We start from the raw sequence: 230,686 nt of genomic DNA on the forward strand, positions 1-230,686 counted from the left end.
ATTAGAAAACCGAATAAACAGGAGTGGTTCTGGCCGTAAATTTGTAAAATATAGAAAGGTAATTACCGTTAGACCGTTTCAGTGCATAGAAATGGGTATAAAGATGGTTTGGATTCCTAGTGTAGGTAAAAACGCTTATTTATTATCAATCATAGACGTTCATACCCGCAGAATATTAAAAGATTACTTTTCTTTCTCAATAAAACAGAACAAAGTAATAACATTTCTTTCTGATTTATTTTTAGAATATCAATACCCTGAAAGTGTTGTTATAAGAAGTGACAATGGAATTCAATTTATTGCCAAAAGTGTTCGGGAATACCTTGGACTCATAGGAGTTCAGAAAGAATTTACACATGTAGCCACACCTGAAGAAAATGCACATATTGAAGCCTATCATGGAATACTAAAAAAAGAAGTGTTCCAAAGATTTGATTACAGAACTTTTGGAGAAATTGAGTTAATACTAAAAAGATATGTGATTTTCTATAACAATACGAGGCTACATGGACTTTTAGGAAGAATTACACCAGTGTAGAAATGGAACTCTGATAAACACCTAATAATGATGAAAAAATTAACAGCGTAATTAAAAATCGAAATTTAGAATAATACTCTTGTTTTATAGGGGTCAAAACATAAATCTACAAAGTCTTTTTTGCTTCCTCTGCCAACAATTGCATTTAGCTTCATTGCCGCTATATCAGATTGGGTAACCAAACGAATGTTTTCTATAACTTCTATTTTGTTCAATAACGGGTATTTGTAATTAACAAAATCCACTTTAATGCCATCAACAGAGAGAATTAAAAGGTTATTACTTTTTTTTAAAGTGATTACCTTGCCAAAAGAGGAAAGGGTTTCAATAAAATCATCAGCATAGATCTCAGAATTCCCAAATAAATCAATGTCAACCGACTTTCTATGACCAATTTGCAAGGCAAGTTACGTACCACCAACAAGATTAAAACCAGTAAATGAATCGCAATTCATTATTTTTTTTAAGAGGTCCAAGAGTTTTGGATTAACTGACTGTTTTTGTAGCATCTAAATTGTGTTTTTTCAATTTTAAATAAGTCAGATAAAAAAGCTAACGTTATAACATCTAACGTTCGTAATTTTAAAGAAACATTTTTTATGGTTTCTAATCCATAAATTTCTTGAATAATTTTCCAATCTGAAATTAATCCAAATTCTAAAACTTTATATATTATTTGAACCTTCGATTTTTCAAATTCTAAAGCACTTTTATCTACATCCCAAAAAAGATGAGATGACAAATCGTTGATATCGTAAGCCGTTTTCATGTAAACAAAATTAATATAAATTTTTGAATCTTCAACTTTTTTGATTTTTTGTAAATGTTGTGATTGACTTCTCTTAACTTTAACACTACGAATATAACCTTAAAGTTAATGCGCTTCCAACCAATCTTTTCCTTTTCCAATTTCTACATCTAAAGGCACATCAAGTTTAAAAGCGTTTTCCATTTCGTATTTTATCATCGGTTGGATTTTTTCGAGCTCCGAATTATGAACATCAAAAACCAATTCATCATGTACTTGAAGCAGCATTTTACTCTTCCAGTTGTCGTCAGTTAATTTTTTATGAATATTGATCATCGCAATTTTGATGATATCAGCTGCACTTCCTTGAATAGGTGCGTTTACCGCATTGCGTTCTGCGCCACCACGAACAATCGCGTTTTGAGAATTAATGTCTTTTAGATAACGACGACGACCCAATATGGTTTGCACATAACCATTATCGCGCGCAAAATCAATTTGCTCTTGAATATAAGATTTTAATCTGGGATACGTTTGGTAATACGCTTCAATTAAATCAGCGCTCTCTTTGCGAGACAAGTTGGTTTGATTGCTCAATCCAAAAGCGGAAACACCATATATAATTCCGAAATTCACTGTTTTAGCATGACTTCGCTGTTCCCGAGTTACCTCTTCCAATGGTACATTGAATACTTTTGATGCCGTCGACTTGTGAATATCTTCGTGATTCTGGAATGCCTTAATCATATTTTCCTCCCCGCTTAAGGCAGCAATAATTCGGAGTTCTATTTGAGAATAATCGGCAGAGACCAAAGTGTAATTTTCATCACGGGCTACAAATGCTTTTCTAATTTGTTGCCCCCGTTCGGTACGAATAGGAATGTTTTGTAAATTCGGATTGGTAGAACTCAAGCGTCCTGTTGCCGCCACAGTTTGCATATAATCAGTGTGAATGCGCTTTGTGCATGCGTCTACTTGCAGAGGCAATGCCTCAACATAGGTATTTTGAAGTTTTATTAAGGAACGCCAATCTAATATAGCCGAAACTATTTTGTTGTCTTTTGCTAAATAACTTAGCACTTCTTCGCCAGTTGCATATTGACCTGTTTTGGTTTTCTTCTGTTTGGTTCCACCTAGTTTTAATTTGTCAAATAAAATATCTCCCAATTGTTTTGGAGAAGCCAAATTGAATTTTTCGCCTGCAATGTCAAAAATAGTTGCTTCCAGCGTTTTGATGTCTTTGTCTAATTCTTGTGATAAGGACTTCAAAAAGGGAACGTCTAACCGAATTCCTTCTTTCTCCATAGCAGCTAAAACTTTTACTAACGGGATTTCGATATCCTCAAAAAGTTTCTTAGTTCCGGTTTTGTCTAATTCCAAGATGAAAATTTCCTTTAGTTGCAAGGTTACATCAGCATCTTCAACGGCATATTCTTTTATTACCTCCAGTTCAACATCACGCATTGATTTTTGGTTTTTTCCTTTTTTACCAATTAATGTTTCAATGGATTGTGGCGCATATTTCAAGTACGTTTCTGCTAAAATATCCATGTTGTGGCGCATATCTGGATTAATCAGATAATGGGCGATCATGGTATCGAATAATTTTCCTTTGACAGTAACATTGTAATTGGAAAGAATTTTTAAATCGTATTTTAGATTTTGTCCAATTTTTTCAATTTTTTCATTTTCGAAAAATGGAATGAATTTATCGATTAAAGAGTGCGCTTCTTCTTGGTTTTCAGGAAATGGAACATAAAAACCTTTTCCTTTTTCATAAGAGAAAGAGATTCCAACTAATTCCGCATGCAAGGCATCCAAGCCTGTAGTTTCCGTATCAAAACAAACCGATGCTTGTTTTTGTAAATTTTGCAACAGCAATCTCAGGCCTAAATCACCTTGAATTATCTGATAGGAATGTGGGGTGTTTTCTAAAGTATTGTAAAACGCAGTTCTGCTTTCCACGCCATTTTGATCTTCATTTTGAATTGCGAACATGTCAAATTGCTCTGTGTGTGGTGCGAGATTTTTTTTATACAATCTTGGATCAACAGCTTCTATTCCCTTTCCTTCGGTGGGGGACGGGGGGAGGAATATGGCATCAAATTGTTCTGCCATTCGTCTAAACTCTAATTCGTTGAATAGCGCATCTGTTTTTTCGACATCAGGAGTGGATAATTCGTAATCTTTTTCATCAAAAACGACTGGACAATCAATGATAATTGTCGCTAAAGTTTTCGACAACAAGCCTTTTTCTTTATTCGCTTCAATATTTTCTTTCATTTTACCTTTAAGCTTATCCGTATTAGCCAAAAGGTTTTCCATGGTTCCAAATTCCTTCAACAGTTTCTTAGCCGTTACTTCACCTACGCCAGGAAGTCCCGGAATATTATCCGCTGTATCGCCCATCATTCCAAGAAAGTCGATTACTTGATCTGGTCGTTCGATTTCAAATTTTGCCAAAACTTCAGGAATCCCCCAAATTTCTATGCCGTTACCCATTCTAGCGGGTTTGTACATAAATATGTTTTCAGAAACCAGTTGTGCAAAATCTTTATCGGGTGTTACCATAAAGACTTTGTAATTCTGTTTTTCGGCTTGCTTGGCAATAGTTCCTATCAAATCGTCAGCTTCAAATCCCTTAACTTCAATAATGGGAATATGCATCGCTTTTAATAATTGCTGAATATAGGGAATAGCAATTTTTATGGCCTCTGGAGTCGCATCGCGATGTGCTTTGTATTCCGGAAAAATATCATTTCTTAGTTGGCTACCACCGTTATCAAAAGCAACCGCAAGATGATCTGGTTTTTCTCTTTTTATTACGTCCATTAAGGAATTCATAAATCCCATAATGGCCGAGGTGTCCATTCCTTTAGAATTGATTCGTGGATTTTTTATGAAAGCATAATACCCTCTAAAGATTAAGGCATAAGCATCTAGAAGGAACAGGCGTTTTTGTTGTGACATGAATTGTGGTTTTTGTAAAGTTTTCAAAAGTACAAAACTTGTGACATAAAGGGGAGCTGGTTTGAAAAATTTCTGTTTTTATCTGCAATGCAAACTAATTTCATACTAATGAAAATTAAAGTAGTGTATATTTTTTTAGTAATGATTCCGTACTGTTTTACTCGAAAGAAAATAGATATAAATAGCAAATGGTTATTTAAAATATATTTAAAATTATAAGAATAATAATATATTATAATTAAAAACGTGTATTTTGTCGACATAATATGTATTTAATCGATATATTGTTTAATTTTACCAAATGGTTTTGAGAATCCATTTTATGCTCTATTATTTAATCTTTTATTTTATTTATTATGAAAAAAAATTACGCTGTTACAAAGGTTTTGCAAGCCTGTTTGTTATTTTTCATGATAATAACGACAAATGTGTTTGGCCAGGTGGGCATAGGAACGATAACACCAAACGCAAGCTCTGTTTTAGATGTTTCCTCGACAACCCAAGGAATGTTGACGCCCAGAATGACAACGGTGCAACGAACGGCTATTTCGTCGCCAGCCGATGGATTAATGGTTTATGATACCGATTTGAAATCATTTTTCCACTACAATACAGCCATTGCATCGTGGAATGTTATCAATAGTGCTACGACAGGGAGATCAAAGTTTAAGAGAATCAAATCTACGGATGTTTTAGCAACAGTTTTAGCTGCGGAGAAAACCGCTGGAGGTGGCTCCAAATATCTTTTGGACTCGGAAACTTTATACGAAATCAATGGCGCAATCAATGTAGACTTACCAATAGAGCTAAATAATGCCTATGTTGCTGGTTTAGACTCTGGAGAGGATAAGTTGATTAAAGCAAATGGAGATCTCTTTACGGGGACAACAGGTGGATCAATTAGGGTGTTAACTGTTGTAGCATCAGGGGCTAGTGGTAATGTTTTTAATATAACGGGCGCTGGAAATCAAAACTTGGTATTTAGGGATTGTATTGTAGCCAACTCAGCAAATGTTGGTCTTATCAAAGGTTTTTCATTAGTATTTGTGAGTATTGTACAATATGTAGGTAATGCAAATGGAATCATTTACGAAAATATCAATAAATTATTGATTAATAATGCTGGCTGGTTTGGAGGCGGTTTACCTCTGGGTAATTCTGGAACTTATGAGAAGATTGTTGGGACATTTGAACAAGTTGCCAAACAAGGAGGATTTAGTGAAGTTTCCGGATCAAGTATTGGTTTTGATGTGTCTGGTAATCCAATTATAAATGGTGATGCTGTTATTGAAAGTGTCGTGTTTACCGGAAGTAATGCGGCTGGATATGTAAAGCCCTACACGATTGGGACCTACACAGGTTATAATTTTAATAATAATTGGAATATAAGATGCGCAGGAATTCCAACCGAAGGTGATTCCTTTGCATCAGGCAATTTATATTTGGATAGGACATTAACTTCGCCAACTCTTCAAATGCCAAGTACTACTACCGCTTACAAGATTCCTGGAACAACAGTTCCTACTAATTTATTTAGAATGGATGGAGCAACAACTAACAGAATTGTTTATTTAGGAAAAAAAAGGAGAACGTTTACCGTGTCGGCTTCCGTTTCATTTGAAGGTGGAACTGGTAGTGCCGACCTTTTATTTTATTTTGTTAAATTTGCGGTGGGTGGAAGTCCTTTCAATTTTGTCACTTCATCTGAAACCTTTATAGATTCTAATACTGCAAGTGTGCAAAGTTTCCCTGTTTCCGGAACAGTAACCCTTAGTACTGGTGAATATGTTGAATTGTACGGTCAGCGACTTAATGGTACTAACAAAATCTTTACGTTTCGGTCCTATAATATTTCAATGAAATAATAAGTAAAATCAGTTTTAAATTTAATAAAGAACACATTATTTTTGCAGAAAATAATGTGTTCTTTATTAAATTTCAATATTTAAAATCGCTATGCTTTTTTCAAGGATAATCAACCGTTAAATTTTAACTAATACCAATCTACGTAACTTAAATTTTTTGTTATTTTGTTAAAAATTTTTTTATAATGATCTTTCGTATCGTATTCTTGTGTTTAGTCCTACTCATTATTGAGCTTTATACATTTCAAGTATTAAAAACTTTGATAAAATCAAAGCCAGCATTGTTTTCAATTCAGTTTATTAGCCTCTTATTTTTAGTATATATTGTCTATTCTTTAATGCAATTTGACCGAAGCGTAGGGCAGACTCAACAAATGATGTCTACCATGGGTTTGTTGCTTATTGTTTATGTTCCAAAATTAATATTGACTTTTACATTAATGGGGGAAGATATCTACAGGCTGTGTGTAGGATCCGTTAATTTTTTTGTCGAATATGACAAGAGTACAGATTTCCTTAATTCCAGAAGAAAGTTTGTAAGTCAAATAGGATTGGGATTAGCAGCAGTTCCTTTCTTGTCCTTAATATACGGAGTGACAATAGGAAAATACAATTACAAGGTGATCAAGCAACGGATCTTTTTTCCTGATTTACCAGATGCTTTTGATGGTTTTACGATTACTCAAATATCAGATGTTCATAGTGGAAGTTTTGATAATCCAGAAAAAATTAATTATGCCATTGATCTGGTAAATGAGCAAAATTCAGATCTGATTTTGTTTACTGGCGATATCGTGAATACGGATGCAAAGGAAATGCATCCTTGGATAGAAACATTCAATAAAATTAAAAAGCACGAATATGGTAAATATTCGGTTTTAGGGAATCACGATTATGGAGAATATATTACGTGGCCAACGGAGGCCGCAAAAGAAGATAATTTTCAAGCTATAAAAAACTTATACGGGGAAATAGGTTTCAATTTATTGTTGAATGAACATACTTTTATCCAAAAAGGAGAAGATAAAATAGCTTTAGTAGGTGTCGAGAATTGGGGTCATAACTTCAAACAAGCTGGAGATTTAAGCAAGGCTTCAGGGCAACTAAAGAAAGAAGATTTTAAGATTTTGATGAGCCACGATCCTTCACATTGGGAACATGTAGTGCAACATGACGATAAACATTATCATCTTACACTTTCTGGACACACCCATGGAATGCAATTTGGTATTGAAATTCCAGGGTACTTTAAATGGAGTTTAGCACAGTATGTTTATAAACAATGGGCGGGATTATATGAGAACCTGGGAAGATACGTTTATGTTAATAGAGGTTTTGGTTTTCATGCATATCCAGGTAGAGTAGGTATTATGCCGGAAATAACAGTCATTGAACTAAAAAAAGGTGTTAATGTGGCATAATACGTTAAAAATGCTACATTTGTAAAATAAATATCTCTTTTTAGTGAATTTTAAAAAATTAAATTTTTGGTTTTATGTCAAAATTTGGAGAACTTATAAATACTCAAGTACCTGTGTTAATTGATTTTTACACAGAATGGAACGAATCTTCAGTTTCAATGCATCCTGTAATCAGGGATGTAGCAGCTGCTCTTGGCGATAAAGCAAAAGTCATTAGAATTGATGTAGATAAAAATCAAGAATTAGCGGATGCCCTACGCATCAAAGGCTTGCCTACTTTGATGATTTACAAACACGGTCAAATGATTTGGAGACAGTCCGGAGAATTAGATGCCAATACGCTTATTGGAATCGTTCAGGAACAATTATAACAGCATTTTTTGTTTCATAAAACAGCACATTTAAAATTATTTTTTTTTAAAAAAGCCAGTGTTTTTGGTAACACGTATTCAAGGTTTTTGAAGGCTTTTAGGCTGTCATGAAAAACAATAATACTTCCCGGTTTTATATTTGATAGTACATTATCTAAACATTTTTCTTTGGATATGGTCGTGTCGAAGTCCGCACTGAGTACATCCCACATCATTATTTTATATCCTAATGCTCTTATCTCTCTTGCTTGGGCTCTTTTTAATTTGCCGTAAGGGGGACGGAATAGTTTAGATTTTAAACCGTAATTACTATTGCTCTGAATTGCCTCTGCACAGAGTTTTGTGTTTTCTACATAAGATTTTGTTTCTGTTTTCCAGCCATTTAGATGATTAAAGGTATGGTTTCCTACTCCATGACCCTCTTTAACTAACTCTTTAAATAGTGCTGAATTTTTTTTGATATTGTCTCCTATGCAAAAAAAAGTTGCTTTTACATCGTATTTTTTTAATTCCTCCAAAACCCATCCTGTAACTTCGGGGACAGGTCCATCATCAAATGTGAGGTAAACGGTATTTCCTGTATTGGAGACATCCCAAATATAATTAGAAAATATCTTTTTTATAATCCAGTTGGTCTTAATCCAGTAGAAGCTCATCAGTTGAAAATTTGGGACATAAATAAAATGCTGGTTTTCTTTTAATTGAAACTAAGAAGTAGTCTGTTTTTTGCAAGGTACTTCTGCCTTGATTTTTAAAAAGAGACGAGGAGTTGCTTATAAATTTATTACACAATAAATTCATAAGCAACTCCTCGTCTTACTTTCTACTTAAATTTATTCTTTTTCACGGCCAAAACGTTCAAACATTTTAATGTAAGTGTTGAACGTAATTCTGTTTTTGTTGTAGAAATCCAAGTCGCCGTTCTCTTTCATCACCTGCAAGAGACTTCTGTAGCGCTCAATGTCGATAATGATAGGAGTTGCAATACTACTTTGCTCAGAAGATTTAAGGTTGCCATAATAGTTGAGGTTTTCTTGATACTTACCCACTAGTTTTTTTAGCAATTGCTGTGCTTTTATTTTTTCACCAATTTTGTAATATCCGCCAGCAAAAGGTTCTACTAAGGAATAATATTCAAAATATTCCACTGGCATTTTTGTCATGGCCAAATCGATAATGTTTTTTGCCTTGTCTTTTTGTCCTTCAAGAATTAGCTGATTCATTAATCTTGAGAGATTGGTTCGGTAGGTTATGCTATTTCTTCGGGTCTCTGGATCATGATAAATAGTTGGACTTTCGCTGTTTCCCCAATCCCATTTCATTACTTTGGCATACATTTTATCCGCATCAATTTGTCCCATTTCAAGCGGACCACCATCTTTAGGGATGACGGTTCTTATTGGGACTAATTTATAAACCATACCTTCTAATTGAAGGTATTCTTTCATCCAGATATAATCTTCGCTGTCAAAGGCGCCTCCGCTAAAATAAATTGGGCGTTTCCAATTATTATTGGCAACGATATCGAGCATCATTAGTCTGTTTTTATACAAGGCATTGCCTTTAATGTCCAAGTCAATGTAGGGAACTATAGAGTCATTGTATTTAGGAGAAACAACCTTGTTTTTGATAATAATGTCTTTGTCAACTGGAATTCTGATTTTATTCGTAGGATAAAAATGAATGGTTTGACCGTTTTGCATTTCAACAGTTGATTTTGGATTTTTAATAAAATCGATAAAATCTTTTATATCCCAGCGGCTTTCAATTTTAGGAATGTGAGCTACATAGTCCAGTTTATCACCTACATATTGATCGTGTGTAAAAGAAATGGGCAACGGATCCGATTCGTAGGTTTTAGTTTTCATCTGATCAATGTACCAATCCGTCATGAATAAACTCGTATTTACAATTTTGACATCGGTTCTTACTTTTTCAATTTCTTGAGCGTACCAAAGCGGAAAGGTATCGTTATCACCAATAGTAAATAAAATTGCATTAGGGTCACAAGAGGTCAGGTATGCTTTTGCCATGGCTACAGCGGTGTATTTTCCAGAGCGATCGTGATCATCCCAGTTTTGAGAAGCCATAAGTACAGGAGCGGCTAGTAAACTCGCCGCGATTATAAGGGGACCAGCAATTTTTGGGGCTAAGTATTTTTGTGCACTTTCGTACAAGGCGTACACCCCAAATCCAATCCAAATGGCAAATACATAAAACGAACCCACTAAAGCATAATCTCTTTCTCGAGGCTCAAATGGTCTTTCATTTAAGTAGATTTTCAAGGCTATTCCCGTAAATAGAAATAAAGCGAGCAGTACATAAAAGCTTTTCAAATCTTTATTCGCATGGTACATTAAACCAATTAAACCAAGAATAAATGGCAGGAAGAAATAGACATTTCGGCCTTTATTATTCAACACATCCGAAGGTAGGTTTTCTTGGCTTCCTAAATGCAATTCATCTATAAACGATATTCCACTAAGCCAGTTTCCATCTAAGTAATCGTATCTTCCTTGAATATCATTTTGACGTCCAACAAAGTTCCACATTAAATACCTCCAGTACATATATCCAAACTGGTATTCAACCATAAAGCCCAGATTGTCCGCTGTTGTAGGTTTCTCAACTAGGAGATAATCACCATAGCTTTTCAGGAACTTAATATACCCTTCATTATCAATTTGTTTTTGCGCGTAAGCTTGTCTGAATTCATTTATGGTTTTCTGTGTTTCGTTTTTCAGTTGTGCAATCGCTTTATTATAATCTTCCTCACTCAGTTGACTTGGATCTATACCGTATTTAGCTAAATCATCTTCATAGGGATAATTAGGGTTTAACCTAAACTCAGGAGGATTTGTGAAATTCATATAATTTTCAATATGATCACCACTCCACATTCTTGGTAAAATCGTTTTGTGGTTGTCATCTGTGTTTTGATCTGCATTTTTAAAATTATTTACAATAACGTAGGTATTGGTTTTATAATCTCTTTCGTAGTTGGGTGCTTTGTCTAGATAGGGATTGTCTTTGTCTAAACCCGCAAATCCTTCAGTATATTGAGGGCCGTAAAACAATGGATTTACTCCGTATTGTTCTCTATTATAGTAGGCAAGAACTTCACGAGCATCAGAAGGTTTGTTTTCGTTGATCACAGTATTGGCATTGGCGCGAATCGGTAACATCGTCCATGTAGAAAAACCAATGAGGATAAAAAGGATGCATAGAATTAAGGTGTTGGCAGTTGCAAGGCCTTTGTTGTTGGTGTATTTTAATCCAAAATAAAACAAGGCTGCTAGCAAAACGGTAACAAATAGAGTTCCTGAATCAAAGGGTAATCCTAGACTATTCACCATAAAGACTTCGGTTTTACCAAAGAATCCCATAGTCATAGGAAGAAGCAATTTGAAAATAAAAAGTAAAATTGCAATTACCACTACATTGGCGACAAGAAAACTTTTAAGGGTAACAACTTTATAATTTTTAAAAAAATAAAGAAAGCCAATAGCAGGAATCGTTAGTAACGCCATGAAGTGGACTCCAAAAGAAAGACCAACAACAAGAGAAATGATTAATAACCATTTGTTTCCTCTTGGTTTATCCATGTCTTGTTCCCAACGTAAACCCAGCCAAAATAGCAGCGCAATAAATAAAGAAGCCATCGCGTAAACTTCGGCCTCCACTGCGTTAAACCAAAAACTATCAGAGAATGTATAAGCTAAAGCACCAACAAATGAACTTCCTAATATTACAATTTCATTACTTTTAGTAGCTTGTTTAAGTGGTTCCTCTTTTAGATTTGAGTCTGAAAATCGAGAAACTAATTTCTTTAGCACCATTGATGAGGACCAAAACAAAAATAAAATGGTAAATGCACTGGAGAATACGGACATCATATTGACCATTAAGGCAATTTTAGTCTCATCAGTAGCAAACATGGCGAAAAAAGCACCAATCATTTGATATAAGGGAGCTCCCGGCGGGTGTCCAACTTCTAATTTTGCTGCAGTAGCAATGTATTCGCCACAATCCCAAAAACTCATTGTAGGTTCAACAGTCAAAGTGTAGGTTAATAATGCGATTCCAAATGTAAGCCAACCAATGATGGTATTCCATTTATTGAAATTGAATGCTGCTTTATCCATGTACTAAAATTTAATTTAATTGTAAGTTACAAAGAAAATGTTTTTTTGTTTAACCCTAGTAGGATTAACATTATTTTCTGGAAAAGTAATGCAAATTAATAACATGTTGATTGTGAGGTTTTTTGACCAAATTATAGGTCTAAATTCAAATTAAGGCAAAATTTTTTTGATAAAAAGGCAAAAAAAGTTTGTGCAAACTAAATTTTATTTTAAATTTGCACTCGCTTAGCAGCAACGCTGGTCTATGGTGTAATGGTAACACAACTGTTTTTGGTGCAGTCGTTCAAGGTTCGAGTCCTTGTAGACCAACAGAAAGCCCCTCAATTTTGAGGGGCTTTTTTTATGGAATGCATTTAAGAGCGTCATTTTAAATTTTTATTTCTTTAAAATATAAATGGTATTCTAGAAGGTTGGAGTTAGTCAGGAGTTAGATTTTAAAGGTAATAATAGGTTTTGTAACATGATTGACCAAGTCTTCGCTGATGCTTCCTGTGAAAAAATGAGCCAATCCAGTTCTGCCATGAGTGCAGAGTCCTATTAAATCAGCGTCAATAGTTTTTGAAAAATTGACAATTCCGTTTTCGACATTAGTGTCATTAAAAATGTGCAAAGAGTAGTTTTTAATTTCGTAGTTCTTGATGAACTTGCTCATTATTTTTTCCGCATCAAGAGTAGTCTTGAAACTATTTGGGGTACAGATAAAAACTAAAAATAGATTTGCATCAAAAATTGCGGCAAAATCTCGCATTTTTATAAAAGGTTTTTTTGTTTCTGGCGAAAAATCAGAAGCGAATACCATGTTTTTGAATTTTAAGTCTCTTACATCTTTTTTAATGACTAAAACTGGTATTTCGGAGAGGCGCACCACTTTTTCAGTATTAGAGCCCAGCAATAGCTCTTCAATGCCAGAAGTTCCATGTGATCCCATTACGATGAGGTCAATCTTATTTTTTTTGTTAAATGCTAAAATGCCACTAAAAGTTCTTTCGTACTGCACGGAAACGTTTACGGAAATTCCAGCTAAGTAGGGTTGCTCTGTAATTTTTTGTAATTTTTCATTGGCTTTTTTTATAAACAGCATTTCTTCAGGAATGCTGCTACCTCCTGTTATCGTATCGTTAATCTGATTCGGTACTTCTAATAAATGCAAAATAAATAGTTCGCATTTAGTTTTTTTTGCAATCAGTACTGCGGCCTTTAAAGCGTTTTCGGCATGCTCAGAAAAATCGGTGGGAACTAAAATGCGTTTCATAGTAAGAAAGTGTTAAATTATGGTAAAATCGGTTGTTTTAATTGACTTTTAAAGATAAGAAATTATTTTACACCAAGTGATTATTTTAGTTTATAAAAAAAACACTATATTTGCACCGTTATTTATTAAAATCTAGATAATGAGGGGACTAAATGTCCCCTCTTTTTATAAAAATATGACATTTAAAGAAAAAGTAAATACGTTATTGGCAGAATGCCTCTTAGAAAAGCCATCAATTTTTTTGATAGACCTTGTTATCACTGATGCTTTCAAGGTTATTGTGACTGTAGATGGTGATAATGGAGTGGCGCTTCAGGATTGTATAGATGTAAGTCGTTTCATGGACAATGATTTGGACCGTGAGGAACAAGATTATTCCTTAGAAGTAGCTTCAGTAGGGGTCGGGTCGCCATTGAAATTAGTAAGGCAATACAAGAAAAATATAGGGAGAACTTTGATTGTAAAGACTGGGACAGAAATAATTGAAGCAGAATTAGTAGAAGCTAACGATGATTTTGTAGTTTTGTCTTGGGAAGCAAGAGAGCCTAAAAAGGTAGGGAAAGGTAAAGAAACAGTTCAAAAAGAACTTAAATTACCTTATGAAGATATAAAAGAAGCAATTGTTACAGTAACATTTTAATTAAAGAATTCGCATGGAAAATTTAGCATTAATCGATTCATTCTCAGAGTTTAAAGATGATAAACTTATTGATCGTGTAACGCTTATGGCAATTTTAGAAGATGTATTTAGAAATGCATTGAAAAAAAAATACGGTTCAGATGATAATTTCGATATTATTATAAATCCTGATAAGGGAGATATGGAAATATGGCAAAGAAGAGTGATTGTTTCTGATGAAGATTTGGATTTTGATCACTTAGAAATTACTTTAACTGAAGCTAGAAAAATTGAGCCTGATTTTGAAATTGGGGAAGAAGTTTCCGAAGAAGTGAAATTAATTGATTTAGGAAGAAGAGCAATTTTAGCTTTGCGCCAAAATTTAATTTCAAAAATTCATGAGCATGACAATACAAATCTTTACAAACAGTTTAAAGATTTAATTGGGGATATATATACTGCTGAAGTACACCATGTGCGTCCTAGAGTTGTTATTTTGGTTGATGATGAAGGAAACGAAATCATTTTGCCAAAAGAAAAACAAATTCCTTCTGATTTTTTCCGCAAGGGAGATAATGTTAGAGGAATAATTGAAAGCGTGGAGTTAAAAGGGAATAAGCCTCAAATTATTATGTCTAGAACTTCGGAGAAGTTTTTAGAGAAATTGTTTGAACAAGAAATTCCTGAAGTTTTTGACGGTTTGATTATGGTTAAGAAAGTAGTGAGAATTCCAGGTGAAAAAGCAAAAGTAGCCGTTGATTCTTACGATGATAGAATTGATCCAGTAGGCGCTTGTGTAGGTATGAAAGGGTCTCGTATTCACGGAATTGTTCGTGAGTTGGGGAATGAAAATATCGATGTTATCAATTATACTAGTAACATTCAATTGTTTATTACTAGAGCATTAAGTCCTGCTAAAGTATCGTCTATTAAAATTAATGAAGAGACAAAAAGGGCAGAGGTTTTCTTGAAGCTTGAAGAAGTTTCAAAAGCAATTGGTCGTGGTGGACATAATATTAAATTAGCGGGTTTATTAACAGGCTATGAGTTAGATGTTATTCGCGAAGGGGATGTTGCTGGTGCAACTGCTGATGAGGATGATGTTGAATTGACAGAGTTTTCAGATGAAATTGAAGACTGGGTTATTGAAGAGTTTGCAAAAATTGGTTTAGATACTGCAAAAAGTATTTTAAAACAAGATGTCGAAGATTTAGTACGTAGAACAGACCTAGAAGAGGAAACGATTTTAGATGTAATGAGAATATTGAAAGAAGAATTTGACAGTTAGTCAATGTGTCTTCAACGATAAACATGCCACTCTACAATAAATTTTTACTCGGTAGGTACCAAGTGGGGAGTAGAGTGAGGAATAACAAAAAAGGTAATAATAAAAAGGTTGTATGTCTGAAGAGAGAATTATTAGAATAAACAAAGTTTTAAGGGAATTGAATATTTCTTTGGAAAGAGCTGTGGATTATCTAAAAGATAAAGGAATTGCTATTGAGGCAAATCCAAACACAAAAATTTCTGATGATGTATACAATGTCTTGTGCGGTCAGTTTGCAGGTGACAAAGGGAATAAAGAAGCTTCAAAAGAAGTAGGAGAAGAGAAAAGGAAAGAAAAAGAGGCTTTGCGTTTAGAACGAGAGAAAGAAATTGAAGACAAACGTAAAATTGAGGAAGATCGTCTAAAACAACAGGAGGTTATAAAAGCGAGAGCGGTTATATCAGCACCGGTTCAAGTGGGCAAAATTGACCTGAATCCAAAAAAGCCTACTATTATTTCACCTACAAAAGCTGTTGATAAAGTTGAAACTCCAGTTGCTAAAGTGCCTGAAGTAAAGCCAGTTGTAAAAGAAGTGACTTCAGAAAAAGTGGCTCCAGAACAACCGCTGCAAGAAAAGGCTTTGGAAGTAAAAATGGTTTCAGACAAAAAAGAGGTAAAACCTATTGTTGGAATAAAAGAAGTTAAAACAGAGGCTCCAAAAGAAGTCGCAGCTGAACCAAACGTGGTTGCGAAAACTGAGACTGTGAAAGCAGATGAAGCGCCTGTTGATGAAACCATCACTACGCAATATCAAAAACTATCGGGAACTACTTTAACAGGTCAGATAATTGATTTATCTCAATTCAACAAACCGAAAAAGAAAAAAGAAGAACCAAAAATCACCCCTAATAAACTGGGTGCTCCAGGTTCGGCTGCAGCCAATGCAAATAAAAATAAGCGTAAAAGGATTGCTCCAAAACCGGGTGCTCCTAGACCGCCGGCAATACCAGGGGTTCCTGGTGCGCCAAATCCGAATAAGATTACCCCTAATGTTGGTGGTGGCGGATTTAATGCGAACAGAAGTGCAAGACCTGGTTTCGTGAAAGGAAACAGACCTGCTATTGTTGCCAAAGTTGAGCCAACAGAAGAGGAAGTTAAAAATCAAATTAGAGAGACTTTAGAGAAACTGCAAGGTAAAGGCGGTAAATCTAAAGCGGCTAAATATAGAAGGGATAAAAGAGATACACACCGTCAGAAATCTGATGAGGAGCAAAGAGCTATTGACGAAGGAAGTAAAACTATTAAGGTTACTGAGTTTGTTACTGTTGGTGAAATTGCAATCATGATGGATGTGCCAATTACAAAAGTAATCGGTACCTGTATGTCACTTGGAATCATGGTAACCATGAATCAACGTCTTGACGCAGAAACGTTGACTATCGTTGCAGATGAGTTTGGTTATGAAGTGGAATTTATTACTGTTGACATCGAAGAAGCGATTCAAGTTGTTGAAGATAGAGAAGAAGATTTAGTTTTCAGAGCGCCAATTGTAACCGTAATGGGACACGTCGATCACGGAAAGACATCGTTACTGGATTACATTCGTAACGAAAACGTAATTGCAGGAGAATCTGGAGGGATTACGCAGCATATTGGTGCCTACGGAGTAACCTTAGATAATGGACAAAAAATTGCATTCTTAGATACTCCAGGTCACGAAGCGTTTACCGCAATGCGTGCGCGTGGTGCTCAAGTTACTGATATCGCTATCATTGTGATTGCAGCAGATGATGATATCATGCCGCAAACCAAAGAAGCCATTAGCCATGCCCAAGCAGCGGGGGTTCCAATTATATTTGCTATCAATAAAATTGACAAGCCAAATGCTAACCCTGAAAAAGTTAAAGAAAGATTAGCGGGTATGAATTTACTTGTAGAGGATTGGGGTGGAAAAATTCAATCACATGATATTTCTGCAAAAGTAGGAACAGGTGTTAAAGAGTTATTAGAAAAAGTATTGTTAGAAGCAGAACTTTTAGATCTAAAATCAAACCCAAACAAAGCGGCACAAGGTACAGTTGTTGAGGCATTCCTTGACAAAGGTAAAGGATATGTTTCGACTATATTAGTTCAAAACGGAACATTGAAAATTGGAGATTATATGTTAGCTGGGAAGCATCATGGTAAAATTAAAGCCATGCATGATGAAAGAGGGAACATAGTAACTGTTGCGGGTCCTTCGACTCCGGTTTCAGTTCTTGGTCTTGATGGAGCAGCAACAGCAGGTGATAAGTTCAATATTTTCGAAGACGAAAAAGAAGCGAAACAAATTGCCTCTAAGCGTTCTCAATTGATGCGTGAACAATCAGTTCGTACACAACGTCATATTACGTTGGATGAAATTGGACGTAGAATTGCATTGGGTCAATTTAAAGAATTGAACATTATCCTTAAAGGAGATGTGGATGGTTCTGTTGAAGCATTATCTGATTCGTTCTCTAAATTATCTACTGAAGAAATTCAAATTAATATAATTCATAAAGGTGTTGGAGCAATTACAGAGACCGACGTAATGTTAGCTTCTGCATCAGATGCGATTATCATCGGATTCAATGTTCGTCCTGCTGGAAATGCAAGACAGTTAGCAGACAAAGAAGAAATTGATATCCGCTACTACTCTATTATTTACGCCGCTATCGATGACTTGAAAGATGCGATGGAAGGAATGTTAGCTCCTGAAATGAAAGAAGAAATTCTGGGTACAGCTGAAATTAGGGAGATATTCAAAATTTCTAAAATTGGTTCAATTGCTGGTAGTATGGTAATGGATGGTAAAATTGTCAAAAATGCTAAAATGAGAATCATTAGAGAAGGTGTAGTTGTATTTACAGGGGAACTGTTAGCATTGAAACGTTTCAAAGACGATGTAAAAGAAGTAGCTAAAGGATATGATTGTGGTATTCAAATAAAAGGATACAACGACATTGAAGAAAGAGATGTAATTGAATCGTACCATGAAGTAGCTGTTAAGAAGAAATTGAAATAGAATTTCAAATATATAAATTTCTGAAAATCCCGATTCGTCGGGATTTTTTGTATTTTAACTATTGGATTATACGTGTCGCTTTTTAGCAAGAGAGCAGCAAGATGAATTAGGGCTCCATGTTGCAGTGATGGACTTTCGTAATTAATACCCAGATGTTGGCCGTTTTCTTAGTGTAGATCCTAAAAGCGAGTTAGCTCCGATACACACTTCTTTTAGGCTTGGATATAATAACCTTGTCTATTGGATAGATCTAAGCAGATTGATCGATTTGGAGTATGACAAGAACGTTTAAGCAAGTAGTTTTAAAGCAAGTATTAAAGACGAAGCAATAGTAATAATGGGCTTCAGGAAGTAAAATGCAGGTGCAGGTGCAGCAGACTTGCATGCGTTTGTTTTGAAGATAAGCAGAATGAAAATTCAGTATTTTCATTTGTTTTACAAGAAGTTGTAGTTTAAGATAAATCTAAAAAATTTGAAAGTGGCGTGGTAAAGAACTAAAATTTTTTTAATAATAGAATTGGAGACGGTGCTGATATTTTAGGACCCTTATGGCTCGGATATGGCGACAGCGACAGCGTAGATTTGCAACCTTATGGCTCAGATATGTCGACAACGGTAACGCAGATTTGTAATCATATAACTCGGATATATCGACAACGCTATCCAACGATAGCTTAGATTTGCATTCTCTGCTCGCAATTAAAGGTACAACAAGCTAATTAGAACAAGAAACCACTCTTAAAAAAAAGAGTGGTTTTCTGTTAACTTATAAATGCCTGAACGTCCTTCGAATGCAACTCCATATTTCTATTGGTGTAGCCCGAACGCCCTTGGTATGTAACTATATCTCTCGTTTGAGATAGCGCAGATTTGCAATCTGTGCCCCCAAACAAAGACATTGCAAAGGAATTAAGAAAGGGAAGCACTTCAATTTGAAGTGGTTTTATTTTATTGAGTTGGGTGCTTTTCAGGGTCTTGCTACGTTTTGTAAATTGTATTAAAATAAACCGTTATACTGGATTTATCGCCTCGAACGCTCTTGGTATGTAACTATATCTCTCGTTTGGGATCGCACAGATTTGCAATCTGTGCCCACAAAGAAAGGCATTGCAAACGAATTAAAACGGAAACCGCTTCAATTTGAAGTAATGTTATTTTATAGAGCTGGGTGCTTTTCAGGGTCTTGCCACATTTTTTAAATTGTATTAAGATAAACCGTTTTAGTGGGTTTATCAGTTCCCTACTTGTGCAAGTATGATTAACCGCAAGGGCTATCTTAAACGTCCCGCTCGTGACCGCTAACATAGGAAGACAAAACATGCAAAACCAAGAAACCACTCAAATTGAGTGGTTTTGTTATTTTAATTTAAATAAGGCTAATGTTACTTATTAGGTCTTATCAAATGCACATTCGGATAGCTTTTACGAATTTCTATGAGATTTCGTTCTGCGTCAATTCTTGTTTTGAAATTCCCTACCCAGACTTTGTAGTTGGGTGTAAAGAAAAAGATAGTACCGTCGATTTCTCTAAATTCTTGTCTAAAGGCATTCAACGTGCTTTTTGCTTTTTCACTTTCTCCGCTGAATATTTGAATTTTATAGCGATCATTTATAGCATTCGAAATATTAGTTTTTCTCTTTTCATTTAAAAATTGTTCAAATTTAGAGTCTTGTTTTACAGTTATATTTCCATCTTGTGCATTGGTGTTCAGATAGGAAATACAGAATGTGAGTGAGATGAAAAAGGCTTTTCGTAGGGCTAAAATTCTCATAATGTGATTGTTTTTGTGCAAAAGTAATATTTAAGAAACGATACTCAAGAGCAAATGTTATTTAGAATAGATATAAATTGAAATTAAGACTATTTTAAGGTTTTGAGAATAGTTCTTAAGTCGTATTTTTGTGCAAGTTTTAAAATAAAGGATCAGTTTTTATAAATCACTTAGAAAAAACTGTGCCAATTTTTAGTAGATAATCATTATACTATATGAAAAAGGTGGGTAACCATAATTCGATCTCAAGGAAATTATTTTTTAGCATAGCTTTGATGCTATCTATTTCCTTTACTTCATTTGCTCAAGAAGCTACTCCTGCGGTTGACGCCGCAGCTCCAGATGCTGCAGCTACTTCGCAAGGTGCTGACCCTGTTAAGGGTAAAGAGCTTTTTAATGCAAACTGTGCTGCTTGTCACAAACTGGATGCTAAAGCAACTGGTCCGATGCTTAGAGGTATTGCGGCTAAATATGATGCTTCATGGCTTCATAAATGGGTTCGTAACAGTTCGGAGCTAATTAAATCGGGCGATGCGCAAGCTGTAAAAGTGTATGAGGAAAACAATAAGGCAGTGATGTCTGCTTTCCCTCAGCTTACGGATGGGGATATAGACAATATTATTGCTTATACTTCAGAACCTAAGGCCGAAGCTCCTAAGGCAGCAACTGCAACGGAAGCTGTTCCAGGAACTGCTCCTTCTGATAGTGGTGTTTCAAACAACATTATATTAGGTGCTTTGTCACTCGTGATGTTTATTTTGGTTGTAATGTTGTTTTTAGTAAACAAAGTTTTATCCAAAGTTGCCAAAGCGAATGGTATTGAGGTGGCTCCGAAAACTCCAACAACGCCTATATGGAAAGCTTTTGCTAGAAATCAATTTTTGGTGTTAGTTAGTGCGGTATTTTTATTGCTGGCTAGTGCTTATTTTGTTTATGGTTTTTTAATGCAAATAGGAGTTGATCAGGATTATGCTCCAATACAGCCAATACATTATTCACACAGAATACATGCCGGAAGTAATGGAATCAGCTGTAAATACTGTCACTCGTCTGCTAGAGTGAGCAAGCATTCTGGTATTCCTTCTTTGAATGTTTGTATGAACTGTCATAAAAGCATTGCCGAAGTTTCAGATACAACTGCTACGCCAGAATATTCTAAAGCTTTTTATGATGCAGAAATTCAAAAGTTATACAAAGCTGTTGGATGGGATGCGACAAATCAAAAATACACAGGAAAAACTGAGCCTGTGAAATGGATACGTATTCATAACTTGCCATCGTTTGTTTACTTTAATCACTCACAGCACGTTAATGTTGCTGGTATTGAATGTCAGACTTGTCATGGTCCAGTACAAGAGTATGAAATCCAAAAACAATTTGCGCCTTTGACAATGGGTTGGTGTATCAACTGCCATAGAAAAACGGAAGTTAAAATGGAAGGAAATGAATACTACACTAAAATCCATGAGCAGCTTTCTAAGAAATACGGCGTAGACAAATTGACTGCCGCCCAAATGGGAGGTTTAGAATGTGGTAAGTGCCATTATTAATCAAATTATTAAGATTTTAATATTTATATATGTCATCAAACAAAAAATACTGGAAAAGTGTTGAAGAACTAGACAAAAATAGTTCTATTGTTGAGGCGCTTAAAAATAACGAATTTGTTGAAGAAATTCCTACTGACGAATTTTTAGGAAATAGTGATGCTTTGTCATCTTCATCAACATCACGTCGTGATTTTTTAAAGTACGTTGGTTTTAGTACTGCAGCGGCGACGCTTGCAGCTTGCGAAGGTCCTGTAAACAAATCAATACCTTACGTGCTTCAGCCAGAGCAAATCATTCCTGGGGTTGCGGATTATTATGCAACTTCTGTTTTTGATGGATTTGATTTTGCTAATCTTTTAATAAAAACTCGTGAAGGGCGTCCTATTAAAATAGACAATAACACCATCGCTGGTGCTAAGTTTAGTGCTAATGCAAGAATTCATGCCTCTATATTGTCTTTGTATGACAGTATGCGTTTGAAAGAGCCAAAAGTAGAAGGCAAAAACGCTGCATGGTCTGTTGTTGATTCTAAAATTAAATCTAGTATTGCTGATGCTGCCGCAAAAGGTGGGCAGGTTGTACTTTTAACAAATACGCTGGCTAGTCCATCAACTGAAAAATTGATTGCTGAGTTTATAGGCAAAAACCCAAATGCTAAGCATGTAATTTACGATGCGGTGTCATCATCTGAAGCATTGGATGCATTTGAAACGGTTTATGGAGAAAGAGCTTTGGTAGATTACGATTTCTCAAAAGCGTCTCTTATTGTTTCTGTCGGAGCTGATTTCCTTGGGGATTGGCAAGGCGGTGGGTACGACTCAAGTTATACTCAAGGACGAGTTCCTAAGGCTGGTAAAATGTCTCGTCATTTTCAGTTAGAAGCAAACATGACTTTGTCTGGTGCTGCTGCTGATAAAAGACTGCCGATGTCTACTGCGAATCAAAAACAGGCGTTAGTTCATATATATAACGTTGTAACGGGTTCTGCAGTTAGCGTAAGTTTAGAAGATAAATTTAAAGCAGAAGTTACAAAAGCAGCACAACAATTGAAAGCTGCTGGCTCACAGGGTGTTTTGGTATCTGGTATTAGTGATAAAAATGCTCAGTTGTTAGTTTTGGCTATCAACCAAGCATTAGCTAGTGAAGCTTTTAGTACGTTAGGAGTAAGGCAAATTAGAAAAGGATCAAATGTAAAAGTTGCTCAATTGGTAGCTGATATGAAAGCAGGAAGCGTTCATACTTTAATCATGAGTGGTGTTAATCCTGTTTATACTTTAGCAGATAGTGCTGCCTTCGTTGAAGGTCTAAAAAAGGTGAAGACATCAGTTGCATTTTCTTTGAAAGAAGATGAAACTGCTTTGTTAAGTACTGTAGCTGCCGCGGTTCCGCATTATTTGGAATCATGGAATGATGTGAGTTTTACAAAAGGTACTTACGGAATCACTCAGCCTGCTATACGACCTCTTTTTAATACAAAACAGTTTCAAGATGTCTTGTTGTCCTTAAATGGTCTTTCTGGAACATTCTACGAGTATATTAAGGGTAATGCATCTGCAACAATTGTGGGTTCTTCCTGGAATAAAGTTTTGCATGATGGTGTTTTTGTTGGAGTTATATCATCTGTTTCTGCAGGCTCTGCAGATTATAGTGCTGCTGCAAGCGCGCTTGCGCAGTCAAAACCAGTGCAAGGATTGGAGTTGGTTTTGTATACCAAAACAGGTATGGGAGATGGTCAACAGGCTAATAACCCTTGGTTACAAGAATTCCCAGATCCAATTACAAGAGTTTCTTGGGATAACTATGTTACTGTTTCTAATGCTGACGCTAAGAAATATGAGCTTTCCAATGAAATAGTAGCTAATGGAGGTTTGAATGGAAGTTATGCTACTATTACGACCGCAGATGGATTGAAACTAGAAAACGTCCCAGTTATTGTTCAACCGGGTCAGGCTGTTGGAACTATTGGTTTAGCACTAGGTTATGGTCGCAAAGCGGCTTTGAAGGAAGAAATGGTGGTAGGTTTAAATGCCTACGCTCTATATAAAGGTTTTAATACTGTACAATCTGTAACATTGGCTAAAGCTGGTGGAGAACATGAGTTTGCTTGTGTTCAAGGTCAGAAAACGTTAATGGGAAGAGGTGACATTATCAAAGAAACTTCTTTAGAAATTTTCAATACTAAAGATGCTAAGGTTTGGAATGAACAACCAATGGTTTCATTGGATCATAAAGAGGTAGAAGCTACGAAGGTAGATTTATGGGATTCATTTGATCGTTCAACTGGACATCATTTTAATCTATCTATTGACTTGAATGCTTGTACTGGTTGTGGAGCATGTGTAATTGCTTGTCATGCTGAAAATAATGTTCCTGTAGTTGGAAAATCGGAGGTAAGAAGAAGTCGTGACATGCACTGGTTGCGTATTGACAGATATTATTCTTCTGAAAGTACTTTTGAAGGTGATAATGAAAGAAAAGAAAATATTGCAGGTTTATCTAGTTCCTTATCTACATTTAATGAAATGGAGAAGGCTGGCGATAATCCACAAGTTTCTTTTCAGCCGGTAATGTGTCAACATTGTAATCATGCACCTTGTGAAACAGTTTGCCCAGTTGCTGCAACTTCGCACTCTCGCCAAGGTCAGAATCACATGGCTTATAATAGATGTGTTGGAACGCGTTATTGCGCTAACAACTGTCCGTATAAAGTACGTCGTTTTAACTGGTTCTTGTATAACAAAAACAGTGAATTCGATTATCACATGAATGATGATTTAGGTCGTATGGTATTAAATCCAGATGTTAATGTTCGTTCTCGTGGAGTTATGGAGAAATGTTCGATGTGTATTCAAATGACACAAGCGACTATTTTAAAAGCCAAAAACGAAGGAAGACCAGTCGTAGACGGGGAGTTTCAAACCGCTTGTTCAAATGCTTGTTCTAATGGAGCAATGAAATTTGGAGATGTAAATGATACAGAAGCAGTAATTGCTAAATTAGCTGCCGATGAAAGAATGTATCATTTATTGGAGCACGTTGGAACAAAACCAAATGTGATTTATCACGTTAAAGTTAGAAATACCTAGTACAAAAAAAGAATTAATTAAGAATCAATATAAAGGATTATGTCGTCTCACTACGAAGCAACCATTAGAAAACCCTTAGTTATAGGTGATAAATCATATCACGATGTAACTGTAGATGTAGCTGCACCTGTTGAAGGGAAAGCAAACAAACATTGGTGGATTGTATTTTCAATTGCATTAATAGCCTTCCTCTGGGGATTAGGCTGTATCATCTACACCGTATCTACAGGGATTGGAACATGGGGATTAAATAAAACTGTTGGATGGGCTTGGGATATCACAAACTTTGTTTGGTGGGTTGGTATCGGTCACGCAGGAACTTTAATTTCTGCAGTACTGTTGCTTTTCCGTCAGCGTTGGAGAATGGCGATTAACCGTTCTGCTGAAGCAATGACAATTTTCTCTGTTATTCAAGCAGGTTTGTTTCCAATCATACACATGGGTCGTCCATGGTTAGCGTATTGGGTTTTACCAATCCCGAATCAGTTTGGATCATTGTGGGTTAACTTTAACTCTCCTTTGCTTTGGGATGTATTTGCAATTTCTACGTACCTTTCGGTATCATTAGTTTTCTGGTGGACTGGTTTGTTACCTGATTTTGCTATGTTGCGCGATAGAGCGGTAACTCCTTTCAATAAAAGAGTGTATTCAATACTAAGTTTTGGATGGAGCGGTAGAGCAAAAGATTGGCAACGTTTTGAAGAAGTTTCTCTAGTATTGGCTGGTTTAGCTACTCCTCTTGTACTTTCTGTACATACGATTGTATCGATGGATTTTGCTACTTCTGTAATACCAGGATGGCATACAACAATTTTCCCTCCTTATTTTGTTGCTGGAGCGGTTTTCTCTGGTTTTGCAATGGTGAATACCTTGTTGATTATCATGAGAAAAGTTTCTAATCTTGAGGCTTACATTACTGTTCAACATATAGAATTGATGAACATTGTAATCATGATTACGGGTTCTATAGTTGGTGTTGCTTACATTACGGAATTGTTTGTTGCTTGGTATTCTGGAGTAGAATATGAGCAATATGCTTTTCTTAATAGAGCTACTGGACCTTACTGGTGGGCTTATTGGTCAATGATGACCTGTAATGTTTTCTCACCGCAATTCATGTGGTTTAAAAAGTTAAGAACAAGTATCATGTTTTCGTTTATAATTTCTATCGTTGTAAATATTGGAATGTGGTTTGAGAGATTCGTAATTATCGTAACTTCGTTGCATAGAGATTATCTGCCATCTTCTTGGACTATGTTTTCTCCAACGTTTGTTGACATCGGTATTTTTATTGGAACAATCGGTTTCTTCTTCGTGCTGTTCTTATTGTATTCAAGAACATTCCCAGTTATCGCACAAGCAGAGGTAAAAACAATTTTGAAAGGAACTGGAGATAATTACAAAAGAGAAAGAGAAGCAAATAAAGATTCACACCATGAGTAATAAAGTAATATACGCCATTTATAATGACGATGATATTTTGATGGATGCGGTAAAAAAAACCAGAGCAGCTCATCATCATATTGAGGAAGTTTTTACTCCATTCCCGGTTCACGGTTTGGATAAAGCTATGGGAATTGCGCCAACAAGATTAGCCATTTGTGCTTTTCTTTATGGTTGTGTCGGAATTTCGGTGGCAACGGCAATGATGAATTATATCATGATTCAAGATTGGCCACAAGATATTGGTGGAAAGCCAAGTTTTAGTTATATAGAAAACATGCCCGCTTTTGTTCCAATTATGTTTGAGCTTACCGTGTTTTTTGCAGCGCATTTGATGGTAATAACGTTCTACATGAGAAGTAAGTTATGGCCATTCAAACAAGCTGAAAATCCTGATGTAAGAACTACTGATGACCATTTCTTAATGGAAGTTGCGGTAAATGATAATGAAGAAGAATTAATTTCCTTTTTCCAAGGCACCGGAGCTGTAGAAGTTAAAGTAATAGATAAGCATTAATTAGAGATATGAAAAGTATTTATAAAATAACACTTCTTTTTGGGATAACTATTTTAGTTTCTTCGTGCCATAATACAACGGCACCTAACTATCAATATTTCCCAAATATGTATGAGCATATAGGATACGACACTTATGCTGAATCGACTGCTTTTAAAAACGGTAAAGAGGGGCAATTGCCTGTTGATGGAACTATTAAAAGAGGTTTCGTTCCTTATGGTTTTGATAATTCTACAGAAGGTTATGATTTAGCCAAGCTAAATTCTACATCTCCTCTAGATTCAATATCAGAAAAAGATCACGCGAAATCTAAAGAGCTTTACGAAATATATTGTGCAATTTGTCATGGTAATGAGGGAAATGGTAAAGGTAAATTAGTCACGCAAGGGAAGTTATTGGGTATTCCTAATTATAAAGATAGGGATATTAATGAAGGTAGCATTTATCATGTTATGACTTATGGGTTAAATTCTATGGGTGCTTACTCCAATCAATTAGACCAGCATGAACGTTGGTTGGTAGCTTCTTATGTTGTTGAATTAAGAGCAAAATTATAATTGTTGAACAAACTGATCGTTATAGATATGTATACATTTTCAAGTAAATTAAAAACTCTTTCATTCATCCTAATGGCCGTAGGTATATTAGGGATTGGATATGGTTTTTTAACTGCACCAAAAGATATTCAAGATGTTGAAAAACTTCTTGCTGCCGAAAGTCATGGTGGTCATGGTGAAGCAAAACATGAAGCCTCAAGTTCGTCTGAGGCTAAACATGATGCACCCAGTGCTAATCATGAGGTAAGTACAGATACAAAAGGGGATAATACAGCTGCTACAATGCCAGCTGCTGATGACACCACTGTTGTAGCTAAAGAAGCTCATTCTGAGGTGGCGCATGCCGAAACAAACGTTAAAAAAGAAGGTCATGTTGTTAGTGAAGAAGCGGAACATTTAGAACACCTAAATCATGTATTACATCAATTGCAAAATAAGCCTTGGGCTGCTTTTTACGTTGCTTGTATCTTTTTCATGTTAGTTTCACTTGGTGTTTTGGCATTTTATGCTATCCAACAGGTTGCGCAGGCAGGTTGGTCTCCGGTTTTATTTAGAATCATGCAAGGTATTACGGCTTATTTGCCTGTAGGATCTGTTATCTTCTTCATTTTCTTACTATTATGCGGTTTTCATCTAAATCATCTGTTTATATGGTTGGACCCTGAAGTAGTTGCTACAGATAAGCTGATTGCTAATAAAGCAGGCTATTTGAATTTTCCTTTCTGGATTATAAGAGCTGCAATCTTTTTGATTGGATGGAATTTATACCGTTATTATTCAAGAAAGAATTGTTTGGCTCAAGATGATGCTAATGATAATTTGAATTACAAAAAGAACTTCAAGCTTTCAGCAGTGTTTCTTGTATTTTTTATTGTAACTGAATCTATAATGTCTTGGGATTGGATCATGTCCATTGATCCGCATTGGTTTAGTACTTTGTTTGGTTGGTATGTATTTTCAAGCTTCTTTGTAAGTGCTATTACGACAATCGCCTTAGTTACTTTGTATTTGAAATCGAAGGGCGTTTTGGAGCATGTGAATACAAGTCATATTCATGATTTAGCAAAATTTATGTTTGGTTTTAGTGTTTTCTGGACTTATTTATGGTTTTCGCAGTACATGTTGATCTGGTATGCCAATATTCCTGAAGAAGTCACCTATTTTATTACTAGAATAGAATTGTATAATCTTCCGTTTTTTGGGGCTGTGGTCATGAACTTTGTTTTCCCTTTATTAATATTAATTAATACTGATTTCAAAAGAATTACATGGGTTATAGTTATGGCTGGTGTTGTAATATTGGCAGGTCATTATATTGATTTCTTTAATATGATTATGCCTGGAACCGTGGGTGACCGTTGGTTTATTGGAATTTCAGAAATTGCTTCTGTACTTTTCTTCCTTGGATTATTTATTTATGTTGTTTTTACAGCATTAACTAAAGTACCTTTGTTGCCAAAAAGAAATCCTTTCATTGAAGAAAGTAAACATTTTCATTATTAATATTTAAAGATAAAAACAGATGACAAGTTTGTTGGTAATTATAGTTTTAGTTTTATTAGCTGTTGCTTTATGGCAATTGACTAAAATATTCGATCTAACGCAAGTTGGTTCTAATTCAGATAGTTCAGAAATAGCTACAGATGGTGATAATAACGTTCAAGGTTATTTGATGTTTGGTTTTTTAGCTTTTATTTATATTTTCTCAATTTACGGGTTGTTTAAATGGGGGCCACTTGTTCTTCATACTCCAGCTTCTGCCCATGGTGGTCAAGTGGACAATCTAATGAATATAACTTGGGTTCTTATTTTTATTGTTCAAGCAATTACTCAGGTTTTGCTGCATTACTTTGCCTTTAAATATAGAGGTAAGAAAGATCAAAAGGCATTATACTTTGCAGATAATAACAAGTTAGAAGCGATTTGGAGTGTTATTCCTGCTGTGGTTTTGGCAGGTTTGATATTATACGGTTTGTATGCTTGGACAAATATTATGTTTGTTGATGAGGATGAAGATACGGTCGTTATTGAGTTGTATGCGCAACAGTTTAACTGGAAAGCGAGATATTCAGGGGATGATAATGTGTTGGGAAAGGCAAATGTTAGGTACATTGAAGGTGCTAATGCTGTTGGTGTTGACTTAGCAGATCCTTATGCTCAAGATGATATCGTTGTAACGGAACTACATATTCCAAAGGGTAAAAAAATTCTCTTTAAAATGCGTTCTCAGGATGTTTTACACTCTGCTTATATGCCGCATTTTCGAGCGCAGATGAATTGTGTTCCTGGAATGGTTACGCAGTTTGCTTTTGAACCAATATATACTACTGCCGAGTATAGAGAATTGCCGTACATGGTGGAAAAAGTAGCTAACATCAATGCTATTAGAACTAAAAAAAGTGCTTCTCTTGTTGCTAAGGGCGAAACTGCTTTAGATCCTTATACTTTTGATTACTTGCTTCTTTGTAATAAAATTTGTGGAGCTTCTCATTACAACATGCAAATGAAGATTATTGTAGACACACCTGAAGATTACAAGGCTTGGTTGAAAGATAAAGCTACTGTGGTAAATGAAGTTAAAGCGGCTTTAGCAAGTGCAGCAGCTACTAAAGACGGAGCAGTGGGAATTGATTCTACAAAGGCAAATGATTCTGCAGGAGTTGTTGCAGTAATGCCCGTTAAATAATTAATAAGAAAATTTAAAGTAAACATATATGTCAGCAGAAGGTCACGATCACGCAATAGATCACGAACACGAACACCACCATAAAGACACTTTTATTACTAAATATATTTTTAGTATTGATCATAAAATGATTGCCAAACAATACCTGATTACAGGTATCTTCATGGGAATTATAGGAGTTGGAATGTCTATGCTTTTTAGAATGCAATTAGCATGGCCTGAAGAGTCATTTAGAATTTTCAACATTTTACTAGGCGATAAGTTTGCTCCAAATGGAGTTATGGCAAACGATATTTATTTAGCGTTAGTCACTATACACGGGACGATAATGGTCTTCTTTGTATTAACCGCGGCACTGAGTGGTACGTTTAGTAATTTATTGATACCGCTTCAAATTGGGGCTCGAGATATGGCATCTGGGTTCATGAATATGATTTCGTACTGGTTGTTTTTTCTATCTAGTTTAATCATGATAGGTTCTCTTTTTGTAGAAGCTGGTCCCGCATCTTCTGGATGGACAATTTATCCTCCGCTTAGTGCCTTACCACAAGCAATTCCTGGATCAGGTATGGGAATGACTTTATGGTTGGTTTCAATGGCTATATTTATTGCTTCTTCTTTAATGGGATCTTTAAATTATGTAGTGACTGTTATTAATTTAAGAACTAAAGGAATGTCAATGACAAGATTGCCTCTTACAATCTGGGCTTTCTTTGTTACCGCTATCATAGGTATTGTATCTTTCCCCGTTCTTTTATCTGCGGCTTTGCTATTGATTTTTGACAGAAGTTTTGGTACTTCTTTCTTCCTGTCCGATATTTATATTGCTGGAGAAGTTTTACATTATCAAGGTGGATCACCTGTTTTGTTTGAGCACTTATTTTGGTTCTTAGGACATCCTGAAGTTTATATCGTTTTGTTGCCTGCATTAGGAATTACTTCTGAAGTTATAGCAACAAATTCTCGTAAACCAATTTTTGGTTACCGAGCGATGATTATGTCAATTTTGGCTATTGCGTTTTTATCAACTATTGTTTGGGGTCACCACATGTTTGTATCGGGAATGAATCCATTTTTGGGTTCCGTGTTTACTTTTACAACATTATTGATTGCTATTCCATCGGCTGTTAAAGCTTTTAATTACATTACAACGCTGTGGAAAGGTAATTTACAGTTGAATCCTGCGATGTTATTTTCTATTGGACTTGTTTCCACTTTTATCACGGGTGGTTTGACAGGGATTATTTTGGGGGATAGTACACTTGATATTAACGTTCACGATACTTATTTTGTAGTAGCTCACTTTCATCTTGTAATGGGTATATCTGCTCTTTATGGAATGTTTGCTGGTATCTATCACTGGTTCCCACGAATGTTCGGAAGAATGTTAAATAAGAATCTTGGTTATGTACATTTTTGGGTAACTGCAATTTGTGCTTATGGTGTTTTCTTTCCAATGCACTTTATTGGATTAGCTGGTTTACCTAGACGTTATTATACAAATACTAACTTTCCATTATTTGATGATTTGCAAAATGTTAATGTATTGATTACGACTTTTGCTTTAATTGGAGGTGCTTTTCAATTGGTTTTTTTATATAATTTCTTTGTTAGCATTTTCTACGGTAAAAAATCAGTAATGAATCCATGGAAGTCAAATACTCTAGAATGGACTGCTCCTGTAGAACATATTCACGGTAACTGGCCAGGCGAATTGCCAGAGGTATACCGTTGGCCTTATGATTACAGTAATCCAGCGCACGATGTGGATTTTGTACCCCAGAATGTTCCAATGAAAGAAGGTGAAGAAGTTTTACATCACTAAATAATAGGAAAAGCCTTTACGAAAGTAAAGGCTTTTTTTGTGCCTTTTATGTGCAGGACTTTAAATCGTTTCTACTTGCTTCGATTTTAATGTTTTTTCAATGCAATTTTCGAAAAGGTTGAATTGGAATTCTGGTTAACGCATTTCTTTCTATATCTTTGTTTAATGAATGAAAATTTAGACCCAACGTCAAACGGTTATAATGTAGAAGAGCTTGATCTTGAAAAAAAATTAAGACCACTTTCCTTTGATGATTTTGCTGGTCAAGATCAAATATTGGAAAATTTAAAAGTTTTTGTCCAAGCTGCAAATCAACGTAATGAAGCTCTTGATCATACGCTGTTTCACGGACCTCCGGGACTTGGAAAAACAACCTTGGCTAATATTCTGGCTAATGAATTACAAGTTGGAATTAAAATCACCTCTGGTCCAGTTTTGGATAAGCCAGGTGATTTAGCTGGTTTGTTAACCAATCTTGAAGAAAGAGACGTTTTGTTTATTGATGAGATTCATCGGTTGAGCCCCATAGTGGAAGAGTATTTGTATTCAGCGATGGAAGACTTTAAGATTGATATCATGATTGAATCTGGGCCAAATGCTCGTACTGTACAAATTAATCTAAATCCTTTTACTTTAATTGGAGCAACGACTCGTTCTGGTCTTTTGACTGCTCCCATGAGAGCTCGTTTTGGAATATCATCTCGCCTGCAGTATTATACAACGGAATTGCTAACTACAATTGTTGAAAGAAGTGCCACGATTTTTAAAATGCCTATTTCGATGGAAGCAGCCATAGAAATTGCAGGTAGGAGCCGTGGAACTCCTAGAATTGCTAATGCTTTGTTGCGTCGCGTGCGTGATTTTGCGCAAATAAAAGGCAATGGTACAATTGATATAGAAATTGCTCGTTACGCTTTAAAAGCCCTCAATGTTGATGCACATGGATTGGATGAGATGGATAATAAAATATTAAATACGATCATTGATAAATTTAAAGGAGGACCTGTTGGTTTGTCAACTTTGGCTACGGCCGTTTCTGAAAGTAGCGAAACTATTGAAGAGGTGTACGAGCCCTTTTTGATTCAAGAAGGATTTATCATGAGAACACCAAGAGGTAGGGAAGTGACTGAGAAAGCGTATGCCCATTTAGGAAAAGTAAAAATTAATGTGCAAGGAGGATTATTTTAATAAGTAAAAAGTGAATTCCCTTTGTTATCTTTTGTATTATAAATTCAAAAACTACACATACTCAATTTATTAAATCCGAAGCCAAACGTCTCGGGTTTTTGTCCTGTGGTATAGCCAAAGCTGGCTTTCTTGAAGAAGAGGCTCCAAGATTGGAGGACTGGCTAAATAGGAATAGAAATGGGCAAATGTCCTATATGGAAAATAATTTTGATAAACGTTTAAATCCAACGCTGCTCGTGGATGATGCTAAAAGTGTTGTCTCACTCTTGTTAAATTATTATCCGGAACAACTTCAAAATCCTGATTCGTATAAAATTTCTAAGTATGCTTATGGTGAAGATTATCATTTCGTAATTAAAGAGAAGCTGAAAGAATTTCTATTTTCGATTCAATCGACAATAGGCGAAGTGGCTGGACGAGCTTTTGTTGATTCTGCACCTGTATTAGATAAAGCTTGGGCTGCCAAAAGTGGGCTAGGTTGGATTGGAAAAAACAGTAATTTGCTAACTCAAAAAGTAGGGTCTTTTTACTTTATCGCCGAACTGATCATTGATTTGGATTTAGATTACGATACTCCTACAACGGATCATTGTGGAACGTGTACAGCCTGTATTGATGCTTGTCCAACAGAAGCAATAGTGGCTCCTTATGTAGTTGATGGTAGCAAATGCATTTCCTATTTTACCATAGAGCTTAAGGAGAATATTCCCCAAGATATGAAAGGGAAGTTTGAAGAATGGGCTTTTGGATGTGATATTTGTCAGGATGTTTGTCCTTGGAATAAATTTTCAAAAGCACATAATGAACCGCTATTTAGCCCAAATCCAGAATTGCTTTCCATGTCAAAGAAGGATTGGATTGAAATTACCGAAGAAACATTTAAAGCGGTATTTAAAAATTCGCCACTAAAAAGAGCTAAGTTTCAAGGAATAAAAAGGAATATTGATTTCCTAAAATAACTATTCTTTTCTTCTATTTCATTTTGATTTTATAGATGATTCTCTAACAATTACGCTAGTCTCTAATTCAATTGTTCTTGGAGTAAAAGGAATTCCTTCTTTATGACACTGCATCTCTTCTAATAATAAGTGGAAAGATTCGACGCCCATTTGATGGCTTGGTTGTTCGATCGTACTTAGTTTTGGTGTTAATACTTGTGACATGAACCAATTACTAAAGCCAATTACTGCTACCTGTTCCGGCACTTTAATTTTGTGCTCGTTGAAATAGGCTAATGTTCCTACTGCAACCAAATCTGTAATGGCAAAGATTCCATCTATGTCTGCATGCTCTTCAATAATTTGTTTTGCAAAATCTTTTCCTTCTTGAAAAGTTACGTTCGCACAGGTGTAAACTAAATTTGTATCAAAAGGGATATTATTTTTCTCTAATGCTTTTTTGTATCCAATGTATCGATCTATGGCATTTTGAGGATTCAATGGGCCTCGAATATGTGCTATTTTCTTGCAACCATTATCAATTAAGTGTTGAACTGCATTGAATGCAGCCTTTTGGTCATTAATTATTACTTTAGAACACTTAGAAAGTTTGGCAATTTTATCAAACATGACAAAAGGAATAGCTCTATTTATTATTTCTATTATATGATCATCATTATTGGATTCATTTGAGAGTGACATGATAATACCATCCACTCTTTTATTTATGAGTAATTCCACTTGTTTTTTTTCTAAGGCTAGTGTTTCATTAGATTGTAAAATGATTACTAAATAACCATTTTTTTCCGCCTCATCAATAATGGCGTTTACTACATTAGAGAAAAAATGGTGGACTACCTCAGGAATTATTAAACCGATGGTTTTTGATTCTTTTGTTCTTAAATTGACAGCGAAACTGTTGGGTGTATAATGTAGTTTTTGCGCAAGTTCTATTACTGCTTTTTTAGTTTTCTCACTAACATCAGGGTAGTTTTTAAGCGCTTTAGACACTGTAGTTATTGATATCCCTAATTTAGCTGCAATTTCCTTAAGCGTAATGTCTTTCATGGATCGAATTTCTAGCTATTAAATTTAGATGAATATTGGTTTGAAACGACTTTGCTGTAAATCTTTTTTCTCATGCGAATGTAGGGTGCTGTAATCGCTTTGAGATGCAATATTTCATACCAAGATATTAATTTTTATCTAATTTATCAGTTTTTACGACAAAAAAACAAATTAATGTAGAATCGTTAAAATAAGCGGATTAGGGGGTAGGACCAAGGGGGAAAATATTTTTAATGAAATTTAGATTTTTTAGGTAGACTCTCTTTCAATTATATATGTTGGTAATTCTATGGACTGAAAGACGACAGGGAAATTGTTCTTTTTTAAATTAATCTCATCAAACAAAATTGATGCTGATCTTTTACCAATTTCAAACCCTGGCTGGTCAATTGTGGATAGTTGTGGTGTTACAACACTTGACATGAACCAATTACTGAAACCCAAAACAGCAATTTGATTTGGAATAATAATTCCAACTTCATTGAAATACTTGATGATTCCAATCGCTACTAAATCCGTAACAGCAAAAATAGCATCAATTTCTGAATGTTCATCAATCACTTTTTTAGCATTTTCATATCCATCATCAAAATCCATGTTGTTGTCACATACAAAAACAAGGGACGAATCATAAGCAATATTATGATCTTCTAGTGCTTTTTTGTATCCTAAAAAACGGTCAATTGAATTCTGTGGCATATAAGAACCTCTAAAATGAGCAATTTTTTTGTATCCTTTTTTTATAAGATAACAAACGGCATCATAAGCTGCTTTTTTATCATTAATTGTCACCTTCGAACAAGTAACAAGTTTAGCTATTTTATCAAAAAGTACCAGTGGCGTATTGTGAGAAATAATCGATTTTAAATGTTCAAATTCGCCAGTTTCGTTTGATAGGGACATTAAAATACCATCAACTCTTTTGTTTAATAAAAGGGCAATTTGTGTTTTTTCAAATTCTAATTTTTCATTGGATTGTAATATAATAACTAGGTAATCTCTTTTCTCCGCCTCTTCTAGGATTCCTTTTATAACTGTTGAAAAAAAATCATGAACGAGGGTTGGAATGATTAAACCTATTGTTTTTGATTCTTTTGTTCGAAGATTTACCGCAAAGCTATTTGGAGTATAATTTAAATGATTGGCTAAATCGATTACTGCTTTTTTCGTTTTTGCACTCACATCAGAGTACCCTTTCAATGCTTTTGAAACGGTTGTTATTGAAATGCCTAATTGGCAAGCGATTTCTTTTAGAGTGGTATTAGTCATCTTTTTTGTCAAGGCACTAAAAGCAGCAAGTTGCTTATTGCAAACGAATCTACAATTTATTTGTAGCAAATCAATTTTCAGGAAACAGTTTTTTGCTTATATAATGCAAAATTCCTTTGTAAAAAACCATTTCGTTGGTATCGTTCATCCATTTTTTTTCAGGTGAAAAATGAAATTGTGGGCGAAAAGGTTCTTGGTATGTTTTTGAAGAGTCTAGCGCTATTTTTTCAGACGAATCGATAACAAATACCTCTTTATTGCTTTCTTTTTTACAAGAAAAAAAGAGTGATATCGTTCCATAAGCCACTAAAACCGATGGTATTTTTTTTATGAACTTCATAAAAATAGGATAGTATTTTTTAAATATTTAAATAAAATGAATCAAAAATGTATTTGATAAGCCGAAAACGTTTTCGATTTATAATAAAGATACTATATTGAAATTTTGAGTTGTTTGACGAATAAATTATATATGTTTGAAACTATTATTAAAAGATATAACTATGATTTCATTATTTAAAAATGTGTTTTTCATTCTTTTGGTAAGTCCCATGCTTTTTGGTCAAGCCAAATCAGATGAGTGGCACTTATTCGCAAATTCAAGAGAAAATTATTTTGGTGTGGCTATGGCAAATGGTCAAATTGGAATTGTTACAGACGATACTCCTTTAAAAACCAAAGAAATTATCTTGAATGGAGTTTATGACGGAAGTCCTGAAAATGGGATCAGTAGAATTGTTAGAGGAATCGAGTTTTTAAACTTGCGTTTGACTATAAACAATCAGGAAATCAAATCAGACAACATTACTGATTGGAGCCAAGTAATTTCGATGAAAGAGGGAACCAGCACTACTTCGTTCTCCTTTAAAGATTTTGCGAATATCAACTATACAATTTTGGCCAATAGAGCGATTCCTTTTTCTGCGATGGCGATTGTCGAAATTATCCCAACAAAGGATATTGAAATTTCGGCTAACAATTACATGACCGTTCCTGATGAATTGAAAGAGGCTAAAAGTCAGTTTAGGGTTTTGAAAGACAATCAATATTTAATGCCCGTTTTTGGTACAACAGCTAAAACTTTAACAGGGAAATATACCGTAGCGGCTTCAACTACTTTTCTTTTTGATGGAGAAAGTGAAGTGTTAAAGCAAAATGGTAACGAAGTTGGTTTTACCAAAAAATTGGTCAAAGGAAAAAAATATCGCTTTGCTATTGCAGGAGGAATTTGCACCTCTAAGGACGTTACAGACCCTTTGAATGAGTCCGAAAGACAACCCATTTATGCCTTACAAGAAGGAATCGATAAATTATTAAAAAGACACAAGCAAGCTTGGGTTGAATTATGGAATACGGGTGACATTCAAATTGAAGGTGATCTAGATGCACAACAGCGGGTTCGTTTTGCTTTGTACAACTTGTATTCGTACATCCGTGCTGATACAAGACAAAGTATTGCGCCAATGGGTTTGTCTTCACAAGGGTATAATGGGCATATTTTTTGGGATACTGAACTTTGGATGTATCCTACACTTTTAGCTTTACAGCCTGACATGGCAAAATCTTGTTTGGATTATCGTTCCGATCGTTTGCAGAAGGCAAAACAGAAAGCGTTTATTTATGGATATAAAGGAGCTATGTATCCTTGGGAGTCAGATGATACGGGAGAAGAAGCTACACCAACTTGGGCTTTGACTGGGATTTTTGAGCAACATATTACAGCGGATGTTTCGATAGCTTTTTGGAATTATTACACCTACACTCAAGATAAATCATGGTTGAAAAAAGAATGGGATGTTCTAAAAGAAACAGCTGATTTCTGGGTAAGTCGGGTAGTTAAAAATCAGGATGGAAGTTTTTCTATATTAAATGTTGTTGGGGCAGATGAATATGCGCAACATGTAGATGATAATGCTTTTACAAATGCTTCTGCTATAGAGTCTTTAAAAAACACGATCAAAGCCGCTACAATTTTGGGTGAACCAATAAATCCAAAATGGAAAGAAGTATCTGAGAAATTAGTTATTCACAAAGAGAATGGAATAACACAAAATTACAAAGGATATCAAGGACAAATGATAAAACAAGCGGATGTAAATTTGCTGGCGTATCCCTTGCATATAATCAGTGATAAAGAGCAGATAAAAAGAGACTTAGAGTATTATGCTGAAAAAATTGACAAAAAAGATGGACCAGCGATGGCCTCTGGAGTTTTGTCCGTTTTATATGCGAGATTAGGCGATAGAGAAAAAGCGTATACTTATTTTGTGAAATCTTATTTACCAAACAGCCGTCCTCCTTTTGGCGTGTTTTCAGAATCAGCCAATAGTAATAATCCTTACTTTGCAACAGGTGCAGGAGCTATGCTTCAAGCCGTTATTTATGGTTTTGGCGGTGTGGAGCAAACCGATATGGGATTGAAATACAACAAAGGACTTCTGCCGAAACAATGGAAATCGCTAAAGATTATTGGTCTTGGAGTGGATAACAAAACGATTACGATACAATAGTATTTTATTTTTTTCTGCCACGAATATCAAATTGATCCATTTTGAAAGGATTTAAAGTGGTATTCGTGGCTTTTTTTTGTTTGCTATTTTTTTTAATCCATTGGTCTTTTCTCCTCATTTGGCACCTACTTTTTAAAATTTTGCTAAATATTGGAGTAGGTATTCCTTAAGATACAAATACAGAACTAGGCTACTTTACTTCCGTATTGTGATGATGAAAGAAATCGGGAAACTATAAGAAGAAGATAGTTAGATTAAAAAATAGTTAAAATCAGAAAGAAGAATTTTCGATTCCACTGTCGCTATTTTTAGGTTTCTATTTTTAAATCTTAGAATGGAACACTTATATTTTTATAAGTTTAAACCTCCCAATTAAGAGCTGTTAAAGTGGTGTTTTTGTAATAAAATTCGTTTCGTTACTATGTTATTTTAAGCCTTTAAAACAGAGATTAAAAAAGGAGTATGCTAATTACAGAAACTATGATTTTTTAAATTGAAAGTGGTGGCTGCAGATTATCAATTTGTTGCATTTGACTTAATTATGATGAATAATTCGCAATGATATTTTGTTAAAAGACTTTTTTTTGATTAATTGGCGATTAATTTGTAATATAACTGCTAATAAAGTGTAGTAATGTGTTTTTTATGCTCTTATTTTTGTGTTTAGTATAATTTTAGTATTAAATTTTTAAGGTATTAATTTTAAAATCGAAAACGTTTTCGGCACAACGAAAACGTTATAGTTTGGTAAAATCTTAATTTTATCATAAAATTATAATTATGTTTGATATTAATATTTAAACAAACCATTTAAACAAATTATTAACCAACTTATTTATTACGTATGAAAAATAGTCTAATTAAAGGCTTGATGGTGTTTCTAACGATGCTGTGTACAAGTTTGACTTATTCGCAAGATGTGTCAGGTACAGTATCGGATGCCAGCGGTCCACTTCCGGGGGCTTCTGTCTTAGTTAAAGGAACAACAAATGGAGCACAAACTGATTTCGATGGAAAATTTACTATCAAAAATGTTGCCTCAAACGCAGTTTTAATTTTTAGTTACATTGGTCTTAAACCTCAAGAGATAAATGTGGCAGGTAAAAGTACCGTTCAAATCACATTATTAGAGGATTCTGCTGAATTGAAAGAAGTTGTAGTGATAGGCTACGGTTCAGTAAGAAAGAAAGATGCGACTGGTGCAGTGGATCAAATTGGAGCAAAAGATTTTGATAATGTTTCTTCTCCGTCTCCAGCACAATTATTAAGAGGGAAAGTAGCGGGTGTTCAAGTTACACAATCCAGTGGTGAGCCAGGCGCTGGTGTAGCAATTAGAGTTCGTGGTAACTCTTCTATTCGTTCAGGTAATAGCCCATTAATCGTTATTGATGGTGTTCCTTTGGACGGTGGAAATGTTTCCGGTGGAGGAGATGATTTATTAGGAAGTTCTTCTGCTAAGAATCCATTAAACTTTGTGAATCAAAATGATATAGAAAGTATAAGTGTATTGAAAGATGCCTCTTCAACTGCTATCTATGGTTCTCGTGGATCTAATGGGGTAATTGTAATCACAACTAAAAAAGGAAAATCGAATGTACCACAAATAAATTACAGCTCCTCTGTACAGTTCAGTAAAATGTCAGGTAATCTGGATGTTATGGATGCGAATCAATTTGTTGCTGCTGGTGGTATAGATAAGGGATCTAGATCTTATGATTGGGAAGATGCTGTTTTGAGAAATGGTTTTTCAACTAATCATGATCTATCTTTTGCTAAAACTACAGAAAATTCCAATACTAGAATTTCCTTAGGTGCTTCAAGTACGAATGGTATCGTTAAAAACACAGGATTGGATAAATACAACGCTACTGTTTACAATTCAAATGATTTCTTCGGAGGTGCGTTGAAAATAGAAGAAAGAATTATCTATGCCTCTTTAAAGGATGAAGCGACGTTATTATCTAATAATGCTGGAGCTGTTGGGAATCTTATGGGTGCAGCGCTATACTGGAATCCGACGCTACCAATTTATGCCCCAGACGGATCTTATACCTTTGTAGGAAATGATTATTTGAATCCTGTTCAATTGCTTGATGCATACAAAGATTATACAAACACTAATAAATTATTAGCTAGTATTAATACGACATGGAAAATTAATAGTAAATTAAAATACCAATTCTTATTTGGTATCGAGACCTCAAATTCAAGTAGAAAAAGTCAGTTGTTGCCAACAATTCAAATCACGAATGTTGCTCAAGCGACAGATCCTCAGACTTTAGTTACTAAATATGGACAGGCTAGTATTTCTAATTTGAACAAATTCAATAGAACTTTTGAGCATACCTTGAATTATAACAATGATTTTAGTGATAATTTTAATTTGGATGCATTAGTTGGATACTCATACTACGATTATACGGCAGATGGAAGTACAGCTACGGGTAAAGGGTATAGTCCTTTACAAACGAATTTAATTGACAATATTGAAGGTGGTTTGAGAAATGAGTTTAGAGTTAATTCATTCAGAAATAGAGTAGAATTACAGTCCTATTTTGGTAGAGTTAATGCCACTTTGTATAAAAAGTTAATTGTAACGGCTACTTTGCGTGCCGATGGGTCTACTAAACTAGGAAAAAATAACAAATATGATTATTTCCCTTCTGTAGGTATTGCTTACAAAGTGATTGAAGATCAAGAAGGGTTGTTTAATAGTTTCAAAGTTAGAGGAAATTATGGTATCACAGGAAACCAAGAGTTTGCACCTAACTCTGCTATTGCGAGAGCTTCTTATTCACTCGATGGAGGTCTTGGTGAGCAAATCAACGCAAATGAAAATTTAAAATGGGAAACTACTAAATCGTATGGTATAGGTGCTGATTTTGAATTGTTCAACAATAGGTTGACAGGATCTATAGATTATTTCCAAAGGGATACCAAAGATTTAATTTTTCCAGTTCCAGCCGCTTCTTCTCAACCTGGCCCGCCAGCGCCGCGTTTTGTGAACTTAGCCGGTAACTTAATCAATAAAGGGGTAGAAGTTTCTTTGAATTATAGTGTAATTAATACGCAAGATTTTACATGGGATATTTCAGGTAATGCTTCCTTCTTATCAAACGAAGTAAAAAACTTTCCAGGATTTATTGCTACAGGAGCATTAAACGGTCAAGGCTTGTCTGGGGCTTATGCTCAAGTAGTTACAACTAATTACCCTGCCTATACTTATTATCTCTATGAGTGGAGAGGGTATGATGCTGATGGGATGTCTATTTATGCAGATGCAGCCGGTAACGATACGGGTTTAGGTACTGCGGATAAAAAATTATTAGACAAACAACCTTTACCTAAAATCAATGTTGGTTTCAATACTTCTTTAGCATATAAAGGCTTCGATGCTAGTGCTTCTTTCTACGGAGCGTTTGGTCACTACATCTATAATAATACAACTAACGCCAATTTCGCTAAAAGTGCATTTAGTGGTGATCCAGGTAAAAACATAACCCTAGAAGTGGCGACATCGCCTCAATCGACAGCGGATGTTTCTGCACCATCTACTAGGTATTTAGAAAAAGGTGATTTCTTTAGAATGGGTAATTTAACTGTAGGATATACTTTCAAAGGAGATGTAATAGAGCGATTTAAAATGAAATCAGCTCGTTTCTTTGTAAATGCGTCTAATTTATTTATCATCACCAGCTATTCTGGATCTGATCCAGAGGTGGATACAGATAAATCTTTGAATGGAGTGCCTTCGGCAGGTATGGAATACTTATCGTATCCAAGAGAAAAAAGTGTAGCTGTTGGTATTAACGTAACATTTTAATTAATAGAACAATGAAAAGAATAAATATTATAAAAAGCATCTTTTTTGTAAGCACAATCGCGTTAGGCGTAAGTTGCACCAATTTAGATGAAGAAGTATTAGATGGTTTTGTTAATAGTGCTGAAGACGGCGGCGCTATTAATACTGCGGCTTTATTGCAATCATCTTATGAAGGATTGCGAAGCTTTGAAACTCAAGGGCAAATGTTTGCTTTGGATGAAATGTCAACAGATGCCTTAGTGGGACCAACACGAGGTGGTGACTGGGATGATAATGCTACTTGGAGACAAATTCACGTACATACCTGGGCACCGGATCATAATGAGGTAAGAAATGCGTGGAATGCTTTGCTGTCTAATGTTTACAACTGTAGTTTAGTAGTTGAAAACGGTACAGGTGCTGAAGTGCCTCAGGCTCGTTTTTTGAGAGCTTTCTACTATTATAATGTAATTGATTTGTTTGGTCAAGTTCCTTACAGAGAAGCAGGTTCCAAGTTAACAGATGATCCAAAAGTATGGACTAGAACTGAGGCGACTGATTTCGTAATTAGCGAATTAGAAGCTGTGGTTGCTCAACTCCCTGCAAGAACAGTTAATGATGCTAGTTTTGCTAACAAAGATGCAGCGCATTTTCTATTAGCTAAATTGTATTTGAACAAAGGAGTATTTACCGCTGCTGCTGCTGCAGGTCCTTATACATTTGCTGCCGCTGACATGAATAAAGTGGTGGGACATATAAATGCAATCAGTAGTAGTTTAGCTTCAGATTATTGGGATAATTTTAAACCTGCGAACAATACTTCACCGGAGATCTTATTCTCGGCTAAGAACATAAGAGGTGGAGCAGGTGGAGGAATTCAATACCACTGGAGAATGTCTATGCATTACAACCAGACTCCGGATGGATGGAATGGTTTCTCTACCGTAGCAGAGTACTATAACAAGTTTAATCCAAATGACAGACGTATCAAAAATGCTGATCCTGCAATTATAGCTGCTTTTGGTAATCCAGTGGGTTTCCAAGTTGGCCAAATGTACAAACCTGGAGGAACAGCTGCTTTGAATGATAGAAGAGGGAATCCATTATTTTTTACTCCAGCAGTAACCCTAATTACAAGCGGAACTACTTTAGAGACGGCCGGTATCAGAATGCAAAAATACATTCCGGATGCAGCTAACATTAATACTCCTGATAATGATTATGTATTCATGCGTTATTCTGATGCTTTGTTAATGAAAGCGGAAGCAATATTAAGAGGCGGTACAGGAAGTGTTGGAACTATTATGAGTGACATCGCTGCTAGATCAGGTCAAGCGGCTTCTGCTGCTACTTTGGATGGAGTGTACTTAGAAAGAGGAAAAGAATTGTGGTTAGAAGGGTGGAGAAGAAATGACATGGTTCGTTTTGGAAAATTCTTAGCAGTTAGAGAATTAAAACCTTACGTTTCTGCTGATAAATATATTTTGTTTCCAATTCCAGCTGATGCATTGTTTAATGCGAATTTGAAACAAAACCCAGGATACTAAAGATTTGTTTACTATTTATTGTTTTTTGAGTTAGTCATAAAGAGGGTATTTATTACCCTCTTTATTTTATAACTATTTTATTCTTTTTTATACCAATATTATATAAATTAGGCAATTCTAATTCATACAATTCCCTAACTAAAATGCCACAATATAATATGTCAAATCGTTTTGTCTTATTACCACTTATGATGCTCTTTTTTTCTAATTGTTCCAAAGAAAAGTCACAAAACAAAGACGTTTTATTCTCTAAATTAGACGCTTCTAAAACAGGAATTACTTTTGTTAATGAAGTAAAGAATGGCGCGGATATGAATATATTTAAATATCGAAATTTTTATAATGGTGGCGGTGTTGCTATTGGAGATATCAACAATGACGGTCTTTCGGATGTATATTTTACTTCAAATCTTGGAACCAACAAATTATATTTAAATAAAGGAAATTTCGAATTTGAAGATATTTCTAAAAAAGCAGGTGTCGAAGGAACCAAAATCTGGTCAACAGGCGTGGTTATGGTCGATATCAATGCTGATGGATTCCTTGATATTTATGTGTGTAACGCAGGGAATAGCTTAGGAAATCAACAAAAAAATGAACTATTTATAAATAATGGCAATGCAACTTTTACTGAAAAAGCAGCCGAATACAATCTAGCGGACACCGGTATTACTACACATGCTGCTTTTTTTGATTATGATAAAGATGGGGATTTAGACGTTTATATTTTAAACAATAGTTTTATTCCAGTAAGCAGTCTTAATTATTCTAATAAAAGAGATTTAAGAGATAAAGATTGGGATGTAGCAGAAATTCTAAAAGGTGGAGGCGATAAATTATTGCGTAACGACAACGGAAAATTTATTGATGTAAGTGCGGCAGCGGGAATTTACGGGAGTCTTATTGGATTTGGTCTTGGAGTTACAGTAGGAGATGTAAACGGAGATTTGTATCCGGATATTTATATTTCGAATGATTTTTATGAGCGGGATTATTTATACATCAATAATAAAAATGGAACCTTTACCGAACAAATTCAGGGATGGACATCGCACATCAGTCAATCCTCCATGGGAGCTGATATGGCCGATGTCAACAATGACGGGAAAGCCGATATTTTTGTAACAGATATGTTACCAGAACCGGACGAACGCTTAAAAACGACAACCAATTTTGAAAATTATGATTTATTTACCCGAAAAGTAAATCTCGATTTTTATACTCAATATATGCAGAATACGCTGCAAATTAATAATGGGACTAATCAATTCCTTGAAATAGCAAATTATGCTGGTGTTGCTAAAACCGATTGGAGTTGGGGCGCTTTGTTATTTGATATGGATAATGATGGTTACAAAGACATCTATGTTTGTAATGGGATTTATAACGATTTAACAAATCAAGATTTTGTGGACTTTTTTGCTAATGAATTTATGCAAAAAATGGTAGTTACTGGTAAGAAAGAAGAAATTCAAACTATTATCAGTAAAATGCCAACAACACCAATACCCAACTATGCATTTAGAAACAATAAGAACTTGACTTTTACAAATGAAGCTGTGAAATGGGGATTTGATACGCCAAGTTTTTCTAATGGTGCAGCTTATGGCGATTTAGACAATGATGGCGATTTAGATTTGATCGTCAATAATGTCAATATGGAATCATTTGTTTATCGAAATAATTCAGAGAAAAATAAAAAGAACCAGTTTATAAAAGTAAAATTAAAAGGAGAAGGTCAAAATAAATTTGCTGTCGGGAGTGTTGTTGAATTATTCTCAGGAAAAGAGATTCTCAGACAAGAGTTAATTCCTTCACGAGGTTTTCAATCGTCAATCGATTATATAATGACTTTTGGAATTGGAACTAAAAAAATAGATTCCTTACAAGTAATTTGGCCAAACGGAAAATTCCAAACCATAAAAAAAATAGCAAATAATAGTACTTTAAAGTTAAATATCACGGAGGCTAAATTTGATTATATTCCGAAAAATAAGATATCAAAACCATTATTTTTAGAGAAGAAAACACCGTTTACAACACATAAAGAAAATGATTACATTGATTTTGATTATGAAGGATTGGTATCGAAAATGCTTTCACAAGAAGGTCCCTCTCTTGCCGTTGCCGATATTAATGGAGATGGCAATGACGATGCTTTCATTGGCGGAGCCAAAGGGCAGGCTAGCAAAATTTATTTGAATAATGGCAATGGTAATTTTGCTGTCACTTCTCAGAAAGACTTAGATGGCGATTTTAGTTTTGAAGATACAGCAGCCAGTTTTTTTGATGCAGATAATGATGGCGACATTGATTTGCTAGTTGGTTCCGGTGGAAACGAAAAAGCAGATCAGGCTAATTATAAAAACCGTTTGTATTTGAATAATGGGAAAGGAGTTTTTGTAAAAAGTAAAACAAACGTGCCAACAACCAATAATAATGTCTCCGTAATTGCAGCAAATGATTTTGATAATGATGGCGATATCGATGTGTTTATTGGTAGTCGAAGTGTTCCTGGAGTGTATGGAATTGATCCTAAGCATTTGTTGTTGGAAAATGACGGCAACGGCAATTTTACAAATGTAATAGATAAAAAAGCATTCAAAATTAACGCAGTTGGCATGATTACCGATGCGGTTTGGGAAGATATTGATAATGATTCCAAAAAAGATTTAATCTTGGTTGGCGATTGGACTGCTCCAATGATTTTCAAAAACACAGGACGAAGATTGACAGAATATAAATCTAATCTTACTGACTTTAAAGGTTTTTGGAACGCAGTGCGTTGTGTGGACTTAAATAATGATGGAAAAAAAGATTTGGTTTTGGGTAACAAAGGAACAAATACGACTTACAAACCCGCTGTTGCAAATCCATTAAAATTGTTTGTTAATGATTTTGACAACAACGGAACTATTGAGCAAATAGCCACTCGATCAATTGAAGGTAAAGATTTTCCTATAAACCTAAAGCAGGAATTAGCGAGACAGATTCCTTTAATTAAAAAGAAAAATTTGAGTTACAAAGATTATTCGACCAAGACATTTCAAGAATTATTCGTCCCAGAAATAGTTAGTAATTCGATACAAAAGACGGTCAGTATTCAAGAAAGTATCATTGCAATCAATAAAGGGAATGGTAAGTTTGAAATAAAAGCACTTCCAAAAGAAGTTCAATTTTCATCTGTAAATTCAATTTGTGCACTGGATATCAATAATGACGGAATTTTAGATTTAATATTGGGAGGAAATCAATACGAATTCAAACCACAGTTTTCAAGATTAGATGCGAATTATGGTAGCGTACTTCTAGGAGGTAAAAATGCGACTTTCTCTTGGTTGCCTTACGATAAATCGGGTTTCTTCATTAAAGGAGAGGTCAAAAACCTGAAGGTAATAAGAGATAAAAACAAAACGGTTTCAGTTATAGCGGTTATCAATGATAATATCCCCAAAATATTTAGAATCAATGAATAATTATTTTAGAATAATTCTGGCTTTAGTACTTTTTAGTAGTTGTTCCAAAAAGGAAGGAAAGTTATTTGAGATGTTGCCTTCAGAGGAAAGCAATATTTTATTTGATAACGAATTATTGGCATCCAAAAACATTTCGATTTTAGATTATTTATACTATTATAACGGTGGCGGAGTAGCTCTTGGCGACATCAATAACGATGGTTTAGTCGATATTTATTTTACTTCTAATCAAGGGAAGAATAAATTGTACTTAAATAAAGGGAATAATAAATTTGAAGATATTTCCGTAAAAGCTGGAGTAGAAAGTCAAAGTGACTGGAACGCTGGAACGGTGATGGCTGATGTAAATGGAGATGGATATCTCGATATTTATGTTTGTGCCGTAGTAGGGATTAATGGTTTTGAAGGTCAAAATGAATTATTTATCAATAATAAGGACAATACGTTCACGGAAAGTGCAGCACAGTTCGGGTTAGATTTAGATAATTACAGTTCGTCAGCCGCTTTTTTTGATTATGATTTGGATGGAGATCTTGACATGTATTTATTAAATCATGCGGTTCATTCTGAATCTTCTTTTGGCAATGCTACTGTTCGAAACAATAGAAGTTATGAATCTGGTGATAAACTATTTCGAAATGATAATGGAAAATTTATAGATGTAAGTGAACAGGCAGGGATTTTTGGCGGTGCCAATGGATATGGATTGGGATTAGCAGTTTCCGATTTCAATTTAGATGGTTATCCAGATATCTATGTGGGAAATGATTTTCATGAAGATGATTACTATTATCTCAATAACGGTGATGGAACTTTTACCGAAAGTTTAAAACAATTTTTTGGACATACCTCTAGATTTTCTATGGGTGTGGATGTTGCCGATGTAAATCATGATGGATTTCCCGATATTCTAAGTCTAGATATGCTTCCTGAGGATGAAAAAGTTTTGAAATCTTCTCTTGGCGATGACAACGTCCAAATGCTCAAAATGAGAACTGAAAAATTAGGTTATCATTATCAGTATACTAGAAACATGCTGCAATTAAATCAAGCTGGAAACCACTTTACCGAAACTGCTTTGCTAAGTGGTATTGCAGCAACCGATTGGAGTTGGAGTACTTTGTTTGGCGATTATGATCAAGATGGGGAGCAGGATATTTTTGTGAGTAACGGAATTCCAAAACGTCCAAATGATTTAGATTATGTCAAATATTATTCAAATGATCAAATAAAAAGTAAAATTAGCACCACAAAGTTACTGGATAAAGAGGCTTTAAAGCGCATGCCAAAAGGAAATGTAACGAATTATGTTTTTCAAGGCGCAGCTGATTTGCAGTTTAAAAACCGCTCTAAGGATTGGATAGTGAATGATTCGATAATTTCAAATGGCAGCGGCTATGCTGATATCGATAATGATGGAGATTTAGATGTAATCACTAATAATACGAATGCAATTGCTTCGGTTTACATTAATAAAACCGATGCAAAAGCAAGCTATTTAAAATTGAAACTACGTTTTACGGGAAAAAACACCTTTGGAATTGGAGCCAAAGTAATTAGCTACGTTGGTGGAAAGAAACAATTTAAGGAACTGCAAACTACCAGAGGCTTTCAATCTTCATCAGAACCGATAATTCATTTTGGCTATGGAAAAACAAAACAAATAGATTCATTAGTGGTGGTTTGGCCAGACAAGACTTATCAAACCTTGAAGAAAGTTAAAACATCTCAAACCCTTACGATAAAAGCAAATAAAGATAGAAAAGTTTTTGATTACAAAACGTTGCATCCTTCTGTCTCGCCCATTTTTAAAAAGTTACAAACAGGATTAGGAATCGACTATACGCATCAGGAAAATGACTATGTGGACTTTTTAGTTCAAAAATTAATTCCATATCAACGCTCAGATCGAGGAGCTGCAACAGCAATCGGGGATTTAAACGGCGATGGAAAAGAGGATATTTTCTTTGGTGGTTCCAAAGGGAAAAAAGCGGTGATCTATTTCCAAAATACCACTGGATTTGTCAAAAAAGAACTTGTTGAAATCGAAAAGGATTCTATTTTTGAAGACGCCTCAGCAGTGATTGGTGATTTCAATAACGATAGACGTAATGATTTGTATGTCTCTAGCGGTGGAGGTGAAAATGCAGCTGATTTAGAAGATCGATTGTATTTGAATAAAAACAATCAGTTCCTCAAAGCAGCTTTGCCAAAAATAGCACAAAATGGCTCCGTGGTGAAGGCTTTTGATTATGATAAAGATGGTGATTTAGATCTTTTTGTGGGTAATAATTCTATAAATAATAGATTTGGAACCCTTCCTGATTGTTATTTGTTAAACAACAATAAGGGAGTTTTTACAATTGTTGAAAACAAAACTTTTCAAAATATTGGAATGGTTACCGATGCTGTTTTTACAGATTTTAACAAGGATGGGAAAGCAGATTTAATTGTAATTGGGGAATGGATGAAACCTACTTTTTTTGCAAATAAAAACGGTAAATTTACGGATATAACAGCAACTGTTTTTCCAGAAAAAAGCAATGGATTATGGCAATCAATAATTCCTTTTGATATCGATCAGGACGGCGATCAGGATTATTTGGTTGGGAATTGGGGTATGAATTCAAAATTTAAAGCTTCTAAGGATTTTCCAATGAAGATGTATTATGATGATTTTGATACTAACGGTAATTATGAAACCATTGTTGCCGTAGAAAAGGAAGGGAAATATCACGCTATTTTAGGTCTGGATGAGTTAGCAGAACAATTTAGCGGGATGCTCAAAAAGAAGTTCAACAGTTACAAATCCTTTGCAGGAAAAACACTGGAAGAGGTTTTTGATGTAAAAATGCTTGAAAAAGGAAAACTATTTGAAGTTCATAATTTGAAATCGGGTTATTTAAAAAATGACAATGGTAAATTTACTTTTATACCTTTTTCGAATAAAATGCAAGTAGCTCCAATTACCAGTTTTGTAAAATCTAACTTTGATTCGGATGCAAAAGAAGAAGTGTTTGCAGCGGGGAATTATTTTGGTGTTTCGCCATTTCATAGTCGGTTTGACGGATTTTCTGGCGCATTAATCAAAAACGAAAAAACAATTTATTTAGGAAATCAAATCGGAATTGATTTGACTCAAAAAGCGGTTCGGCACCTTGATATTATTACTTTTAATGGTAAGAAATACATGTTGGTTACGATCAACAACAAAAAGGTAGAAGTATATGAAATGCCATCAACTAAAAAATAGAAAGTAACTTACAAATTAGTAAAAAATGAAAACTAAAATTTTTAGTCTTGTCTCCATTATGCTTCTTTTTATTTCTTGTAAAAAGAATCAATCTATTGTGGTCACTACTAATGAATATCATGCAGCAATAGACAATGTGACGCAAATCATGATTCACGATATCTTTTCGCCACCGGTTGCCAGTAGGATTTTTGTTTATCCAAATATTGCCGCGTATGAAGTAATGGCTCAAAATAGCAAGACCTATATCAGTCTTCAAAATCAACTGAACGGGTTAGATTCAATACCGAAGTTGGATTCTAAGAGTGGTGTAAATCAACCACTAGCAGCGCTGATTGCACACATGGAGCTCAGTAAACAACTGGTTTTTTCAGAAGAAATAGTAGATAAATTTAGAGACAGTTTGTATCAAAAATGGACTGATGAAAATGAAGAAGAGTTTATAGTTTCTAAAGAGTACGGACTTAAAGTGGCTGAACGAATTAAGAGATGGATGGGAAAGGACAATTATAAAGAAACTAGAACCATGTCTAAATTTTCTGTTTATGCCAATCAACCAGGAAGGTGGCAACCTACACCGCCCTCCTATATGGATGCTGTAGAACCACATTGGGGCGAAATCAGAACAATGGTTCTTGATTCGGCCTCACAGTTTAAACCAAAGCCCGCTTTACCATTCTCTCTTAGTAAAAATTCTCCGTTTTTTAAGGAAGTACAAGAGGTATATGATATAAGTAAAGAGATGATTGTGAAAGGAGACAATTCTGAGGAAATTAAAATAGCCCAATTTTGGGATTGTAATCCGTATGTTTCTGTGAGTCAGGGTCACATGATGTTTGCCAAAAAAAAGATTACACCTGGAGCACACTGGATGGGAATTGTAAAAATTGCTAGTAAAAAATCAAATGCAGATTTTGCTAAAACGGTTTTTGCCTATACTAAAACTTCTATTGGGATTTTTGAAGGTTTCATCAGTTGTTGGAATGAGAAATTCAAGAGTAATGTGGTGCGTCCAGAGACCGTTATCAATCAGAATATCGATGAAAACTGGAAACCTTTATTACAAACGCCTCCTTTTCCAGAATATACCAGCGGACACTCTGTGGTTTCTATGTGCTCAGCTTCTATTCTGACTTCGGTTTTTGGAGATAATTTTTCTTATACGGATGATACTGAAGTGCAATTTGGATTGCCAAAGAGGAAATATAGGTCTTTTGATGCTGCCGCTAAAGAAGCTGCTATGAGTCGGCTTTATGGAGGGATCCATTACAAAGCTGCCATTGTAAATGGGATTGATCATGGCAAGACAATCGGAGAATTTATCGAGGCAAAATTAAAAATGATTAAATAGTAATGACAGTCAAAAAACGAATAGCAATAGCAGGAAGTATTTTTATAGCTTTATTTTTAGTTTGGTATTTAATGATAAAAGAAACGGATTACTGTATTTCTTTTAAAGTGAAAGCAGCAACAGGAACCGTTTTTCAAGGAATTCAGGAATGGACTGCGGCTCAATTGCTGAAAGATAAAGAAAAGTATACGCTTATCGACAAAAGAAATTTTGACTTTATTCAGCAGGAAATGAAAAAAGAAGCTGTTCAAATGCAGTACACATGGGACATTACTTCTATAAATGATTCTGTAACAAAAGTGAGTGTTGGTATTAAAGATGTAAATCATAGCTTATACAATAAACTAACTGCTCCCTTTTTTAATACTGAATTTAAAAAAGAACAAATCAGAAAACTAACTGATTTTAAGAAAGGATTAAATGAGCATCTGAAGAATTTCAACGTTAAAATTGAAGGAGAAGGTGTTTCAGAGCAGACTTTTGTAGCGTACATCAGCTTGAAAAGTGTGCTGCAAGAGAAAGCACAACATATGATTGCCAATGATGCGGGTATTACCGGATTTTTATTGGATAACAAAATACAAATAATTGGAAAACCTTATGTGGAAATTACAAATTGGGATTTAGATAAAGAAACAATCGATTTTAATTACTGTTTTCCCATTCCTGAAAACACACAAATTATTGAAAATGAAATTGTAAAATTCAAAACAATACCGGCTATTAAAGGATTGAAAGCGACGTATTACGGTAATTTTAGAACCTCAGATAGAGCTTGGTTCGTCTTATTGGATTACGCTAATAATCATGGTTATAAATTGGATAAAGCCCCACTGGAACAATTTTTGTCCAATCCATTTAATGGTGGAAACGAAATAGAATGGGAAACCAGAATCATTATTCCTTTCGCTGCTAAATAACCATAGTACGTACTAGATTTTATTATTTCGAAAACGTTTTCGGCACTTCCGAAAACGTTTTTGTTTGTATTCTCTATTTAATTGGTAATAATAAAATTATTTTTAGATAAAATTAACAAATTAACCAACAGAGTGAGTGTGAAAATAAAATTGAGCTTTTGGCAGATAATCAATATGAATGTTGGTTTTTTTGGAATACAATACAGTTTTGGATTACAACAAAGTGCTGTAAATCCGATCTATGATTTTTTACACGCTAGTCCAGATCAAATCCCGATATTAAATCTCGCAGGACCTTTGACGGGCTTACTGATTCAACCTATTATAGGGGCAATGAGTGATAAAACATGGCATCCAAGATGGGGAAGGCGTAAACCATATTTTTTTATTGGGGCTATAATTTGTAGTATCGCTCTATTTCTATTTCCATTTAGCAGTTCCTTATGGATGGCGGCAGGTTTGCTTTGGATTCTAGATGTTGGTAACAATACTGCGATGGAACCCTATCGGGCTTTTATTGCTGATACACTAATAGAAGATCAGCAACCAATGGGTTTTCAGGCGCAAAGTTTCTTTACTGGTTTTGGACAGTTTTTAGCTTATATTTCTCTTTTTCTATTCCCAATTGTTTTCGTAGGATATACAGGTTCTTTACCCACGTGGATCTATGCTTCCTTTTTTCTAGGAGCCATACTCTCGGTAACTTCCATATGGTGGAGTATGAGTAAAACTAAAGAAATTCCACCGACAGAAGCAGAATTGGCAATTTTGAAAGCGGAAAAATTAAATATTTTTTCGCCTTTTATAGATATTTATAAAGCAGTCCTAGAGATGCCAACCGTTATGTGGCAGCTATTTTTGGTCTATTTGTTTCAGTGGTATGCCATGATGTGTTATTGGCAAAACAATTCAAAAAGTATCGCTTTGTCCGTTTGGAATGTAACTCCAAAAAATCCAGTAGGTTATGAAAAAGCAGTCGAGTGGAATGGATTGATTGGCGCTTTTGGATTTATAGTTACTTTTTCAATTGCCTTTTATTTAGCAAAACTAGCCAAAAAATACGGCGCAAAAATGATTCATTTTGTCTGTCTGTTATTTGGAGCTGGTTCTTTTTTGTTTTTTCCAATAGTTCAGAATCAATACGTATTTTTTGCAGTGGTAATTGGATACGGAATTGCTTGGGCGAGCATGATGGGTATTCCCTATTTGATGGTTGTTGCTGTTATTCCAAAAGAACGATACGGTGTCTACATGGGAATTATTAACATGATGATTGTTATTCCAATGATTATTCAAAACGTGTCATTTGGTTATATTTTAAAGAACTTCTTGGATAACGATCCCCGACAAGCAATTAGTTTTGCAGGGGTGTTACTGCTCATCGGGGCTTTTTGCACCCTATTGATTAAAAGTAAAAAAGTCTCAATAGCGAAACATGAATAGTGATTTAAATTATAAAAAAGCAATCGAGCTGCTGGAGAATGTGTCTTCTTCAGAAGGATTTTTGGCCAGTGCTCAAGATGTATCTAATTATAAACGGGTCTGGGCTCGAGATGGTGTGATTTGCGGTTTGGCAGCTTTGGCTTCTGGTGATGAAAAATTAATTGAAACCTTTCGTAAAACAGTAGAAACAATAGCCAATAACCAACATTATAACGGAACGATTCCTTCTAATGTGATGACAAATGGGGATGAAGTTGCCGTTAGTTATGGCGGACTGGCAGGAAGAGTAGATGCGGTAACTTGGTTTGTAATTGGAGTGTGTCAATATGCCTATTATACAAAAGATAGCACGTTTGTGGCAAAATACAGTACTGCAATTGAAAAATGTTTGGCGCTCTTGGAAGCATGGGAATTTAATAACAAAGGACTGTTATATGTCCCTTTGTCAGGAAATTGGGCAGATGAATATATTACGGACGGCTATGTTTTATACGATCAATTGCTCCGAATTTGGGCTTTAAAGAGTTACAATCATTTTGTGCAAGACGATTTAATTACAGCTAAAATAATAGTAATTACCGAACAACTTGAAATCAATTTCACTCCTGATTCAGGAGGTGAAAAATACCATGAACGAGCGTACCACGAAATACTTATTCAAAAATACATGCCGTGTTCTTTTTCGCCGGCAGGTTATAAAAACCAATTTGATGCTTTCGCCAATTCGCTGGCTTTGTTTTTAAACATTGGTTCTTATGATTTTCAAAGTAAAATTGTAGCCCATTCGATATCCCTCAAAAATAAAATGAAAATGAAGTTGTTACCAGCGTTTTGGCCGCCAATACAAGAAACAGATCTAGATTGGAATTTGCTTAAAAACAATTGCAAATACGAGTTCAGGAACTACCCGAATGAGTTTCATAACGGAGGTAGCTGGTCCATGGTCAATGGGTTTTATGCCTTGGCTTTGCTTTCAAAAGGAAAAAAGAAAGAAGCAACTGAGATCTTAACAGCTATAAATGCAGCAAATGCTGTTGATAATTTTAGTTTCTACGAAAATTTTAATAGCGAAACCGAAGAGCCAAATGGTGTTCCTTTTTGTGCTTGGAGCGGTGCTGCAACGGTGTTAGTACATCAAAGTTTATATACAAATTTTAAATTTTTAGTTTAATTGGAAAAGACAATAGACATAGTTTGTGTAGGCGAAGTTTTGATTGATTTTATTGGTCATGAAATGAATACCTCGATAAATAGAACCAAAGATTATCATCGTTTTCTGGGAGGCTCGCCTACAAACGTTGCTGTAAATGCAACGCGTTTGGGTTTGAAATCAGTATTAGTAGCCACATGTGGTGACGATGGATTAGGGGAATATATTGTTCGAAAGTTAAAAGCGAATCATGTAGTTACATCGCATATCAGAAAATCAGAAAGCCATTCAACTTCTGTTATTTTTGTTTCAAAATCTACTAGTACACCTGATTTTATTCCGTACCGAGAGGCTGATTGCCAAATTGAGCAAAGTCAAATACCGAATGATTTACTCGAAAACGCAAAAATTTTTCACACGACTTGCTTTGCTTTAAGCAAAAATCCAGCGCGATCAACTATTTTGGAAAGTGCCAAACGAGCCAAAGCATTAGGAGTACAAACGAGTATTGATATTAATTTTTCAGAAAGAATATGGCCAGATCGGGAAGAGGCTAAGGAGGTTTTAAAGGATTTTTTAGCCACAAATCCTTTGGTAAAATTAAGTGAAGATGATTGTTATCGTCTTTTCGCCGAAGCAAAAACAGAAGATTTTATTTTTGATTATTTTCATCGCTTAGGTGCTTCCACCATTTGTTTGACAAAAGGGAAAGATGGCGTGGTATTGTCGCATATTGATGCTGGACTAATTCATCAAAAAGCGCTGCTGGTCGAAGATATTAAAGATACTACAGGCGCAGGAGATGCTTTTTGGACCGGTTTTCTCTATGCCCACTTAAGGAATAAAAACTTTGAAGAAACAATTACCATTGCGCAAAAATTGGCCGTATTGAAACTTCAAAATATAGGTAGATTGCCAAAAGGAATTGATATTCAAGAATATCTAAAACGCTAAGTTATAATTCAAATTTAAATAGTATTTCAACATAACGAAGGAGGAAAATATGAAAAAAAGTACCGTTAAAATTGCCATGTATCTCAATTACTTTGTGTTTGCGATTCTATTGAATAGTGTTGGAATAGTGATACTAAAGGCACAAAAGAATTATGGTGTCGATGAATTGCAAGCTAGTGTCTTGGAAGCTTTCAAAGATTTGCCTATTGCCATAGTTTCTTTTTTAATCGCTTCGTTTTTACCAAGGATAGGGTATAAAAGAGCTATGCTTATTGGTTTGGCTTTGGTTTCAGTCGCTTGTATTAGTATGTATTTTGGAAATTCATTTGATATGGCTAAGGTGCTTTTTGCTACCGTTGGGGTTTCATTTGCGCTAATCAAAGTGTCGGTTTATTCCCTTATTGGAACAATAACAGAGAATCAACAGGAACACAATAGTTTAATGAGTAATATTGAAGGTGTTTTTATGATTGGAATTGCTTTAGCGTATTTCTTGTTTCCGGCTTTCAACTCTACTACTAATCCAGATGCTTGGTTAAACGTATACTGGCTGCTCGCTGCAATTTCATTGCTGTCCTTTGTTTTTTTATTTTTTACGAAATTTGAAAATAAAACGGAAATTCCTGGAGTTAATCTAGCAGACGACTTCAAGCAGATGTTTAAATTATTTGCAAAATTACTAACTATTATTTTTGTAATCAGTGCTTTTCTGTTTGTAATGATTGAGCAGGGAATTATGTCTTGGCTCCCAACTTTTAATAGTAAAGTGCTGCATCTTCCTGAGAATATCAGTATTATGATGGCCAGTATTTTAGCCATTTCATTGGCTGTAGGAAGACTTTTAGCTGGGGTAGTTACAAAAAGAGTTAATTGGGTTTGGGTACTAAGTTTTTGTATTGTGGCTGCTATGCTTATTGTAATTTTTGTACTTCCTAAAACAGTTGGGTTGGATGTGAAAGAAATTAATTCGCTTGGCGATATTCCACTAATAGGATTTGCTTTTCCATTAGTAGGACTTTTTATTGCACCTATTTATCCCCTTTTAAATTCAGTTGTTTTAAGTGCATTGCCTAAAAAATTACACAGTTCCATGACGGGTTTAATAGTCGTTTTCTCGGCACTCGGGGGTACTTTGGGCTCTAGAGTTATTGGCTATTTATTCAAAAATGAAGGACCAGAAAATGCCTTTTATTATACTTTAATTCCAATGTCGTTATTGCTTATTTCTTTCTTTATTCTAAAAAAACTTACTGCTAAATCATGAAATTCGTACTGAACATAGATAAAACTTTTCGAGAACTTTTGCTTCAAGAAGATACTGATCAAGATAAAAAAATCACCAAAGACGACCAAGGCCCTAAAAAGTTTGTGTTAATCGATGAAAAGACAAAGCAGGAGCAGGTCATTGCGGGTACCTACTATTTGTCAAATTTACTTCAAGAATTAGCAGTGCTTAAAGAAGGCAAAACCGAAATGGGTGAGGTTGATTTAGCCCGAATTCAAGAAAATCCTGTCGATCGAATTTCACGGAAAATTAGGGATAATTATTGGAATGAGCTCACGAGAACAATAGATAAGAAAGGCTTGGCTCAGATTCTTGAAGATGAAAAAACCAGTAATGAGGTTCCAACGCTTTATGTCGCTGCGACGGATAAAAAAGGGGTTGCTTATTTTCAAGATTTAGAAAAAGAACTTCAGAATTTCAAATTAGCCATTTTACCTATAAATTATTCTATGGAATATGTGGCTACTTTAAACACTAAACCAGGGATTTTGGCTTTAGCTTTGGAACAAAAAGTATATAGTTTGCAAGGAGTTCCATTTGTAGTCCCAGGCGGAAGATTTAATGAAATGTATGGCTGGGATAGTTATTTTATTGGTGTTGGTCTTTTAATCGATAACCAACTCGAAAAATCCATGGCTATTGTGGAGAACTTCAAATACCAAATTACACATTACGGTAAAATCCTGAACGCAAACCGAAGTTATTACTTGACAAGAACACAACCGCCATTATATTCTTCGCTGATTATTGAAATTGTAAAACAAAAAGTACCAAATCAAGAATGGTTAAAAAGCCACCTAGACGCCATTATTTTAGAATACAATACGGTTTGGATGGTGCTAGGAAACCGATTAACTGAAACGGGCTTGAATCGATATAAAGCGGAAGGTAGTGGAATGCCCTTTGAAGTGGAACCTGGGCATTTTGACGGTATTTTAGCGCCTTATGCTAAAAAATACAACATGCCTGTTCGCGCATTTGAAAAAGAATATTTAGAAAGAAAATTGGTTGACGCTGATTTAGACTTGTATTTTGTTCATGACCGAAGCTTGCGTGAAAGTGGTCATGACACAACGGATCGACTTATAAATAGATGTGCGAACTTAAATTCCGTTGATGTGAACAGTTTTCTTTATAAATACGAAAAAGACATTGCTTATTTAATTGCAACCTATTTTGGGAACACCTTTCAAATTGGAGATGTAAGGTATACTTCTAACGAATGGGAACAAAAGGCTGAATTTAGAAAAGAAAAAATGAATGAATTGTGCTGGAATGAAGCAGCAGGAATGTATTTTGATTATGATTTTGTACATCAAGAACAATTTCCGTTTGAGGCAGCTACAACCTTTTTTCCTTTATGGGCGGGATTGTGTACTGAAAATCAAGCTAAAAAATTAGTGGAACTAGCCCTGCCGCATTTTATAAAAACAGGTGGAATCACAGGAAGTACTAAGGCGAGTAGTGCTAATGTCTCCAAGGACGAGCCGCAACGACAATGGGATTATCCTTTTGGATGGGCACCACATCAAATGTTGTTATGGGAAGGGTTGCTTAAATATAACTATTTAGATAAAGCACAAGAAATGGTGTACCGTTGGTTGTGGTTAATTACCATAAATGCAGTTGAATACAACGGAACAATTCCGGAAAAATTCGATTTGGAAATCAGTTCTCATAAAGTTTTTGCCGAATATGGTAATGTAGGAACTGAATTTGATTACATCGCAAAGGAAGGCTTTGGTTGGATGAATGCGTCCTATCAATACGGATTGCAAATTTTAAGTGCAGAATTAAAAATAAAATTAGGAGAATTGATTGCACCAGATAATCTGTTTTAATGCTAAAAAAAATATTATTGTTGTTTGAATGTATATTTTTTTTAACTTTATCATTCACTAAATGAATCAATTATGACTGTTAATCAAATTTTAAGCACTAAAGGAAAGGAAGTATATTCCATACTTTCCACTAACACTGTATATGAAGCATTGACAGTGATGAGCGAAAAAAACATTGGAGCAATTCTTATCATTGAAGATACAGTTTTGAAAGGTGTTTTATCTGAAAGGGACTATGCTCGAAAAATCGTTTTGAAATCAAAATCTTCAAAGAAAGCTTTTGTTCATGAAATCATGGAAACTGATGTGGTGACCGTAAGTCCGTCAGATAATTTAGAGTATTGTATGGAACTAATGAGTACAAAAAGAGTACGGCACTTGCCGGTTCTTGAAAACAATATAGTAATAGGAATTATCTCCATCAGTGATGTGGTAAAAGCCATAATCGAGATGCAAAAAGATACCATTCAACATTTAAATTCTTACATCACTCAATAAAAGGAAGCTAAACAAAATAGTGAAAAATAGCCGCATTTATTGCGGCTATTTTTATTGGCGCTTGTTATTTGTGGTGTAATTTTTATAAAAGAAAAGCATAAAAGCTGACTTTTTAAACCAAGTCTTCTATCTTTGTGCACTAGAATAAAATCTTAAACAATGGACAAAAATAGCAAAAGAAGAGAAGCATTATTATACCACGCAAAGCCAACTCCTGGTAAAATTCAAGTAGTTCCCACTAAGAAATATGCAACACAAAGAGATTTGTCCTTGGCTTATTCTCCAGGTGTAGCTGAGCCGTGTTTAGAAATTGCAAAAGATGTAAATAATGTTTATAAATATACTGCAAAAGGAAATTTGGTCGCAGTAATCACAAATGGAACCGCCGTTTTAGGATTAGGGGATATCGGACCGGAAGCCTCTAAACCAGTAATGGAAGGAAAGGGATTGTTGTTTAAGATCTTTGCTGATATCGATGTTTTCGACATCGAAATTGGTACAAAAGACATTGAAGAATTCATTCAAACGGTTAAAAATATAGCCCCAACTTTTGGCGGAATTAATCTTGAAGATATTAAAGCACCAGAATCTTTCGAAATCGAAAGACGGTTGGTAGAAGAATTAAATATTCCTGTAATGCATGATGATCAGCATGGTACAGCTATTATTTCTTCGGCGGCACTGTTGAACGCTTTAGAATTAGCAGATAAAAAAGCAGAAGACGTAAAATTAGTGGTTTCAGGAGCTGGTTCCGCTGCACTTGCTTGTGCTAATTTATACGTTTTGCTGGGGGTAAAAATTGAAAATATTTTTATGTTCAATAGTAAGGGATTGTTAACTAAAGACAATCCAAAACTATCTGATTTACAGTTGAAATACGCTAAAGATATTCCTTCCGTGAGCTTACAAGAAGCATTAGTCAATGCCGATGTGTTCTTAGGATTGTCAACTGGAGACATCATGTCGCCGGAAATGTTGCTGGGAATGGCTGATAATCCTATTGTTTTTGCAATGGCAAATCCAGATCCAGAAATAGACTATAACTTAGCTGTTGCAACTCGGAAAGACGTCATTATGGCTACCGGTCGTTCAGATTATCCCAATCAGGTAAACAACGTGCTAGGGTTTCCGTACATTTTTAGAGGCGCACTTGATGTTCGTGCTACTAAAATAAACGAGGCGATGAAGATGGCAGCTGTAAAAGCATTAGCTGCATTGACAAAGCAATCCGTTCCTGAACAAGTTAACATTGCTTATGGCGCCACCAAATTAAATTTTGGTAGAGAATATATTATTCCTAAACCTTTTGATCCAAGATTAATCACGATTGTTGCTCCGGCTGTTGCCAAAGCAGCAATGGATTCTGGTGTAGCACTGAATCCTATTACGGATTGGAATAAATACGAAGAAGAACTTTTAGATCGTTTAGGAAATGACAACAAAATGCTGCGTTTGATTACAAACAGAGCTAAAATGGATCCTAAAAAAATCGTTTTTGCTGAAGCAGACCATCTAGATGTTCTAAAAGCAGCTCAAATTGTATTGGAAGAAGGAATTGGTTTTCCAATTTTATTAGGAAATAAGGAAATTATCTTAGAATTAAAAGCAGAAATTGGTTTTGATGCGGATGTTCAAATTATAGATCCTAAAATTGATGAGGAAGAAGGTAGAAGAAATAAATTTGCAACGACTTATTGGTCTTCTAGACAAAGACGTGGCATTTCCTTTTTAGATGCACAAAAATTAATGCGGGAACGCAATTATTTTGCCGCAATGATGGTTAACGAAGGCGAAGCAGATGCACTGGTAACTGGACATTCCAGAAGTTATCCTTCTGTGGTTAAACCGATGCTGCAATTGATTGAAAAAGCACCAGGAGCTTCTATTGTTGCTACTACTAATATGATGATGACAGCCCGTGGGCCAATGTTTTTGTCCGATACAGCGATAAATATCAATCCATCTGCTGATGATTTAGCTAAAATAGCAATCATGACCGCTAAAACAGCTAAAATGTTTGGCGTAGAGCCTGTAATTGCAATGATTTCATTTTCTAATTTTGGATCCTCTTCAAACGAAAACGCAGCCAAAGTAAGAGAAGCAGTTTCTTATTTACATAAAAATTATCCTGATATTGTAATTGACGGTGAGATTCAAGCAGATTTTGCCTTGAATCCGGAATTACTGAAAGCGAAATTTCCCTTCTCTAAACTAGCAGGTAAAAAAGTGAATACGTTGATTTTTCCAAATTTGGATTCTGCAAACATCACGTACAAACTTCTAAAAGAATTAAATAAAATTGATTCTATTGGACCTATTATGTTAGGATTAGGAAAACCAGTTCATATATTTCAATTAGGTGCTAGCGTAGAGGAAATGGTAAATATGGCTGCTATTGCTGTAATTGATGCTCAGGAAAAACAGGCAAAGAAAACCAAACAGATTTGATTAAATGGGATAAAAGTAAATAGTTAAAATTGTTGATAAAACATAGAAGTATGTTAATTTCATTATATTTGGCAATATTTTATTAATCATGATCGCACATTTACAAGGAAAATTAGCAGAGAAATCACCAACGCATATAATCATAGATTGTGGCGGCATAGGCTACCATGTTAATATTTCCCTACACACGTATTCTTTATTACCCAATACAGATTTTATAAAAGTATATACGCATCTTCAAATTAAGGAGGATGCGCATACACTTTTTGGTTTTATAGAAAAGTCAGAGCGAGAGATTTTCAGACTTTTATTGTCTGTTTCCGGTATCGGAGCGAGCATAGCGCGAACCATGCTCTCATCACTTGACCCAAAACAAATCACCAATGCTATAGCATCTGCTGACGTAGTTACGATTCAGTCTATAAAGGGAATTGGAAGTAAAACTGCCCAACGCGTAATCTTAGATTTAAAAGAAAAAGTCTTAAAATTATATGATTTAGACGAAGTTTCTATGTCGCAAAGCAATACAAATCGAGATGAAGCGTTATCAGCTTTGGAAGTTTTAGGATTTGTACGAAAAACTTCAGAAAAAATCATAGAAAAGATTGTTAAAGAAGATCCGGATGCTTCTGTAGAATCAATCATTAAAAAAGCTTTAAAAAACCTTTAAACGGTATTTAAGACCCCGCGTTGTATGCATAAAATTTTTATTTTTTTGCTTGTTTTATTTTGTGGTTTTGTGTCTCAGGCCCAAGTAGAGCAGGTGGCTCAGGACACTGTAAAAACTGGCTTTTCTTTGGGGAAACTGCAATTAAAGAACCCACAAAGCGTTTTATCTGCTTACACGTATGACCCGGTTACGGATCGTTATGTTTATACCAATTCCGTCGATGGATTTTCTATTAATTATCCCATTATTTTAACGCCAAAAGAATACGAAAATTTAGTCTTAAAAGAATCCATGCGTGATTATTTTAAGAAAAAAGTAGATGCGATTGATGGCAAGAAAGAAGGAAGCGAACTCGCTAAAAGAGATTTATTGCCTAGATACTATGTGAAGTCAGGCCTTTTTGAATCTATTTTTGGAAGCAACACTATAGATGTCAAACCCACAGGATCTGTAGAAATGGATTTGGGAATGCGGTATACAAAACAGGATAATCCATCCTTTTCTCCTAGAAATCGATCCAATCTTTCCTTTGATTTTGATCAGAGAATCAGCATGAGTTTAATGGGGAAAGTAGGAACACGGCTTAATGTAAATGCTAATTACGATACACAGTCTACATTTGCGTTTCAAAATTTAATTAAATTAGATTACGCACCTTCGGAGGATGATATTATTCAAAAAATTGAAGTCGGTAACGTTAGCATGCCGTTAAATAGTTCCTTAATTCGAGGAGCTCAGAGCTTATTTGGGGTAAAAACGCAACTGCAATTTGGAAAAACAACAGTAACTGGTGTTTTTTCAGAGCAAAAATCACAAACGAAAAGTTTAATAGCGCAAGGAGGAGGCACGATAGAGGATTTTGAAATGTTTGCATTGGATTATGATAGTGACAGGCATTTTTTCTTGTCCCAATATTTTAGAAATCGCTATGATAAATCGTTGGCAAATTATCCATTCATTGATAGTAGAGTCCAAATATCCAGAATTGAAATTTGGGTAACCAACAAGCAAAATCGGGTATTGGCAAACAATAATAACCTGAGGAATATTATTGCACTTCAAGATTTAGGAGAAGCGCAATTGTCCGATGTGCCTGATAGTGAGGTGGTTGTTTTAGATCCTTCTACTGGGATTTTCAACAATCCTGCAGATTCTCCCACTGACAATTCAAATAATGATTATAATCCTGCACAAATTAACGCTGGAACAGGCTTGTTGAATCCTAATATTCGTGAAATTGTAACGGCAAATTCTGGTTTTAATGTAACGGTAAGTGAAGGTCAGGATTATTCCAAGTTAGAAAACGCAAGAAAACTGAATCCAAATGAATACAGCTTCAATCCACAATTGGGGTTTATTTCATTGCAACAACGGTTGGCTAATGATGAGGTTTTAGCTGTTGCTTATCAATACACAATTGGAGATAAAGTATACCAAGTGGGTGAATTTGGAAACGATGGAGTGGATGCCACGGTCGTTACAGGAAGTAGTCCTTCCAATCAGGCTATCATCTCGCAGAGTTTGGTCTTGAAAATGTTGAAAAGCAATTTGACTAATGTTAAAAATCCAATTTGGAATTTGATGATGAAAAACATCTATCAGATTCAAGGCGGGTACCAATTGAAACAACAAGATTTTAGATTTAATATTCTTTACACAGATCCTTCTCCTCTAAATTATATTACGGAGGTTCCGGGAAGTCCTTTCCCAGCAAATCCTTCAAGAGAAAATGAAGTTGCCGAGACCCCTTTGTTGAAGGTGTTCAATTTAGATAAGTTAAATTACAACAATGATCCTCAAACTGGAGGGGATGGTTTTTTTGATTTTATGCCAGGTTTAACGATCGATGCACAAAATGGAAGAATTCTATTTACAACTAAAGAGCCTTTTGGAGAACTGTTATTTTCCAAATTATCGAACGCTGGTTCCTCGGAAAATTACAACAATGTGAGCACTTACAATGAAAATCAAAAGAAATATGTATTTCGCAGCATGTATCGAAATACGCAGGCGGGAGCATTGCAGGATAGTGAAAAAAACAAATTCTTATTACGAGGGAAATACAAATCGAGTGGTGGTGATGGCATACCAATTGGGGCGTTCAATGTGCCTCAAGGCTCAGTGGTAGTTACCGCAGCAGGAAGACTCTTAGTAGAAGGTATTGACTATAGCGTGAATTATCAGTTAGGTCGTGTTCAAATTTTAGATCCGTCCTTGCAGGCATCAAATACACCTATAGAAGTCTCCTTGGAAAATAACTCTGTTTTTGGTCAGCAAACCAGAAGGTTTATGGGCCTAAATATTGAACATAAAATTTCGGAAAACTTTGTGGTAGGCGGAACTTTCTTGAAAATGTCTGAAAGACCGTTTACACAAAAATCCAGTTTTGGACAGGAATCCGTAAACAATACTATTTTTGGCTTCAATACTAATTTCTCTACAGAAGTTCCTTTCTTGACCCGCTTAGTCAATAAATTGCCAAATATAGACACGGATGTACCTTCCAATCTTTCGGTAAGAGGTGAAATAGCCTTTTTGAAACCGGACTCGCCGAAAGCAGATCAGTTTCAGGGTGAATCGACCATTTATGTAGATGATTTTGAAGGATCTCAGTCTACAATTGACATGCGTTCCCCGTATTCATGGAGTTTGGCATCAACACCAGACCGAAACACAACAAGTAGTTATGATTTTAATGCAAGCGCTAATGATTTGAGTTATGGATTCAAAAGGGCTAAATTAGCGTGGTATTCAATTGATCCCGTCTTTTATACTCAGAAGCCCGTTGGAATCTCAAATGAAGACTTGTCTTTTAATAAAACCAGAAGAATTTTCAGTAGAGAATTGTATCCTTTGACTGATATTGCGCAAGGGCAGACGCAAGTTGTAAACACCTTGGATTTGAGCTATTATCCATCTGAAAGAGGGCCTTATAACAACAATTCGAATGTAAGTGCAAATCCAACTGAAAATTTTGGAGGGATTATGCGTTCCTTAAATTCAACAAATTTCGAACAAGGAAACGTAGAATACATTCAGTTTTGGGTGTTAGATCCGTACGTAGGAAATGGTCAGGCTCCATTATCAAATATTGGAAAAATATACTTCAATTTAGGAGAAATTTCAGAAGATGTTCTAAAAGATGGAAGAAAACAGTATGAAAATGGGCTGGGTCCAGATCAGATATTGGTCAATCCAAGACCTTTATGGGGAGATGTTCCTGCTTCTCAGTCCTTGATTTATGCCTTTGATACCAATGTGGATAACAGGAGAAATCAAGATATCGGTTTGGATGGTTTGGCTAATGCCAATGAAGGGGCCGTTTATACCAATTTTGCTTCGGAACTCGATCCTGCTGCAGATGATTATTCCTTTTATCTAAACGCAAATGGAGGAATTTTAAATCGATACAAAATGTACAATGGGACTGATGGCAACTCTGCAGTTGATATCAATGACCCCAATAGAGGATCATCAACAGTTCCTGATGTGGAAGATATCAACCGAGACAATACCATGAATACAATCAATGCCTATTATGAATATAGTATTGATGTGCAACCCGGAATGAACGTGGGTCAAAATTATATTACTGATGTCAGAAATACACAAGTGTCTTTGCCGGATGGCTCCACTACCGAAGCCCGATGGTTGCAATTTAAAATTCCGGTTGCTCAGCCTGAAAACACGATAGGGAATATTTCAGATTTTAGATCAATTCGTTTCATGAGGATGTTTATGACGGGTTTTAGCGAAGAAGTTACGGTTCGTTTTGGAGCCTTAGATTTAGTTCGTGGCGAGTGGAGACGGTATACCAATACGCTTGATTTTAATGACACAAATAGTGCTGATGACAATACTAATTTAGATGTTTTGGCGGTCAACGTTCAGGAAAATAATCAAAGATGTCCGGTGAATTATATTACACCTCCTGGAGTGCAAAGAGAGCAATTATTTAATAATAACACGGTAATTAATCAAAATGAGCAGTCATTAGCATTGAGAGTTTCAGGAAACGGATTAGAGCCGGAAGATTCCAGAGCCGTTTTTAAAAATGTAAGTATCGATATGCGTCAATTTAAAAAATTGAAAATGTTTTTGCACGCTGAATCTTTGCCCGGTGAAATTGCTCTTCAAGACAATCAGATGGTCGGTTTTATTCGTTTTGGAAATGACTTTACACAAAATTTCTACCAGATTGAGATTCCTTTAAAAGTGACCGTTCCTTCCTCTGCCTCCAATGCTGATTGTAGTCCTTTGAGCGCAGAAGTAGTTTGGCCAGAAGAAAATGCTATCGATTTGTCATTAGCTTTGTTGACAAAATTGAAAATTTTAGCAATGAATGTGGATCCAAATACAATACCATTAGATGGAATTTATTATCCAGATGCTGATCCTTCTAAACCAGAAGGGGACGGAACGAATGCCTTGAAGTTAGGGATAAAAGGAAATCCAAATTTTGGACTGGTACGAACCCTTATGGTAGGGGTGAAAAACAGTGATCTGCGCAATGATATTAAAGGAGAAGTTTGGTTTAATGAGCTTCGCTTGTCGGATATGGACAACCAAGGCGGCATGGCTGCGGTGCTGAATGTAGATACAAATTTAGCTGATTTTGCCACGGTCTCCGCATCGGGTAGAAAAAGCACAATTGGTTTTGGATCACTGGAACAAGGTCCTAATGAGAGAAGTCGGGAAGATACGGAGCAATATACTATAGTGACTAATGTAAACCTTGGAAAACTATTGCCTCAAAAATGGGGTGTCAATCTTCCTTTTAATTATGCTATAGGCGAAGAAACCATCACGCCAGAATACGACCCATTTAATCAAGACATAAAATTAAAACAGTTGTTAGATAATACAACGGATCAAAATAAGAAAGACAATATAACTAGCAGAGCGGTTGATTACACCAAGCGAAAAAGTATCAATTTTATTGGTGTGAGAAAAGAACGCCAACCAGAACAAAAACAACATGTTTACGATCCTGAAAATTTCACCTTCTCTCAGTCTTTTAACGAAGTGGAGCGACATGATTTTGAAATCGAAGATTTTGTAGACCAGCAGGCAAATTCTGCTGTTGATTATGCGTACACTTTTCAACCTAAACCAGTGGAGCCGTTTAAGAAAGCTAAGTTTTTGAAAAAAAGTAATTACTGGAAGTTATTAAGTGACTTTAACTTTAATTATTTGCCTTCTAATATTTCGTTTAACACCAATATCAATAGACAGTACAACCGCCAGCAATTTAGACAAGTAGAGGTTGAAGGAATAGGTCTTGACCCTTTGTACCGTAGAAATTTTGCATTTAATTATCAATATGGTTTCAATTATAATCTAACCAAATCATTGAAATTAAATTATACGGCATCCTCTAGTAATATTGTAAAAAACTATTTGAATGAAAATAATGAACCCATTGACAGTTTTACTATTTGGGATAGTTATTGGGATATAGGAGATCCAAACCAACACATGCAGCAACTGGTTGTGAATTATGACATACCAATTAACAAAATACCAATATTCAGCTTTATCAAAGCAAATTATTCCTATACGGGTGATTACAGTTGGCAACGCACCTCCAATGCATTGTCTCAGATCAATATTGATGGCGCCGATTATAATTTGGGAAATACAATTCAAAACGCAAGTTCTAATAATTTAAATGCAGCCTTCAATATGGACCTGTTGTATAAATATTTAGGACTGACCAAAAACACCAACAAAACACTACCAAAACCGAAAATGATTGCGCCAAAACCAGGCGAAAAAATAGTAAATGCCAATGCCAATCAACTTCCTAAAAACAATGCATTTGTTGATGGTTTGATCGGAGTTTTGACCAGCGTTAAGAATGTTCAAATGAACTATACCTACAATAGCGGTACAATTTTGCCGGGATATACTCCAGGTGTTGGGTTCTTAGGATCTTCAAGGCCGTCATTGGGCTTTATATTTGGAAGCCAAGATGACGTCAGGTATGAAGCAGCTAAGAACGGTTGGCTGACGAACTATCCAGATTTCAATCAAAATTTCACGCAAGTAACAAATAAACTGTTTAAAGCTACAGCTAATGTCGATTTGTTTCCCGATTTAAAAATTGATTTGACATTGGATAGGGCTTTTTCTGAAAATTTCTCGGAGCAATATGATGTGACGGATGGAATTTACAACGCTAGATCTCCGTATAACACAGGTATTTTTTCCATATCAGCAGTTTTGATAAAAACCTCATTTGCTACAAGTGATGAAAATAGTTCCACTGCTTTTGATGATTTTAGGATGAACCGTCTCACCGTTGCAAATCGTTTAGCTACAGAGCGAGGAATTGATATTAATAATCCGATTAATAGAGATGCAGAAGGATTTCCATTGGGTTATGGAAAAAACAATCAGGCCGTATTGTTGCCAGCTTTTTTAGCAGCCTATTCAGGAGGCGATGCATCTGCTGTTTCTCTTGGAATTTTTAGAAGTTTTCCTATACCAAACTGGGCAATAAAATACAATGGTTTGATGCGATATGGTGCCTTTAAGAAAAATTTCAAGCGTTTCTCCTTGCAGCATAATTATAGAGCATCGTATACTATAAATGCATTTAGATCGAACTTTGAATATGATAATGCACCAAACGGAGTAGATGCGAGCGGTAATTTTTTCAATCAGACCATTATGTCTAATATTAATCTGGTAGAACAATTCAGTCCGCTTTTAAGAATGGATTTTGAATTAAAAAGTTCTTTAAAAGTACTTACCGAAATTAAAAAAGACAGAGCTTTATCGATGAGTTTTGACAATAATTTATTGACCGAAGTAAAGGGGATTGAATATATAGTAGGATTAGGGTATCGCTTTAAAGATGTCATTTTTTCTTCAAGATTAGCGGATAATCCAACAGGAATCATAAAAAGTGATATTAATTTAGCTGCTGATCTAGCCTATAGAAATAACCAAACCATTGTTCGTTATTTAGATTATGACAACAATCAATTAGCAGGTGGGCAGAACATCTGGTCCATAAAAATAAAAGCGGATTATGCTTTTAGCAAAAATTTGACAGCAATTTTCTATTACGATCATTCTTTTTCGAAGGCGGTTATCTCTACTTCTTTTCCATTGACCAATGTTCGTTCTGGTTTTACAATTCGGTATAATTTTGGGAATTAATTTTTCGAAATCTAAACCTGATTTGAACATAAGATTGTTACATTTGTAACAGCAAATTTCAATTATCAATTAATAATTATCAATTACAATTTAGATGAACATACCAGCAAATTTAAAGTACACGAAAGATCACGAATGGGTTAGTATTGAAGGCGATATCGCAACAGTAGGAATCACTGATTTTGCACAAAAAGAATTAGGAGATATTGTTTATGTTGAGGTAGAAACTTTAGATCAGTCGTTAGAGAAAGATGAAGTTTTTGGAACAGTGGAAGCTGTTAAAACCGTTTCTGATTTATTTCTTCCTATAGCAGGTGAAATTATTGCTTTCAATGATGCGCTAGAAAGCACACCTGAAAGTGTAAATTCTGATCCTTATGGAGCCGGATGGATGATTAAGGTTAAAATAGCAAACATGGAAGAAGTTGATGGATTACTTTCTAGTGAATCCTATAAGGAATTAATAGGTGCGTAAACAGCTCTATTTTTGGGCTGCTTTAGTATGGTCTGGAATAATTACCTTTTTTTGTTTGGTGCAATTAAATAATGTTCCCCTGGGAAATGTGTCAAATTTAGATAAGCTAGTTCATGCGTTTTTTCATTTTGTGTTAACAACGCTTTGTTTTTTATTTTTAAAAAGTAGATCGTTTAATTTGAATAATCGAAAACCGTTGCTATTTTCCTTTCTGTTTTCTGTTTTTTTTGGAATAGCGATTGAAGTGGCACAAGGCTTATTAACAGAAACCAGACAAGCAGATGTCTTTGATGTTATAGCAAATATGTCGGGAGCGACTTTGTCAGTACTGTTATGTTGGTTATTTAGTTTGAATACTAAATTTAAATAAATAATAAGAATAAAGAGAGTCCCACTTCGGTGGGATTTTTCATGTTCACACCTATTCGAATTGAATCGGTATACTAGCTTAATAAAAAATTAGTGCTTTAACGCTAAGAATTCATTATTCTTTTTTGATTACAAACGCCTTTTCACCGTAGTTTAGCAATTAAAAAATAAAGAGAAAATTTTTATTTCAAACTTGTTTGCAGATAAAATGTATTTTTGTGAATTAGAATTTGCTATAACTAAGAAATTAAAATGCCATGAATATAAAGCAATACTTAGATTCTACCTATTTGAAAACCGCCAAACAAGCGGGAATCACTGAAAAAGAAAATATTCTTATAGCTCAGGAATTTATTCAGGAAGCTATTGAGGAACATTTTAAACTTATTATGATTCGGCCAAATAGAGTGTCATTGGCCAAAAAAATGATTGTTGAAGCGAATTCTATTTTGGAAATAGGTACGGTGATTGATTTTCCAGAAGGGAAATCATCAATAGAAGAAAAACTCAAAGAAGCGGTTCAAGCCATACAAGATGGAGCCGATGATTTGGACTTTGTTTGTAATTACGAAGCATTTAAAAACGGGGATGCTGATTTAGTAAAAGAAGAAATTTTAAGGGGTACTCAATTGGGTTTGGCCAATAATAAAGTGGTCAAGTGGATCATTGAAGTGGCCGCACTCAGCGAAAAAGAAATTATTCAACTATCGAGTTTGATAAAAAATGTAATTGTTTCTAATTTTGAGCAAGAACTTTTTTCAAAGGTTTTTGTGAAGTCATCGACGGGATTCTACAGTACAGAGAATAATTTGCCTAACGGCGCTACTGTTCCTGCTATAAAAATGATGCTTGAAAACGCATCGCCACTTCCTGTAAAAGCAGCTGGAGGAGTTCGCACGTATGAGGAAGCTGTTGCAATGATTCAGTTGGGGGTTAAACGAATAGGAACCTCTGGCGCAAAAAAAATAGCTAATGGTCAAAATTCAACTAATGAATATTAAATTTAACAACAAAATAAGCATGAGCAAAGGGTGGTTGGCATTATTTTTAATTTTATGTTCTTTTACTATTTCTGCTCAAGAAATTACAAGTGTTACAGTTCAATCCGGCAACTCCGCTGAGCGTTTTCCTGTTTTTTCGGACTGTCTGAATTTACAATTCAAGGCTTTAGAGTCCTGTTTTTACAATCAAGTGCAGGATTTTGTTTTTACAAATTTTGAAGTTCCAGATCGTCTTAAGCAAAATGATTTTCAAGGAAATGTTAAAATACTTTTTGAAGTAGACGGCAATGGCACTTTTAAGGTTATTTATGCTGATGCTTCGGAGGAGCAATTGATTCAAGAAACAAAAAGAGTTTTTGGTAAATTTCCAAAAATTCAACCAGCAACCTATAATGGAAATCCTACGTATGCTAAATTTACAATGGCAATTGCGATCCCTTTGAAAAGTAGAGAATTAGTAGTTCAAGAAGCTTTGGCGAAAGCGGAAATTGTTCCAAACAACACTAAAAAATTAACAGAACTAGATAGCATTGTATATACGAAATTTGACAATCCTGATTTGGATAGTCATTTAAGTGTGCCTTTTTCTCATAGTTATTATGCTCAATTTGATGCTTCGTTAAACCAGATGGGTAGTAACAACCATACTGCATCAAAACCATATACGTATGCTGAAGTATCAAAATATTATAATCTGAAAGCGGTACAGGAAAAGCTGAAAAAGAAAGCTACCACTTGGTGGGCACGGAAATTATGGAATGAAAATGCAGTAGAAATTCAAGGGGATGACTATTGGTTTACGTTGAATCCTATATTTGATCTGCAGGTTGGGAAGGCTTCAGGAAGCGAAGCTTCTTACACTTACGTAAACACACGTGGAATTAATTTTCGTGGTGGGCTGGGCAAAAAGCTCAATTTTACCACGACCGTTTTTGAAAGTCAGGGACGTTTTGCAGATTATTACAATCGGTATGCAGAATCGATAAAGCCAGCAGGAGGAAATCCTGCGATTATTCCAGGGATGGGAATTGCAAAAGATTTTAAAACTGATGCGTATGATTTTCCTTTGGCAGAAGCCAATTTAACTTTTGCTGCAAGCAAATATATTGATTTGCAATTGGGTTATGGTAGGAATTTTATTGGAGATGGATACCGCTCTTTATTAGAAAGTGATGGAGCTAGTCCGTATCCTTATTTTAAATTGAATACTAATTTTTGGAAAATAAAATATACCAATACGTATATGTGGCTCAAAGATGTTCGTCCAGAGGTTACACTAGAAAGAACGTATGCTACAAAGTTCATGGCAAATCACTATTTGAGTTGGAATGTTTCCAATAGATTGAATCTGGGTTTCTTTGAATCGGTGATTTGGACCAATACCAATGACAGAGGATTTGATGTGAGTTTTGTGAATCCAATTATTTTTTACCGTTCTGTTGAATTTGCTTCTTCGGCTAGAAGCGGAAATGCTATTCTAGGGTTGACCTATAAATACAAATGGAGCAATCAGATTAATTTTTATGGCCAGTTTATTTTGGATGAGTTTTCTTTAGGAGATGTCAAAAAAGGAGATAATAGTTGGAAAAATAAATACGGATATCAGTTGGGAGTCAAATATTACAATGCTTTCAAAATAGATGGTTTGCTGTTACAATTAGAGTACAATCATGTCCGGCCGTATGTTTATTCTCATAGCATGCCAATTACAAATTACGGGCACAACAATCAAAGTATTGGACATCAATGGGGAGGTAATTTTAAGGAGTTGATTGCTATAGCGCGCTATCATAAAGGAAGGTATTTTGCTGATGCAAAAGTCACTGTGGGAACACGAGGATTGGATTTTGATACAATCGAAAATGGTTTTAATTATGGAGGGAATATTTACAAGGATTACGACGAAAATAGACCGTTTGATAGTGGGGTAAAGGTAGGACAAGGAAATAAAACCGCTGTCTTTATTGCTGATTTTCAGGGAGGATACTTAGTAAATCCAACAAACAATTTAAAATTATTTGGCAGTTTTATTTATAGGAGTTTCAACCCAACTAAAAATACAGCAACTGCTTTTAGTGAAAGCACAAATTGGCTTACTATTGGGTTGAGAGCGGATATCTTTAATTGGTATTTTGACTATTAATTCTTATTTTGTCGTTTAGCACTCTTTTTATGAATTGTTTTTTGTCAAATCCCTTTTGATAGCCTACTTTTGCAAAAGTTATTACAAAGTAAATAATCTTAAACATTGAACGCAACACAAAGTACACTTTCATTAAAATCCGTTTATATTGATTTCCGCGAAATCACTAAGGCACGCCTTGCTATTAGCGTTGTTTTTTCGTCTATAGCTGGATATATGCTTGGGATTAATGATTTGCAATCAGTGGGTTGGATCACACTTTTGAAATTAGCTGTTGGTGGTTATTGCATGGTGGGAGCTTCTAATGCTTTTAATCAAGTTATTGAAAAAGACTTAGATGCCCTGATGGATCGAACAAAAAATCGTCCGGTTCCAGCTGGCAGAATGTCTCGAGGTACAGCTGTGGTTATTGCAAGTCTTCTGACGATTATTGGGATTGTGTTGCTTTATACAATCAATCCGAAAACGGCAATGTTTGGTGCTATTTCAATATTTTTATACACAAGTATTTATACGCCTTTGAAAACCATGACTTCGTTGTCTGTTTTTGTCGGTGCTTTTCCAGGTGCAATTCCTTTCATGTTGGGTTGGGTTGCGGCTACTGGAGAATTTGGAATAGAAGCAGGAACGTTATTCTTAATACAATTTTTTTGGCAATTTCCTCATTTTTGGGCGATTGGCTGGTTTTTATATGAAGATTATGAAAAAGCAGGTTTCTTTATGTTGCCTACAGGTAAAAAAGATAAAGGAACCGCAATGCAAGTCATTCTATATACAGTCTGGCTTATTTTAGCATCTCTTTTGCCTGTTTTTGGATATACGGGACGTTTGTACATAACGCCAATTGCGGCCGTTGTTGTATTTTTATTAGGATTGTGGATGTTGTTTTATGCCGTTCAATTGTATAAATTACGAACTGCAAAAGCAGCCCGAACCTTGATGTTAGTGAGTGTATCTTATATTACATTATTACAGTTAGTTTATATATTAGATAAATTTTTAAGATAGTTATGGAAATGATAATGACAGTAGATGAACAAAAATCCAGAACAGCAAGATCATACAAATTGATTTTGTTGTTTGCAATGGTGAGTATGACCATGATGTTTGCGGGACTTACGAGTGCTTTTGTAGTAAGTAAATCCAGAGCAGACTGGTTGAAAGATTTTCAATTGCCAACCGCTTTTTATTACAGCACAATTGCCATTATAGGGTGCAGTGTGACTTTTCATTTAGCTAAAAAAGCAATTCAAAAAAACAATCAAAGTAACACTACAATTTTTCTTTTGACTACATTAGTTCTAGGAATTTTGTTTGTAATTTTGCAGTTCGTAGGTTTTGGACAAATAGTAGATAATGGGTATTATTTCACGGGAAGTGGAAGCTCAATAACGACTACTTTTTTATACGTAGTTACAGTTGTGCACTTGATTCACCTTGCTGGTGGCGTGATTTCACTACTAATTATAATTTATAATCATTTTAAACAAAAATACAACTCATCTCAAACCCTTGGAATTGAACTAGGTGCAATGTACTGGCACTTTCTTGACTTATTATGGGTTTATTTGTTTTTGTTTTTATATTTCTTTAAATAAGAAAAAAACGTAAATTTGGGAACTTTTTAACGAATAACTTTTATGGAAGCGACAGTTACTACTGCTAATAGTGAAGAAAAAACTTGGGGAGGCGGCAATGAGCCAATGGGAGCGAGTTATGGTAAATTAATGATGTGGTTTTTTATCGTATCAGATGCCTTAACGTTCTCTGGATTTCTTGCAGCTTATGGTTTTTCTAGATTTAAATTTATTGAAACATGGCCATTGGCTGACGAAGTGTTTACTCACTTTCCGTTTATGCACGGAGTATCTGCTCCGATGTATTATGTTGCATTAATGACTTTTATTTTGATTTTTTCATCTGTGACAATGGTTTTGGCTGTTGATGCAGGGCATCAAATGAAAAAAAACAAAGTAGTTCTTTATATGTTTTTAACCATTATTGGAGGTTTGATTTTCGTAGGATCTCAAGCATGGGAATGGAAAAATTTCATTAAAGGCGAATATGGTGCTATTGAGACAAAAGGAGGTAGTTTGCTTCAATTTGTTGACAAAGAAGGACACCGTGTAGCTTTAGCCGATTTTGCAACGACTATGTCAGACGAAAGAGAGCAATTGACAAGAAGCAAAGGGAAATGGTTCATGAGTGAACCGGCTTTGCCCTCTTATTCTGTAGCTGAAGTGCAAGCAGGTTTTGAAGCTCACCCAGAACTTTTGATTAGAACTGAGGTTTTAACCAAAGCAAAGCAAAAAACAATTCTTTCGAGAGAAGAGTCTCTGGCAAGACTGAGCCAAGCACATTATGTTGTTGAAGGAGCTAATTTGCAACGAAACGAGTACGGAAGTAAACTATTTGCTGACTTCTTCTTCTTTATCACAGGATTTCACGGATTTCACGTGTTTTCTGGAGTGATTTTAAATATTATTGTATTTTTCAATGTGTTAGTTGGAACTTATGAAAAAAGAAAAAGTTATGAAATGGTTGAGAAAGTTGGTCTTTATTGGCATTTTGTTGATTTAGTCTGGGTATTTGTATTTACCGTTTTCTATCTAGTTTAATTTCAAAAAGTAATTATCATGTCACACGAGCACGTATCAAACATAGGTAGAATCTGGAAAGTTTTCGGAATATTGTCTGCCGTAACAATAGTAGAAGTTTATTTGGGGATATTAAAACCAGATTTTCTTTTTATGAATGATTTTTTAAGTATGAACTTACTTAATTGGATCTTTTATGCACTTACTGTTTTTAAAGCATATTACATTGTATGGGCATTTATGCACATGGAAGGTGAAAAAAGTACCTTAAAAAGTGCAGTTGTTTTTCCAGTAATTTTTCTGATTTTATATATACTCTTTATTCTTCTGACCGAAGGGGATTATATTTACGGGGTTTTTAAAAATTCTACCATCAAATGGAATTTTTAACAAGATATTAATTCAAAAATAGGGTATCCGTCTTGGCGGATACCTTTTTTATTTTATAGTAAAAATTGAAACAGCATAATGAAAAAAAATATTGTCCTTTTCGTTCTCTTTATTTTGCCTATCGTCGCCTATCTCTTTTTCGCTTCCGGCGTGAATGGTTTTACCAAATTGCCAACTGTTACACCTAATACAGCTGATTTTGGTAATTGGCAGTCTTTAGATGGTAAAAAAGTTACTTTGAATGGGAAAGTAACTGTTCTTGGATTTTCTGGAACAGAACTTTTGAAAAACAGAGGTAATTTTTTTAATTTAAATCAAAAAATTTATCAAACGTATCACAAGTTTAAAGATGTGCAATTTGTTGTCATTTGTCCCATTGGAACTGAAGCGGATGCTAAGAAAGTAGTAGATGCATTAGCTGCTTTTACTGATGTTGCACAATGGCGTTTTGTATTTGCCTCACCTGATGAGATTACTTCTTATCACTCCCAATTAAAATTGCTTGAAAAATTAGACGATAAATTAGGAACTCCTAAGGTCTATATTATTGACAAAAAAAGAAATCTTCGAGGTAGAAAACTGGTAAAAGATACTAAAGAAGGGTACAATACTTTTCATCCGGCAGAGTTGAGTAATGAAATGCTGGATGATTTTAAGGTTATTCTTTATGAATATCGCGCTGCACTTAAGAAAAATAATAACGCTACAAGAAAAATTTAATTTTAACATACGATGCTTAAAAATAAATCATATATAGGTATTTCATTTATCATTTTGGTTTTTGGCATTTATGCCGTTCCTAAAATAGTGGAGAGGATTAAGAATGATAAAGTGGTTCAAGGCGATCGACTAGATCGTGTGAATCCAATAACGGCCAATGAGGATCAATTAATCAAAATAGGGCCAGCTCCTAAATTTGAATTAATTAATCAGGACAATGAGAAAATAACAAACGAGTCCTATAAAGGGAAAGTTTATGTGTTGGAGTTTTTCTTTTCAACCTGTCCAACGATTTGTCCCAAGATGAATCAAAGTATGCTTCTCATTGAAAAAAAATTCTTTGGTAATCCAAACTTTGGAATTGTATCCATTACAATAGATCCTGAACACGACACTGCACAAGTATTAAAAGATCATGCAAAATTGCTGGGCGTTAAGTCTTCTAATTGGAATTTTTTAACTGGAGATAAAGCGTATATTTTTAATTTAGCCAATAAAGGATTCAATCTCTATGCCGGTGAAAATAAAAAAGTGGTAGGTGGTTTTGAACATTCAGGGTTGTTTGCCTTAATTGATAAGAATGGAAATATCCGATGTAGAAATGATGATTTCGGAAATCCAATTTTGTATTATGATGGTTTAGATAAAAAAGGAGTGCGAAACATTCAACAAGATATTAATATTTTATTAAAAGAGTAAAATGGAAGAGCATTCTTTAGAAAAGAAATATAGTAAGTTAATTATAGCCGTATCTATCGTAATACCGGTTGTTGTCGCTATTCTTTTTGGTGTAAAACTAAAAGATTTTGGTTATAATGTAGAACCTCTTTCTTTTTTACCTCCTATTTACGCCACTACAAACGGCATTACAGCCATTCTATTAATCGCAGCAGTTGTTGCAATTAAGAATGGCAATAAAAGAATTCATAGTATATTAATGACAAGTGCTATTACTCTGTCCCTTGCTTTTCTAGTAATGTATGTGGCTTATCACATGACTAGTGATTCGGCTGTATTTGGGGATTTAAATCACAACCGCATCTTAGAAGATTCTGAAAAGGCAACCATAGGATCATTGAGGATTGTTTATTTGTTAATTTTAGTAACACATATTATTTTATCCATTGCTATTATTCCAATGGTGCTGATTACTTATGTTAGAGCATTGGCACAAAATTTCGAGATGCATAAAAAAATAGCTCGGATTACTTTTCCAATCTGGTTGTATGTTGCCATTACTGGAGTAGTTGTATATTTAATGATTGCGCCGTATTATGTATATTAAAATAAAAAAAAGTGCTAAGAAGATCGTAGTGTACGTATCTCTTTTTGTTTTCAGTCTCTTTTCAGTTGCTGCTAATGCCCAATGTGCGATGTGTCGTGCTGCATTAACAAGTGAAGGAAATACGACAAAAGCAGCGGCTGTAAATGATGGAATCGTATACCTAATGGTAATTCCCTATGTTCTTGTGGCAGGGATAGGATATGCTATTTACCGCATGAAAAAAAATAAATCTAGTTAAGAATTCCGTCCTATGATTCATCCTAAAATTACTTTAGTCCATTGATAGAGGCATTTACGCTTCCGTTAATTTTTATGAAGGCAATAATAGCTTGATTTGTTAATTGAATTTTTTGAAATTGAATTTCCTCCATTTTACCGTTTATAAAAACTCCTTGCATAGGAGAGTAATTTTTTAAATAAGTCATCATATTTTTTTGACTTTCTTCTAGATTTGGTTTTATAGAATAGCGGCAATTTTGTTCGATTTTTTTAAGTACTATTCCCTGCGCTAGCCAATTAGCTGTTCGCATCAATTTGTTTTTAGTGTCTAAAGCATAACTTAATTGATCAAAAAATATTTCTTTGGTTTGTTCGTTATATTTCGGAAATCCAGAAAGATAAATCGTTCCGTTTATGGATCCCAATAGATCTAGAGCAAGTATCATTTTTCCATTTTTATGCCAAATAGCTACATTTTGAACTTTTACTTTCTTTGAGCCTGATCCAAATTCCTGTCCAGAAAAATTCTTGGTCATAATTTTAGAGGCTTCTTGATAGGTTGAAATAGCGACAATGTTTGCGGTAAGATCTTCGGGGATTTTAGTAACTGTCTTTAAGGTGATTTTTGACGCATTGAATTTTGTTTCTGGTTTTTTTCCAATTAATGTTTCCATGTTACACTTCATTCCCATTTCTAATAGGAATGTGTCATTTTTTAATTTGGCGGTAGTGGAATAAATTTCTATTGGAACAATTCGAAGCCAACTTTCGTACGTATCATTCATCAAAAATGGTGTGCATATTTTTTCTAATGCAGTCAGTACATTGGGTTTAAAATCCATTGATTTTGCTATAGCTTCGTCAATTTTTCGTTCTATTTTTGATTTAAATAGTTTGATTGCTGGATTAATCAAATAAGTAACAGGAACATTCTTTCCAAAAACAGTCATTGTAGGACTTTCATTCCAGTCTAGTGATTTTAGCTCTGTTTTTGTAGTTAGTTTCCAATTTGTCAAGGCGACATCACTTACTAAGTTGACAACGCCATCAAGATGAAATTCACGGACATCATACATTTCTATCCCCATTTTTTTGGTGCCAATTCTATATTTAACAATAGCCTTTAATGGTAAAATAGTACTTATCTTTTCGCCTTTTCCACCGAGATTGTTTTTTATTGTAATTGGAGCAAGTTTCCAAACCTTCATTTCTATATCGTCATCCTCGATAGTCTTGTCTTCATAAATTAAACCATTTAAGAGCGCATTAGTTTGATTCTCGATATCTTTTATTTTGACTGTGATGGGTAAATTTATGTATGAAATCACGCTTTCATATTGTAAAGGGGTAGCGTCATCTGGTTCTGGTTTTAATGCCGCTATTTTAGTGGTTGTACCGCAACTTGAAAGCATTAGAAAAATAAAGATCACGAGGACATTGAGATTGAATTTCAGCATTTTTAGTTTGGTTTAAAGTAGCAAAATTAACAAAAGAATTCTTTTTTTATGATTTTTTGTAACAAATGGTAATTTCGAAAGTCTAATTGTTTTATAGTGGATTTAGGAAAGTAAATTTTTATTGTATTTCGTAGATCTTTATAAGAAAAAGTTAAATTTGTTTGCAGTTTACTGCACTTTTATTCAAAAATGTATGAAAATAGGAAGTTTTCTCAGTTTAATTACCTTACTATTTTGTTGCTTAATAAGTCAGGCACAAAATAAAAAGTGGACCTTAGAAGAGTGTGTGCAATATGCTGTGCAGAATAATATATCCATAAAACAGACCGAACTGGATTCTAAAACAGCACTTATTGACAAAAGGGGAGCAATTGGAAATTTTCTGCCTTCGTTAAATGTTAACGCGTCTCACTCTTGGAATATTGGTTTAAACCAAGATATTACTACAGGTTTACTTCAGAATCAAACCACCCAGTTTACCTCGGCTGGTGCCAATGTTGGGATAGATATCTATAAAGGTATGCAAAACCAAAATACGCTTCGAAGAGCAAATCTTTCCATAGTAGCTGCTAAATATCAATTGGTAAAAATGCAGGAAGACATAGCTTTAAATGTAGCGAACGCTTTTTTACAAGTGCTTTTTAACAAAGAGAACCTAAAGGTTCAGAAGCAACAGTTAGGAATTAATGAAAAACAATATGCTCGTTCTGAAGAATTAGTTAATGCAGGATCGATTCCCCGCGGCGATTTATTTGACATTAAAGCTACCGTAGCGTTGAACAATCAAAATGTTATAGCTGCCGAAAACGTGTTGCTAATTTCTAAATTGAGTTTAGCCCAGCTATTACAATTAAAAGATTTTGAGAATTTTGATGTGGTAGACGATAGTGATGTTAGAGATGAAAATAATATTTTGGCACAAACTCCAAATGCAATTTATGATAAAGCTTTAGAAGGCAGAACTGAATTGAAAATTGCTAGAACCAACTTGGAAATTGCGGAGAAAAATGTAGCAATTGCAAAGGGCGCTTACCAACCTACTTTACAAGGATTTTATGGCTTTAATTCTAGAGTTGCCTACAGCGACAGAGTGACAGGTGTAGCACCTGATACTGCAAATCCTACTTCGATTTTAGGTTTTGTAGAAGGCACAAATCAAAATGTTTTAAGTCCGAATTTCACAAGAGTGTTGGGAGGTCCGGCACCATTTTTTGATCAATTCAGTAACAATAAAGGACAGTCTTTTGGAGCGCAGTTATCGATTCCAATTTTTAATGGATTTTCTGTTCGTAATAATGTAGAGCGCGCTAAAGTAAGTTTAGAAAGGTCTAAAATTGCCTTGGAACAACAAGACCTTGATTTGCAGAGAAACGTTTTTACAGCGTTTGCAGATGCTAAGGGAGCGCTTAATGCATATGAATCATCTGTTGTTGGTCTTGAAGCAAGACAGGTAGCCTATAATTATGCTAAAGAAAAATACGATGTAGGTTTGATGAATTCCTTCGATTTCAACCAATCGCAAACCTTATTGACCAATGCACAATCTGAAGTCATTAGAACAAAGTACGATTACATTTTTAAAATTAAAATCTTAGAATTCTATTTTGGAATTCCTCTTATCAAAAACTAATTTATTATGTCTAAAAAAACAATTTATATCTTAATAGGCGGAGCAGTAGTGATCATTGCGGGACTTATAGTACTTTCAAAATCAGGAGTAATCGGTAATAAAGATAAGGGAACCGAAGTAGAAATAGCTCAAGTCATTCCTACAACTATTGTAGAAACAGTTTCGGCTACGGGGAAAATCCAACCTGAAATTGAAGTGAAAATTTCATCAGAAGTGTCCGGAGAGATTATTTCTTTAAATGTAAAAGAAGGTCAAGTCGTTAAAAAAGGAGATCTGTTGGTTAAAATAAATCCAGATTTATATACATCAGGTTACAATCGTTCGGTTTCAAATCTATCTGGAACGAGAGCTAATTTAAGCCAAGCAGATGCCTCTTTCAAGGAATCGAAATCCAATTATGACCGAAATAAAACCTTGTTTGAGAAGGGAATTATTTCAAAAGCAGATTGGGATAAAGCTGTTGGTTCTTATGAAGTAGCAAAAGCATCAAAGCAAACTGCTTATTATAATGTTCAAAGCGCATCAGCAACGGTAAATGAAGCGAAGGATAACTTGGGCCGTACCACAATTTATGCACCTGCGGATGGAACTATTTCGATGTTAAACGTAGAGTTAGGTGAGCGAGTTTTGGGAACACAGCAAATGGCAGGAACAGAGATCATGAGAGTAGCCAATCTAAATAACATGGAAGTTGAAGTAGATGTAAATGAAAATGATATTGTAAAAATTAAAGTAGGAGACGAAGCAAAGGTGGAAGTGGATGCGTACTTGAAAAAACAATTCAAAGGAATCGTAACTAGTATCTCTAATTCGGCAAGTTCTGCTCTGACAGCTGATCAGGTGACTAATTTTAAAGTAAAAGTAAGAATTCTTAAAGAGTCCTATGAAGACTTATTAGAAGGAAGACCAGATACATATTCTCCTTTTAGACCGGGTATGACTGCTACTGTAGACATCATTACCGACACAAAAAGTAATGTATTGTCAGTGCCAATCAGTTCTGTTGTTATAAAATCTGATACTGCAGCTGTAAAAGAGATTAAAGTAGTTGATCCAAATGAAGATCAAAAAGGAGCTGCGCCTAAGAGCGATAAAAAGTTCGAGTGTGTTTTTGTGAAAGTTGGTGATAAAGCTAAAATCAGAATCATTAAAACCGGAATTCAAGACGATACAAATATCGAAGTTTTGGCTGGTCTTAAAAAAGGAGACGTGGTTATTACAGGCCCTTATTCAACGGTTACTAAGGATTTGAACTCGGGGGATAAAGTGGCATTATTAGGTGACAAAGATAAAAAAGGCGAAAGTAAAAAATAAGCCGTAGCATTAATAATTTTGAAATCACAATCATAAAATATAATTTTGTGATTGTGATTTTTAATTTTAAATAAGAACTGGTATTGGGCTATATATTAAACATTGAGACTGCAACAAAGAACTGTTCTGTTGCTCTTGCTAAAGAAGGGAAAACGATTTTTTATAAGGAAATTGCTGAAGAAGGGTATTCACATGCAGAACGGCTCCATGTATTTATTGAACAAATAATTAAAGAAGCAGGGATTACATTGAAAGATCTTTCTGCTATAGCCGTAAGTCAAGGTCCTGGTTCCTACACGGGATTGAGGATTGGAGTTTCAGCAGCAAAAGGACTCTGCTATGCCTTAGATATTCCACTACTTGCTGTGGATACTTTGCAAGCATTGGCTTCACAAGTGACAATTTCTAATGGATTAATTATCCCAATGATTGATGCAAGAAGAATGGAGGTATATAGCGCCATCTTTACACCGAATTTTGAAATAAAACGAGAAGTTCTCGCTGAAATTATTACTGAAAATTCCTTTGACGATTTAGAGGAAACACTCTATTTTGTGGGAGACAGTGCTGAAAAATGCAAATTGGTTTTAACGAAAGGAAATTGTGTTTTTCTAGAGGATATAAAATATCCTTCTGCTCAAGAAATGAGTGCATTGAGTTATGCAAAATTCAAAATAAACGACACCGTGGACGTCGCTTATTTTGAACCGTATTATCTGAAGGATTTTTTGGTTACTGCTCCTAAGAAACAATAGATCTACTATTACAGGCTATTTTTAATTGTGCTATTGGGGGTCAACTGCACTACTGGTTTTGGTAGACGATTCCTTCACAAACGGTTGGAAACAAATACCTGCTGCATCAAAAGCTTGTTTGCAATTTTCTAAAGTGTCTGAGTAAACATCCCAAAAGTCTTCATTTGTAGCCCAAGGCCTCACCGCTAGCTGTATGCCGCTATCTGTTAAGCCTTTTATGGATACTTGGGCAGCTGGTGTTTGTAGTATTTTGGGATTATTGTTTAGAACGGATGTTATTATATCTTTTGCCTTTCTAATATCGGTGTCATAGGAAATGGCTATGGTTAAATCTGCTCTTCGTGTGTTTTGAAGAGAGTAGTTGATGATGTTTCCATTAGACAATGATCCGTTGGGTATAAAAATGGTTTGATTATTAAAAGTGATTAGTTTGGTTACAAATATTTGTATTTCACAGACGGTTCCAATTACTCCTTGTGCTTCAATCGTATTTCCAACCTTAAACGGTTTGAAAAGTATAATCAACATTCCCCCTGCAAAATTGGATAAAGAACCTTGAAGTGATAAACCTACTGCAAGTCCCATGGCACCAAGAATAGCTACAAAAGAAGAAGTTTCAATCCCTAACTTTGAGATAAACGAAACAAACAAGATGACTCTTAATACCCAAAGCAAGATGTCTGCTAAGAATTTAGTTAATGTCGGTTCTAGGTTTCTTTTGACCATTAATCTTCTGATGAATCTATTAATGAGTCGGATGATATAGAGTCCTGCAAATAAAATAAGAAACGCAGAAATTAATTTTGGAGAATAATCAACTAATACTTTTATAAAAGTGTTGGCGTAATCTGTAAGTTCCTTCGGATTTAAATTCATTATTATTTAAATAAAAAACCTTCTCAAAGGAGAAGGTTAAGTTTGAATAGCAAAAATACAAATAAATTATTTTTTAATAAATTAATCTGCGTCTTCTTCTATTTTATTTATAACTTTTGCGGTAATTGTTTTTGCTTGATCATCGGAATCTTCCACAAAAATGCTAGTTTTTTCAACACTTTTTTCAACAATGTCTGAAATAGTTATTTTAGTAGTATCAATTAAGTCTTCTGCTTTTTGAATAGTTGGATCCGTTTTTTCTTCTACGGTGTCCAAAGTATCTGAAAAACTCGTTTTGAGGTCGTTGGATCGGTCTTCTGCTTTCATACCTATTGTTTCCGTTTTTTCTGTTCCTATTTCTATAGTATTGGATAAAGCAGTTTTGGCTTCACTGCATAGATTTTCTACTTTATCTGTTGTCAATTCTGCCGTTTCTTTTAAGGTGTCTTCCGCAGTTCCTAATGCATTACTTGCTTTGTTTGAATAGTCACCCATAGTTTCTTTATCCTGAGTGGCAAAATTTTCTACTTTCTCGGCAATTGGAGTAGTTGTTTCTTTTACTTTTTTTAGGGTATCTTCAGCAAAATTCTCTGCTTTTTCAAAATAAGGCGTTGCTGTTTCCTTTACTTTTCCAAATGTTTCCTCTGCAAAATTTTCTGCTTTGTCAAGATAAGGTGCAGCTGAGTCCTTTACTTTTTCAAATGTTTCCTCCGCGAAATTTTCAGCTTTTTCAAGGTAAGGGGTTGCTGTTTCTTTAACTTTTTCAAATGTTTCCTCTGCAAAATTTTCTACTTTTTCCAGGTAAGGTGCTGTTGTTTCTTTGGCTTGTTCAAAAGCAGTATCTGCTTTTTCTGCTAACTGGCTAGCAGTTTCTTTGGCTGAGCCAAATAATTTATTCAAAAATGAAGATAGTCCCATATTATTTTTATTTAATTTGCCTTACAATAGTAGTCATTTTTTTTTAAGATTTCCTACTGGGAACATTAATAATTTGTTTATAATCAGTAATTTGTGGCAAAAGTATTTTGTTTTGCTTCAGATAAAACAAAATTTTGGGTTTTAGCAGCAGCTCTTTAAAAAGTGACGCGTTGCTTTTTTATTGTCCAACAAACCAGTCTTTATAATTTTGGGGCTTTATGTGGTTTTTTCCTATCTAAAGCTGCTTTTTAAGAAATAAGGAAATTATTCTCTAAGCTCTAAATAATAAAGGGCAACCATACAACCGAAGGGTTCAAGTTGTAACAAATAAAAAAAGCGTTTCTAATGAAACGCTTTGGTTTAGTTTTCGTAATAATCTATTCAAGTTCGAAAGTTAATTTTAAGTTGACTCTAAATTCCGTTACAGCTCCATTATTGACCACTGCACTTTGTTCTCGAACATAGACCGAACGAATGTGTTTTACTGATTTTGCGGCTTTAGCAACTCCTTTACGAGTGGCATCTTCCCAACTGATTTCTGAGTTTGAAAGTACTTCTATTACTTTTAATATTGACATGATTTCTAGGTATTTAGTGAAGCATAAATTTACCTATTTTTTTTGGATCCAATCTTTAAAAGAGAATTTATTTTTTATAACTAGCAATAAAACAGTAGTTTATGAGATTAATTAGGCATTTATAGCTTCAACTCTGATGCTTTCGTCGTTTAACATGCTTTTCAGCATATTTTCGATGCCACTTTTTAACGTGAATGTGGATGATGGACAACCACTACAAGCGCCTTGCAAAATCACTTTTACAGTTTTGTCATTTTCATTGTACGAATCAAAAGCAATGTTTCCACCGTCAGCTTGCACAGCAGGTTTTACATATTCTTCTAGGATGTTGATGATTTGTTGCGAGGTAACATCTAGATTGTCAAATTCTTTTGCTTTTATAGTTTCCTCTGCGGTTGCGGTCGCAACATAATTTTCATCTAAAACAGTTCCACCATTTTCGATATATTGTTTAATGAAGCTTCGTAATTCTAAGGTTATTTCCTGCCATTCATTGATTTCGTACTTCGTCACCGAGATGTAATTTTCATCAATGAATATTTCTTTTACATAAGGGAATTTGAACAGTTCTTTAGCTAAAGGCGAAGCAGCAGTTTGATCAATGTTTTTGAATTCAATGGCGTTTTTAGTTAACATTCTGCTAACTACAAATTTTAATGCGGATGGGTTTGGCGTTGTCTCACCGTATACTGTAACGGGTTGCTTTTTAGTTTTATTTTCATCTATGGTAATGATTGTTCCGCCCTCGGTGACAAATTTTTCCATTTGCTCGGCCACGGCTTCTTTAACATCTTCCCATTCAACGATATTGTATTTTTCTATTGCGATAAAATTACCAGAAATATAAATCGTTTTCACAAATGGCAAATAAAATAGTTGTTGTGCTAGTGGAGACGTTTTTGCTTCGTCAATATTCTTGAACTCGAAGCTTTCATTTTCAGTGATAAAATCTTGAAATTCAAACTTTAATATCGTTGGGTTTTGTGTTTCTTTTATAGTAACTTTGTTCATGGCTTTTGAAATTTTTACAAATTTAGTAAAGTTATTTTCTACGAATAACTATATTTGATTTTTTAATGAATAAATTAACTTTAGTTTAATTTGAGATAAGGCATTTGATCGTTTTTATTACAAAACTTTATATTGATTTAGAAATTATTCATTTTACTAAAAAGTATTTCAATGTATCATAAAATTAGAATTTTAGCTGCCCTATTCTTTATATCTCATTATTCTTTTTCACAAGAAGGAATTCCGGTTTATTCTGATTATTTGTCAGATAACTATTATTTGATACATCCATCTATGGCTGGAGCCGCAAATTGCGCTAAAATTAGGCTAACGGGTCGCAAGCAGTGGTTTGATCAGGAAGATGCTCCAGAACTGCAAACCCTTAGTTTTAATGGAAGGGTAGGAGAAAACGCAGGAGCAGGTGTTATTCTTTTTAATGATAAAAACGGATATCATTCCCAAAAAGGAATTAAATTCACCTACGCGTATCATTTAATGTTTTCCAGAGATGAAATTGATTTGAATCAATTGTCATTTGGTATCAGCGCAGGTTTTATTCAAAGTCAGCTCGACGAAACTGAGTTCAGGCAATCCGGTGATTTTGATCCAATTATTGATGGAACTATAGTGCAGAAAGATGCTTATTTTAATGTTGATGTTGGTGCTTCTTATAATTTTTTAGATTTTTATGCACATGCTACAGTAAAAAATGCAATAGAGACTAGAAGAGATATTTACACAGAATATGAAAGTGATAATTTAAGAAAATATTTGTTGAGTGCAGGATATATCTTTGGTGATCGTGATCGAATATTATGGGAACCGTCTCTTTTATTTCAAATGGTAGAAAAAACTAGAGAAAAGGCGATTGATATCAATTTGAAAGCATACAAAAATCTAGATTTTGGAAGAGTTTGGGCTGGATTGTCTTACCGAAGAAGTTTTGATGGTGCCGAATTTATGGTTGGAAATACAATTTCTAATCAAAAATTGCAATATATTACACCTATCGTAGGAGTTAATTTTGATAAGTTTATGTTTGCTTATACCTATTCTCAATTGTCTGGAGCCGTTAAGTTTGATAACGGTGGTTATCACCAAATCACTTTAGGAATCGATTTATTTTGCAGACCCGTAAAATACGATTGTAACTGTCCAGCCATTAATTAATTCAAATTTCATTATGCTTATTAAATCTGTAAACGGCAAATCGCCCGCTATTCCTGAGGATTGTTATGTAGCCGAAAATGCAACTATTGTAGGTGATGTTACCTTTGGATCAAATTGTAGTGTTTGGTTCAATGCAGTTATAAGAGGTGATGTTAACTTTATCAAAATTGGGAATAAAGTAAACATACAAGATGGAGCCATCATTCACTGTACCTATAAAAAACATCCAACGGTAATCGGCAATAATGTTTCTATTGGACATAATGCAATAGTGCACGGTTGTATGGTCCATGACAATGTATTGATAGGCATGGGAGCTATTGTAATGGACAACTGTGTGATTGAAAGTAATTCTATCGTTGCAGCAGGAGCTGTGATAACACAAAACACAGTGGTAGGAGCAGGCTCCATCTGGGCTGGTATTCCTGCAAAAAAAGTAAAAGACATCGATCAATCTGACTTTGCAGGAGAAATCGAACGCATTTCCAATAATTATGTAATGTATTCCAATTGGTTTAAGGAGGAAGAATAACTAAACTCGTTAGAAATCTTTTTCAATTACAGTATATTTATTTTCTAAAATCTCTTTTAAAACTTTGGAATTGATATTGGTATAAAAAATAGGCTCGGTTTTTTCGGCCGAAGAAAAACCTATTCTTTCAGCTAATATTTTTTGAGTCTGTTTGGCAACTGCCTGACCGGAATCAATAATTTGAATGTGCTCGGGGAGTATTTTTTTTATTTGAGGTATAAGGTAGGGAAAATGACTGCATCCTAGCACTAAATAATCTATGTTGGCTTTGATCATTGGAGTAAGATACGAATGCAATAATTGAGTCATTTCTGGTGAATTGATTTCGCCGTTTTCAATAAGTTGGACTAATCCATGACCCACTTGTTCAATTATTTGAGTATCTTGATATTTCGCTATCGTTTTATGAAAAAGTTCACTATTTAAAGTGCCTTGTGTTGCTAGTATCCCTATAATTTGTGTTTTAGAATTTGTAACTGCCGGTTTTATAGCGGGCTCAATTCCAATGAAAGGAACATCATATTTCAATCTTAACTCTTGAATGGCGTTAGTTGTGGCAGTATTACATGCCACTACAATTAATTTGCAATTCATTTCTAGCAGAAATTCTGTGTTTTTCATGCTCAATGCAATTATTTCCTCTTTGGATTTTTGTCCGTAAGGAGCATTTTTACTATCTGCTAGATAAATAGTTTTTTCGTTAGGAAGCAATTGATGTATTGCTGACCAAATAGAAGTACCACCAATACCGGAGTCAAAAATCCCTATGGGTTGATTGTTGCTGTTCATAGTAACAAAGTTACATGCTTCGATTTAGAATTCCTACGATTTAATTTAAACAAAAAACTGCTCAACCTGATAAGAGATTGAGCAGTTTTTATACGATAAATAATTCTTTTAGAAACCTAAGTCTTTTTTTACATCCATAGTCAAGTTTGGACCATCTGCAAGTAAAAGTGAAGAACCGTCTAGTACATATTGGAACCCTTTTGCTTTACCCACTTTTTGGATTGAAGCTCTTACTTTTTCCATTAATGGTTTTACAATATCAGATTCTTTTTGTTGCAATTCTTTTTGAGCATTATCTCTGTAGTCAACAATTCTTTTTTGCATATCCTGCACTTCTTTAGAACGCTCACCATTTACAGCTTCAGTTACTGTTGCAGCTTCTGCTTCGTATTTTTTTAATTTTCCTTGGTATTCTTCAACCATTTTTTTGTAATCAGCATCGTAAGTAGTACTCAATTTATCTAATTGTTTTTGAGCGTCTAACATTGCCGGCATTTTTGTCATAATTTCACTTACATCAACGTGTGCTGTCTTTGCTTGTGCATTCATTGTTTGATTTGCTCCTAACATTAAAATTGCAGCAATTAGTAGAGTTTTGATTTGTTTCATCGTTTTTAAAATATTAAGTAATTAATTATTGTTTGTATTTTCTTTTAATTTTTCTTGTTGCGCTTTTTTAAGTGCTTCTCTATCTTCTAGTATTTTTTGTCTTCTTTCTTCTAATGCCTTTTTGCGATCTTCAAAGACTTTTTTGCGTTCTTCCAGTAATTTTGCCCTTGCATCCGCTTGTTTTTGTTTTGCCTGATCAGCAGCTTCTTTGGTTGAATCAACTCCAGTTGAGGTTGCCGCATTTCCTTCTTTAAGTACATTTGCAGAAACCGTGCCATTTTTTTTAGCCTCTCTGTCAGCTTGAATTTGTTTCCTTTTGTCGTCAAATTCTTTTTTCTTTTGTTCTTGTAGCGCTTTGCGATCTTCGAGTACTTTTTCTCGTGCAGCTTTTTTCTCATCTAAGAGTTTTTGTCTGTCAGCTAGAGCGGGATTGCTATCTAATGCATCTTCTTTAAGCTCTCTGGCTTCCGTCTCTTTTTGTTGTTTTTTAGTTAGCTGTTCTCTTTTTTCAGTACGGTTTAATACCCGCAGGACCTGCTCGCTAATGTCAAATCTTCTGGCTGCGAATAGCATCGTCAAGTCTGAGGCTTTATCAAATATAAAGTCGTATTTGAGACGCTCCGCAATATCTTGAACTGCGGTAAATACTTGGTCTTGTATTGGTTTTACCAGAACAGATTTTTGTAGTATCAAATCGCCATTGGCACCAAATCTTTTTTGCTGGTATTCTAAATTTTCGTTCTCGAGGAAACTAATCTCTGTTTCTCTTTCATCGATTAATTCCTTTGTGAGTAATGCTTTTTCTGCTTTTAAAGCCTCTTTTAGTTTATTGATTTCAATTTTTTTAGTGTCAATTTCCAGTTTCCATTTTTGCGCTTTTTGTTCCAATTGGATCTTTGCTTCCGTATAATCAGGTACATTTTGTAAAATGTATTCCATATCAATGTAGCCCAGTTTATTTCCTCTGGCTTGCCCTTCCATTGTTTGCACAGCAATGAAGGCTAAAAATAGACATAAAAATTGTTTTGTCATAACGGTTTTCTATTAGAAATTGTAAACCAATTTTTTTTAGAATTGTTGTCCAATGATAAAATGAGTTTCCCATCCATTCGCTTTCGCTTGTCCTGGTAACGCATCAAAACCATGTCCAAAATCAATTCCCAATAAACCAAATGCTGGCATAAATACACGCAACCCAACTCCAGCGGAACGATTTAAGGCAAAAGGATTATAGCTTTTGAAATCTGCAAAAGCGGAACCTGCTTCCATAAATGCTAATGCGTAGATCGATGCAGAAGATTTTAAGGTTATAGGATAACGCAATTCCATTGAAAATTTATTAAAAACAGTACCTCCAATTTGTTCTCCGGCACGATTTGTAGGTGTCAAAGAGTTATTAGGATATCCTCTTAATTGGATATTCTCTCTACCGTCCATTTGAAAGTTAGCCAATCCATCACCACCTAGAAAGAATCTTTCAAATGGCACAGCACCTCTATTTTGATCGTATGCGCCAAGGAAACCAAACTCGGTCAATGTTCTAAGTACTAATTTACCATAAATTTTGGTGTACCAATCTGCCTTGAATTTTATTTTATAGTATTCTAGCCAATTAAATCGTTTTTGATCGACTTTACTAACATCCGCAGCTGCTAGTCTGAAGTCCGTTACCTTATTTCCATTGATGTCAATATAGTCACCTATGCTAACGATGTTTCCATTTGCATCAGGTACATTTTGTCGATCGACAGTGTTTTTTAATTTGTATTCTTCCTGATCTCCTAGTGTTGCGTAATCCACTCCATTAAACAAGGAATAAGGAGGAGTTACTTTTGCTGAAAGACTGAATTCTGAACCGTATGTTGGAAATATTGGATTCACACCTTTACTGCTTCTTGTAAGTCCCACAGTATAGGCAAGGTTTCTAGAAGTCCCATTTCCAAAGGTAAATAACCCGGTGTTGTAATTGTTTAACGCATAATATTGGTAGCTCACGGACTGAGACAATACGAAATAATCATCTGGTACAGTAAGTCTTTTAGCCAAACCTACCGATAAGGTTAGGATGTCAAAACTTTTCGTTTTATCCGCTCTTTGGGTTACAAAATTATTTAAAAACTGTTTACTATAAGATAGTGATGTGCTAAAGGAAACTGGTTTTTTACCTCCAAACCATGGTTCTGAAAACGATACACTATAGGTTTGAAAAAACGTACTCGCTTGTAAACGCAAGGACACTTTTTGACCGTCTCCCATAGGAAGTGGTTTATAGGCCTCTTTGTTGAGCAAATTTCTAGCTGAAAAGTTGTTAAATGACAGTCCAAGTGTACCAATGAAACCGCCACCGCCATAACCTCCTTGTAGTTCAATTTGGCTGGAACCTTTCTCAACAAGATTGTATTCAATGTCTACAGTTCCTGCTCCAGAATCTACATTTTTGAATTTAGGATCAATCGCTTCTGGATCAAAAAATCCTAATTGTCCTATTTCTCGAATGGTCCTTACTAGTTCATCTTTACTGTATTTTTCTCCTGGTTTTGTTCTTAACTCTCTGTAAATTACGCGGTCATTTGTCTTGTCATTACCTACTACTGTGATTTTATTGAAATAAGCAATTGGACCTTCCGTGATTCGGATTTCAAAATCAATAGTATCGTTTGCTGTTTTTACTTCAACAGCATTTACATTTGAAAATAAATAACCACTGTTTTGGTATAAATTAGTAATATCCTCTGCGTCTGGTTTAGACTTATCTGCAATTCTTTTTTCCAAAAGCACGCCATTGTAAGTGTCTCCTTTATTTACGCCTAATATTCGACTTAATCCTTGATCAGTGTAAACGGTATTTCCTAAAAATTTAATTTCTCCAAAATAATATTTGTTTCCTTCTTCTAGATTTATTGTAATGTTCAATGCATTTTTATTTTTGTCAAAAGAAACAGAATCTGAAATTATTCGAGCATCTCTATATCCTTTTTCTTTATAGGAAGCAATTACTTTTTCTAAATCGGCTTTGTATTTGTCTTTTATAAATTTAGATGCTTTTAAGAGTCGGATCGGATTTTTTTGTTTTGTATCCTTCATTGCTTTGCGCAATTTTTTATCGGATATTTTTGTGTTCCCAACAAAATCAATGCTCTGGATTTTTACTTTTTGACCTTTATCAATGGTAACAAGCATGTTCACTTGGTTTGCCGTAGCAGTATCTTTTACAGTATTGATGTTTACTTTTGTATTGTAGTAACCGTCTTTCTTGTACTTGTTTTCGATGTAGTTTTTAGTGGTAGTAACTAAGTTTTCATTGACTACTTTTCCTTTGGTCAATGAATTATCTTTGATTAAACCTTCGGTTTTTGTTTTCTTTACGCCAACAAATTTTACCTGATTTAATTTGGGTAATTCGATGATGTTTAGGTCAAGATAAATACTGTCATTTTGTATTTTATTGACATAAAAGGAGATTTCGTCAAAGAGACCTAATTTTCCTAATTTTTTAATAGCAGCGCTAATTTCTTCACCTGGAATTGTAATTTCCTGTCCTTTTTGCAAACCAGAAAAAGTCACCACAGTTTGAGAGTTAAAACTGATATCGCCAACTACAGCTACATCTGCTAGAATGTATTTTTTACCCTGATCAAAAGGAACTCTTTCTTGTGCTTTAACTTGTGTAAAACTTCCAAAAATCAAAACGGTAAGGGCTATTTTTATGCTTTTATTTAACACTAAAAAATTATTTAATTTGTTCACTTGTTTTTCCAAATCTACGTTCTCTTTTTTGATAACTAATGATAGCCTCATATAAATCTTGTTCTTTAAAGTCTGGCCACAATATATCAGTAAAATACAATTCTGCATAGGCAATCTGCCATAACAAAAAGTTACTTATCCTATGTTCTCCACTTGTTCGTATTAATAAATCTACGTCCGGTAAATTTTGCGTGTAAAGATGCTCATTAATAATGGAATCGTCAATAGCGTCTATTGAAATTATATTATTTTTAACTTTACTACATATATTTCTTACCGCTGCGACTAATTCTTCCCTGGAACCGTAGCTTAACGCCAAGGTTAGCGTCATTTTTGTGTTACTACTTGTTTTGTCAATTACATCAAGAAGTTCTTTTTGAGCAGATTTAGGTAATTTGTCAATATTTCCAATAGCATTTAGCTTGATGTTGTTTTTTTGCAATGTGGTGAGTTCTTTTTTCAACGAGTTGATCAACACTTTCATTAAGGTGTCAACCTCTAGTTTTGGCCTGTTCCAATTTTCGGTTGAGAAGGCATATAAAGTAAGGAATTCGATGCCTAGCTTGGCACTAGCCTCAATGATTACTTTCACTGATTTTGTTCCGCTTTCATGACCTAAAGCTCGCAAAAGTCCTTGCTGTTTTGCCCAACGCCCATTTCCATCCATGATGATGGCCAGGTGTTTTGGCAGTTTTGCCACGTCGATATTCTGTAGTAAATTCATCTCTTTATTCTGCACAATAACAGGGTTTTTGGCCAAAAGTATACGTTAAAGTAACTCCTGTGAACACATACCAATCATTATTATTTATATTTCCAAAATCTTGATTATAACTTCCATCTATAGTGTCTGTCAAAGTATATCTTGCTCCGGTTTCTAATGCTACTATAAAATGGGGTGATATGTTTGACTTGATTCCTACAATCATTGGTATAGCTACTGATTTCCTTCGTTCCGATCTGCCTTTAACCGAATTTCCTGTTTGAGTATCGGTCAAGGTATATCTTGTTAGAAAATAACTTAAGCCAGAGAACACATAAGGAGTGATTTTAGCACTTGATTCATGAAGGTTGAAGTCAAAAAAATTGAATTCAAGACCTGCAGATACTTCTTTCAGATTGTTTTCAAAACGATACCCTCTTTGATTTCTACCGGCTTCTTTTGAATCTAAATCGCTTGAAGTGATTTCAGATTGCGTGTAAGAAAATCGATATGCATGTCTCGGACTTTTATTCCATTTATAAAGAACTCCAAAAGCAGGTTCATTAGGTGAGAGGTAAGTTGTAGGACCCACATCTCCAATATAATTACTTCCGCCTAGAAAACCACCAATCTCATGAATCTGAGCTCGGGCGCCCATTATTGAGAATAAGCAAATAAATAAATAAAAAATCTTGTTCATTAAATCAAAAATTGCGTGCAAATATAATAATTATCATTTCGTTTCAATACCCATTCTGCTAAATGTGGTTTTTTTTACTAATTAATGTAGTAACTACCACTAAATATGCATTTGTTTCATTTAAACGGAAAAATTTGATAAAATCGTATGGCTCTCAAAAAATAGATTTAATTCCGCTTGTCTTCTCCCCAAAGTAATTTATTGCGTAAGGTTTTTAAAAAAGTTTCTTCTGGAATTTCAACCATATTTATTTGAAAAGGAGTTTTCTTTAAGGTTAGTATGGATTCATTTTTTACAGAGGTGACTCTGGAATCTAAAGAAACTAAATAGTTTTCTTCTCGTCCTGTAACTTTCAATCGAATTTCAGTTTCATCAGGTACTACCAGTGGTCTCGCGGTTAAATTATGTGGCGCTATAGGTGTTATAACTAAGCTTTTCACGTCAGGAGTCAAAATGGGGCCGCCACAACTCAAAGAATACCCTGTAGAACCAGTGGGAGTCGATATGATTAAACCATCTGCCCAATACGAGTTCAAATATTCATCATTCAAATAGGTGTCAATCGTAATCATGGAGGTAGTGTCTTTCCTACTAACCGTAATTTCGTTCATTGCAAAATTGATTTCTTCAATGGATTCATTTGGTGGCGAACAAGTTAAACTCAATAAGGCTCTTTTAGATATAGTGTATTTTTTATCTATTACAAATTGCATAAATTCAGCAATGTTCTCCTTTTGAACGGTTGCCAAGAATCCTAATCTTCCAGCATTTATTCCTAGAATTGGAACTCCTGAATCCCGCACTAATGTGGCGGCTCTCAAAATAGTTCCGTCTCCTCCTATGCTAATAAGCATATCAAAACTGGAGTCGATTTCCGTGTGGGAACTGAACGTTTTATATTTTTTTTCGACAATCTTTCGTTTATTAAGCATCAACAAAAAATGAGACTCGATAATCATCTCTACCTTATTTTTATTGAAAAAAACAAAGATGTCGTTTATAATGGGTTCGGTACTATTTTGATAATATTGGCCGTAGATAGCTACTTTCATCTTTTTATTGAATCGTTTAATGGTGTTGTGTTTGTTTTGACATGTAACGGACTAAACCAATAATCAGTTAAATGAGGACTATATATTAAGGTATTTGTCTAAATATTCAGAACGTTCCTTTAAATTACTGATGTAGCTGTCTTCCTGATGCTCCGAGATGATTTCATAATCGTATCTTCTAAAAGTTTGGATTATTTCGTTCATTGCGCCCAACGTTATTTTTAGAGTCACTTCCACGCTTTCCACATCTGCTTCAGAAATGAATAAGCCCAATAGTTTGCCATTATTACTTTCTACAATTTGGGTAATTTGGCTCATCGAATAATCTAAAATTGGTTTTTTGACCACAATAATGGAGCCTGGTTCCTTTAAGAAAGGGGTTTCGTGAAAAAATTTCAGGATGTCTTCTATTTCGTAATAACCTACATAGACATTGTTTTCATCTAAAACAGGAATTAAATTGGTGTGATTTTTTGCAAATACTTCCAAAACATCAAGCCAGATAGTATTGGTCCTAGCGAAAAAACCTTCAAGTGTAAACCGATAATCAGTCACTTTCTTGTCAGCATCAAAAGTTTCTATATCTTCTCCTGCAATACTCCCAATATAAATTCCCTCTTCAATTATTGGAAAATGCGAAAAGTGACTGTCGTCAAAAAAGGCCTGAACAGTTGAAATAGTTTCCTGACTGTCAATCGCTTTAAAATCATTAGTTATATATTCTGTAATTTCTGTCATAAATCAATTGGCAATATTCGATGCAAAATAATCAAAAATAAGCAAAAACTCCTAGATTTTACTTTGTATTTTTGCTCCAAGTAAATAGTAGTATCTAAATAAAAAGGAGTTTAAATGACAAAGTTAAGTGTAAATATCAATAAAATAGCCACTTTGCGCAATGCTCGCGGAGGAAATGTACCCAATTTATTAAAAGTAGCCAGCGATATTCAAAAGTTTGGAGCACAAGGAATCACGATTCATCCCCGTCCGGATGAGCGTCACATCCGTTATCAAGATGCTCGAGATCTCAAATCCATCGTGTATACGGAATACAATATCGAAGGGAATCCAGAGAAAACTTTCCTAGATCTTGTTTTAGAAATAAAACCTACTCAAGTGACTTTGGTGCCAGATGCAATAGATGCTATAACCTCAAATGCCGGTTGGGATACTATCAAGCATGCCGCTTATTTAACCGAAATCGTTCAGGAATTCCAGCGTAACGGAATCAGAACCTCTATTTTTGTGGATCCAGTTCTGGAAATGATCGAAGGGGCGAAAAAAATTGGAACCGAAAGAATTGAATTGTACACGGAAGCATTTGCACATCAATACAGTTTGGGGAATCAAAACGCAATTTTACCCTACACACAGTCCGCTATTTTGGCTAATGAACTTGGACTGGGAATTAACGCTGGACACGATCTTAGTTTAGAGAACATCCAGTTTTTTAAACAAAATATTCCGGGATTACTCGAAGTTTCCATAGGGCATGCGTTAATTTCTGAAGCCATTTATCTGGGGCTGGATAATGTGGTAAATATGTATTTGCAAAAACTAAAATAGTTTATAAAAAAACGATTTATGAATCTGGATAGACCTAATTGGAATCAACTATCTATAATCATTAATCTATAATCAAAAATCAAATGTTATATTCAAAGATAGAAGGAACGGGCAAGCCACTTTTAATTCTTCACGGATTTCTGGGAATGTCGGATAACTGGAAAACACTAGGAACGCAATTTGCTGTTGATTTTCAGGTTCATATTCTTGATTTACGCAATCATGGACGAAGCTTGCACGCGGGAGACTTTAGTTATGAAATCATGGTTCAGGATGTTGTCGAGTATTGCCAAGGTCATAATTTAGAGAATATTGTTATAGTAGGACATTCCATGGGCGGGAAGGTAGCGATGCTGCTGGCAACATCACATCCTGAATTAGTAAGTAAATTAATTGTTGCAGATATTGGACCAAAATTTTATCCGCAACACCATCAGGAAATTCTGGCAGGCCTAAACGCCGTTGATTTTTCAGTAAAACCAAGCCGAAGTGATGTCGAAGCAATCATGTCGCAGTTTATTCCTGATTTTGGAACCAGACAATTTTTAATGAAAAGCTTGTATTGGCAAGAGCCAGGACAATTGGCTTTTCGCTTTAATTTAGCCGTTTTTAATACCAAAATGGAAGAAATAGGAGTTCCGCTGCCAGAGAATGCCATTTTTGATAAACCTACCTTATTCATTCGTGGGGGGAATTCTAGATATATTCTAGATAGCGATTTCGACACTATAAAACATCATTTCCCAGAATCAAGTATCGAAACTATTCCTAAAGTAGGACACTGGCTTCATGCAGAAAACCCCGCTGAATTTTATCAAAAAGTCACTTCCTTTTTAAAATAAATACAATCCTTTTAAATTTTTACTACATTTATTAAATTTTAAAACAAAACTTCATGAACTTACTAATTAAAATTCTTGTTACTTCGGCCTTAGTTTTGCTAATTGCGAACTTTATGCCTGGGGTTCGTGTGGCTGGATTTACTACCGCGTTAATCGTAGCACTTGTTCTTGGCTTACTCAATATTTTTATCAAACCAATATTGGTTATTCTTACCTTACCAGTTACGATTCTTACGTTAGGGTTATTTTTGTTGATTATCAATGCACTAATGATTTTGTTGTGTACAAAAATCGTAGGTGGATTTAGTGTTGATACCTTTTTGACCGCCTTATTTTTTAGCATCATATTGTCACTATTACAATCTATAATGAATGGAATATTAGGAGACGGAAAGTAACAAATGCTATTTTAACACGTATTTGGGAATAAATTGATTTATTGTATTTGTTATTTATATACCTTTGTCTCCAATAAAATTTGCAATGTCCAAAAAGTTTTACATACTGCTAGTAGTTATGATCGGTTTCTTTATGACACCGGACGTGGCTTTGGCATGTGGAACAAAAACGGAAAAAGAATGTTGCAAAAAAGAGTCTTCTCCAAAAGAGAATGAAAAAGAGTGTTGTAAAAGCGAAAAATCTTCAAAAGAGAAATCTCATGAAGGTTGTAATGGTGCTTGCAAAAGTATTACCTGCAGCAGTTCAACCGTTTATTTAGGAATCACTTCAATTCATTACGCAGAATTTAACGATCAGCTCTTTAGTTTTTCAACTAAAAAGCAAAATTATTATTACTCAGAAATCTTCATTTCCTCTGATTTCCGTTCTATTTGGCTTCCCCCTAAAATAAGCTAAATCCCTTTTATGACAGCCGAAAGACTGTTTATTTCAGTCTATTTTAGGCTTTCAAAAATCAACAAATTTCCGTCGAATACAATTTAAATCATGCTACATAGGCTATGGTTTACTTATTGTTCCGACTAATTCACTTCAAAATTAATATACAATGAACTCAATAAAAAAAATATTGATAGCAATTACACTATTGCTTTCAGTCACAGTTGCGAGCGCGCAAATTAAAAACAGTAAAACAGAAACCGTTAAAATATATGGAAACTGTGACATGTGTAAAAGCACTATCGAAACTGCTGGAACTTTAAAGAAAGTGGCAAAGGTAGAGTGGAACAAAGACACAAAAATGGCAACACTTACGTATGATTCTACTAAAACGAGTCAGGACGAAATCTTAAAAAGAGTTGCTTTGGCGGGTTACGACAGTGATAAATATCTTGCTCCAGATGATGTTTACGACGCTTTACATGGCTGCTGCCAATATGAAAGAGAAGCTAAGGTAGCTGTTTCTACTGAAATGAAAATGGTAGTCGCAGAAAATCATTCAAATCATGCCAATCACACTGAAAATACAGTTGCAAAAGATCAAGTAAATACCCCATTAAAAGTTGTGTTTGATACTTATTTCTTGTTGAAAGATGCTTTGGTAAAAACAGATGGAAAATCGGTATCAATCATCGCTAAAGACGTTATGACGGCTTCAAGTGCGGTAAATATGGACGAGCTTGCGATGGATGTCCACATGGTTTGGATGAAAGAAATGAATGGTTTAATAGCTGGTGCTAAAGAAATTGCAGCAACGCAAGACATAAAAAAACAAAGAGAATTTTTTATTCCTTTCTCAAAATCGATGTACGAATTGATCAAAGTGGCTAAATATGAAACACCGGTCTATCTTCAGTTTTGTCCAATGGCAAATGGCGGTAAAGGTGCCAATTGGTTGAGTAAAGAAAATGCGGTAAAAAATCCATATTACGGATCTCAAATGATGACGTGCGGTAAAACGGTTGAAACGATTCAATAGGTATTTAAAAAGAATGCAAAAATGAAAAAAATAATCCTGTTATTCAGTTTAATACTTAGTTTTTCGGCTGCCCATTCGCAAATTAAAGTTGGAGCTAATTTACCTGATGTACAACTTAATAGCAATCAAGATACAATAGTTAATCTGGCCTCTTTAAAAGGAAAAACAGTCTTAATCGATTTTTGGGCTTCGTGGTGCGCACCATGCAGATTGGCTAATAGAAAGCTGGCTCCATTATACAATCAGTATAAAGAGGAGAACTTCGAAATTGTTGGAATAGCACTAGACACGGATCAAATGAAATGGAGGAACGCCATTCAAAAAGACAGATTAACGTACCTTCAATTAATAGACCCAAAAGGCTTTGATGCAAAATCAGCAGTGCTTTTTGGAGTGGAAGAATTGCCTAATTCCTATTTATTTGATACTTCAGGGATATTAGTCGCCATCAATCCAACCGTGGAAGAAATAATAATGCAAATTAAAAAATAAAGTAAAATGAAAAATACAAATTTAAAATTCATTCTGATCGCTTGCTTGGTTTTGATAGCAAGTGTAAAATCCTACTCCCAAATCTCAAAAGTAGAAATAATCGCTACGGGTTTGACATGTTCTATGTGTTCCAATGCTATAAACAAACAGTTGAAAGCAACAGTAGGTGTAGATAGTGTAAGTACTGACTTGAATACCAATACGTTCCTTGTTTACTTTAAAAAGGACAGTAAAGTAATGCCTCGAGTACTAAAAGAAGGGGTTGAAAAAGCAGGTTTCTTTATTGGATCCTTTGTAATCACTATGCCTGTAGAAAACCTAAAAGCCGCAAGTGATAAAACGATTTCCTTAAACGGTTCAACTTTTATTTTATTGAATGAAGGGCCTAACGGTAGTACTGGAGAAACAAAATTAAAGATATATGACAAAGGATATGTGACTCAAAAAGAGTATAAAAAACTACTCAAAATGTTTTCTAAAGTAGCATCATATCCATTAGATAACGAAGACGATTATCATATTAAAATTATAATTTAATGAGAAAATTGTCAATTATTTTCACATTATTTCTCCTGCAAGGATTAGCTGCTCAAGAACTTTTTGTTGTTACGGATCCTGCAAGTAATGTTCCTGCTGGTTCATTAGGGATTCGTTTAGGACAATCTATTTTCAAGGAACAAATGAAGTCTGGGTACAGTTATCATCTCATGCCCGAAGTAACTTGGGGTGCTAATAAAAATTTGATGCTTAGAACATCAATGTTTGTGAGCAATAGAAATTCACAATTAGTAACTGAAGGTGGTAGTCTTTACGCCAAATATCGGTTTTTTTCAACGGATGACTTGAACAGTCATTTTCGCCTGGCTGCCTTTGGGAGATACAGTTTCAATAATGCCGATATTCATCAGGAAACAATTGAAATAATGGGACACAATACTGGGTTTGAAACTGGAATTGTCGCTACTAAATTAATCAAAAAAGTAGCCATTAGTTCGTCTGTTAGTTTTGAAAAAGCTTTAGATAACAAACCTAATTATCCCTTTCCGTCAACGCAGGGAGACCATGCGACTAATTATAGTTTGTCTTTTGGAAAATTAATGTATCCTAAAAAATATACCAATTTTAAACAAACAAATATTAACCTTATGGTAGAATTTATAGGACAAACGATAAATGAAAACGGGAAATCATATTTAGATGCCGTACCAGCGATACAATTCATTATCCAAAGTCAGGCACGTATTGACATTGCCTATAGGCATGAATTGTATAGTTCCATGCTTCGATCTGCACCAAATGGGATTTATTTGAATCTGGAGTATACTTTTTTTAATATTACAAAATAGTAAGTTTGAATACCTACATCAAAATTTAATAAAAATGAAAAATCTAATAAAAATGAAAAAAATAATTCTTTCAACAGTTCTAATGGCAATTGTAGTAGTAGGCTGTAATCAAAAAAATAAGCAAGAAGAGTCCGTGAAGCCAGAAACTACACAAAGTACATCGCAATTATACTCATGTCCAATGCATCCTGAAGTTACTGGAAAGCAAGGGGATACTTGTTCTAAATGCGGTATGGAATTAACGGAGCCAGTAGTTAAAACGGAAGCTGTTTCTGAGGAAGTAAAAACAGAAAAGGTTGCGGTAACTCCCTTTTCTGTAACTGTAGATGCAAATGTAAATGATTATTTAAAAGTTAAAAATGCACTTGTAAACGATGATTCAAATGGAGCAGCCGCTGCTGCTAAGGCGTTATTAGCAACCTTCAATGCAGCAAACACTACTTCAATCGATGCAAAATTGAAAAAGGAATATATTGAAATTGCAGATGAAGCCAAAGAACACGCCGAACATATTGCTGACAACGCTGGAAAAATAGAGCATCAAAGAGAACATTTTGCTATGCTAAGCAAGGATATGAATGATATGATAAAAACTTTTGGAACAAATAAAAAGTTATATCAAGAGTACTGTCCAATGTATGATCAGGGAAAAAGTGGCTATTGGATAAGTGACTCGAAAGAGATCAAAAATCCATATTACGGCGCTGAAATGTTGACATGTGGGAGAGTAGAAAAAGAATTATAAATGAAACCAATCATAAAAAAAGGGGCTATCTTAAGTGTAGTCCTTTTTTTGTTGATGCAACTGTATCAACCCGCCCGTAACGTAGAGTATGGGCAGGTTTCACCTATGCATTTCACAAAATTGTACAAGGTTCCTTCCAGAGTGGAAAAAATTTTACAAATTTCCTGTTTTGACTGTCACAGTAATAGCACTAATTATCCCTGGTACTCCTATGTTCAGCCTGTACGACTGTTTCTGGATAGTCATATTAATGAAGGAAAAGAAAATCTGAATTTTAGCGAATATGGTACTTACTCCAAACGAAAACAACGAAGCAAATTAGATCGAATGATCAAACAAATACAGTCAGATGAAATGCCTTTGGCTTCTTATACGATCATACACAAAAATGCCAGACTCACTAAAGAGAGTAAAGCGGTATTGCTAAATTGGATTGAAAAAAAGAGCGACAGTATTGCAGCAAATAATTAATCCTAATGGTAGAAAAATTAATATCATTCTCACTAAAAAACCGAGCGATTGTTTTGCTTGTTTCCGCCTGCTTGTTTGGTTGGGGGATTTATAGTGTGCAGCAAAATCCCATTGATGCCATTCCTGATTTATCCGAAAATCAGGTTATTGTTTTCACGGAGTGGATGGGTAGAAGCCCACAGGTAATATTTCGGAGATAACGGCTACGGAAGGTAGTTATGTCATGGAAGGTCCCGCTATAATTAAGTTGGCCGCTTTAAACACACTTTGGATTGAAACGCAAGTAAATGTGAGTTATGCAAAATCATTGAAAATTGGACAAAGCGCTACGGTTTCTTTTACAGATTATCCTGCTAAAGAAATGCAGGCAAAAATTTCATTTATTAATCCTGAGATTAATCCAGATTCCAGATTACTATTAATTCGAATGGAAATTGCCAACCCGAATTTATTTTTAAAACCAGGAATGCAAGCAGTGGCAAAATTGAGCCAATCGAACAAGAATGGTTTATTTATTCCAATAGATGCTGTTATTAGGGATGAAAATGCCACGTACATTTGGGTTGAAAAAAGTCATGGTCTATTTGAGAACGTGATGGTTGAAACTGGGGTAGAAGCTAATGGAATGGTCGAAATCACATCGGAAGTGGACAGTACAAAAAAAGTAGTTATTACCGGTGCCTATGCTATTAACAGTGAATATATATTCCGTAAAGGAAGCGATCCCATGGCGGGGATGAAGATGTAATAAGAGGCAATGCATAATCGGTTGTATAATAATAGGTTAAAATGTTAAAATAAGCTAACTTAGTTCTGTTATATTGAACTTTGAAAGCATTTTTTATAGTAAAATTAGTATAAAAAGGACAACGTTCGAAAGTTAAATCGATTAGCAATCAAAAACTCTAATTAAAAAATAAAATCATGGAAAAAAATAATATACACTCAAAGGAAAGTCCATACGTAAAATTTGCCCTAATAATGGCTTTTTCATTTGTCGTTATGTATTTAGTCATGTTTTTAAATGTTGCTGAATTCAGTCACATCTATAATAGTATAACTCGCTTTTACATGACTACTTTAATGATTGCCGCAATGGCAATTACAATGTTGATATCGATGTGGAAAATGTATCCAAATAATAAAGTCAATGTAATGATAATAGTCTTTGCCGCTAGTACATTTCTTGGAACCCTTTTTCTATTAAGGACACAAACCTTTATTGGAGATATACAATATATGAAAGCGATGATTCCTCATCATTCATCAGCCATTATGACTAGTAGTAATGTAGATTTTAAAGATCCAGAAGCTAAAAAATTAGCTGAAGATATAATTGCTGCTCAAGAAAGAGAAATTAAGCAAATGAATGAAATGATTATTCGTCTCGAAAGCAAAAAATAATAAAGTGAAAATTTATATAAAAAACATGGTTTGTGGCCGTTGCGAAATGGCGGTGTCGGCAGAGTTGGAAAAAATGGGGCTTTCTATTATTGCAATGCAATTAGGGAAAGTAGAAATTGCAACTGATTTGGACGAAAGTCAAATACAACTGCTGTCACAGAACCTGAGTTCACTCGGTTTTGAACTGTTAGATGATAAGGAAAATAAGACTGTCGAAAGGATTAAGAATTTAATAATCGACTTGGTCCATTATAAAAAGGAACAGCTGAAAAGTAATTTGTCCAATTATTTAGCCGCCGATTTAAGGCAGGATTACAGTATTTTGAGTAAGCTTTTTTCAGAAAAAGAAGGAGCAACAATCGAACATTATTTTATTACTCAAAAAATTGAACGGGCAAAAGAACTATTAATCTATAACGAAATGACGTTAAGTGAAATTGCAGTTCAGCTCAATTATAGTAATGTAGCGCATCTAAGCAATCAATTCAAAAAGACTACTGGTTGTACCCCGACCCATTTCAAGCAATTGAAAAATAAAATGAGAAAACAGATTGACGATTTGTAATCTTACAAAGGTAATTCAGAATTGTGTAACAACATAAAGTAGAATCCTACGGATATTTGTACTGTTAATTTAAAGTTTTGAAAAAATGACATATAAATATACTATTATCGGAATGAGCTGCGATGGTTGTCGTACCAAGGTGGAGAAAACTTTGAACGCTATTCAAGGCGTTCAGGCTGTCGTGACCTTAGATCCGCCAATAGCCACTATCGCAATGGAAAAGAATATTCAAACTGTGCAGTTTCAAGAGCTGCTTTCAGCTGCGGGTAATTATTCGATAAAGGTTTTTAATCCAAATGATTCTCTATTACCTGAAGAAGAAGTTGCCGTAGCACCTCCCAAAAATGCGGCAGGAAAATATTATTGTCCCATGCATTGCGAAGGGGAGAAAGTATATGATAAAGCAGGTGATTGTCCTGTTTGCGGAATGGACTTGGTAAAAGCACCCGATTTAATTCCGACGAAAACAATGTACACCTGTCCCATGCATCCTGAAATAATCCAAGAAGGGCCGGGTTCTTGTCCGATATGCGGAATGGATTTAGTACCAATGGAGCCTACCGAAAGCGAAGACAACAAAACGTATCTAGACTTAGTTCGTAAAATGAAAATAGCAGTCGTTTTTACGTTGCCTATTTTTATCATTGCGATGTCAGATATGATACCCAATAATCCGCTGCTGAAAATAATGGACACTTCAAGTTGGAATTGGGTACAATTTGCCATGTCGCTTCCGGTTGTTTTTTATGCTACTTGGATGTTTTTTGTACGAGCCTGGAAGTCGGTTATTACTTGGAACTTAAATATGTTTACCCTGATCGGAATTGGTTCTGGTGTGGCTTTTCTATTTAGCCTGTTTGGCTTATTTTTTCCGGAATACTTTCCAAATGAATTCAAAACGGAAGGCGGAACGGTGCATCTGTATTTTGAAGCAACAACGGTAATACTAACCTTGGTTTTGTTAGGTCAGCTGTTAGAAGCAAAAGCACACAGCAGAACCAGTGGTGCCATAAAAGAATTATTAAAATTAGCACCCACAGTGGCTACCTTAGTCATTGATGGAAGCGATAAAGTCATTTCTGTTCATGATATCAAAAAGGGTGATTTGCTTCGGGTGAAACCAGGCGAAAAAATTCCTGTTGACGGAAAAATTACCGACGGGGAAACCACCATCGATGAATCCATGATTTCGGGTGAACCCATTCCTTTGGATAAAAAAGCAGACGATGCAGTTATTGCAGGTACAATTAACGGGAACAAATCTTTTGTGATGCTTGCTGAAAAAATTGGTTCAGAAACTTTGCTTTCGCAAATTGTACAAATGGTAAATTCAGCCAGCCGTTCCAGAGCACCAATACAAAAATTGGCAGACAGAATAGCGAAGTATTTTGTGCCAATAGTAGTGGGCGTTTCAGTAATTACCTTTTTTGTTTGGGCACAATTTGGCCCCGAGCCAGCAATAGTTTACGGATTTATTAATGCGATTGCGGTTTTGATTATCGCTTGTCCTTGTGCATTGGGATTAGCAACCCCCATGTCAGTTATGGTAGGAGTGGGTAAAGGAGCACAATCTGGGGTTTTGATAAAAAATGCGGAAGCCTTAGAAAATATGAATAAGGTAAATGTTCTAATTACTGATAAAACGGGAACAATTACCGAAGGAAAACCTTCTGTAGAAAAGGTATTTTCGACTGAAAATAAAGAGGAAGACTTGTTGCAAATGATTGCTTCGTTGAATCAGTATAGTGAGCATCCTTTGGCGCAAGCCGTAGTCAATTTTGCGAAAGCGAAAAAGGTTACTTTATTAGAAGCGAAAGATTTTGAATCCATTACAGGAAAAGGAGTGGTTGGAACCGTAAATGGTAAAAAAATTTCACTTGGAAATGTAAAATTGATGGAGCAAAACAATTCAAAAACTTCAGATGATTTAACCGCTAAAATAGTAGCCGAGCAGAAACTAGGAAAAACAGTGTCTTATATTTCGGTAGACAATCAGGTTTTGGGTTATGTAGCAATAACAGATGCGATAAAAAGTACGAGCGTGGCTGCAATAAAGGAATTAATGAGTCAGGGAATCGAAGTGATTATGCTTACGGGCGACAATGAGAACACCGCCAAAGCAGTCGCGGACGAATTGCATTTGAGTTCGTTTATAGCGGGTTGTCTGCCAGAGGATAAATTAAAGGAAATTAAAAGGTTACAAGACCAAGGCAAAATTGTGGCTATGGCAGGAGACGGAATTAATGATGCTCCAGCATTGGCGCAAGCCGACATTGGTATTGCGATGGGAACCGGAACCGATGTAGCAATAGAAAGCGCCAAAATAACTTTGGTCAAAGGAGATTTGCAAGGGATTGTCAAGGCTAAAGAATTGAGTCATGCCGTGATGAAAAATATCAATCAGAATTTATTTTTTGCTTTCTTTTATAATGTACTCGGAATTCCAATTGCGGCAGGGGTTTTATATCCTTTTTTCGGTCTTTTGCTTTCGCCAATGATAGCGGCGTTAGCAATGAGCTTTAGTTCGGTTTCTGTTATTGCAAATGCATTGCGACTGCGAAATTTGAAGCTCTAAAAAAGGAGTTAAACTTATTTTTTGTAAAATTGAAATGATTTTGCAATCGGTATAATTATATCAAATCGCAACTGATTCTGTTGCCAAAAGGTTAACTTTATAGTTTAGTATTACTTTGTAACGATCTGATTGTAAATAATTAATTAAAAATTAGTCAAATGAAAATAATTTTAGCCACCGACGGTTCTCCTTTTAGTCTAGCCATGATTAAGGAGTTTGCAAGTAGGCCTTTGCCTTCCAATACCACAGTGAAAATCATTTCAGTTTATGAAGGAACAAACTTAATGAACTTGGCTCCTATGGGTGTGCTGACTGAACATTACGACAATGAAGAGATAAATTCATCAAAATTCGCAGATAATGCTGTTGCTGAAGCTTTAAAAATTATTAGAAATAAAAAACCAGAACTTTCAATTGTAACTTCAATAATAGAAGGGGTGGCCAAAACTGTTATTGTTGAAGAGGCCGAAAAGTTTGACGCAGATTTAATTGTCCTTGGATCGCACGGTTATGGTATGATTGATCGTTTTTTATTAGGGTCGGTCTCACAGTCTGTAGCATTACATGCCAATTGTTCTGTTGAAATTGTACGAAATAAAACAGAATGACAGCAATAGTTTGTGCTCAAAATAAGGAAATTATAGGTTATATAATGGAAATTTAAAACGGTTATAATTTTAGGAAAATCATGAAGACCGCTTTAAAAGTAACGTTAGTGCTTTGCCTAGTTGGTCTTTTTTATTCTTTTCAATCAACGCATCAGGTTCTTTCAGAATCATACAAGAGATTGGGAATTAGGAATGAAATTGCAAATGACGATAGTATTTCCAAAGATATGATGGGAATACTAATGAGTCGCAAAAGGGTAAAATGATGAAACAGGAAATTGAAATGATAATGGTCAAGGCGAATCATGCCAAAATGATGACTATGATGAAATAAATCCTATGTTGAAGAAAGATATGATGGCGGAAATGATGAAAGTATGATGTCAGGAAGGATCAAAATGATGCAAGATAATTTAGAAATGATCAAAAATATAATGTCAGAAATGATGGAGAAAGCTAAAGATTGACAATAAGATAATGTGCGGAATGTGCAAATCGATGATGGATAATGCAGAAATGTTCAATAAAAGAAAAAATGGAAAAGAGTAAAATGAAAACTATGGAAAAAACTATGGAAAAAAAGAAGATCCTAAAGCGCAACAGTAGCTTTTAGTATCAATGACGAATCATGATGCCTCTGATGATAGCGGTGAAATGCAACTATATTGGTACGTTTCAGTATTGGTATTTGTTGCTTTTGCACCAATAATCTTCAGTTAGTTCAGAAAAATAAAATAATTAGTATCCCATAGAATTATCAAAATGAGAAGAATAATAATAGCAATGTTCCTATTGATTTTTTATTCTGTTGCGCAAGCACAGTATGTTAATGTATCAAAAAGTGTAAAGGAACAGCAGGAACAGCCCACAACTTATACTTGTGTTATGCACCCGGAAATTCATGCGAAGAAACCTGGTAAATGTCCTAAATGTGGGATGGATTTAATCAAAGAGAAAGCAAAGCCGGTAAAAAAATCGGTGCGAAAAAAACAGGCAGCAAAGCCAATAGCGAAAACAGCGGTGTCAGTAAAAGCAAAGACTGTTGAGTCTAAAGCAGCAACGGATGCTATACATGGTAATCATGCTACTGTTTCTGGAACAAATACGACGGTCAAAGAAGGGATTGTTAAAAAAGTAGTTAAAAGTGCGCCGCCAAGAACAATTCGCTACGACCTACATGTTCGCGATACGATTGTCAATTTTTCAGGCAAAGAAAAAAGAGCTATTGCGGTAAATGGACAAATTCCTATGCCTACATTAACTTTTACCGAAGGTGATACTGCCGAAATTCATGTTTACAATCATTTGAAAGAGTCGACCTCTTTACACTGGCATGGTTTGATGTTGCCTAATAAAGAGGATGGCGTCCCTTTTTTAACGCAAATGCCTATTGAACCAGGAGCCGAATTTGTGTACAAATTTCCAATAATTCAATCAGGAACACACTGGTACCACAGCCATAGTGGTTTGCAAGAGCAAATAGGAATGTATGGTTCATTGATTTTAAATAAAAAATCAGATGATCCAACCTTTAGAAATGGCATAGATGATATTCCTCAAATCCCGGTAATTTTAAGTGAATGGACCGATTATAAACCTGAGAATGTGCATCGAATGTTGCACAATGCTTCCGATTGGTTTGCAATTAAAAAAGGAACCACGCAGAGTTATGCCGAAGCTATTAAAGCGGGACATTTTCAAACCAAATTAACCAATGAATGGAAACGAATGTTGGCCATGGATGTGAGTGATATATACTATGATAAATTTCTAATAAACGGACAGAATGAAGGTCAACTCTCGCAATTTAAAGCAGGGGATAAAGTACGTTTACGAATTTCTAATGGTGGCGCCTCCTCTTATTTTTGGTTAAACTATGCTGGTGGAAAAATGACTGTAGTGGCTAATGATGGAAATGATGTCGAACCTTTAGAAGTAGATCGATTAATCATAGGCGTTTCTGAAACTTATGATGTCATTGTTACGATTCCTGCTGGAAATGCTTCGTATGAATTTTTAGCTACACCAGAAGACAGAACTAAATCAACATCAATTTATATTGGTCAAGGGATTAGACAATTAATTAGTCCAATGCCAAAACTAAAATATTTTGAAGGCATGAAGATGATGAACAACATGATGAATATGGACGGAACTATGAATGACATGGGAATGGATATGTCTCTGCAAAAAATGGATATGAATACGGTGATGTATCCAGAAATAGTAGGGGCTACAGACAAGGAGCCAATGAAAATGGATGCTGAAATGGACCATTCAAAACATGCAATGAATGGAGACATCGCAACCTTGAATTATGGGATGCTAAAATCGCCTACGAAGACTACACTTGACAAAAACGCTCCTGTTCGAGAAATACGGTTCGAATTAACAGGGAATATGAATCGGTATGTGTGGAGTATGGATAACAAAGTACTTTCAGAAGTAGATAAAATTTTAATTAAAAAAGGAGAAATTGTTCGCATCACGTTATTCAATAATTCCATGATGCGTCACCCTATGCACTTGCATGGACACGATTTCAGAGTGTTAAACGGACAAGGCGACTACGCTCCATTAAAAAATGTTTTGGATATCATGCCCATGGAAACAGATGTGATTGAATTTGCAGCAAATGTTGATGGCGACTGGTTCTTTCATTGTCACATTCTGTACCACATGATGGCAGGTATGAATAGAGTATTTAGCTATGAAAATTCGCCACCAAACCCCTACTTACCTAACAAAGTTGTAGCCTATAAAAAGTTGCAATCAGAAAGTAACGAATTGCATTTTATGGCAGAAAATGATTTTGCTACTAACGGAAATGATGGGCAAGCAATGGTACAAAATGCGCGTTGGAGTTTTGCTACAGAATGGCGCTTAGGATATCATGATGATCATGGTTATGAATCCGAAACACATATTGGAAGATACATTGGAAGAAATCAATGGTTTATGCCCTTTATTGGTTTTGATGCTCGATACAGAAAGCTAGGTTATAATGAAGTAGAGAAAAATGTTTTTGGTCAAAAGAGTACTAAAGACAAACGTATTCAAGTAAGTTTAGGTTTTAGTTACACACTGCCACTACTACTAATTGCGCAAGCTGAAGTGTATCATGATGGAAATATAAGAATGCAGTTAATGCGAGAGGATATTCCAGTTGCAAAACGCTTGAGAATGGCTTTTATGGTTAATACTGATAAAGAATATATGGCAGGATTAAAATATATTGTAGGTAAAAATCTTGGAATCACAACGCATTACGATAGTGATATGGGAGTGGGTTTTGGGTTGAATGTCAATTATTAAAAAGAAAAAATCTTTAACATTTTGCTTTCAATAATTGCAGTTTAATTGAATCACTCTAAAAAAAACATCCTTTTCGTTTCCTGTGACAGCAACAGTGAATACAGATCACTAAAGGAATTGATCTATTGACAGGAAAGATGTTGTGGGAATGTGTACGTAATACTGGCTTGTCTATTAATTAGTTAAAACACATAGATAAGCTAGTTTAGTGCTGCGATAATAAGTTTTTAAAACACTTTAAATAATAAAACAATTATAAAAAAGACGTTATCCAGCAATTAAACCGACTAGCAAGTATGAACTTTTATTAAAAAATAAAACTATTGAGCAAAACGATTCACACTCAAAGGATAAGCTTAATGTAAAATTTGAATTACTACTAGCTTTTTCGTTTATAATCGTGCATCTGGTTATGGTTTTAAATGTTGTTGAATTTAGTTATAAATACATTGGTTTAACTCGCTTTTACATGACTTCTTTAATGAATGCTGCATTGGCGACGAGTTTTAGTTCGGTTTCCGATAGTGTAAATGCAGTGCGACTGCGAAATTGAATGTTGTAGTGCAGTACAGTTTACGTTTAATATAAAATTTTTAATCTTTAAAATAAAACACCATGAAAACACTACAAAAATTTGCATTCGCATTTGGATTGATTGGTCTATTGTATTCCTGTCAGTCAACGAATCAAGTCCTCTCAAAATCAGATAAGAGAGCCAAAATCATGAACACTATCGCCAATGACGAAATGATGTCAAAAGAGATGATGGGCACGTTGATGAACAGCAAAAGCGGTAAAATGATGATGATGAAAGAAAATCATGCTAAAATGATGGGGATGATGAAAGCGGATCCGGAAATGATGAAAAGCATGATGCCGGAAATGATGAAAATGATGGAGGATAATCCTGAAATGATGAAAGGCATGATGGCAGACATGATGAAGAATAATCCGGAGATGATGAAAGAAAATCATGCTAAAATGATGGGTATGATGAAAGAGAATCCAGAAATGATGAAAAGCATGATGCCGGAAATGATGAAAATGATGGAGGATAATCCAGGAATGATGAAAGGTATGATGAAAGGCATGATGGCAAAAGCTAAAAATGATGATGCTATGATGTCCGAGATGTGTAAATCGATGATGGATAATCCAGAAATGATGAAAATGATGGAGAAAATGAAAGCAGAAAAAATGGACAAGAGTAAGATGAAAGCAATGGATAAAAAAATGGAAAAGAAAGAAAATCATAAAGCAAATCATTAATTTTTAACGCTTATACACTATCATTATGAATAATACAGGACATGAAGGAATGCACATGGATGGCTACTCATTTATGGGAATGCATTGGTTTTGGTGGGGTTCCATCTTGATTTTTGCACTCATACTATTAGCAGCAGCGCATCTCTATAAAAAAAGTAAAAGAAAATAATTAAATTTTAAAATTAAACAGCGATGGAATATTATTTTAGTAAAACAATTGGGGATACTTTCGACAATACCCTTCAAAAAGTTACTGAGGCTCTTAAAGTAGAAGGATTTGGTGTTTTGACAGAAATTGACCTGAAAACAACTTTAAAGAAGAAATTGGATGTGTATTTTTACAATTACACCATTTTAGGTGCGTGTAATCCATCGTTTGCCTATAAAGCGCTATTGGCAGAAGATAAAATAGGAACGATGTTGCCTTGCAATGTGATTGTTCAAGAAAAAATAAAAGGTCAGGTTGAAGTATCTGCAGTTGATCCGGCAGCGTCGATGCAAGCGGTAGATAACGTTGCGCTTAAGGAAATCGCAAAAGAAATTAGAGATAGGCTGAAAAGAGTAATTGATAATTTGTAATACCGTTTGTAATTCTTACTTGGTAAGTCGAATTGCATCTGAGATTATTATTTTAAATATTGGATTTGTATCGAGAGTCTAATTTTTAAAAAAACTTGAGTCGTTTGTCTTTCACGGAATCCAGTCGCAGCATTTTATAATCCAGCACATAATTTTGGTATATGCGCCAAGGGGCTTTATTTCCTTGACTGGGAAGCATATTCGCTGAACGGTTGATGTATCCAGAGTTGAGATTGAGTAGCGGAACCGGTTGTAAATCAGTCTCAATTACTTTTGCTTTTACCGCTTTGTAATTATGTTTGTCCAAGTAATTTAAAACCCGTGAAATATATTCACTGGTCAAGTCGCTTTTCAGTGTCCACGAGGCATTAGTATAACCAACAAAAATAAAAAAGTTGGGCAGGTCACTTAACATTACGCCTTTGTAAACAAAAGATTTAGAAACATCAAATGGTTTTGAATCCAGTTGAAATTTCACTGCTCCAAACGCCAATAAATTAAGTCCTGTTGCCGTGATGATAATATCGGCTGGTATTGTTTTTCCCGATTGTAATAAAATTCCATTGGTGACAAAACGATCGATATGGTCGGTAACCACTGTCGCTTTCCCTTTCCTGATGGCTCTAAAAAAATCTCCGTTTGGGGCGATGCAAAAACGTTGTTCCCATGGGTTGTAATTGGGTATAAAATGAGGGTCCACTGGAAAGTCACCCAGACCTTTTTTAGCACCTTTGATTATGAAGTTTTTCATAGCTTCAGGGAAGAACCTGCAGAGATTAAAAAAGATAATCGAGTAGAAAATATTTTTGTAGCGGATTAGCCTGTATGCTATTTTTTTTGGGAATAGGCGTTTCAATCGGGCGGCAATCTTGTCCTTATTGGGCAAGGCGGCAATATAAGTTGGCGATCGCTGCAACATTACAACCTGAGCTCCTTCGTTGGCAAGTTCAGGTACGATGGTAACCGCTGTGGCTCCACTGCCAATTACCACCACTTTTTTATCGGCAACATCTAATTTTTCAGGCCATTGTTGCGGATGGATTATTTTACCTAAAAAACGGGATTGATCCTTAAATGCGGGGGTGTAGCCTTTGCTGTAATTATAATAACCACTACAGCTAAAGATAAACTGGCACGTGTAAACTGTTTGGTCCGCTGTGATGCTGTTTACGGCAGTTACAGTCCATAATTTCTCTTTGGTGTTAAAGTTGTAAGAAACGGCACTTTGTTGGTATCGGATATGATCTCGTACTTGATATTCGTCAGCAGCTTCATTCAGGTATTTCAAGATTGAAGGCCCGTCTGCGAACGATTTGTGGTCTTCCCATGTTTTAAAGGAATACCCAAAAGTATACATATCTGAATCAGAACGGATTCCGGGGTATTTAAACAAACTCCACGTACCTCCAAGTTCCGCTCTTGCTTCTAAAATAACATAGGTTTTATTTGGATTTTTACGAGACAAATGACAGGCGGCGCCTATTCCGGACAAGCCGGCACCTAGTATGATTATATCGGTGTGCGTCGTGTTCATGTTGTTATTTTAGAATTAAATGCTGCTGCAAAATACATAATAGAATCAACAAAAAACACCATTCCATTTTCAGGGGTAATGGTGTTGTTAATTTATAAAAAGTAAAAAATCAAGGGGCAATGCCATGTTAGGCTTACTGCTGTAACCATGATTTGTAAATACGGGCTATCGCGTTTTTAAGGTCATCTTTAGAAATAAAAAGCCTATAATTCCTGCGGTGAGTGAAGCAATTATGACCGCTATTTTGGAACTGTTAATAAGGGTTGCATCATCATAAGCAAGGATGGTTATGAAAATGGACATTGTAAATCCTATCCCACCTAAAAGTCCTACGCCAATAATATTTTTCCATTTTAGGTCTTCTGGAAGTTTGCAAAGTCCGAGCGAAGCACCCAAAAAAGCAAACGCAAAAATACCCAAAGGCTTTCCTATAATAAGACCTGCAATGATTCCAATACTATTGGCTTCTCCTAATCCATCTTGCCAATCAACTCCTATTGCAATACAGGTATTAGCAATCGCAAAAAGAGGTAAAATTACAAATGCCACAGGCTTATGTAAAACGTGTTGTAAAATGTAGGAGGTCGAATTTTTATCTCCGTTACCAAAGGGTATGGCGAAAGCCAGTAAAACACCCGTAATTGTAGCATGAACCCCTGAATTATACATAAAATACCACATTGCAATACCTCCAAGCAGGTAGGGAATTAGATTTTTAACTTTAAGACGGTTTAGTAAAAGTAAAATACTGAATAACGCTAATGCAATCAATAGGTTAGTCCAAATGATCGTTTTGGTATAGAAAATCGCGATCACTATTATTGCTATCAAATCGTCAATAACAGCTAATGCTGTAAGAAATATTTTTAGTGAAATGGGAACTTTATTCCCTACTAAGGATAAAATCCCAATGGCAAATGCAATATCCGTCGCCATGGGAATCCCTGCACCTGCTTGCGTAGCTGTTCCATAATTGAATAAAAGAAAAATAGCCGCAGGAAGTAGAAAACCACCCATAGCTCCAATGAGAGGAAAAGAAGCATTTTTCAAATCCGAGAGTTCGCCTTTGTAAATTTCGCGTTCCAGTTCCAAACCAATAAGTAAAAAGAAAATTGCCATCAATCCATCATTTATCCAATGGGTGATACTGTGTCCACCAACATCAAATTGCCAAAAGCCAATATAACTCGATTGAATGGGAGAATTAGCCAACAAAAGAGAAATAATGGTAACAATCAGTAGAATTATACCTCCTGCTTTTTCACTTTCGTAAAATTCTTTAAATAGTTTCGATAACTTCATTACTCTTTTTTTTGATGAAAATTTTAGATCAGCTTGCCGTTGTTTTTGGATTTTTCCAATATAGTGCTGCTTATTTAGAACTATTTCGGGTAGAAAAGTCTAAAAAAAGGAGTCGTCTTTCCTCGTTTTATCAAATATACCAATTAATATTTTAAAAAAAATAAAGGATTGTTTTTGTTTCCTGCCAATAAGAGTTTCCAGAAACGGTAGTTTAGCGGGAATTAAGTGCTTGCTTTAGTTTTTTGAGTAAACTATTCATACTTCGCTGGGGCGATAAATGTAATTTAGGGACTGAACTTGGTACAGAAATGGGTCTCCCAAGTGCGCTAATTGCAGTAAAATCTTTTCTTATGATACAACGATAACGGGTTTGTTATTATAGGGATATGCGCTACTTTTTTTAGCTCGCACCGGTTTTTTTATTCGGGTTGTTTTTTAAGAACTAATTTTCCGGTTGCAATTACAACAATAAAAACAAGGACTAAAACCAGACTTGCCTCTATATTTCCTAAATTCATTCCTTCTGGTTTTGTCAAATAGTCACCCATTGTCGCACCAATTGGGTGTGTCAAAATGATAGCCAACCAGTATAAAAGTGCTCTTGCTATTGTAGTAAAGAACGCCAGTAAAATAACAATGATAAGCAGGCCTAATAAAAGTAATGTTCCGCCGGCAAAACCTAAAGGCGTGTCGTGGGCTAATAAATCACCAAATGCGGTTCCTAGTGTGCTGGAAGTCAAAATGGCCAGCCAGTATAAAAATTCGGTGGTCTTGCTTAATCCACTTTCAATAGTATCTGTTTTGGAATACCATTTCCAAATGCCAAAAGTGAAGATCAATGCAAAAACTAACAAAACGGTGGCGTAAATATATCCTGTTTCCTGAGTTACCCCTAAATAAGTTACCGATAACGTTCTTGAAAGAAAGTCGGAAATAGTAGTGCCTAATGTACTTGCTACCGTTATTACGGTCCAATATAGAATTGGTTTTTGGTTTTTTGAATAAATGGAAATTGTCAATACAAAAAGGAACAGAATGAGCAAGGCAACTGTTCCGCCACCGTACCCTAAATTAAAAGTTTGAGAGATTAAATCCCCTGCCGTTTCTCCCATTGTGTTGGCACTGATAATTAATGCCCAATAGAATGCATTTATTTTAGGAATGTGTTTCAAAATGCACAGTTTATTAATTGACTATTTATGATACTGGTCACTATAGTGGATTTGTATTGTTCCACTTGTGTTTAATCGCTAGCGTGCTTTGCGCCAATAATCTAAAAGAGAGTAGTTTGTCTAGTCACGGAATTACCCTGAATTGGCTAGCGTTCCCTATGCGCCAGCATGGGTGAGTAATTTTGTCAATCCAATAAATCCTGCAGTTTTAATTCGTCAAAAATCAATTTATCCACTTCTGAAATTTTGTGTTTGTCAGCATATTTAAGCCACTTTATTTCTTCAATTTCTGAACTGGCTTGCAATTCGCCAGAGTACGCGCCAGAGTAGCAAGTCATTTTTACCATAACACCTGTTGGATGTCCATGTGCTTGAGCCTCAAATACGCCAAAATACGTCAATTTGTTTGTGTCAATATGTACCGTTAGCTCTTCCTGAATTTCTCGAGCTAATGCTTGCTGGTCTGTTTCTCCTATTTCTCTTTTGCCGCCCGGAATATAATATTTGTCTTTTCCATAACTTTTTGTAGAAAGAATGGATTTGTTTTGTAATTCTATCCAAGCTAGTTTGTCAATTGATTTCATTTAGAAAGAGTCATTTTAATGGTGGTGGTTCGCGCGAGTAAGACGCTGACAAAGTGCGCTTTTGATTGTAACAGGAGCCGTGCCAAATTATTTCTGTTTTACTTTTATTGGGATGCAAAGTGCATTAGTTAATGAGCCCCACTGATCGCAAATGAGACATATCCAGCAGTTAGGTATTTTGTCAAGGCCACCTTTGCTGACTCAGCAATGAATATGTTTTTATACAATTCGGCTCCATCAATACCTCTAAGATTCAACGTCTGTCCGCAAAGAACAAAATGCACTCCAACTTTTTGCATTTGATTTATCAAATCAGCATTGGGATTCGCACAGTTGAATTTTTTCTCATAGGCTGCACTATTCAAAACGGATAAAATAGCAGCCGAATGCACAATTACGACAGATTTTAGGTTTTTTGGCTGAATGCCGGCCGCCGCATGTAGATTTAAAATCCGTGCTATTTCTTCCAGCCCTTCGTTTGGTTTGTCAGCCATGCCAGTGGTCGTACCGTTTTGGGTAAGATCAAAAAGTAATTTGTACACCGTCTTGGCTTCGGGGATATCGGTTGCATTTTTTACCGGTATTACGCCAGTCCACTTGGATCCTTTTATTAATGGGTATTCTAATACTGGAATAAAAGGATCCATTTTAGCCGCTGCGCTTTCACGAGCAGATGTTTGTGCATTGGAGAAAAGAGAAGAAAAAATGAAGCAGAGCGGCAAAAAATTGTTTTTTATGAATTTCATTATAAATGATTTTTTGAAGAATTGAATTGATTAGCCAATAATGCAACTGAATTTTAAAATTGCTGCTGCTAAGATAGTTTTTTAAAGTGAAAAATTAGAGTAGTGAATTATAGATACGTTCTAAAAACAGATTCAGATAAGTAAAGCTACGATTTTTATCAATTATTATTTAACTATTTTTAAAATTAGCAGCTCTTAAAAGAATCGCTGTAACTGACTCTTTTAAAACCTATTGTATTTATTTCAGCAAAATAATAGTTGCATTTAAAAAATAATAGAGTTAAGTTTGTTTAATAATAACCTAAAAACTATAAACAAAATGAAGCATTTTAAAGAAAAATTAGTAGTACTATTAATGGTAGTGCCCTTTATTTTTAGCAGTTGTACCAAAGATGATGCGCCAGCCCCCACCGTTGTAAACTCAAAAGTATATGATTTGGGTGCAGTTGGAACATCTGGAGTAACGGGAACGGCAACGATTATTGAAAAAAGTGATGCGACTTTAAGCATTGAGTTAGAGTTAAAAAACACAGTTGCAAATGCTTCACATCCTGCGCACATTCACTTAAACACGGCTGCTGAAGGAGGAGATATAGCACTTACGCTAAAATCGGTCGATGGTGCAACTGGAAAAAGTATAACAACATTCAAAGCATTGGATAACGGCAGTGCAATCACCTATCAAGCGCTACTTGATTTTGACGGGTATATCAATGTGCATTTGAGTGCAGATAAATTGTCTACACTTGTGGCACAAGGTGATATAGGACAAAACGATCTTACCGGGGTTTCTAAAGTGTATCCGCTAGGCAGCGTTGCTGTTCCAGCAATATCTGGTACTGCTACTTTTTACAAACGAGTAAATGGAGAAGCATTAGCGGTAGTACAATTACAAAACACTCCAGCTGGCGGGTCACACCCGGGTCACATCCACGCCAATACAGCTGCTCAAGGAGGTGGAATTGCTTTTTCTTTTAAGCCCGTAAATGGAGATACCGGATTGAGTGTAACCAACGTAGCTAAACTAGATAATGGTACTGCTTTCGGGTATGATCAAGTACTTGCTTATAATGGGTACATCAACTTTCATTTAAGTGCTACTGCTTTAGCTACGCTGGTTGCTCAAGGGGATATTGGTCAAAATGAATTAACAGGCAAAAAGGTAAGTTACGTATTGGCACAAAAAGACGTAGCCGGCATCAACGGAACAGTTGAATTTGCAGAGCGTGTCAATCAAACGACTTTAGTAACTATTAAATTGGTAGGTACTCCTGCTGGTGGAAGTCATCCGGCTCACATCCATGAAAACAATGTTGCTACATCGGGTAATATCATTGCTGGTTTGAATCCTGTAAATGGGAACACTGGAATTAGTAAAACACAAGTAGCTACCTTAGTTGGCGGAGCTGCAGTGACCTATACACAGTTTTTAACGCGTGCTGCCTACGTGAATGTGCATTTGAGTGACGCTAATATGGCTACAATAGTGGCACAAGGCAATATTGGCTCAAGCTTAGGGACTGCAACAGGCGAAACAAAAACCTATACGGTTACGAATAGTGGTTCTAGTTCTTATATTTTTAACGGTGAAGGATTAACAAACGCAAGTAATCCTAACTTTACGTTCAAAAGAGGAGGAACCTATACTTTTAATGTGAGCACGCCAGGCCACCCGTTCTATTTAAATACTGTTCAAGGTACTGGAACTACCAATGCCTTTAGCTCAGGAGTTACAAATAACGGTGCAGTATCAGGATCAGTAAAAATCGTAGTGCCTGCAAATGCACCAAATACGTTGTACTACAACTGTGAATTTCATGGTTTGATGACGGGTGTGATCACGATTACCAATTAGTTTTAAATTTATAAAAAGTAAAAGGGGAATGGTAAAACATTCCCCTTTTTTAATTTATGAAAAACAAGAAATAGAAGCTCAGCTAATTTAATTTTATTAAACATTTTTTTGAGTCGTAGTTTCTTTTGTCCTTGGGTAGCTAAAGATGCTTGTTTATTTCACAACTCATAATCAATCTTTTTTATCTTGTTGTTCTGTGTGGTGTTGCTTTCTGAGAGCAGATTCATCTCCTAACTTCATTCCGTTTGACATTCCGATCATAAAGGCAGTAATAAATAGCATTAGATTTCTTTTTATCCAAAGAGAAGGTCGCTTAGAGGACTCTAAACGTGTTTTAGTTTTGTGTTTATACATTTTGTAAATGATAAATGATTAGACATTTTTTTTATCATCGCTATGCAATAAATTGCATAAATGCTTAGAAAAGAAAAGCTGTTCTAAGCTATGTATAAACTGGAATACCGATTACTTGAAGTAATTATTTTGTTCAAAAAAGCCTGTTGCGCTTTGATTGCCCTAATATTTTGATAAAGTGTAATTCGTAATTTTAGTAGTACCATAATTTGAAGACTAGAAACGTCTTTAAATTTTTGCTGTGTAAAAGGAATTGGCGATGAAGTTTTCTCAGACGAAGTTATCTGATTGTATCGATATGTTTTGGAGTTACTAAAATCCGCTCTCGCCTGAGCGCAGGAAACCTGATCGTAAGCTGTTGTATTAGACTGAGAATCTAAAGTACAATCATAAGCCATCAGGCCAAAAGCCAGAAAGAGCGAAATGAGATATTTTAAATACGTTTTCAATCTATTTCGTTTGAATGATAAATTTCAATAGGATACTTTGTAAAGTCCTAATTATTGATAGGAATTTGCGGCTAAAGTAAGATTTATTTTGGGATTACTACTATTTTTAAAAATGCACCGTTTGGACAGATTGTAAATTTGCAATGGCAGCTGCATCTAGTCATTGCTTCGTTTCGATGGCTATCGGGGACGGGCGTCATCTCATTTGCTGTATGCCATACAGTTGTTTTCTTGTGTCTTATTATTTTGGGCACGGATTGCAAATCCGCGCTATCGGCTAAGTACAACAAAACTAAAATTCTTTATTTAAAATAACTTTCAAGTTTCATAAAATGAATCTTCTTTTTTTCAAAAAAAGCTACATCTTTTTTACTGAATGTAGCTTTTTTACTTGTTTTGTTTGCTCAACATTGTGGGCACGGAATGCAATTCCGCGCTATCTAACCGAGAAATTTAATGCATATTCGGGCGATCGGCGTCATCTAATTTACTGTATGCCATACGGTTGTTTTCTTGTGTCTTTTTATTGTGGGCACGGATTGCAAATCCGCGCTATCGGGGGTTTTTTTATAAAATATCATTAAAAGTGGGTATATGAATTACAAATCTATTCACTTAATTTTGCGTAGTAATTTTTTTTAAATTATCGATATTGTTATACCTACATGACAATTAATTGTGATTTCTGAGTGTTATTTGATATTTATAGTATGCCCATACTATTTCAAAAAATATTTTTACAATTATAAAATAAACATTTTCTGTTGTAATGAAGTCATTTTTATATGCTTTAATAAAATAGTAATTAAACATAATATAAGTGATTGACTTTATACACAATACTCAAATATGAGAAAATTAATGATAATTGCAATTGCGTTATTTTTTAGTAAAGGAATGGCACAAGATGATTATATTTCTTTTTCTTCTGGATTTGATTTGAAAAATTCTACTCTTGGTAGTGCTCCTACAGATGATAAAGCTGCTTTGGATCTTTTATTACAATTTTCAATGGTAAGTAGAGATGTAGAGATTAATATTGGATATGAAACTTTCCCTAGGCTAGATTTTGATAAGTATACGATTGGTGTAGGATATCATACTCATCTTTATGGGAATTTATTTAGAAAAACTATTCACACAGTTTTTATTCCTAGTATAGAACCTACATTAATAAATAGGCATGATGATTGGGGCGGTGGAATTGGCTATAATCAAGAATCTTCTCATTTGTCTTTAAGTTTGAATTTTGCACTAAGATGGAATTTATCAGACAGTATAGCAGTAGAATATTCATTTAATGCCTTGCCAAGGACAGATTTAAAGGCTATGTATGGTAAGGATATGAATATTACAAATGGAAAGGCCTCTGTCAGTGGTGTTCCAATTATAGGTAGTAATTTTATTAAATTTGTTTACATAATAAACCGATAAAAAATATTTTTCCTTGTAGAATTGTAGAGAGCTTTATTAGTTTATCACAATAAATTTTCGATAGTCAATATTAACAAAGACAACTATAAATTTCTAATAGGCACGAGCGGGATGCTTTCGCTAGCAGGGTGTGGCTTTTTTTATAGTTATAAGTGAGATCAAGAATGTTTGACTTTCTTTATTCATCTTAAAGCATTATGATTTTTTAACGATAGACAAAGTGTCCCGAATTTATGCCGAATTATATATGCCGTTAACACTTTACACTTGCTGAGTTTTGTATACTCATTATTGTGGCCCAAAGTCAGAGACGTTTGCGCAGCTCATACGACAAGTTTATTCTTTAACAGTACACTTTGAGCAGCGAGGGGGGAATTGTTTTATACTTTATTTAAAATTATAACTTGATGTTATGTTTTTTAATATATTCTGATAAGAATGAAATATTACGCGCATATCCTATACCAGTACTTATATATTTGTCTAGTATTGTTATAGTTTCTTTACTTGCTTGTAAAGGATCTATGCCCATAAGTTGAATTGATCCTTGCTTTTCAGAATCATTTATCTTAGAAAGGTAATTTTGTAAGCCAAGACTAATTCCTCCCTCACGCAAACTGATAATGCCTAAAACTTGACCTTGGTCGTCGACTAATGCTCCCCCAGAATTCCCTTTATTAGTTGAAGCTTGGATGCAAATAAGTGAATTGTCTTTAGTTATTCCTGATATGCTTCCCAAATGGCTTACCATTGTGGGAGTTCCCAATGGGTATCCTGAAAAGATTACTGGAGCTGTAATATTATAAGTAATCTTTTCAGAAAGAGATAAGATTGTTTTGTTTTTAACTGTAGTATTGACTTTTAAAATAGCGAAATCTTGGTGTAATGGTTCTGGTGATTCAGTAGATGGTACACTTATGCAAATTGCGTTTACAATTTCACCATTCTCAGTTATAATCTGAATATCATCAAAAACATTAAAATTAATACTGTTTTCAATTGTTTCTGTACTAGCTATTACATGAAAACATGTGGCAATTAAATTTTCTGAAATAAAAAATCCTGTTCCTGAACTTTGTCCTTTTTGACTAATTATTTTGACACAACTATTACGGGAGTTATTAACTATTTGTGTGTTAATTGTACTTTGACTATAGCTTAGTTTAAACATGATTAATGTAAATAAGGTTAAGAGAAATTTCATAATTTTAAGCTATAATATTGGAACTGTGTAATAGTTAGGAAAGTTTGATACACTTTTTTTATCACTTCAAATATAACAATTAATCTTACATAATATTGATTTTTATCGATTATCGAAACCAGAAACCGAAGTTCTACACATTTACCATCGTGAGAAAACATAAACAAAGTTCTATGCAATTTTCGCGTGAAGGATGGCAGTGGAGCTCTTTATGATTTTGTCCCGCAGGGCAAAACCATAAAAGCGGGAACGTACAGCCTGACGCACCGCAGCCAAACGGAGGTGCGGCACGCCCAAATCACTCTAATTATCCTAGATTTCCGGCTGGAGAATCTGCTGCAATTCAATCGAGAACGTTCAGGCTGAAAAAACTTGGTTGGCTGGTAAAAATTTTATAATTTTGCAGACCGAAATTATAATGTAAAGTAAAGAAGAAGATGGATATCAAAAGAGTAGCAATAGACGCTGTAAACGAGACGATTGTAATGACTGTAGTTCACATGGATTACAAAGGTCAAGTAGCAAAAAGAATAAACGAAAAAATGCCTTTGGCAACGGTTAAAGGGTTTAGAAAAGGCGCGGTGCCTAAAGATCTTGTTGAAAAACAATATGGTAAAGCGATCAAACAAGAAGAAGTTCAAAAAGTAGTTGACTTGGCGCTTGAGCGTTTTGTACAATCAGAAAGACTAAACTTGCTTGGAACGCCTCTTCCTAAAGTTAACGAAGCGTTTTCTTGGGATGCGGAAGAATTGGTTTTTGAATATGAAATTGGTTTGGTTCCTGACTTCACTTTAGACCTAGAGGCTAAAAACGACATCGTAAAATATGTGGTTTCAGCGGATGCTAAATTGATCGAAGGTCAAGTGGAAAGAATCCAAAAGCAATTTGGAACAGCCATTCCACAAGAGGTGGTTGCTGCTGATTCAGATGTTACAGGAACTTTTGCAAACGAAGAGAAAGGAATTAATAACGCTACCACTATTGCTGCTGATCTTTTCAAAGACAAAGCGACTTTTGACCTTTTCATAGGTAAAAAAGTAGGTGATGTAGTTACGGTAAACACAAAAGGTTTATTTGAAGATGCACATCAATTGATGGACGTGATGAAAGTAAATCATGATGACGTTCACACATTAGATGTTGATGTTGCTTTCACAATCGAAGCGATCAACACCGCTGAATTAGCTGAATTGAACCAAGAATTGTTTGACAAATTGTTTGGGGCTGGAACGGTTTCTTCGTTAGAAGAATTGAAAGCTAAAATTAAAGAGGATGCAGAATCTCAATTTGCAACGCAAGCAGACCAAAAATTATTAGGGGATGTTACGGAGTTTTTGATCGAAAGCACCAAGTTTGACCTACCAGCTGAATTCTTGAAAAAATGGTTGCAAACAGTTGGAGAGAAAAAATTATCTCCTGAGGAAGCTGAGGTTGAATATACACGTTCTGAGAAAGGATTGCGTTTTCAATTGATCGAAGGTAGAGCTATGGCACAGTCGGATATCAAAATCACTTTTGAAGATTTGAAAACATTCACGACAAAAAATATCCGTCAACAAATGGCACAATTCGGACAAACAAATCCTACCGACGAGGAAGTTCAAGGAATTGTAGCAAGAGTTTTGTCGAATCAAGACGAAGTAAAAAGACTTTCTGACCAAGTGGTTGCAGAGAAATTATTGGAATTGTTCAAAGAAAAAGCAAATCCTACTACCAAAGAAGTGACTTACGACGAATTTATTGCGGCTTCATACGGAGAATAAGCAAGCGGTTGTAATGTCCTAAAGTCGAAAGTCAAAAGCCCTAAAAGCGCAAGTGATGATTAAAATTTTATGATTTTATTACAGATTGTTACCAATAAAAAATAAGTATATTTGAGCGTCAGAAAAATTATTTTTTTGACGCTCTTTTGTTTCATTTTATTCTGGATTTTTTCAGGAGCCAATCCAGCTATTCGTTGCAAGTTTTTTCATCTTGTTCCCTTTTTTCTAAACAAGAAAAGGAGCTTCCTTCGGTCGCTCTTTTCGTGCAAGAAAAAATGAGAAACGATTTCAAAAAGCTTTCCACTGCGATCTGGGCTAGAAATAAGACATAATGACATCATTTGTAAAGAGGAACGACCTTTGCAATGCAGATACTAGTAATTGATATAAAGTAAAACTTAGAACACATACACATGAACTACGGTAAAGAATTTAAAAAGTTTGCTACAAAGCACCAAGGAGTAAATGCCATGTATTACGATAAAATCGTTGCGGCAATGAATCCTACTAATATGACTCCCTATATTATTGAAGAGCGCCAGTTGAATATTTCTCAATTAGACGTTTTTTCTAGATTGATGATGGATAGAATTATCTTTTTGGGAACAGGAATCGATGATCAAATTGCAAATATCGTTCAAGCACAACTGTTGTTCTTAGAAAGCGCAGATGCTTCGAAGGATATCCAAATTTACTTAAACTCTCCTGGAGGAAGCGTTTATGCAGGATTGGGAATTTATGACACGATGCAATACATCAAACCAGATGTTGCTACAATTTGTACTGGAATGGCGGCCTCTATGGGAGCGGTATTGTTGTGCGCAGGTGCAGCAGGGAAACGTTCCGCATTACCGCATTCAAGAGTAATGATTCACCAACCATCAGGCGGAGCACAAGGTGTGGCGACTGATATGGAAATCAACTTGCGTGAAATGTTGAAACTGAAAGACGAATTGTACAACATCATTTCGCAGCACTCAGGACAAACATTTGACAAAGTGCACAAAGACTCTGAGCGGGATTACTGGATGAAAGCCGATGAAGCAAAAGAATACGGAATGATTGATGAGGTTTTAAGAAGAGGATAAAAATACAGTCAAAAGCCAAAAGTCATAAAGTCAATAGCAATGCTCTGGACTTTATGACTTTAGACTTTACGACTTTAGACTAAAAAGAATGGCAAAAGTAGTATTAGAATGTTCGTTTTGTGGAAGAAAAAAGCCAGAAACCAGTTTGTTGATTGCTGGTATCAATGCACATATTTGTGATAAATGTATCGAACAAGCACACGGAATTGTTTTAGAAGAATTGAAATCTGGCGGAAGTTCAAAACTTGTTGGTGATTTGATTTTGAAAAAACCAAAAGAAATCAGAGCATTTTTGGATCAATATGTAATTGGTCAAGACCAAACTAAAAAAGTAATGTCGGTTGCGGTTTACAACCACTACAAACGTTTGATGCAACAGCAATTAGACGATGAAGTAGAGATTGAAAAAAGTAACATCATCATGGTGGGTCAAACTGGAACTGGAAAAACATTAGTGGCTAAAACCATTGCAAAAATGTTAGACGTTCCTTTGGCAATCGTTGATGCTACTGTTCTTACTGAAGCTGGTTATGTAGGAGAAGATGTGGAAAGTATTTTGACTCGTTTATTACAAGCAGCGGATTATGATGTTGCTAAAGCAGAACGCGGAATTGTATTCATTGACGAAATAGATAAAATTGCTCGTAAAAGTGACAATCCGTCTATTACACGTGATGTTTCGGGTGAAGGCGTACAACAAGCCTTATTGAAACTATTAGAAGGAACAGTTGTGAATGTGCCACCAAAAGGCGGACGCAAGCACCCAGACCAAAAATTTGTTGAGGTCAATACGCAAAACATTTTGTTTATCGCTGGTGGCGCTTTTGATGGAATCGAAAGAATTATCTCGAAACGATTGAATCGTCAAGCCGTGGGGTATTCTACTTCAAAAAATGTGGATAATATAGACAAAGATAATTTGTTGCAATATATTATTCCAAAAGACATCAAAGACTTTGGATTGATTCCAGAGATTATTGGTCGTTTGCCAGTATTGACGCACATGGATCCTTTAGACAGAGAAACCTTGCGAGCGATTTTGACACAACCTAAAAATGCATTAATCAAACAATACGAGAAATTATTTTTGATGGATGAAGTAACGTTCACCATTACAGATGAAGCCTTGGATTTTATAGTAGATAAAGCATTAGAATATAAATTAGGAGCTCGTGGATTGCGTTCTTTATGCGAAGCCATCTTAACTGATGCGATGTATGAATTACCAAGTTCAGAGGACAAAATTTTAGAGATAGATGTAGATTACGCCAAAGAGACGTTGAATAAAAATTTATTGAAACGATTGGAAATAGCGTCTTAAATAATTTGATCCTCAATTGAAGTTAAAATAAAGCTCAAAAACAGTCGTTTTTGGGCTTTATTCGTTTGAGTAAAGTATTTTTTGTCTATTGTGTTTTAGATTATACATCAGATTGAATTTGTTTTTTTGTAACTTTGATTAAAATAGATGATTATGGTAACTATCAAAATAAAACAAAACTCAAAGCAAGCAAAGCTTTTTTTGGAATATGTAAAAACGTTATCTTTTGTGGAAGTTTTAAACACAAGTGGCACCTCTTCAAATAAAAAAGAGAAATTATTGTCTGATATTGAAAAAGGACTGCAAGAAGTGAAAAGCATAAGAGAAGGAAAAACAAAACCGCTTTCAACATCTGATCTGTGGAATGAGTAATCAAATTATACCACTTCACTCTTTTGTTACGGCTTTTAAGAGGTTTAATAAAAAATTCCCAAGTTTAAAAAACGATTTTCTTGACTTAGAAAGAGAATTATTAACAAATCCAAAGCAAGGAGAAGATTTAGGATCTGGATTATATAAAATTAGACTTGCTAACAAAGATAAGGGGAAAGGGAAAAGTGCTGGTTACAGGATAATCACTTATTTAGTTGAAGAAAAAGAATTGATTTTCACTATTTACTTGTTGAAAATTTATGACAAGTCTGAAGAAAGTACAATTTCAAAGACTGCTTTGGTAAAATTAGTTAGGTCGGTGTTTGGAAGTTAATTTTTTATATTCGCTGCAAATCTTAAATTAGATTTTATTGTAACGATTGAAGATTACATCTTAAAAATTACATATTTCTCAAAAATACAAACCTGTTCATTCCTTTGGGCAGGTTTTTTTATGAGTAAACTACAGTATTTGTTATTGTTTGTAAAAAGAAAGCTTATTTTTTTTTATCCCCTTTAGATTGTCGATTTTTGTGCATTCTAAATCAAATATATACAAAATGCAAATAGAAGAGGTAGAGGTAATTTTACTGAAAGTTTCAGGTCAGGATAAACCCGGAGTAACCGCTGGTTTAACATCTATCTTGGCCAATTATGACGCTATAATTCTAGATATTGGTCAAGCCGACATTCATGATACTTTGTCTTTAGGCATTTTATTTGAAATAAAAGCGGGTTCTACTTCTGGGCCAGTTTTAAAAGATTTATTGTTTAAAGCATACGAATTAGGAGTTAAAGTAAAGTTTATTCCAATTTCTATTTCGGATTACGAAATATGGGTAAAAGGACAACGCAAACAAAGGTATACTATAAATGTTTTGGGAGAGACACTTACCGCTGTACAACTGGCCGCTGTGACGCGTATTCTATCCAATCAAAATTTGAATATTGATGCCATCAAGCGATTAACAGGTCGGGTTTCTATTATTGAAAAAGAAGAATTTCCGCGTTCTTGCATCCAATTATCAGTTACGGGAACAATTGTCGATAAATCGTTCATGACGGCGAGTTTTATGGAAATTTCCAGAACGTTAGATGTTGATATTTCCTTTCAAGAAGACAATATGTACCGAAGAAACAGGCGCTTGGTGTGTTTTGATATGGACTCGACTCTCATACAGACCGAAGTAATCGATGAACTAGCAGAGCTAGCTGGTGTGGGGGAACAAGTGCGTGCCATTACAGAAGCGGCGATGAATGGCGAAATTGATTTTAGCGAAAGCTTTAAACAACGCATGGCTTTGCTCGAAGGCTTGAGCGAAAGTGTATTGCAAACCGTTGCTGAAAATCTACCGATAACTAAAGGAGCGCATCGCTTGATGAAAGCCTTAAAATATTATGGCTATAAAACCGCTATTTTATCTGGAGGTTTTACCTTTTTTGGAAAATACCTGCAAAAAGAATTGGGGATAGATTATGTTCATGCTAATGAGTTAGAAATCATCGATGGTAAATTAACAGGCAACTATTTAGGGGAAATTGTTGATGGCAAAAAGAAAGCCGAATATTTACAGGCGATTGCTGATAAAGAAGGCATTCACATCAACCAGACCATAGCAGTGGGAGATGGAGCCAATGATTTACCAATGTTAAACTTAGCAGGTTTAGGAATTGCTTTTCATGCCAAACCTACGGTAAAAGAAAAAGCCGAAAGTTCTATTTCTAGTTTAGGATTGGATGGTGTTTTGTATTTGTTGGGCTATCATGACAGGCATATCGATATGGTGGAGGAGGAGTAAAAGACTGCAATAATTTTAAAAAGAGGCTGTCCTAAATTACTTTTCGGACAGCCTATTTTTTATTATGAAATTTTACAGAAATTACTTTTTTAGATATTTATAATATTGCTTATCGAAAGTTTTTAAATTTCCTTATGTTCAATTTTATTAACTAGGTCTGAATAATATTTAATCTTAAGCAAAAGTATTTTTCTTACTAATAAATACAAATCAATTAAAATAATTGAAATAATTGAAATTATAAGTGCTGGAACAAAATATGCTATGTTTTCTATCATGATATTAATTTAAATTTTTGACTTTAGTGTAGTTTATATTACCTGTATTTTTGTCAATACTAATAATGATTTCTTTTAAACGTTTTGCGCCTATTTCATAATCTGCTACCTTTACTCCAATGTTAATATATCCAGTAATAGTAATTTCCGCTGTTGTACCCGCGTCATTACTACTTGATTTTGTAACTATAAATGCAGTTTGTGTCCAGCTATTTCCTGGGAGAAGGGTGGATTCTAGAAATGTTGTACTATTGGTTTCATCTAATGAGAAATTAGGACTTGGTGTTATAACAATTTGAAGTCTTAAATCAAGTAGGGGTGCTATTTTTATATTTCGATTTGTAATTTTTTTATCAACTTGGAATGGTATAGCAACTGAAACTATATTTAAATCTTCCTCGTAATTGATAAAGTGTTCAAAATCACTTAGATTATTGAACTCATAACTTAAGTTAGAATAACTTGTAAAAATATTTAAATTAGAACTTATTATTAAGTCAATCAAGTCCTTGCCAAACCCTTTACTCTCATCCGTCCAGTTTTTATTTCTAACTAAATTTAAAATAAAGTTATAAGCGTTAAGATTTTCTGAAGACCATTGTGTTTGTTGAGGTGTTAGACTTTGATTGAATAGTTGAGTGTTTCTAATATCGTAGTTGTTTTGCGTAGTTAATATTGGTGTGGAAATACCATTTTCATATTCATAGGGATTTGTTTCAGGTGTAGGATAATTTACGGGATAACTACCGCCTCCCGTACCATAATTGTCTCCAAAACCATCATCAATTGGTGGACTACCACCGGTACTACCATCAGCGGTGATACATTTAATTTTTGAAACAGTATAAACCCTGGGAGGAGTTGCTGCCTCACATTGTGCCCAGGTGTTAATATTTGATGAATTATGAATACCGTGACTACAAGAAACCCAAATGGTTTCTGTTACTGTTTCACAACTAGATATTTTTGCATTTAAATTAAAATTTTCAATAGGTATTGTAATAATTGGATTTTGAATATTTTTGAGTTGGTCGTTTGCAATATCAATTTTCTCTTGCTGTGTTAAATTATATTTTAATATTTTCACTTTATAACTTCCATCGTTTTGAAAACTTAAAACTAAATTTTCGACTTTTCCATTATCAACTTCTCTATGAATAGGAAAAGTAAAAGAGTGAAGATTTGCATATTCAAGATGTAATCCTTTCTGTGTATCAATAGTAAAATTGCTAACTGTGTTGTTGGTGGTTTTGTTAGAAAGCAACTTTAATTCATTTTGTTTTTTGTTAATATCTGAGACTATTGAAAAAGCCTTTTTTTGCTTTTTAAATTGATCAAATGTTATTTTTTTTGATTTAATTCCTGCATCTATATTCTGAATATTTTCATTTAATACATCATGATTGCAAGCTGTTAAATCAAAAAATGTTGATAGCAAAATGATTGATAAAATTTTACGTGTGGTTTTTTTCATATTTTAAGACATTTATTTCGTTAGTTTATTGCACGTGAGTCAGATAAGTTATATCTCTTTTAAATTTACTGTTTGTTAAATAATTAATTTTATGGTTTTTATGTTAAAAAAGTAGGGTATGTGTTAAGTTTATAGAAGCTCTAGTTTTTTTGCAGCAGTAACTATAGCTGCATTGTTACCTTTGTCTTTTAAAAGTTGGTTTTTAATATTGGTTTTCCTTTTCTCGATAGTACTTAAGCAAAGGTCTATGTAGTTTGGCATGTCTTTGGTTTTAATTTTCTTGTCAAGCAGTGTCAAGATCTGGCAATCAATAGCGTCCAAATTTAATCTATCTATGGCACTCTCTTTTTGCACTTTAGTTATGGTACTACTGTAAAAGGTGGCACCCATCATAATAGCTTGGTATGCCGCTACCAAAGAAGCGGCATTAATGTCATTCTTTAAAATAAATCCCTCAGGATTAATTTCTTGTAATGCAGTAGTGACAATCGCAGGTTCGCTGTGCATGGTGAGTACAACTATTTTACAAGCTGGAAAATAATATCTAATTAGTTTAGCTACATCGATACCAGTATAAAGATTTTGAGCAGGGTAAGTAGGCAAACTTATGTCTACAAAAGCGAGGTCAAAGAATTTTTGAGCTTGATGTCTTTCAATAATTTTAAAATAAGCTTGCTCACAAGAGCACGCTGCAGTAAAGGAAATTGTGGTATCATCAGTTTTTGTAGTTGCAAGAATATTGCTATAACCATCAATTATAATAGGATGATCATCAACTAAAAATAGGTTTATTATTGGCATGAATTGCTTATTTTCGTAAACGGCTAATATACTTTATTAGATAAGACTTACAAAAATTTTAGAAAAATTTAATTTTTGAGTTAGCTGATATATTTATTTACGGTAATTAGTTTGTGAAATAAGGCTTTATAAAACAGTAACTTATCTCTTTGCCCATCAATGAAATACTATTTTATTTGATCGTAATCAAACCCGCTCCAACTGCATACTTTTCAACTGCTCCAGATAATCCCTTTGGTTTGATAATCTTGGAATCTTATTTTGTCCACCTAATTTATCACGATCCTAAAGGCAATTTACGGAATTGATATTATTCTTGCCAATATTCACTGTAAAAATTTGTAGTTTCCATTAACTCTTCATGATTTCCTGTGGTTGATAATGTGCCATTTTCGAGAACATAAATAGTGTCTGATATTTTTTTCAAGGTATTCAATCGATGTGAAATATAAAAAAAATTAGAGTTATAAGTGTAATAACCCTAATTTTATTAATTGAATCCAGTAACTAAATAATAGTTGTAAAATAAAATTCATTATATCCTAAATTTTAATTGAAGATTTCCTTTTTTTGCTTTGTATGGTTGAAATATAAAGATTGCATTTTTATCTCCATAATAATCTGTTGAAAAAACAGTATCAATTTTTTTGGTTAAAAAGTGTTTGTAATATCCTTTGCCAAAAGAAACAGTAACAGTATCATCTGTATAACCAATAACTTCAATAGATTTCGCACCATAATACTCTCCTTTTGTAGGGGTAATAGTATCGTAAATGGGTTTGTCAAATTGTGTAATTTTATAAACCTTTTCTCTTTTAACATCGATGTTATCACATGAAAAAAAGCAAGAAAGAAAAATGATTAATAATAGAATTTTCATAATTTATTGGTTAGTTGTTACAAGTATTGAGTAAAAAGTAGCTTTAGAATTTGAGTCGAGATTTGATAAATACCTTTTGAGGTATTCACTTATTCACTTATTATAATATCTTGATATAAAACATTTTGAGTGTTCATCATTCTGTTTATAAGTAGGTCAAAAATGTTTTCCTTATAAATTGACCTATTAATTCGATAACAAAACTCATCTAAATATTTCTGAATATGGTCTTTATGAACCCATGAAAAAGTAGTTCTAAGCCATGATTTTACTCAATGAATTATGGTATGTATTTCTTTTGAAGAATTTCCTTTATCATTCTTCTGATTTATTTTTAGCTATGAAATTTCGAATACTTAAAATGGTAATTATAAAAAAAATTATGCCATAAATTGCTGTTTCATAGACCGTTTTTTTTTCTGAAAATCCGTAGTAGAATAAATAACTGATTACTAATACACCTATAATTATTTTTAAATTTTTCATTAATTCTGTTTTAAAACAGAGTGTTTTTTAAAACAACACTCTGTTATTATTTTTTTATTATGAACGTTTATTAACTAGATTATTTAATCGATCTATATAAACATCCAATGTCAGCGGCTACTAGTAATGCCCCTCCAATTGGCTCTGTTACCAAAGTTAAGCCTTAAGCAGCTCCAAAACTATTAGAGCCAGCTGCTATGCAAAAACCGTCGATAAAATTGCCAGCATGTATTGTTTCCAATTTCTCAAATTTTAATTTTTTCATAATATTTTTTTCAAGGGTAATAATTTTTTTGGTACTATTTTGCACATCCTGCATACGCTCCTAACGCACAGCCTATAGCTGTCGCTACTGCAAGTGGTGCATAGGGACCAAAAAGAAGGAATACTGATGCGGTACATAAAAAACCAGCAGCAGTTGTACAATTATTGCTACCCTCCAGATTTTCCATCTTATTTAATTCTAATTTTCTCACAAAATAATAATTTAACTGGTTAAAAATAATTCGCTTAAAAAACTGTGTATTACTTGCACCTAATTTACGTTTTTTAACTTTTCAAATTTATTTTTTTACTACAATATATTTAACGGTTTTTATGTTAAAAAAGCAAGGTTTTTAATAAACTTAAAGAAGTCGTATTTTTTTAGCATGAATAACTATTGCCGCATTGTTGCCGTTGTCCTTCAAAAGTCGATTTTTAATATTTGTTTTCCTTTTCTCAATAGCACTCAAAGAAAGATCAATGTGATTCGACATGTCTTTTGTTTTAATTTTCTTATCAAGTAGTGTCAAGATATGGCAATCAATAGCGTCCAAATTTAATCTTTTTATGGCATTCTCTTTTTGCACTTTATTTATGGTACTACTGTAAAAGGTGGCACCCATCATAATAGCTTGGTATGCCGCTATCAAAGAAGCGGTATTAATGTCATTCTTTAAAATAAACCCCTCAGGATTAATTTCTTGTAATGCAGTAGTGACAATTGCAGGTTCGCTGTGCATGGTGAGTACAACTATTTTACAAGCTGGAAAATAATATCTAATTAGTTTAGCTACATCGATACCACTGCAAAGATTTTGAGCAGGGTAAGTAGGCAAACTTATGTCTACAAAAGCGAGGTTCTGATCCTTCATAGCCAACAATATTTAATGCTGATAATGGATAAAAATATTGAATGTCTTCAATAGTATAATTGGTTTGGAAAAAATAAAACCAAATGATTTTGAATATTGAGACTAACAAAAAAATAAATTCTACCTGAATAACGCTGTTAAAAATAGATTTGAAAGTGATTTCTGTTTTGGAGAAAAAAATAGCGATATGTATTATAGAGGATATTATTGCAATTTTAAAAAAAATATAAAAAAAATAAAACATGTATTCTAACCACTTCAGATCATCTTTTAATATAAGATAATTTTGAATTTGTTTCGCGGTGAGTTGTTCAGATAATGAATTATAAACTAATTTATCAAAGTTTGATTGAACTTTTAAGATCTCATTTAATATATTATAAATTATTGCTAGGAAAAAAATTGTTAAAAATAAATATTTAGATTGCTGCATTATAAAATAAAATTAATAAGCTAAAAAACCTACTTATCTACAAAAGATTTGGTCTCGAATAAGTTTCATTACTTTAGCAATATGCTCAAGCGTAGCTGGATCTAAAACAGAAATAAAATAAATGTTAATAAAAAATTTATTGTAATTTAGAGACGTGTAATATAAAAAAAATTAGAGTTATAAGTGTAATAACCCTAATTTTAATAATTGAATCCACCTATGTTTAAAAGTATAAACCTAATTTCTAAATACCTTTAAATCTATACAGTAAATATCTACATAAAATAGTTAAGCACATCATTAAAATGACACTAACAATAGTAAATATATATTTTTCATTCTTTAGCTTATTATTTTTAATTTTGTGATAAAAAATTATGTAGCAAAACAAAATTCCACCAAGCCAACACGTTGCATATTCAAAAAACATAATAAATTAATTTTGTTATTAGTCCAATAGTGCCTTGAGGCCGCCACCGAAAATAAATCCACATGACACTGCTACTATAAAACCGCCGAAAGGATTAGTTCCAGCACTCGTTACAAGCCCAATACAACCCATAGCTAAATTACCAGCTGCCGCATTTAAATCTCTTCCACCCGAAAGTGCTTCCATCTGTTTTAATTCTAATTTTCTCACAAAATAATAATTTAACTGGTTAAAAATAATTCGCTTAAAAAACTGTGTATTACTTGCACCTAATTTACGTTTTTTAACTTTTCAAATTTATTTTTTTACTACAATATATTTAACGGTTTTTATGTTAAAAAAGCAAGGTTTTTAATAAACTTAAAGAAGTCGTATTTTTTTGCAGCAGTAACTATAGCTGCATTGTTACCTTTGTCTTTTAAAAGTTGGTTTTTAATATTGGTTTTCCTTTTCTCGATAGCACTTAAGCAAAGGTCTATGTAGTTTGGCATGTCTTTGGTTTTAATTTTCTTGTCAAGTAACAGCAAGATTTGTAAATCAATAGCATCAAAATTTAGTTTCTTTATGATGGCGTTGTTTTGTACTTTACTTATGGTATTGCTGTAGAAGCTAGCGCCTAGCGTTATAGATTGATACGCCGTTACAAAACTTGTTGCATCAATATCATTCTTTAAAATGAATCCTTCTGGATTAACTTCATGTATTGCAGTTGTGACAATTGCAGGCTCACTTTGCATGGTGAGTAGTATTATTTTACACGCTGGAAAATAATGCCTAATGAGTTTAGCTACATCAATACCAGTTTGTAGATTTCTAGCTGGATAAGATGGCAAACTAATATCTAAAAGGGCAACATCAAAGTTTTCTTGATCGTTGTGTTTTTCACTAATCCTATTATATGCTTCTTCACAGGAATAGGCTGTTACAAAATCAATATCGGTAGTTGCAGTTTTTGTTCTTGAAATTAAGTTTTTGTAACCGTCAACTGTAATGGGATGATCGTCGACTAAAAATAAATGTTTTGTAAGCATTAAGTGATTTTTTATTCAACGCTAATATACTTTATTATAATAAACTTACAAGATTAATAATGTATATTAGCTTTTGTTTAATGTAATTTAATCTTCATCGTTACAACTACACGATCTACTTCAATATTTTAAATGTAATGTCTTTTTTTTAGAATTTTCTCACCCAACCGACTCCAGCTGCATGCTCTTCAATTGCTCTAAATAATCTCTATGATTAGACAATCTTGGTATTTTATGTTGACCGCCCAGTTTATTGCGGTCTTTCAGCCAATCGTAAAATAAATGTTTTCGCGCTACGTTTACTATTAACGGATTCAAAGTCATGTTGTTAAAGCGTTTCGCCTCATAATCGGAATTGAGAGATTGAATCGATTCATCTAATATTTTTTGAAAAACGGAAATATCGGTAGGATTTTCTTTAAACTCAATCATCCATTCGTGAGCGCCTTTCTCTTTGCCTTCCATAAAAATAGGTGCAACGGTATAATCGACCACTTGCGTATTGGTTAGCTTGCAAGCCTTGGCTATAGCTACATCAGTATTTTCGACCATCAATTCTTCACCAAAAACATTGATATGATGCTTGGTTCTGCCTGTAACCCGAATGCGGTATGGGTTTAAAGAGGTGAAACGAACCGTATCCCCAATCAAATAACGCCACAAACCGGAATTAGTGGTAATGACCAACGCGTAATTTTTGAATAATTCTACATCTGCTAACCGAATTACTTTTTGATCCAGTGTCCCAAAAGTATCCATTGGAATAAATTCATAAAAAATGCCGTAATCCAACATCAGTAGTAAATCGCTGGAATTATTAAGATCCTGAATCGCAAAAAAGCCCTCGGAGGCATTGTATATTTCGTAGTATTTAAAATCTTTTTTAGGGAGTATTTTTTGAAATTGTTCTCGATAGGGTTCGAAATTTACGCCTCCGTGAAAATACACTTCTAATTTGGGCCAAATTTCTAGTAAATTTCCTTTTCCTGTATCTTCGAGCATTTTGTTCATTAAAACTAACATCCAAGAAGGAACTCCTGCAAAACTCGTTACATTTTCGTTTTTCGTTTCGTGGATTATGGCAGCAATTTTAGTTTCCCATTCGCTCATCAAAGAAATTTTATTGCTGGGCGTACTGCTGAACTCCGCCCAAATAGGCATATTTTCAATTAATATCGCTGATAAATCGCCAAAGAACGTATGGTTGTCTTCATAGATTTGAGAACTTCCACCTAGGCGTAAACTTTTACCAAGAAATAGTTCGGAATCTTCATTGTTATTCAAATACAAACACAATAAATCCTTGCTGCCTTTGTAATGACAATCTTCTAAAGCGTCATTACTTACGGGAATAAATTTGCTTTTGGCATTGGTTGTTCCACTGGATTTGGCAAACCATTTTATTGGTGTTTCCCAAAAAACGTTTTGTTCTCCTTTACGGGTTCTCTCTATCAGCGGCTGTAATTCTTCGTAGGTAGCAATGGGAACTCGTTCAGCAAAAGTGGCATAGGAATGTATTGAAGCATAATCATATTCTTTGCCTAAAACAGTGTTTTTGGACGACTGAATCAAATTCATAAGCAATTCCTCCTGAACTTCATTTGGATATTTCAAGAAAAGTTCGATCTGATGAATTCTTTGCTTAAGAACCCACGAGGCAAACGAATTGATTATGGTTAAAGGCATTTTTTTGATTTAAGATTTACGATATTAGAGTTGGGATTTATCTTTTAGGATTTGAATATCGATTTACAAATACTAACTTTGTCGAAGTATCAAAAATAGTGTTTTTTTGCAAAAAACAATTCTATATCACAGCAAAGATTTAAACTCAGTAACGGGTGCTGCCAATGGGAATTCTACAAGTGGATCGCTAAATCTAAAATCGTTAATCAACAATATAAAATCACAATGACTTACGAAGGTGTACTCAAAAAAATGCAAACTGAATTTGGAAATCCAATTCAATATTATCTGGTTTTTAAAAATAGTTTTTTGAATGTAAACCAATTGCTGAACAAAAACTTAGAAATTAATTTTATAGGATATCAGTGTCTGAATTGCGGAAAAAAGAAAAAAATATTTCGTCAGGGGTTTTGCTATGATTGTTTTTATTCTAGTCCAGCTGTAGGAGATTGGATTATGAAACCCGAGTTAAGTACGGCGCATCTAGGAATTCAGGATCGAGATTTAGCTTATGAAGAAAAGGTACAACTGCAACCGCATATTGTCTATCTGGCTTTATCTAGTGAAGTTAAAGTAGGCGTGACCCGCAAAACCCAAATGCCCACCCGATGGATTGATCAGGGCGCAAACGAAGCGATATCGATTGTGGAAGTACCCAACCGGTATCTGGCAGGAATAACCGAAGTTGCCTTGAAAAATCATTATGCCGATAAGACTAATTGGAGAAAAATGCTAACCAATACCGTGGAGCATGTAGACCTTGTTGTCGAGAGGTTGAAACTGGAAAACTGGATTCCAACCGAAGTTCAGGAATATTTCTATTCTCAAAAAACCGACCTCTATCAGATGCACTATCCCGTTTTAGAATATCCAACAAAAGTAACCAGCTTAAGTTTAGACAAAACGCCTCATTTTCAAGGGAAATTATCGGGCATCAAAGGGCAATATTTACTTTTTGAAGACGGAACAGTTTTTAATGTTCGTGGTTCCGAGGGGTATGTGGTTACTGTCAAAGTATAAGTACATTTATTTTGGCGTAACCCATTTGAAAAAATAAGAAAAATATTTTTCAAATGGGTCGGGTCGTCCGCTGTATCTTTTATGGCTCTCGTTAAAAAACGAGAGCCATAAAAGGATGCCGCTTCCACCCCTTACGCGAGACATGTAACTTAAGAAAATTAGCACTCGCACAAGAAGCATTGTTCTTTGAACCCTATTTCTGATACTTGTGCTCGATTAAAAATCACTAAAAATCAAAAAAGAGGAATCACAGCTGTTGTGATTCCTCTTTTTGCTATTTTAAAAAGTCATTTTAATTGACTTTGGTCGTATCGATTACTTTTTTCTTCTTGTTGAACAATCCATTTAATAAATCAGTAGCTTTTGCCTTAACCTCTTCTTTGGTTGTAGGAGTCGCAGTTTTTGTAGTGTCTCCTGGCTTTGTATTTTTATTGATGTAATCTGTTAGTGCTGAAGTTCCTTGTTTTACAAGTCTTTCTTTTTGTTGGTTAACAAGTTGCGTTGTGAGTTTAGTTACTGCCGTATTAATATCCGTTGTGATCTTAGGATTTGTAAAATTACCTGATAATACAGCATTTATAGGGAAACTTTCTAATTTAGCCGCATCAGCCGCAGATAGTTTTGCTATCAGTGCATTCGCTTCTGAACCCAAATATTTAGCAGGAACATCAAATTTTAAATTGTAATTCATGCTTTGGTCAAAACCGTGAGTACCGCCAACGGTTGCTTTAATATCTTTATATTTGATGTCAAATGGTTTTACATTTACTTTTCCATCTTTGAAAGTAATGGCAGCTTTCAAATCATTCAAATTGATTTTGCTGACATCAATGAATTTCAAGTTAGAACCTAAAGCAGTCAGTAAGGTCGAATTACTGGCGTTTACGGTGGTCGATAGTAGTTGTCCTAGTAAATCTCCAGTAAGCGTTTTTAAATCTGGTGTGAATTCTGTTGCATCCAAATTTCCGTTTAATTTGATGTTTGAGTTCAATCTGCCGTTGATGATTCCTGCGATTGGTGCAATTTTTTTCAACATATCCAGTTGCGTGAATGACTGCGCAATATCAACCTGGTTTAATTCTAAATCCATAGTAAAAACAGGCGTTTTCCCTTTGGTAGAAACCGCCCCATTTACGCCAATAGTTCCTCCAAAAATAGATGTTTTTACATTTTCTAATGTCACTTTTTCATCTTTCACGATTAGCTTTCCAGATACGTCTTTCAACGTCAAATTGTCGTATAAAACCGTAGTCGCATTTGCGGTAAGCGTACAATTTAGAAAAGCTGGGATTTTCATTGCATCCGGTTTTTTAGCAGTTGAAGTTCCGTTTTTAGGAGTCTCGCCAGTTGTCATAAAATCATCAACAGCTAGTTGCTTCGAGTCCATGTAGAAGTTTCCTTTTAATTCTTGGTTTCTAAAAATAAATCCGTAGAAATTCTCTAAAACTCCCGTTACGCTAATGTCACTCTTTCCGGTGGTTGCATTCAGTTGTTTTAAATTAACTTGACTCGGATTAAATTCTACTAATGCTGTACTAATGTTCATTCCTTTTCCGTTTTCATCCACATAATTAAAACTGGACAAACTCATGGTTCCCGCATTGTTTATATTTTCATACTGACTTTTTTCCACGGATTGCATATCAAATTTTGTCGTTACATCGGCCTTTAAAATTCCGGATAGCGGTTTGTCTAACTTTATAGGATATGCCTTAGAAACATTAGCTAAATTGATGGTGCCTTTTAACACCGCAGCAACAATTGCGTTTTGAGTAATGTTGCTAATAGTCGCCTTAGCATTGAAAACATCTTGGTCTATTTGAAAAGAAAGTTGGTCTACATTTACATAAGTATCGTTTAAAATGCCAGTTTCATTTACAATTTTAGTGTCAATTATTATATTTTGAACTGTTTTTGGTAAGTCAGGATATTTGAAGGACGCATTTTTTGAGGCAATTTCGATATTAAATTTTGGAACGCTCGTATCAGAGTACAATCCCTTGGCAAAACCCACAACAGTAAAGTCGCCCGTTGTTTTTACGTTGTTTAAGCTCGCTGCATAAGCCGCAGGAATTACCGCTAAGAAATTTTTAAAGGAAGAAGTGGGCGTTTTAAATTTTAAATCATAGACTTGACCCGTTTCTACCATTTGAATAAAACCATCAAATTCCAAAGGCAATTGATTAATAAGCGCTTTGTTTTCCTTGAAAGTGTATTGACTCTTTGCTAAATCAATGCCTAAAACAGCATCTAAAGTCAAGGAAATATCTTTCATATAATTGACCTTGCCTAAGTCTAACGTGATTTTTGCGGTTGATTGAGTTACCAAATCCAGTTTTTGTTTTGTAAAATCACCAATGCCTTCATGGTTTATACTGTCGATTTCCATTTTGATTTTTGATTTTTCATCAAAATAGCGAAACTTAAAGTTTTCAACATTATAATTCTTAATTTTCAAGGATAAAGGATTGCTCTTGCTACCTTTTTTACCTTCCTTATTTTTTAGAGCGATGTCGTAATTTCCCAGACCATCTTTGTTAAAAATAATATTGATTAATCCATTTTTAGAAGTAATTGCATCAATAGTAAGCGGTTCATTTTTGTCTTTGAATAATTCTTTGATGGACATTTTTAAATCTAGCTCGCCTAAGAAAACTAAGGTGTCTCCTTCAAAAGGAGCTTTGTTGATCACAACTAATTGTTTCAACATGACATTTGCACTAGGAAAGCTTTTTATTAAGCTTAAATCCACATCCGAAAAAGCAACTCGAGCATCTACCTTTTCATTAATAGCTTCCACAATTTTAGCTTTTATTTGATCCTTAAAAAAGTAAGGAATTGTAAATAATGCGACTAAGAACAGGATAATAAGCGCTCCAATAATTTTTAAAATTGTCTTTAGCATAATTTGATTTTCTTTATTTTTATATGTTCAGCAAAAATGGTGCCCACTTCCCCACAAAAATAAGCATTATAATTTAAGTGTTTTTATGATTTTGCTAAATAGCATTTCATTGCTTTCATACTATTTACTTTAATAAGGTCGCCATCTTGATATTTTGAAGGACTGGTGTATTGTTCGTTTTAGATGAAAGTGGTCGGATTCCGGATGCGTTGTACAGATTGAATATGTGATATTTAATTAAAAAATCCGTTCAAATAATTATTTAAACGGATTTTCTGTCGGGTATTCGATTTGCTAGTTGATGTTCAATTCAAACGGCAGTATTGCTTGAATTCCAGCTCGAGTTTGCACTCTTTTGATTTCTTGTAAAATGCGATAATTTTCTTCGCCAATCTCTTCTTTTATAAAAGTTGCTTTCGATTTTACAAAGGGTAGATTTGCCAATAAATCATTGAAATTTTTCTCATATTCAGGATAATTTTGAGTGCTGTATTTTTTTATTTTAGCTAAAGACGCTGCTTTCACTATCGCATCATCCAATCCGCCAATTTTATCTACAAGTCCAATTTTAAGTGCTTCTGAACCCGTCCAAACGCGGCCTTGCGCGATAGCATCAACTTGTGCAAATGTCATTTTTCTACCTTGTGCTACGTGGTTGACAAAAGTTTTGTAAATGTGCTCAACACCTTCTAAAGTAACCGCTTTGAATTTTTCATCCAAAGGGACAAAGGGACTGTAATTCGCTGAATTTTCGTGTGTTTTAACTTGTTCTGTATAAATTCCGATTTTGGTTGCTAATGGGGTGAAATTAGGGAGTATGCCAAAAACGCCTATGGAGCCAGTAATGGTATTGGCTTCGGCAAAAATGGTGTTGGCATTACAAGCAATATAATAACCACCTGATGCTGCATAATTCCCCATAGAAACGACTATTGGTTTTACTTTTTTAGTCAGCTCAATTTCCCTCCAGATCAAATCGGATGTTAAGGCACTTCCGCCTGGGCTGTCAATACGGAGTACAATTGCTTTTACATTTTTGTTCTTTCTGGCTTCTTGTAACGAGCGACGCATAGAACCTTCCCCAATAACGTTGACATCGCCTTCCCCGCTCATGATTTCGCCTTGCGCATAGATAATGGCTATTTCATTAGCGCTATCAAAAGTTTGCGATGTAGTGGCTACTTTTTGAGCATAATCTACAACAGATACGCTATTGTATTCTTCGTCATTGGCGACTTTAAGTGCTTTTCTGATGGCATTGTGATATACATCTTCATAAGCAATAATATCGACTAATCTTTGACCCTTGGCCATTTCTGGTGTTCTTGCGAGAAGTCCATTTGCAATTTCATTCAGTTTTATCACGGATATATTTCGGCTTTTAGAAATATCAGCAGTGATCGAATTCCAAACGGAATTCAATAAAGCAGTAGTTTGCTCTCTATTAGCATCACTCATTTTATTCTCTAAAAAGGGTTCCACCGCACTTTTATACTTGCCATGACGAATCACCTCCATTTTTACGCCTGATTTTTCCTGAAAATCTTTAAAAAACATGATTTCAGATGATAATCCCTTAAAATCCATCTCTCCAACTGGATTTATATAAATTGGGCTGGCAACGGAGTTCAAATAATATTCTTTTTGAGAATACGAATTGGCATACGCCATTACAAATTTTCCTGATTTTTTAAAACTTTCTAACGCATCTCGTAATGCCTTACTTTGTGCCATTCCTAAAGATGAAGCGTTGTTTAAAATAGAAATTCCTTTAATATCGCTATCCGTTTTTGCCTCCTCAATCGCATTGATGATATCAATTAGTCCTATTCTTTTATTTTCTGAAAAAATAGTTACCCAAGGATCTTTATATTTTCCGGCATAATCATTTTGAATGTCTTCCAAGTTTAATTCAATTACAGAATTGTTTTTTACAACAACACCTTCTGATTCACCACCAAATAGCGCTCCAATGAGTATAATTCCAAAAAAGGACAGCATGAAAAAAACAAAAATCCCTATAAAAGTCGCTAGTACATTGCCTAAAAATTTCATAATTATATTTTTTTGATAGGTCGTAAAAAACTAGAAAATGTTACATACAGTCGTTTGGACTTTTCTAGTTTATTTATCAATGCCCGATGCAAATATATTGCTAATTCTAAAATTCTTTTAGTTAATTTGCACCTAATTATGAAATCACAGCATCAGGTTATTTTATCGATAGGGAGTAATGAAGGCAATCGTTTGGAAAATATCGAGCGCTGCTTAGAATGGATACATCAGGAAGTTGGGACGGTTATCAAAGTTTCCAGATTGTACGAAACGCCCGCTTGGGGATTTGAAAGTGCTACTTTTTATAATTGCGCATTGGTTTTGCATACTTTTAGCTCCGCAGCTAAAATTCTGAACCAGGTGCTGAAAATCGAAAAACGATTGGGGCGTTTGCGAAACACTACACAAGGCTATCAATCCCGCACGATTGATATTGATTTGATTGCATTTGATTTAGAAATTATTACCACTGAAAAACTCCAAATTCCACATCCGTTAATGCAGAACAGGAATTTTGTATTGCTGCCTGTTCAGGATTTAGCATTGGATTGGAAACATCCCGTTCTTCAAAAAAACATATCGGAATTGATCCTTTTGTCACCAGATGAAAGTGTTTGTACTATTGTGCAGGAGTTGAGACAGCCTTTGCGAAATATTCCGCTGGAGCAATTCAATTATGTTGCCTTTGAAGGGAACATTGGAGCGGGGAAAACTACTTTGGCTACAAAAATTTCTGAGGATTTCAATGCGAAAACCGTGTTAGAACGTTTCGCAGATAATCCATTTTTACCCAAATTTTATAAAGACCAAAATCGATACGCATTTCCACTTGAAATGTCATTTCTGGCAGATAGATACCAGCAATTATCCGATGATTTAGCGCAATTTGATTTGTTTAAAGACTTTCTGGTTGCCGATTATCATATTTTTAAATCGCTGATTTTTGCCAAAATAACATTGGCTGAAGATGAATATCGCTTGTATCGCAATCTATTTGACATCATTTACAGAGAAATGCCAAAGCCAGATTTATATATTTATTTGTATCAGAATTCAGAACGGCTGTTGCAAAATATAAAGAAACGCGGCAGAAGCTATGAACAAAAAATCCCAGCAGAATATTTAGATAAAATCAATAGTGGTTATCTGGATTATATTAAATCACAAACCGATTTGAATGTTTTGATAATTGATGTTTCGGATCGGGATTTTGTAAAAAATCAAGAAGATTATCTTTATATTTTAGAGGAAATACAAAAGAAAATTAGTAAATAAAATATTTTATCTTTTCAAAGTAAAATGGCCCTGAAGCGCAGATTTATCCTTTTCTAAGGTTATAGCGTACCAATAATCAGAGGAAGGGAGGGGATTTCCATTAACGGTTCCGTCCCAGCTAGGATTACTAGCATTCAAAGTAACAATCAGTTTTCCAAAACGATCAAAAATGTTTACCACTGCTGAAGGATATTTTGATAATCCTTTAATTCCCCACACATCATTGTAAGAATCATTATTTGGAGTAAAATATTTAGGGATGCCCACAACCACTATTTCTTTAGAAGTGATTCCGCAGCCATTTTTGTCATTGATGAAAACCTGGTGAATTCCAGCAGGTACATTATCAAAGAAATTGGAGTCTTGCCAAAAATTAGTAGGGTCATCCAAGCTGTATTCATAGTCTCCAGCTCCGGAAGTATTGATTGTCACGGTATTGCTATCCGTCAAGTCTACAATGTCAATAGAGTCAATAGTTGCAACGTTCGAAGCGTTGACAGTTACCGTTCGAATGCGACTGCATCCCGTAGTATTTAGTACTTCAACGGTGTACACTCCCACAGTATTTACACCCAGTGTTGGAGCGTTATTATCCAAATTAGTTCCGTCTTTTTTCCATATATAACTGTAGTCACTCACAGCGCTGTTGTCCCGTATTCCTGCGTTTAGCGTCACAAAAAAAGCGGGAAGGTTCGAGCAAACCAACTCATTTGACGCTCCGTCTAAATTTAAATCAATGTTTGGAATTGGATTAACCACAAAATTTATTGTGGTTGTAGCAGTACAGATGCTATTTAATGGATTTTCAACGGAAACGATAATTTTTTGACTTTCAGTTACAAATGGATTTGGTAATGGACTTGATAACAAAGTACCATTTTGATCAAAATATGTAGTAATCATTCCGGTTTGTCCCCCTAAAATAATGGATTCGTATGAAGTGGTGTCAAACGCAAATTTTCCATCTTGGAGCGATGGATTTGGCTCGTCATCGCAAACCGTCGTCAAGACTAGTGGAATGCTAAATGCCTCTGGTAAATCATCCACTGTAAAGACAATAGTTGTTGCGTCAAAACACTGCAAAGTGGAATTAGTAGTAACGACAGCTTTTATAGTTTGAGAAGTGCTTGAGAAAGTGGCTGGGAATGGACTGGTAATGCTATTTCCATCGGAATCTTTAAGGGGATTATTATTTTGGTCAAAATAAGTCACCGTTGCATTGGATTGTCCGTTCAACAAATCGTTTTCAAGAGTAGAAGTATTAAAAGTAAATATTCCATCTTGATTGTCATCACATTGCTTTGGAATCAAAACTAAATTTGCCTTGGGCAACGCTTCGACTTTTAAAGTGATATAAGGACCTAAGCCGTAACAAGCATTATCTAAATTACTGTCAATACGAACCCAGATATCCTGCAAATTTGGATAGCCAATGTTCCTGTAATTGGATAAGTTAGTTATGCTATTGACCTCTTGTAAAGCTTCTTGTTCGTTTCTATAATACGAAATAGTGTAAACATCAGTGGGAGGTAATTTTGATTCTATTGCAGCTTTAGAGGTGGTCAAGTCAAAGGAGGCCACTCCATCTCTTTTATTGTTGTCACTAGTGTCGTTCCCATTGAGGTCTAGAGTATCATCACACACCGCTAGCATTGGAAATTTATAGTTTGGATCAATGTTAGTGGCTGACACTTTTAGTATTATTTCAGCAACGCTAGGACACCTTGTCGTATTGTTGGCTACTCTTACCCAGATTGTAGTTGTGGTAGCAGTTGTATTTTCAAAGGACAAATCATTTGCAATTAAATCCGAAGCTAACGCATTATTTGCACCATTCTGAGTTGTGTAATAGGTAAAAGTTTCCTCGTTATAATTTTCCGAAATTACACTATTATTCACTCTTAAATTAAACAAGGTTTTGCCATCTGGAATTGCATCGGTATCACATTGAGAAATAGTGATATTGACCACAACAGGAAGCGCATTTACAGTGGCTATTAGTTCCGCTCTAGGACCTTCACATCCAGTAGTGCTATCGGTTTGACTTACGAAATAAGATGTTGAACCTTCTGTTACAGTCGATGGCGTAGGGCTGGTTGCACTTGATGTTCCGCCCGTTGCTACGGCGTACCAATTTAAGGTACAATTTGTAGCTGTCGTTGCAACTATAGGGACTGCCGTTTCATTTTTACAATAACTAATGTTACTTACTTCTGGAGCCGAAGGGCGGACGTTAATGGTTACTTTTATTTCAGAACGAGGTCCTTCGCAATCCGTAATGCTACTAGTTTGACTTACAAAATAAGAGGTAATACCTGCAATTGTTGTTGTTGGAGTAGGACCTGTTGTACTTGATGTTCCACCCGTTGCTACAGTATACCAATTTAAGGTACAATTTGTAGCTGCCGTTGCTGATAAAGGCACTGCTGTTTCATTTTTACAGTAACTAATAGTACTGATTTCTGGAGCCAAAGGCAGAGCGTTAATGGTTACTTTTATTTCAGAACGAGGTCCTTCGCAACCTGTGGCATTCGTTTGGCTCACAAAATAGGATGTTGTGCCACTTGTTGTGGTTGACGGAATAGGTCTTGTTGCATTTGAAGTTCCACCCGTTGCCGTGGTGTACCAATTTAACGTGCAATTTGGAGTTGCAGTTGCAGCCAAAACGGCAGGAGTTTCATTTTGACAATAGGAAATAGGCGAGACTACACTTGGTGCATCTGGTACATTTATTAGGGTCGCAATTATGGCGGTTCTGGAAGCGGAGCATCCTGCATCTATATAGTACGTTGCTGTGCTTGTTATGACTGGACTATAAGTTTCGCCGGTTGCTAATGACGCACCACCTGAGGGAGTAGCATACCAATTTATTATTCCATCTGTGGCTGTAGCTTTCAGTGCAACTTGCCCGGATCCGCATCTTGAATTAGGTATTATAGATGTTATTGTAGGAATTGTGATTGTTGTACTAGCTGAGATTTGAAGAACAGGATCTCCGGTCATTCCGCCATATTCCACAATATATCCTTTGGGTTGATAATTGCCGCTTGTTGCTCCCGTATTTGATAAATCATTCCATGATCCAGGATTTCCAACAGAAGGAGCTGTTATGTGCGCGTAATCCTCGTTTAATGCTTGATTGGGTTCATTAGTATTCCAAAAGGCAAAATTAAAAGGTGGAGTTGCTGTACCATTTGCTAGTCCATTCCAGAAAGTAGTTCCCGCTTCTGGTCCTGTTACCCACTTCCAAACGCCCTCTGTTTCCGCATCACTACCGCCAATCCATCCGGCTCCAGGGGCTTGTTTTCCTGCTAGTTGTGCTTCATCTTGGGCTGTAATTGTTGCTAAATATCCTTTAAGACCATAATAAAGACTTGTTTCAGCTGCTACTTTTGCTACTGTCCAGTTGATGCCTAAATTCGGCACATATTGATAATAATGACCGTTGCGAGGTAAATAATTTGCTTGCCCTATTGTTATTGAGAATTTCCTTATCCCTGACGGAGTAGTAGAGGAATTAGTGAAAACAACATCTTTTATCGCATTAATAAAGTCTTCATACAATACTTCTGCTCCAATAATTGGACTTGATAATTTTAGTTTTCCTTCGGTAGAATTCCAGTCAAAGGTGATTTTTGGGTGTGATGCGGGATTGGCCAATTGGATTAAATCCTGCCCATTAACATATCCCGACGAGATCTGAATGTAAATAGCATCTGCTCCAGTGTCGTCGACGTTAGAACCGATGATGTTTACGTCGGTTATAATTTTTAAGGAATTTCCTGGGCAAAAGATTTGATTACCTGAAGCCGTAATCTTGGGCGGGTTTTCAATAAATGTTGATTTTATTTCTTTTTCACTTGCAGTACATTTATTATTTTTTATGTAAATGGGAATGGCGGAGTAATTTGCCATTGGAGCAAACATTAAAAACAGTAAAGTTATTTTTAAAAAAGTACTAAATCTCATTTTATAAAAGTATGAGTTTTATAATAAAAAAAATAATTTTATTGCGGCCAATTCATTTTAGAAAATAAATCCCAAACCACAATTCCTGCGCTCACGGATATATTTAAAGAATGTTTAGTGCCTAATTGTGGGATTTCGATAGAACCATCGCACAATGCAACTGCTTCTTGGGAAACACCATACACTTCATTCCCAAAAACTAAGGCGTATTTTTTGTCTTTTTCAACTTTAAAATCTTGCAAAAAAACGGCACTCTCCACTTGTTCAATAGCCAGTGTCGTTACATTTTCTTTTTTTAAATTTTCAATGACTTCTAATACATTTTTCTGATGTTCCCAAACAACTGTTTCTGTGGCTCCAAGGGCCGTTTTGTGAATTTCTTTATTAGGAGGAGTAGCAGTGATGCCGCACAAATAAATTTTTTCAATTAAAAAAGCATCAGCAGTTCTAAAAACAGAACCGATATTATGCAAGCTGCGAATATCATCTAAGACCAAAATAAGGGGTGTTTTTTTAGACTCCTTAAAAGCTGTAATGGATTTTCTTTCTAATTCGCTGTTTTCAAGCTTTCTCATATTTTTTTTGGAATTATTATGCATAAAAAAGCTCCCGACAAGGAGGGGAGCTTTTTTTATTGTTTTTTAAAATTTAGCTTTTTGTAGCATCAGCAGCCAAAACATTTCCTTTTATTGTAAGTGTTTTACTTGGTACAACAGCATTAGTTGTCAAAGTTACTGTTTTTGTAAATGCTTGACCCGCTCTTGAAGTATCATATTTTACTCCAATAATTCCTTTTGCACCTGGTGCAATTGGCTCTTTTGGGTAGGTTGGTACAGTACAACCACATGAACCTTGAGCATTGGTTATGATTAAGGGTTTGTTGCCATTATTAGTGAATACAAATTCACGTCGGCCGTCAGAGTTGTAAGCGACTGTGCCATAATCAATCGTCTCTGTAACGAACACCATTCCAGCTCCATTTACTTTTGCAGTAGCAAGTTTAGTATTGGTCGCTTTTAATTTTTTAGTTGTTTCTTGTGCGTTAGAAGTAGTAACTCCTAGAGTAACTAGCAGGGCTAGAGCAATTATTTTTTTCATCGGTGTTTAATTTTATAAATATCCACAAATCTATATAAAAATTAGAATTTCCGCCTTAATTTTTTCTTAAAAAAATAGTTTAATTTTTAGTGTAGATCGCATTTTTGTTTTAAAATCTATAAATTCGCTTAAATTTATTTAATTTTCAAATACAAAACATTGGCATCTAAAGATAAAGTAGTTAAGGAAACACCGTTAATGAAACAATATAACGAAATAAAAAGAAAGTATCCTGATGCTTGTCTTTTGTTTCGTGTGGGAGATTTTTATGAGACATTTGGTGAAGACGCCGTTCGTGCTTCTAAAATTTTAGGAATTGTATTGACCAAGCGTGGAGCGGGTTCTGAGACGGAAACAGCTTTGGCGGGTTTTCCGCATCATTCCTTAAATACCTATTTACCTAAATTGGTCAAGGCTGGACTTCGTGTTGCAATTTGCGATCAGTTAGAAGATCCAAAAATGACCAAAACTATCGTGAAGCGCGGTGTTACTGAACTTGTGACTCCCGGGGTTTCTTTGAATGATGGGGTTTTACAATCTAAAACGAATAACTTTTTAGCATCCATTTATTTTGCTAATAAATCTATAGGAATTTCCTTTCTTGATGTTTCCACCGGTGAATTTTTAACTGCGCAAGGCAATGCGGAATACATTGATAAACTGTTACAGAATTTTAACCCAAGTGAGGTTTTGATTCCAAAAAACAATAAAAATGATTTTCGAGAAATTTTTGGAGAGGATTATCATAGTTTTTATCTCGAAGACTGGATTTATAAGGAAGATTACGCCTTCGAAACCTTGACTAAACATTTTCAAACCGTTTCTTTGAAAGGATTTGGAATCGAAGAGCTCAAAGAAGGAATTATTGCTTCGGGCGCTATTTTGTATTATTTGTCCGAAACCCAACACAATAGAGTACAGCACATAACAGCGATTCAGCGCATTGCCGAAGATGCTTATGTCTGGATGGATCGGTTTACAATTCGCAATCTGGAGTTGTACCACAGTTATAATCCAAATGCGGTTACCTTGCTCGATGTTATCGATAAAACGCTTTCGCCAATGGGTGGTCGTTTGTTAAAACGTTGGCTGGCGCTGCCTTTGAAAGACGGTTCTAAAATAAAAAGCCGTCACGAAGTGGTTTCCTATTTGAAAGATAATCAAGATGTTCTCAAAAATATTCAGATTCAAATTAAGCAAATTTCCGATTTAGAGCGTTTGATTTCAAAAATTGCAGCCGGAAAAGTATCGCCTCGCGAAGTGGTTTATCTCAAAGAATCCTTAGACGCGATTATTCCAATAAAAACATTGGCTTTGGAAAGTCCGCAAGAAGCTGTAAAAGTAATCGGTGATAGTTTGCATAGTTGCGAATTGTTGCGTGAAAAAATAAAAACAGTTTTAAATCAAGATGCTCCAGTAACGATTGCCAAAGGAAATGCGATTGCCAAAGGAATCAATGCCGAATTAGACGATTTGCGAGCCATTTCCATTTCAGGAAAGGAATTTTTAGAAGGAATTGAAAAACGAGAATCACAACTGACAGGAATTTCCTCTTTGAAAATCTCTTTTAATAACGTGTTTGGATATTATATTGAAGTGAGAAACTTGCACAAAGATAAAGTTCCAACTGAATGGATTCGGAAACAAACCTTGGTCAATGCAGAACGCTATATTACTGAAGAGTTAAAGGAATATGAAACCAAAATTCTGGGTGCCGAAGAAAAAATTCACAAAATTGAAGTAGAGTTATTTGAGCAGTTGGTCAGTTGGATTGCCACGTACATTAAGCCGGTGCAAATGAATGCGAATTTAATTGCTCAATTGGACTGTTTGTGTTCCTTTACACAATTGGCCATTGAGAACAAATATGTTTGCCCGGAACTCGACGAGACATTCGAGCTGGAAATTAAAAATGGGAGACATCCCGTTATCGAAAAACAATTACCGCTAGGGATGCCTTATATTGCTAATGATGTTTTTTTAGATCGAGAAACACAGCAACTCATTATGATTACTGGTCCTAACATGTCTGGAAAGTCAGCTATTTTGCGTCAAACCGCTTTGATTGTGTTGTTGTCTCAAATGGGAAGTTTTGTGCCTGCAGAAAGCGTACGAATGGGGATTGTCGATAAAATATTTACTAGAGTTGGAGCCAGCGATAATATTTCGATGGGAGAGTCGACTTTTATGGTCGAAATGAACGAAACGGCTTCTATCTTGAATAATATTTCGGATCGTAGTCTAGTGCTGTTAGATGAAATTGGTAGAGGAACGAGTACCTACGACGGGATTTCTATCGCATGGGCTATTGCGGAGTTTTTGCATGAGCATCCCTCTAAGCCAAAAACCTTATTTGCAACCCATTATCATGAATTGAATGAAATGAGTGAATCATTACCCCGAATTCAAAATTATAATGTGGCTGTGAAGGAATTGAAAGATACGGTACTTTTCATCCGGAAGTTAGTAAAAGGAGGCAGTGCGCATAGTTTTGGAATACATGTGGCAAAGATGGCTGGAATGCCGCAGATTGTAATTTTGAAAGCACAAAAGCTCTTAAAAAAATTGGAGAAGAATCATTCTAGTGATGCCTTAAACGGGATTAAAGCGGCACAGGACGACATGCAAATGAGTTTTTTTAATCTGGATGATCCTTTGCTGGAAGAGATCAAAGAAGAAATTTTAAATTTGGACATAAATACCATAACTCCAATGGAAGCGTTAATGAAACTCAATGAAATTAAAAGAATGTTGACGCGAAAATAAATTTTCCGTTTTAAAGTTTACGTAATCAGAAGGTTAACTTTTATCTGTAAATTTTTTATAAAAAAGGCTTGTGTAATTCAATAAATGTCCTAAATTTGCATCCGCAATACAGAACAAGTATAGCGGTTCTTTTAAAAAATTGAAAATGCAAAAATAGCTCAAATGATAGACGCGAGGAAGTTTCGGCGAAGCGCAGTCTAAGAGTTAGATTTAATAATAATGCGAAAATAGCTCAGTTGGTAGAGCGCGACCTTGCCAAGGTCGAGGTCGCGGGTTCGAGCCCCGTTTTTCGCTCCACACCACATAATGCTCGGATGGTGAAATTGGTAGACACGCTGGACTTAAAATCCAGTGAACAGCAATGTTCGTGCGGGTTCAAGTCCCGCTCTGAGTACAAAGAAAACCCTTATTTTATAAGGGTTTTTTTGTTTTTGGTTCGGTTGTATTTATGAAAATTTTTGAGCTAATTATCAGAAACGAACCTACAAACGAACCTATTCATATTCAAATCAAGGTGGTAATGAAGGAGTTTTTAGATGCCAAATTGTATAATTAATAACTTTTTAGACGAAAAAAATAGTGTTTATTGGGTTGCTGTTTCTAGGGTTGAATTGCATAGGGCAGGGGACAGGAAAATGGCAAGGCAATACCAACGTAGATAGACCTGCTATCAATCAAAAAGAATACAACTACTTAACTAAAGGATTGAAAATAGAGCACGAAAGTGGATTGGATATAATAGACGGATGCGAATTGCTTGATGGAGGTAAGGTTACTCTTGGAGATCAGTATGTTTTTAATTTTTCAAACTGAATCGAAAAGGCTTCTGGGAATTTAAAAGGCATTTCAGTAGTGGTGACTTCAAGTGTTTCTAAAAATACCTATTATTTTTGCATCCCTTTAAATAATCAAACATCATTCAATCAATATGTAATTTACAGGTATCGTTTAACTCCTGAACTTTCTAAGGCTTACAATTCCGCGCTAGCTTCACAATACAGTGGTTTGAGCCAACGATATTCCGAAAGAAATGAAAAATAAACTTTGCAATAAAGCAACTGTTGAACAACGTTTTACAATTAAATCACTCAGCCCTTTGACGAACCTACGGATTGAGAGTTCTTAAAAATATTGACAAAATAAGGCTATGACAAACAGTTAGTTATGTTTTTTAAAAATAATCAAATTGGATTTTACAAAACATAAAATCCAGTGAACAGCAATGTTCGTGCGGGTTCAACTCCGAAGCTTCGGAGTCGCTCTGAGTACTAAAATGCTTCAAAATTTGTCTGGAGCTTTTTTTATTTTACAATAAATCCAATTTCATTTTAAAGTCTTTGTCGAAAATACAGTTCGTGTAGTGTTTTAAATGTGGTTTGGAAGCCAAAGTGTTATCGTATAGAATTTGACGGCGTAATTCATTTTAAATAAGCGTATGGGAGCTTTTGTTATTAGTAAAAGATACAACGACGAGTATAAATTTGTTTTCACTTCGAGAAAGGGAAAGGTTGTTTTTACAAGTTTAAGTTATGAGTTGAAATTTGAGTGTGAAGAGGATATTGAAAAATTTAAAGCAACAATTGAAAGTGCTGACTTCTTAAAGTTTAAGTCTTCTGGAGGAAAGTTTTATTTCAAATTGATCTTGGGCGGGAATCATTTTGCAACGAGCAGAAAATACACAACCGCATTGCGATTGCAGAAAGGAATTGATGAAATAGTACGGTATGGCTCGATGTCAGAAACATTGGACTTCTCAGCTAGTGATTTTGTATTTATTGACTAGGCTTTTTCGATGAATTGATCTATAAAAAAGGGAGTCTTGGTATTAGCCAAGACTCCCTTTTTTATATTTTTTGTACGCCTGCTCTTGAATTAGAAACGATTTAAAATTAAAAAAGCCATCTCGCATAGCGGATGGCTTTAAAATTTTTAGAATTTGAGTTCTAATTATTTTTTTACTTCTGCAGCAGCATCAGTTGCAACATCAGCAGCGTCAGTAGCAGCAGCAGCAGCAGAATCAACAACTTGAGCAGCAGAATCAACTACCATTGCAGCAGAATCAACTACCATAGCAGCAGAATCAACAGCAGTTGCAGAATCTTCAGCAGAAGCGTCAGCTTTTTTACATGATACAACAGTCAATACAGCAACAGCAGCTAAACTTAAAAATACTTTTTTCATCTTAATTTAATATAAAAGGTTAATTATTAATTCGTGGCAAAGATATAAATTTTTTAATATGTAAAATATTTTTTTATTTTTTTTTTAAAAAATAATATTTTTTGTCAACGTCCAATTAAATACCAATTATTATGCCAGTTAATACAAATGGTTCATTGCTGTTTGATAGCGTTGGTTAAGCCTTTTTTTTGGCTATTTTTGTTGTAAGTTCTTCTTTTTCAAGGGTTTAATTTTCTTTGGATGAACTAGCTTTAATTCGCTAATTAAGTTTTTTGCTCCAGCATATTTATCCATAATAAACAAAACGTAACGTATGTCTACCATGATATTTCGACAAATACTAGGATCATAATATATATCGCTCATTGTTCCTTCCCAAACCCTGTCAAAATTGAGTCCTATTAGATTTCCATTCCCGTCGATTGCAGGGCTTCCAGAATTGCCTCCTGTAGTGTGATTTGTACCAATAAAACAAACTGGCATTTTTCCATTCTCACCGTATGGGCCGTAATCTTTGGTATTATAAAGATCAATTAATTTTGATGGGACATCAAATTCATAATCGCCTGGTATGTATTTTTCCATCACACCATCTAAGTACGTTATTGGGGTGTATAGCGTAGCGTCTTTAGGTTCGTATCCTTTTACTTTTCCATAGGTTACTCTTAAAGTACTATTGGCATCTGGAAATATACGACCGTCTGTATTCAATTCTAATTGCGCTTTCATGTAAGTGCGTTGCAATGCGGTAATAGTCAAGTTAATGTCGTCGTATTTTGGCGCAATTTCTTTCGCATATTTATCGGCTAATTCTTTTGCTAAAAGGAATCCTGGATCAGAATTTAGTTTCGTTATCACAGTATTTGCATCACCGGATAGCAATTCTTTGAGGCCTTCGTAACTTTTAAGTTTAGATTTGGAATAAATTTCCGAAGCTAATTTTTTGGCATTTACATTTACCAAGCTTTGTGGTAAAAATTGTTTGGGTGATTTGGTGGCATACAACTCGATTAGTTGTTCAAATACTTTTTCATCTACCGTTGCATTGAAATTTTTGTAAAAATCAGCCAATCCGCTACTTAAATTATTTTTTCTGTCCGTGAATGCTTGTTCTCCTTTGGTTTTGTAAACTTGCTCTAATTGATATAATCTGTATCCAGTACTTAGCAATTCAGTATTGCGTTGTACGGTTTCCATAAAGTAGTCTCTAGCGAGTGCGTAAGGAGCGATTTCGGTATAGTTTTTTTCGAAGTCAGCTAAGAGTGTGCCGTATTCTTTTTCTTTACCTGCTTTTGTTATTTTTTGCTGAAACGCTTTTTCAGTTTCTCTTTTTATGGCAACGGCATTGGATTTTTTTAATCCTTGCGTTTCGCCAATCCATTTTTTCCAATAATTGGCAATACTCGCATATTTTGAAGCGTACTGAATTTTAATAGCGTTGTCTTTTCGCATAAAGCCATCGGCAACTTTCAAGGCTTTGTCTCTGATTTCGATTTTGGCCGGATTCAGTTCGTTTACAATTTGTTCAATTGCAACGGCAGGCAAGTACTCGTTTGTTTTTCCAGGATAACCAAATACCAGAGTAAAATCATCTTCGGCTATGCCATCAAGAGAAATAGGAAGGAAGTGTTTTGGAGTGTAGGGCACATTATCTTTCGAATATTTTGCTGGACGGTTGTTTTTGTCCGCATAAATTCTGAATAAAGAAAAGTCTCCTGTATGACGTGGCCAAACCCAATTGTCAGTATCTGAGCCAAATTTTCCTATCGAAGTAGGCGGAGCACCAACGAGGCGGACATCCGTAAACGTCTCTGTTACAAAAAGCATGTATTGGTTTCCTTCATAAAAAGTACGAATTTTATTTTCCTGCCAATTTTCCTTTGGTAAAGAATTGGTTAAAGCTGAAATGTTTTCTTGAATCTTCTTTTGTTTTTCGGCTTCGTTTGTTACTGCAGCAGTTCCCTCTAAAACCAACGTAGTTACATCTTCAATTTTTACCATAAAAGTAACTGTCAAACCTTCGTTTGGCAATTCTTCTTCCATTTTGTAGGCCCAAAAACCGTCTGTGAGGTAATCGTGGTCTACCGTAGAGTGCGATTGAATTTGGGAATAGCCACAATGATGATTGGTTAATATCAGTCCTTTTGGCGAAATAACTTCAGAGGTACAACCTCCGTTAAAATGAGGAACAGCATCTTTCATGCTTGACTGATTTACATCATAAATGTCTTTTACAGACATTTTCATGCCTAGGTTTTTCATTTCTGTCTCATTCATTCCTTTTAATAGGGAAGGAATCCACATGCCTCCTTGTTGGGCTTGTGTCTGGATGACGAATAATAATAGGAATAGTTTTAAAAATTTCATGTTTATCTATTTAGTTTGCATTTTTATCTGGTTTTGTATGCCATTAATTTTCGATTGTGTAATTCAAAACCGCTGGCAAGATACAATTTTTGCGCGTTTTGATTGTGATTTTCTATCTCTAGATAGATTAATTGCAGTGCTAATTTACTGCTTTCCTCCAAAATAAATGCTATCGTGAGCTTCCCAATTCCTTTCCCTCGTGCATTTTTAGTCAGGTATAATTCATCTAAAAAAGCAATTTTGCCTTGGTACTCAAAACTGAATATAAAAGTTAAAATAACGTAACCCACGACTTCGTTATCGGATATAATCAGCCATGACCGCCCTAAGTTTTCATTGGAAATAAAGTCACGAAATAAAGATTTGGATACTTCAATGTCAATTGGATAATTATCAATAGCATAGAAATCCTGCATCAATAGTACAATTGATTCAATATCACATAGCGCTGCGGGTTTAAATTGGATCATTTAAAATATGTTTTAAAATAATGGCAGTGGCGCCCTGATTCATTTGGACAAAGGTGCCGCAAACATGTCCTTTTTCATGTCTGATGTCATCATTTCTAATGAGGTTTGCGAAGGTTTCTTTCAGTTCGTCCCCGTTTTTTATAACCATACATGCTTCGATATTGACTAGAGCGGTTGCTTCTGCAAAATGCGAATAGTTAGGACCAATAACAATTGGAACACCAAAAGTTGCCGGTTCCAATACATTGTGAACTCCCGGATTCCCAAATCCGCCACCTACGTAAGCGATGTCTGCATAACTATAAATTTTGGTCAAAATCCCTATGGTATCAATAATGAAAACATCAAAGTCAGCCAAATTTTTTCCTTCTTTTTCAGAGAATAAAATGGTTTTTTTAGTGATGCTATTTTTTAATTGTTCAATTTGCTCTACTTTAATATTATGTGGCGCAATGATAAATTTGATTTTTAAAGTATTTGAATTTATAAATTCAATCAATAGATTTTCATCTTTTGGCCAAGAACTTCCCACGACAATAGTAAGTGTGTTATTTTTGAATTGGGAAATAAAGTCCAATGAATTGTCTTTTTCCAATATAGTGGCAACACGATCAAAACGGGTATCCCCAGAAACAGCAACATTGGTTTTGCCAATGTGTTGTAGTAGTTTTTTTGACGTTTCATTTTGAACAAAGAAATAAGTAAATGTGTCCAGCGCTTCTCTATAAAAACCACCATACCATTTGAAAAATAGTTGGTTCTTTCTAAGAATTCCTGAAATTAAATAGGTTTTAGTTTGTCGTTTTTTTAGTTCAGCTAGATAATTTGGCCAGTATTCATATTTGATAAAAAACACTAAATCGGGATGCACGAGTTTTAAAAATTGTTGTGCATTTTTCTGGGTGTCCAATGGCAAATAAACGGTAACATCTGCCACACTATTATTTTTACGAACTTCATAGCCTGAAGGGGAGAAAAAAGTAACCACTATTTTATGTGAGGGAAATTGCTCTTTTATCTTTTCAATTACAGGCAAGCCCTGTTCATATTCACCAAGTGAAGCGGCATGAAACCAAACTGTTTTGTCAGTAGGTTTTATTTTTTGTTCCAAAAAAGGAAAAACTACTTTCCGTCCATCCACAAAAAGTTTCATTTTTGCGCTGAAAAGAGCACTGATTTTTATTAAAAAACCAGCAAAATGTACCAATAGAGTATAGAGAAAAAGCATATTTGAAATATTTTGGCTAAAATACGCTTTCTTTATTTTAGTTTCTTCGCAAAGAAATATTTAAATTTTGGTTGTCAGGAGATCATTTTTTATTTGAATAGAAATTATCTTTTTTTAATGTGGGTAGTATTGGTTTCAACTCATAAATAACTATTTTTGTTCTTCTTTTTAAGAAAGAATTTACAGTGTTTAGAAACAGGAAGCTTTCGAACATTAAACAAAAATCAAAATGAAAAAAATCCAAATGGTTGACTTAAAAAGTCAATATGAAAAAATAAAAGACGTCGTTAACATTTCTATTCAGGAAGTTTTAGACACTAATACGTATATTAACGGACCTCAGGTTCATGAATTTCAAAAATCCTTAGAAGCGTATTTAGATGTAAAACATGTAATTCCATGCGCTAATGGAACCGATGCCTTACAAATTGCGATGATGGGATTGGATTTAAAGCCAGGCGATGAGGTTATTACGGCTGATTTTACTTTTGCAGCAACCGTTGAAGTTATCGCTTTGTTACAATTGACCCCAATTTTAGTCGATGTGGATCTGTACAATATGAATATTTCCATTGAAGGGATTAAAAAAGCGATAACACCAAAAACAAAAGCAATTGTGCCCGTTCATTTATTTGGTCGTGCTGCCAATATGGAAGCTATTATGGCGATCGCCAAAGAATATAATTTATATGTCATCGAAGATAATGCGCAAGCAATCGGGGCCAATTGTAAATTTTCTGACGTAACGAAAAAGAAAGCAGGTACCATAGGACATGTAGGCGCTACGTCCTTTTTTCCATCAAAAAATCTAGGGTGTTATGGAGATGGCGGTGCTATTTTTACTAATGATGATGACTTGGCTCATAAACTTCGCGGAATTGTAAATCACGGAATGTACGAGCGATACCACCATGATGTTGTAGGTGTGAATTCCCGTTTAGATAGTATTCAGGCCGCCGTTTTGAATGCGAAGTTGCCTTTATTAGATCAATACGGACGAGCGAGACAAGATGCTGCCAGAAAATATTCAGCGGCTTTTGAAGGTCATAAAAATATCATTGCACCGAGTATTTGCGATATTTGTGATTGTCACGTTTTTCATCAATATACGTTGCGAATTATAGATGCCGACAGGGATGGCTTAATGCAACACTTATTAGACAAAGGAATCCCTTGTGCTATTTATTACCCTATTCCGTTGCATTCGCAAAAAGCATACGCTGATTCTCGTTATAAAGAAGAAGATTTTCCGGTAACCAATCAACTGGTAAAAGAAGTTCTTTCGTTACCAATGCACACGGAATTAGAAGACGAGCAAATTAAATTCATCACGGACAGTGTTTTAGAATTTTTAAAATAATAAAAAGATGCGATTCATCACGTCTTTTATATCGGATATAACGACCAAAATACACTATTAGGGTTTTAAAAAATAAATAAATTATGAAAATAGTAGTCACAGGTGGTTTGGGTTTCATAGGATCTCATACGGTAGTAGAATTACAAAACGAAGGATATGAAGTGATTGTTGTGGATAATTTATCAAATACTTCCTTGAGTGTTTTGGACGGAATTCAGGCTATTACTGGAAAAGTTCCGGCCTTCGAAAAATTAGATTTGCGGGAGAAAAAGAAGGTACAAGATTTTTTTAAAAGACACCATGATATATCAGGTGTAATTCATTTTGCAGCTTCAAAAGCAGTGGGAGAAAGTGTTGAAAATCCATTGTTGTACTATGAAAATAATATCAATGCACTAGTTTATGTTTTACAAGAATTACAGCAAAAAACGGAAGCAAATTTTATCTTTAGTTCCTCTTGTACCGTTTACGGCCAAGCTGAAACCATGCCAATTACAGAAAATGCTTCCATTCAAACTGCGATGTCTCCTTATGGAAACACAAAACAAATAGGAGAAGAAATCATTACTGATACTGCCAAAGTAACTAATATTAATGCTATTTTATTGCGTTATTTTAATCCTATTGGTTCACATCCATCCGCTGAAATAGGAGAATTGCCTATTGGAGTGCCCCAGAATTTAGTGCCGTTTATTACGCAAACCGGTTTTGGATTGCGAAAAGAATTAGCTGTTTATGGCGATGATTACCCAACTCCAGATGGAACAGCAGTACGCGATTATATTCACGTAGTCGATTTGGCGAAAGCCCATGTGATTGCTTTACAACGCTTGTTGAATAAAAAAAATACGGAGAAAGTAGAAACGTTTAATTTGGGAACTGGAACTGGAAGTTCGGTATTAGAGGTTATTAAAGCTTTCGAAAAAGTTAGCGGTAAAAAACTGCCTTATAAAATTGTAGGGCGCAGAGAAGGTGACATTACTTCGGCTTACGCCAATACGGATAAAGCCAATGCAGTTCTGGGATGGAAAGCGCAATCTACACTTGAACAAGCGATGGCTAGCGCTTGGAAATGGGAACAGAAAATAAGAAGTTAACAATCAATTTTCAGTTTTTTATGTTCACTATAAATTATAATCCCAATTTATCTCAGATGATAATTTGGGATTTTTTTGCTATTTATTTGTATATTAGATGCTGAAAATCATTTCGTTATGAATACTAATAAAAGAAAAGTACCTATAGAAAAGGCTGAGGAACCAATCGTTTCTTATACTATTTCTCAAACTAAATCAGAGAATGAAAGGCGAAACAGCTTTGATTTTGATGCTGAATTTGAAAAGGGTTATACGCCTGAGCAGTTTAAACAGGAAATCTTCAAACGAATAAAAGCCTATCCTTGGAAAAAGTAATTTTTAAAAAAGAAGTACTAGAGTATACAGATGAACTAGTTTTTATTCTCTTTAAAGAAAATTATTTTAATTATGCTTAAAATGCTCTTTTACATGTTGATAAAAACGCAGCTTTTATTCTTTTTGAAATCTCTGTTTTTCCGCATAAAAAAACACCAAAACTCTTTATTTATTTAGGTTCGAATTACATATTTTATAAAGCTAATAAACGTACCACTTGGTACATTTTTTTCGAAAAGCAAAAGGGCAATTACTTAATCACAGGAATTTTAAATAATCATTGCGTTGAAGCGAACGATTTGTAATGAAAAAATCCTCAAGAACTTTCGCTCATGAGGATTGTATATTTATAAACACACTGATCACTATAAATTGATCACTGAATACTAATTAAGCATTCGCAGTCGCCGCTTCCTTATCAATTTTACCAATCAATCCGGCTAATACTTTTCCTGGACCTACTTCAGTAAATAAAGTAGCGCCGTCTTTTATCATTTGTTGCACCGATTGTGTCCATTTTACTGGAGCAGTCAATTGAATAATTAAGTTCTTCTTGATTTCGGCTGGATCTGAAACGGCACTAGCCGTTACATTTTGGTAAACCGGACAAATAGGAGTAGCGAAAGTGGTCGCTTCAATAGCTGCAGCCAGTTCTTCACGAGCTGGTTCCATCATTGGAGAGTGAAAAGCACCGCCAACGGGTAATAATAGTGCCCGTTTTGCTCCTGCGGCTTTCATCGCCTCGCACGCTTTTTCTACTGCTGATGTTTCTCCTGAAATTACTAATTGTCCTGGGCAGTTATAATTTGCAGCTACTACAATTCCGTCAATTGAAGCACAAACTTCCTCCACAATAGTGTCAGCCAATCCTAAAACGGCTGCCATTGTAGATGGTTTGATTTCGCACGCTTTTTGCATGGCCAAAGCGCGTTGGGAAACCAATCGCAGTCCATCTTCAAAAGACAAAGCACCATTGGCTACTAAAGCAGAGAACTCACCTAATGAATGTCCTGCAACCATTTCTGGTCTGAAATCTTCCCCTAAGGTTTTTGCTAAAATTACAGAATGCAGGAAAACAGCGGGCTGCGTCACTTTGGTTTCTTTCAATTCTTCAGCTGTTCCGCTAAACATGATGTCTGTAATGCGAAACCCTACTATTTCGTTTGCTTTTTCAAATAATTCTTTTGCAAGAGGAGAATTTTCATATAAATCTTTACCCATTCCTGTAAATTGCGCGCCTTGACCTGGAAATACGTATGCTTTCATGTGTTTGTTTTAAAGATTGAAAAAATGTGAAGATTGAAAAGTTAGTTTCAATCGGGATGTAAAAATACTATTTTTTGCGGTATTGCAAATCAGGTTGCTCTATTCTTTAAAAATGATGCTTTCTTAAGTGTAACAATTAATAGTATTAAAGACTAATTAGAAACTATAAAGATTGACTATTATGAAAAAGATTTTCTCCATTGCGTTCTTATTCCTTTTTGGATTTTTACTTTTTTACATCAACCTGCCAGTACTTCAGTATGGTTTCACGGGATTTGCCGTTATCTTTTTACTATTAGTGATTCTTGGAATTTTGTTTTCAATAGGGCTTTCCGTTTCGCAGCAAACTAATCAAGTTAAGATTATTTCCAAGCCAAATAAGTTTTTGTCTATTCTGGCAGGAATACTTTTAGTGTATTGCATTGTGCTTCCTATTGTAACCAGCCTAAAAATGTTTAGAAGTGAGTCCTATCAAGAACTTATAGGCGAGGTTAAAAACGGCCAAAAAATAACCAATCATATTGCTCCAATTTCTATTGACAAAATTCGTGTGGTTGATGAGGAATTAGCACATCTTTTGGGAGAAAAAGTTTTAGGTTCTCAACCTGCTTTAGGAAGTCAAGTGGAATTAGGTGATTTTTGCATCCAAAAAGTAAATAACAACTTGTATTGGGTAGCGCCATTACTCCATTCGGGTTTTTTTAAATGGTTTAACAACCAAGAAGGAACAGCTGGCTATGTTATGGTTTCTGCAACCAATGAACGCGATGTAAAATTAGTTCAGCAGGTGGGTGCGGCAGCAATAAAAATTAAATACCAACCAGGAGCTTATTTTCAGAGTGATATTCACAGGCACGTTTATTTTAACGGCAATGCTACTATTGGTTTGGCTGACTTTAGTTTTGAAATTGATGATGCAGGAAAACCGTTTTGGATTGTTACCAAATATGCAAAAAAAATAGGTTTTGCAGGAAAAGAAGCCATAGGAATTATTGTCGTTGATGCGCAATCTGGCGCTATGAATGAATACGCTATTGCTGCAACTCCAAAATGGGTTGATCGTATCCAGCCCTTAGAGTTTATAGAGGATCAATTGAATGATTGGGGTGAATATGTACATGGTTATTGGAATTTTTCTAATGCGGACAAACTTCAAATTACAGAAGGATTGACATTAGTGTACGGAAAGGACGATAAATCGTATTGGTACACCGGATTAACTTCGGTAGGGAAAGATGAATCTGCTGTGGGTTTTGTACTGGTAGATACCAGAACTAAAGAAACTACCTTTTACAAACAAGGCGGAGCAACTGAATTTGCTGCCCAAAGTTCCGCACAAGGAAAAGTTCAGGAAAAAGGATACAAGGCTTCTTTGCCGATTCCGTATAATATCAATAACATTCCTACCTATGTTATGACGCTCAAAGATGATGGTGGATTGGTTAAAATGTTTGCGATGGTTGCCATTTCAGATTATACCATTGTGGGCGTTGGTAATACCATGCGAGAAACGCTGACTTCGTTTAAAAACGTTTATAATATGTCGGATAACAAAATAAATCCGAATAGTGTTTCCAATAAAAAATCATTGAACTCAATTGTAACCCGAATCCAAAATGATGTAAAAAACGGAAACAGCTTTTATTATTTTAAAGTCAAAGATTATCCTAATATATTTGTAGGTTCTTCACAAATATCCAATCAACTGCCCGTGACAATAGTAGGCGATAGTGTAACGATTTCCTTTGATGTTGATTTGGAAGAAGTAATTGATGTCTCGAGTTTTGAAAATATTAATTTGAAAACGAGTACAAAAATGAAATAATAAAAAAGGGCTGGAGCAATTGCTGTAGGCCCTTTTTTTTATTTTTTTGGTACTAGTTTGAAAGAGGTCACTATGAATCGGTTATTGACTACTTGACCAACTACTTCTGCTTTCCGAATGGCAGTGCAAAATCCATCCTCCGCATGGGCATCTCCGTGAGAGTCTACAGAACTTCCGTCAACAAAATAAGATTTTCCGTCAATGCGAACGGCTAATTCGCAACCGTGCCCTTCCATTCCAAACTGGCACTGTCCGCAGGAAGCTTCTACAATTTGAGGTTTTGGTTCTTCTTTTTTATCCTGAGCACTGGCAAGTGTAGCAGTGAACAAAATAGCTAGGTATAGTAACTTTTTCATAAATGATCATTTTTTTGTATCAGCTAATATACTTGTTTTTTTATGTAGAATAATTTTTAAGTGCCAATTTTACAGGACAAACGCATCATAAAATAACGCAACAGATTTTACCACATAGCGACATAGATTCGAATGATTTAACAAAAAGGCATTTCATTCAAACTAAAAAAACATAGCTGTGTGGAGAAATTATTTCTATATAACTCTTTTATAGACTACTTTTCTATGATTCTATGTGGTAAAAATAACATGATGCGTTTGCCCTGGCTAATTTTAATAGCGAAGTAGTGCGCATCGGCATAAATCGCTATGCTTTTACGGATACCAAACCAGCTGCTTTTTTTGCTTTTTCGACTATTTCTTCGATAGGCGTTTCTAGTGTGTCATGGACTAAAGCCACGCCCATTCTTCGATATGGTCTTGAGGTCGGTTTGCCAAAGATTCTAAAATCAGTTTTAGGCAAAGAAGCAATTTCTTCAATTCCTGAATAAGTTGGATTACTGCTATTGTCAGATGCCAAAACTACCGCACTTGCTCCCGCTTTTTCTAATGTGATTTCGAAAATCGGTAAACTCAAAATGGCGCGCAAATGCAATTCGAATTCGTTGAAGTTTTGTGTTCCTGCTAATGTCACCATTCCAGTGTCGTGTGGACGAGGAGATAATTCAGAGAAATAAACCCCGTCATCAGCCAAGAAAAATTCAACTCCAAAAAGACCTGCGCCTCCTAAAGCCTCCGTTACTTTTTCGGCCATGTCTTGTGCTTCGTATAAATTGGCATCTGAAATTCTGGCAGGTTGCCAGCTTTCTTGATAATCGCCACGTTCTTGTCGGTGGCCAATGGGAGCGCAAAACAAAGTAGGATTGTTGTTTTGAACCACAGTCAATAAAGTAATCTCTGAGTTGAATTTGACAAAGGCTTCTACAATCACTTCTACCACGTCACCACGGGAACCTTCTACAGCGTAGTTCCATGCTTTCTCAATATCAGTTTCAGTTTTTATGGTAGATTGTCCCTTTCCAGAGGAAGACATTAACGGTTTGACAACGCAGGGCATTCCAACAGCTTCAACTCCTTTTCGTAATTCCTCGGCGGTGGTCGCGTAACGGTAGTTAGCTGTTTTTAGACCTAATTCTTTGGCAGCTAAATCCCGAATCGCTTTCCTGTTCATGGTGAAGTTTGCCGCTTTCGCAGAAGGGACTACGGTGATGCCTTGTTTTTCATACTCATAAAAACGTTCGGTCCGAATGGCTTCTATTTCTGGTACGATAAAGTCAGGATTGTGTTTAGCGACAATTTTGTCCAATGCATCGCCATCCAGCATATTGATGACTTCAAAACCGTGAGCGACTTGCATCGCTGGAGCATTTTCGTAGCTGTCAACCGCAATTACGATTTGCCCGATGCGTTGTGCTGCGATGGTGAATTCTTTTCCTAATTCGCCTGAGCCTAGGAGTAGTATTTTCATTATTTTGTCTATCTTAAATTTTCTGTAAAAATAAGGAATTGCTTTTTTGTGACATTAGATTTTAGCAGCATTTTTAATAGAATAGATCATATTTTACGATACCCAAACGTCTAAAAATTAATCTTTTGTTTGTTTAAGTAATGGTTTTCTAGGAACGAAAAGATAAAAGCATAATAATCCTTGCTTATCGTTAAATTTAAAACTGTTCGAAGTTTAGAGTTTGTGATTGGCATAAAAGATAAAAACCACTTAATGTTGACACTAAGTGGTTTCTGAACATAATTTCTTCACAAGCTTAAAGCATTTTTTTTGCTTTAATTTCTAGCAAAGTACTTTCTATACTACTTAATTGATTTGATACAATTGCAATTTGACTCGCTTGAAGTTCACTTTTTTCTAAAGCCATTTTGTATTTTTCAATTGCTGCTTCTTCTCCTGTGATGCAAGCATTTATAATAGCCTCAGTATCACCACTAGTAAAAGATGATTTTATGTCAATCCAAGTGCGGTGCAAGGCCCCTAATGCGCCTCCACCTGAAGTATCTGTAGATTTTCCTAACTTATTAATTTCATCTTGCAGCGCTACAATAAAAAGCGCACGCTCTCTTGCAAATTCTAAAAAATCAGTTTTAATAGATGAACTTTCTACATGTTCAGCTGCATTTGTATACCCTAATTTTCCGTCTTCTAGAATTGAAATCAACCCTTCCAATGTACTAACTACTTCTTTTGTGTTTTCATCTGTGTGTTCCATGATAAATGTTTTTTTATTTGTAAGTTTCACAAAGTTCAAATTTTTAACCTCTAAAATGTTACAGAATTAAATCTATTTTTTGTAATATTCTGTATTTAAAATGGTTAGAAAATGCAAGGTTACAATTAGAAAGATGGGTTCGAATGAATATTTTAGATAAAGCCCTATGCAATTGATAATGCGCAATCTGAAAATCAGAAACTATTTAGCAATTACAAGCAGTTTTTTATTTAATTAAATTTTTATAAAGGGAGTTGCAACGAATGAGGTTTGTCATTCATCATTCTTTAAAGTATTTAACAACTTCGTTTTAAAGGTGTAAATCTATTCTCATGTATTTAAGGGTTTTCTCTCTCCACTGTCTGTTCCATTGCTAAAAATTTTCAATTCATTTATTAGATGAATTAAAATGAAGTCGACAAATTGGTTTTCTGTTGTTGTCATTTACTAAAACTCCAAAATAAGATTGTGTATCTCTAAACGCAATGCGAGAAGCAGGTAGTATTTCTCGCAGAATTGCTTTAATAATTTGAGAAGCTTCCATTTCTTCTTCAGTGGTAATAAATTTCGGTATTTCTGTAGTCTCGTTAATTGGTGAAAAAGCTTCGTTACTTTTGGTTAGGATTGTTTCATTACTATGTAACGCATTTTTTAACCTAAAATGTATTGATTCATTTATTGAATTTTAAAAAGCGTTCTTAGTATATTCTTTGAAAGTTCCCATTCTAGATGCTGTTAAAGGTTTTCCTAAAAATCTATTTACTAATAATTTTACTATTTTGTCTGATGGATCTTTTAGTTCTTAAGCAAATATTCAAATGTGAGAAAGAGTGAAGATAAAAATTAAAGTTTAATAGGTCTGAACCAAATAAGAAGATGTATTACGCCACAATCAGCGTAAGGGATAGCAGTGGAAATCCTTTTTTATCATGAAGCGAAAGCGGAATGATGAAAAAGATTGCAACGAATAGCCCGACCAATGCTGTAACGGTAGTGAAAGCATGGTTACGCCCCGCTTTAGAATCTGCTCAGGAAGAGAACAAAAACAAAAATAGTTTAAAATTTAAAGTCCTTAAACTCTAAACTCTAAACTATTTTTTATAGTTGAAACAGCTGTTTTTATTTTAAGCAGTAACTTCAATAAGGGTTACCGCTTCTTTGATTCGGCGTAAAGCTTCGGTAAGTAATTCTTCGCTTGTGGCGTAAGAAAAACGGATACAGTCTGGGTTTCCAAACGCATCACCTGTTACGGTGGCTACATTGGCTTCGCCCAAAAGGTACATTGAGAAATCATTGGCATCCTTAATGAAGGTTCCTTTCAATGTTTTTCCGAAGAAAGAGGATACATCTGGGAATACATAAAAAGCGCCTTCGGGAACGTTAATTTTTATTCCAGGAATGTCTTTTAATAATCCAACCACTAAATCTCTGCGGCTATGGAACGCATCAACCATATATTTTAAAACGCTTGGATCAGCATCTACAGCGGTAATGGTAGCGCGTTGCGCAATACTGTTAGCACCGCTGGTTACTTGACCTTGAATTTTGGTACACGCTTTTGCAATGAATTCTGGTGCGCCAATGTAGCCAATTCTCCATCCTGTCATGGCAAATGCTTTTGCAACTCCATTTACGGTAATCGTTCTGTCTAACATGCCTGGAATAGAAGCGATGCTACAAAAAGTTCCCGAGAAATTGATGTGTTCGTAAATTTCATCGGCAACAACGTAGACGTGTGGGTGTTTTTCTAATACTTTGGCCAATGCTGTTAATTCTTCTCTATTGTAGACCGATCCACTTGGATTACAAGGTGAACTGAACCACATCATTTTAGTTTTTGGTGTGATCGCTGCTTCTAATTGCTCTGGTGTAATTTTGAAATCAGTGTCTACAGATGTAGGAACTACAACCGGCATGCCACCTGATAATTTCACGATTTCGAAATAAGAAACCCAATATGGTGCTGGTAAAATTACTTCATCACCATCGTTTAGCATGACTTGAGCAATATTATAAAGGGATTGTTTTGCTCCTGTTGAAACTACAATTTGAGACGGCTTGTACTCTAAATTGTTGTCTCTTTTAAATTTTCTACAAATGGCTTCTTTTAATTCTAAATAGCCTTCCACTGGAGAATAGGTGCTGTAATTTTCGTCAATAGCACGTTTGGCTGCTTCTTTAATGAAATCAGGGGTATTAAAATCCGGTTCTCCTAAACTTAGGCTAATAATGTCTTTTCCTTGTGATTTTAATTCTCTGGCTAAAGCTGCCATAGCTAATGTTTGTGACGTAGATAAATTGTTTATTCTATCGGATAATGGATTCATTCGTAGTAGGTTGTAGTTAGTTTTTTATTTTTATTTGTTCTATTGTAGAAATGGATAATTATAAAGAAATACTTGTAGTGCATTTCTAAACCATTATGCGCTAAGAGCTGGATTTTGACCCAAATCTTTCAAATGCTTGAAATGAGCAATAATGGCACTTCGCATTGTTTTGTACTCGTAATAAGGTAGGTTGCATTCCTCAGCCGTTTCTTTTACAATAGTTGCAATCTTGCCATAATGTACGTGGCTGATATTTGGAAAAATATGGTGTTCAATTTGGTGATTCAATCCGCCTGTATACCAGTTTACGATTTTGTTTTTTGGAGCAAAATTAGTAGTGGTAAACAATTGGTGTATTGCCCAAGTATTATCCATTTCTCCTAATTCATTTGGAGATGGGTTCGTAGTTTCTTCTACAACGTGTGCTAATTGAAACACAACACTCAGAATTAATCCTGCTGTGTAATGCATCACGAAGAAACCTATTAATACCTTCCACCAAGTGATTCCAATAACGATTGGTAAAACGATCCAAATGGAAACGTAGATTATTTTCGTAATAATTAATGTTGTCCAAAGTACTTTTGGATTTTTTAATTCTCCATAAGATAATTTTCTTTTTATATAATTACGCATCTGTCTAAAATCTGTCGTTATCGCCCAGTTGAATGTTAGTAATCCATAAAGAAAAACAGAATAATATTGCTGAAAGCGATGAAAATTAAACCATTTTGCATCTTTTGTAAAACGAATTACCCGTCCAGCATCTAAATCTTCATCGTGTCCGGGAATATTGGTATACGTATGGTGTAAAACGTTATGTTGTACTTGCCAGTTGTGAACATTTCCGGCCAAAACATAAATCGTTCCTCCCATGAATTTGTTAACCCATGATTTAGTAGAATACGAACCATGATTTCCGTCGTGCATCACATTCATTCCTACTCCAGCCATTCCAATTCCCATAACAACTGTCAATAGAAGGTGGGCCCAAAAAGGCATACCAAGTGTCAGAATTAAAAAGTAAGGGGCAAGAAAAACGGAAAAGAGAATTATCGTTTTTAAATATAGTTTCCAATTCCCTGTTTTTTGTATGTTGTTTTCTTTGAAGTAATTGTTAACCCGTGAGTTAAGTGTTCTAAAAAACTTCAAGCTATCTTGCTTAGCGAATATAGGTGCGTTATTATTCATATAATTTCAATAAAGTTCAAAGGTAATTATTATAAATTTTTGGATATACAAAATTGAGATAAATATTTTAACTGTAAAGTATTACTTTTGTTAAAAAAAGTAATAGATGGACGAGATTCTAAAGTATTTTCCTAATTTGACTGCAATTCAGAAAGAACAGTTCGAAAAATTAGATTTTTTATACCATGATTGGAATGAAAAAATCAATGTTATTAGTCGAAAAGATATTGATGCTTTGTACACCAAACATATTTTACATTCCTTAGGAATAGCCAAAATCATAAAATTTGAGCCCGGAACGTATGTTTTGGACGTGGGAACTGGAGGTGGATTTCCGGGAATTCCATTAGCGATACTTTTTCCGGAAACGCGCTTTCATTTGATTGATATTATAGCCAAAAAAATAAAAGTGGTTCAGGCTGTTGCTGAGGGATTGGAATTGAAAAATGTTAAAGCAGAACAATTGCGCGCTGAAAATGTGAAAGGCGATTTTGATTTTATCGTGAGTCGCGCTGTAACCAACATGCCAGATTTTGTTTCGTGGGTGAAAACCAAAATTAAGAAGAACAACAAGCATGAATTAAAAAACGGAATATTATATCTTAAAGGCGGCGATCTAACCGAAGAATTGAAGGATTTCCCAAAAGCTACAGAATATAACCTAGCAGATTACTTTGAAGATGAATTCTTTGAGACTAAAAAAGTGGTACATGTACCGTTGAAGTTTGTGGTTTAGAAATTTTAAGGTTAACAACCACTTAGTTTTAAAGTTGCTTTTTAATTTCTATTATTTAGCTACGGTGGAAGTGTCCCAATAAAATTTCCTCCGAGTTTTGGAATATAGTGTTAGGAATGACGATGTTGAATAAAATAAAACCCCACAAGATTTCAAAATAATTTGAATCTTGTGGGGTTTAAATCATAAATCACAAATCGTTAATCTGCAATCATAAATCTTTACTCTCCCAAAAATGGGTATCTGTAATCTATTGGAGTAACAAAAGTCTCTTTTATCGTCCTTGCTGATGTCCAACGCAATAAATTTTGCATCGATCCTGCTTTGTCATTTGTTCCTGATCCTCTTGCTCCACCAAAGGGTTGCATTCCTACAACCGCCCCAGTTGGTTTGTCATTGATATAAAAGTTACCAGCTGCGTTTTGTAACGCAATGGTAGCCTCTTCAATTGCGTAACGATCTTGACTGAAAACAGCACCAGTTAAAGCATACTCAGAAGTTGTATCAACTAACTTTAAAGTTTCTGCCCATTTTGTATCTTCATACACGTAAATAGTAACTACAGGTCCGAACAATTCGGTTTCCATAGTCGTATATTTAGGGTTTGTTGTTAAAATAACCGTTGGTTCAATAAAGTACCCTTTGGATTTGTCATAGTTTCCACCAATAATCACTTCGGCATCAGTATCTTTCTTTGCCTGATCAATAAATTTTGCTAATTTGTCAAAAGAACCTTCAGAGATTACTGCCGTAATGAAGTTACTCATGTCTTCTGGAGAACCCATTTTCATCGATTTTAAATCGGCTTCTAATTGTTCTTTTACCGCTGGCCACAAACTTTGTGGAACATAAACACGAGAAGCAGCACTACATTTTTGACCTTGGTACTCAAAGGCACCGCGAGCAATTCCTGTTGTAACTTGTTTTGGATTTGCTGATGGATGTGCGATAATAAAATCTTTTCCACCAGTTTCTCCTACAATTCTTGGGTAGGTTTTGTATTTGCTGATGTTGGTTCCAATTTTTGCCCAAATATCATTAAAAACTCCTGTGGATCCTGTGAAGTGAACTCCTGCAAAATCTGGGCTGGCTAATAATGTTTCGGTTATCATTCCTGAATCACCCATAACCATGTTGATAACACCGTCCGGTAATCCTGCTTCTTTAAAAATTTGCATCAATAAATTAGCAGAATATACTTGCGTTGCAGCTGGTTTCCAAACGACTACATTACCCATCAAGGCGGCGCTAGTAGGTAAATTTCCAGCAATTGCAGTAAAGTTAAAAGGAGTAATGGCGTAAACAAATCCTTCTAGGGGTCTATATTCAACGCGATTCCACATGTCTGAGTTAGACTTAGGTTGCTCGTTGTAAATTTGTGTCATGAATTGTACGTTGAAACGTAAAAAATCAATTAATTCACAAGAAGCATCGATTTCGGCTTGATATACTGTTTTAGACTGCGCAATCATTGTTGCAGCATTAATTTTGGCTCTGTAGGGACCTGCGAGTAGCTCCGCTGCTTTCAAGAAAATACCTGCACGCTGTTCCCATGCCATATTGGCCCATGCAGTTCTCGCGTGCAATGCTGTAGCAATGGCAGTTTCAATATGTGATTTTTGAGCTTGGTGGTAGGTTCCTACGATATGTTTGTGATCGTGTGGTGCTGACATTGTTTTAGTGTCTCCAGTTCTAATTTCTTCGCTTCCGATATAAAGAGGAACGTCAATTTTAGAATTCCACATTGCTGCGTAGGCTGCATCAACTGCTGCTCTTTCTGGAGAGTTAGGTGCGTAGCTTTTTACAGGCTCGTTTACCGCTTTTGGTACGTGAAAAAATCCTTTTAACATATTTTTAAAATTATAAAATTAGAAAATGGGTGTTGTGTCTTTGTAACTAAAACACAAAAGTACGAAGGTTTCTTTAAAGAAATGATATTTTCGAGCTAAACTAAAGGTGATAAAAAGGAATAGTCGTGTGATAGCCCTGATGGTAGTGGAAAGCTTTTTGTAGTCTCCTTCTCTTTTTTCTTGTGAAATAAGAGCGACTTTAGAAGCTCCTTATTTTACTTAGAAAAAAATAAAGGAGAGGGCAAAAACTTGCAATGGATAGCAGGATAGGCTCAAAAAGAAACTAACAAAAAGCTAGTTTAAGGCGAATGGTGCACACAACCTGAACGTGGGTACAATTACTTTGAAGTTTCTGGTTGTGGTAAAATTAATCATGTTGAAATTGCCTTTCATAGCGCCATAAGGGGACGATAGCAAACAACCTGAACTGTAGGTATGCAATTCTCCTGGTTTAATAACTGGTTTTTTTCCAATTACTCCTTCGCCATCGACGATTTCTATTTCATTTAAAGAATCAAAAATTTCCCAATGACGTGAAATTAATTGAACAGAATCCTTACTGTGATTTTCAATTGTAATCACGTAACTAAAGGCAAAGTGGATCTTATAGTTCTTGAAGTACGTGCCTTCAAAACTAGTTAATACCGATATTTTTATGCCTCTTGTTATTTGAGAAACCATATTATGTTGATCAAGGTGTGTTTATTACGGTCAAATTTACAAAAAATTGATTTCGTTTTACAATAATTAAAAAAGTTTTTATTAGTTAATTATATGTAAGGAATTCGCCATTCCTCTACCAACGATTCGATCGTATCGATCGATGCTTTCTCTGTAATAAACTAAAATAGTATACTCGTTTTCAGTCTGATAGAAATTGCCGTCAATTGCATTTTCAGAATCGATACCTCCTTTGTCATCAGCAACGACATATTGGAAGTTTGTAAACCCTTGCTTGATTAAAATCGCCTTTTCATAAATTCCTTTTTGCGGATTATAGTCCATTTTGTAGGCCGGAGTATTATTGTAATTATTGAACATTCCGGTGACATAAATGTTTTTATTTAGTCTGAAAGTAGGAGCCGAAAGACTAAAATAAACCCAGGCATAATCCGCTTCTATTTCACTGTTAGCCCCGTTTATATTTTTGACAACAAAGTCGCCATTGACATCTTGGGTAAATACATACGGGAAATTAGTTCTTGCAGCACTAGTGTATAAATGAGATCCATAAATCGGAGTATTAGAATCGATACGAGCTACATTATTACTTGCAGCTCTGATTTCCTTATTTTCGAAAAATAAAAATTCGTTTCCAGCCCAAAATTGAGTTTGAGAATCGTATTTGTAAATCAAATCATTTCCAATTGTATATTGTGGAATTATATTTTTTATAGGGCTATTCAGTTGGCCGTTTTGAAGTAAAAGGACTTTTACATTTCGTAACGGATTTTGAAAAGTAATGGTGTTGGATCTAATGGTAAAATCTAAATTTTGTTTTGATTCAATGTTGCTTACTGTTCGTGCTCGTTTTACTTGGATGGGAACGGTAACAAGATCTTCATATAGAATGAATTTTCTAGAAAACAAAACTTCTCTATTTTCATCTAAAATTTTAAGCATGTAATTTCCGCTGATCTTTAGCTGTTGGGTAAACTGATTGGGAATTGCTAATTTGTAATGAGAATAGATTTGTAAGGTATTAAATGAATTGCTGTAATCTTGAATTCTTTGGTTGTCAAATCCTTCTAAGTATTCGTTTTTAGGTATTTCGGTAGGGTTCCAGTTGTAGTTGCAATGAATAATTTCGTAATAATAATTGGCTTCATTACCAAAAAGATCATCAAACTGCAATTGAAATCCTTCTCCTAATTTTAAAATTGGAATAATATTTTTATCATTTTGTACAAATGAAATGGTTTTAATATTAAAGGGAGGAGCCACTTCTTTCTCTGCTTGCGCAAACGCGGTACGGGTCAGAAATAAAACAGAAAAAAGTAGAACTTTTTTAAGAAAGAATTTTGTCATTTTGCAGTGCTTAAGATTCTGTAAATATAAGGAATACTCCTCTTTTTAATTTATTTATTTATTTTCAAAAAAGTTATTTTTCGTGTGTAATTTCTGTTAAATAAAATACAATATGATTAGGTATTAAGAGTAATCTTATTATTTTTACTTCAAACAAACAAACCTTATGAAAAAAATTAACAATTTAGTATTTGGAATAATGCTGTTTCCTTTGGCTGTTTTCGCACAGCAAATGGATTATTCGAAGGCAATTCCTTTTGACCCTAGTGTCAAAACAGGCAAGCTTGAAAATGGCTTAACGTATTACATCAAGAAAAATGCCAAACCAGAAAACAAAGTAGATCTTCGTTTAGTGGTGAATGCTGGTTCAATTCTTGAAGCCGATGACCAACAAGGATTAGCGCACTTTATGGAACACATGTGTTTTAATGGAACCAAGCGTTTTCCAAAAAACCAATTGGTAGATTATTTGCAAAGTATTGGTGTCAAGTTTGGACAGCATTTAAATGCCTACACCAGTTTTGATGAAACGGTTTATTTTTTACCAATTCCATCAGACAGTCCTGAAAAATTAGAAAAAGGATTTCAAATCATTGAGGATTGGGCTTTCAATACTGTTTTGACCCCAGAAGAAATTGACAAAGAAAGAGGCGTAGTCCTAGAAGAATATAGATTGGGTTTAGGAGCAGGAAAAAGAATGCAAGGACGTTACATTTCTAAAATGATGCATGATTCTCATTATGCGGAGCGTTTGCCAATTGGTCAGAAAGAAGTGCTAGAAAAGTTCAAGCACCAATCGTTAATTAATTTTTACAAAGATTGGTACCGACCTAATTTGATGAGCGTAATAGTTGTGGGTGATATTGACGTTGCCGAAATGGAGCAAAAAATTATTTCGCACTTTTCAAGTTATAAAAATCCAGCTAAGGAAAAGCCAAGAAAGATTTACGCTGTGCCCAATCATAAGGAAACTTTTGTAGCTGTCGAGAGTGATAAGGAAGCTTCTAGTGCGCAAGTACAACTTCTTTATAAGGATTACGGGGCTCCAAAACCAGTTGTAAATATTGGAGATTTTAAAAATTATATTGTTGAGGGATTGTTTTCTACGCTTTTAAATACGCGTTTAGACGAGCTCACCAATTCAGCTACTCCGCCGTTTACCTACGGATATTCGTATTACGGTGGTACTTTTGCCAGAAATAAAAAAGGGTATCAATCTGTGGCTATGTCACAAGAAGACAAGCAACTTAGCGCGCTGAGAGTTTTGGTAACGGAGAATGAAAGAGCAAAGAAATTTGGATTTACACAAGGGGAATTAGATCGTGCAAAGTCAGAATTTGTAGCTTCCATTGAAAAAGCATATAATGATAGAGACAAAACGAATTCCGTCAATTTTGTTGGAGAATACCAAGCTAATTTCTTAGAAAAAGAACCGGTGCCCGGAATCGAGTGGACGTATCAAACGTTGAAACAAATTATGCCTTTGATTACGGTACAAGATGTGAATGGTTTGATTAAGGATTATGTAAAAGAAGATAACCGAGTTATAATTTTGACTGGCCCTGAAAAAGCAGGTTTGAAAAAAGTGACAGAACAAGAGGTTCTAGCTGCGATGAAAGTAAATGCAGATGAGCTAAAGCCGTATGAAGATGTTGCTGTTGCATCCAGTTTACTTCGAAATGAAGTAAAGCCAGGCACCATTGTGAGCCGTGAAAGTAATCCAAAAATTGGTACAAAAACACTAGTATTGTCGAATGGTGTGAAAGTGACTTATAAGAATACTGATTTCAAAAATGATGAAGTTCTTTTTGAAGCTGTGAGTCTTGGAGGATCTAATTTATACTCAAATGCCGATATGAAAAAAGTTCAATTTGCAAACGGAGCTTTGGCAGAAGCCGGATTCTCAGGATTAAAATTGAATGACATCAATAAATTCATGACGGGCAAAATAGCGCGCGTAAATCCGTATATTGGTAGCAGCACCGAAGGTTTAAGAGGAAATGCGACACCAAAGGATTTAGAATATTTATTCCAAATGACGTATGCCTATTTCACGGATTTGAACTTGGATCCCGAAGCTTTTGAAGCTTTTAAACAAAAGCAATCCAGTTTCTTTAAGAATATGGCTTCACAACCACAAAACTTTTTTCAGCAAGAGTTTTACACGTATTTGAACAAGGAGAATCCAAGATTCAACGGAGTTATGCCTACTGATAAATCTTGGGATGACACGGATTACAAGTTAGCCTACAACAAATACAAAGAGCGTTTTGCTAATGCGGCGGATTTTGAGTTTTTCTTCGTAGGAAATGTAGATGATGCTACTATTGAGGCCTATGCTGCTAAATATTTAGCGTCGTTGCCAACTAGTGATAAAAAAGAGAAAGCCGTAGATTTAGGATACCGCATGCTAAAAGGAGACTTGAAAAAAGTGGTAAATAAAGGAACGGATCCTAAAAGTAATGTGACCATTATGTACTATGGAGATGCTAAATATTCCGCTAAAGATGCTATGAGTATGCAAGCGTTAGGCGAGGTTTTGACCATTAAACTAATCGAGCAGTTGCGTGAAAATGAAAGTGGTGTTTATGGGGTATCTGCAAGAGGAAGTATGAATAAAATTCCAAATGGATCCTATAATTTTACGATTGGTTTTCCTTGCGGACCAGACAATGCAGAAAAATTGACTGCTTCTGCTTTAAAAGAACTACAAAATATTATTGATAATGGCCCAGATGAAAAAGATGTGGCTAAATTCAAAGAAGGGGAATTGGCTGATTTCAGAAAAGACAGTAAAGAAAATAGGTATTGGTTGTCTAATCTCACACGATCATTTACCAATGGAAATAGTCCTGAGGATGTATTGAAATTTGAAGAAATGGTGAACGCAGTAACGGCTAAGGATATTCAGAATATTGCAAAACAATATCTTACTAAAGATAAAGTTATTGGAATGTTGATGCCAGAGATCAAGTCATAACACATCTTATTCTATTAAAAGTAAAACCTGCTAAAATTAACTTTAGCAGGTTTTTTTATAGCATAAATTATTTAAAACAAACCGGGATAATTTCTTGAAGCAAAAAAACATCTCACGATGTGTTAACTTTAACTGATAAAATATGAAAAAAAATTCATTGCTTTTTTTTCCTAGAACGCAGTACCAAAAAAATAAAACACTGGTTTCACGAACCCAAATGAATATCACTTTTAGAAATCTATAGAAAAACCGAGTGCCAAACTTTATAATACTAAATACTAATCAAGTATTACAAAAAATTACTACAAAAAACTTAACAATTAATTGTTAAAAAACTTGCAAAATTGTTTTTTTTTGTGGATTTACAAAAAAAGTTACCACAATCTTAAAATAACATATTATGAAAAAACTACTTCTACTCTTAGTTACAACTTTCTTATTAAGCTGTTGCGACAATGACGATAAATCATCCAATCAACTCCCTGCTATTACTCAAACAGGCGCAAATACTTTTGGGGCTATTATTAACGGACAAGTTATGGTACCTAGAAACAGCATAGGATATATACCTCCGGGAAATACGCATAATGCGGTGAGATATTCATATTTTGAAAATTGGGAAGAAATTTCAGCTAGTGATGGCAGAACAAATATGGGTGGTATCTATATATATATTGACAATATAGATAAAAAATCCCCAATAAAAGTTAACAATTATTCTGTTGGTAATAGTAATGGTGCTTTTAGCAATAGCTATGCTGAAAACACCTTGGTTACCGCTTATGTGTTCGATAACACCGGAAAAGGAAAGACCTATTTATCTATTTCAGGTACTGGAACCGTAAATATTACAAGAAGCGATAATGATATAATTTCGGGCACTTTTTCTTGTAAACTAAAGTGTAAGGATAACTCTAATGATATTATTGAAATTAAAGAAGGTCGGTTTGATTTTAATAAAAACACTATAAACTCTACAGACTTCAAATAAAGATTCCGCAAATTATTAAACAATAAATCATTGTTCAATAGGCAACAATGACAACTCTACTTATGCCTAAAATTTAACCTTTTTAATAACAAAATTTAACAACAAAATGAAAAAATTTACCTTATTAATCTTGGGTTTTTACTTTGCAAATCTCCACGCACAATTGCCTACTGTACAGCAGTATCAAACGCAACAATCTAATGCTTGGCAAACATCACTTTCTTCTCTTACTGCTAATGGCAGCTATGCTACAGATTTAGAAATGCTCTACGATAAAGTAACTCCTTTTGCGGGTTTGTACACTTATAATAATACGGACAACAATATTTCTAAAGCGTAACTTTTCAAACAAGCTTTATCTGAACTGTATCGCACTTCTGGTCAATTGAAGTTTGAATCGTCAGAGAGTTTAGAAAACAGGCTTAATGCTCAACAAAACAATACTACTAATGTAAAAATGGGAGTAATTAACACACCTATAAGTTACCTAAATTATAATCCTGAGTTTCCTAATAATGGTGGAGTAAAACTCATTAATGGAGTATATGTCCGTGCTAATAATTTACCACCTTTTCTTCAAAAGCAGGTAACGATGATATCGCCGATGGCGGAATTAGTATTTACAAATAATAATACAATAACTTATCAATTCAACACATCCGAAGTTTATCAATGGGGAAATAAAAAAATAGCTTCAATGACTGCTGATTTTGGTAACGGAATGATTTTTAATTTAATGCAAAATCAATTATGGATTCAAAACTCGATCGTTATAAATTATAGCACGATTAACGAAAACAAAAAATTGATATTTAATATAATTTATACAGACGGCACTACATTGACTACTTACGCTGGAATTAGTATTGGTAACGACACAACTGTAAATAACAGTAATGGTCGTATTGCAAGTGCATCAGGATTAATACATTATCCCTCCACAATATCGGACTCTAATGGAGCAGTAGGAAAATTGGAATATCGTATATTTTATGGTGACCAAAATACTAGCAATATTCTCAAAAAACCTTTTATTATTGTAGATGGTTTCGATCCAGGGGATAAAAGAAAAATTGTGGTGGATGATTGTGGTGCAAATTGCCAAAAATTATTTAAACCTTTTAATCCTGCAGAATATGTGTCGATTGAAGTTTTAATGAAGTATAACAATCAAAGTAAAGACTTAAAAGCACAACTCACAGCCTTAAACTATGATGTGATTATTGTTAATTTCCCTACGTATGTTAACAATTTAGGACAAACTATTGATGGTGGCGCAGATGATATTTTTAGAAATGGCAGAACCGTAGCTTCGTTTTTGCAAAAAATAAATTTAGATATTAAAGCTAATGGTAGTACGGAAAAGCTAGTGCTTGTAGGTCCAAGTATGGGCGGGCAAATAACACGATATGCACTGGCTAATATGGAGAAAAAACAACAAGAAACTGGTCTTGAAAAATGGAATCATAATACCCGAATTTATTTGAGTATGGACAGTCCGCATCAAGGAGCCACTATCCCTCTAGCTACTCAAGGCGATTTGTACTTTTTAGGAGAATTAATGGGACAGAATGAAGCTAAAGATAAATATAGAAACGTAATAAATTCTAAAGCAGCGAGACAAATGCTTCTTACAAATGTTGGAAGCTTTAGTCCAGGTTTGATTAATACAGAACACAGCACGTACAAGCAGGAATTACTTAGCAATGGGATAATAGGCAGTGGTGGATACCCTGTTTTGAATGGCATAAGAAAACTTGCGATTGCAAATGGCTCTATGAGTGGTTTTCAAAATGTAAATCCATCTACTAAGTTTTATGAAGTAGTCGCGTTAGCAAAATTACGTACAGTTCTAACATTAGGAATACGTATTGCTAAAATACCAGCGTTCCGGATTAATAATTGGTTTATGGACAACACTGGGTCAACCTCTACTTTATTACAAAATTATACTAGAACAGGTAATATTGATTATAATTTGAACCACACTAATACTTTATGGCAAGGAAGTTTAGACGCTGTTCCTGGAGGAAGTTTCAATGCTGCAAATGATTTGAAAAATGAGGTTTACAATTCACTGAAAAGTTATAACGCTCTAACTTTTCCAATATTTGTTCCAATTCTGTGGTCGGGAGAAAAATTAATAGTCGAACAAAGAATTCCAAACAATATAGATATAGCAATTACACCCCAATCTTTTATACCTACTCACTCTGCTTTGGATACTTCAGGATTTTCAGATTGGTATCAACCTATCAATAAAAATTTAATATGTACAGGACAGACTCCTTTTGATTCTTATTATGGTGAATGTACCAATATGAATCATGTAAGTTTTACACTTGATATGGTAATTGGCTCCTTAATGAACTAGGCGATAGCACAAATCCTCCAATTCCGCAAGCACCATCATTTCCATTGGGTAATACAGAACTTTCTGGTATAGATAAAATGTGTATTGGTGAAACTAGCACTTATAGTTTTACCGATATATGCAAAATACCAAGTGGCGTAATTTGGAGTGTGTCTTCTAATCTACAAATTATGAGTTTTACAAATACAAGTGTTATTGTTAATTCCCTTTATGATGGGCAAGGAGTTTTGACGGCCACTTTTCAAAATGGGCAAACTGTTACTAAAAATATTTGGGTAGGCGTTCCGCAAATTACAGGACTCTTTTGTCCCGATGATTCTACAATATGCAGTGGTACTTTTTGCCAGCAAGGATTAGGCTTACCGTCTTTTAATCTAACAGATAGTGTTGTGGCAAATAGTAATGGTTTAACAACTGCTCAAATATTCGATAAAACAAATTGGGAATGGGAAAGGGTTAATATTAATATCGTTATTGCTGGAGATATAAGGGGAGATCAAACTTATATAGCTCCTAATTTCGTTGGTCAAACAGGAGTTAGGGTACGCGCTAAAAATAATTGTGGTTGGAGCGAATGGAGCGAGTTGTATTTTGAAGTTGTTGATTGTGGTGTGGGTTTATCGCGATTGTCAGAACAAGAAAAAGTGTTTATCGTTTACCCTAATCCTTCAAACGACATCGTAAATATTGATGTAAAAGGGGGCAAAACTATGCTAACAGTTCATTCTAAAGTTTCAGCTGAATTATTTGATATTATGGGAAATTCGAAAGCTAAAATTAATATTAAAAACAATAAAGCTTCTTTTAATGTAAGCACTTTGAATAAAGGAATTTATGTTTTACAAATTTATATTGATGGTAAAACAGAAAGCCATCAAATTGGAGTAAAATAAAAAGAATAGATAACTGTTCCTAAAACCTGCTAATTCTTTGAAATAGCAGGTTTTTTATTTAAAACAAACCGGAATAATTTCTCCTTTTGCCAAGCAATATTTTTCTACTAATGCAGGAGCGATTTTATTCGTATAATCTTCTTCAATCACTATAAAACCGATACTTCGTAATTTATCAAAATAATCGCGACCATAAATACGCACATGATCGTATTGTCCAAAGATTTTAGCGCGTTCCTTTTGGTCGGTAATAGAATCATCGGCGAAGGTAGTCGCTCTTTTTAAATCCTGAGGAATTTGCAAGATAGCCATTCCCCCCGGTTTCAAGACGCGATACAATTCCTGCATGGCTTTAGTATCATCTGGTATGTGTTCTAAAACATGGTTGCACAGAATCACATCGTATTGATTGTCATCAAAAGGCAAATTGCAAATATCAGCTTTTACATCCGCTAAGGGCGAAAACAAATCGGTTGTGGTGTAATCTAGATTTTTCTGATTCCGAAAAAGTTTATAAAAAGCTTGTTCAGGTGCAAAATGCAGTACTTTTTTAGGCGCGGTAAAAAAATCAGTTTGTTCGTTGAGGTACAACCACAGTAAGCGGTGTCGCTCTAATGAAAGTGTACTCGGCGAAAGCACATTGTTGCGTTGTGTTTCATAGCCGTACGGCAACATCGATTTGAAACTTTTTCCGTCAATAGGATCAGTAAATTTAGTTCCTTTTAAAGTAAATGCAATGATAGGACGGGCTACATAACTCAACCTGATTAATAAAGGACGAGGAATAGTATTGAGTATTAATTTAAAAAGTTTTTTCATATTTGTTTCACAGAGATTCACAAAGAAGGCTCAAAGATTCGCTAAGTTTATCTTTTGGAATCTGAAGGCGTATTTATAAATCTTTTTATGTTGTTTTTTAAAATTGTACTATTGTAATTTATTAATAATCCTAGAGGATAATTGCCAAGTTTTAAATACGTTAGTATTTGAGCGAAATGTACGGCAGTATAATTTTCTACTGTTTTTAATTCGATTACTAATTTGTCCTCAACAAGTAAGTCTATTCTATATCCTTGGTCAAGTCTGATTTCTTTATATTTTATTGGAAGTGTTATTTCTTTTTCAACTTTAAAGCCTGCATTTTGAAGTTCATAAAAAAGACATGTTTGGTAAGCAGATTCTAAAAGACCCGGACCCAATTGTCGATGTACTTCAATGGCTAATCCAATTACTTGATAAGAAAGTGCATTTAAATCATCGCTTAAGTCATTATCTTTATTTTCCATTTTCTTCGATGCTAAAAATACTAAAAAACTTTACTTAAAACCTTTGCGAATCTCTGGGTATCCTTTGCGAATCTTTGTGTAATAACTTAGATTACCAGCGGTACTCTTCTAAACTCATCCTCTTCAGTACTCACAATTCCTAATGCTTTATACACATACGCAAAAGTCGATAAGATCTCTGGTTTTCCATCAATAATAGCAACATCATGCTCAAAATGAGCAGATGGTTTTCCATCAGCGGTGGTAATAGTCCAGCCGTCTTTGTGTTGTTTGATATTTCTAGTTCCTTGGTTGATCATTGGTTCAATAGCGACCACCATGCCTTCTACAAAAAGTTTTCCTCTTCCTTTTTTACCATAATTAGGCATTTCAGGGTCTTCGTGCATTTTTTGACCCACGCCGTGACCTACAAGTTCCCGTACCACGCCGTAACCATGAGCTTCAGTATATTTTTGAATTGCATTTCCTACGTCCTCAACACGATTTCCTAATCGCAGTTCACGGATTCCTATATATAGTGATTCCTTTGTGATCTGCAATAATTTTTTAGTTTCTGGAGCCACTTCACCTATTTCAAAAGAATACGCATGGTCACCATGGTATCCGTTTTTGTAAGCGCCACAATCGACAGAGATCACATCGCCACTTTCTAATGGTTTATTATTTGGAATTCCATGCACCACTTGTGCGTTTGGACTCATACAAAGGGAGTTTGGGAATCCATATAAACCAAGAAAACTAGGCTCTGCGCCATGGTCACGAATGAATTCCTCCGCTAATTTGTCCAGATATAAAGTGGTAACTCCTTCTTTTATTTCAGAAGCAATCATTCCTAATGTTTTTGATACGATTAATGCACTTTCACGCATCAATTCTATTTCTTCACGGGATTTTACAATAATCATAATTTCGAATTTTCAGGGTGCAAAAATACAATTTTATAAATTAGTTAATCCGGATTAGCCATTATTTTAAAAAGTTCGGAATTGGAAATGTAAAATCGGTTCTCCAAAGCTATTTTTGAAAGACGCGCAATCACTAAATTATTCTCTCGGGTGTTGATTAAAAATAAGGAGCTTTCGCCAAAAGAAAATAAGCGTTCCTCTGAATTTAACATCGTGAGATTGTCTTGGACTAAAGCTTTGATTAATTCTTTTTGCCTCAAAAGCGATTCAATTTCCATTTTCTGGGCATTGATTTTATTGGTCAACTGCACTCTTTCTAGATCCAATGCAAATTCAGTTTCCTGCACCTTAAACTTTGCTAATTTCAAACTTCCGCGTTCTTTTCGTAGAAATAACGGAAAGTAAAAATCCAATCCAATTTTATAATCTTGAAATTGGTAATTGTCAATATAGCTAGGTTCTGATATGTAAGAATATCCAACGTCAATTTTTGGTAAAAGCATGTTGGCTTTTAACTTTTTTTCCACGTTTAGCATATCAATTTTACTTTGCAACGCATTGATTTTGGGATGGTTGGTAATAGAGAAATCAGCATTTAGCAAATCATTCGTTTTTAAACTTTCTTGTATCGTGAATTCTAGTTGTATTTCTGGAATCAGTTCGTCAGATAATTCAAGTGGAATATTGTTTTCTAACCAAAGGAAATTAGACAGTTCCAATTTGGCTTTAGCCAATTTGAGCTCCGAATCTTCTAAGTTCAATATTCTGTTCTTGACAATAATCCCAGCTTCAACACTGTCAATTGATGGTTTGTCTCCTTGCTGGATTAGCGTCTGTATTCCTTTGAATCTTATTTGCGCATTACTATTGTACTCTTGATACAATTGCACTTCATTGAAATTTTTCTTCCAATTGAAATATGCCAAAGAGGCATCATACAAAACAGCAATAGCTTGCAATTTTCGTTCTGCCTGACTCAGTTGTATTTGCATTTTTGCTTTTCGAACATCGGCCATTCTTTGATTGATAAACAGTCCTTGACCTAGCGGGACTGTTATGCCAAGCGATGTCAATCCTTGATTAGGAACTGTGTTTTCAGGATTTAAATAAATACCCTCGTTGTTGTCAAAGCCTGCTTTTATTTCGATTCCATACCAAGTTGGAATTTTGAAACTGCTGTTTAAGATTGAATAATATTCTTTGTCTTTGAATTGTTTTTGGCTAAAGTCGACCTCAATTTTTGGATCAAATCCACCTCGGGCCATCATCAAGTTAGCTTGTGCCTTATTGATTTCTAAATTGGCGCTTTTAACCAGTGGATGGTATTTCTTGACATAACCTAGAAACTCAGTGTAGGTGAATTCTTTTGAGGGACTATTTTGCGCTGTGGCAGCAAACCCAAAGAATAAAAACGCTATAAATACTTGTTTCATTACTTCTTTTCTTTTGTAGTTTTACTAATGGGTTTGTAATAATTTGGCGGAAAGCCGTTTAAGACTCTCCATAATTCAAACCACACAGGAACGTTGTTTAATAAAGCTATAGTTTGTGCACCGGCCCCTATGCTTAGTTGTTTTGGCCACTGATCTTCGCTTTTGTCTGGTGCTATTAATACGCGGTATTTACCGTTTTCACTGATGAAATTTTCAATGGCAACTATTTCACCACCAAAAGTTCCATAAGACATATTTGGCCAGCCTGAAAATACGATTGTAGGCCAACCATCAAACCAAACTCTGACTTTTTCTCCTTTAATTAACAAAGGCAAATCAATTGGATTTACAAAAGTTTCTACGGCAATATCATAATCGGACGGCATGATGGTTGCTATAGGTGTTCCTTCCTTAATGGTTTCTCCAATACCGGATTGTAGCGCTCTATTGACATACCCGTTTTGTGATGCTTTAATGTAATACATTCCATTTCTAATGCTATAATTAGCATACTGATTTTCGAGTTTATTCACTTGAGCATCCGTATCGAATTGACTGCTTAAAGCGGTAAATTTATCACTATTGGCTTTTGAAACTTTCTCTGCATACTCTGCGCTTATCCTATTTATTTCAACTTTAGCATTGATTAATTCGTTTTTGCTGGTTAAAAATTTATTTTCCTGAGTAATAATTTTAGCTTCTACTTCCTGTAATTTCAGTCTTTTTTCTTCAATGTCTGTCAGTGGTTTTAACCCTTCTTTATTCAGCTCAACGGAACGATTGTATTGCGTGTTCGCTATTTTTAGCTGTGTTTTTACAGCAACTAAATCCATACTATCACTCTTTATTTTTAAAAATGATTGTTTGATTTTGTTTCGTCCTTGTTCCAGTTTTAAGACTTTTTCCTGTTCGATGGCTTGAATTTGCCCCGTTAAAGTACTTACTTTAGACCCATAAGATTGCAACGATTGTTTCTTGGCATCTATTTGTCTCTTGGTGTTTTGTACTAAGTTTGGATCCATATAATCTTCTTTTATTTCCGAGATAAAGACAATGGTGTCCCCTTTTTTGACAAAATCACCTTCTTGTACATACCATTTTTCAAGTCTACCAGAGATTACACTTTGAATCGATTGTGGTCTTTGATTTGGTTTCAGTGTAGTGACGCTTCCAGTTCCGGAAATATTTTGTGTCCAAGGTAGAAATAGTCCCACTACAGCCACAATAGATACACCTGCTATTATTTTATTTAAAATTTTATAATGAGGTCTATTCGTAAGGTTTTTAACAGTGTCGAAGCGGTCAAGAGCCTGTAGTTTAGTTTTGTTATAGGATATGTTTAGCATGGCTAATTATTTTTTAAATCAAGTTGAATTGCCCCATTTTGCATGGTGATGCTTCGAGTACATTTGGTTTTCCAATATGGATTCTTTGAAGAAACGATGATTGTCCATTTGTGTTTTTCCGAAGTGATGAAATCAATAACTTGATTCGCCACTTTATCATCCATTTTATCTGTTGGATCTTCGTAGAAGAGTACTTTCGGATTGTGAAGAATACTGCGTGCTAACAATACTTTTTGAGCATTAGAAGAGGACAATTGTTTTCCTTCGGGAAAAATATGGGTCTCGAGACCTTTTGGCAATGATTTAACAAAGGACGAAAGTTGGACTCCGTCAAGAACTGTTTTTAAATCTTCAGTGTTTAAAGCAGTGTCATTAAAAGTTATGTTGTCTAATAGCGTTCCTTCAAATGGCGTTTCGCCATAGATAATACTTCCAATTTGGGAACGGTATTGCTTCAAGTTTATTTTTTTAAAGGTATCATCATTAATAAAAAAAGAACCAGATGTGGGTTGTAACAAACCGGATAATATTCGAATGAGTGTTGTTTTTCCAGAGCCATTTTCTCCTTCGATTGTAATTCTTTCTCCTTGCTGGATTTTTAAGGTTAGCGCATTTAATATTTGTCCAGGGGAATCAGGGAATTTAAAGCTAAGGTTTTCTATTTCTAATGAAATATTAGCATAACACGTATCACTTTTAAAAGAGGCTTCCTCTTCTAATTCTAGATCCGTTACTTGGCCTATTTTTTCAATGGAGGTGAGTACATCGTAGAATGTTTCTAGTCCAACTATTATTTTTTCGACCGAATTGATAACCATTAAAATAATGATTTCCGCAGCTACAAATTGTCCAATATTCATTTGTTGTGACAAAACTAAAAAACCACCCATCGCCAGTAAACTCGCAGTTATAACCATTTTAAAAATAATCAATTGCGTGAATTGTCTTTTGATTACATTAAAATGTTTTTCTCTATTAGTTAAATAATCTGCAACTAGATTGTTGTTTTTTTGCAAGCCATAATTATAGTGGAAGTCATTTTTGAAACTAAAATTGTTTCGCGCCATTTCTTGCAACCATCCAGCGACTTTGTATTTAAATTTAGATTCTTTCAAGCTCGTTTCTAGTCCAGATTTAAAAGAGAATTTAAAAATAAAATACAAAAGAAAAAACAATAAAATTCCAAATACTATAAAGTAAGGATGGTACAACGACAATAAGAGCAAACCGAAGACTATTTGCAATAATGCTGCCGAAAAATCGATTAATAATTTTGAAGTTCCTTTTTGAATGGTCATCGTATCAAAAAAACGATTGGCTAATTCTGGAGGATAGCTATTGTACAACTCCTCCATTTTTATTTTTGGCAAACGAGCAGCGAATTCAAATGAAGAGCGAACAAATATTTTTTGTTGCAAGTTTTCTGTGATTCGCAATTGCATCAGTGATAAGACTCCAACTAATGCTACGCCAAAAACCACTAATACAATTAAAACGATCCATGAAGCGCTGACTCTTCCTGATTGAATCAAGTTTGTGATTGCTTGAATTCCTAATGGCAACGATAAACTGACTAATCCTGCAAAAATGGCGTAGAAAAATATTTGATAAACATCTTTTCTGTCTAAAGCGAGTAAGTTGTAAAATCTCTGTAATGGCGTGTTTTTCATTGTATATTATTTTGTAATTTTTTGAACTAAATCAATGTAGAAATCAGTTGGAGAAATAGTTTCATTACAATTGGTTATCGTTTTTAAATGATTTTTTAAAAAATGTTGATGCAAAGCACCTTCCACGATGGATGAAGCTAAACTTTTAGCAAATTTATAGTCAGGATTTACTGCTACTATCATTTCGACAATTCTATTTATAACTCTTTTGTAAACTAGGAAAACACCCTCTTTATTTTCTTCATCTACCTCCTTAGTTAAGATTGTTTTGGTAAATTCTGAAATTATGATTTTGTTTAAAATAGCTTCGTTTATGTGTGCTGTAGAGGAATCATCCTCTATTTTCTCTGTTACGATGGTAATTGCTTTTTTTAATTTTTCTAGCGGAACGGGTAGATTATTTGTAGCGAAAACTAATCGGTATTCTATCCAACCCCAATACCAAGAAGATAAATATAACATTAATTTATGTTTACTTTCAAAATACCTATAAATCGAACTTTCGTTCGAACCGATACTTTCACCTAATTTTTTAAAAGTAAAGCTTTCAAAACCAATTTGGTCAATCATTAAGATACTATGTTCAATAATTTTCTTGCCTAAAGGAGAAGTTTCAGGATTCTTCACATAAAGGGTGTCGTTGACAGTAATTGTAATATTTGATAAAATAGAGTTCATATTTAATAATTTTAATAAGATGCTGCAGGTTGGAAATTCGCTTTAATTTTTTGTTATTGACGATAAAGTCAAGTGCACTTAAAAATTAAATCACTCATTTGTATTTCTCTATTAAAAATTAATTTTCAAACCAAAGTTTAAATTTTTCATATCTTGAAGTTCTGGTTTTATTTTGTTATCCTTTAAATCTAGATACTTTAAATGGTCTAATGGTTTTAGTACGGGTATCGTTTTTAAGTCATTATTGTTCAAGTATAAATATTCTAAATTTTTAAAAGCTAATAGTTCACTTGGAAGTGATTTCAAGTGGTCGTTTTCTAAGTGTAACGATTTTAAATTGGGTAATTTAGCTAAGAGACTTAGCGTCTTAGGTAAGTCCATGTTTTTTTCATCATTTAAAAAGATCTCTTCTAATTTAGTCAAATTTGAAAACTCGCTTGGTAATTTGCTAAAATCATTTCCGCTCAAATCGATTATTTTTAATGATTTTAGTCTTGTAATTCCTGTTGGGATCTCTTTTAAATGATCGTTTTTAAGATTAAGATATTCAAGGTTAATAAACTTTGACCAATCAATATCCGTTAGTTTTAGGGTTTGATTACTCAAGTTGAGTTTAAAAATCATTTCAGGGTTTTTTAAGGCTTCTTCAATATTATTGTATTCTTTATTGCGATCAAACTTAATTTGACCAAACAGTGCATTTGTACCAACAAGTAAAAATGCCAAAATTAAGTTCTTTTTCATTTTCTATATTTTTTTTAAATTAGTCGCAAATATAATAGTATTACTATTAACAATGAAGTTTTATTTTAGATAATATGTTTCTGCTTTTGATTTTCTGCTCTTTTTTCTATTGAGTTTACAATCCCAACGTTACTTTTAAAAATAGATCTAAGTGTTTACGCTTATTATAATGATCTATTATTCATCAATAATGAGCGGAGTGCTTTCCCTTCGTTCCCCCTTTTGTTTTTTTGTATTTTAAGGAATTCTATCTTGGTGCCAACTAGAAAAATCATGTTTATGTGCCATTAGTTCGTATTTTTCTTCTTAGTAAAATCTAAATTTACGACCGTGTTTACGATAAATCCATTGTTATTTTGAAAAACGTTCTTTTGTTCAATTTCTCTTCCAAGTTGTACTCTTTGGTTTAAATAGCCGCCTTCAATCCTGAAAGTATTGTTAAACCTATAGCCGAGCAGCAGTCCAATTCGATTTTGATCAAATATATTTTCGTTTACATTTTTGCCAAATCCAATTAGAATTTCGTTATAAGCTGCCAAATAAGGTGTTTTATTTGTAATTTCAGTTCCTTTTAATGGCATTTGTACTCTAAAAAGATACCTAAAACGATTTAATAATAAGTAGTCATCCTCAACAGTTAGGGCTGGATTTGTATACCTTCCCACAAATCGTTGTTCTAGCATAAAACGATGTGATACTTCAAATTTTGAAATTTTATCAGTTAAAGTAGCCATTTGAAAAATTCTATGTTCCGTAAAATCCTTCCCTTGACCATTAATGGCATAGTCACCATAAGGATATGTTTCTATCCATGCGTAACCCAGCCGCAATTGTAACTTTGGATTAGCTTGATAGTTTAATCCAACTCGCAAGAGCCCTTGTTGTTTGTCCGTAATATAATGGTCTCGGCGCCATTGATATTCGGAGTGTATGCTGTATTTTTCAGCGATTTTAAAAGTCCCAAAATAATTGTACCAACCTATTTTATTGTGGTCTTGTAATCTCGTGTTCTGTGAATAAGCATTGTTTAAAAACAGTATGATTATGAAGAGGGACAGTAGTTTTCTCATGGTTTAAATTAGTTGCAACCATGCTAAAATATAAATTCAGCATGGTTTTAGTACTATATAGCTACTTTTTTAGCGGTAAATTAAGAAGTGTTTCTTGCAAAAACTCTACTTTTCCGGTTTGTATATCGTAGACTGCGCCAACAATTAATATTTCACCATTCACGTATTTTTTATGCAAAATAGGTTCTAAGTCTCGCAAGTTATAAACTTGATCAATAACGTTTTGTCTTACAGCATTATTTACGGGATCACCGGGTAAATGTGCACATTTAGCTACTGCTGGTTTTATTTCATTAATCAATGTTACAATGTGGCCAGGAACATCTTCCGGTCGCTCTACTGCAGCTGCTACTGCGCCGCATTCCGTATGTCCTAGAACAACAATTAACTTGGTTTTTAATTTGAGCGTAGCAAACTCCATACTGCCGTAGGAAGCAGCTGCCGAAACTTGACCTGCAGTCCTAATGATAAATAAATCTCCTAAACCTTGATCAAAAATCATTTCGTTAGGAACTCTTGAGTCTGAACAACCAACTATTGTTGCAAAGGGTGCTTGTCCACTTTCAAGTTTTTTTATCGTTACCATATCCTGCCTAGGCTTTAAGCTTTTTCCTTCTACAAAACGTTTATTGCCGCCAATTAATTTTTTTAAAGCTATTTTTGGATCAGCATAAGCAGAATCTCTATCCACTAGGTAATGTGCTCTGCTCCATTGCATGGAATCGACTGCAACTTTTTTTCCTCTGTTTTTTACACTTTTCTTTTCTTGTGAATAGGAGATTGTTCCTATACAAAAGCACACTAAAAATAAAATTACTTTTTTCATGATTTTTAATTATTAGAGTTAAACATTTGAATTTGAAACAAAAATAATTAAAAATAATAGCATTACTATCGATTATGAAATTTTAACTTTTATTTATAAAAAAAGCCACTCGATTTGGAATGGCTTTGTATCTCAACAATATTTAAATTTTGTTTAAAGTAGCGAATGACAGGTCATTACTTCCGGTTTTTCAACTCCCATTAACTCCAAGATGGTTGGGGCAATATCACCCAGAACGCCATCGTAAATGGTTCTGATTTCTTTGTCTACCAAAATGATAGGAACTGGATTTGTCGTATGTGCCGTATTTGGACTTCCATCAGGATTAATCATTGTTTCACAATTTCCATGATCAGCAATTACGATAATCGTATAGTTGTTTTCTAGCGCAGCTGTAATCACTTTTTCGACGCATTTATCAACTGCTTCACAGGCTTGTATGGCAGCACTCATGATTCCAGTATGTCCTACCATGTCTCCATTAGCAAAATTAAGACAAACAAAATCAGCTTCCCCTTTGTAGAGTTCGGGAATAAGTGCATCAGTCAATTCAAAGGCACTCATTTCCGGTTGTAAATCATAAGTGGCAACCTTTGGAGAGTTTTTTAGAATGCGGCTTTCGCCAATAAAGGGCTGCTCTCTTCCACCAGAAAAGAAGAAAGTCACGTGTGGATATTTTTCCGTTTCGGCAATGCGAATTTGTTTTTTGTACGCTTTTTCTAAAACTTCACCAAGAGTTTCCGTTAGGTTGTCTTTATTGTAGACGACTTTTACGTTTTGGTACGTGTCGTCATAATTGGTCAACGTGACGAAATATAAATTGAGTTTGTGCATGTTTTGCTCATGACAATCGATTTGCGTCAATACTTCTGTTAACTCTCGTCCTCTATCGGTTCTAAAATTAAAGAAAATAACCACATCATCTTCTTCAATTGTGGCTATTGGTTTGTCATTTTCATCCACGATAACCGTTGGATGTATAAATTCATCAGTTACATTGACTTCATAACTTTCTTCGATAGTAACAACTGCATTGGTTGAATGGGTTCCAATTCCGTTTACTAATAAATCGTAGGCAAGTTTTACCCTTTCCCAACGTCTGTCTCGATCCATTGCATAATAGCGTCCTATTACAGAAGCCAGTTTTACGGTCGTAGTAGCTATATAATCTTGTAAATCTTGAATGTAATGTTTGCCAGATTTTGGATCTACGTCGCGACCGTCAGTGAAGGCGTGAATGAACACTTTTTGTAAACCGTGCTGTTGTGTAGCGTCAATCAGACCTCTTAAATGAGACGTATGAGAGTGCACGCCACCATCGGATACTAGACCTAAAAAGTGAACCTTTTTGTTGTTTATTCTGGCATACGTAAAGGCATCTACTAAAACTTGCTCTTTAGACAAAGTATCGTGCGCAACAGCAAGATTAATTTTGGCTAAATCCTGGTATACGATTCGCCCCGCACCAAGATTCATGTGGCCCACTTCACTATTTCCCATTTGTCCCTCAGGAAGTCCAACATTTAAGCCGTCAGTTCGAAGTTGAGCGCTGGGATAATTTCTATATAAACTGTTAATAAAAGGTACATTAGCATTATCGATAGCAGAAACTTTTGGGTCCGGAGATTTACCCCAACCGTCCAAAATCATAAGAATTACTTTTTTATTCATTGCAAATTTATTTTAAGCAAAGATAAAGCATTTCTAAAAATGTTCAAAGGAATGGAAATCACTATTATAGATTTGGCGGTGAACAATAACAAATAGTGAATATTTGGTTGTGGATGGTTCTGTTTTTTAAAATTAATGCATTTAGAATTTATTTTTCACCTCATTGTAATCGATGAAATACCGCACGCTTATGGAGAAAATATGGTTTAATGCTTCATTCGTGAGAAGGCTCGTAACATTACTCGTGAATTCTTTATTGATATTCCTTTCAAAGGCACCCGCATTATTTCGGTATAAAACAGATACTTGACTTCCGGGCGCAAACCACCATGTGTAGGACAAGTCCGCATTCCAAGAATAAAAACTCGAGTTTTTATTCGTTGTATATCCGCTATAATCAGCTAATCTTCCGTTTTGTTCTAAGGATAAAGCATTTTTGTTTTCGGCGTACGACCAGTAATGACGCAGTGCAATGTTAAAGGTCATTTGGCTGTTTAATGCGTACTTACCAGAAAGTGTATTGGAATACGTAATTACATTTCTATTTGCAAAGATGATAGTGTTTGGCGTTGCTGCATTCAGATCCTCATTAATGCTGTCAATATACCCTTTATTGTTATTTTGTCTGGAGAAGCTAAAGTTGTAATTCAACGATAATTTATCACTAAAACGGTATCTAGGACCTATTGAAAAACCATAAGTGTTGCGACCGGCCTCATCAAAAGCATTGTAGGATGGGTTAAAATCAACCGCAAAAGGATTGTTGTAATTGGTTGAAATGTAGATAAAACCGCCAATTCTTGTAGGTCTGATCACAAATCGATTCGTTGCTCTTGGTTCATAATAGTCGAAAGTTTCTACTGGATTGGCATTGAATCCGATTCCAAAATAATGATTTTTTTTAGTATTTGAATTAATTTGAAAGTTGATACTGCTGGCCTGTATTTTACCCGTTTCTTTTTGAAATTGCGAAAAAGCATTTATTCTAGCGCTGAAAGAGTTGAAATACTTAGTGGGATTCAAGATTCTATAACTCGAATTTCCATAAATACTGTAATAATTAGTTTCGAAATTAATTCCTAAATCGTTGTTGTCAAAATCCCGAGTCATGATATCAGCACCAATGCCATACCGAAATTTCCCGCTGGTTTCGGAGAAATTCAATTGGGAATTGATTCCTTTTTTAGCTTCAATACTATTGATGTAGCTGTATTTAAAATCACCCGCAAGATTGTATGTGTTTTTCTTGGTGTTTAAATCCCAAACTAAAGCAGTTACATTTCCGTCTCTAAAATTGCCGTTTCGAGTCACATTCGTATTTACAAATGAAACGGAAGAATTTTTGCGAAAGCGCTGGTCTAAAACTAAAACACTGTAATTTGTTAAAGGTTCTACTACTTCCGTTCTGGTTTCTAGTGTTTTGTTATTTCGAATAATAGCGGTTGTTTTTTCGGTAACAGCATTTAAAATCCCCACGCCCAAGCCGTTTTTGGTTCTTCCAGATATTTTAAAGGCATTGATTAAGTTTACACTAGCAGGATTATCAATAATTTCCTCGTTGGTTTGCGCAGTAGGATACTTCGATGGGTTTCCACCAATTCGTCTCGAGTATACCAGATTGCCTTTGCTAAACAAATCAGTTCCTTCTGTAAAAAAAGGTCGATTTTCATTAAATTGTTGTTCAAATGGTCCTAAGTTTAGGATTTGATCATCAAATTTTGTTTGGCCAAAATCAGGAATAAGAATCATATCTAGGGTAAAAGCGTCGTTTATTCCATATTTTAAATCCAATCCGCCTTTAAGTGTTCCGTATGTTTTTTGTGTTGCATTCCCATTTACATAAAAGGAAGAATATGGCAAAAGGAAGAGTCGAGTAGGTGGTTTTATGTTTTCAATGCCTTCTAAAATACCTGTTTGTTGGGTAAAAGTCCCCAGTTTTGAATCAATGAAATTCCAAGTATATTTAAAACGATCACGTCTTATTTCTCTAAAAAAATTAAGACCCCAAGTTTGTTTATTTTCAGCTGAAAAACGTAATGCCGCATAAGGAATGCGCATTTCTACCACCCAACCTTTATCAGTAATTACAGCTTTACTTTTCCAGACAGCATCCCAAGAATAATCCTCGCCATTGGTGTCTGTGGTGATGCAATCTGCCTGACCATCAGCCGCGTTTACAAAAAACTGAAAATCTTGTTGGCCATCATTAAATCCATTTATAAATACACCAAAAACATCCGATGTTCCAAAATTATCACGTTGTGTAATTTCCTTTAGGATTTTTTCAGGATTTTCATCGTTTAATAAAGCACCGATGTAAATCGCATCATTGTCGTAAAGCACTTTGACTTCGGTTTTTCTATTTTCAGGAATTGGCTTGCCGTTATCCGGTTCAAACGTAATGAAATCACTAGCAACTGCAGCTGACTGCCAGATGGTTTCATCTAACTTGCCGTCAATTTCGATTTTTTCCGAAATAAATTTAGTTTGGAGTACTTTTTTTTGGCTCAAGCCTACAAAGGATAGTAAGAGAAAACAAAATAGAAATTGGTTCTTCATGAAGCGATTGATTGATTGATGATTGATACTATATTGTAATAACCAAAATAGCTTCAAGGCAGCAAACGCCATTTCACTCCAAAGGTTGCCTTACTAGACTGCTTTTTTAAGGGAATGTTACAGTTTAATTTAAAAATTTTAAAATTTGTTCTTAACGGAATTGTAGTCAATAAAATAGCGAATGCTAATAGAAAATACATTGGTAAGGTCGCTATTGAAAATATTTTTGATGTTTTTTGATAAATCTTTTTCTACTACACGAGTTCTTTCTAATCCATAACTACGATATAAAATGGAGATTTCGCTTCCCGGAGCAAACCACCAAGAGTAGGACAAATCAAAATTCCAAGAATTGAAATTACGGTCTTTGTTTAGAGTGTAACTGTTGTTTGGCGTTAAATAACCACTGTTTTGAAGCGTGAAAAAGTCGTGATTTTTAGAATACGACCAATAGTATCTGGCCGTTAAATTAATAGTCATTTTATTGTTCAACGAATATTTTCCAATAAGATCATTTTGAAGGATTTCACGATTGCGTTCTGCAAACACAACTCCAGAATCGTCAAAGTCAACCCAACCGCGATCATTGTTCATTTTTGTGTATTCAGCTGCGTACGCTAACGAAAATTTATCGTTGAAACGGTATTTTGGGCCGAGATAAAAACCATAAGTATTTCTGCCTTTCTCGTTGTATTTTGTAAATGCAGGTTGTACAATTATTGTAAAAGGATTATTGTCGTTTGAGGTAAAATTGAATATGGTAATAATTTTTTCTGGAACAAAAACATATTTTCCATATTCACGTGGTTCGTAGAAATCGAATGTTTCAAAAGGTGAAAATTCGAGTAATAATTCCACAGTGTCATTGTCTAACGTTCTCGCTTTTATTTCGGTTCCAAAAGCCCCCGTTTGTAATTTTTTAGACGTGTTGTCCACTTCAAAATTTATGTATTCATTTATCCTGAAAGTATTGAAAACTTTAGTTGGGTTCACTATTCTATAGCTTCCATGTGCATAAGCATTATGATAATTGGAATAAAAATTGATTCCTAAATCATTCACATCATAGTTTTCAGAAACATATTTTCCGGAAAATCCATACCGATATTTCCCGCTTGTTTTTTCAAATCCAATTTCTGTTTTGAAACCATCGTAATCTTGTATAGTATTGATAGTATTGTATTTAAAGTCGCCATATAGATTATAGGTGTTCGCTTTAGTGTTTAAATCAAATAATAATGCTGAAACATTTGCATCTCTAAATTCGCCGTTTCGAGTAGTGTTTGCATTGACTAAGGTAATGGAGGAGTTTTGATTGAATCGTTGGTCTAGAACAAACATATTATAATTCGTTAATGGTTCAATCACTTCCTTTCGGACTTCGCCATTAGCCGCATTCAAAATTGTAGCCTTAGTTTTTTCAGTAACGGCATTCAAAAATCCAATTCCTAACCCTTTTTCAGTTCGTCCTGATATTTTTATGGCATTGATTAAATTAACCGTGCTGGGATAATTGGTGATTTCTTCCTGCTCGGTAATAGTTGGCTCTGTGCTGGGAGCGCCACCAATTCTTCGGGAATAGAACAAACTACCTTTGCTAAATAAATCTGTTCCCTCGGTAAAAAAAGGTCTGTTTTCCTCAAATCTTTGTTCAAAAGGCAGTAGGTTTAAAATAGCATTATCAAATTTAGTTTGTCCAAAATCAGGAACTAAAATAGCATCTAATGTAAAGGAATCGTTGATGCCGTATTTTAGGTCTAATCCCGCTTTGAAAGTCCTGTCAGAACCAATATCGCTTTCTTGATAGTACGCTGATGTATATGGAATAAGAAAAAGTCGGGTGGGTGGTTTTATGTTTTCAATACCTTCTAGGATTCCAGCTTGTGGTATTATGGCTCCAATTTTAGTATCTATGCGATTCCAAGTATATTTTTGCACATCCCGCTTGATTTCGCGCATGAAGTTCAATCCCCAAGTTTGTTTATTGGCTTTGGAAAATCGTAAAGCGGCATACGGAATCTTCATTTCAACGGCCCAGCCAAATTCAGTAATCGTTACTTCGCTGTCCCAAATAGCATCCCAACTGAAATCTTCATAATCTTCTGTGGCTAAACAATCCATTTGAACGCCTGCAGCACTGACAAAAAAACGAAAATCTTGTTGGCCATCATTGAATCCATTGATGTAAACTGAAAAATGATCGGAAACACCAAAAACATCTCTATTCGTTAGTTCTTTTTGAATTTTATCAGGTTCATTATCGTACAGTAAAGCCGATATGTAAATGGCGTCGTTGTCATACAATACTTTTACTTCTGTTTTTTTATCACTACTAATCGGTTTTCCATTATCCGGTTCAAACATGATGAAATCCGCGGCGATAGCGGCTGATCCCCAAATTCTCTCATTCACTTTTCCGTCGATTGTTATGTTTTCTGAGGTGGATTTTGCCTGCAACGTTTTTTTTTGGCTATAAATTTCAAAACTGAAGAATATTAAAATAAAGAGAGTAGTAAAATGTAATTTTGACATAAATTGGGATTGAATCTAAACAAAAATAATAAAATTAACATAGTAATTGTCTTTTTTATGATTATTCACTCAATAAATAATGTTAGTTTGCGTTATTAGAAGACTAAACTTTTGTTAAAGGCTTTACGTTTGGTAATTATTAATGTACGTTTGCAATTCGAATTAATCTGTAACTAAAAGACAATCAATGATTTATACGATACTTCCTACTATTTTGTTTATGCTTACTTCTTTTACTCCAAGTACTGCAAATTCTCCTGAAGCAAAGATTGGTGCCTCAATTGCTTACACTAAAACGCTAGAGCCTACTGTTAACGCTAAAATCGAAATGGCGTACCATAATTTACATTCTAGTAAATATGCATTACCAAAATTAGAAAGCTTCGCTGAAGCTTTGAAAGGATATTATTCTTTGAAAGAAAAAGGATTGATTAAGAAAGAAATTCTAACGTTAATCGATTTTAGTTTGTCTGCCAATACGAAAAGACTTTGGGTTATTGATTTAGTTACTGGAGATGTTTTGTTTCATTCTCTTGTTGCGCATGGAAGAAATACTGGTGAAGAATTTGCTTCTAATTTTTCAAATGCTTCAGAATCTTATAAAAGTAGTCTAGGGTTTTATGCCACAGGTGAAATTTATAATGGCAAACACGGAATGTCTCTTAAACTAGATGGATTGGAAAAAGGGGTAAATGATAATGCAAGAGCAAGAGGCGTGGTGATGCATGCAGCAGATTATGTTTCTACTTCTTTCATTAAAAACAACCACAGATTAGGCAGAAGCCAAGGTTGTCCAGCTGTTCCAGCTGAATTATCTAAGGAAATTATTAGTGCCATCAAAGATAAATCTTGTTTCTTCATTTATCATCCTTCACGAGTTTCTAAATTTGGAATAAAATCAATTTCGTAATTTGTCATATAAATTGGCGTCAAGGTTGTAAATATCGTCTCTAAAAATCAATTTGCCGTTCTCGCTCCAGGCAGTCCAGTATAATAGGTGGATGGCCACCTCTTTTTTGATTTTTACAAATTTAGTTCTTTCTTTTTGAAGCGTTTCTGTGATTTTTTCTAAGTTCCAAGAGGCTGCATCACTGAGTAAATATTCAGTTAATTCTAACGGATTTTCTACTCTGACACAGCCAGAGCTTAAAGAACGGTCTATCTTTTCAAAATAATCCCTGTGATTTGTGTCGTGTAAGTATACTGAAAAACGGTTAGGAAAAATAAGTTTCACCATGCCTAACGAGTTAAAAGTGCCTGGACTTTGTACATAACGATACGTATATGCTTGAGACAACTGCCATTCGTAAGGACTTACAAATCTTCCCGTAGCATCATAAACCATAATGTTCGATTGCGTCAAGTACGCTCGGCTCCTCAAAATGGCCGGAATAACATCTTCTTTAAGAATAGTTGGTGGTACTGTCCATGTGGGGTTAAAAACTACTTGCGTTAAGGTAGACGACAATATGGGTGTTTTTCTTTTAATCCTTCCCACGATTACTCTGTGGGTTCTCAGCGTATCTTTGTTTTTAACGAGCAGCAACTTGTAGTCAGGAATGTTGATGATGAGGTATTCTTGTCCCATTTGTTTGGGATACCACTTCCAGCGTTCTAGATTGGCAATGATTTGTTCCGAGCGTTGTTTTTTGGAGAAATTAAGTGCAGCGACTGTTCCTAGTCCAATTTTTGCATCAGCAGCTAAACCGTGGCGACTTTGAAATCTTTTTAAGGCCACAACAGTTTCTTGATCATAAATAGGAGTAAGGCTGTCATTAGGTTGCATGTCTTTCCAGTAAATCAATCTTTTTTTGATATCAATGATGGAGGTACTAGTGTCGTTAGGGGTTATTATTTTTGTAAATTTTATCGATTTGAAGTTGTCTTTTGGGAAATTATTTAAGAGCTGAAGTGCTTTTTTTAATCTTTTGTAAACGATATGATTCGGTTTTAATTGCTCTATTTTATAAACCAATGAATCGCTTTTAAGCAAATGGATCACCGTAGTGTTAAGATCAATATAGTTTTCTTTTAAGTCCCAGTTTTTATATAATTTTCGTGGATTTACTGTTCCGTTTGTAAGGTGTGCAATGTATTTTTGTAAACTAGAGGTTAATAAAATATCATATTTCGCCAAATCTAAAGAGTCGAGAGAGGGTGCTTTTTTTTCAAAATCAAATAATACTTTTAGGTTGTAATCCTCTGGTTGTAATCCTTCCTCATCTGATCTTTTTAGTTCCTCGAGTATTATTTTTCTCTTTTCTTCGGATTGCCAAACGGTTCTGTAATTTGTTGCTTTATAAAAATTGGTAAGTACTTTGTTATTGAATGAAAGTAACAAAGTAGAGTCGATATTGGTTGGTTTTCCTTCAGGTTGAATAAGCACCTTGGGAATTTCTTTTTTTAAAACTACGGCGCTTTTTAGTGCTTCTTTTGTACGACTTAAAAAGGAGAACAGCAGTAAAATTATAAATAAATTATTCATTGCTTAGTTTTTTTAACTTGGTAATAGGGTTTCCAACTTCTCTCCATTTGAAAAAAAATAATCTTTTTGTGAGGCAACTTGTTTTTTGTAAAACTAACTGCTTGCTTTCGGGTTTGTAACCTAATGAAACAGGGTATAGCTTATTTGTAGGACTGTTTACACATACAAATCATTTATTCTTTCGACCCTTTTCTTTTTTTTTGAAACTGTACTTCCCCACATTTGTTCTTGTTTTTCCTTAGTAAACAAATCATTTTAGCTCCAATTATAGTAAGCGTGGTGATAAGATTAAGTGCCAAATACAATCCAACATGAAGGGTTGTCCCTAAAGTATCACTATTAAATCACAAATTTCCTCTCTTCTTTTGAACCGGAAAGCAAGGACCAAGTACTTAAAATGTATCCAAAGCGAGTGTTTCTATACTATTTCGAATTATTTTTTAAAAATATTTTTTTGTGTTTTATAAAGGTATAATATTTTCATATTAAATTCTTTATGATTTGATTTCCCTTTTTTAAAAAAGAGGCTAGGAGGCAGATTGAGACTTTTTGGAAAAAAAATTTGCATTCAAGCAAACTTATTAAGTATATTTGCACCGTTGTTAATGCGAAAGTAGCTCAGTTGGTAGAGCTCCAGCCTTCCAAGCTGGTTGTCGCGAGTTCGAGCCTCGTCTTTCGCTCTAAGCTTCAAATTTTTTTTTTGAAGTTTCTTTTTTTATATAATGCGAAAGTAGCTCAGTTGGTAGAGCTCCAGCCTTCCAAGCTGGTTGTCGCGAGTTCGAGCCTCGTCTTTCGCTCTTCAAAGCCGAAACGTAATTGTTTCGGCTTTTTTTTTATTCTATTATTTGATAAAACTTAAATCAGTTCCACTTTCTAATTCTTCAGGAGTTTGATTTTGTCTAAAGAGTCGGGCGGTCAAATTGCCTTTCAAAGTGATTTTATCTCCTTTTACATCCAGCCAACTGCCTTCTCTAAGTCCGATAACTGGAACCGAATTAAAGGCATGGAACTCGTTAATTCGGGTCTCCCGCGTTTCACCCATGTGTTTCGAATTTGTATCTGGATCTAAATAATGGGGATTCAAATTAAACGGAACTACTCCTAAAGTTTGAAAACTTGGAGGATAGACAATAGGCATATCATTAGTAGTTTGCATTGTAAGCCCACAAATATTACTTCCGGCACTAGTTCCCAGATAAGGTGTGCCGTCTTTTATTACTTGTGATAGGATTCCCATAACATTGTTTTTGTGTAATTGAGATACCAGTACAAAGGTATTTCCACCTCCCGTAAAAATTCCTTCTGCTCTTTTTATAGCCTGTGCAGCATCTTCAAACTCATGAATTCCTGTCACTTTTTTATTTATTTTGGCGAAAGCCAATGCAACACTATTGGTATATTCTTCATGCGATATTCCACCTGGTCTTGCATAAGGAATAAAAAGAATGGTCGCGCAGTTTTTAAAATGCAGTTGTAATTCAGGCAATAAGTAATCAAGGAAACCTTCGTTTGCAAGGGTTGATGTACTTGCGATAAGTATATTTTTCATTTATGAGGTCTAAATTTTGATAAAGATATAAAAACGGCGTTTTTTATTTCAAATTTTTAATTAACATTTTTTTACCAACTCATTAGTAGTTATTTTAGATCGCATTAGGATACTTTTACAAAGGGTCAATAACCGCCTTCAGAAAGATGCTTAAAATTGTTTATTTATTTCTGGTTTTTGCAGCGGCAAATGTGTTGGCACAACAACAGCCTCCAATGCAATTGAAAGGAAAAGTGACTGCTGATGCTTCGGTTTTAGCGGGGGTTTATGTTATTAATAAAAAAACAGATAAGGTTTCAATTACAAGTCAAAATGGTGATTTCAATATACAGGCAGCCGTTGGAGACACCTTATTGTTTGCGGCTGCGCAATTTAACGAAATGAAAATGAGCTTGACTCAAAAAGATTTTGACCAAGGAATACTTCTGGTAAAAATGATACCCACAATAAATGAATTGCGCGAAGTTGTTGTGAGAAACGACATTAATGCTGCAGCAATGGGAATAATTTCAAAAGGACAAAAGACATACACACCAGCAGAGCGAAAGTTATACACTGCCACTGATCTTAATGCCTCTGCCACTGCTGGTACCATGATGGGAGGGTCTGTTTCGGCTGATCCAGTACTTAATTGGATTTCAGGGAGAACCAAAATGTTGAAAAAAGAAGTTGAGGTAGAAAAGAAAGAAATGTATTTACGACAGTTAGAGAACCTCTTTACGATTGACTATTTTATATATAAATTGAAAATCCCGTCGGAATATGTCAAAGGATTTCAATATTATAGTGTAGAAAACGAACAATTTGTAGCGGTTCTCAAGTCTAAAAACGGGACAATGGCTACTTTCTTATTAGGAGAATTAGCGCTCAAATATAAACAAATAATTGCCAGTGAAAATTAAATATACACTACAGATGTTCCTCTTTTTGTTAGTGCAAGTTGCTTTTGGACAAATAGGAGCAGTAAAGGAGATTCAAGGAAAAATCAGTGCTGATTCTGCATCCGTGGATCGCATTAATATTGTGAATTTAACTACAGAAAAAACAACAATTTCGGATGCAAATGGCTTTTTTAAAATACCCGTTAAAGCAGGAGATATTTTAGTGTTTACTGCCGTTAATTTAGAGTCTGTTCGCAGAAAAATAAGCCAACAAGATGTGGAACAAGCAGTTTTTACTTTGCAAATGGTTTCCAAAAGTATTATTTTGAAAGAGGTTGTCATTAACGAGTCGGCTATTTCTGCAGAAAGTTTAGCAATTATTCCTTACGGCCAAAAAAAATATACCGCTGCGGAGCGTAAATTATATACAGCAACGTCCGGAGGAGGAATCGATGGGTTGCTAAATGCTATATCCGGGCGCAAAGCCATGCTTAAAAAAGAAATTATTGTTGAGAAAAAAGAACAGCTATTGGCTAGAATTGATGTGCTTTTTGAGGATAACTACTATACTGAAACTTTAAAAATACCCGCCGATTACATCAAAGGATTCCAATATTATTGCATTGATGATTCTGATTTTGCAAATGCACTGAGAGCAAAAAACAAGACTTTAACGATGTATTTAATTGTAAAATTAGCTGAAAATTATAACGAGATTATTGTTACTGAAAATAAGTAAAGTTTTTGCGTTCCTTTTGTCTTTCGTATGCCAAATATCTTTTGGACAAACTGACGATGAAAAGATACTTCACGGGAAAATTACAGTTGATTCTATAGGTGTCAATGGAATTAATATCTTAAATTTAATAAGTGGTAAAACTGCTTTAACAACGATCAACGGTACTTTTTCTATTTTGGTAAAAGCCAATGATATTCTTGTTTTTAAAGGTATAAATCTTAAATCTTATGAAAAAAAGATTAGCAGCAGTGATATAATACGCAATCGATTTTTATTGCAGATGCAAGCTAAAACTAATGAATTGAAGGAAGTGATTGTTAAAAAAGATCAGATTTCGGTATTTTCATTAGGCATTGTAGCTAGAGAACCTTTAAAATATACGCCTGCAGAAAGGCATTTGCAGACCGCAGGAGATTTTAAACCAATCATGCTATTTAGTATTTTGGGTGGTGGAATGCCGTTAGATCCGCTTATCAATAAGATCAATGGTAGAACGAAACAGCTTAAGAAATTAGTTGTCGTGGAGAAAAAGGAAATGAATATACAATTAATTTCTGAATTGTACCAGCAGGAATACTTCACGCTTCAATTGGGAATAGCAGCGGAATATGTAAATGGGTTCAAGTATTTTGTAGTGGAAAATGAAAATTTTGTCAAAGTTTTGCATTCTAAAAATGAACAAAAAACTTCATTTTTTTTGATAGCTTTGGCAGAAGATTATAAAACGTTATTGCAAAGTAAAAACTAACATAATTAAAAATACCAAGATGAAAACTAAAATAGTACTACTTTGTTTGATTTCCTTTAGCCAATTCACTTTTGGTCAAAATGAAAATAGGAAATCTTTGCACGGTCAATTTACAAATGAATCCGCATTGGTAGACAATGGGTATGTTTTTAATTTGAATTCTAAAACCCGTACTTTCATTAGCAACCAAGGTTTTTTTGATGTTTTGGCGAAAGCCAAAGACACGCTGCTAGTCTTAAGCCCTGCTTTCAAGTCTAAGAAAATTGTGCTTCAGGACAAAGATTTTGCAAAACCGTTGTTCGTAGTCTTATTAGAAGCACAAACGACGCTGTTAAAAGAAGTAATTGTAAAAGGAAAAACAGACATAAAACCTGCCATAGGAAATTCTCAAGAATTAGTAGACATCGAATTTATTGACGATGCAAAATCGTCGCCAATTAATAGAACGCTGCCATTAAATGGAACTATTGAAAACGGAATGGATTTTGTTAGAATATTCAAAATGGTTTCTAAAATCTTTAAAAAAGATGTGGCTGTGAAAGAAGAATCAAATACTCTAGTAGATTTTTCGGATTCAGTTTCGAGAGGAATAGACCGCTATTTTTTTACCAATACATTGAAGTTGAAAAGCGAAGAAATTGCACTTTTTCTTGATTATTGTGAGTCTGATCCAAAATCAAAAACCCTATTAAAACAGCAAGACGAATTCATGCTGATTGATTTTTTAATCACCAAGAACGAAGAGTTTAAAAGAATTACTACTTTTGAAAAATGAAAAAAACAATATTAATTACTTTTTTTGGGTTATTATTTTTAACATTAACGTCTTTTAGCGTTCATAAATTCTATGTTGCACTATACCAAGTTAATTATGCACCGGAAAAGAAAATGCTCCAAATAACTGCCCGTATATTTGTAGATGATTTAAATACTGCTATTGGGAAAAAATACCAAAAGAAAATTAATCTAGGATCAGAAAAAGAAACGCAAGAGGATTTGATTTTTTTTAAAAAATACTTTAGCGAAAAATTCTATATCAAAGTTAATGGTCAGGTCAAGCCAACTCATTTCTTGAGCAAAGAGATGGAAGGCGATGTGCTTATTTGTTACTTTAGTATAAAGGAAATTCAAAAAATAAATTCCCTTGAAATCTATAATGCAGTAATCACAGAAGGGAACTCAGAGCAGCAAAACATTATGCATTTTACTGTTAATGGTGTTAAAAATACATTGCTCTTTACGGAGTCAACTTCCAAGGGAGTGTTAAAATATTAATAAATTTAGATAGATCTACTTAAAATTATTATTTTCACCCATTGAAAAACCAGATTCTTACCTATGAAAAAATTATCATTATTTTTATTTCTTCCTGCATTATTGTTTGCGCAGGAAAAAACAGCACCCGTTACACCAAAACAAACCGGAAAGTACGACAGCAATAAGTTTAGCCAGATGTACGATTTGCTAGCCACCCCTAACATGTTCCGTACAGCTTCAGGAGCGCCCGGCCCAGCGTATTATCAACAACAAGCAGATTACAAGATCAATATAGAGCTTGATGATAAAAACTCTAAATTAAGCGGTTCAGAAACCGTTACCTATTACAATAATTCGCCAGATACATTAGAGTATTTATGGGTACAGCTGGATCAAAATCAAGCCGCGAAAACCTCTCAAACGCCATTAGCAGAAAGTCAAAGAATGGAGCAGGTTTTTCCAGCAGGAAACTTTGCTAATAAATTTTTGAAGCAAGAGTTAGAGCGTGGATTCAACATAGAATTTGTGAAAGATGCTAAAGGAAGTCCTTTATCTTACACCATCAATCAAACGATGATGCGTATCAATTTAGACACACCAATGAAGCCGGGGGAGAAATTTTCTTTTGCCATCAAATGGTCTTATAATATTAATAATTATAGAGCAGAAGGAGGTCGTTCTGGATATGAATTATTTGAGAAAGACGGTAATAAATTATATGTAATTGCACAATTCTATCCTAGAATGGCAGTATACAATGACGTGGAAGGATGGCAGAATATGCAGTTTTGGGGAACAGGAGAATTTACGTTGCCTTTTGGAAATTTTGATGTCAATATTACTGTTCCTGCGGATCATGTTATGGAGGCAACGGGAGAGTTGATGAATAGAAGCGAAGTGTTTACACCAGAGCAAGTAAAAAGATACGAATTAGCCTTGAAATCGTATGATAATCCCGTGGTTATTGTAACTCAAGCGGAAGCGGAAGCTACCGAAAAAGGATTTTCGGACAAGAAGAAAACATGGAAATTCAGTGCTAAAAACGTGAGAGATTTTGGAATTGCTACATCAAGAAAATTTATTTATGATGCCATGGCAGTGAAGTTAAACGATAAAACGGTTTTAGCCGTTTCAGTATATCCTAAAGAAGCAAATCCACTTTGGGGTGAAACTTCTACTAGAACAGTAGCACATACTTTAAAAAGCTATTCAGCCCATACTTTTGATTATCCTTATCCAAAAGCAGTTTCCGTATCGGCAGAAGATCAAGGAATGGAATACCCTATGATTTGTTGGAATTATGGTCGTCCTGACGAAAAAGGAGTGACAGCTGAGCGAACTAAAAACGGAATGATTGGAGTGGTTGTTCATGAAGTAGGACACAACTTCTTTCCGATGATTGTAAACTCTGATGAGCGTCAGTGGTCTTGGATGGATGAAGGATTGAATACTTTTATGCAATACATGGCGGAACAAGAAATGGGAACTAATTTCCCTTCTAGTCGTGGACCAGCAAGTAAAATTGTTCCGTACATGAGTGGAGATCAAAAATTCTTGGAGCCTATAATGTCTAACTCGGAAACGATTGTCCAGTTTGGAGCTAATGCGTATGGTAAACCAGCAACAGGATTGAATATTCTTAGAGAAACGATCATGGGAAGAGAATTGTTTGATCATGCTTTCAAAGTATATGCGAACAGATGGAAGTTCAAGCATCCTACACCAGAAGACTTTTTTAGAACCATGGAAGATGCTTCTGCGGTAGATTTAGATTGGTTTTTTAGAGGCTGGTTTTACTCTACTGATTTTGTAGACATCGGAGTGAAAGAGGTAAAACAATATTATGTGTCTGTGACTGCTACTAAAGAATTGAAGGACGCTGTAGTTAGAAGAGGAAGATTTGGTCAAGAAAAAGGACCTTTCGTCTATTTAGTTCCTAGTGCAAGCGAAGAACTATCTGCTAAGGATAAAAAAGCATTAGCCCTTGCAGACGTAAATTTACTTTCGGAATATGTCAGTAAAAATTTTACGGCTGATGAAAAAGCAAAATTAAAGTCACCAAAGTATTTCTATGAAGTCGAATTCAACAAACCAGGTGGTATGTTAATGCCTATTATCGTTGAACTGACTTATGAAGACGATACAAAAGAAATGTTTAAATATCCAGCTCAAATTTGGCGAAAAAATAATGATACCGCTAAGAAAGTATACGCTACTGAAAAAGCGATTAAAAAAATTCAAGTAGATCCAAAATTAGAAACAGCTGATATTGATGTGACTAATAACACTTGGCCTAAAGAAGAAATAAAGACCAAATTTGATTAGAAAAAACCTAAATTTTAAAAAAGACTCTGAAAAGAGTCTTTTTTTTTATGAAATAATTAAAAGTCAAAGATTCAAAAAGTAATATCTTTGTAACATTAAAAAACAAAATATATGTTTGGTATAGGTGGAGGTGAATTAATTTTTATCATGTTTATAGTATTGATGCTTTTTGGATCTGATAAAGTTCCTGAAATAGCTCGTACAATGGGTAAAGCAATGGCGCAATTGAAAAATGCTACCAATGATATAAAAAGTGAAATTCAAAAAGGAGCAGAGGCAAATGGTTTTGATGCAAAATCATTGAGTGATATACGAGGAAACATAACCTCTGAAATCAATAAAGCTAAGGACAATCTATTAGGCGATACTTCTCAATTTAATGATATATCTGCAAACATCACCACAGAAATAAACAAAGCCAAAGACGGTTTACTAGGAGAATCAACGGCTCCAATAGAGGCAACTAAAGAAGCAATTGAAGAGAGTACTGGACCTATAAAACGTCAGGGATAATGCTAGAAAAATTACTCCCCTTAGATACAGAATTGTTTGTGTTTTTAAATGGTCTAGGTTCGAAAGGTTATGACGGACTTTGGTTAATCATAACCAAACAGAGCAATTGGATTCCACTTTTTTTGCTTTTATTGTATGTTATTTTCAAAAAATTGGGAGCAAAACAGACATTGTATTTACTCTTTTTTGTAGCTATCCTAGTAACTTTTACCGATCAAATGACCAACGTATTTAAAAATGGGTTTGAAAGATTACGGCCATGTAACAATCCTGAAATCAATTCGTTTATCCGTGTGGTTCAAGTCAGAAGATCCTTTAGTTTCTTCTCAGGTCATGCCTCAAATTCAATGGCCGTTGCTACACTGATATATTTTACTTTGAGATCGTATTTCAAATATTTTAGTCTGCTGTTTTTATGGCCTTTTATCTTTGCTTATAGCAGAATTTATCTGGGATTGCATTATCCTCTAGACATTTTATCCGGTTATTTATTTGGATTTGCCTCTGGTTTTTTGATGTTTAAAATATACAAAACAGCACAAAAAAAGTTTTTCCCCTTACCCGTTAAAGAAGTGTAGCAACTTTATACGTCCAAAACTCAGGATGGTTATATCCTCCCCAAAAGCGCGGAACGCCACCTGAGGGCAGGCCCTTTCTTCGATAATTGTGTTGCAATACAACTAGAGCACTCTACTCACCGTCAATCCATCTCGAATAGGCAACAAAACTGTTTCTACTCTGGAATCATCTGCTAATAACTGATTGTATTCCAATAACACTTTTGTGCTCAAATCCTTCGGATTTAGCGGTTCCAGAACTTTACCGCTCCACAAAACATTATCCGATAATATAATTCCTCCCTTATTCATTCTTGGAACAATCAATTCAAAATAGTTGAGGTAATTCTCCTTGTCAGCATCAATAAAAACTAAATCGAATTTTAGATCAAGGGTAGGAATAATGTCAACTGCCGCTCCTAAATACTGAAATATTTGTGTTCCCCAAGGTGATTTTTCAAAATGTTTTCTTTGAAAATCCACTAATTCTTCTTTGATGTCGATGGTATGAAGTGTTCCATTTTCCTGCATGCCTTCGCATAAACACAAGGCGGAGTATCCTGTATACGTTCCAATTTCAAGAATGTGCATTGGCCGAATCAGTTTAGCCAACATACTCAAAACGCGACCCTGAAAATGACCGCTTAACATTCTTGGCAACAAGATTTTTTGGTAGGTTTCTTTGTTTAAAGCAGCTAGTAAAGCCGGTTCTTTTTCAGAATGTTGCTCGATATAATCTTCTAATTCTTGGGAAATGAAATGCATTGTTCAATTTTTTTTCAATAGAGTACAAAGTTATCAAATTATCAAAACAACAAATCAACAAATTGTCATTAAATTTGCACCATGGAAATGGAGAAAAAAGACGTACGAGCCTTATCAAAAGAACAATTACGAGATTTTTTTGTTGTTAATGGCGATAAAGCCTTTCGTGGCAATCAAGTCTATGAATGGTTGTGGAGTAAAGGCGCACACAGTTTTGAGGATATGACTAATGTTTCTAAGGGAACACGAACAATGCTGGAAGCTAATTTTGTTATCAATCATATTAAAGTCGACACGATGCAACGCAGTGAAGATGGAACAGTTAAAAATGCCGTTCGGTTGCACGATGGATTGGTGGTTGAATCAGTTTTAATCCCTACAAATACCAGAACGACGGCTTGTGTTTCCAGTCAAGTAGGCTGTAGTTTAGATTGTAATTTTTGCGCAACAGCGCGATTAAAAAGAATGCGCAACTTAGAACCTGCTGAGATTTACGATCAGGTAATTGCCATAGATAAAGAAAGTCGGTTGTATTATAATCATCCCTTGTCGAATATTGTTTTTATGGGAATGGGAGAACCGCTCATGAATTACAATAATGTGCTGAAGGCAATCGAAATGATTATTTCGCCGGAAGGTTTGGGAATGTCACCAAAACGAATTATGGTATCGACTTCGGGAGTCCCTAAAATGATTAAAAAACTGGCCGATGATGACGTTAAATTCAAACTCGCTGTTTCTTTGCACTCCGCTATTGACGAAATTCGTTCCAGAATTATGCCGTTTAGCACTAATTTTCCGTTAGCTGATTTACGCGAATCATTAGAATATTGGTACCGAAAAACCAAAAGCAAAATCTCATACGAGTACGTGGTTTGGAAAGACATCAATGATAATAAAGAATCTATTGATGCATTAGTAAAGTTTTGCAAATACGTTCCTTGTAAAGTCAATCTAATTGAATACAATCCTATTGATGATGGAGAATTTCAACAAGCTTCAGAAGAATCTATAAATGCCTACATCCAAGCGCTGGAATCAAGTGGAATTGTTGTGAAAGTAAGGCGCAGTCGCGGAAAAGATATAGATGCAGCTTGCGGCCAATTGGCAAACAAAGAAGCTGAATAAAGCAGGATCACTATTTTTAAGATGCAATCCTGTTTTAGTTTTTATTTTTCTAATATAATTTCTGTAGCGACTCCATCAATCGTTAGTATGGCTAAATTATCGCATGTTCCTTTGCCAAAGTCCAAGGTTCCTTCAGATTTATTTTTTGTGATTGTAAGAATGCCTTCTACGGGAAATATGGATTTACAGCGCAACACGTAACGCAGTGGTGTTGTGATCACACGGCTAATGGAAGTTCCATTTGGAAACAGAGTAGTGCTATTCCCTGTTACCAGAAAAATAGTGTCTTCCCAGCTAAGAGGCGTATTGTTACCTTCAATCATTTCTTTTGTTTTAGTACCTGTCCTAGTATAAATTTTTCCGTCTTCAAAAGTTATTTTCATATCAACGGTTAAAATTGAGACAGGATGGACGGTTGCAAATAGTTTAGTAGTTTTTAGAGAATAACTGATGGATTTATTCCCCTGCAGCAATTTGCCATTGTGATAAAAATTATCAAAACTATAGGATAAAGTCCTTGAAATGGCATTAAAATCATTAGAAAATCGGATGGTAATTTTTCCTTTTATACTATTGCCATTTGGCAGCGTACAACCTACTGCATTAAAGTCGATTGTTCTCTTCCAAGTATCATTAGCTAATATAGTGTTAACTGTCGCGCATTCAGGCAGAAAGCTTTTGATTGTTGTTTTAGTCTTGTTAGCAGTACTTTGTTGCACCGCATATTGATCTTCTACAATATTTATAATGTCATCTAAGGAGGCATCAATTTTAGAATCTACGGTAATATCTTTAACCGATAATGCAGTAGTATTTTCAATTTTATCGCTAGTGTCACAACTACTAAAAAAACGTAATGATAAAAATATGATGAGTATTATTATTGTTGTTTTCATAATGGCTTTATTGAGTTAATTTACTCGTAATCAATTGAATAATAAAAAGTTAGACTCTTGTCGTGCTGAATTTTTGTTTTTGTAATTTTAGTCATGGGTAGTAAACAATTCAATTCTAAGTGTAAAATAGATAACGTTCTTTTATTTAAAATAGTATCTTTGAATTCTAATGAATGTGACCTCTCAAATTAAACAACCTATTTTCGATGAAATGGAACTTTTTGAAAAAAAGTTCTATGAATCTATGACTTCAAATGTGGCATTGTTAAATAGGATTACTTACTATATTGTCAATAGAAAAGGGAAGCAAATGCGTCCCATGTTCGTTTTTCTGACGGCTAAAATGGTTTCGGGAGGTATAGTAAATGAACGAACGTATCGAGGCGCATGCGTTATCGAACTTATTCATACTGCAACATTAGTTCATGATGATGTAGTGGATGACAGCAATCGCAGAAGAGGTTTTTTCTCCATCAACGCACTTTGGAAAAATAAAATAGCAGTTTTGGTTGGGGATTATTTGTTGTCCAAAGGATTGTTGCTTTCTATTGATAATGGTGATTTCGATTTGCTCCGAATTATTTCTGTCGCTGTTCGCGAAATGAGTGAAGGTGAGTTACTGCAAATAGAAAAAGCCCGAAGACTAGACATCACAGAGGATGTTTACTATGAAATCATTCGAAAAAAAACAGCAACACTTATTGCTGCTTGTTGCGCTCTGGGAGCAAAATCAGTTATTGAAGATGAGGTTCAGGTAGAGAATATGCGAAAATTTGGGGAGCTTATTGGAATGGCTTTTCAAATTAAAGATGATTTATTCGATTATACCGATGAAGCCATTGGAAAACCAACTGGAATTGATATTAAAGAGCAGAAAATGACTTTGCCTCTTATTCATGTTTTGAATACTACTACTTCTAAAGAAAAGAGCTGGTTAATTAATTCCATTAAGAACCATAATAAAGACAAAAAACGAGTGAAAGAGGTTATTGCTTTTGTGAAAAACAATAATGGTTTACTTTATGCGGAACAAAAAATGGTTGAATTCCAGCAACAGGCACTTCTGCTTTTGGATAATTATCCTAATTCGGATTTTAAAGAGGCGCTGATTTTAATGGTTAATTATGTCATTGAACGGAAGAAGTAACTTTTTTCACAAAATATTTTTCCTTCTAAACTACCGCCTGTACCGTCTTTTTTTGATTTTATTTTGATGAAATTAAAAAAATTTGATTTCTGATGCAACCTTTTTGCAACCTATCTCGTCTATGCTAATAGAAGACTCAGCCAAGATCACAAATCAGTTGCAATAACAAGGAAAAATTGTGCCGTTGCTATGAAGTTTTATAATTGTTATTGAATTTTGCCATTGCAAATATTTATGAAAGTAATCCACTTACATCATCAGGAAAATGAATTAATCCAGTTGGCTGTCGAAAGCAATCGACAGGCACAACAGCGGATTTATACCCAGTTTTCTCCAAAAATGTTAAGCGTTTGCCGGCAGTATATAAAAGACATTCACGAGGCCGAAGACATCATGATTACTGCTTTTATGAAAGTGTTTACAAATTTGAAAAATTTTGAGCATAAAGGAAGTTTTGAAGGCTGGATTAGAAGAATTATGGTCAACGAATGTATTTCATTCATTAGAGTCCAAAAAAAGATTCGTTATCTAGAGGAAGAGAATTATTTTGAAGAAAGTTTTAATACTATCGAAAGTCAATTTTCAGTTGATGAAATTCAATTTTTGATAGACACTTTGCCAGATGGTTACAAAATGGTTTTTAATTTATATGCAATTGAAGGCTTTAAACATCAAGAGATTGCTATGATGTTAGGAATCAAGGAAGGAACATCAAAATCACATTTATCACATGCTAGAAAAATGTTGCAAGGACAGCTTAACAAGTTAAAAAATTACGACAATGGAACCGAATAAATTTGAATTGCAGTTCAAAGAGAAATTAAATTCTCGAGAAATTCAACCATCAGAAATGACTTGGAATAAACTAGATGCTATGCTTACAGATGCTGAAAAACCAAAAGCTAAATTCCCTAGGATGTATGTTGCCGCAAGCTTTGTTGGTTTTTTATTGCTAGGAACTTTTTATTTTAATCAAAAGGGAAATACTATGAATAATAGTAAGGTAGTTCTAGAAACTTCAGTTGCTCCGCCAACTACTGTCGGACCTGATAAGCGTTTAAAAGCAGCAAAAGAGCAAGAAAAAGGATTAGTTTTTACAGTTGTACCAAAATCAATATCAAGAACTAACGGAGCGCCAATTTTAAAGGTAAAGAGCACAAGCAACGGTTCAATGCGAAATCAGGAAGTTGCACTTTTAATCAAAAATCATTCGCAAGAGGATACAACAATAGGGGCGATTGCTACAAATGCGAATGACGAATTACCACCTAAAAGTAAATACATTTCAGCAGAACAGTTATTAGCACAAGTAAGTAATACTAAATCTAAAACAAGTTTAGCAGCTGTAGCAATTGAAAAAACTAGGAAAGGAGTTGAAGTTAATGCAAACCGTTTGTTGTCGGAAGCTGAAACAGAATTGAATCAATCTTTTAGAGCGTCTGCTTTGGACCGGTTGAATAAAAATTTTAATACTATAAAAACAGTTTTAGTTAATAGAAATTACACAGAATAATAAAAATCAATCATCAATCAAAAAACGAAAATCATGCAAAAAATTATTTTATTTACAGCAATTTTAATGGTTGCTATCGTAACCCAATTAACAGCTCAGGAAGTACATACCGAAAAATATCCTTCAGCATGGAGTTATAGGGAAACTGAAACTGGCACTTATGAATTGGGTCCCGACAAAACCGCTGAATTCACCAATCAAAATGTTCTAACTATCAAATCTGTTAAAAGTAAAATTAATGGGTTTGGGAATATTATGAAAAGCGTTAATTCTGAATTATATGCAGGAAAAACGGTTAAAATGACCGGTTATGTAAAAAGTGAAAACGTAAAATCGTGGGCAGGGCTGTGGATGCGAGTGGATTATTACACTGCTGCCGTTTTGGCTTTTGATAATATGCAAAATAGAGCGATAAAAAGAACCACGGATTGGAAAAAATACGAAGTTGTTCTCTTTGTGCCAGCGGAAGCAACATCGATTTCCTATGGTGCTTTATTAGAGGGAAAGGGTCAAATTTGGTTTAAAGAGGTAACACTTGAAATAGTTGATGATGCTGTTCCGGAAACGGGTATGAGTAAAGGAAGAGAACACAAAATAATTTCATTTGAAACTAAAGCTAAAGCAATTAGCAGTGAAATTAAAGCCATAACAGACAGTCAAAAAAACGCCTTAAAAGCTGAAATCGACGCGTTGGATAAGCAAGTGGAGAAAAAAATAATTTCAAAAGAACAAGCGGAAGTATTAAAACTTAAAAAAGCAGAAGAGCGTGCGACTGTTATTGAGACAAAAGTGGCGATTGAAGAAGCAAAATTAAATCAATTAGTACAAGATAAAGTAGATGGAAAGTTTGAAGATGATAAAGAGAGTAAAAGAGGCGGTAGGTCAATTGTGATAGGCGGCAGTAATGATTCTATTGGGGCGAATGAAACCGAAATTAATATTGCATCAATGAAAGTTTATAATGGACAAGAAGATAAAGAAGATCGCCAATCAAAGCGAACTACTACGCAGGTGGTTTTTGCTACGGGCCTAAATAATGTAGTAACAAATGGGTCTGTCAATAAATCAGATTTTAGGTATTTAGGCTCTCACTTTTATGAATGGGGATTGACATACAACACAAGAATTTTTGATCAAAATAATTTATGGCATGCAAAATATGGTCTTTCGGTGGTGTATAACAATTTGCGCCCTACTGATAACAGAAATTTTGTAGTAAATGGAGAACAGACTAATCTAGAACTGAATGTGGTGAAGCACGAGGATTCTCGTTTTAAGAATGTAAATTTAGTGCTGCCATTCCACCTAGAATTAGACTTCACAAAAACCAAAGAAAGAGAAGGGAAGACTTATTTTAGAACACACGATAGTTTTCGTCTTGGTATAGGTGGTTATGTAGGGACAAATCTAAAATCAAAACAATACCTAAATTATGATAGTGATGCGTATAAGGTAAGAGAAATAACCAAAGGTGATTTCAATTCCGCTACTTTTATTTATGGGTTGAGTGCGTATGTTGGTTACAAAAATACAAGTTTATACTTAAAATATGACCTAAATCCTTTGTTTGAAGATACTATAGTAAAACAAAATAATGTTTCTTTAGGGGTGCGTTTTGACTTAAATTAAAGATTAAAATGGAGCTGTAAAAGTTAAATATATTGAAATTCAAGAAGCAATAACCTAATAAGTTAATGTAATTGTTCAGGAGATAAGGGAAGGAAAAGTGAAATTTTAGTTCCCTTATTTTCATTTGAAATAATACTGAAAACGCCTTTTATCTTTTTAATTATAGTTTTACTTAGATAGAGACCCAGCCCCAATCCTTGTTGCTCTCTTTCATCACGATTGAATTGTTGCGCCGCATTTATGGTCTTTAATTCTTCGGGACTAAATCCTATTCCGAAATCGTGGATAATCAATTCATAATAGGTGTCGTTATATTTTTCTCCAGAAATAATTATAATTGTATTTGTTGGCGAAAATTTTAAAGCATTGTCAATTAATTCAAAAAGTATAAAATCTAAGTTTTTTTTACTAATTTTTAAATTGGATTTGTCAATTTCAAAAGTGATTCTATTTTCTTGATTTTTATAGGTAGTGAGAATTTTCTTTTTTGTTTTCCAAAATACATTTAGGATTTCACACTGTTCATTATCTGAAAAATTCAGTTCATTATTTTTTAAACTTTCATAAAGAATTAGGTTCTGCATGGTTCTATTCAAGCGTTCTCCAGATATTTTTATAGCATTATAAAAAGTTTTTCGATCTTCTTTTTCCAAATTATTTACGTTGTCAAGTAAGAGGTCTATGGAGCCTAATATGCCGTTAAGAGGCGTATTGACTTCGTGTAAAAAATATTTTTTTTCGCCCACATAAAGATTATTGTGAACATTTTTTATCTTTTGGAATCGATCAATTTTTGTTGCTATTATATTTAATAATTCTTTTGTTTTAAAGGGTTTTGATATAAAATCATCTGCTCCATCGAGCATGCATTTTCTCATTAGGTTATTTTCCTTTTTTGCGGTCATAAAAATAAAAGGAATGGCTACTAAGGACTTATTCTCTTTTACTATTTCATGGAATTTTGTACCGTCCATGATAGGCATCATTATATCACATATAATTAAATCTGGAATCCAATACGCTACAATATCTAAAGCTTCTTGTCCATTGTTGGCAGATTTCACCTCGTAGTTTTTGTAAATAAGAAGTTCAGTTGTGGTTTCTCTAATGTTTAGTTCATCGTCTACCAAGAGTATTTTGTTTTTGTTCATAGGGATAAGGATAATAATAGGTTGCTGGAAACCCTTTTTTAGTGCTCAAATTTTACAGCTTCAGTCGCTAAAATAGATTTTGGATAAAGCGCTAATTCACTAATTTACAAAGATATCTTAATTTTAATTTTAGTTCCACTAGGTGTAAATAATTTAAAAAAAAATAGCTATAATTTAAAATTGTATTGGTTAATTTCACGCAATGAAAAATCAAAAAATAAAAATAGTTTTAATTGAGGATGATTTAGTTTTAGGAAGTTTGATTCTGGAATTATTAACGTTGAATGATTTTTTCGTTGATTGGTTCAAAGACGGTTTAGAAGCACTAAAACACCTTCAAAAAGAAGTGCCTGATATCATAATTAGTGATTTTATGATGCCAAATATGAATGGGGAAGAATTATTTTTAAGAATTCGAAAAGATAGTAAATACCATGCTGTTCCTTTTATAATAATTACCGCTAACATGGAGGAAGGGGTTAAATACCGTCAACTTAAAAATGGTGTAAATGATTACATAATGAAGCCATTTAAAGTAAAAGAGTTGATTTATAAAATCAAGAATGTAATTGATTTTAAAAAAAATATCGAAAAGAAACTAAGCCCTGATCCATTCTCAAAAGTTACTATAAAGTTGTCTGAAAAAGATTTTATAACTGCGGTAAATACAATCCTCTGTAAAAATTTAAAGTCTAAAGTTGACATTGATGACTTATCTAAAAAACTTTTTATTAGCAGGTCCACTTTGGATAAAAAAATCAGAAAGCACACCAACAAAAACATAACCCAATATATAAGGGAGTATAAGCTTGATTTTGCAATTAAGCTCATCGATTTAGGAGAAAGAAATATTCAGTTTTTAGTAGATGAAACGGGCTTTAATTCCTTTTCTTATTTTTCCACAAGTTTCAAAGCGTATCAAGGGATGACTCCATCTGGTTATATTAAGTCTATTCATGACAACAATCATCCGCAAGGCTAATAAAGATCCTAAAATTAGTACCATTTTAAATCATTTCTTTTGTTTTTTAATTTATAAGTCAAAAAGGAATTAATCCCTTGTCAGGATTTTATATTTAGTACTAATTCTATGAAAAAATAAATTATGAACACTCCTCTTTCAGATAGTGATTGGGCTAAACTGGATGTTTTGCTAAAGAATAAAGACGAGAATTTAAATAAAAAAATTAGTCTCTGTATCAGCATAGTACTCCTTCTTGGGGTGTTTATCGTAGTTTTCGCATTTTTTATTTTCGAAATATTTAAATAGCATCTCTGGTTTTTATACTTGATCGACTTCATTTTAAGTTCAGTTTTACCAATATTACCAAAGGAATTATTTAGATAAATATGGTAAAATCAACTCCTAATCTATATTTTTTATCAACAAATTACTGGTTTTATTAATTGGTGATAAAAAGTAAATCGAAAATTTAGAAAGCAAAATGTAGTCCTTAATCAATAGTCTTTTGTTACTATTTAAAATTATCACCACTTCTTTTTAACCTATCCCTTAAAATCTATGTTTAAGTCACGCCTTAATATAAATTTGGTGGTAAGATTTGGGGTTCTTACCGGACAGCTTACTTAAAATTTGTTAGGAGTAATAAGTTTTTATAATTAAGATTTGGTTGATTAATGTGAGCTGTTTTTGGTAGGAATAATGTAGATTTAATCATGTGTCAACATGATTTTACTTTAGGAAATAAGCATAATAATTCGCTTAATAGTTCTTTTTTTTAGGCATTTTAGGAGAAAAATTAGTGGTTTGTAGTAACGGACATAAAATAGCTTTAAACTTAAATCAAATAACTAATATTAGAATTACAAAGAGTAGAGTTTTGTCAATAAATGCTTTAGTGCTAGTTATTCTTTATTTATGCTGGTATGCAATACAAGTTTCTTATAAAATAAATTTCCCGTTGCAAAGTCTTTTCGCGGTACTTGTCCTTTTCTGTATTCGATTTTCTCTAACTCTTCGCTGGTATTCCTATAAGTTAGTACTAAACACAAAAGGTTCTGAGTTTTTAGCAATAACACTATCTAAAAAGCATATTTTTCACGCTTATTCATTGCTTGACCAGTTTGTCAATAACAAATTAATTTGTGCTAAAGAGGAAGGTGTGCTTTCTAGCTCGAAATCAAAATTGTATTTGGACTAAAATAGTATTGATTAGCATTCGTTGGTATGATGCAGTGGAAATTCTAAGGTTATTTTTGTGCCTTTTCCTAATTTACTTTCGAGTTTCACAATTCCCGAATTTTTTTCAGTAAATGTTTTTACTATATAAAGCCCTAAACCAGTACCTTGAATCCCATCAGTATTCCTAGCTCTAAAAAAGGTGTTGAAAAGTTTATGCTGATCTGGTTTTGGAATTCCGATCCCAAAATCAATAATTTCAACAACAATGGTAGTGTCTCTAGTAAAAAGAGAAAGGACGATGTCGCCAAATCCTTCAGAATATTTAAAAGCGTTATTTAAAACATTGAACAGCGCGTATTCCATTAGATTCCTATCTGCAAGAACAGGAAATAAATTTCCCTGAATGGCTGTTTTTACGGTTCGGCCATCTTTTTGATTGGAGTAACTGGTTTCAATTACATCCAAACAAACTTGCTTTAAGTCGAAAGGAATTGGACTAAAATTAGTCTTTCCTGAATCTTCTCTAGAAATAGTCAATACTGTATTCATTAGTTCGACAATGCGATCTATTTCATTGGTAATGGTGTATAAATGCTTTTGCAGTCGGTCAGAGTTTTTAAATGTTTGCCCTTCAGTATACATTTCTATTAATTCTGCACTTGTTCTAATAGTTGTTATCGGGGTTCTAAACTCATGTGATATGGTCGAAACTAAGTTGGTGCGTAACTCGTTTAGTTTTTGTTCCTGAGCCAGTGTTTTCTTAATAGATTCCTCTGCTTCTTTTTGTACAGTAATTTCTCTTGTTCCTGAGTGAAAACTAACCGGGATTCCATTTACTTTAACTAAATTAGCTTTGGTTTCAAACCATACGTACTGTCCATTTGTGTTTCTATATCTAGTTTGTACGGTCACATCTTCCTTTTTAGTTAATAAAATTGAAATGTTCTCTTGTAGGTTTTCTACATCATCGGGATGTGTAAATGCTAAAGGTGATTTTCCTATTAAGTATTCAGGACTGTAGCCTAAAAGTTTGTAAACGGAGGGAGAGACATATTGAAAAGTAGTATCTAAATTATGCAAACAAACTAAATCAAGTGTGTTATCTGCCAAAAGTCGGTACCTGTTTTTAGCTTCATTAAGTTGGATTGCTTTATTTCTGAAATTTTCCTCTGTTAGTAATTTGTTTTCTGCTTCTATTTTTTTTCTTTCGGTAATATCTATAATCTGTGGAATATAATGCATAATTGCTCCTTCATTATCCCTTACTACTGATACAGACAAATGAACCCATACTATAGATTTGTTTTTATGGATGTATCTTTTTTCCACATTGAAATTTGGCGCTAAACCTAAAGTCAATCTTTTTTTATTGATTACATCTGCTTCTATATCATCCGGATGGGTCATCATTAGGCAAGTTAATTTTTTAAACTCTTCCTTAGAATAGCCTAATATTTCCCATGATCTTGTATTTGTTTCGATCCAAAAACCATCGAGATCTATGATCGCCATTCCTACAGCAGAATGTTCAAATGCCCCTTTAAATTTTTCCTCACTTATGCGTAATTCTTCACTAACTTTTTTCTTAGTGGTGATATCCGTTTGAGCTCCAATCATACGAATCGCTTTGTTTGATTTGTTTCGGATAATATAGGCCGTATCTATTAAATAAGCATAAGTACCGTCAGATTTTAAATAACGAAATTCATCATGCCAAGTTATTGCTTTACTTTCAAGTGTTTTGTTGACGTTTTTAAGAACTCTTTCTAAGTCATCAGGATGAATCAGGTTATTAAATTCGGTTACTTTTAAAAAGTTATTTTTGTTATTTATTTTATGACCAAAAAGCTTCGTGTAATTTTCTCCAATTATAAGATTTTCAGATCCTATTTCCCAATCCCAAATTACATCAGATGTTGCTTTAGTGGCATAAGTAAAACGCTCGTTGCTAATTTTCAACGCTTCTTCGGTGTTTTTTTGGTGGGTAATATTGTTGAAAGAACAAATTACATAAAGCAATTCCTTGTTGCTGTCAAAAATGGGTATAGCATCAACCAATAACCAAACCAAATCTTTTTTGGTTGGTCGATGAACCCCCATTACTATATTATTGACTGGTTTTAAGGACTGTATGCACTGCGGTACAGGATGTTCTTCCGGTTTAAAGTTATTGCCATTTTCGTGAATTACCTGCCAGTAGTCATCAAAAGAGGTCTTTCCTAAAAGTTGGTCGTGCGTAAGTCCAAGCATCTCGCAGGCAGCTAAATTATTTTCTAAAATTTCCGAGTTGGGTCCTTGAACCAAAATTCCTACGGCGGTATTATTTAAAATATTTTTGATTAATTCTCTACTTTGGATTATTTCCGCTTCTATGTTTTTGCTTTCTGTGATGTTAACACTAAAACCAATCATCATTTTAAAGCTTCCATCATCATTAAAAACGGGAGTAAATTTGCGGTTATGGTAGGTTTTACCGTCATTTACTGCATGTAACGTTTCCTCCCAGAAAGAGGTCTCTCTGTTTTGAAGTGTGGCGAGAAACCTTTCTCGACGACTCTTGGCAATGGAGGAATCTCTATTCAGGTGTGCTGCGTATTCAAAATCATCTTTCCCAATGATAAATTCACGAAGTTCTTTGTTTTTAATAGCAACAGGATTTAAATATTGGTATTTATGGTGGACATCAAAAACCACAACATCGGTTGGTAAACTATTCAATATAGTTTCGTAGAAATCTTTTTGTTGATTCAGTTTCTGTTCAGTTTCTATAAATTCTGTGATGTCCGTGCAGTTGCCAATATAAAAAGGTCCTTCATCCTTTTCAAATAATTGTACACAAGAGGAATGCCAAACATAGTGCCCTTTCTTGTGTAGTAATCTATAGGAAATTTGTTTGCTATTTTTTTTATTAAGAGTTATAGAATTGAAGTAGACAGTACACTTTTCAATGTCATCTGGATGGATAAATTGGGAAAAGTTTGTTCCAATAACTTCATTCAATTCGTGTCCCACAGAAGTTGTCCAATTTTTTGATATGTAAGTGAGCACTCCTTCTAAATTAATCTGATATAAAATCTCCTTTGAATTTTCTTCAAACATTTGAAATTTTATTCTATTGTGATTCTTGAGCGCTTGCAACTCTTGGTTCTTTATATGTAGCTGTGCTATAGATTCTATGCTGCTAACGGATTGTTTTATGATTTTTAAATCATTGCAGGACAATTCTCTGGACGTTTTATCTAATATGCAAAGTGTTCCTGTAAAAAGTTCAGATATAGTTATAGGAAAACCTGCGAAAAACTCAAAAAAGGGAACCGATTTAGTATTATCAAGAGATTGATATCTAAAATCCTTTTTGATATTAGAAATAAGTAAGACTTGATTGTTTATTACTAATTCTTGAAAACAAATAATATCGTTTGGATTACTTAAAGACTCCAAGCCAACCTGAGCTTGAATGGAATGATTCTCATTCTCGCAGACTGTGATAAAAGCAGCTGAAATTATATCTATTTCTGAGAGAAATAATAAAATTTCTTCAAATTCTTTTTGGAAGTTAGTATTTAATAGCAAATTAGAATTTGCTTTTTTAGTCTTTACTAAAGGTTTTATTTCCATAAAAATGTTTACTTATGGGATATTGAATTTTACTACTGGTTCGGAAATCAATTGCAAATGAACGCATATTTAATTATAAATGAACAGTGATTAAAAAGGAAATTTAGATTCTTGCGGAAATCAATTTTAATAGTAAGTTTTTTAGCCTTAAAAATTTTTTAGAATTCAGGTTTAGTGCATTTTAGTATCTTGAAACTATTGTGAAAGTAGGAAAGTGCTACGATGATTGATTTTATTTATACTGCAGATAATTTTGTCGCACTAAACTTTGTAACTTTGAATTTCCAAAATAAAAAAATTGATTTCAAAAGCTACCATAGATACTGTTTTCGAAACCGCTCGAGTAGAGGAGGTTATCAGTGATTTCGTAAATTTAAAACGAGCAGGGTCTAACTTTAAAGGATTGAGTCCCTTCTCTGAAGAGCGTTCTCCATCGTTTATGGTTTCACCGGCCAAAGGAATTTGGAAGGATTTCAGCTCAGGAAAAGGGGGCAACTCAGTGGCTTTCTTGATGGAGCACGAAAAGTTTACTTATCCAGAAGCGATTCGCTATTTAGCCAAAAAGTACAATATTGAAATTGAAGAAACGGAGCAAACGGATGAAGAGAAAGCCAATACTGATGTCCGAGAAAGCATGTATTTGGTCTCGGAATTTGCAAAAACCTACTTTCATAATACGCTTTTAAACTCGGAGGAAGGCAAGGCGATCGGATATTCTTATTTTAAAGAGCGAGGGTTTACCAATGAAATAATAAGGAAATTTAGTTTAGGTTATTCACCCGAAGCTTGGGATGCTTTTACAAAGGAAGCGCTTGGTAAAGGCTATCAACTAGAATTTCTGGAAAGTACAGGTTTGACAATTCCACGAGAAGACAGACCATTTGATCGTTTCAAAGGACGCGTGATGTTTCCTATCCAAAGTATGTCAGGTAGAGTGCTGGGTTTTGGAGGAAGGATTCTTACCAACGATAAAAAAGCAGCAAAGTACTTAAATTCGCCGGAAAGTGATATTTACCACAAAAGTAAAGTGCTTTATGGGATTTATCAAGCCAAGCAATCTATTGCCAAACTGAATAATTGTTATCTAGTAGAAGGATATACCGATGTAATTCAGTTTAACCAAGCGGGAATTGAGAATGTCGTTGCTTCTTCTGGTACAGCATTAACACCCGACCAAATCCGATTAGTAAACCGATTAACAAAAAATATCACCGTGCTTTTTGATGGCGATGCAGCAGGATTACGTGCTTCTATCCGTGGAATAGATTTGATTTTAGAAGAAGGAATGAACGTAAAAGTATGTACTTTTCCTGATGGAGAAGATCCAGATAGTTTTGCCAAGAAAACATCCTACGAGGATTTAATTTTATATTTAGAGAATAATGCCAAAGATTTTATTCAGTTCAAAGCATCCCTTTTGATGAATGAAGCTAAAAATGACCCTATCAAAAAAGCTGATTTGATTCGGGATATGGTTGTTAGTATTTCGAAAATTCCAGATAGAATCCAGAGAGAAATTTACATTCAGGAGTGTTCTAGGATAATGGATATTTCAGAACAAGTTTTGCAAAGTACTTTAGCGCAATTAGTCCAAAAAGAGGTTCATGAAGTGGACAAAAAGCAAAAACAAGTTCAAAAGGCGTTTGACTTTGTGAAAAATGAAAGTACAAATCCAGCAGATAAAGTGGATTCTCTTTATCTATTTGAACGGGAGATTATCAAAGTTCTTTTGTTATACGGAAACAAGACAGAGAATTTTGAAGAAGTATTGATGAAGACCAATGAAGAAGGAGAAATCATAGAAGTTTCTGAGATGAAAGAATTAAAGATTTTTCAAAAAATATATTTAAGTTTACAAGAAGATGAAGTAGAGTTTGCAAGTCAAATATTCAAGGAAATTTATGGTGATTTAATTAATTATTACCTTCAAAACGAAGATTCTGGTGTGGAAAAATATATAAGTCATTTGCAAGCGGGTGTTCCTCAAGAGGTAACAAGTATTATGATGGAGGATGAGAAATACGTATTGCACGACTGGATTGGTCAGAATATATTTCCAAAAACCAAAGAAGAAACACTAAATCAGAGTATTTCGGATACGTTGTTTACTCTCAGATGGTTTTTACTCAGTGAGATTATAGAAGATTTAAAAAACGCGGTGTCAAATGAACCAGATTCAGATAATATGGAATCCTTGACCATGGTGATGAATTATATAGAACTAAGAGGGAAGTTTTCAAAGAAATTGGGAAGAGTCGTAGTCCGCTACCATTGAAAAACAGACAATTTAAAGTTTTTATCAAATAGGTAAGAATAAAGAAAGCGCTGTAACATCTGAATCAAATTCGGATGTTACAGCGCTTTTGGTAATGCGTATTCCTTTTTTAGTTAAAAAAAAACAGGAAGAGTATCCTTTAGCTAGTGCTAAACAATCTCTAATTTTTTTGCTTTTTCTACTAAGTCTACTAAATTGGTAACGTTTAGTTTTGTAAGCAATCGCAATTTGTACGTACTGATCGTTTTTTCGTTGAGTCCTAAAATTTCAGCAATTTCATGATTCTTTTTTCCTCCACTTAAATAACGTAATACTTCCACTTCTCGATTGGACAGCTTACGATACAAACGCTCACTCTTGCTTTGTTTAGCAATCAACGCTAAGTTTTTCTTCACGGTTTCGTTCATTATGATCTTACCTTGGTAGACTTTAATAATAGAAATACCTAAAGTTTCTAACTTTTCTGATTTATGCACAAAGCCAGATACTCCAGCTTTTATGGCATTTGGCGCATAAATTTGTTCAGAAAGACCACTGAAGATAATAATTTTTGTTTTTGGAAAATTTTTCAAGACCGCTTTAACCTCAAAAATACTGGAAAGACCTTCCAGCTCCAAATCTAATACTAATACATCAATGTCTTTTGTTTGAAGGATATCCCTCACCATCAAGAAATTGCCCACGTTGGCAACTATTGAGATGTCTGCATTATCTTTAAAGTAAGATTTTACTCCAAAA

Annotated in this window: 186 protein-coding genes, 5 tRNA genes and 1 pseudogene (1 of these 192 cut by a window edge); 115 read left to right on the forward strand and 77 right to left on the reverse strand. The window is 34.7% G+C overall.

The features are described from left to right. Window positions 1–538, forward strand: a 538-nt coding sequence (locus BUA03_RS06205) for a DDE-type integrase/transposase/recombinase (protein ID WP_139255616.1), incomplete at its 5' end; no start/stop codon positions are given. Window positions 539–603: 65 nt separating this feature from the next. Here BUA03_RS06205 and BUA03_RS06210 read toward each other — a convergent pair. The 3 genes from BUA03_RS06210 to polA form a co-directional block, all read right to left on the reverse strand. Further along, window positions 604–939: a nucleotidyl transferase AbiEii/AbiGii toxin family protein gene (locus BUA03_RS06210; RefSeq protein ID WP_066080495.1), complete on the reverse strand. Its 336-nt coding sequence runs from the start codon at window positions 937–939 to the stop codon at window positions 604–606. Between the two features lie 62 nt (window positions 940–1,001). Then, window positions 1,002–1,307, reverse strand: a complete 306-nt coding sequence (locus BUA03_RS06215) for a DUF6922 domain-containing protein (RefSeq protein WP_066080492.1) — start codon at window positions 1,305–1,307, stop codon at window positions 1,002–1,004. 105 nt (window positions 1,308–1,412) lie between these two features. Continuing rightward, window positions 1,413–4,256, reverse strand: coding sequence for a DNA polymerase I (gene polA / locus BUA03_RS06220; protein ID WP_066080489.1), 2,844 nt, complete (start codon window positions 4,254–4,256; stop codon window positions 1,413–1,415). Between the two features lie 356 nt (window positions 4,257–4,612). Here polA and BUA03_RS06225 point away from each other — a divergent pair, with 356 nt between their 5' ends. The 3 genes from BUA03_RS06225 (at window position 4,613) to BUA03_RS06235 (ending at window position 7,913) form a co-directional block, all read left to right on the forward strand. Further along, window positions 4,613–6,121 carry a hypothetical protein gene (locus tag BUA03_RS06225; RefSeq protein WP_066080487.1) on the forward strand — a complete coding sequence of 503 codons (1,509 nt, stop codon included), beginning with the start codon at window positions 4,613–4,615 and terminating at the stop codon, window positions 6,119–6,121. A 185-nt stretch (window positions 6,122–6,306) separates the two neighbouring features. Further along, window positions 6,307–7,542 carry a metallophosphoesterase gene (locus BUA03_RS06230; RefSeq protein WP_066080484.1) on the forward strand — a complete coding sequence of 412 codons (1,236 nt, stop codon included), beginning with the start codon at window positions 6,307–6,309 and terminating at the stop codon, window positions 7,540–7,542. A gap of 74 nt (window positions 7,543–7,616) precedes the next feature. Next, window positions 7,617–7,913: a thioredoxin family protein gene (locus BUA03_RS06235; RefSeq protein WP_066080481.1), complete on the forward strand. Its 297-nt coding sequence runs from the start codon at window positions 7,617–7,619 to the stop codon at window positions 7,911–7,913. 14 nt (window positions 7,914–7,927) lie between these two features. Here the strand turns inward: BUA03_RS06235 and BUA03_RS06240 are convergent, their stop codons facing one another. Together BUA03_RS06240 and BUA03_RS06245 are read right to left on the reverse strand one after the other, a co-directional pair. Next, window positions 7,928–8,569, reverse strand: coding sequence for a polysaccharide deacetylase family protein (locus tag BUA03_RS06240; RefSeq protein ID WP_066080478.1), 642 nt, complete (start codon window positions 8,567–8,569; stop codon window positions 7,928–7,930). Window positions 8,570–8,746: 177 nt separating this feature from the next. After that, window positions 8,747–12,058 (reverse strand): glycosyltransferase family 117 protein, encoded by a 3,312-nt coding sequence (locus tag BUA03_RS06245; protein ID WP_066080474.1) that lies wholly within the window; start codon window positions 12,056–12,058, stop codon window positions 8,747–8,749. 238 nt (window positions 12,059–12,296) lie between these two features. Here BUA03_RS06245 and BUA03_RS06250 point away from each other — a divergent pair. Next, a tRNA-Gln gene (locus BUA03_RS06250) sits at window positions 12,297–12,367 on the forward strand. A 118-nt stretch (window positions 12,368–12,485) separates the two neighbouring features. Here the strand turns inward: BUA03_RS06250 and BUA03_RS06255 are convergent. Next, on the reverse strand, window positions 12,486–13,310 hold the full coding sequence (locus BUA03_RS06255) for a universal stress protein (protein WP_066080471.1): 825 nt from the start codon (window positions 13,308–13,310) through the stop codon (window positions 12,486–12,488). Between the two features lie 175 nt (window positions 13,311–13,485). Between BUA03_RS06255 and rimP the strand changes: the two genes are divergently transcribed. The 3 genes from rimP to infB all read left to right on the forward strand — a co-directional run bounded on the left by rimP (window position 13,486) and on the right by infB (window position 18,242). Further along, the gene (gene rimP / locus BUA03_RS06260; RefSeq protein ID WP_066080801.1) at window positions 13,486–13,950 is read left to right on the forward strand and encodes a ribosome assembly cofactor RimP; all 465 of its coding nucleotides are present in this window, start codon (window positions 13,486–13,488) and stop codon (window positions 13,948–13,950) included. Window positions 13,951–13,963: 13 nt separating this feature from the next. Then, window positions 13,964–15,217 carry a transcription termination factor NusA gene (nusA, locus tag BUA03_RS06265; protein ID WP_066080468.1) on the forward strand — a complete coding sequence of 418 codons (1,254 nt, stop codon included), beginning with the start codon at window positions 13,964–13,966 and terminating at the stop codon, window positions 15,215–15,217. Window positions 15,218–15,329: 112 nt separating this feature from the next. Continuing rightward, a complete protein-coding gene (gene infB / locus BUA03_RS06270; protein WP_066080464.1) occupies window positions 15,330–18,242 on the forward strand; it encodes a translation initiation factor IF-2 in 2,913 nt (970 codons plus the stop codon). 1,382 nt (window positions 18,243–19,624) lie between these two features. Here the strand turns inward: infB and BUA03_RS06280 are convergent. Then, window positions 19,625–20,014 carry a sporulation protein gene (locus BUA03_RS06280; protein ID WP_066080458.1) on the reverse strand — a complete coding sequence of 130 codons (390 nt, stop codon included), beginning with the start codon at window positions 20,012–20,014 and terminating at the stop codon, window positions 19,625–19,627. 215 nt (window positions 20,015–20,229) lie between these two features. Here BUA03_RS06280 and BUA03_RS06285 point away from each other — a divergent pair, with 215 nt between their 5' ends. The 10 genes from BUA03_RS06285 to queG all read left to right on the forward strand — a co-directional run bounded on the left by BUA03_RS06285 (window position 20,230) and on the right by queG (window position 33,825). Further along, window positions 20,230–21,564: a c-type cytochrome gene (locus tag BUA03_RS06285; protein WP_066080456.1), complete on the forward strand. Its 1,335-nt coding sequence runs from the start codon at window positions 20,230–20,232 to the stop codon at window positions 21,562–21,564. A 29-nt stretch (window positions 21,565–21,593) separates the two neighbouring features. Then, window positions 21,594–24,650 (forward strand): TAT-variant-translocated molybdopterin oxidoreductase, encoded by a 3,057-nt coding sequence (locus tag BUA03_RS06290; RefSeq protein WP_066080453.1) that lies wholly within the window; start codon window positions 21,594–21,596, stop codon window positions 24,648–24,650. A gap of 39 nt (window positions 24,651–24,689) precedes the next feature. Continuing rightward, on the forward strand, window positions 24,690–26,093 hold the full coding sequence (gene nrfD, locus BUA03_RS06295) for an NrfD/PsrC family molybdoenzyme membrane anchor subunit (protein WP_066080449.1): 1,404 nt from the start codon (window positions 24,690–24,692) through the stop codon (window positions 26,091–26,093). After that, window positions 26,086–26,610, forward strand: coding sequence for a DUF3341 domain-containing protein (locus BUA03_RS06300; RefSeq protein ID WP_066080446.1), 525 nt, complete (start codon window positions 26,086–26,088; stop codon window positions 26,608–26,610). Before nrfD ends, BUA03_RS06300 begins: the two co-directional genes overlap by 8 nt. An 8-nt stretch (window positions 26,611–26,618) precedes the next feature. Then, the gene (locus tag BUA03_RS06305) at window positions 26,619–27,167 is read left to right on the forward strand and encodes a c-type cytochrome (RefSeq protein ID WP_066080443.1); all 549 of its coding nucleotides are present in this window, start codon (window positions 26,619–26,621) and stop codon (window positions 27,165–27,167) included. Window positions 27,168–27,194: 27 nt separating this feature from the next. Beyond that, window positions 27,195–28,670: a cation-translocating P-type ATPase gene (locus BUA03_RS06310; protein ID WP_066080441.1), complete on the forward strand. Its 1,476-nt coding sequence runs from the start codon at window positions 27,195–27,197 to the stop codon at window positions 28,668–28,670. 19 nt (window positions 28,671–28,689) lie between these two features. Beyond that, window positions 28,690–29,853, forward strand: a complete 1,164-nt coding sequence (locus BUA03_RS06315) for a cytochrome c oxidase subunit II (RefSeq protein WP_066080438.1) — start codon at window positions 28,690–28,692, stop codon at window positions 29,851–29,853. 28 nt (window positions 29,854–29,881) lie between these two features. After that, window positions 29,882–31,678: a cytochrome c oxidase subunit I gene (locus tag BUA03_RS06320; protein ID WP_066080434.1), complete on the forward strand. Its 1,797-nt coding sequence runs from the start codon at window positions 29,882–29,884 to the stop codon at window positions 31,676–31,678. A 165-nt stretch (window positions 31,679–31,843) separates the two neighbouring features. Next, complete coding sequence (ruvB, locus tag BUA03_RS06325; RefSeq protein WP_066080429.1) at window positions 31,844–32,866, forward strand: Holliday junction branch migration DNA helicase RuvB; 1,023 nt, start codon at window positions 31,844–31,846, stop codon at window positions 32,864–32,866. Window positions 32,867–32,904: 38 nt separating this feature from the next. Then, the gene (gene queG, locus BUA03_RS06330; protein WP_394333626.1) at window positions 32,905–33,825 is read left to right on the forward strand and encodes a tRNA epoxyqueuosine(34) reductase QueG; all 921 of its coding nucleotides are present in this window, start codon (window positions 32,905–32,907) and stop codon (window positions 33,823–33,825) included. A gap of 18 nt (window positions 33,826–33,843) precedes the next feature. On the opposite strand, the gene BUA03_RS06335 is transcribed toward queG, so the two are convergent. The 3 genes from BUA03_RS06335 to BUA03_RS06345 form a co-directional block, all read right to left on the reverse strand. Further along, a complete protein-coding gene (locus BUA03_RS06335) occupies window positions 33,844–34,872 on the reverse strand; it encodes a LacI family DNA-binding transcriptional regulator (protein ID WP_066080423.1) in 1,029 nt (342 codons plus the stop codon). Window positions 34,873–35,121: 249 nt separating this feature from the next. Then, window positions 35,122–36,141, reverse strand: coding sequence for a LacI family DNA-binding transcriptional regulator (locus BUA03_RS06340; protein ID WP_066080419.1), 1,020 nt, complete (start codon window positions 36,139–36,141; stop codon window positions 35,122–35,124). 70 nt (window positions 36,142–36,211) lie between these two features. Further along, on the reverse strand, window positions 36,212–36,481 hold the full coding sequence (locus BUA03_RS06345) for a hypothetical protein (RefSeq protein WP_066080415.1): 270 nt from the start codon (window positions 36,479–36,481) through the stop codon (window positions 36,212–36,214). Between the two features lie 163 nt (window positions 36,482–36,644). Between BUA03_RS06345 and BUA03_RS06350 the strand changes: the two genes are divergently transcribed. The 28 genes from BUA03_RS06350 (at window position 36,645) to BUA03_RS06485 (ending at window position 79,677) form a co-directional block, all read left to right on the forward strand. Continuing rightward, window positions 36,645–38,651 carry a kojibiose hydrolase gene (locus BUA03_RS06350; protein WP_066080413.1) on the forward strand — a complete coding sequence of 669 codons (2,007 nt, stop codon included), beginning with the start codon at window positions 36,645–36,647 and terminating at the stop codon, window positions 38,649–38,651. A gap of 844 nt (window positions 38,652–39,495) precedes the next feature. After that, window positions 39,496–42,474, forward strand: a complete 2,979-nt coding sequence (locus BUA03_RS06355; RefSeq protein ID WP_245792572.1) for a SusC/RagA family TonB-linked outer membrane protein — start codon at window positions 39,496–39,498, stop codon at window positions 42,472–42,474. A gap of 11 nt (window positions 42,475–42,485) precedes the next feature. Then, on the forward strand, window positions 42,486–44,000 hold the full coding sequence (locus BUA03_RS06360; protein ID WP_066080410.1) for a RagB/SusD family nutrient uptake outer membrane protein: 1,515 nt from the start codon (window positions 42,486–42,488) through the stop codon (window positions 43,998–44,000). Between the two features lie 158 nt (window positions 44,001–44,158). Continuing rightward, window positions 44,159–47,476, forward strand: a complete 3,318-nt coding sequence (locus BUA03_RS06365) for a VCBS repeat-containing protein (protein WP_066080795.1) — start codon at window positions 44,159–44,161, stop codon at window positions 47,474–47,476. Continuing rightward, window positions 47,469–50,729, forward strand: a complete 3,261-nt coding sequence (locus BUA03_RS06370) for a VCBS repeat-containing protein (RefSeq protein WP_066080793.1) — start codon at window positions 47,469–47,471, stop codon at window positions 50,727–50,729. Before BUA03_RS06365 ends, BUA03_RS06370 begins: the two co-directional genes overlap by 8 nt. Before the next feature lie 25 nt (window positions 50,730–50,754). Next, complete coding sequence (locus tag BUA03_RS06375; protein ID WP_066080407.1) at window positions 50,755–52,080, forward strand: vanadium-dependent haloperoxidase; 1,326 nt, start codon at window positions 50,755–50,757, stop codon at window positions 52,078–52,080. Between the two features lie 2 nt (window positions 52,081–52,082). Next, window positions 52,083–53,000, forward strand: coding sequence for a GyrI-like domain-containing protein (locus tag BUA03_RS06380; protein ID WP_066080404.1), 918 nt, complete (start codon window positions 52,083–52,085; stop codon window positions 52,998–53,000). A gap of 174 nt (window positions 53,001–53,174) precedes the next feature. Beyond that, window positions 53,175–54,443: an MFS transporter gene (locus BUA03_RS06385; protein ID WP_066080791.1), complete on the forward strand. Its 1,269-nt coding sequence runs from the start codon at window positions 53,175–53,177 to the stop codon at window positions 54,441–54,443. Next, complete coding sequence (locus BUA03_RS06390; RefSeq protein WP_066080401.1) at window positions 54,436–55,614, forward strand: glycoside hydrolase 100 family protein; 1,179 nt, start codon at window positions 54,436–54,438, stop codon at window positions 55,612–55,614. Before BUA03_RS06385 ends, BUA03_RS06390 begins: the two co-directional genes overlap by 8 nt. Further along, complete coding sequence (locus BUA03_RS06395) at window positions 55,615–56,547, forward strand: carbohydrate kinase family protein (protein WP_066080397.1); 933 nt, start codon at window positions 55,615–55,617, stop codon at window positions 56,545–56,547. 49 nt (window positions 56,548–56,596) lie between these two features. Then, a complete protein-coding gene (locus BUA03_RS06400) occupies window positions 56,597–57,811 on the forward strand; it encodes an MFS transporter (protein ID WP_066080394.1) in 1,215 nt (404 codons plus the stop codon). Continuing rightward, the gene (locus BUA03_RS06405; RefSeq protein WP_066080391.1) at window positions 57,808–59,673 is read left to right on the forward strand and encodes a trehalase family glycosidase; all 1,866 of its coding nucleotides are present in this window, start codon (window positions 57,808–57,810) and stop codon (window positions 59,671–59,673) included. Before BUA03_RS06400 ends, BUA03_RS06405 begins: the two co-directional genes overlap by 4 nt. Window positions 59,674–59,745: 72 nt before the next feature. After that, window positions 59,746–60,171: a CBS domain-containing protein gene (locus BUA03_RS06410; RefSeq protein WP_082854329.1), complete on the forward strand. Its 426-nt coding sequence runs from the start codon at window positions 59,746–59,748 to the stop codon at window positions 60,169–60,171. 159 nt (window positions 60,172–60,330) lie between these two features. Then, window positions 60,331–62,619, forward strand: a complete 2,289-nt coding sequence (locus BUA03_RS06415; protein WP_066080385.1) for an NADP-dependent malic enzyme — start codon at window positions 60,331–60,333, stop codon at window positions 62,617–62,619. Between the two features lie 88 nt (window positions 62,620–62,707). Then, window positions 62,708–63,289, forward strand: a complete 582-nt coding sequence (gene ruvA, locus BUA03_RS06420; RefSeq protein WP_066080382.1) for a Holliday junction branch migration protein RuvA — start codon at window positions 62,708–62,710, stop codon at window positions 63,287–63,289. Between the two features lie 24 nt (window positions 63,290–63,313). Then, a complete protein-coding gene (sov, locus tag BUA03_RS06425) occupies window positions 63,314–70,459 on the forward strand; it encodes a T9SS outer membrane translocon Sov/SprA (protein ID WP_066080379.1) in 7,146 nt (2,381 codons plus the stop codon). A 94-nt stretch (window positions 70,460–70,553) separates the two neighbouring features. Further along, window positions 70,554–70,934: a glycine cleavage system protein GcvH gene (gene gcvH / locus BUA03_RS06430; RefSeq protein ID WP_066080376.1), complete on the forward strand. Its 381-nt coding sequence runs from the start codon at window positions 70,554–70,556 to the stop codon at window positions 70,932–70,934. Window positions 70,935–71,022: 88 nt separating this feature from the next. Next, window positions 71,023–71,304 (forward strand): VanZ family protein, encoded by a 282-nt coding sequence (locus tag BUA03_RS16895; protein WP_262489200.1) that lies wholly within the window; start codon window positions 71,023–71,025, stop codon window positions 71,302–71,304. Window positions 71,305–71,560: 256 nt separating this feature from the next. After that, the gene (gene deoC, locus BUA03_RS06440; RefSeq protein WP_066080371.1) at window positions 71,561–72,304 is read left to right on the forward strand and encodes a deoxyribose-phosphate aldolase; all 744 of its coding nucleotides are present in this window, start codon (window positions 71,561–71,563) and stop codon (window positions 72,302–72,304) included. Next, complete coding sequence (locus BUA03_RS06445) at window positions 72,294–74,447, forward strand: gliding motility protein RemB (RefSeq protein ID WP_394333625.1); 2,154 nt, start codon at window positions 72,294–72,296, stop codon at window positions 74,445–74,447. Before deoC ends, BUA03_RS06445 begins: the two co-directional genes overlap by 11 nt. A gap of 105 nt (window positions 74,448–74,552) precedes the next feature. Further along, window positions 74,553–75,455: a heme o synthase gene (gene cyoE / locus BUA03_RS06450; protein ID WP_066080368.1), complete on the forward strand. Its 903-nt coding sequence runs from the start codon at window positions 74,553–74,555 to the stop codon at window positions 75,453–75,455. Between the two features lie 2 nt (window positions 75,456–75,457). Next, window positions 75,458–76,045: a cytochrome c oxidase subunit 3 gene (locus BUA03_RS06455; protein ID WP_066080365.1), complete on the forward strand. Its 588-nt coding sequence runs from the start codon at window positions 75,458–75,460 to the stop codon at window positions 76,043–76,045. A gap of 42 nt (window positions 76,046–76,087) precedes the next feature. After that, the gene (locus tag BUA03_RS06460; protein WP_066080363.1) at window positions 76,088–77,065 is read left to right on the forward strand and encodes a cytochrome c oxidase subunit 3; all 978 of its coding nucleotides are present in this window, start codon (window positions 76,088–76,090) and stop codon (window positions 77,063–77,065) included. Window positions 77,066–77,083: 18 nt separating this feature from the next. Next, on the forward strand, window positions 77,084–77,434 hold the full coding sequence (locus tag BUA03_RS06465; protein ID WP_066080360.1) for a cytochrome C oxidase subunit IV family protein: 351 nt from the start codon (window positions 77,084–77,086) through the stop codon (window positions 77,432–77,434). 78 nt (window positions 77,435–77,512) lie between these two features. Continuing rightward, window positions 77,513–78,154: a hypothetical protein gene (locus BUA03_RS06470; protein WP_066080356.1), complete on the forward strand. Its 642-nt coding sequence runs from the start codon at window positions 77,513–77,515 to the stop codon at window positions 78,152–78,154. Window positions 78,155–78,166: 12 nt separating this feature from the next. Continuing rightward, complete coding sequence (locus BUA03_RS06475) at window positions 78,167–78,853, forward strand: SCO family protein (protein ID WP_066080354.1); 687 nt, start codon at window positions 78,167–78,169, stop codon at window positions 78,851–78,853. A gap of 1 nt (window position 78,854) precedes the next feature. Then, window positions 78,855–79,439 (forward strand): DUF420 domain-containing protein, encoded by a 585-nt coding sequence (locus BUA03_RS06480; RefSeq protein ID WP_066080352.1) that lies wholly within the window; start codon window positions 78,855–78,857, stop codon window positions 79,437–79,439. After that, window positions 79,429–79,677 carry a hypothetical protein gene (locus BUA03_RS06485; protein ID WP_066080350.1) on the forward strand — a complete coding sequence of 83 codons (249 nt, stop codon included), beginning with the start codon at window positions 79,429–79,431 and terminating at the stop codon, window positions 79,675–79,677. The genes BUA03_RS06480 and BUA03_RS06485 overlap by 11 nt, the downstream gene beginning before the upstream one ends. A 28-nt stretch (window positions 79,678–79,705) precedes the next feature. On the opposite strand, the gene BUA03_RS06490 is transcribed toward BUA03_RS06485, so the two are convergent. Next, a complete protein-coding gene (locus tag BUA03_RS06490; protein WP_139255617.1) occupies window positions 79,706–81,115 on the reverse strand; it encodes a DUF4403 family protein in 1,410 nt (469 codons plus the stop codon). A 193-nt stretch (window positions 81,116–81,308) separates the two neighbouring features. Between BUA03_RS06490 and BUA03_RS06495 the strand changes: the two genes are divergently transcribed. From BUA03_RS06495 to tsaB, 3 genes are all read left to right on the forward strand, one after another. Continuing rightward, a complete protein-coding gene (locus BUA03_RS06495) occupies window positions 81,309–82,745 on the forward strand; it encodes a TolC family protein (RefSeq protein ID WP_066080347.1) in 1,437 nt (478 codons plus the stop codon). 6 nt (window positions 82,746–82,751) lie between these two features. Then, complete coding sequence (locus BUA03_RS06500) at window positions 82,752–84,059, forward strand: efflux RND transporter periplasmic adaptor subunit (RefSeq protein ID WP_066080344.1); 1,308 nt, start codon at window positions 82,752–82,754, stop codon at window positions 84,057–84,059. An 83-nt stretch (window positions 84,060–84,142) separates the two neighbouring features. After that, a complete protein-coding gene (gene tsaB / locus BUA03_RS06505; RefSeq protein WP_066080340.1) occupies window positions 84,143–84,814 on the forward strand; it encodes a tRNA (adenosine(37)-N6)-threonylcarbamoyltransferase complex dimerization subunit type 1 TsaB in 672 nt (223 codons plus the stop codon). Window positions 84,815–84,844: 30 nt separating this feature from the next. On the opposite strand, the gene BUA03_RS06510 is transcribed toward tsaB, so the two are convergent. From BUA03_RS06510 to BUA03_RS06525, 4 genes are all read right to left on the reverse strand, one after another. Next, window positions 84,845–85,690, reverse strand: a complete 846-nt coding sequence (locus BUA03_RS06510; RefSeq protein ID WP_066080336.1) for a mechanosensitive ion channel family protein — start codon at window positions 85,688–85,690, stop codon at window positions 84,845–84,847. Between the two features lie 81 nt (window positions 85,691–85,771). Then, window positions 85,772–86,608 (reverse strand): hypothetical protein, encoded by an 837-nt coding sequence (locus tag BUA03_RS06515; RefSeq protein ID WP_066080334.1) that lies wholly within the window; start codon window positions 86,606–86,608, stop codon window positions 85,772–85,774. Window positions 86,609–86,985: 377 nt separating this feature from the next. After that, entirely contained in the window at window positions 86,986–87,186 is a 201-nt protein-coding gene (locus BUA03_RS06520; protein WP_066080331.1) for a dodecin family protein, read from the reverse strand. Window positions 87,187–87,297: 111 nt separating this feature from the next. Beyond that, window positions 87,298–88,197 (reverse strand): NifU family protein, encoded by a 900-nt coding sequence (locus tag BUA03_RS06525; protein ID WP_066080329.1) that lies wholly within the window; start codon window positions 88,195–88,197, stop codon window positions 87,298–87,300. A 171-nt stretch (window positions 88,198–88,368) separates the two neighbouring features. Between BUA03_RS06525 and BUA03_RS06530 the strand changes: the two genes are divergently transcribed. Then, entirely contained in the window at window positions 88,369–89,367 is a 999-nt protein-coding gene (locus BUA03_RS06530) for a PorP/SprF family type IX secretion system membrane protein (protein ID WP_066080326.1), read from the forward strand. 13 nt (window positions 89,368–89,380) lie between these two features. Next, entirely contained in the window at window positions 89,381–89,899 is a 519-nt protein-coding gene (locus BUA03_RS06535; protein WP_066080323.1) for a gamma carbonic anhydrase family protein, read from the forward strand. A gap of 9 nt (window positions 89,900–89,908) precedes the next feature. On the opposite strand, the gene murI is transcribed toward BUA03_RS06535, so the two are convergent. The 8 genes from murI to BUA03_RS06575 all read right to left on the reverse strand — a co-directional run bounded on the left by murI (window position 89,909) and on the right by BUA03_RS06575 (window position 98,237). Then, window positions 89,909–90,688, reverse strand: a complete 780-nt coding sequence (gene murI / locus BUA03_RS06540) for a glutamate racemase (protein WP_066080320.1) — start codon at window positions 90,686–90,688, stop codon at window positions 89,909–89,911. A 108-nt stretch (window positions 90,689–90,796) separates the two neighbouring features. Beyond that, window positions 90,797–91,297, reverse strand: a complete 501-nt coding sequence (locus BUA03_RS06545; protein ID WP_066080317.1) for an OmpH/Skp family outer membrane protein — start codon at window positions 91,295–91,297, stop codon at window positions 90,797–90,799. Window positions 91,298–91,318: 21 nt separating this feature from the next. After that, window positions 91,319–92,329, reverse strand: coding sequence for an OmpH family outer membrane protein (locus BUA03_RS06550; protein ID WP_066080314.1), 1,011 nt, complete (start codon window positions 92,327–92,329; stop codon window positions 91,319–91,321). 36 nt (window positions 92,330–92,365) lie between these two features. Continuing rightward, window positions 92,366–95,095, reverse strand: a complete 2,730-nt coding sequence (gene bamA, locus BUA03_RS06555; protein WP_066080311.1) for an outer membrane protein assembly factor BamA — start codon at window positions 95,093–95,095, stop codon at window positions 92,366–92,368. Beyond that, window positions 95,028–95,768 carry an isoprenyl transferase gene (locus BUA03_RS06560; protein WP_066080307.1) on the reverse strand — a complete coding sequence of 247 codons (741 nt, stop codon included), beginning with the start codon at window positions 95,766–95,768 and terminating at the stop codon, window positions 95,028–95,030. Before BUA03_RS06560 ends, bamA begins: the two co-directional genes overlap by 68 nt. A gap of 4 nt (window positions 95,769–95,772) precedes the next feature. After that, entirely contained in the window at window positions 95,773–96,447 is a 675-nt protein-coding gene (porG, locus tag BUA03_RS06565) for a type IX secretion system protein PorG (RefSeq protein ID WP_066080304.1), read from the reverse strand. Between the two features lie 167 nt (window positions 96,448–96,614). Then, window positions 96,615–97,499 (reverse strand): NAD kinase, encoded by an 885-nt coding sequence (locus BUA03_RS06570; RefSeq protein ID WP_066080301.1) that lies wholly within the window; start codon window positions 97,497–97,499, stop codon window positions 96,615–96,617. A 78-nt stretch (window positions 97,500–97,577) separates the two neighbouring features. Next, a complete protein-coding gene (locus tag BUA03_RS06575; RefSeq protein ID WP_066080298.1) occupies window positions 97,578–98,237 on the reverse strand; it encodes a CBS domain-containing protein in 660 nt (219 codons plus the stop codon). Between the two features lie 114 nt (window positions 98,238–98,351). Between BUA03_RS06575 and BUA03_RS06580 the strand changes: the two genes are divergently transcribed. The 21 genes from BUA03_RS06580 to BUA03_RS06670 all read left to right on the forward strand — a co-directional run bounded on the left by BUA03_RS06580 (window position 98,352) and on the right by BUA03_RS06670 (window position 115,152). Beyond that, window positions 98,352–99,065 (forward strand): pyridoxine 5'-phosphate synthase, encoded by a 714-nt coding sequence (locus BUA03_RS06580; RefSeq protein WP_066080295.1) that lies wholly within the window; start codon window positions 98,352–98,354, stop codon window positions 99,063–99,065. 83 nt (window positions 99,066–99,148) lie between these two features. Beyond that, the gene (locus tag BUA03_RS06585) at window positions 99,149–99,907 is read left to right on the forward strand and encodes an alpha/beta fold hydrolase (protein WP_066080293.1); all 759 of its coding nucleotides are present in this window, start codon (window positions 99,149–99,151) and stop codon (window positions 99,905–99,907) included. A 53-nt stretch (window positions 99,908–99,960) separates the two neighbouring features. Further along, window positions 99,961–100,305 carry a phage holin family protein gene (locus tag BUA03_RS06590; RefSeq protein WP_066080290.1) on the forward strand — a complete coding sequence of 115 codons (345 nt, stop codon included), beginning with the start codon at window positions 99,961–99,963 and terminating at the stop codon, window positions 100,303–100,305. Window positions 100,306–100,390: 85 nt separating this feature from the next. Then, complete coding sequence (locus BUA03_RS06595; protein WP_066080287.1) at window positions 100,391–100,762, forward strand: hypothetical protein; 372 nt, start codon at window positions 100,391–100,393, stop codon at window positions 100,760–100,762. Window positions 100,763–100,913: 151 nt separating this feature from the next. Further along, window positions 100,914–101,783, forward strand: a complete 870-nt coding sequence (locus tag BUA03_RS06600) for a DUF3347 domain-containing protein (protein WP_066080284.1) — start codon at window positions 100,914–100,916, stop codon at window positions 101,781–101,783. A 21-nt stretch (window positions 101,784–101,804) separates the two neighbouring features. After that, the gene (locus BUA03_RS06605; protein ID WP_066080281.1) at window positions 101,805–102,275 is read left to right on the forward strand and encodes a TlpA family protein disulfide reductase; all 471 of its coding nucleotides are present in this window, start codon (window positions 101,805–101,807) and stop codon (window positions 102,273–102,275) included. Window positions 102,276–102,281: 6 nt separating this feature from the next. Further along, complete coding sequence (locus tag BUA03_RS06610; RefSeq protein ID WP_066080278.1) at window positions 102,282–102,812, forward strand: heavy-metal-associated domain-containing protein; 531 nt, start codon at window positions 102,282–102,284, stop codon at window positions 102,810–102,812. Continuing rightward, window positions 102,812–103,621: a hypothetical protein gene (locus tag BUA03_RS06615; protein ID WP_066080275.1), complete on the forward strand. Its 810-nt coding sequence runs from the start codon at window positions 102,812–102,814 to the stop codon at window positions 103,619–103,621. The genes BUA03_RS06610 and BUA03_RS06615 overlap by 1 nt, the downstream gene beginning before the upstream one ends. A gap of 52 nt (window positions 103,622–103,673) precedes the next feature. Then, window positions 103,674–104,366: a DUF3347 domain-containing protein gene (locus tag BUA03_RS06620; protein WP_066080783.1), complete on the forward strand. Its 693-nt coding sequence runs from the start codon at window positions 103,674–103,676 to the stop codon at window positions 104,364–104,366. Then, window positions 104,367–104,837, forward strand: a complete 471-nt coding sequence (locus BUA03_RS06625) for a heme-binding domain-containing protein (RefSeq protein ID WP_066080272.1) — start codon at window positions 104,367–104,369, stop codon at window positions 104,835–104,837. Window positions 104,838–104,842: 5 nt separating this feature from the next. Then, complete coding sequence (locus BUA03_RS16475) at window positions 104,843–105,037, forward strand: efflux RND transporter permease subunit (protein ID WP_066080269.1); 195 nt, start codon at window positions 104,843–104,845, stop codon at window positions 105,035–105,037. A gap of 23 nt (window positions 105,038–105,060) precedes the next feature. Further along, the gene (locus tag BUA03_RS06635) at window positions 105,061–105,585 is read left to right on the forward strand and encodes an efflux RND transporter periplasmic adaptor subunit (RefSeq protein ID WP_139255618.1); all 525 of its coding nucleotides are present in this window, start codon (window positions 105,061–105,063) and stop codon (window positions 105,583–105,585) included. A 176-nt stretch (window positions 105,586–105,761) separates the two neighbouring features. Next, entirely contained in the window at window positions 105,762–106,241 is a 480-nt protein-coding gene (locus BUA03_RS06640) for a DUF305 domain-containing protein (protein WP_066080267.1), read from the forward strand. Window positions 106,242–106,287: 46 nt separating this feature from the next. Next, window positions 106,288–106,806, forward strand: coding sequence for a helix-turn-helix domain-containing protein (locus tag BUA03_RS06645; protein WP_082854327.1), 519 nt, complete (start codon window positions 106,288–106,290; stop codon window positions 106,804–106,806). A gap of 85 nt (window positions 106,807–106,891) precedes the next feature. After that, the gene (locus BUA03_RS06650; protein WP_066080261.1) at window positions 106,892–109,381 is read left to right on the forward strand and encodes a heavy metal translocating P-type ATPase; all 2,490 of its coding nucleotides are present in this window, start codon (window positions 106,892–106,894) and stop codon (window positions 109,379–109,381) included. A gap of 158 nt (window positions 109,382–109,539) precedes the next feature. Continuing rightward, window positions 109,540–109,989 carry a universal stress protein gene (locus BUA03_RS06655; protein ID WP_066080258.1) on the forward strand — a complete coding sequence of 150 codons (450 nt, stop codon included), beginning with the start codon at window positions 109,540–109,542 and terminating at the stop codon, window positions 109,987–109,989. A gap of 80 nt (window positions 109,990–110,069) precedes the next feature. Continuing rightward, on the forward strand, window positions 110,070–110,255 hold the full coding sequence (locus tag BUA03_RS16480; RefSeq protein WP_139255619.1) for a hypothetical protein: 186 nt from the start codon (window positions 110,070–110,072) through the stop codon (window positions 110,253–110,255). Between the two features lie 496 nt (window positions 110,256–110,751). After that, a complete protein-coding gene (locus tag BUA03_RS06660; protein WP_245792573.1) occupies window positions 110,752–113,304 on the forward strand; it encodes a multicopper oxidase domain-containing protein in 2,553 nt (850 codons plus the stop codon). A gap of 615 nt (window positions 113,305–113,919) precedes the next feature. Further along, complete coding sequence (locus BUA03_RS06665) at window positions 113,920–114,573, forward strand: membrane or secreted protein (protein WP_066080255.1); 654 nt, start codon at window positions 113,920–113,922, stop codon at window positions 114,571–114,573. 25 nt (window positions 114,574–114,598) lie between these two features. Beyond that, window positions 114,599–114,742, forward strand: coding sequence for a hypothetical protein (locus BUA03_RS16645; RefSeq protein WP_157492201.1), 144 nt, complete (start codon window positions 114,599–114,601; stop codon window positions 114,740–114,742). Window positions 114,743–114,765: 23 nt separating this feature from the next. Beyond that, on the forward strand, window positions 114,766–115,152 hold the full coding sequence (locus BUA03_RS06670; RefSeq protein WP_066080252.1) for a DUF302 domain-containing protein: 387 nt from the start codon (window positions 114,766–114,768) through the stop codon (window positions 115,150–115,152). Window positions 115,153–115,237: 85 nt separating this feature from the next. Here BUA03_RS06670 and BUA03_RS06675 read toward each other — a convergent pair whose 3' ends face one another. From BUA03_RS06675 to BUA03_RS06695, 5 genes are all read right to left on the reverse strand, one after another. Beyond that, complete coding sequence (locus BUA03_RS06675; RefSeq protein ID WP_066080250.1) at window positions 115,238–116,686, reverse strand: flavin-containing monooxygenase; 1,449 nt, start codon at window positions 116,684–116,686, stop codon at window positions 115,238–115,240. A gap of 165 nt (window positions 116,687–116,851) precedes the next feature. Next, window positions 116,852–117,988, reverse strand: coding sequence for a Na+/H+ antiporter NhaA (gene nhaA / locus BUA03_RS06680; RefSeq protein WP_066080247.1), 1,137 nt, complete (start codon window positions 117,986–117,988; stop codon window positions 116,852–116,854). A gap of 419 nt (window positions 117,989–118,407) precedes the next feature. Then, the gene (locus BUA03_RS06685; protein WP_072675724.1) at window positions 118,408–119,160 is read right to left on the reverse strand and encodes a COG4705 family protein; all 753 of its coding nucleotides are present in this window, start codon (window positions 119,158–119,160) and stop codon (window positions 118,408–118,410) included. A 185-nt stretch (window positions 119,161–119,345) separates the two neighbouring features. After that, complete coding sequence (locus BUA03_RS06690; protein WP_066080241.1) at window positions 119,346–119,744, reverse strand: NUDIX hydrolase; 399 nt, start codon at window positions 119,742–119,744, stop codon at window positions 119,346–119,348. A 128-nt stretch (window positions 119,745–119,872) separates the two neighbouring features. Further along, window positions 119,873–120,490 (reverse strand): DsrE family protein, encoded by a 618-nt coding sequence (locus BUA03_RS06695; protein ID WP_066080236.1) that lies wholly within the window; start codon window positions 120,488–120,490, stop codon window positions 119,873–119,875. 319 nt (window positions 120,491–120,809) lie between these two features. Between BUA03_RS06695 and BUA03_RS16485 the strand changes: the two genes are divergently transcribed. Next, window positions 120,810–122,345, forward strand: coding sequence for a hypothetical protein (locus BUA03_RS16485; RefSeq protein ID WP_066080233.1), 1,536 nt, complete (start codon window positions 120,810–120,812; stop codon window positions 122,343–122,345). A 437-nt stretch (window positions 122,346–122,782) separates the two neighbouring features. On the opposite strand, the gene BUA03_RS06710 is transcribed toward BUA03_RS16485, so the two are convergent. Beyond that, window positions 122,783–123,148, reverse strand: a complete 366-nt coding sequence (locus BUA03_RS06710) for a hypothetical protein (protein ID WP_139255620.1) — start codon at window positions 123,146–123,148, stop codon at window positions 122,783–122,785. Window positions 123,149–123,997: 849 nt separating this feature from the next. On the opposite strand from BUA03_RS06710, the gene BUA03_RS06715 reads away from it, so the two are divergent. Next, window positions 123,998–124,582, forward strand: a complete 585-nt coding sequence (locus tag BUA03_RS06715; protein ID WP_066080221.1) for a hypothetical protein — start codon at window positions 123,998–124,000, stop codon at window positions 124,580–124,582. A 397-nt stretch (window positions 124,583–124,979) separates the two neighbouring features. Here the strand turns inward: BUA03_RS06715 and BUA03_RS06720 are convergent, their stop codons facing one another. Next, window positions 124,980–125,786 (reverse strand): S1 family peptidase, encoded by an 807-nt coding sequence (locus BUA03_RS06720; protein ID WP_082854326.1) that lies wholly within the window; start codon window positions 125,784–125,786, stop codon window positions 124,980–124,982. Window positions 125,787–126,223: 437 nt separating this feature from the next. On the opposite strand from BUA03_RS06720, the gene BUA03_RS06725 reads away from it, so the two are divergent. The 6 genes from BUA03_RS06725 to serB all read left to right on the forward strand — a co-directional run bounded on the left by BUA03_RS06725 (window position 126,224) and on the right by serB (window position 132,129). Beyond that, complete coding sequence (locus tag BUA03_RS06725) at window positions 126,224–127,549, forward strand: trigger factor (RefSeq protein ID WP_066080215.1); 1,326 nt, start codon at window positions 126,224–126,226, stop codon at window positions 127,547–127,549. 413 nt (window positions 127,550–127,962) lie between these two features. After that, window positions 127,963–128,637, forward strand: coding sequence for an ATP-dependent Clp endopeptidase proteolytic subunit ClpP (clpP, locus tag BUA03_RS06730; RefSeq protein WP_066080212.1), 675 nt, complete (start codon window positions 127,963–127,965; stop codon window positions 128,635–128,637). Window positions 128,638–128,725: 88 nt separating this feature from the next. Further along, on the forward strand, window positions 128,726–129,958 hold the full coding sequence (gene clpX, locus BUA03_RS06735; protein ID WP_066080209.1) for an ATP-dependent Clp protease ATP-binding subunit ClpX: 1,233 nt from the start codon (window positions 128,726–128,728) through the stop codon (window positions 129,956–129,958). Between the two features lie 153 nt (window positions 129,959–130,111). After that, window positions 130,112–130,330 (forward strand): hypothetical protein, encoded by a 219-nt coding sequence (locus BUA03_RS06740; protein ID WP_139255621.1) that lies wholly within the window; start codon window positions 130,112–130,114, stop codon window positions 130,328–130,330. Then, on the forward strand, window positions 130,323–130,664 hold the full coding sequence (locus BUA03_RS06745) for a type II toxin-antitoxin system RelE/ParE family toxin (protein WP_066080202.1): 342 nt from the start codon (window positions 130,323–130,325) through the stop codon (window positions 130,662–130,664). Before BUA03_RS06740 ends, BUA03_RS06745 begins: the two co-directional genes overlap by 8 nt. A 226-nt stretch (window positions 130,665–130,890) precedes the next feature. After that, a complete protein-coding gene (gene serB, locus BUA03_RS06750) occupies window positions 130,891–132,129 on the forward strand; it encodes a phosphoserine phosphatase SerB (protein ID WP_066080199.1) in 1,239 nt (412 codons plus the stop codon). Window positions 132,130–132,411: 282 nt separating this feature from the next. Here serB and BUA03_RS06755 read toward each other — a convergent pair whose 3' ends face one another. The 9 genes and pseudogenes from BUA03_RS06755 to BUA03_RS06780 all read right to left on the reverse strand — a co-directional run bounded on the left by BUA03_RS06755 (window position 132,412) and on the right by BUA03_RS06780 (window position 140,764). Further along, window positions 132,412–133,881, reverse strand: coding sequence for a hypothetical protein (locus BUA03_RS06755; RefSeq protein WP_066080196.1), 1,470 nt, complete (start codon window positions 133,879–133,881; stop codon window positions 132,412–132,414). A 129-nt stretch (window positions 133,882–134,010) separates the two neighbouring features. Next, window positions 134,011–134,682, reverse strand: a complete 672-nt coding sequence (locus tag BUA03_RS06760; protein ID WP_066080193.1) for a response regulator — start codon at window positions 134,680–134,682, stop codon at window positions 134,011–134,013. A 535-nt stretch (window positions 134,683–135,217) separates the two neighbouring features. Beyond that, entirely contained in the window at window positions 135,218–135,562 is a 345-nt protein-coding gene (locus BUA03_RS06765) for a hypothetical protein (protein ID WP_066080190.1), read from the reverse strand. 89 nt (window positions 135,563–135,651) lie between these two features. Beyond that, a pseudogene (locus BUA03_RS16900) lies at window positions 135,652–135,876 on the reverse strand (IS1595 family transposase); the annotation flags it as partial. A gap of 471 nt (window positions 135,877–136,347) precedes the next feature. Further along, window positions 136,348–136,524, reverse strand: a complete 177-nt coding sequence (locus tag BUA03_RS16650) for a hypothetical protein (RefSeq protein WP_157492200.1) — start codon at window positions 136,522–136,524, stop codon at window positions 136,348–136,350. A gap of 150 nt (window positions 136,525–136,674) precedes the next feature. Further along, window positions 136,675–137,184, reverse strand: coding sequence for a helix-turn-helix domain-containing protein (locus BUA03_RS06770; protein WP_072675725.1), 510 nt, complete (start codon window positions 137,182–137,184; stop codon window positions 136,675–136,677). Between the two features lie 881 nt (window positions 137,185–138,065). After that, window positions 138,066–138,233 (reverse strand): hypothetical protein, encoded by a 168-nt coding sequence (locus tag BUA03_RS16655; RefSeq protein ID WP_157492199.1) that lies wholly within the window; start codon window positions 138,231–138,233, stop codon window positions 138,066–138,068. 143 nt (window positions 138,234–138,376) lie between these two features. Continuing rightward, a complete protein-coding gene (locus BUA03_RS06775; RefSeq protein ID WP_066080180.1) occupies window positions 138,377–139,078 on the reverse strand; it encodes a response regulator in 702 nt (233 codons plus the stop codon). A gap of 159 nt (window positions 139,079–139,237) precedes the next feature. Beyond that, window positions 139,238–140,764 carry a GH3 auxin-responsive promoter family protein gene (locus BUA03_RS06780; protein WP_066080177.1) on the reverse strand — a complete coding sequence of 509 codons (1,527 nt, stop codon included), beginning with the start codon at window positions 140,762–140,764 and terminating at the stop codon, window positions 139,238–139,240. Window positions 140,765–140,989: 225 nt separating this feature from the next. On the opposite strand from BUA03_RS06780, the gene BUA03_RS06785 reads away from it, so the two are divergent. Continuing rightward, window positions 140,990–141,784: a DUF2797 domain-containing protein gene (locus BUA03_RS06785; RefSeq protein WP_066080174.1), complete on the forward strand. Its 795-nt coding sequence runs from the start codon at window positions 140,990–140,992 to the stop codon at window positions 141,782–141,784. Window positions 141,785–142,076: 292 nt separating this feature from the next. Here the strand turns inward: BUA03_RS06785 and BUA03_RS06790 are convergent, their stop codons facing one another. Together BUA03_RS06790 and sppA are read right to left on the reverse strand one after the other, a co-directional pair. Beyond that, the gene (locus BUA03_RS06790; protein WP_066080171.1) at window positions 142,077–144,689 is read right to left on the reverse strand and encodes an AsmA-like C-terminal region-containing protein; all 2,613 of its coding nucleotides are present in this window, start codon (window positions 144,687–144,689) and stop codon (window positions 142,077–142,079) included. 294 nt (window positions 144,690–144,983) lie between these two features. Further along, window positions 144,984–146,744, reverse strand: a complete 1,761-nt coding sequence (sppA, locus tag BUA03_RS06795) for a signal peptide peptidase SppA (RefSeq protein ID WP_066080168.1) — start codon at window positions 146,742–146,744, stop codon at window positions 144,984–144,986. Between the two features lie 138 nt (window positions 146,745–146,882). Here sppA and folK point away from each other — a divergent pair, with 138 nt between their 5' ends. Beyond that, on the forward strand, window positions 146,883–148,019 hold the full coding sequence (folK, locus tag BUA03_RS06800; RefSeq protein ID WP_066080165.1) for a 2-amino-4-hydroxy-6-hydroxymethyldihydropteridine diphosphokinase: 1,137 nt from the start codon (window positions 146,883–146,885) through the stop codon (window positions 148,017–148,019). Between the two features lie 6 nt (window positions 148,020–148,025). Here the strand turns inward: folK and BUA03_RS06805 are convergent, their stop codons facing one another. The 3 genes from BUA03_RS06805 to BUA03_RS06815 all read right to left on the reverse strand — a co-directional run bounded on the left by BUA03_RS06805 (window position 148,026) and on the right by BUA03_RS06815 (window position 153,086). After that, window positions 148,026–151,934 (reverse strand): Ig-like domain-containing protein, encoded by a 3,909-nt coding sequence (locus BUA03_RS06805; RefSeq protein ID WP_169807442.1) that lies wholly within the window; start codon window positions 151,932–151,934, stop codon window positions 148,026–148,028. A 92-nt stretch (window positions 151,935–152,026) separates the two neighbouring features. Further along, window positions 152,027–152,563, reverse strand: a complete 537-nt coding sequence (locus BUA03_RS06810; protein ID WP_066080159.1) for an RNA methyltransferase — start codon at window positions 152,561–152,563, stop codon at window positions 152,027–152,029. 73 nt (window positions 152,564–152,636) lie between these two features. After that, window positions 152,637–153,086, reverse strand: coding sequence for a DUF1573 domain-containing protein (locus tag BUA03_RS06815; protein WP_066080157.1), 450 nt, complete (start codon window positions 153,084–153,086; stop codon window positions 152,637–152,639). Window positions 153,087–153,245: 159 nt separating this feature from the next. Here BUA03_RS06815 and mutS point away from each other — a divergent pair, with 159 nt between their 5' ends. The 5 genes from mutS (at window position 153,246) to BUA03_RS06840 (ending at window position 157,635) form a co-directional block, all read left to right on the forward strand. Then, on the forward strand, window positions 153,246–155,852 hold the full coding sequence (gene mutS, locus BUA03_RS06820) for a DNA mismatch repair protein MutS (RefSeq protein WP_066080154.1): 2,607 nt from the start codon (window positions 153,246–153,248) through the stop codon (window positions 155,850–155,852). A 221-nt stretch (window positions 155,853–156,073) separates the two neighbouring features. Beyond that, window positions 156,074–156,149, forward strand: a tRNA-Gly gene (locus BUA03_RS06825). A gap of 11 nt (window positions 156,150–156,160) precedes the next feature. Then, window positions 156,161–156,246, forward strand: a tRNA-Leu gene (locus BUA03_RS06830). Between the two features lie 185 nt (window positions 156,247–156,431). Further along, the gene (locus BUA03_RS06835; RefSeq protein ID WP_066080151.1) at window positions 156,432–156,665 is read left to right on the forward strand and encodes a hypothetical protein; all 234 of its coding nucleotides are present in this window, start codon (window positions 156,432–156,434) and stop codon (window positions 156,663–156,665) included. Between the two features lie 622 nt (window positions 156,666–157,287). After that, entirely contained in the window at window positions 157,288–157,635 is a 348-nt protein-coding gene (locus BUA03_RS06840; RefSeq protein ID WP_066080149.1) for a DUF1508 domain-containing protein, read from the forward strand. Between the two features lie 164 nt (window positions 157,636–157,799). Here BUA03_RS06840 and BUA03_RS06845 read toward each other — a convergent pair whose 3' ends face one another. The 4 genes from BUA03_RS06845 to BUA03_RS06860 all read right to left on the reverse strand — a co-directional run bounded on the left by BUA03_RS06845 (window position 157,800) and on the right by BUA03_RS06860 (window position 162,098). Then, window positions 157,800–158,033 carry a hypothetical protein gene (locus tag BUA03_RS06845; protein ID WP_066080146.1) on the reverse strand — a complete coding sequence of 78 codons (234 nt, stop codon included), beginning with the start codon at window positions 158,031–158,033 and terminating at the stop codon, window positions 157,800–157,802. 192 nt (window positions 158,034–158,225) lie between these two features. Beyond that, on the reverse strand, window positions 158,226–160,400 hold the full coding sequence (locus tag BUA03_RS06850; RefSeq protein ID WP_139255622.1) for a S46 family peptidase: 2,175 nt from the start codon (window positions 160,398–160,400) through the stop codon (window positions 158,226–158,228). A 23-nt stretch (window positions 160,401–160,423) separates the two neighbouring features. Then, window positions 160,424–160,870 carry a GNAT family N-acetyltransferase gene (locus BUA03_RS06855; protein ID WP_066080141.1) on the reverse strand — a complete coding sequence of 149 codons (447 nt, stop codon included), beginning with the start codon at window positions 160,868–160,870 and terminating at the stop codon, window positions 160,424–160,426. Then, entirely contained in the window at window positions 160,857–162,098 is a 1,242-nt protein-coding gene (locus BUA03_RS06860) for a 3-deoxy-D-manno-octulosonic acid transferase (RefSeq protein WP_066080138.1), read from the reverse strand. The genes BUA03_RS06855 and BUA03_RS06860 overlap by 14 nt, the downstream gene beginning before the upstream one ends. A gap of 229 nt (window positions 162,099–162,327) precedes the next feature. Here BUA03_RS06860 and BUA03_RS06865 point away from each other — a divergent pair, with 229 nt between their 5' ends. The 3 genes from BUA03_RS06865 to BUA03_RS06875 all read left to right on the forward strand — a co-directional run bounded on the left by BUA03_RS06865 (window position 162,328) and on the right by BUA03_RS06875 (window position 164,870). Further along, window positions 162,328–163,458 carry a DegT/DnrJ/EryC1/StrS family aminotransferase gene (locus BUA03_RS06865; RefSeq protein ID WP_066080135.1) on the forward strand — a complete coding sequence of 377 codons (1,131 nt, stop codon included), beginning with the start codon at window positions 162,328–162,330 and terminating at the stop codon, window positions 163,456–163,458. Window positions 163,459–163,541: 83 nt separating this feature from the next. Beyond that, the gene (gene galE / locus BUA03_RS06870; RefSeq protein WP_066080132.1) at window positions 163,542–164,555 is read left to right on the forward strand and encodes a UDP-glucose 4-epimerase GalE; all 1,014 of its coding nucleotides are present in this window, start codon (window positions 163,542–163,544) and stop codon (window positions 164,553–164,555) included. A 117-nt stretch (window positions 164,556–164,672) separates the two neighbouring features. Beyond that, window positions 164,673–164,870: a hypothetical protein gene (locus tag BUA03_RS06875; RefSeq protein ID WP_066080129.1), complete on the forward strand. Its 198-nt coding sequence runs from the start codon at window positions 164,673–164,675 to the stop codon at window positions 164,868–164,870. A 390-nt stretch (window positions 164,871–165,260) separates the two neighbouring features. On the opposite strand, the gene fabD is transcribed toward BUA03_RS06875, so the two are convergent. Next, a complete protein-coding gene (gene fabD, locus BUA03_RS06880; protein WP_066080126.1) occupies window positions 165,261–166,136 on the reverse strand; it encodes an ACP S-malonyltransferase in 876 nt (291 codons plus the stop codon). A 181-nt stretch (window positions 166,137–166,317) separates the two neighbouring features. Between fabD and BUA03_RS06885 the strand changes: the two genes are divergently transcribed. Beyond that, window positions 166,318–167,961 carry a hypothetical protein gene (locus BUA03_RS06885; RefSeq protein WP_082854325.1) on the forward strand — a complete coding sequence of 548 codons (1,644 nt, stop codon included), beginning with the start codon at window positions 166,318–166,320 and terminating at the stop codon, window positions 167,959–167,961. A 38-nt stretch (window positions 167,962–167,999) separates the two neighbouring features. On the opposite strand, the gene BUA03_RS06890 is transcribed toward BUA03_RS06885, so the two are convergent. The 5 genes from BUA03_RS06890 to BUA03_RS06910 form a co-directional block, all read right to left on the reverse strand. Further along, window positions 168,000–168,317: a DUF6370 family protein gene (locus tag BUA03_RS06890; RefSeq protein ID WP_066080123.1), complete on the reverse strand. Its 318-nt coding sequence runs from the start codon at window positions 168,315–168,317 to the stop codon at window positions 168,000–168,002. A gap of 307 nt (window positions 168,318–168,624) precedes the next feature. Continuing rightward, on the reverse strand, window positions 168,625–169,785 hold the full coding sequence (gene purT, locus BUA03_RS06895; RefSeq protein WP_066080120.1) for a formate-dependent phosphoribosylglycinamide formyltransferase: 1,161 nt from the start codon (window positions 169,783–169,785) through the stop codon (window positions 168,625–168,627). Window positions 169,786–170,080: 295 nt separating this feature from the next. After that, on the reverse strand, window positions 170,081–170,539 hold the full coding sequence (locus BUA03_RS06900) for a ferritin-like domain-containing protein (protein WP_066080117.1): 459 nt from the start codon (window positions 170,537–170,539) through the stop codon (window positions 170,081–170,083). A gap of 1,124 nt (window positions 170,540–171,663) precedes the next feature. Beyond that, entirely contained in the window at window positions 171,664–172,866 is a 1,203-nt protein-coding gene (locus tag BUA03_RS06905; protein ID WP_066080114.1) for a pyridoxal phosphate-dependent aminotransferase, read from the reverse strand. Window positions 172,867–172,959: 93 nt separating this feature from the next. Continuing rightward, window positions 172,960–174,057, reverse strand: coding sequence for a fatty acid desaturase family protein (locus BUA03_RS06910; RefSeq protein WP_066080109.1), 1,098 nt, complete (start codon window positions 174,055–174,057; stop codon window positions 172,960–172,962). Window positions 174,058–174,163: 106 nt separating this feature from the next. Between BUA03_RS06910 and rsmG the strand changes: the two genes are divergently transcribed. Then, window positions 174,164–174,793 (forward strand): 16S rRNA (guanine(527)-N(7))-methyltransferase RsmG, encoded by a 630-nt coding sequence (rsmG, locus tag BUA03_RS06915; RefSeq protein WP_066080107.1) that lies wholly within the window; start codon window positions 174,164–174,166, stop codon window positions 174,791–174,793. 221 nt (window positions 174,794–175,014) lie between these two features. Here rsmG and pruA read toward each other — a convergent pair whose 3' ends face one another. From pruA to BUA03_RS06930, 3 genes are all read right to left on the reverse strand, one after another. Continuing rightward, window positions 175,015–176,643, reverse strand: coding sequence for an L-glutamate gamma-semialdehyde dehydrogenase (pruA, locus tag BUA03_RS06920; protein ID WP_066080104.1), 1,629 nt, complete (start codon window positions 176,641–176,643; stop codon window positions 175,015–175,017). 294 nt (window positions 176,644–176,937) lie between these two features. Further along, window positions 176,938–177,324, reverse strand: coding sequence for a Co2+/Mg2+ efflux protein ApaG (gene apaG / locus BUA03_RS06925; RefSeq protein ID WP_066080102.1), 387 nt, complete (start codon window positions 177,322–177,324; stop codon window positions 176,938–176,940). Between the two features lie 81 nt (window positions 177,325–177,405). Then, window positions 177,406–178,671 (reverse strand): type IX secretion system plug protein, encoded by a 1,266-nt coding sequence (locus BUA03_RS06930; protein ID WP_066080099.1) that lies wholly within the window; start codon window positions 178,669–178,671, stop codon window positions 177,406–177,408. 166 nt (window positions 178,672–178,837) lie between these two features. Between BUA03_RS06930 and BUA03_RS06935 the strand changes: the two genes are divergently transcribed. From BUA03_RS06935 to BUA03_RS06955, 5 genes are all read left to right on the forward strand, one after another. Next, on the forward strand, window positions 178,838–181,651 hold the full coding sequence (locus tag BUA03_RS06935) for a M16 family metallopeptidase (protein ID WP_066080095.1): 2,814 nt from the start codon (window positions 178,838–178,840) through the stop codon (window positions 181,649–181,651). 400 nt (window positions 181,652–182,051) lie between these two features. Beyond that, a complete protein-coding gene (locus BUA03_RS06940) occupies window positions 182,052–182,642 on the forward strand; it encodes a Riean_0653 family protein (RefSeq protein ID WP_066080092.1) in 591 nt (196 codons plus the stop codon). A 106-nt stretch (window positions 182,643–182,748) separates the two neighbouring features. Further along, complete coding sequence (locus BUA03_RS06945; RefSeq protein WP_066080090.1) at window positions 182,749–182,982, forward strand: hypothetical protein; 234 nt, start codon at window positions 182,749–182,751, stop codon at window positions 182,980–182,982. A 117-nt stretch (window positions 182,983–183,099) separates the two neighbouring features. Then, on the forward strand, window positions 183,100–185,016 hold the full coding sequence (locus BUA03_RS06950) for an esterase/lipase family protein (protein WP_139255623.1): 1,917 nt from the start codon (window positions 183,100–183,102) through the stop codon (window positions 185,014–185,016). A 170-nt stretch (window positions 185,017–185,186) separates the two neighbouring features. Next, complete coding sequence (locus BUA03_RS06955) at window positions 185,187–185,909, forward strand: T9SS type A sorting domain-containing protein (RefSeq protein ID WP_066080084.1); 723 nt, start codon at window positions 185,187–185,189, stop codon at window positions 185,907–185,909. Window positions 185,910–185,963: 54 nt separating this feature from the next. Here BUA03_RS06955 and BUA03_RS06960 read toward each other — a convergent pair whose 3' ends face one another. From BUA03_RS06960 to BUA03_RS07020, 13 genes are all read right to left on the reverse strand, one after another. Further along, entirely contained in the window at window positions 185,964–186,728 is a 765-nt protein-coding gene (locus BUA03_RS06960) for a class I SAM-dependent methyltransferase (protein WP_066080081.1), read from the reverse strand. A gap of 47 nt (window positions 186,729–186,775) precedes the next feature. Further along, window positions 186,776–187,195: a GxxExxY protein gene (locus tag BUA03_RS06965; protein ID WP_066080079.1), complete on the reverse strand. Its 420-nt coding sequence runs from the start codon at window positions 187,193–187,195 to the stop codon at window positions 186,776–186,778. Window positions 187,196–187,281: 86 nt separating this feature from the next. Continuing rightward, complete coding sequence (map, locus tag BUA03_RS06970; RefSeq protein WP_066080077.1) at window positions 187,282–188,100, reverse strand: type I methionyl aminopeptidase; 819 nt, start codon at window positions 188,098–188,100, stop codon at window positions 187,282–187,284. A 44-nt stretch (window positions 188,101–188,144) separates the two neighbouring features. Next, window positions 188,145–189,533: a TolC family protein gene (locus BUA03_RS06975; RefSeq protein ID WP_066080075.1), complete on the reverse strand. Its 1,389-nt coding sequence runs from the start codon at window positions 189,531–189,533 to the stop codon at window positions 188,145–188,147. Then, window positions 189,533–190,879: an HlyD family secretion protein gene (locus BUA03_RS06980; RefSeq protein ID WP_066080072.1), complete on the reverse strand. Its 1,347-nt coding sequence runs from the start codon at window positions 190,877–190,879 to the stop codon at window positions 189,533–189,535. The genes BUA03_RS06975 and BUA03_RS06980 overlap by 1 nt, the downstream gene beginning before the upstream one ends. A 2-nt stretch (window positions 190,880–190,881) precedes the next feature. Next, window positions 190,882–192,549, reverse strand: coding sequence for a peptidase domain-containing ABC transporter (locus BUA03_RS06985; RefSeq protein WP_066080069.1), 1,668 nt, complete (start codon window positions 192,547–192,549; stop codon window positions 190,882–190,884). A 6-nt stretch (window positions 192,550–192,555) separates the two neighbouring features. Then, complete coding sequence (locus BUA03_RS06990; protein WP_066080066.1) at window positions 192,556–193,227, reverse strand: TetR/AcrR family transcriptional regulator; 672 nt, start codon at window positions 193,225–193,227, stop codon at window positions 192,556–192,558. A 111-nt stretch (window positions 193,228–193,338) separates the two neighbouring features. Beyond that, window positions 193,339–193,971, reverse strand: a complete 633-nt coding sequence (locus tag BUA03_RS06995; RefSeq protein WP_066080063.1) for a leucine-rich repeat domain-containing protein — start codon at window positions 193,969–193,971, stop codon at window positions 193,339–193,341. A gap of 287 nt (window positions 193,972–194,258) precedes the next feature. After that, window positions 194,259–195,041, reverse strand: a complete 783-nt coding sequence (locus tag BUA03_RS07000) for a DUF2490 domain-containing protein (protein ID WP_066080058.1) — start codon at window positions 195,039–195,041, stop codon at window positions 194,259–194,261. A 61-nt stretch (window positions 195,042–195,102) separates the two neighbouring features. Then, on the reverse strand, window positions 195,103–195,867 hold the full coding sequence (locus tag BUA03_RS07005; RefSeq protein WP_211266384.1) for a carbonic anhydrase: 765 nt from the start codon (window positions 195,865–195,867) through the stop codon (window positions 195,103–195,105). 153 nt (window positions 195,868–196,020) lie between these two features. Then, window positions 196,021–197,538, reverse strand: coding sequence for a 2,3-bisphosphoglycerate-independent phosphoglycerate mutase (gene gpmI, locus BUA03_RS07010; RefSeq protein WP_066080055.1), 1,518 nt, complete (start codon window positions 197,536–197,538; stop codon window positions 196,021–196,023). A 141-nt stretch (window positions 197,539–197,679) separates the two neighbouring features. Next, window positions 197,680–200,097, reverse strand: coding sequence for a DUF5916 domain-containing protein (locus BUA03_RS07015; RefSeq protein WP_066080772.1), 2,418 nt, complete (start codon window positions 200,095–200,097; stop codon window positions 197,680–197,682). A gap of 138 nt (window positions 200,098–200,235) precedes the next feature. Beyond that, a complete protein-coding gene (locus BUA03_RS07020; protein ID WP_066080053.1) occupies window positions 200,236–202,629 on the reverse strand; it encodes a DUF5916 domain-containing protein in 2,394 nt (797 codons plus the stop codon). A gap of 187 nt (window positions 202,630–202,816) precedes the next feature. On the opposite strand from BUA03_RS07020, the gene BUA03_RS07025 reads away from it, so the two are divergent. Then, window positions 202,817–203,539, forward strand: coding sequence for a murein L,D-transpeptidase catalytic domain family protein (locus BUA03_RS07025; RefSeq protein ID WP_066080049.1), 723 nt, complete (start codon window positions 202,817–202,819; stop codon window positions 203,537–203,539). Here BUA03_RS07025 and BUA03_RS07030 read toward each other — a convergent pair. Then, entirely contained in the window at window positions 203,528–205,114 is a 1,587-nt protein-coding gene (locus BUA03_RS07030; RefSeq protein WP_066080047.1) for a L,D-transpeptidase family protein, read from the reverse strand. The two genes, BUA03_RS07025 and BUA03_RS07030, sit on opposite strands and share 12 nt — an antisense overlap. A 607-nt stretch (window positions 205,115–205,721) precedes the next feature. Here BUA03_RS07030 and BUA03_RS07035 point away from each other — a divergent pair. Both BUA03_RS07035 and BUA03_RS07040 read left to right on the forward strand, forming a co-directional pair. Continuing rightward, window positions 205,722–205,794: transfer RNA gene (locus BUA03_RS07035), tRNA-Gly, on the forward strand. A gap of 44 nt (window positions 205,795–205,838) precedes the next feature. Continuing rightward, window positions 205,839–205,911 (forward strand) — tRNA-Gly (locus BUA03_RS07040). 44 nt (window positions 205,912–205,955) lie between these two features. Here the strand turns inward: BUA03_RS07040 and pepE are convergent. Next, window positions 205,956–206,663 carry a dipeptidase PepE gene (pepE, locus tag BUA03_RS07045; protein ID WP_066080044.1) on the reverse strand — a complete coding sequence of 236 codons (708 nt, stop codon included), beginning with the start codon at window positions 206,661–206,663 and terminating at the stop codon, window positions 205,956–205,958. Window positions 206,664–206,809: 146 nt separating this feature from the next. On the opposite strand from pepE, the gene BUA03_RS07050 reads away from it, so the two are divergent. From BUA03_RS07050 to BUA03_RS07085, 8 genes are all read left to right on the forward strand, one after another. Then, window positions 206,810–207,565 (forward strand): hypothetical protein, encoded by a 756-nt coding sequence (locus tag BUA03_RS07050; RefSeq protein WP_066080041.1) that lies wholly within the window; start codon window positions 206,810–206,812, stop codon window positions 207,563–207,565. Window positions 207,566–207,578: 13 nt separating this feature from the next. Further along, a complete protein-coding gene (locus BUA03_RS07055; RefSeq protein WP_066080038.1) occupies window positions 207,579–208,283 on the forward strand; it encodes a peptidase associated/transthyretin-like domain-containing protein in 705 nt (234 codons plus the stop codon). Continuing rightward, window positions 208,264–209,031: a hypothetical protein gene (locus BUA03_RS07060; RefSeq protein ID WP_066080035.1), complete on the forward strand. Its 768-nt coding sequence runs from the start codon at window positions 208,264–208,266 to the stop codon at window positions 209,029–209,031. Before BUA03_RS07055 ends, BUA03_RS07060 begins: the two co-directional genes overlap by 20 nt. A gap of 19 nt (window positions 209,032–209,050) precedes the next feature. After that, complete coding sequence (locus BUA03_RS07065) at window positions 209,051–209,806, forward strand: BamP family beta-barrel-assembly machinery protein (protein WP_066080032.1); 756 nt, start codon at window positions 209,051–209,053, stop codon at window positions 209,804–209,806. Then, entirely contained in the window at window positions 209,803–210,306 is a 504-nt protein-coding gene (locus BUA03_RS07070) for a DUF6702 family protein (RefSeq protein ID WP_066080029.1), read from the forward strand. The genes BUA03_RS07065 and BUA03_RS07070 overlap by 4 nt, the downstream gene beginning before the upstream one ends. 63 nt (window positions 210,307–210,369) lie before the next feature. Then, window positions 210,370–212,613 carry a M1 family metallopeptidase gene (locus tag BUA03_RS07075; protein ID WP_066080026.1) on the forward strand — a complete coding sequence of 748 codons (2,244 nt, stop codon included), beginning with the start codon at window positions 210,370–210,372 and terminating at the stop codon, window positions 212,611–212,613. Window positions 212,614–212,724: 111 nt separating this feature from the next. After that, window positions 212,725–213,126: a twin-arginine translocase TatA/TatE family subunit gene (locus tag BUA03_RS07080; RefSeq protein ID WP_066080022.1), complete on the forward strand. Its 402-nt coding sequence runs from the start codon at window positions 212,725–212,727 to the stop codon at window positions 213,124–213,126. Continuing rightward, window positions 213,126–213,704: a phosphatase PAP2 family protein gene (locus BUA03_RS07085; protein WP_066080019.1), complete on the forward strand. Its 579-nt coding sequence runs from the start codon at window positions 213,126–213,128 to the stop codon at window positions 213,702–213,704. Before BUA03_RS07080 ends, BUA03_RS07085 begins: the two co-directional genes overlap by 1 nt. Window positions 213,705–213,806: 102 nt before the next feature. Here BUA03_RS07085 and BUA03_RS07090 read toward each other — a convergent pair whose 3' ends face one another. Beyond that, window positions 213,807–214,448: an O-methyltransferase gene (locus tag BUA03_RS07090; RefSeq protein WP_066080016.1), complete on the reverse strand. Its 642-nt coding sequence runs from the start codon at window positions 214,446–214,448 to the stop codon at window positions 213,807–213,809. An 81-nt stretch (window positions 214,449–214,529) separates the two neighbouring features. Here BUA03_RS07090 and rlmN point away from each other — a divergent pair, with 81 nt between their 5' ends. Continuing rightward, window positions 214,530–215,576, forward strand: coding sequence for a dual-specificity RNA methyltransferase RlmN (gene rlmN, locus BUA03_RS07095; protein WP_066080013.1), 1,047 nt, complete (start codon window positions 214,530–214,532; stop codon window positions 215,574–215,576). 41 nt (window positions 215,577–215,617) lie between these two features. Here rlmN and BUA03_RS07100 read toward each other — a convergent pair whose 3' ends face one another. Then, a complete protein-coding gene (locus BUA03_RS07100) occupies window positions 215,618–216,472 on the reverse strand; it encodes a hypothetical protein (protein WP_066080010.1) in 855 nt (284 codons plus the stop codon). Between the two features lie 169 nt (window positions 216,473–216,641). Here BUA03_RS07100 and BUA03_RS07105 point away from each other — a divergent pair, with 169 nt between their 5' ends. The 4 genes from BUA03_RS07105 (at window position 216,642) to BUA03_RS07120 (ending at window position 220,761) form a co-directional block, all read left to right on the forward strand. After that, the gene (locus BUA03_RS07105) at window positions 216,642–217,619 is read left to right on the forward strand and encodes a polyprenyl synthetase family protein (protein ID WP_066080007.1); all 978 of its coding nucleotides are present in this window, start codon (window positions 216,642–216,644) and stop codon (window positions 217,617–217,619) included. A 234-nt stretch (window positions 217,620–217,853) separates the two neighbouring features. After that, on the forward strand, window positions 217,854–218,414 hold the full coding sequence (locus BUA03_RS07110; RefSeq protein WP_066080004.1) for an RNA polymerase sigma factor: 561 nt from the start codon (window positions 217,854–217,856) through the stop codon (window positions 218,412–218,414). Next, the gene (locus tag BUA03_RS07115) at window positions 218,401–219,132 is read left to right on the forward strand and encodes a hypothetical protein (protein ID WP_066080001.1); all 732 of its coding nucleotides are present in this window, start codon (window positions 218,401–218,403) and stop codon (window positions 219,130–219,132) included. The genes BUA03_RS07110 and BUA03_RS07115 overlap by 14 nt, the downstream gene beginning before the upstream one ends. Before the next feature lie 33 nt (window positions 219,133–219,165). After that, window positions 219,166–220,761, forward strand: a complete 1,596-nt coding sequence (locus tag BUA03_RS07120; protein ID WP_245792574.1) for a hypothetical protein — start codon at window positions 219,166–219,168, stop codon at window positions 220,759–220,761. A 62-nt stretch (window positions 220,762–220,823) separates the two neighbouring features. Here BUA03_RS07120 and BUA03_RS07125 read toward each other — a convergent pair whose 3' ends face one another. Continuing rightward, complete coding sequence (locus BUA03_RS07125; RefSeq protein ID WP_066079999.1) at window positions 220,824–221,912, reverse strand: ATP-binding response regulator; 1,089 nt, start codon at window positions 221,910–221,912, stop codon at window positions 220,824–220,826. Window positions 221,913–222,114: 202 nt separating this feature from the next. Here BUA03_RS07125 and BUA03_RS07130 point away from each other — a divergent pair, with 202 nt between their 5' ends. Next, window positions 222,115–222,894: a response regulator gene (locus BUA03_RS07130; RefSeq protein ID WP_066079995.1), complete on the forward strand. Its 780-nt coding sequence runs from the start codon at window positions 222,115–222,117 to the stop codon at window positions 222,892–222,894. A gap of 1,191 nt (window positions 222,895–224,085) precedes the next feature. On the opposite strand, the gene BUA03_RS07135 is transcribed toward BUA03_RS07130, so the two are convergent. Further along, complete coding sequence (locus BUA03_RS07135; protein ID WP_066079992.1) at window positions 224,086–227,673, reverse strand: PAS domain-containing protein; 3,588 nt, start codon at window positions 227,671–227,673, stop codon at window positions 224,086–224,088. 298 nt (window positions 227,674–227,971) lie between these two features. Between BUA03_RS07135 and dnaG the strand changes: the two genes are divergently transcribed. Then, window positions 227,972–229,948: a DNA primase gene (gene dnaG, locus BUA03_RS07140; RefSeq protein ID WP_066079989.1), complete on the forward strand. Its 1,977-nt coding sequence runs from the start codon at window positions 227,972–227,974 to the stop codon at window positions 229,946–229,948. 149 nt (window positions 229,949–230,097) lie between these two features. Here dnaG and BUA03_RS07145 read toward each other — a convergent pair whose 3' ends face one another. Beyond that, window positions 230,098–230,686, reverse strand: partial view of a response regulator transcription factor gene (locus BUA03_RS07145; protein ID WP_066079986.1) — the 3' portion only. It continues 41 nt past the right edge of the window; 589 of the gene's 630 nt are visible here — the last part of the coding sequence; the start codon falls outside the window, past its right edge; the stop codon is at window positions 230,098–230,100.

The organism is Flavobacterium fryxellicola, assembly GCF_900143245.1.
Taxonomy (GTDB): Bacteria; Bacteroidota; Bacteroidia; order Flavobacteriales; family Flavobacteriaceae; genus Flavobacterium; species Flavobacterium fryxellicola.

What these genes read in the sequence shown, in the direction of transcription:
- BUA03_RS06215 (WP_066080492.1), bottom strand. Translation starts at nt 1,307, where the DNA reads ATGAAAACGGCTTACGATATCAACGATTTGTCATCTCATCTTTTTTGG.
- polA (WP_066080489.1), bottom strand. Translation starts at nt 4,256, where the DNA reads ATGTCACAACAAAAACGCCTGTTCCTTCTAGATGCTTATGCCTTAATC.
- BUA03_RS06225 (WP_066080487.1), top strand. Translation starts at nt 4,613, where the DNA reads ATGAAAAAAAATTACGCTGTTACAAAGGTTTTGCAAGCCTGTTTGTTA.
- BUA03_RS06230 (WP_066080484.1), top strand. Translation starts at nt 6,307, where the DNA reads ATGATCTTTCGTATCGTATTCTTGTGTTTAGTCCTACTCATTATTGAG.
- BUA03_RS06235 (WP_066080481.1), top strand. Translation starts at nt 7,617, where the DNA reads ATGTCAAAATTTGGAGAACTTATAAATACTCAAGTACCTGTGTTAATT.
- BUA03_RS06240 (WP_066080478.1), bottom strand. Translation starts at nt 8,569, where the DNA reads ATGAGCTTCTACTGGATTAAGACCAACTGGATTATAAAAAAGATATTT.
- BUA03_RS06245 (WP_066080474.1), bottom strand. Translation starts at nt 12,058, where the DNA reads ATGGATAAAGCAGCATTCAATTTCAATAAATGGAATACCATCATTGGT.
- BUA03_RS06255 (WP_066080471.1), bottom strand. Translation starts at nt 13,310, where the DNA reads ATGAAACGCATTTTAGTTCCCACCGATTTTTCTGAGCATGCCGAAAAC.
- rimP (WP_066080801.1), top strand. Translation starts at nt 13,486, where the DNA reads ATGACATTTAAAGAAAAAGTAAATACGTTATTGGCAGAATGCCTCTTA.
- nusA (WP_066080468.1), top strand. Translation starts at nt 13,964, where the DNA reads ATGGAAAATTTAGCATTAATCGATTCATTCTCAGAGTTTAAAGATGAT.
- infB (WP_066080464.1), top strand. Translation starts at nt 15,330, where the DNA reads ATGTCTGAAGAGAGAATTATTAGAATAAACAAAGTTTTAAGGGAATTG.
- BUA03_RS06280 (WP_066080458.1), bottom strand. Translation starts at nt 20,014, where the DNA reads ATGAGAATTTTAGCCCTACGAAAAGCCTTTTTCATCTCACTCACATTC.
- BUA03_RS06285 (WP_066080456.1), top strand. Translation starts at nt 20,230, where the DNA reads ATGAAAAAGGTGGGTAACCATAATTCGATCTCAAGGAAATTATTTTTT.
- BUA03_RS06290 (WP_066080453.1), top strand. Translation starts at nt 21,594, where the DNA reads ATGTCATCAAACAAAAAATACTGGAAAAGTGTTGAAGAACTAGACAAA.
- nrfD (WP_066080449.1), top strand. Translation starts at nt 24,690, where the DNA reads ATGTCGTCTCACTACGAAGCAACCATTAGAAAACCCTTAGTTATAGGT.
- BUA03_RS06300 (WP_066080446.1), top strand. Translation starts at nt 26,086, where the DNA reads ATGAGTAATAAAGTAATATACGCCATTTATAATGACGATGATATTTTG.
- BUA03_RS06305 (WP_066080443.1), top strand. Translation starts at nt 26,619, where the DNA reads ATGAAAAGTATTTATAAAATAACACTTCTTTTTGGGATAACTATTTTA.
- BUA03_RS06310 (WP_066080441.1), top strand. Translation starts at nt 27,195, where the DNA reads ATGTATACATTTTCAAGTAAATTAAAAACTCTTTCATTCATCCTAATG.
- BUA03_RS06315 (WP_066080438.1), top strand. Translation starts at nt 28,690, where the DNA reads ATGACAAGTTTGTTGGTAATTATAGTTTTAGTTTTATTAGCTGTTGCT.
- BUA03_RS06320 (WP_066080434.1), top strand. Translation starts at nt 29,882, where the DNA reads ATGTCAGCAGAAGGTCACGATCACGCAATAGATCACGAACACGAACAC.
- ruvB (WP_066080429.1), top strand. Translation starts at nt 31,844, where the DNA reads ATGAATGAAAATTTAGACCCAACGTCAAACGGTTATAATGTAGAAGAG.
- BUA03_RS06335 (WP_066080423.1), bottom strand. Translation starts at nt 34,872, where the DNA reads ATGAAAGACATTACGCTTAAGGAAATTGCAGCTAAATTAGGGATATCA.
- BUA03_RS06340 (WP_066080419.1), bottom strand. Translation starts at nt 36,141, where the DNA reads ATGACTAATACCACTCTAAAAGAAATCGCTTGCCAATTAGGCATTTCA.
- BUA03_RS06345 (WP_066080415.1), bottom strand. Translation starts at nt 36,481, where the DNA reads ATGAAGTTCATAAAAAAAATACCATCGGTTTTAGTGGCTTATGGAACG.
- BUA03_RS06350 (WP_066080413.1), top strand. Translation starts at nt 36,645, where the DNA reads ATGATTTCATTATTTAAAAATGTGTTTTTCATTCTTTTGGTAAGTCCC.
- BUA03_RS06355 (WP_245792572.1), top strand. Translation starts at nt 39,496, where the DNA reads ATGAAAAATAGTCTAATTAAAGGCTTGATGGTGTTTCTAACGATGCTG.
- BUA03_RS06360 (WP_066080410.1), top strand. Translation starts at nt 42,486, where the DNA reads ATGAAAAGAATAAATATTATAAAAAGCATCTTTTTTGTAAGCACAATC.
- BUA03_RS06365 (WP_066080795.1), top strand. Translation starts at nt 44,159, where the DNA reads ATGTCAAATCGTTTTGTCTTATTACCACTTATGATGCTCTTTTTTTCT.
- BUA03_RS06370 (WP_066080793.1), top strand. Translation starts at nt 47,469, where the DNA reads ATGAATAATTATTTTAGAATAATTCTGGCTTTAGTACTTTTTAGTAGT.
- BUA03_RS06375 (WP_066080407.1), top strand. Translation starts at nt 50,755, where the DNA reads ATGAAAACTAAAATTTTTAGTCTTGTCTCCATTATGCTTCTTTTTATT.
- BUA03_RS06380 (WP_066080404.1), top strand. Translation starts at nt 52,083, where the DNA reads ATGACAGTCAAAAAACGAATAGCAATAGCAGGAAGTATTTTTATAGCT.
- BUA03_RS06385 (WP_066080791.1), top strand. Translation starts at nt 53,175, where the DNA reads ATGAATGTTGGTTTTTTTGGAATACAATACAGTTTTGGATTACAACAA.
- BUA03_RS06390 (WP_066080401.1), top strand. Translation starts at nt 54,436, where the DNA reads ATGAATAGTGATTTAAATTATAAAAAAGCAATCGAGCTGCTGGAGAAT.
- BUA03_RS06400 (WP_066080394.1), top strand. Translation starts at nt 56,597, where the DNA reads ATGAAAAAAAGTACCGTTAAAATTGCCATGTATCTCAATTACTTTGTG.
- BUA03_RS06405 (WP_066080391.1), top strand. Translation starts at nt 57,808, where the DNA reads ATGAAATTCGTACTGAACATAGATAAAACTTTTCGAGAACTTTTGCTT.
- BUA03_RS06410 (WP_082854329.1), top strand. Translation starts at nt 59,746, where the DNA reads ATGACTGTTAATCAAATTTTAAGCACTAAAGGAAAGGAAGTATATTCC.
- BUA03_RS06415 (WP_066080385.1), top strand. Translation starts at nt 60,331, where the DNA reads ATGGACAAAAATAGCAAAAGAAGAGAAGCATTATTATACCACGCAAAG.
- ruvA (WP_066080382.1), top strand. Translation starts at nt 62,708, where the DNA reads ATGATCGCACATTTACAAGGAAAATTAGCAGAGAAATCACCAACGCAT.
- sov (WP_066080379.1), top strand. Translation starts at nt 63,314, where the DNA reads ATGCATAAAATTTTTATTTTTTTGCTTGTTTTATTTTGTGGTTTTGTG.
- gcvH (WP_066080376.1), top strand. Translation starts at nt 70,554, where the DNA reads ATGAACATACCAGCAAATTTAAAGTACACGAAAGATCACGAATGGGTT.
- deoC (WP_066080371.1), top strand. Translation starts at nt 71,561, where the DNA reads ATGAATATAAAGCAATACTTAGATTCTACCTATTTGAAAACCGCCAAA.
- BUA03_RS06445 (WP_394333625.1), top strand. Translation starts at nt 72,294, where the DNA reads ATGAATATTAAATTTAACAACAAAATAAGCATGAGCAAAGGGTGGTTG.
- BUA03_RS06455 (WP_066080365.1), top strand. Translation starts at nt 75,458, where the DNA reads ATGGAAATGATAATGACAGTAGATGAACAAAAATCCAGAACAGCAAGA.
- BUA03_RS06460 (WP_066080363.1), top strand. Translation starts at nt 76,088, where the DNA reads ATGGAAGCGACAGTTACTACTGCTAATAGTGAAGAAAAAACTTGGGGA.
- BUA03_RS06465 (WP_066080360.1), top strand. Translation starts at nt 77,084, where the DNA reads ATGTCACACGAGCACGTATCAAACATAGGTAGAATCTGGAAAGTTTTC.
- BUA03_RS06470 (WP_066080356.1), top strand. Translation starts at nt 77,513, where the DNA reads ATGAAAAAAAATATTGTCCTTTTCGTTCTCTTTATTTTGCCTATCGTC.
- BUA03_RS06475 (WP_066080354.1), top strand. Translation starts at nt 78,167, where the DNA reads ATGCTTAAAAATAAATCATATATAGGTATTTCATTTATCATTTTGGTT.
- BUA03_RS06480 (WP_066080352.1), top strand. Translation starts at nt 78,855, where the DNA reads ATGGAAGAGCATTCTTTAGAAAAGAAATATAGTAAGTTAATTATAGCC.
- BUA03_RS06485 (WP_066080350.1), top strand. Translation starts at nt 79,429, where the DNA reads ATGTATATTAAAATAAAAAAAAGTGCTAAGAAGATCGTAGTGTACGTA.
- BUA03_RS06490 (WP_139255617.1), bottom strand. Translation starts at nt 81,115, where the DNA reads ATGCTGAAATTCAATCTCAATGTCCTCGTGATCTTTATTTTTCTAATG.
- BUA03_RS06495 (WP_066080347.1), top strand. Translation starts at nt 81,309, where the DNA reads ATGAAAATAGGAAGTTTTCTCAGTTTAATTACCTTACTATTTTGTTGC.
- BUA03_RS06500 (WP_066080344.1), top strand. Translation starts at nt 82,752, where the DNA reads ATGTCTAAAAAAACAATTTATATCTTAATAGGCGGAGCAGTAGTGATC.
- BUA03_RS06510 (WP_066080336.1), bottom strand. Translation starts at nt 85,690, where the DNA reads ATGAATTTAAATCCGAAGGAACTTACAGATTACGCCAACACTTTTATA.
- BUA03_RS06515 (WP_066080334.1), bottom strand. Translation starts at nt 86,608, where the DNA reads ATGGGACTATCTTCATTTTTGAATAAATTATTTGGCTCAGCCAAAGAA.
- BUA03_RS06520 (WP_066080331.1), bottom strand. Translation starts at nt 87,186, where the DNA reads ATGTCAATATTAAAAGTAATAGAAGTACTTTCAAACTCAGAAATCAGT.
- BUA03_RS06525 (WP_066080329.1), bottom strand. Translation starts at nt 88,197, where the DNA reads ATGAACAAAGTTACTATAAAAGAAACACAAAACCCAACGATATTAAAG.
- BUA03_RS06530 (WP_066080326.1), top strand. Translation starts at nt 88,369, where the DNA reads ATGTATCATAAAATTAGAATTTTAGCTGCCCTATTCTTTATATCTCAT.
- BUA03_RS06535 (WP_066080323.1), top strand. Translation starts at nt 89,381, where the DNA reads ATGCTTATTAAATCTGTAAACGGCAAATCGCCCGCTATTCCTGAGGAT.
- murI (WP_066080320.1), bottom strand. Translation starts at nt 90,688, where the DNA reads ATGAACAGCAACAATCAACCCATAGGGATTTTTGACTCCGGTATTGGT.
- BUA03_RS06545 (WP_066080317.1), bottom strand. Translation starts at nt 91,297, where the DNA reads ATGAAACAAATCAAAACTCTACTAATTGCTGCAATTTTAATGTTAGGA.
- BUA03_RS06550 (WP_066080314.1), bottom strand. Translation starts at nt 92,329, where the DNA reads ATGACAAAACAATTTTTATGTCTATTTTTAGCCTTCATTGCTGTGCAA.
- bamA (WP_066080311.1), bottom strand. Translation starts at nt 95,095, where the DNA reads ATGAGGCTATCATTAGTTATCAAAAAAGAGAACGTAGATTTGGAAAAA.
- BUA03_RS06560 (WP_066080307.1), bottom strand. Translation starts at nt 95,768, where the DNA reads ATGAATTTACTACAGAATATCGACGTGGCAAAACTGCCAAAACACCTG.
- porG (WP_066080304.1), bottom strand. Translation starts at nt 96,447, where the DNA reads ATGAACAAGATTTTTTATTTATTTATTTGCTTATTCTCAATAATGGGC.
- BUA03_RS06570 (WP_066080301.1), bottom strand. Translation starts at nt 97,499, where the DNA reads ATGAAAGTAGCTATCTACGGCCAATATTATCAAAATAGTACCGAACCC.
- BUA03_RS06575 (WP_066080298.1), bottom strand. Translation starts at nt 98,237, where the DNA reads ATGACAGAAATTACAGAATATATAACTAATGATTTTAAAGCGATTGAC.
- BUA03_RS06580 (WP_066080295.1), top strand. Translation starts at nt 98,352, where the DNA reads ATGACAAAGTTAAGTGTAAATATCAATAAAATAGCCACTTTGCGCAAT.
- BUA03_RS06585 (WP_066080293.1), top strand. Translation starts at nt 99,149, where the DNA reads ATGTTATATTCAAAGATAGAAGGAACGGGCAAGCCACTTTTAATTCTT.
- BUA03_RS06590 (WP_066080290.1), top strand. Translation starts at nt 99,961, where the DNA reads ATGAACTTACTAATTAAAATTCTTGTTACTTCGGCCTTAGTTTTGCTA.
- BUA03_RS06595 (WP_066080287.1), top strand. Translation starts at nt 100,391, where the DNA reads ATGTCCAAAAAGTTTTACATACTGCTAGTAGTTATGATCGGTTTCTTT.
- BUA03_RS06600 (WP_066080284.1), top strand. Translation starts at nt 100,914, where the DNA reads ATGAACTCAATAAAAAAAATATTGATAGCAATTACACTATTGCTTTCA.
- BUA03_RS06605 (WP_066080281.1), top strand. Translation starts at nt 101,805, where the DNA reads ATGAAAAAAATAATCCTGTTATTCAGTTTAATACTTAGTTTTTCGGCT.
- BUA03_RS06610 (WP_066080278.1), top strand. Translation starts at nt 102,282, where the DNA reads ATGAAAAATACAAATTTAAAATTCATTCTGATCGCTTGCTTGGTTTTG.
- BUA03_RS06615 (WP_066080275.1), top strand. Translation starts at nt 102,812, where the DNA reads ATGAGAAAATTGTCAATTATTTTCACATTATTTCTCCTGCAAGGATTA.
- BUA03_RS06620 (WP_066080783.1), top strand. Translation starts at nt 103,674, where the DNA reads ATGAAAAAAATAATTCTTTCAACAGTTCTAATGGCAATTGTAGTAGTA.
- BUA03_RS06625 (WP_066080272.1), top strand. Translation starts at nt 104,367, where the DNA reads ATGAAACCAATCATAAAAAAAGGGGCTATCTTAAGTGTAGTCCTTTTT.
- BUA03_RS16475 (WP_066080269.1), top strand. Translation starts at nt 104,843, where the DNA reads ATGGTAGAAAAATTAATATCATTCTCACTAAAAAACCGAGCGATTGTT.
- BUA03_RS06635 (WP_139255618.1), top strand. Translation starts at nt 105,061, where the DNA reads ATGGAAGGTCCCGCTATAATTAAGTTGGCCGCTTTAAACACACTTTGG.
- BUA03_RS06640 (WP_066080267.1), top strand. Translation starts at nt 105,762, where the DNA reads ATGGAAAAAAATAATATACACTCAAAGGAAAGTCCATACGTAAAATTT.
- BUA03_RS06645 (WP_082854327.1), top strand. Translation starts at nt 106,288, where the DNA reads ATGGCGGTGTCGGCAGAGTTGGAAAAAATGGGGCTTTCTATTATTGCA.
- BUA03_RS06650 (WP_066080261.1), top strand. Translation starts at nt 106,892, where the DNA reads ATGACATATAAATATACTATTATCGGAATGAGCTGCGATGGTTGTCGT.
- BUA03_RS06655 (WP_066080258.1), top strand. Translation starts at nt 109,540, where the DNA reads ATGAAAATAATTTTAGCCACCGACGGTTCTCCTTTTAGTCTAGCCATG.
- BUA03_RS16480 (WP_139255619.1), top strand. Translation starts at nt 110,070, where the DNA reads ATGAAGACCGCTTTAAAAGTAACGTTAGTGCTTTGCCTAGTTGGTCTT.
- BUA03_RS06660 (WP_245792573.1), top strand. Translation starts at nt 110,752, where the DNA reads ATGAGAAGAATAATAATAGCAATGTTCCTATTGATTTTTTATTCTGTT.
- BUA03_RS06665 (WP_066080255.1), top strand. Translation starts at nt 113,920, where the DNA reads ATGAAAACACTACAAAAATTTGCATTCGCATTTGGATTGATTGGTCTA.
- BUA03_RS16645 (WP_157492201.1), top strand. Translation starts at nt 114,599, where the DNA reads ATGAATAATACAGGACATGAAGGAATGCACATGGATGGCTACTCATTT.
- BUA03_RS06670 (WP_066080252.1), top strand. Translation starts at nt 114,766, where the DNA reads ATGGAATATTATTTTAGTAAAACAATTGGGGATACTTTCGACAATACC.
- BUA03_RS06675 (WP_066080250.1), bottom strand. Translation starts at nt 116,686, where the DNA reads ATGAACACGACGCACACCGATATAATCATACTAGGTGCCGGCTTGTCC.
- nhaA (WP_066080247.1), bottom strand. Translation starts at nt 117,988, where the DNA reads ATGAAGTTATCGAAACTATTTAAAGAATTTTACGAAAGTGAAAAAGCA.
- BUA03_RS06690 (WP_066080241.1), bottom strand. Translation starts at nt 119,744, where the DNA reads ATGAAATCAATTGACAAACTAGCTTGGATAGAATTACAAAACAAATCC.
- BUA03_RS06695 (WP_066080236.1), bottom strand. Translation starts at nt 120,490, where the DNA reads ATGAAATTCATAAAAAACAATTTTTTGCCGCTCTGCTTCATTTTTTCT.
- BUA03_RS16485 (WP_066080233.1), top strand. Translation starts at nt 120,810, where the DNA reads ATGAAGCATTTTAAAGAAAAATTAGTAGTACTATTAATGGTAGTGCCC.
- BUA03_RS06715 (WP_066080221.1), top strand. Translation starts at nt 123,998, where the DNA reads ATGAGAAAATTAATGATAATTGCAATTGCGTTATTTTTTAGTAAAGGA.
- BUA03_RS06720 (WP_082854326.1), bottom strand. Translation starts at nt 125,786, where the DNA reads ATGAAATTTCTCTTAACCTTATTTACATTAATCATGTTTAAACTAAGC.
- BUA03_RS06725 (WP_066080215.1), top strand. Translation starts at nt 126,224, where the DNA reads ATGGATATCAAAAGAGTAGCAATAGACGCTGTAAACGAGACGATTGTA.
- clpP (WP_066080212.1), top strand. Translation starts at nt 127,963, where the DNA reads ATGAACTACGGTAAAGAATTTAAAAAGTTTGCTACAAAGCACCAAGGA.
- clpX (WP_066080209.1), top strand. Translation starts at nt 128,726, where the DNA reads ATGGCAAAAGTAGTATTAGAATGTTCGTTTTGTGGAAGAAAAAAGCCA.
- BUA03_RS06740 (WP_139255621.1), top strand. Translation starts at nt 130,112, where the DNA reads ATGGTAACTATCAAAATAAAACAAAACTCAAAGCAAGCAAAGCTTTTT.
- BUA03_RS06745 (WP_066080202.1), top strand. Translation starts at nt 130,323, where the DNA reads ATGAGTAATCAAATTATACCACTTCACTCTTTTGTTACGGCTTTTAAG.
- serB (WP_066080199.1), top strand. Translation starts at nt 130,891, where the DNA reads ATGCAAATAGAAGAGGTAGAGGTAATTTTACTGAAAGTTTCAGGTCAG.
- BUA03_RS06755 (WP_066080196.1), bottom strand. Translation starts at nt 133,881, where the DNA reads ATGAAAAAAACCACACGTAAAATTTTATCAATCATTTTGCTATCAACA.
- BUA03_RS06760 (WP_066080193.1), bottom strand. Translation starts at nt 134,682, where the DNA reads ATGCCAATAATAAACCTATTTTTAGTTGATGATCATCCTATTATAATT.
- BUA03_RS06765 (WP_066080190.1), bottom strand. Translation starts at nt 135,562, where the DNA reads ATGAAAATTCTATTATTAATCATTTTTCTTTCTTGCTTTTTTTCATGT.
- BUA03_RS06770 (WP_072675725.1), bottom strand. Translation starts at nt 137,184, where the DNA reads ATGAAGGATCAGAACCTCGCTTTTGTAGACATAAGTTTGCCTACTTAC.
- BUA03_RS16655 (WP_157492199.1), bottom strand. Translation starts at nt 138,233, where the DNA reads ATGGAAGCACTTTCGGGTGGAAGAGATTTAAATGCGGCAGCTGGTAAT.
- BUA03_RS06775 (WP_066080180.1), bottom strand. Translation starts at nt 139,078, where the DNA reads ATGCTTACAAAACATTTATTTTTAGTCGACGATCATCCCATTACAGTT.
- BUA03_RS06780 (WP_066080177.1), bottom strand. Translation starts at nt 140,764, where the DNA reads ATGCCTTTAACCATAATCAATTCGTTTGCCTCGTGGGTTCTTAAGCAA.
- BUA03_RS06785 (WP_066080174.1), top strand. Translation starts at nt 140,990, where the DNA reads ATGACTTACGAAGGTGTACTCAAAAAAATGCAAACTGAATTTGGAAAT.
- BUA03_RS06790 (WP_066080171.1), bottom strand. Translation starts at nt 144,689, where the DNA reads ATGCTAAAGACAATTTTAAAAATTATTGGAGCGCTTATTATCCTGTTC.
- sppA (WP_066080168.1), bottom strand. Translation starts at nt 146,744, where the DNA reads ATGAAATTTTTAGGCAATGTACTAGCGACTTTTATAGGGATTTTTGTT.
- folK (WP_066080165.1), top strand. Translation starts at nt 146,883, where the DNA reads ATGAAATCACAGCATCAGGTTATTTTATCGATAGGGAGTAATGAAGGC.
- BUA03_RS06805 (WP_169807442.1), bottom strand. Translation starts at nt 151,934, where the DNA reads ATGGCAAATTACTCCGCCATTCCCATTTACATAAAAAATAATAAATGT.
- BUA03_RS06810 (WP_066080159.1), bottom strand. Translation starts at nt 152,563, where the DNA reads ATGAGAAAGCTTGAAAACAGCGAATTAGAAAGAAAATCCATTACAGCT.
- BUA03_RS06815 (WP_066080157.1), bottom strand. Translation starts at nt 153,086, where the DNA reads ATGAAAAAAATAATTGCTCTAGCCCTGCTAGTTACTCTAGGAGTTACT.
- BUA03_RS06840 (WP_066080149.1), top strand. Translation starts at nt 157,288, where the DNA reads ATGGGAGCTTTTGTTATTAGTAAAAGATACAACGACGAGTATAAATTT.
- BUA03_RS06845 (WP_066080146.1), bottom strand. Translation starts at nt 158,033, where the DNA reads ATGAAAAAAGTATTTTTAAGTTTAGCTGCTGTTGCTGTATTGACTGTT.
- BUA03_RS06850 (WP_139255622.1), bottom strand. Translation starts at nt 160,400, where the DNA reads ATGAAATTTTTAAAACTATTCCTATTATTATTCGTCATCCAGACACAA.
- BUA03_RS06855 (WP_066080141.1), bottom strand. Translation starts at nt 160,870, where the DNA reads ATGATCCAATTTAAACCCGCAGCGCTATGTGATATTGAATCAATTGTA.
- BUA03_RS06860 (WP_066080138.1), bottom strand. Translation starts at nt 162,098, where the DNA reads ATGCTTTTTCTCTATACTCTATTGGTACATTTTGCTGGTTTTTTAATA.
- BUA03_RS06865 (WP_066080135.1), top strand. Translation starts at nt 162,328, where the DNA reads ATGAAAAAAATCCAAATGGTTGACTTAAAAAGTCAATATGAAAAAATA.
- galE (WP_066080132.1), top strand. Translation starts at nt 163,542, where the DNA reads ATGAAAATAGTAGTCACAGGTGGTTTGGGTTTCATAGGATCTCATACG.
- BUA03_RS06875 (WP_066080129.1), top strand. Translation starts at nt 164,673, where the DNA reads ATGAATACTAATAAAAGAAAAGTACCTATAGAAAAGGCTGAGGAACCA.
- fabD (WP_066080126.1), bottom strand. Translation starts at nt 166,136, where the DNA reads ATGAAAGCATACGTATTTCCAGGTCAAGGCGCGCAATTTACAGGAATG.
- BUA03_RS06885 (WP_082854325.1), top strand. Translation starts at nt 166,318, where the DNA reads ATGAAAAAGATTTTCTCCATTGCGTTCTTATTCCTTTTTGGATTTTTA.
- BUA03_RS06890 (WP_066080123.1), bottom strand. Translation starts at nt 168,317, where the DNA reads ATGAAAAAGTTACTATACCTAGCTATTTTGTTCACTGCTACACTTGCC.
- purT (WP_066080120.1), bottom strand. Translation starts at nt 169,785, where the DNA reads ATGAAAATACTACTCCTAGGCTCAGGCGAATTAGGAAAAGAATTCACC.
- BUA03_RS06900 (WP_066080117.1), bottom strand. Translation starts at nt 170,539, where the DNA reads ATGGAACACACAGATGAAAACACAAAAGAAGTAGTTAGTACATTGGAA.
- BUA03_RS06905 (WP_066080114.1), bottom strand. Translation starts at nt 172,866, where the DNA reads ATGAATCCATTATCCGATAGAATAAACAATTTATCTACGTCACAAACA.
- BUA03_RS06910 (WP_066080109.1), bottom strand. Translation starts at nt 174,057, where the DNA reads ATGAATAATAACGCACCTATATTCGCTAAGCAAGATAGCTTGAAGTTT.
- rsmG (WP_066080107.1), top strand. Translation starts at nt 174,164, where the DNA reads ATGGACGAGATTCTAAAGTATTTTCCTAATTTGACTGCAATTCAGAAA.
- pruA (WP_066080104.1), bottom strand. Translation starts at nt 176,643, where the DNA reads ATGTTAAAAGGATTTTTTCACGTACCAAAAGCGGTAAACGAGCCTGTA.
- apaG (WP_066080102.1), bottom strand. Translation starts at nt 177,324, where the DNA reads ATGGTTTCTCAAATAACAAGAGGCATAAAAATATCGGTATTAACTAGT.
- BUA03_RS06930 (WP_066080099.1), bottom strand. Translation starts at nt 178,671, where the DNA reads ATGACAAAATTCTTTCTTAAAAAAGTTCTACTTTTTTCTGTTTTATTT.
- BUA03_RS06935 (WP_066080095.1), top strand. Translation starts at nt 178,838, where the DNA reads ATGAAAAAAATTAACAATTTAGTATTTGGAATAATGCTGTTTCCTTTG.
- BUA03_RS06940 (WP_066080092.1), top strand. Translation starts at nt 182,052, where the DNA reads ATGAAAAAACTACTTCTACTCTTAGTTACAACTTTCTTATTAAGCTGT.
- BUA03_RS06945 (WP_066080090.1), top strand. Translation starts at nt 182,749, where the DNA reads ATGAAAAAATTTACCTTATTAATCTTGGGTTTTTACTTTGCAAATCTC.
- BUA03_RS06950 (WP_139255623.1), top strand. Translation starts at nt 183,100, where the DNA reads ATGGGAGTAATTAACACACCTATAAGTTACCTAAATTATAATCCTGAG.
- BUA03_RS06955 (WP_066080084.1), top strand. Translation starts at nt 185,187, where the DNA reads ATGAGTTTTACAAATACAAGTGTTATTGTTAATTCCCTTTATGATGGG.
- BUA03_RS06960 (WP_066080081.1), bottom strand. Translation starts at nt 186,728, where the DNA reads ATGAAAAAACTTTTTAAATTAATACTCAATACTATTCCTCGTCCTTTA.
- BUA03_RS06965 (WP_066080079.1), bottom strand. Translation starts at nt 187,195, where the DNA reads ATGGAAAATAAAGATAATGACTTAAGCGATGATTTAAATGCACTTTCT.
- map (WP_066080077.1), bottom strand. Translation starts at nt 188,100, where the DNA reads ATGATTATTGTAAAATCCCGTGAAGAAATAGAATTGATGCGTGAAAGT.
- BUA03_RS06975 (WP_066080075.1), bottom strand. Translation starts at nt 189,533, where the DNA reads ATGAAACAAGTATTTATAGCGTTTTTATTCTTTGGGTTTGCTGCCACA.
- BUA03_RS06980 (WP_066080072.1), bottom strand. Translation starts at nt 190,879, where the DNA reads ATGCTAAACATATCCTATAACAAAACTAAACTACAGGCTCTTGACCGC.
- BUA03_RS06985 (WP_066080069.1), bottom strand. Translation starts at nt 192,549, where the DNA reads ATGAAAAACACGCCATTACAGAGATTTTACAACTTACTCGCTTTAGAC.
- BUA03_RS06990 (WP_066080066.1), bottom strand. Translation starts at nt 193,227, where the DNA reads ATGAACTCTATTTTATCAAATATTACAATTACTGTCAACGACACCCTT.
- BUA03_RS06995 (WP_066080063.1), bottom strand. Translation starts at nt 193,971, where the DNA reads ATGAAAAAGAACTTAATTTTGGCATTTTTACTTGTTGGTACAAATGCA.
- BUA03_RS07000 (WP_066080058.1), bottom strand. Translation starts at nt 195,041, where the DNA reads ATGAGAAAACTACTGTCCCTCTTCATAATCATACTGTTTTTAAACAAT.
- BUA03_RS07005 (WP_211266384.1), bottom strand. Translation starts at nt 195,867, where the DNA reads ATGAAAAAAGTAATTTTATTTTTAGTGTGCTTTTGTATAGGAACAATC.
- gpmI (WP_066080055.1), bottom strand. Translation starts at nt 197,538, where the DNA reads ATGAATAAAAAAGTAATTCTTATGATTTTGGACGGTTGGGGTAAATCT.
- BUA03_RS07015 (WP_066080772.1), bottom strand. Translation starts at nt 200,097, where the DNA reads ATGAAGAACCAATTTCTATTTTGTTTTCTCTTACTATCCTTTGTAGGC.
- BUA03_RS07020 (WP_066080053.1), bottom strand. Translation starts at nt 202,629, where the DNA reads ATGTCAAAATTACATTTTACTACTCTCTTTATTTTAATATTCTTCAGT.
- BUA03_RS07025 (WP_066080049.1), top strand. Translation starts at nt 202,817, where the DNA reads ATGATTTATACGATACTTCCTACTATTTTGTTTATGCTTACTTCTTTT.
- BUA03_RS07030 (WP_066080047.1), bottom strand. Translation starts at nt 205,114, where the DNA reads ATGAATAATTTATTTATAATTTTACTGCTGTTCTCCTTTTTAAGTCGT.
- pepE (WP_066080044.1), bottom strand. Translation starts at nt 206,663, where the DNA reads ATGAAAAATATACTTATCGCAAGTACATCAACCCTTGCAAACGAAGGT.
- BUA03_RS07050 (WP_066080041.1), top strand. Translation starts at nt 206,810, where the DNA reads ATGCTTAAAATTGTTTATTTATTTCTGGTTTTTGCAGCGGCAAATGTG.
- BUA03_RS07055 (WP_066080038.1), top strand. Translation starts at nt 207,579, where the DNA reads ATGTTCCTCTTTTTGTTAGTGCAAGTTGCTTTTGGACAAATAGGAGCA.
- BUA03_RS07065 (WP_066080032.1), top strand. Translation starts at nt 209,051, where the DNA reads ATGAAAACTAAAATAGTACTACTTTGTTTGATTTCCTTTAGCCAATTC.
- BUA03_RS07070 (WP_066080029.1), top strand. Translation starts at nt 209,803, where the DNA reads ATGAAAAAAACAATATTAATTACTTTTTTTGGGTTATTATTTTTAACA.
- BUA03_RS07075 (WP_066080026.1), top strand. Translation starts at nt 210,370, where the DNA reads ATGAAAAAATTATCATTATTTTTATTTCTTCCTGCATTATTGTTTGCG.
- BUA03_RS07080 (WP_066080022.1), top strand. Translation starts at nt 212,725, where the DNA reads ATGTTTGGTATAGGTGGAGGTGAATTAATTTTTATCATGTTTATAGTA.
- BUA03_RS07085 (WP_066080019.1), top strand. Translation starts at nt 213,126, where the DNA reads ATGCTAGAAAAATTACTCCCCTTAGATACAGAATTGTTTGTGTTTTTA.
- BUA03_RS07090 (WP_066080016.1), bottom strand. Translation starts at nt 214,448, where the DNA reads ATGCATTTCATTTCCCAAGAATTAGAAGATTATATCGAGCAACATTCT.
- rlmN (WP_066080013.1), top strand. Translation starts at nt 214,530, where the DNA reads ATGGAAATGGAGAAAAAAGACGTACGAGCCTTATCAAAAGAACAATTA.
- BUA03_RS07100 (WP_066080010.1), bottom strand. Translation starts at nt 216,472, where the DNA reads ATGAAAACAACAATAATAATACTCATCATATTTTTATCATTACGTTTT.
- BUA03_RS07105 (WP_066080007.1), top strand. Translation starts at nt 216,642, where the DNA reads ATGAATGTGACCTCTCAAATTAAACAACCTATTTTCGATGAAATGGAA.
- BUA03_RS07110 (WP_066080004.1), top strand. Translation starts at nt 217,854, where the DNA reads ATGAAAGTAATCCACTTACATCATCAGGAAAATGAATTAATCCAGTTG.
- BUA03_RS07115 (WP_066080001.1), top strand. Translation starts at nt 218,401, where the DNA reads ATGGAACCGAATAAATTTGAATTGCAGTTCAAAGAGAAATTAAATTCT.
- BUA03_RS07120 (WP_245792574.1), top strand. Translation starts at nt 219,166, where the DNA reads ATGCAAAAAATTATTTTATTTACAGCAATTTTAATGGTTGCTATCGTA.
- BUA03_RS07125 (WP_066079999.1), bottom strand. Translation starts at nt 221,912, where the DNA reads ATGAACAAAAACAAAATACTCTTGGTAGACGATGAACTAAACATTAGA.
- BUA03_RS07130 (WP_066079995.1), top strand. Translation starts at nt 222,115, where the DNA reads ATGAAAAATCAAAAAATAAAAATAGTTTTAATTGAGGATGATTTAGTT.
- BUA03_RS07135 (WP_066079992.1), bottom strand. Translation starts at nt 227,673, where the DNA reads ATGGAAATAAAACCTTTAGTAAAGACTAAAAAAGCAAATTCTAATTTG.